The 227254-nt window shown below is 69.4% G+C and carries 207 protein-coding genes, 5 pseudogenes and 2 riboswitches; of the genes and pseudogenes, 84 read left to right on the top strand and 128 right to left on the bottom strand.

Features of this window, described 5'->3' with window-relative positions:
• Positions 1-358: 358 nt before the first annotated feature.
• The 5 genes and pseudogenes from D892_RS48225 to D892_RS0101250 form a co-directional block, all read right to left on the bottom strand.
• Positions 359-931: a hypothetical protein gene (locus D892_RS48225; RefSeq protein WP_232235943.1), complete on the bottom strand. Its 573-nt coding sequence runs from the start codon at positions 929-931 to the stop codon at positions 359-361.
• Positions 928-1167: a hypothetical protein gene (locus tag D892_RS48220; RefSeq protein WP_024799517.1), complete on the bottom strand. Its 240-nt coding sequence runs from the start codon at positions 1165-1167 to the stop codon at positions 928-930. Before D892_RS48220 ends, D892_RS48225 begins: the two co-directional genes overlap by 4 nt.
• Before the next feature lie 67 nt (positions 1168-1234).
• Positions 1235-1896: pseudogene (locus D892_RS40085) on the bottom strand (response regulator).
• Positions 1897-2055: 159 nt separating this feature from the next.
• Positions 2056-2973 carry an undecaprenyl-diphosphate phosphatase gene (locus D892_RS0101255; RefSeq protein WP_036566578.1) on the bottom strand — a complete coding sequence of 306 codons (918 nt, stop codon included), beginning with the start codon at positions 2971-2973 and terminating at the stop codon, positions 2056-2058.
• A 210-nt stretch (positions 2974-3183) separates the two neighbouring features.
• Positions 3184-4446: a histidine kinase gene (locus tag D892_RS0101250; protein WP_024799514.1), complete on the bottom strand. Its 1263-nt coding sequence runs from the start codon at positions 4444-4446 to the stop codon at positions 3184-3186.
• Between the two features lie 166 nt (positions 4447-4612).
• On the opposite strand from D892_RS0101250, the gene D892_RS40080 reads away from it, so the two are divergent.
• The 3 genes from D892_RS40080 (at position 4613) to D892_RS0101235 (ending at position 7950) form a co-directional block, all read left to right on the top strand.
• Positions 4613-5458 (top strand): hypothetical protein, encoded by an 846-nt coding sequence (locus tag D892_RS40080; protein ID WP_024799513.1) that lies wholly within the window; start codon positions 4613-4615, stop codon positions 5456-5458.
• Between the two features lie 470 nt (positions 5459-5928).
• Entirely contained in the window at positions 5929-7356 is a 1428-nt protein-coding gene (locus D892_RS0101240; protein WP_024799512.1) for an alpha/beta-hydrolase family protein, read from the top strand.
• A gap of 144 nt (positions 7357-7500) precedes the next feature.
• Positions 7501-7950 (top strand): MarR family winged helix-turn-helix transcriptional regulator, encoded by a 450-nt coding sequence (locus tag D892_RS0101235; RefSeq protein WP_024799511.1) that lies wholly within the window; start codon positions 7501-7503, stop codon positions 7948-7950.
• Between the two features lie 48 nt (positions 7951-7998).
• Here the strand turns inward: D892_RS0101235 and gatA are convergent, their stop codons facing one another.
• A complete protein-coding gene (gene gatA, locus D892_RS0101230; RefSeq protein ID WP_024799510.1) occupies positions 7999-9468 on the bottom strand; it encodes an Asp-tRNA(Asn)/Glu-tRNA(Gln) amidotransferase subunit GatA in 1470 nt (489 codons plus the stop codon).
• Entirely contained in the window at positions 9465-9761 is a 297-nt protein-coding gene (gene gatC / locus D892_RS0101225) for an Asp-tRNA(Asn)/Glu-tRNA(Gln) amidotransferase subunit GatC (protein WP_024799509.1), read from the bottom strand. The genes gatA and gatC overlap by 4 nt, the downstream gene beginning before the upstream one ends.
• A gap of 454 nt (positions 9762-10215) precedes the next feature.
• Between gatC and D892_RS0101220 the strand changes: the two genes are divergently transcribed.
• Entirely contained in the window at positions 10216-10866 is a 651-nt protein-coding gene (locus D892_RS0101220) for an amino acid-binding protein (RefSeq protein ID WP_024799508.1), read from the top strand.
• 52 nt (positions 10867-10918) lie between these two features.
• On the opposite strand, the gene D892_RS0101215 is transcribed toward D892_RS0101220, so the two are convergent.
• Together D892_RS0101215 and ligA are read right to left on the bottom strand one after the other, a co-directional pair.
• Positions 10919-11425 (bottom strand): GNAT family N-acetyltransferase, encoded by a 507-nt coding sequence (locus tag D892_RS0101215; protein ID WP_024799507.1) that lies wholly within the window; start codon positions 11423-11425, stop codon positions 10919-10921.
• A gap of 154 nt (positions 11426-11579) precedes the next feature.
• Positions 11580-13658: an NAD-dependent DNA ligase LigA gene (gene ligA, locus D892_RS0101210; RefSeq protein ID WP_024799506.1), complete on the bottom strand. Its 2079-nt coding sequence runs from the start codon at positions 13656-13658 to the stop codon at positions 11580-11582.
• A gap of 458 nt (positions 13659-14116) precedes the next feature.
• Between ligA and D892_RS0101200 the strand changes: the two genes are divergently transcribed.
• A complete protein-coding gene (locus D892_RS0101200) occupies positions 14117-14536 on the top strand; it encodes a PPOX class F420-dependent oxidoreductase (RefSeq protein ID WP_024799504.1) in 420 nt (139 codons plus the stop codon).
• Between the two features lie 61 nt (positions 14537-14597).
• Here D892_RS0101200 and D892_RS0101195 read toward each other — a convergent pair whose 3' ends face one another.
• The gene (locus D892_RS0101195) at positions 14598-14900 is read right to left on the bottom strand and encodes a hypothetical protein (protein ID WP_156959320.1); all 303 of its coding nucleotides are present in this window, start codon (positions 14898-14900) and stop codon (positions 14598-14600) included.
• A 21-nt stretch (positions 14901-14921) separates the two neighbouring features.
• Between D892_RS0101195 and D892_RS0101190 the strand changes: the two genes are divergently transcribed.
• Positions 14922-16313: an ATP/GTP-binding protein gene (locus D892_RS0101190; RefSeq protein ID WP_232235942.1), complete on the top strand. Its 1392-nt coding sequence runs from the start codon at positions 14922-14924 to the stop codon at positions 16311-16313.
• Positions 16314-16702: 389 nt separating this feature from the next.
• Positions 16703-17065: a hypothetical protein gene (locus D892_RS0101185; RefSeq protein WP_024799501.1), complete on the top strand. Its 363-nt coding sequence runs from the start codon at positions 16703-16705 to the stop codon at positions 17063-17065.
• Between the two features lie 206 nt (positions 17066-17271).
• Here D892_RS0101185 and D892_RS0101180 read toward each other — a convergent pair whose 3' ends face one another.
• The 4 genes from D892_RS0101180 to D892_RS0101165 all read right to left on the bottom strand — a co-directional run bounded on the left by D892_RS0101180 (position 17272) and on the right by D892_RS0101165 (position 23238).
• Positions 17272-18309: a methionine synthase gene (locus tag D892_RS0101180; protein WP_024799500.1), complete on the bottom strand. Its 1038-nt coding sequence runs from the start codon at positions 18307-18309 to the stop codon at positions 17272-17274.
• A 355-nt stretch (positions 18310-18664) separates the two neighbouring features.
• Positions 18665-19786, bottom strand: coding sequence for a tRNA 2-thiouridine(34) synthase MnmA (mnmA, locus tag D892_RS0101175; protein WP_024799499.1), 1122 nt, complete (start codon positions 19784-19786; stop codon positions 18665-18667).
• Positions 19783-21087: a cysteine desulfurase family protein gene (locus tag D892_RS0101170; RefSeq protein ID WP_024799498.1), complete on the bottom strand. Its 1305-nt coding sequence runs from the start codon at positions 21085-21087 to the stop codon at positions 19783-19785. Before D892_RS0101170 ends, mnmA begins: the two co-directional genes overlap by 4 nt.
• A 363-nt stretch (positions 21088-21450) precedes the next feature.
• The gene (locus D892_RS0101165; RefSeq protein ID WP_024799497.1) at positions 21451-23238 is read right to left on the bottom strand and encodes an FAD-binding dehydrogenase; all 1788 of its coding nucleotides are present in this window, start codon (positions 23236-23238) and stop codon (positions 21451-21453) included.
• 84 nt (positions 23239-23322) lie between these two features.
• Between D892_RS0101165 and D892_RS0101160 the strand changes: the two genes are divergently transcribed.
• The gene (locus tag D892_RS0101160) at positions 23323-23691 is read left to right on the top strand and encodes an NUDIX domain-containing protein (RefSeq protein ID WP_024799496.1); all 369 of its coding nucleotides are present in this window, start codon (positions 23323-23325) and stop codon (positions 23689-23691) included.
• An 86-nt stretch (positions 23692-23777) separates the two neighbouring features.
• Here the strand turns inward: D892_RS0101160 and D892_RS47535 are convergent, their stop codons facing one another.
• Both D892_RS47535 and D892_RS40065 read right to left on the bottom strand, forming a co-directional pair.
• A complete protein-coding gene (locus D892_RS47535) occupies positions 23778-25238 on the bottom strand; it encodes a hypothetical protein (RefSeq protein ID WP_063629931.1) in 1461 nt (486 codons plus the stop codon).
• Positions 25231-26952 carry an NAD(P)/FAD-dependent oxidoreductase gene (locus tag D892_RS40065; protein ID WP_198036804.1) on the bottom strand — a complete coding sequence of 574 codons (1722 nt, stop codon included), beginning with the start codon at positions 26950-26952 and terminating at the stop codon, positions 25231-25233. Before D892_RS40065 ends, D892_RS47535 begins: the two co-directional genes overlap by 8 nt.
• A gap of 319 nt (positions 26953-27271) precedes the next feature.
• Between D892_RS40065 and D892_RS0101140 the strand changes: the two genes are divergently transcribed.
• The 5 genes from D892_RS0101140 to D892_RS40055 all read left to right on the top strand — a co-directional run bounded on the left by D892_RS0101140 (position 27272) and on the right by D892_RS40055 (position 31524).
• Positions 27272-28423, top strand: a complete 1152-nt coding sequence (locus D892_RS0101140) for a molybdopterin-dependent oxidoreductase (protein WP_051498945.1) — start codon at positions 27272-27274, stop codon at positions 28421-28423.
• Entirely contained in the window at positions 28420-28863 is a 444-nt protein-coding gene (locus D892_RS0101135; RefSeq protein ID WP_024799493.1) for a hypothetical protein, read from the top strand. The genes D892_RS0101140 and D892_RS0101135 overlap by 4 nt, the downstream gene beginning before the upstream one ends.
• Positions 28860-29564, top strand: coding sequence for a flavodoxin family protein (locus D892_RS0101130; RefSeq protein ID WP_024799492.1), 705 nt, complete (start codon positions 28860-28862; stop codon positions 29562-29564). The genes D892_RS0101135 and D892_RS0101130 overlap by 4 nt, the downstream gene beginning before the upstream one ends.
• Before the next feature lie 236 nt (positions 29565-29800).
• Positions 29801-30619: an alpha/beta hydrolase gene (locus tag D892_RS40060; RefSeq protein ID WP_036566454.1), complete on the top strand. Its 819-nt coding sequence runs from the start codon at positions 29801-29803 to the stop codon at positions 30617-30619.
• A gap of 131 nt (positions 30620-30750) precedes the next feature.
• Positions 30751-31524 (top strand): response regulator transcription factor, encoded by a 774-nt coding sequence (locus D892_RS40055; protein ID WP_051498939.1) that lies wholly within the window; start codon positions 30751-30753, stop codon positions 31522-31524.
• A gap of 28 nt (positions 31525-31552) precedes the next feature.
• On the opposite strand, the gene D892_RS0101115 is transcribed toward D892_RS40055, so the two are convergent.
• The gene (locus D892_RS0101115) at positions 31553-31780 is read right to left on the bottom strand and encodes an anti-sigma factor (RefSeq protein WP_024799491.1); all 228 of its coding nucleotides are present in this window, start codon (positions 31778-31780) and stop codon (positions 31553-31555) included.
• Complete coding sequence (locus D892_RS0101110) at positions 31777-32433, bottom strand: RNA polymerase sigma factor (RefSeq protein WP_024799490.1); 657 nt, start codon at positions 32431-32433, stop codon at positions 31777-31779. The genes D892_RS0101115 and D892_RS0101110 overlap by 4 nt, the downstream gene beginning before the upstream one ends.
• Before the next feature lie 186 nt (positions 32434-32619).
• On the opposite strand from D892_RS0101110, the gene D892_RS0101105 reads away from it, so the two are divergent.
• On the top strand, positions 32620-32946 hold the full coding sequence (locus D892_RS0101105) for a hypothetical protein (RefSeq protein ID WP_024799489.1): 327 nt from the start codon (positions 32620-32622) through the stop codon (positions 32944-32946).
• Between the two features lie 5 nt (positions 32947-32951).
• Here the strand turns inward: D892_RS0101105 and D892_RS0101100 are convergent, their stop codons facing one another.
• From D892_RS0101100 to D892_RS0101075, 6 genes are all read right to left on the bottom strand, one after another.
• A complete protein-coding gene (locus tag D892_RS0101100; RefSeq protein WP_024799488.1) occupies positions 32952-33785 on the bottom strand; it encodes an alpha/beta fold hydrolase in 834 nt (277 codons plus the stop codon).
• Positions 33786-33868: 83 nt separating this feature from the next.
• Entirely contained in the window at positions 33869-34459 is a 591-nt protein-coding gene (locus D892_RS47530) for a hypothetical protein (RefSeq protein ID WP_024799487.1), read from the bottom strand.
• A 184-nt stretch (positions 34460-34643) separates the two neighbouring features.
• Positions 34644-35942, bottom strand: a complete 1299-nt coding sequence (locus D892_RS0101090) for an erythromycin esterase family protein (protein WP_198036803.1) — start codon at positions 35940-35942, stop codon at positions 34644-34646.
• Positions 35939-36820 carry a helix-turn-helix domain-containing protein gene (locus D892_RS43350; protein WP_024799485.1) on the bottom strand — a complete coding sequence of 294 codons (882 nt, stop codon included), beginning with the start codon at positions 36818-36820 and terminating at the stop codon, positions 35939-35941. The genes D892_RS0101090 and D892_RS43350 overlap by 4 nt, the downstream gene beginning before the upstream one ends.
• Positions 36821-37455: 635 nt before the next feature.
• A complete protein-coding gene (locus tag D892_RS44380; protein WP_024799484.1) occupies positions 37456-38529 on the bottom strand; it encodes a 1-acyl-sn-glycerol-3-phosphate acyltransferase in 1074 nt (357 codons plus the stop codon).
• A 5-nt stretch (positions 38530-38534) separates the two neighbouring features.
• A complete protein-coding gene (locus tag D892_RS0101075; protein WP_024799483.1) occupies positions 38535-39359 on the bottom strand; it encodes a GNAT family N-acetyltransferase in 825 nt (274 codons plus the stop codon).
• Positions 39360-39647: 288 nt separating this feature from the next.
• On the opposite strand from D892_RS0101075, the pseudogene D892_RS40045 reads away from it, so the two are divergent.
• The 3 genes and pseudogenes from D892_RS40045 (at position 39648) to D892_RS0101060 (ending at position 45480) form a co-directional block, all read left to right on the top strand.
• Positions 39648-41119, top strand: a pseudogene (locus D892_RS40045) (HNH endonuclease signature motif containing protein).
• 195 nt (positions 41120-41314) lie between these two features.
• Positions 41315-41689 carry a hypothetical protein gene (locus D892_RS0101065; protein ID WP_024799482.1) on the top strand — a complete coding sequence of 125 codons (375 nt, stop codon included), beginning with the start codon at positions 41315-41317 and terminating at the stop codon, positions 41687-41689.
• Positions 41686-45480 (top strand): hypothetical protein, encoded by a 3795-nt coding sequence (locus tag D892_RS0101060; RefSeq protein ID WP_024799481.1) that lies wholly within the window; start codon positions 41686-41688, stop codon positions 45478-45480. Before D892_RS0101065 ends, D892_RS0101060 begins: the two co-directional genes overlap by 4 nt.
• Positions 45481-45693: 213 nt before the next feature.
• Here D892_RS0101060 and D892_RS43345 read toward each other — a convergent pair whose 3' ends face one another.
• The 5 genes from D892_RS43345 to D892_RS40035 all read right to left on the bottom strand — a co-directional run bounded on the left by D892_RS43345 (position 45694) and on the right by D892_RS40035 (position 50090).
• On the bottom strand, positions 45694-45960 hold the full coding sequence (locus D892_RS43345; RefSeq protein ID WP_024799479.1) for a hypothetical protein: 267 nt from the start codon (positions 45958-45960) through the stop codon (positions 45694-45696).
• A gap of 5 nt (positions 45961-45965) precedes the next feature.
• Positions 45966-46139: a MerR family DNA-binding transcriptional regulator gene (locus D892_RS44745; protein WP_084160869.1), complete on the bottom strand. Its 174-nt coding sequence runs from the start codon at positions 46137-46139 to the stop codon at positions 45966-45968.
• A gap of 123 nt (positions 46140-46262) precedes the next feature.
• Entirely contained in the window at positions 46263-47525 is a 1263-nt protein-coding gene (locus tag D892_RS0101035) for a glycosyltransferase family 4 protein (RefSeq protein ID WP_024799478.1), read from the bottom strand.
• On the bottom strand, positions 47522-49066 hold the full coding sequence (locus tag D892_RS0101030) for a glycoside hydrolase family 57 protein (RefSeq protein ID WP_232235948.1): 1545 nt from the start codon (positions 49064-49066) through the stop codon (positions 47522-47524). The genes D892_RS0101035 and D892_RS0101030 overlap by 4 nt, the downstream gene beginning before the upstream one ends.
• A 112-nt stretch (positions 49067-49178) precedes the next feature.
• Positions 49179-50090, bottom strand: coding sequence for a methyltransferase domain-containing protein (locus D892_RS40035; RefSeq protein WP_024799476.1), 912 nt, complete (start codon positions 50088-50090; stop codon positions 49179-49181).
• Between the two features lie 194 nt (positions 50091-50284).
• On the opposite strand from D892_RS40035, the gene D892_RS0101020 reads away from it, so the two are divergent.
• The gene (locus tag D892_RS0101020; protein WP_024799475.1) at positions 50285-51070 is read left to right on the top strand and encodes an electron transfer flavoprotein subunit beta/FixA family protein; all 786 of its coding nucleotides are present in this window, start codon (positions 50285-50287) and stop codon (positions 51068-51070) included.
• Positions 51071-51135: 65 nt separating this feature from the next.
• Complete coding sequence (locus D892_RS0101015; RefSeq protein ID WP_024799474.1) at positions 51136-52095, top strand: electron transfer flavoprotein subunit alpha/FixB family protein; 960 nt, start codon at positions 51136-51138, stop codon at positions 52093-52095.
• Between the two features lie 367 nt (positions 52096-52462).
• On the opposite strand, the gene D892_RS40030 is transcribed toward D892_RS0101015, so the two are convergent.
• The gene (locus D892_RS40030) at positions 52463-52858 is read right to left on the bottom strand and encodes a DUF1707 domain-containing protein (protein ID WP_024799473.1); all 396 of its coding nucleotides are present in this window, start codon (positions 52856-52858) and stop codon (positions 52463-52465) included.
• Between the two features lie 160 nt (positions 52859-53018).
• Here D892_RS40030 and D892_RS40025 point away from each other — a divergent pair, with 160 nt between their 5' ends.
• The 5 genes from D892_RS40025 (at position 53019) to D892_RS0100985 (ending at position 56879) form a co-directional block, all read left to right on the top strand.
• A complete protein-coding gene (locus D892_RS40025) occupies positions 53019-53567 on the top strand; it encodes an aminoglycoside phosphotransferase family protein (RefSeq protein ID WP_051498937.1) in 549 nt (182 codons plus the stop codon).
• Positions 53568-53983: 416 nt separating this feature from the next.
• Positions 53984-55477 (top strand): sensor histidine kinase, encoded by a 1494-nt coding sequence (locus D892_RS0101000; RefSeq protein ID WP_232235940.1) that lies wholly within the window; start codon positions 53984-53986, stop codon positions 55475-55477.
• Entirely contained in the window at positions 55477-55884 is a 408-nt protein-coding gene (locus D892_RS0100995) for a roadblock/LC7 domain-containing protein (protein WP_024799471.1), read from the top strand. The genes D892_RS0101000 and D892_RS0100995 overlap by 1 nt, the downstream gene beginning before the upstream one ends.
• A 43-nt stretch (positions 55885-55927) precedes the next feature.
• Complete coding sequence (locus D892_RS0100990) at positions 55928-56278, top strand: DUF742 domain-containing protein (RefSeq protein WP_024799470.1); 351 nt, start codon at positions 55928-55930, stop codon at positions 56276-56278.
• Complete coding sequence (locus D892_RS0100985) at positions 56253-56879, top strand: ATP/GTP-binding protein (protein WP_024799469.1); 627 nt, start codon at positions 56253-56255, stop codon at positions 56877-56879. The genes D892_RS0100990 and D892_RS0100985 overlap by 26 nt, the downstream gene beginning before the upstream one ends.
• A 37-nt stretch (positions 56880-56916) precedes the next feature.
• Here D892_RS0100985 and D892_RS0100980 read toward each other — a convergent pair whose 3' ends face one another.
• Positions 56917-57774 (bottom strand): LysR family transcriptional regulator, encoded by an 858-nt coding sequence (locus D892_RS0100980; RefSeq protein ID WP_024799468.1) that lies wholly within the window; start codon positions 57772-57774, stop codon positions 56917-56919.
• 112 nt (positions 57775-57886) lie between these two features.
• Between D892_RS0100980 and D892_RS0100975 the strand changes: the two genes are divergently transcribed.
• Complete coding sequence (locus D892_RS0100975) at positions 57887-59179, top strand: NAD(P)/FAD-dependent oxidoreductase (RefSeq protein WP_024799467.1); 1293 nt, start codon at positions 57887-57889, stop codon at positions 59177-59179.
• A gap of 119 nt (positions 59180-59298) precedes the next feature.
• Positions 59299-59778, top strand: a complete 480-nt coding sequence (locus tag D892_RS0100970; RefSeq protein ID WP_024799466.1) for a hypothetical protein — start codon at positions 59299-59301, stop codon at positions 59776-59778.
• An 86-nt stretch (positions 59779-59864) separates the two neighbouring features.
• On the opposite strand, the gene D892_RS0100965 is transcribed toward D892_RS0100970, so the two are convergent.
• The 3 genes from D892_RS0100965 to D892_RS0100955 form a co-directional block, all read right to left on the bottom strand.
• Positions 59865-61499, bottom strand: coding sequence for a M4 family metallopeptidase (locus D892_RS0100965; protein WP_024799465.1), 1635 nt, complete (start codon positions 61497-61499; stop codon positions 59865-59867).
• A gap of 191 nt (positions 61500-61690) precedes the next feature.
• A complete protein-coding gene (locus D892_RS0100960; protein ID WP_024799464.1) occupies positions 61691-62230 on the bottom strand; it encodes a DUF1697 domain-containing protein in 540 nt (179 codons plus the stop codon).
• Positions 62231-62318: 88 nt separating this feature from the next.
• Complete coding sequence (locus D892_RS0100955; protein ID WP_024799463.1) at positions 62319-63074, bottom strand: acyltransferase; 756 nt, start codon at positions 63072-63074, stop codon at positions 62319-62321.
• 226 nt (positions 63075-63300) lie between these two features.
• On the opposite strand from D892_RS0100955, the gene D892_RS0100950 reads away from it, so the two are divergent.
• A complete protein-coding gene (locus tag D892_RS0100950; RefSeq protein WP_232235939.1) occupies positions 63301-64719 on the top strand; it encodes a PQQ-binding-like beta-propeller repeat protein in 1419 nt (472 codons plus the stop codon).
• A 33-nt stretch (positions 64720-64752) separates the two neighbouring features.
• Here D892_RS0100950 and D892_RS0100945 read toward each other — a convergent pair whose 3' ends face one another.
• The 9 genes from D892_RS0100945 to ctaD all read right to left on the bottom strand — a co-directional run bounded on the left by D892_RS0100945 (position 64753) and on the right by ctaD (position 74875).
• Positions 64753-65925 carry a hypothetical protein gene (locus D892_RS0100945; RefSeq protein ID WP_024799461.1) on the bottom strand — a complete coding sequence of 391 codons (1173 nt, stop codon included), beginning with the start codon at positions 65923-65925 and terminating at the stop codon, positions 64753-64755.
• A gap of 12 nt (positions 65926-65937) precedes the next feature.
• On the bottom strand, positions 65938-66915 hold the full coding sequence (locus D892_RS0100940) for a class I SAM-dependent methyltransferase (protein ID WP_024799460.1): 978 nt from the start codon (positions 66913-66915) through the stop codon (positions 65938-65940).
• A 37-nt stretch (positions 66916-66952) separates the two neighbouring features.
• Positions 66953-67717 (bottom strand): enoyl-CoA hydratase-related protein, encoded by a 765-nt coding sequence (locus D892_RS0100935; protein WP_024799459.1) that lies wholly within the window; start codon positions 67715-67717, stop codon positions 66953-66955.
• 84 nt (positions 67718-67801) lie between these two features.
• Positions 67802-68575 carry an NUDIX hydrolase gene (locus tag D892_RS0100930; RefSeq protein WP_232235947.1) on the bottom strand — a complete coding sequence of 258 codons (774 nt, stop codon included), beginning with the start codon at positions 68573-68575 and terminating at the stop codon, positions 67802-67804.
• Between the two features lie 354 nt (positions 68576-68929).
• The gene (locus D892_RS0100925; protein ID WP_024799457.1) at positions 68930-69763 is read right to left on the bottom strand and encodes an ABC transporter ATP-binding protein; all 834 of its coding nucleotides are present in this window, start codon (positions 69761-69763) and stop codon (positions 68930-68932) included.
• Positions 69764-69817: 54 nt separating this feature from the next.
• Entirely contained in the window at positions 69818-70027 is a 210-nt protein-coding gene (locus D892_RS46250) for a DUF6479 family protein (protein ID WP_255360203.1), read from the bottom strand.
• Positions 70028-70063: 36 nt separating this feature from the next.
• Positions 70064-70933 carry a peptidyl-tRNA hydrolase gene (locus tag D892_RS0100915; protein ID WP_024799456.1) on the bottom strand — a complete coding sequence of 290 codons (870 nt, stop codon included), beginning with the start codon at positions 70931-70933 and terminating at the stop codon, positions 70064-70066.
• Positions 70934-71699: 766 nt separating this feature from the next.
• On the bottom strand, positions 71700-72968 hold the full coding sequence (serB, locus tag D892_RS0100910) for a phosphoserine phosphatase SerB (protein WP_024799455.1): 1269 nt from the start codon (positions 72966-72968) through the stop codon (positions 71700-71702).
• A 170-nt stretch (positions 72969-73138) separates the two neighbouring features.
• The gene (gene ctaD, locus D892_RS0100905) at positions 73139-74875 is read right to left on the bottom strand and encodes a cytochrome c oxidase subunit I (protein WP_024799454.1); all 1737 of its coding nucleotides are present in this window, start codon (positions 74873-74875) and stop codon (positions 73139-73141) included.
• 228 nt (positions 74876-75103) lie between these two features.
• Here ctaD and D892_RS0100900 point away from each other — a divergent pair, with 228 nt between their 5' ends.
• The gene (locus D892_RS0100900) at positions 75104-76189 is read left to right on the top strand and encodes an iron-siderophore ABC transporter substrate-binding protein (RefSeq protein WP_024799453.1); all 1086 of its coding nucleotides are present in this window, start codon (positions 75104-75106) and stop codon (positions 76187-76189) included.
• A gap of 3 nt (positions 76190-76192) precedes the next feature.
• Here D892_RS0100900 and D892_RS0100895 read toward each other — a convergent pair whose 3' ends face one another.
• Positions 76193-76591 (bottom strand): hypothetical protein, encoded by a 399-nt coding sequence (locus D892_RS0100895; RefSeq protein WP_024799452.1) that lies wholly within the window; start codon positions 76589-76591, stop codon positions 76193-76195.
• A gap of 65 nt (positions 76592-76656) precedes the next feature.
• Positions 76657-77811 (bottom strand): damage-control phosphatase ARMT1 family protein, encoded by a 1155-nt coding sequence (locus D892_RS0100890; protein WP_024799451.1) that lies wholly within the window; start codon positions 77809-77811, stop codon positions 76657-76659.
• Between the two features lie 275 nt (positions 77812-78086).
• On the opposite strand from D892_RS0100890, the gene D892_RS0100885 reads away from it, so the two are divergent.
• Positions 78087-79655: an alkaline phosphatase gene (locus tag D892_RS0100885; protein ID WP_036566448.1), complete on the top strand. Its 1569-nt coding sequence runs from the start codon at positions 78087-78089 to the stop codon at positions 79653-79655.
• 172 nt (positions 79656-79827) lie between these two features.
• Here the strand turns inward: D892_RS0100885 and nrdF are convergent, their stop codons facing one another.
• The 4 genes from nrdF to D892_RS0100865 form a co-directional block, all read right to left on the bottom strand.
• Positions 79828-80790, bottom strand: a complete 963-nt coding sequence (gene nrdF, locus D892_RS0100880; RefSeq protein WP_024799449.1) for a class 1b ribonucleoside-diphosphate reductase subunit beta — start codon at positions 80788-80790, stop codon at positions 79828-79830.
• 373 nt (positions 80791-81163) lie between these two features.
• The gene (mgtE, locus tag D892_RS0100875; protein ID WP_084160868.1) at positions 81164-82615 is read right to left on the bottom strand and encodes a magnesium transporter; all 1452 of its coding nucleotides are present in this window, start codon (positions 82613-82615) and stop codon (positions 81164-81166) included.
• Positions 82616-82959: 344 nt separating this feature from the next.
• Positions 82960-83622: a hypothetical protein gene (locus D892_RS40015; RefSeq protein WP_232235938.1), complete on the bottom strand. Its 663-nt coding sequence runs from the start codon at positions 83620-83622 to the stop codon at positions 82960-82962.
• Positions 83623-83750: 128 nt separating this feature from the next.
• A complete protein-coding gene (locus D892_RS0100865) occupies positions 83751-84056 on the bottom strand; it encodes a hypothetical protein (protein WP_024799446.1) in 306 nt (101 codons plus the stop codon).
• 184 nt (positions 84057-84240) lie between these two features.
• Here D892_RS0100865 and D892_RS46245 point away from each other — a divergent pair, with 184 nt between their 5' ends.
• Positions 84241-85629: a response regulator gene (locus D892_RS46245; protein WP_024799445.1), complete on the top strand. Its 1389-nt coding sequence runs from the start codon at positions 84241-84243 to the stop codon at positions 85627-85629.
• Between the two features lie 21 nt (positions 85630-85650).
• Here the strand turns inward: D892_RS46245 and nrdE are convergent, their stop codons facing one another.
• From nrdE to D892_RS0100835, 5 genes are all read right to left on the bottom strand, one after another.
• Entirely contained in the window at positions 85651-87756 is a 2106-nt protein-coding gene (gene nrdE / locus D892_RS0100855; protein ID WP_232235946.1) for a class 1b ribonucleoside-diphosphate reductase subunit alpha, read from the bottom strand.
• Between the two features lie 62 nt (positions 87757-87818).
• On the bottom strand, positions 87819-88268 hold the full coding sequence (nrdI, locus tag D892_RS0100850) for a class Ib ribonucleoside-diphosphate reductase assembly flavoprotein NrdI (RefSeq protein WP_024799443.1): 450 nt from the start codon (positions 88266-88268) through the stop codon (positions 87819-87821).
• Positions 88269-88336: 68 nt separating this feature from the next.
• Positions 88337-88570: a redoxin NrdH gene (locus tag D892_RS0100845; RefSeq protein WP_024799442.1), complete on the bottom strand. Its 234-nt coding sequence runs from the start codon at positions 88568-88570 to the stop codon at positions 88337-88339.
• 503 nt (positions 88571-89073) lie between these two features.
• Positions 89074-89196 carry a type B 50S ribosomal protein L36 gene (gene ykgO, locus D892_RS0100840; protein WP_024799441.1) on the bottom strand — a complete coding sequence of 41 codons (123 nt, stop codon included), beginning with the start codon at positions 89194-89196 and terminating at the stop codon, positions 89074-89076.
• Between the two features lie 117 nt (positions 89197-89313).
• A complete protein-coding gene (locus D892_RS0100835; protein ID WP_024799440.1) occupies positions 89314-89880 on the bottom strand; it encodes an NAD(P)H-dependent oxidoreductase in 567 nt (188 codons plus the stop codon).
• A 163-nt stretch (positions 89881-90043) separates the two neighbouring features.
• On the opposite strand from D892_RS0100835, the gene D892_RS40010 reads away from it, so the two are divergent.
• Complete coding sequence (locus D892_RS40010) at positions 90044-90685, top strand: TetR/AcrR family transcriptional regulator (RefSeq protein WP_369801721.1); 642 nt, start codon at positions 90044-90046, stop codon at positions 90683-90685.
• Complete coding sequence (gene nadE / locus D892_RS0100825; RefSeq protein ID WP_024799438.1) at positions 90669-91586, top strand: ammonia-dependent NAD(+) synthetase; 918 nt, start codon at positions 90669-90671, stop codon at positions 91584-91586. Before D892_RS40010 ends, nadE begins: the two co-directional genes overlap by 17 nt.
• Before the next feature lie 34 nt (positions 91587-91620).
• Here nadE and D892_RS0100820 read toward each other — a convergent pair whose 3' ends face one another.
• Together D892_RS0100820 and moaA are read right to left on the bottom strand one after the other, a co-directional pair.
• Positions 91621-91863 (bottom strand): MoaD/ThiS family protein, encoded by a 243-nt coding sequence (locus D892_RS0100820; protein ID WP_024799437.1) that lies wholly within the window; start codon positions 91861-91863, stop codon positions 91621-91623.
• On the bottom strand, positions 91856-92899 hold the full coding sequence (gene moaA, locus D892_RS0100815) for a GTP 3',8-cyclase MoaA (RefSeq protein ID WP_036566520.1): 1044 nt from the start codon (positions 92897-92899) through the stop codon (positions 91856-91858). The genes D892_RS0100820 and moaA overlap by 8 nt, the downstream gene beginning before the upstream one ends.
• Before the next feature lie 511 nt (positions 92900-93410).
• Between moaA and glp the strand changes: the two genes are divergently transcribed.
• From glp to D892_RS0100800, 3 genes are read left to right on the top strand one after another with little or no spacing between them, the layout of a single operon-like run.
• Complete coding sequence (gene glp / locus D892_RS0100810) at positions 93411-94616, top strand: gephyrin-like molybdotransferase Glp (RefSeq protein WP_024799435.1); 1206 nt, start codon at positions 93411-93413, stop codon at positions 94614-94616.
• The gene (moaC, locus tag D892_RS49455) at positions 94613-96016 is read left to right on the top strand and encodes a cyclic pyranopterin monophosphate synthase MoaC (protein ID WP_024799434.1); all 1404 of its coding nucleotides are present in this window, start codon (positions 94613-94615) and stop codon (positions 96014-96016) included. The genes glp and moaC overlap by 4 nt, the downstream gene beginning before the upstream one ends.
• Positions 96009-96434, top strand: coding sequence for a molybdenum cofactor biosynthesis protein MoaE (locus D892_RS0100800; RefSeq protein ID WP_024799433.1), 426 nt, complete (start codon positions 96009-96011; stop codon positions 96432-96434). Before moaC ends, D892_RS0100800 begins: the two co-directional genes overlap by 8 nt.
• A gap of 108 nt (positions 96435-96542) precedes the next feature.
• On the opposite strand, the gene D892_RS0100795 is transcribed toward D892_RS0100800, so the two are convergent.
• From D892_RS0100795 to D892_RS0100785, 3 genes are all read right to left on the bottom strand, one after another.
• The gene (locus tag D892_RS0100795; RefSeq protein ID WP_051498936.1) at positions 96543-97703 is read right to left on the bottom strand and encodes a GTP-binding protein; all 1161 of its coding nucleotides are present in this window, start codon (positions 97701-97703) and stop codon (positions 96543-96545) included.
• A gap of 436 nt (positions 97704-98139) precedes the next feature.
• The gene (locus tag D892_RS49450) at positions 98140-99699 is read right to left on the bottom strand and encodes an N-acetylmuramoyl-L-alanine amidase (protein ID WP_369801719.1); all 1560 of its coding nucleotides are present in this window, start codon (positions 99697-99699) and stop codon (positions 98140-98142) included.
• 241 nt (positions 99700-99940) lie between these two features.
• Entirely contained in the window at positions 99941-100510 is a 570-nt protein-coding gene (locus D892_RS0100785; protein WP_024799430.1) for a sigma-70 family RNA polymerase sigma factor, read from the bottom strand.
• 277 nt (positions 100511-100787) lie between these two features.
• Here D892_RS0100785 and D892_RS0100780 point away from each other — a divergent pair, with 277 nt between their 5' ends.
• The 8 genes from D892_RS0100780 (at position 100788) to D892_RS0100740 (ending at position 107912) form a co-directional block, all read left to right on the top strand.
• Complete coding sequence (locus D892_RS0100780; RefSeq protein WP_024799429.1) at positions 100788-101186, top strand: hypothetical protein; 399 nt, start codon at positions 100788-100790, stop codon at positions 101184-101186.
• Between the two features lie 239 nt (positions 101187-101425).
• Positions 101426-102544, top strand: coding sequence for a galactose-1-phosphate uridylyltransferase (gene galT, locus D892_RS0100775; protein ID WP_084160878.1), 1119 nt, complete (start codon positions 101426-101428; stop codon positions 102542-102544).
• Positions 102541-103659, top strand: coding sequence for a galactokinase (gene galK / locus D892_RS0100770; RefSeq protein ID WP_051498935.1), 1119 nt, complete (start codon positions 102541-102543; stop codon positions 103657-103659). Before galT ends, galK begins: the two co-directional genes overlap by 4 nt.
• Before the next feature lie 518 nt (positions 103660-104177).
• Positions 104178-104408, top strand: a complete 231-nt coding sequence (locus D892_RS0100765) for a DUF397 domain-containing protein (RefSeq protein WP_024799426.1) — start codon at positions 104178-104180, stop codon at positions 104406-104408.
• Positions 104409-104460: 52 nt separating this feature from the next.
• Positions 104461-105210 (top strand): SDR family oxidoreductase, encoded by a 750-nt coding sequence (locus D892_RS0100760; protein ID WP_024799425.1) that lies wholly within the window; start codon positions 104461-104463, stop codon positions 105208-105210.
• Positions 105211-105291: 81 nt separating this feature from the next.
• Entirely contained in the window at positions 105292-105693 is a 402-nt protein-coding gene (locus tag D892_RS0100755) for a PaaI family thioesterase (RefSeq protein ID WP_024799424.1), read from the top strand.
• Between the two features lie 166 nt (positions 105694-105859).
• Complete coding sequence (locus tag D892_RS0100750; RefSeq protein ID WP_024799423.1) at positions 105860-106921, top strand: NAD(P)-dependent oxidoreductase; 1062 nt, start codon at positions 105860-105862, stop codon at positions 106919-106921.
• Between the two features lie 472 nt (positions 106922-107393).
• Positions 107394-107912 (top strand): GNAT family N-acetyltransferase, encoded by a 519-nt coding sequence (locus D892_RS0100740; protein ID WP_024799422.1) that lies wholly within the window; start codon positions 107394-107396, stop codon positions 107910-107912.
• 4 nt (positions 107913-107916) lie between these two features.
• Here D892_RS0100740 and D892_RS0100735 read toward each other — a convergent pair whose 3' ends face one another.
• From D892_RS0100735 to D892_RS0100720, 4 genes are all read right to left on the bottom strand, one after another.
• The gene (locus D892_RS0100735; RefSeq protein WP_024799421.1) at positions 107917-110139 is read right to left on the bottom strand and encodes a bifunctional SulP family inorganic anion transporter/carbonic anhydrase; all 2223 of its coding nucleotides are present in this window, start codon (positions 110137-110139) and stop codon (positions 107917-107919) included.
• Positions 110140-110702: 563 nt separating this feature from the next.
• Entirely contained in the window at positions 110703-111734 is a 1032-nt protein-coding gene (locus tag D892_RS0100730; protein WP_024799420.1) for a sensor histidine kinase KdpD, read from the bottom strand.
• A complete protein-coding gene (locus tag D892_RS0100725) occupies positions 111724-112413 on the bottom strand; it encodes a response regulator transcription factor (RefSeq protein WP_024799419.1) in 690 nt (229 codons plus the stop codon). Before D892_RS0100725 ends, D892_RS0100730 begins: the two co-directional genes overlap by 11 nt.
• Positions 112414-112418: 5 nt before the next feature.
• Positions 112419-113849 carry a hypothetical protein gene (locus tag D892_RS0100720; protein WP_036566500.1) on the bottom strand — a complete coding sequence of 477 codons (1431 nt, stop codon included), beginning with the start codon at positions 113847-113849 and terminating at the stop codon, positions 112419-112421.
• A gap of 183 nt (positions 113850-114032) precedes the next feature.
• Between D892_RS0100720 and D892_RS0100715 the strand changes: the two genes are divergently transcribed.
• The gene (locus D892_RS0100715; RefSeq protein ID WP_024799417.1) at positions 114033-114698 is read left to right on the top strand and encodes a glycosyltransferase family 2 protein; all 666 of its coding nucleotides are present in this window, start codon (positions 114033-114035) and stop codon (positions 114696-114698) included.
• Positions 114695-115405: a DUF2064 domain-containing protein gene (locus D892_RS0100710; RefSeq protein WP_024799416.1), complete on the top strand. Its 711-nt coding sequence runs from the start codon at positions 114695-114697 to the stop codon at positions 115403-115405. The genes D892_RS0100715 and D892_RS0100710 overlap by 4 nt, the downstream gene beginning before the upstream one ends.
• Before the next feature lie 124 nt (positions 115406-115529).
• Here D892_RS0100710 and D892_RS0100705 read toward each other — a convergent pair whose 3' ends face one another.
• Positions 115530-116090: a TetR/AcrR family transcriptional regulator gene (locus D892_RS0100705; protein ID WP_024799415.1), complete on the bottom strand. Its 561-nt coding sequence runs from the start codon at positions 116088-116090 to the stop codon at positions 115530-115532.
• 71 nt (positions 116091-116161) lie between these two features.
• Here D892_RS0100705 and D892_RS0100700 point away from each other — a divergent pair, with 71 nt between their 5' ends.
• Positions 116162-116920, top strand: coding sequence for an SDR family oxidoreductase (locus D892_RS0100700; protein ID WP_024799414.1), 759 nt, complete (start codon positions 116162-116164; stop codon positions 116918-116920).
• 112 nt (positions 116921-117032) lie between these two features.
• Here D892_RS0100700 and D892_RS0100695 read toward each other — a convergent pair whose 3' ends face one another.
• Positions 117033-117353 carry a hypothetical protein gene (locus tag D892_RS0100695; protein WP_024799413.1) on the bottom strand — a complete coding sequence of 107 codons (321 nt, stop codon included), beginning with the start codon at positions 117351-117353 and terminating at the stop codon, positions 117033-117035.
• Positions 117354-117480: 127 nt separating this feature from the next.
• Positions 117481-118779, bottom strand: coding sequence for an aldehyde dehydrogenase family protein (locus tag D892_RS0100690; RefSeq protein ID WP_024799412.1), 1299 nt, complete (start codon positions 118777-118779; stop codon positions 117481-117483).
• Positions 118780-119286: 507 nt separating this feature from the next.
• Here D892_RS0100690 and D892_RS0100685 point away from each other — a divergent pair.
• The gene (locus D892_RS0100685) at positions 119287-120318 is read left to right on the top strand and encodes an AraC family transcriptional regulator (protein ID WP_024799411.1); all 1032 of its coding nucleotides are present in this window, start codon (positions 119287-119289) and stop codon (positions 120316-120318) included.
• A 69-nt stretch (positions 120319-120387) separates the two neighbouring features.
• Complete coding sequence (locus D892_RS0100680; RefSeq protein ID WP_024799410.1) at positions 120388-120978, top strand: HdeD family acid-resistance protein; 591 nt, start codon at positions 120388-120390, stop codon at positions 120976-120978.
• Positions 120979-120985: 7 nt separating this feature from the next.
• On the opposite strand, the gene D892_RS0100675 is transcribed toward D892_RS0100680, so the two are convergent.
• Positions 120986-122428: a hypothetical protein gene (locus tag D892_RS0100675; protein WP_232235937.1), complete on the bottom strand. Its 1443-nt coding sequence runs from the start codon at positions 122426-122428 to the stop codon at positions 120986-120988.
• Positions 122429-122747: 319 nt separating this feature from the next.
• Between D892_RS0100675 and D892_RS0100670 the strand changes: the two genes are divergently transcribed.
• From D892_RS0100670 to D892_RS0100630, 8 genes are all read left to right on the top strand, one after another.
• Positions 122748-124112, top strand: a complete 1365-nt coding sequence (locus D892_RS0100670; RefSeq protein ID WP_198036802.1) for a cytochrome P450 — start codon at positions 122748-122750, stop codon at positions 124110-124112.
• 27 nt (positions 124113-124139) lie between these two features.
• Entirely contained in the window at positions 124140-126407 is a 2268-nt protein-coding gene (locus D892_RS44730) for a sensor histidine kinase (RefSeq protein ID WP_051498933.1), read from the top strand.
• A gap of 89 nt (positions 126408-126496) precedes the next feature.
• A complete protein-coding gene (locus D892_RS0100655) occupies positions 126497-128125 on the top strand; it encodes a tol-pal system YbgF family protein (protein ID WP_024799407.1) in 1629 nt (542 codons plus the stop codon).
• A 157-nt stretch (positions 128126-128282) separates the two neighbouring features.
• Entirely contained in the window at positions 128283-128570 is a 288-nt protein-coding gene (locus D892_RS0100650; RefSeq protein WP_024799406.1) for a hypothetical protein, read from the top strand.
• A gap of 385 nt (positions 128571-128955) precedes the next feature.
• Positions 128956-130959, top strand: a complete 2004-nt coding sequence (locus D892_RS0100645; RefSeq protein ID WP_024799405.1) for an ATP-binding protein — start codon at positions 128956-128958, stop codon at positions 130957-130959.
• Positions 130960-130989: 30 nt separating this feature from the next.
• The gene (locus D892_RS0100640; protein WP_024799404.1) at positions 130990-132528 is read left to right on the top strand and encodes an ABC transporter substrate-binding protein; all 1539 of its coding nucleotides are present in this window, start codon (positions 130990-130992) and stop codon (positions 132526-132528) included.
• A 171-nt stretch (positions 132529-132699) separates the two neighbouring features.
• Positions 132700-133377, top strand: a complete 678-nt coding sequence (locus tag D892_RS0100635) for a HEAT repeat domain-containing protein (protein WP_024799403.1) — start codon at positions 132700-132702, stop codon at positions 133375-133377.
• Entirely contained in the window at positions 133371-134381 is a 1011-nt protein-coding gene (locus D892_RS0100630; protein WP_024799402.1) for a HEAT repeat domain-containing protein, read from the top strand. The genes D892_RS0100635 and D892_RS0100630 overlap by 7 nt, the downstream gene beginning before the upstream one ends.
• Before the next feature lie 66 nt (positions 134382-134447).
• On the opposite strand, the gene D892_RS0100625 is transcribed toward D892_RS0100630, so the two are convergent.
• Together D892_RS0100625 and D892_RS39990 are read right to left on the bottom strand one after the other, a co-directional pair.
• The gene (locus D892_RS0100625; protein ID WP_024799401.1) at positions 134448-135263 is read right to left on the bottom strand and encodes an SAM-dependent methyltransferase; all 816 of its coding nucleotides are present in this window, start codon (positions 135261-135263) and stop codon (positions 134448-134450) included.
• Positions 135264-135287: 24 nt separating this feature from the next.
• Positions 135288-136232, bottom strand: a complete 945-nt coding sequence (locus D892_RS39990; protein WP_024799400.1) for a GGDEF domain-containing protein — start codon at positions 136230-136232, stop codon at positions 135288-135290.
• A 175-nt stretch (positions 136233-136407) separates the two neighbouring features.
• Between D892_RS39990 and D892_RS46240 the strand changes: the two genes are divergently transcribed.
• Positions 136408-137109, top strand: a complete 702-nt coding sequence (locus D892_RS46240) for a hypothetical protein (protein WP_156959315.1) — start codon at positions 136408-136410, stop codon at positions 137107-137109.
• A gap of 439 nt (positions 137110-137548) precedes the next feature.
• Here D892_RS46240 and D892_RS0100610 read toward each other — a convergent pair whose 3' ends face one another.
• Together D892_RS0100610 and D892_RS0100605 are read right to left on the bottom strand one after the other, a co-directional pair.
• Positions 137549-137995, bottom strand: a complete 447-nt coding sequence (locus D892_RS0100610; protein ID WP_024799398.1) for a 6,7-dimethyl-8-ribityllumazine synthase — start codon at positions 137993-137995, stop codon at positions 137549-137551.
• 69 nt (positions 137996-138064) lie between these two features.
• Positions 138065-138231, bottom strand: a riboswitch (FMN riboswitch).
• A gap of 55 nt (positions 138232-138286) precedes the next feature.
• Positions 138287-138940 (bottom strand): DNA alkylation repair protein, encoded by a 654-nt coding sequence (locus tag D892_RS0100605; RefSeq protein WP_369801720.1) that lies wholly within the window; start codon positions 138938-138940, stop codon positions 138287-138289.
• 102 nt (positions 138941-139042) lie between these two features.
• Here D892_RS0100605 and D892_RS49445 point away from each other — a divergent pair.
• Positions 139043-139972: pseudogene (locus D892_RS49445) on the top strand (alpha/beta fold hydrolase); the annotation flags it as partial.
• Positions 139973-140092: 120 nt separating this feature from the next.
• Here the strand turns inward: D892_RS49445 and D892_RS49440 are convergent.
• Entirely contained in the window at positions 140093-140563 is a 471-nt protein-coding gene (locus D892_RS49440) for a GNAT family N-acetyltransferase (protein WP_024799395.1), read from the bottom strand.
• Between the two features lie 94 nt (positions 140564-140657).
• Between D892_RS49440 and D892_RS0100590 the strand changes: the two genes are divergently transcribed.
• Positions 140658-141221 (top strand): EF-hand domain-containing protein, encoded by a 564-nt coding sequence (locus D892_RS0100590; RefSeq protein ID WP_024799394.1) that lies wholly within the window; start codon positions 140658-140660, stop codon positions 141219-141221.
• A 381-nt stretch (positions 141222-141602) separates the two neighbouring features.
• On the opposite strand, the gene D892_RS0100580 is transcribed toward D892_RS0100590, so the two are convergent.
• From D892_RS0100580 to D892_RS0100565, 4 genes are all read right to left on the bottom strand, one after another.
• Positions 141603-141848 carry a hypothetical protein gene (locus D892_RS0100580; RefSeq protein WP_024799393.1) on the bottom strand — a complete coding sequence of 82 codons (246 nt, stop codon included), beginning with the start codon at positions 141846-141848 and terminating at the stop codon, positions 141603-141605.
• Positions 141849-141858: 10 nt separating this feature from the next.
• Positions 141859-143175: a S8 family serine peptidase gene (locus D892_RS0100575; protein WP_024799392.1), complete on the bottom strand. Its 1317-nt coding sequence runs from the start codon at positions 143173-143175 to the stop codon at positions 141859-141861.
• 43 nt (positions 143176-143218) lie between these two features.
• Positions 143219-145540, bottom strand: a complete 2322-nt coding sequence (locus D892_RS0100570) for an esterase-like activity of phytase family protein (protein WP_024799391.1) — start codon at positions 145538-145540, stop codon at positions 143219-143221.
• A 176-nt stretch (positions 145541-145716) separates the two neighbouring features.
• Positions 145717-146274 (bottom strand): TetR/AcrR family transcriptional regulator, encoded by a 558-nt coding sequence (locus tag D892_RS0100565; RefSeq protein WP_051498932.1) that lies wholly within the window; start codon positions 146272-146274, stop codon positions 145717-145719.
• 92 nt (positions 146275-146366) lie between these two features.
• On the opposite strand from D892_RS0100565, the gene D892_RS0100560 reads away from it, so the two are divergent.
• From D892_RS0100560 to D892_RS49105, 7 genes are all read left to right on the top strand, one after another.
• On the top strand, positions 146367-147080 hold the full coding sequence (locus D892_RS0100560; protein ID WP_024799389.1) for an SDR family NAD(P)-dependent oxidoreductase: 714 nt from the start codon (positions 146367-146369) through the stop codon (positions 147078-147080).
• A 373-nt stretch (positions 147081-147453) separates the two neighbouring features.
• Entirely contained in the window at positions 147454-148404 is a 951-nt protein-coding gene (locus tag D892_RS0100555; RefSeq protein WP_036566442.1) for a BadF/BadG/BcrA/BcrD ATPase family protein, read from the top strand.
• A gap of 73 nt (positions 148405-148477) precedes the next feature.
• Positions 148478-150007: a sodium:solute symporter gene (locus D892_RS0100550; protein WP_024799387.1), complete on the top strand. Its 1530-nt coding sequence runs from the start codon at positions 148478-148480 to the stop codon at positions 150005-150007.
• Between the two features lie 184 nt (positions 150008-150191).
• Positions 150192-151064 (top strand): MurR/RpiR family transcriptional regulator, encoded by an 873-nt coding sequence (locus D892_RS0100545; protein ID WP_024799386.1) that lies wholly within the window; start codon positions 150192-150194, stop codon positions 151062-151064.
• A gap of 32 nt (positions 151065-151096) precedes the next feature.
• Positions 151097-152026: an N-acetylmuramic acid 6-phosphate etherase gene (murQ, locus tag D892_RS0100540; protein WP_084160877.1), complete on the top strand. Its 930-nt coding sequence runs from the start codon at positions 151097-151099 to the stop codon at positions 152024-152026.
• Positions 152027-152218: 192 nt separating this feature from the next.
• A complete protein-coding gene (locus D892_RS0100535) occupies positions 152219-152431 on the top strand; it encodes a hypothetical protein (protein ID WP_024799384.1) in 213 nt (70 codons plus the stop codon).
• An 11-nt stretch (positions 152432-152442) separates the two neighbouring features.
• Positions 152443-152577: a hypothetical protein gene (locus D892_RS49105; RefSeq protein WP_255360202.1), complete on the top strand. Its 135-nt coding sequence runs from the start codon at positions 152443-152445 to the stop codon at positions 152575-152577.
• A gap of 112 nt (positions 152578-152689) precedes the next feature.
• Here D892_RS49105 and D892_RS0100525 read toward each other — a convergent pair whose 3' ends face one another.
• Together D892_RS0100525 and D892_RS0100520 are read right to left on the bottom strand one after the other, a co-directional pair.
• The gene (locus tag D892_RS0100525) at positions 152690-154009 is read right to left on the bottom strand and encodes a hypothetical protein (protein WP_232235936.1); all 1320 of its coding nucleotides are present in this window, start codon (positions 154007-154009) and stop codon (positions 152690-152692) included.
• A 136-nt stretch (positions 154010-154145) separates the two neighbouring features.
• Positions 154146-154496 carry a hypothetical protein gene (locus tag D892_RS0100520; protein WP_024799382.1) on the bottom strand — a complete coding sequence of 117 codons (351 nt, stop codon included), beginning with the start codon at positions 154494-154496 and terminating at the stop codon, positions 154146-154148.
• A 159-nt stretch (positions 154497-154655) separates the two neighbouring features.
• On the opposite strand from D892_RS0100520, the gene D892_RS0100515 reads away from it, so the two are divergent.
• Together D892_RS0100515 and D892_RS0100510 are read left to right on the top strand one after the other, a co-directional pair.
• Positions 154656-154868 carry a molybdopterin-binding protein gene (locus D892_RS0100515; RefSeq protein WP_024799381.1) on the top strand — a complete coding sequence of 71 codons (213 nt, stop codon included), beginning with the start codon at positions 154656-154658 and terminating at the stop codon, positions 154866-154868.
• A gap of 30 nt (positions 154869-154898) precedes the next feature.
• Complete coding sequence (locus tag D892_RS0100510; RefSeq protein ID WP_084160861.1) at positions 154899-157163, top strand: M20/M25/M40 family metallo-hydrolase; 2265 nt, start codon at positions 154899-154901, stop codon at positions 157161-157163.
• Positions 157164-157182: 19 nt separating this feature from the next.
• Here the strand turns inward: D892_RS0100510 and D892_RS0100505 are convergent, their stop codons facing one another.
• Complete coding sequence (locus tag D892_RS0100505) at positions 157183-157584, bottom strand: MarR family transcriptional regulator (protein ID WP_024799379.1); 402 nt, start codon at positions 157582-157584, stop codon at positions 157183-157185.
• Between the two features lie 120 nt (positions 157585-157704).
• Complete coding sequence (locus tag D892_RS0100500; protein WP_024799378.1) at positions 157705-159366, bottom strand: alkaline phosphatase; 1662 nt, start codon at positions 159364-159366, stop codon at positions 157705-157707.
• Positions 159367-159752: 386 nt separating this feature from the next.
• Here D892_RS0100500 and D892_RS0100495 point away from each other — a divergent pair, with 386 nt between their 5' ends.
• Positions 159753-161225 (top strand): bifunctional phosphatase PAP2/diacylglycerol kinase family protein, encoded by a 1473-nt coding sequence (locus D892_RS0100495; RefSeq protein WP_232235935.1) that lies wholly within the window; start codon positions 159753-159755, stop codon positions 161223-161225.
• Between the two features lie 350 nt (positions 161226-161575).
• Positions 161576-162931 carry a cytochrome P450 gene (locus D892_RS0100490; protein ID WP_024799376.1) on the top strand — a complete coding sequence of 452 codons (1356 nt, stop codon included), beginning with the start codon at positions 161576-161578 and terminating at the stop codon, positions 162929-162931.
• A gap of 19 nt (positions 162932-162950) precedes the next feature.
• Here the strand turns inward: D892_RS0100490 and D892_RS0100485 are convergent, their stop codons facing one another.
• Both D892_RS0100485 and D892_RS0100480 read right to left on the bottom strand, forming a co-directional pair.
• Positions 162951-164444, bottom strand: coding sequence for a carboxylesterase/lipase family protein (locus tag D892_RS0100485; protein ID WP_024799375.1), 1494 nt, complete (start codon positions 164442-164444; stop codon positions 162951-162953).
• Positions 164445-164477: 33 nt separating this feature from the next.
• Positions 164478-165737 carry a cytochrome P450 gene (locus D892_RS0100480; protein ID WP_051498930.1) on the bottom strand — a complete coding sequence of 420 codons (1260 nt, stop codon included), beginning with the start codon at positions 165735-165737 and terminating at the stop codon, positions 164478-164480.
• A gap of 264 nt (positions 165738-166001) precedes the next feature.
• Here D892_RS0100480 and D892_RS0100475 point away from each other — a divergent pair, with 264 nt between their 5' ends.
• The 3 genes from D892_RS0100475 to D892_RS0100465 all read left to right on the top strand — a co-directional run bounded on the left by D892_RS0100475 (position 166002) and on the right by D892_RS0100465 (position 170621).
• Complete coding sequence (locus tag D892_RS0100475) at positions 166002-168338, top strand: galactose oxidase-like domain-containing protein (RefSeq protein ID WP_024799373.1); 2337 nt, start codon at positions 166002-166004, stop codon at positions 168336-168338.
• 117 nt (positions 168339-168455) lie between these two features.
• The gene (locus tag D892_RS0100470; protein ID WP_024799372.1) at positions 168456-168896 is read left to right on the top strand and encodes a hypothetical protein; all 441 of its coding nucleotides are present in this window, start codon (positions 168456-168458) and stop codon (positions 168894-168896) included.
• Between the two features lie 324 nt (positions 168897-169220).
• Positions 169221-170621 (top strand): NAD(P)/FAD-dependent oxidoreductase, encoded by a 1401-nt coding sequence (locus tag D892_RS0100465; RefSeq protein WP_051498929.1) that lies wholly within the window; start codon positions 169221-169223, stop codon positions 170619-170621.
• 567 nt (positions 170622-171188) lie between these two features.
• On the opposite strand, the gene D892_RS0100460 is transcribed toward D892_RS0100465, so the two are convergent.
• From D892_RS0100460 to D892_RS0100450, 3 genes are all read right to left on the bottom strand, one after another.
• On the bottom strand, positions 171189-171521 hold the full coding sequence (locus D892_RS0100460; protein ID WP_156959313.1) for a hypothetical protein: 333 nt from the start codon (positions 171519-171521) through the stop codon (positions 171189-171191).
• Between the two features lie 102 nt (positions 171522-171623).
• Positions 171624-173165: an FAD-dependent monooxygenase gene (locus D892_RS0100455; protein WP_024799369.1), complete on the bottom strand. Its 1542-nt coding sequence runs from the start codon at positions 173163-173165 to the stop codon at positions 171624-171626.
• 197 nt (positions 173166-173362) lie between these two features.
• On the bottom strand, positions 173363-174343 hold the full coding sequence (locus tag D892_RS0100450) for an alpha/beta hydrolase family protein (RefSeq protein ID WP_024799368.1): 981 nt from the start codon (positions 174341-174343) through the stop codon (positions 173363-173365).
• 285 nt (positions 174344-174628) lie between these two features.
• On the opposite strand from D892_RS0100450, the gene D892_RS0100445 reads away from it, so the two are divergent.
• A complete protein-coding gene (locus D892_RS0100445) occupies positions 174629-175240 on the top strand; it encodes a hypothetical protein (protein ID WP_156959312.1) in 612 nt (203 codons plus the stop codon).
• Positions 175241-175683: 443 nt separating this feature from the next.
• Here the strand turns inward: D892_RS0100445 and D892_RS43330 are convergent, their stop codons facing one another.
• From D892_RS43330 to D892_RS0100410, 7 genes are all read right to left on the bottom strand, one after another.
• Entirely contained in the window at positions 175684-176481 is a 798-nt protein-coding gene (locus tag D892_RS43330) for a hypothetical protein (protein ID WP_156959311.1), read from the bottom strand.
• Between the two features lie 210 nt (positions 176482-176691).
• A complete protein-coding gene (locus D892_RS0100435; protein ID WP_024799365.1) occupies positions 176692-177258 on the bottom strand; it encodes a hypothetical protein in 567 nt (188 codons plus the stop codon).
• 31 nt (positions 177259-177289) lie between these two features.
• Positions 177290-177880 (bottom strand): hypothetical protein, encoded by a 591-nt coding sequence (locus D892_RS0100430; protein ID WP_024799364.1) that lies wholly within the window; start codon positions 177878-177880, stop codon positions 177290-177292.
• 59 nt (positions 177881-177939) lie between these two features.
• Complete coding sequence (locus D892_RS46230; protein ID WP_156959310.1) at positions 177940-178092, bottom strand: hypothetical protein; 153 nt, start codon at positions 178090-178092, stop codon at positions 177940-177942.
• Between the two features lie 9 nt (positions 178093-178101).
• A complete protein-coding gene (locus D892_RS0100420) occupies positions 178102-178332 on the bottom strand; it encodes a hypothetical protein (RefSeq protein ID WP_024799363.1) in 231 nt (76 codons plus the stop codon).
• Positions 178323-178601 carry a hypothetical protein gene (locus D892_RS0100415; RefSeq protein ID WP_024799362.1) on the bottom strand — a complete coding sequence of 93 codons (279 nt, stop codon included), beginning with the start codon at positions 178599-178601 and terminating at the stop codon, positions 178323-178325. Before D892_RS0100415 ends, D892_RS0100420 begins: the two co-directional genes overlap by 10 nt.
• Before the next feature lie 7 nt (positions 178602-178608).
• The gene (locus D892_RS0100410) at positions 178609-179124 is read right to left on the bottom strand and encodes a hypothetical protein (protein ID WP_156959309.1); all 516 of its coding nucleotides are present in this window, start codon (positions 179122-179124) and stop codon (positions 178609-178611) included.
• A gap of 354 nt (positions 179125-179478) precedes the next feature.
• Between D892_RS0100410 and D892_RS44360 the strand changes: the two genes are divergently transcribed.
• Positions 179479-180687, top strand: a complete 1209-nt coding sequence (locus D892_RS44360; protein WP_036566469.1) for a helix-turn-helix domain-containing protein — start codon at positions 179479-179481, stop codon at positions 180685-180687.
• A gap of 1 nt (position 180688) precedes the next feature.
• On the opposite strand, the gene D892_RS0100400 is transcribed toward D892_RS44360, so the two are convergent.
• Positions 180689-181003 (bottom strand): putative quinol monooxygenase, encoded by a 315-nt coding sequence (locus tag D892_RS0100400; RefSeq protein ID WP_024799359.1) that lies wholly within the window; start codon positions 181001-181003, stop codon positions 180689-180691.
• 608 nt (positions 181004-181611) lie between these two features.
• Positions 181612-182013: a hypothetical protein gene (locus D892_RS39980; RefSeq protein WP_156959308.1), complete on the bottom strand. Its 402-nt coding sequence runs from the start codon at positions 182011-182013 to the stop codon at positions 181612-181614.
• A 175-nt stretch (positions 182014-182188) separates the two neighbouring features.
• Between D892_RS39980 and D892_RS0100390 the strand changes: the two genes are divergently transcribed.
• Together D892_RS0100390 and D892_RS0100385 are read left to right on the top strand one after the other, a co-directional pair.
• The gene (locus tag D892_RS0100390) at positions 182189-182626 is read left to right on the top strand and encodes an SRPBCC domain-containing protein (RefSeq protein ID WP_024799357.1); all 438 of its coding nucleotides are present in this window, start codon (positions 182189-182191) and stop codon (positions 182624-182626) included.
• Positions 182627-182646: 20 nt separating this feature from the next.
• The gene (locus tag D892_RS0100385; RefSeq protein WP_024799356.1) at positions 182647-183555 is read left to right on the top strand and encodes an alpha/beta hydrolase; all 909 of its coding nucleotides are present in this window, start codon (positions 182647-182649) and stop codon (positions 183553-183555) included.
• Between the two features lie 23 nt (positions 183556-183578).
• On the opposite strand, the gene D892_RS0100380 is transcribed toward D892_RS0100385, so the two are convergent.
• The 4 genes from D892_RS0100380 to D892_RS0100365 are packed head-to-tail and all read right to left on the bottom strand — an operon-like array spanning position 183579 to position 188442.
• Positions 183579-185282: a nitric oxide reductase activation protein NorD gene (locus tag D892_RS0100380; RefSeq protein WP_024799355.1), complete on the bottom strand. Its 1704-nt coding sequence runs from the start codon at positions 185280-185282 to the stop codon at positions 183579-183581.
• The gene (locus tag D892_RS0100375; RefSeq protein WP_036566441.1) at positions 185279-186100 is read right to left on the bottom strand and encodes a CbbQ/NirQ/NorQ/GpvN family protein; all 822 of its coding nucleotides are present in this window, start codon (positions 186098-186100) and stop codon (positions 185279-185281) included. Before D892_RS0100375 ends, D892_RS0100380 begins: the two co-directional genes overlap by 4 nt.
• A 1-nt stretch (position 186101) precedes the next feature.
• Entirely contained in the window at positions 186102-187265 is a 1164-nt protein-coding gene (locus tag D892_RS0100370; protein WP_036566438.1) for a spirocyclase AveC family protein, read from the bottom strand.
• Between the two features lie 4 nt (positions 187266-187269).
• A complete protein-coding gene (locus D892_RS0100365) occupies positions 187270-188442 on the bottom strand; it encodes a spirocyclase AveC family protein (RefSeq protein WP_024799352.1) in 1173 nt (390 codons plus the stop codon).
• Positions 188443-188638: 196 nt separating this feature from the next.
• Here D892_RS0100365 and D892_RS0100360 point away from each other — a divergent pair, with 196 nt between their 5' ends.
• Positions 188639-189241 (top strand): TetR/AcrR family transcriptional regulator, encoded by a 603-nt coding sequence (locus D892_RS0100360; protein ID WP_024799351.1) that lies wholly within the window; start codon positions 188639-188641, stop codon positions 189239-189241.
• Between the two features lie 11 nt (positions 189242-189252).
• On the opposite strand, the gene D892_RS0100355 is transcribed toward D892_RS0100360, so the two are convergent.
• The 5 genes from D892_RS0100355 to D892_RS0100335 form a co-directional block, all read right to left on the bottom strand.
• A complete protein-coding gene (locus tag D892_RS0100355; RefSeq protein WP_036566436.1) occupies positions 189253-189480 on the bottom strand; it encodes a ferredoxin in 228 nt (75 codons plus the stop codon).
• Entirely contained in the window at positions 189447-190649 is a 1203-nt protein-coding gene (locus tag D892_RS0100350) for a cytochrome P450 (protein ID WP_024799349.1), read from the bottom strand. Before D892_RS0100350 ends, D892_RS0100355 begins: the two co-directional genes overlap by 34 nt.
• A 238-nt stretch (positions 190650-190887) precedes the next feature.
• A complete protein-coding gene (locus D892_RS0100345; RefSeq protein ID WP_024799348.1) occupies positions 190888-191385 on the bottom strand; it encodes a nuclear transport factor 2 family protein in 498 nt (165 codons plus the stop codon).
• Between the two features lie 62 nt (positions 191386-191447).
• A complete protein-coding gene (locus D892_RS0100340; protein WP_024799347.1) occupies positions 191448-192110 on the bottom strand; it encodes a TetR family transcriptional regulator in 663 nt (220 codons plus the stop codon).
• Positions 192110-192880, bottom strand: coding sequence for an SDR family NAD(P)-dependent oxidoreductase (locus D892_RS0100335; protein ID WP_024799346.1), 771 nt, complete (start codon positions 192878-192880; stop codon positions 192110-192112). The genes D892_RS0100340 and D892_RS0100335 overlap by 1 nt, the downstream gene beginning before the upstream one ends.
• 172 nt (positions 192881-193052) lie before the next feature.
• Between D892_RS0100335 and D892_RS0100330 the strand changes: the two genes are divergently transcribed.
• Positions 193053-193760 carry an SDR family oxidoreductase gene (locus D892_RS0100330; RefSeq protein ID WP_024799345.1) on the top strand — a complete coding sequence of 236 codons (708 nt, stop codon included), beginning with the start codon at positions 193053-193055 and terminating at the stop codon, positions 193758-193760.
• A 62-nt stretch (positions 193761-193822) separates the two neighbouring features.
• On the opposite strand, the gene D892_RS0100325 is transcribed toward D892_RS0100330, so the two are convergent.
• From D892_RS0100325 to D892_RS0100270, 12 genes are all read right to left on the bottom strand, one after another.
• Entirely contained in the window at positions 193823-195958 is a 2136-nt protein-coding gene (locus D892_RS0100325; protein WP_024799344.1) for an MMPL family transporter, read from the bottom strand.
• Positions 195959-196101: 143 nt separating this feature from the next.
• Positions 196102-196863 carry an ABC transporter permease gene (locus D892_RS0100320; RefSeq protein ID WP_024799343.1) on the bottom strand — a complete coding sequence of 254 codons (762 nt, stop codon included), beginning with the start codon at positions 196861-196863 and terminating at the stop codon, positions 196102-196104.
• 9 nt (positions 196864-196872) lie between these two features.
• On the bottom strand, positions 196873-197652 hold the full coding sequence (locus D892_RS0100315) for an ABC transporter ATP-binding protein (RefSeq protein WP_024799342.1): 780 nt from the start codon (positions 197650-197652) through the stop codon (positions 196873-196875).
• Complete coding sequence (locus D892_RS0100310; protein ID WP_024799341.1) at positions 197649-198020, bottom strand: DUF1048 domain-containing protein; 372 nt, start codon at positions 198018-198020, stop codon at positions 197649-197651. The genes D892_RS0100315 and D892_RS0100310 overlap by 4 nt, the downstream gene beginning before the upstream one ends.
• Positions 198017-198346 carry a PadR family transcriptional regulator gene (locus tag D892_RS0100305; protein ID WP_024799340.1) on the bottom strand — a complete coding sequence of 110 codons (330 nt, stop codon included), beginning with the start codon at positions 198344-198346 and terminating at the stop codon, positions 198017-198019. The genes D892_RS0100310 and D892_RS0100305 overlap by 4 nt, the downstream gene beginning before the upstream one ends.
• A gap of 187 nt (positions 198347-198533) precedes the next feature.
• Positions 198534-200216, bottom strand: coding sequence for an ABC-F family ATP-binding cassette domain-containing protein (locus D892_RS0100300; protein ID WP_024799339.1), 1683 nt, complete (start codon positions 200214-200216; stop codon positions 198534-198536).
• A gap of 53 nt (positions 200217-200269) precedes the next feature.
• Complete coding sequence (locus D892_RS0100295; RefSeq protein ID WP_024799338.1) at positions 200270-201034, bottom strand: MerR family transcriptional regulator; 765 nt, start codon at positions 201032-201034, stop codon at positions 200270-200272.
• Between the two features lie 92 nt (positions 201035-201126).
• Positions 201127-202650 (bottom strand): NAD(P)/FAD-dependent oxidoreductase, encoded by a 1524-nt coding sequence (locus D892_RS0100290; protein ID WP_024799337.1) that lies wholly within the window; start codon positions 202648-202650, stop codon positions 201127-201129.
• On the bottom strand, positions 202650-203570 hold the full coding sequence (locus D892_RS0100285) for a reductase (protein WP_024799336.1): 921 nt from the start codon (positions 203568-203570) through the stop codon (positions 202650-202652). Before D892_RS0100285 ends, D892_RS0100290 begins: the two co-directional genes overlap by 1 nt.
• A gap of 1 nt (position 203571) precedes the next feature.
• A complete protein-coding gene (locus tag D892_RS0100280; protein ID WP_024799335.1) occupies positions 203572-204480 on the bottom strand; it encodes an SDR family oxidoreductase in 909 nt (302 codons plus the stop codon).
• A 2-nt stretch (positions 204481-204482) separates the two neighbouring features.
• On the bottom strand, positions 204483-205478 hold the full coding sequence (locus D892_RS0100275; RefSeq protein ID WP_024799334.1) for an alpha/beta hydrolase: 996 nt from the start codon (positions 205476-205478) through the stop codon (positions 204483-204485).
• A 61-nt stretch (positions 205479-205539) separates the two neighbouring features.
• A complete protein-coding gene (locus tag D892_RS0100270) occupies positions 205540-206370 on the bottom strand; it encodes a bifunctional 2-polyprenyl-6-hydroxyphenol methylase/3-demethylubiquinol 3-O-methyltransferase UbiG (RefSeq protein WP_024799333.1) in 831 nt (276 codons plus the stop codon).
• A gap of 70 nt (positions 206371-206440) precedes the next feature.
• Between D892_RS0100270 and D892_RS0100265 the strand changes: the two genes are divergently transcribed.
• From D892_RS0100265 to D892_RS0100255, 3 genes are all read left to right on the top strand, one after another.
• Positions 206441-207046, top strand: a complete 606-nt coding sequence (locus tag D892_RS0100265; RefSeq protein ID WP_024799332.1) for a TetR/AcrR family transcriptional regulator — start codon at positions 206441-206443, stop codon at positions 207044-207046.
• Positions 207047-207245: 199 nt separating this feature from the next.
• A complete protein-coding gene (locus D892_RS0100260) occupies positions 207246-207971 on the top strand; it encodes a MerR family transcriptional regulator (RefSeq protein WP_024799331.1) in 726 nt (241 codons plus the stop codon).
• Between the two features lie 116 nt (positions 207972-208087).
• Entirely contained in the window at positions 208088-209395 is a 1308-nt protein-coding gene (locus D892_RS0100255; protein ID WP_232235933.1) for a glycosyltransferase 87 family protein, read from the top strand.
• Between the two features lie 12 nt (positions 209396-209407).
• Here the strand turns inward: D892_RS0100255 and D892_RS0100250 are convergent, their stop codons facing one another.
• On the bottom strand, positions 209408-209899 hold the full coding sequence (locus D892_RS0100250; RefSeq protein WP_024799329.1) for a hypothetical protein: 492 nt from the start codon (positions 209897-209899) through the stop codon (positions 209408-209410).
• 554 nt (positions 209900-210453) lie between these two features.
• Between D892_RS0100250 and D892_RS0100245 the strand changes: the two genes are divergently transcribed.
• Positions 210454-211113: a triacylglycerol lipase gene (locus D892_RS0100245; protein WP_232235932.1), complete on the top strand. Its 660-nt coding sequence runs from the start codon at positions 210454-210456 to the stop codon at positions 211111-211113.
• Positions 211114-211140: 27 nt separating this feature from the next.
• Here D892_RS0100245 and D892_RS0100240 read toward each other — a convergent pair whose 3' ends face one another.
• From D892_RS0100240 to D892_RS0100225, 4 genes are all read right to left on the bottom strand, one after another.
• On the bottom strand, positions 211141-212520 hold the full coding sequence (locus D892_RS0100240; protein ID WP_024799327.1) for an MFS transporter: 1380 nt from the start codon (positions 212518-212520) through the stop codon (positions 211141-211143).
• 30 nt (positions 212521-212550) lie between these two features.
• Positions 212551-213216: a CPBP family intramembrane glutamic endopeptidase gene (locus D892_RS0100235; RefSeq protein ID WP_024799326.1), complete on the bottom strand. Its 666-nt coding sequence runs from the start codon at positions 213214-213216 to the stop codon at positions 212551-212553.
• Positions 213217-213358: 142 nt separating this feature from the next.
• The gene (gene proP, locus D892_RS0100230) at positions 213359-214885 is read right to left on the bottom strand and encodes a glycine betaine/L-proline transporter ProP (protein WP_036566432.1); all 1527 of its coding nucleotides are present in this window, start codon (positions 214883-214885) and stop codon (positions 213359-213361) included.
• 364 nt (positions 214886-215249) lie between these two features.
• A complete protein-coding gene (locus D892_RS0100225; RefSeq protein WP_024799324.1) occupies positions 215250-216032 on the bottom strand; it encodes an acyl-CoA thioesterase domain-containing protein in 783 nt (260 codons plus the stop codon).
• 142 nt (positions 216033-216174) lie between these two features.
• On the opposite strand from D892_RS0100225, the gene D892_RS0100220 reads away from it, so the two are divergent.
• Positions 216175-216402 (top strand): hypothetical protein, encoded by a 228-nt coding sequence (locus D892_RS0100220; protein WP_156959307.1) that lies wholly within the window; start codon positions 216175-216177, stop codon positions 216400-216402.
• Between the two features lie 144 nt (positions 216403-216546).
• Here the strand turns inward: D892_RS0100220 and D892_RS0100215 are convergent, their stop codons facing one another.
• The 8 genes and pseudogenes from D892_RS0100215 to D892_RS39970 form a co-directional block, all read right to left on the bottom strand.
• The gene (locus tag D892_RS0100215) at positions 216547-218181 is read right to left on the bottom strand and encodes an ABC transporter ATP-binding protein (protein ID WP_024799322.1); all 1635 of its coding nucleotides are present in this window, start codon (positions 218179-218181) and stop codon (positions 216547-216549) included.
• Between the two features lie 34 nt (positions 218182-218215).
• Complete coding sequence (locus D892_RS0100210) at positions 218216-219055, bottom strand: ABC transporter permease (RefSeq protein WP_051498925.1); 840 nt, start codon at positions 219053-219055, stop codon at positions 218216-218218.
• Positions 219048-220142 (bottom strand): ABC transporter permease, encoded by a 1095-nt coding sequence (locus D892_RS0100205; protein ID WP_024799320.1) that lies wholly within the window; start codon positions 220140-220142, stop codon positions 219048-219050. The genes D892_RS0100210 and D892_RS0100205 overlap by 8 nt, the downstream gene beginning before the upstream one ends.
• The gene (locus tag D892_RS0100200; protein ID WP_024799319.1) at positions 220139-221743 is read right to left on the bottom strand and encodes an ABC transporter substrate-binding protein; all 1605 of its coding nucleotides are present in this window, start codon (positions 221741-221743) and stop codon (positions 220139-220141) included. Before D892_RS0100200 ends, D892_RS0100205 begins: the two co-directional genes overlap by 4 nt.
• The gene (locus D892_RS0100195; RefSeq protein WP_024799318.1) at positions 221740-222819 is read right to left on the bottom strand and encodes an LLM class flavin-dependent oxidoreductase; all 1080 of its coding nucleotides are present in this window, start codon (positions 222817-222819) and stop codon (positions 221740-221742) included. The genes D892_RS0100200 and D892_RS0100195 overlap by 4 nt, the downstream gene beginning before the upstream one ends.
• Before the next feature lie 4 nt (positions 222820-222823).
• Entirely contained in the window at positions 222824-223804 is a 981-nt protein-coding gene (locus D892_RS0100190; protein ID WP_024799317.1) for an ABC transporter substrate-binding protein, read from the bottom strand.
• A gap of 44 nt (positions 223805-223848) precedes the next feature.
• A pseudogene (locus tag D892_RS39975) lies at positions 223849-224584 on the bottom strand (amino acid ABC transporter ATP-binding protein).
• A gap of 45 nt (positions 224585-224629) precedes the next feature.
• Positions 224630-225585: pseudogene (locus D892_RS39970) on the bottom strand (amino acid ABC transporter permease).
• A gap of 13 nt (positions 225586-225598) precedes the next feature.
• Positions 225599-225693, bottom strand: a riboswitch (SAM riboswitch).
• Positions 225694-227254: the final 1561 nt, after the last annotated feature.

Below are 227254 nucleotides of genomic sequence, written 5' to 3'. Positions count from 1 at the left end.
TCGGACTTGCGCGGGGGCGTGGTGTCGGAGCCGATGTCGTCCGAGTCGTCGTCGTGCGACGCGACGACGGCGATGAGGGCGGCCAGCGCCGCCACCAGGAGCACGACGCCGCCGGCGATCCAGCCGAGCGCGCCCGGCGAGCGTCGCTGCGGCGGGCGGGCGGTGAACGCGGGCGGCGGCGGCGCACCGCCCGTGCCGCGGCGACCGGACGCACGCCGGGGCCATCGGCGTCGTGGTCGAATACGCGGGCGGGACCGACGGATTCGCCGGCGGCGCCACCATGCCCGGCGACGGGCCGACCGGCAGCGGCCCCGTGGCAGGGCCCACGGCACCGACCGGGACGGCGGCCGGGGGGCGGTCAGGGCGTGGCCGCGCGGCGGCCGCGAATTCCGCACAGGTCGGGAACCGGTCGACCGAACGCTTGGCCATCGCCCGCGCGATCACCGCGTCCATGGCCGGTGACAGCCCGCCCGGCCGCGCGCTGGCCGGCGGCACCGGCCGCTGCAGGTGGCCGTCGATCAGCTCGCTCGGATCCTCGGAGTCGAACGGGCCGGTGCCGGTCAGCAGCCAGTACAGCGCGCAGCCCCAGCGAATACTGGTCGGAGGCATGATCCAGCACGGCGCCGGTCATCTGTTCCGGCGACGCGTACGCCAGTGTCGCGGTGAACATTCCGGCCTGGGTCAGATGCTGGGAGTCCTCGCGCAGCCGCGCGATGCCGAAATCGGTGAGGAACACCCGTTCGCCCTTGCCGCCGCCGGAGCGCGCCAGCATGATGTTGGCCGGCTTTGACGTCGCGGTGCAGGACGCCGTTGCCGTGCGCGTAATCCAGTGCGGCGGCGACGCCCTCGATGATCTGCACCGCGCGCTCCGGGGCAGCGTGTGCGGGTTCACGGTGGCCGCGTCGACGCCGTCGACGTACTGCATGCTCATCCACAGCTGTTCGTCTCGACGCCGCGGTCGTAGACGGCCACGATGTTCGGGTGGGTCCAGCCGCGCGGCCAGGTCGGCCTCCCGCTCGACCGGGCGCGGATCTCGGCGTCGGCGAACAGCTCCCGGTTCAGCAGCTTCAAGGCGGTCAGGCGCGGCAGGCGGGGATGGCGCGCGAGGTAGACGAACCCATCCCGCCTGCCCCAGCAGGCGCTCGACGGAAAACCCGGCGAACACATCACCTGTGGCTCAACACCTGCGGATCCCCTTCCGGCGACGTACCAGTGCGCGATCCTACCTGTCCGGTCAGCCCGGGGTGACCAGGCCGGATTCGTAGGCCAGCACCACGGCCTGCGCGCGGTCGCGCAGCTCGAGTTTCGAGAACACCTTGGACACATGCGTTTTCACCGTCTGTTCGGCGACGAACAGCGCCTCGGCGATCTCCGTGTTTGGACATGCCCTTGGCGATCAGTTCGAGCACCTCCCGCTCGCGCGGCGTCAGCGCGTCCAGCGCCGGGGCCGGCTTGGGGCGGGCGCGGCGGCGGGTGACGTCGGCGATCAGCCGCCGGGTGACCGTCGGCGCCAGCAGGGCCTGGCCCTCGGCCACCACCCGCACCGCGCGCACCAGTTCCTCGGCGGGCGCGTCCTTGAGCAGAAAACCGCTGGCGCCCAGGGCTCAGTGCCTCGTAGACATAGTCGTCGATATCGAAGGTGGTGAGCATCAGCACCCGCACCGGCGGATCGGCATGCGCGGCCAGGATGGTGCGGGCGGCGTCCAGGCCGTTCATCTCCGGCATCCGCACATCCATCAGGACCACATCGGGCCGCAGCCGCGCCGTCTCCTCGACGGCGACCTTGCCGTTGGGCGCGTCGCCGATGACGCTGATATCGGACTGGGCGGCGAGCAGGGCGCCGAACCCTTGTCGCACCATCGCCTGATCGTCGGCGATCAACACGGTTATGGGCACGTGACCGGACCTCGGCTGGATCGGACGGTCGACAGCGCCCCGGCCGCCGCCGGCCCGAGCGCTGAACGGTAGGTGAACATCGTGACGAGTCTCGCACGAGCGACCCGCGGGCCGCGCGCCGTACCCCCGGTGCGCTGCCGGACGGAACCGCCGCCGATCTCAGCAGAACCTGGCGATCGACAGCAGCCCGGCGGCCAGACAATACACCGCGAACGGCAGGAGCGTGCGGGTGCGGAAGAACTGTTCCAGGAACCGCACCGACAGCCAGGAGGCCGATCCCGATACGACGGCACCGACCAGCACCGGCCCCCGGATCCCGACGGTCTCCGGTCCGGCCAGCACCGGCAGCTCGACCAGCCCCGCGCCCAGGATCACCGGCGTGGCGAGCAGAAAGGCGAACTTGGCCGCGTGGACGTGCTCGAGGCCACGGAACAGACCGCCGACCATGCTGAGGCCGGATCGGCTGAATCCGGTCAGCAGCGCACCGGCCTGCGCGAAACCGATCCCGGCGGCGTCGCGCAGCCCGAGGGCGGCCAGCGGCCGATCGGACTGCCGGCGGGCCCGGGCGTGCCGCTGGCGCAGTGCGAACCGGCGACCGTACTGCGCCAGCGTCGGCTCGTTGCGCCGGCGCAACCCCTCGCCGACGATCAGCACGACACCGTTGAGGGTCAGGAATACGCTCGCGTAGATCGGCGCCGCGAACAGCACGTGCAGCGGATGTTCGAGCAGCGGCCCGAGCACGCCGACCGGGACGGTGCCGATCACGATCAGCCAGGCCAGCCGTTGCGGAACGGTCTCCAGGCGTCTGGTGCGCAGGGTGGTGAGGAACCCGGCGACGATGGCGTACCAGTCCCGCCGGTAGTAACCGAGCAGCGCCACGGCCGTCGCCACGTGCAGGGCGACCACGAACGCCAGATACGGTGTGCCCGTGCCGGGTTCCTCCGTGCCGACCATGGCCTGCCAGTCGCCGCCGACCCACGCGGCCACCAGTACCGAATGCCCGAGGCTCGAGACCGGGAACAGTTCGGTGACACCCTGCACCGTGCCGATGACGGTCGCTTGGAAGTAGGTCAGCATCGCGAAGAGTCTGGCACGACCAGACCGCCACCGCCGCACGAGCATTCGGTCCCCGCCGCCGCGCCCCGGCAATTCGGGCGGATCCACCCGGGCCCGTGCGCCGTCACGCCCGGGACCTCGAATTCGTCTGCACTCCGGGCATTTCCGACCTGCCGGACGACGGACCGACACCGGCAGGTGCGATCCGCCCGGGCGATACGCCGCCGGGCGTCAGGACTCCGGAACGGATGTCTCGGGCGCGGTCCGGGGCGCCGGCGCGACGACGGCGGGCGTGACCTCGGCGGCGACCGGTCCGGCGTCCGCCCCGAACGGCAGCACGGCGCGCACCTCGAAACCACCGTCGGGCCGGGTACCCGCCGTCAGCGTGCCGCCGATGGCCGCGGCCCGGGCCTGCATACCCGAAATACCCGTTCCCGGTGCGCCGTTCGGCACGACCACGCCGGGCTCGTTGCCGATGACCACCTCGACCGCGCCGGGCCGGACCGTGATCGTGACCCGCACCGCGGTGCCGGGAGCATGACGCGAGGCATTGGACAGCGACTCCTGCACGATCCGGTACAGCGCCAGGCCCGCCGTGTCCGGGACCGCGGCCAGCTCACCCTCGAGCACCCAGTCGACCGGCACCCCCGCCCGGCGGGCGGCGTCGAGCACCGCGAGGACGTCCACGGCCGCCGGCTGGGGTGCGTGCTCGGGCAGCTGGCCGTCGCTGCGCAGCACCCCGAGCATGCCGCGCACCTCGTTGAGCGCCTCACGGGCCGAGGCCCCGATCGATTCGAACTCCGCCCTCGCCTGCTCGGACACGTCGGCGACCCGGTAGGGCGCGGTCTGCGCCTGCACCACCACCAGCGACATGTGGTGGGCGACCACGTCGTGCAGGTCGCGGGCGATGCGCGCCTTCTCCTCCAGGATCGCCCGGCGCGCCCGCTCCAGCTCGTTCTCCTCCTCCCGCCGCACCAGCTCCCGGCGCGACAGCACCAGCCAGCGCACCAGGAGGCCGAACACCACCAGGCCCGTCATGGCGATCGGCCACGCGAACGGGTCGCCGGTGCGGGCCATCGTGGTGACGAACAGCAGCGACGAGGCCAGCCAGGCCACCACCACGATCTGCATCTGCGCCCGCACCGCCACCGCGAACAACAGGGCGAAGCAGGTCAGGATGTGCACGACCTGGAACGGCAGCGAGTTGCCGGGCTGGTTGGCGATGGCCAGCGCGATCAGCAGCGCGGAGCCGGCGGATATCGCCCAGCCGAGCGCCGGGTTGACCCGGATCAGCGCGAACGGCAGCGCCGCCAGACCGGCGATGAACGGCTGGGCCGCCGCCGGCACCTGGTGGGTCAGATGCAGGGTCGGCCACGCGACCGAGAACAGCGTCACGGTGACCACCACCGTGAACACGTCGAAGACGAACCGCATGCGATCGGGCCGCCGCGTGGTCAGAGTCACCTGTCGCGCCGCCTGCGCAATCCGAGCCATGCCTATGACCGTAGAAAACCTCCATGACCTGCGTCGTCATACCGGTGGATGAATTCGCACCCCTACCTGGGTGCTAGCCGGAAATCCCGCTCCCCCGGCGCGCCGGTACCGAAATCTATCCCCGGCGTGAGGACGGGTGAGGGGGATGTCCATAACCTAGGCTGTCATGAGCGATGCAACGCAGGGCCGCCCCTCCCGGGCGGAGCCGGTCACCGACTCGTCCGACGCGCGGGATGCGGGCACACTGCCGACCGAATCCGGGAGCGGCCGCGCCGCCTCGGCGCCGGACGGCAGATCCCACCGGCTACGCCGGCTCGGCGGCGGCGCCGCGGTGGTGGCGATGGTGGCGGGTTCGACCGTTGCGTTCGCACCCGCGGCGACCGCCGCGGTCACTCAGCCGACGGTCGAGAGCGCGGCGGCGCGGGCCGCGATCATCGAATTGACCGGCGACCATCCCTGGGAAGCGGTGATCCCCGGCGATTTCCAGGCGCGCCAGGGCTACCGCCCGGCGGTGACCGACGGACTGCTGGGCGACCCGAACGGCGGCTGTTCCTCGCCGATCGCGATGCCCCCGGACTTCGACAGCGCCTGCAAGGCCCACGACCTCGGCTACGACATGCTGCGCTACGCGGATCGCGAACAGCAGCCGCTCGGCCCGTGGGCCCGGCAGGCCGTCGACGCGGCCCTCGAGCAGCGCATGTATTCCGCGTGCGGCGCGCACCCCGATTCCGTCACCCACGCCCGCTGCGAGGTGCTGGCCGGCGTCGCGACGACCGCCGTCGACCTGAACTCCCGCCGCCAGAACTACGCCACCCCGGTACCGGAGTACGTATTCGGGACCGAGCTGTCGGGTTCCGACCTGGGCAGCCAGGCGGGACGGTTCGCCGCCCCGGCGGCCGCGGGTGCGGCCGCCCTCGTCGCCCTCCTCGTGGGCCTGCGGTGGGCTCGCCGCCGCGGCTACAGCCCGCTCGGATTCCTCCGTAGGAGGCCACGCATTGCCCTGCCGAACTGAGCCGGGACGGCACCGCCCATCCAGGGCCGTGCCCGTGACCTCCCCGGATCACCGCTCCCCCGAGCGGTCACACCCGCGGCCGACGACGGTCGACCCGTCGGCCGCACCCCCTGAGCGCTCCCCGAGCGCCCTGCCACGCCCGAGCGCCCCGCGGCCCCTGCCGTGCACAGGCGCGTACCCACCGGGCACCCGGCGCCCGCACTCGACCACCGATCGGTGGCACGGCGTCTTCACCGTGCCCACCCACCGCTGCGCTCACAACCGCGCACCTGTCTTCTCGAATCTCCCTGTGACTCCGAGGATTTCGCATGTCTACCGCCATCGTCCCGCCCGAGCGCCACCGGGCCGCCCCCGAGCCCCGCCCAGCCGCACCCGGCCCCCGTCGAGCAGACCCCGAGCAGCGCCGGATCGCACCGGCACACGGCCGAAACGCACCGGCGCACGACACCGAGCCACAGAGGCGTCGGGCAGTGCCGGAAGATCATGCGGCACGACCGGAGCGCCGTCGGGCCGCGGCGGACCGTCGGCACGAGCCGAAGCCGAAGACGCAGCGGCCGAAGGCTGTTCGCGCCCGGCACCACCTCCGGCCACCCCGGATCGGCACCACCCTCGCCGCGACGCTGGGCACCACGGCGTCGCTGTCTCCCGGACTTCTCCCCCGGACCGCCGCCGTCCAGGCGATTCTGACCGGGCTGCTGGTTGCGGCCGGGTTCGCCCTCGCGGGTTTGTCGCGAATCATCGCGCGGCGCACCGGATTCGATGCCGACCGCATACCGGTCCGCCTCCGGTGGCAGGCGGCGGCGACGGGTGCGGTGGTGATCGGCGGCGCCGGCGTTCAGGCTCACCTGTGGCAGGGCCGATTACGGTCGGCGATGGGTGTCGCGGCGCTGTCCCCGGCCCATTGGCTGGGCTGTGCGGTCGGTGCCGTACTGGTCGCGGGGATGCTGATCGGCTTCGTGCGCGGGATACGGTGGCTCATCGGAGGATTCGGCCGGTGGCGCGGCGGCGCCCTGGTCGTGGCGGGGGTCGTCACCGCCCAGGCGATCGCGCTACCGGCGGTGGTGAACGGGCGGCAGTCGGCCGATGGTTCCGCAGAAACCGCTGTAGTGCAACAAGTTTCGATGGCCCGGTCGGGCGGCAGCGGGTCGGCGGTGAGCTGGTCGTCGCTCGGTGCGGAGGGCCGCAAGTTCGTCGCCGGGACACCCTCGCACGCCGTCCGGGTGTACGTCGGAGCGGAGTCGGCGCCGGATACGGATTCCCGTGTCACCCTGGCGATCCGGGAGCTGGAGCGCTCGGGCGGGCTCGACAGGTCCCACCTCGTCGTCGCGGTGCCCACCGGTTCGGGGTGGATCGACTCCCGGGCCGCCGACGGACTGGACGAACGTTTCGGCGGTGACGTCGCGCTCGTCGCCCTGCAATACTCCCAGGCCCCGAGCTGGGTCTCCTTCGTCTTCGGCCGCGACGCCGCCGTGGCGTCCACGCGCGCCCTGTTCACCGCCGTCGAGCGGCGGATCGCCGCACTGGACCACAAGCCGCGGCTGTACCTGTACGGCCAGAGCCTGGGCGCCGCCGCCGGCAGCGCGATCTTCGCCGATGACACCGACCAGGAACGTCGCGTATGCGCCGCGCTTTGGGCCGGACCGCCGGGCGGGAACGTACATCGCGCGGGCGCCACCGTCCTCGCCAATTCGTCCGACCCGGTCGTCCAGTGGTCCCCCGAACTGCTCTGGCGCGCACCGGATCTCACGGGCACCCGCCCGGACGCCCCGCACCCGCCCTGGCTGCCCGCACTCGGCTTCGTGCAGACCACCGTCGACCTGATGACGGCCCTCGGCCCGCCGCCGGGCCACGGCCACCGCTACGGCACCGACCAGGGGACCGCGATGGGAACCTGCTGACCGGCCCCGCCTCGGACCGTTCGGATCGCCACTCTAATATGTAGGGTACATATTGTGTGTATAGAGCACATTACTGCTCTGTGCGCACAACCTGTGCTATACCGATCCTCGCAGGTCGGCAGCGCGAACAGGCGGAAGGACGGCATGGAAAAACCCACGGACCGGGTCGAATTCGAGACCATGCTGCTCAGCCGTCACACCCTCAACCCACGCTACCGTAGCGACAGCACGCGCCTCGAACGCAGCGCCTACATCCTGCTCTGCCGGCTGTCCATCGAGGGCCCGATGTCGATCGGACAGCTCAGCGAGGCGTTCGGACTCGACGCGTCGACGCTAAATCGCCAGACCGCCGCCCTGCTGCGCTCGGGTCTGGTCGAGCGCATCCCCGATCCGGAGGGCGGCATGGCCCGCAAGTTCCGGATCAGCGACAAGGGCGAGAAGAGCCTGACCACCGAGCGCAACGCCAATATCGACGGGCTGAACCGGGTATTGCGGGACTGGTCCGCCGAGGACGTCGCCGCCTTCGCCGACTACGTACAGCGCCTCAACACCGATATCGAGCGCATCGGCGGCCGCCCCTGGCCGCGGCCCTGACCGCCGATCCACCGCCGGCGGCCCCGCACCGGACCGTCCACTACATCCTTACGCCAGCGGGCCCCGCGCCGTCTCGTAGGCCGCGCCCACCCGGTACAGCCGGTCGTCGGCCAGCGCCGGGGCCATGATCTGCAGGCCCACCGGCATGCCGTCGTCGCGGCTCAGCCCGGACGGCACCGACATACCGCAGTAGCCGGCCAGGTTACTGGGCAGCGTGCACAGGTCGGACAGGTACATCGCCAGCGGATCGTCGACCTTCTCGCCCAGCTTCCAGGCGGTGAACGGGCTGGTCGGCGAGACCAGCACGTCGACCTGCTCGTAGGCGGCGTCGAAGTCCCGGGCGATCAGCGTGCGCACCTTCAACGCCTGGCCGTAGAAGGCGTCGTAGTAGCCGGCCGACAGCGCGTAGGTGCCGATCATGATGCGGCGCTTGACCTCCGGGCCGAATCCGGCCTCGCGGGTCGCGGCCATCACCTGTTCGGCGCTGTGCTGTCCGTCGTCGTCGACGCGCAGGCCGTAGCGCATGGCGTCGAAGCGGGCCAGGTTGGAGGACACCTCGCTGGGCAGGATCAGGTAGTAGGCGGGCAGCGCGTACTCGAAGTGCGGGCACGACACCTCGACCACCTCGGCGCCGAGCTCCTTCAGCACCGCCACCGCGGCGTCGAAGGACGCGATCACGCCGGACTGGTAGCTGTCGGACCGCAGTTCCTTCACCACCCCGACCCGCACGCCCTGCAGATCGCCCCGCGCGCCCTGCCGGGCCGCCTCGACCACGGGCGGCACCGGCGCGTTGCGGGAGGTCGAATCCCTCGGGTCGTGGCCGGCGATCACCTCGTGCAGCAGCGCGGTGTCGAGCACCGTGCGCCCGCACGGGCCGCCCTGGTCCAGCGACGAGGCGCAGGCGACCAGGCCGTATCGCGAGACGGTGCCGTAGGTCGGCTTGGTGCCGACGGTGCCCGTCATCGAGGCGGGCTGCCGGATCGAGCCGCCGGTGTCGGTGCCGATCGACAGCGGCGCCTGGTACGAGGCCAGCGCCGTCGCCGAGCCGCCGCCCGAACCGCCCGGAATGCGCTGCGGGTCCCAGGGATTCAGGGTCGGGCCGTAGGCCGAGTTCTCCGTGGACGAGCCCATCGCGAACTCGTCCATGTTGGTCTTGCCGAGGATCGGGATCCCCGCCCCGCGCAGTGTGGCCGTCACCGTCGCGTCGTACGGCGGCACCCAGCCCTCCAGGATCTTCGATCCGCAGGTGGTCGGCATGTCGGTGGTGGTGAAAACGTCCTTGAGCGCCAACGGAACTCCCGCCAGCGGCGAGGCCACCGTGCCGTCGGCGACCGCGCGGTCCACCTCGGCGGCGGTCGCGAGCGCCTGCTCGCCGGCCACGTGCAGGAAGGCGTTGAGTTCGCCGTCCACCTCGGCGATGCGGTTCAGGTGCGCCTCGGTGACCTCGACGGACGACAGCTCGCGGGCGTGGATCTTGTCCGCCAGTTCCGCGGCGGTCAGCTTCGTCACGTCGCTCATTCGCCCTCCCCCAGGATCTGCGGAACCATGAACCGCTGCTGCTCGACCGCCGGGGCCCCGGACAGTGCCTGCTCCGGCGTCAGGCCGGGCGTCACCGTATCCGGCCTGGCGACGTTCGCGGTCGGATTCGGCGACGCGGTGGCCGGGACGTCCGCGGTGACCTCGGCGATGACCCGCACGTGGCTGAGAATCGAATCCAGCTGTCCGGCATACGTGTCGAGTTCCTCGTCGGTCAGGGCGAGCCGGGACAACCGGGCGAGGTGTGCGACCTCGTCGCGGGAGATGGCGGGCACCGCAGGACCCCTTTCGGCAGGTTCTGAATCTTCCGGACGCGCGGGCGTGCGCGAGACGGGCCGGAGTGTGTATCGGACGCTAATCAGTTCAGTTTAGTGAATGCAACACAGCCCGCTGCCCCGGCCCGGCCGCACCACGTGCACGAACCGAAGTGTGTATCGAACGCTAATCAGTTCAGTTCGGTGAATGCAACACAGCCTGCTACCCGGCCCGGCCGCACCGCGTGCACGAGCCGACCGGCAATCCGTACCGTGGTCCCGGTCCGCATGTCTGGCACGGGACGGCCGCGCGGCCGATAATGGCCAGTGGCCCAGTCACGCGGTGTCGTAGATCACCGCGCGGAAGATGAACCAACTATGCGGGTACGCCGGGTGTAAGTATTGCGGGACTCGGGTAACCGTCCGAAAGTCTCGGCCGCACAAGATCGGTCGCACAGGAAAGGAAGGAACGCACGTGTCATTTCTGCTTCGCGTGCAACTTCCGGATCGCCCAGGAAGTCTCGGTTCACTCGCCCTCGCTCTGGGCTCGGTCGGCGCCGACATCCTCTCGCTGGATGTGGTCGAACGCGGCGCCGGCTATGCGATCGACGATCTGGTGGTGGAAGTTCCCTCGGGTGCGCTACCCGACACGCTGATCACCGCGGCCGAGTCGCTGGCCGACGTGCGTGTCGATTCGCTGCGCCCGTACTCCGGCATGCTCGACACCCACCGGGAGCTGGAGCTGATCGATCAGGTGGCCAGCGCCCGCGACGATCGGCTGCAGGTACTGGTCGACGGCGTGCCGCGGGTACTGCGCGTGGGGTGGAGCACCGTCATCGATACCGGGCCGCAGGGCGCCTATCGAGTGGTGGGCAGTGCCAGTGCGCCGGAGACACAGGCGGGTTCGGCGCCGTGGATGCCGCTGGAGAAGCCGGCGGCGCTGGACGGCGAGGGCGACTGGGTGCCGCAGATCTGGAAGGATATGGACACCAAGCTGGCCGCCGCCCCGCTCGGCAACACCGGCAGGGCGCTGCTGCTCGGCCGGCCGGGCGGACCGGAGTTCCGGCCCTCGGAGGTGGCTCGGCTGGGCTACCTCACCGGAATCATCGCCACCGTGCTCGGCTGAGCGTACTCGTTCCGCCCACGCCCGTGCCGCTCGACAGCCCTGCGCCGGGCGCCTACACACTCAACCGCATGACCGTGACCTGCGTACCTCTGCGGTTCGTCCAATCCCGTTCCGGCACAGGGACGAAACCCATGCGGTCGTAGATCCGGCGAGCCTCGCGCATCGACGACATGGTGGCCAGCACCACCGACGTGAAGCCCTCCGCACGGGCGGTATCGACGACGGTGTTCACCAGTGCCGTACCGACGCCCGCGCCGCGTGCCCGTTTCGCCACCGCCAGCATCCGGAACTCCAGCTCGCCCGGTTCGGCGACCACGGCGTACGGGGTGCCGGGGCGGGTGACGGTGAGCGAGCCGAGCACCTCGTCGCCGCGGGCCGCCACCAGCACTCCGGCGGCCGACGCCCGGGTGGCCGCATCGAAAAGTTCTGCGACATAGGGGCTTTCGGCGTCCACATGCCCCTCGCCCACGTACACCTCGACGGTCAACGCACCGACCGTCGCATACTCCTCCACCCGCACCTCGCGGATCCCGAATCCGGACTCCACCACGACAACCACCTCTCGCTCATCTCCCGCGCAACCACACGGCACGGGTGCGGCACGCTCACCGCGGACCGTGCGCACCGGCCCGACGGCTCCGCCCGGTCGACCCCTGCTCGACTCCGCTCCAGCCGACCCGACCTACTCGACACCCGACCTACTCGACTCTGTCCTATTCGACCGCCGACGGCCCACCCTCCAGCAACCGGCGAAACCCGTCCTCGTCCAGGATCGGCACGCCCAGCTCCTCGGCCTTGGCCGCCTTGGAGCCCGGCGCGTCACCGGTCACCACATACGCGGTCTTCTTCGATACCGATCCCGCGGCCTTGCCGCCGCGCACCAGGATCGCCTCCTTCGCCTCGTCGCGGGAAAACTCTCGCAGCGAACCGGTGACCACGATAGACAGGCCCTCGAGCGTTCGTTCGATGGATTCGTCGCGCTCGTCGGCCATGCGCACGCCGGCGGCGCTCCATTTCTCCACGATCGCCCGGTGCCAGTCGACGGTGAACCACTCCTTCACCGCGGCCGCGATGGTCGGGCCGACACCGTCGACGGCGGCCAGCTCCTCCCCCGTGGCGCTCTCGATGCGCTCCATGGTGCCGAGTTCGGCGGCCAGGGCGCGGGCGGCCGTCGGGCCCACGTGCCGGATGGACAACCCGACCAGGACCCGCCACAGCGGGCGGTCCTTCGCGGTGTCCAGGTTCTGCAGCAGGCGCCGGCCGTTGGCCGAGAGACTGCCGTCCTTGTTGGTGAAAAGCGTTGTGGTGAGCAGCTTCTCCTCGTCGAGCGCGAACAGGTCGCCCTCGTCGGCGATGGCGCCCGACTTCAGCAGGTCCACGGCCGCCTCGTAACCCAGCGCCTCGATATCGAACGCGCCGCGGCCCGACATGTGGAATACGCGCTCGCGCAGCTGCGCCGGACAGTGCCGCTGGTTGGGGCAGCGGATATCGGCGTCGCTCTCCTTCTCCGGCGCGAGTTCGGTACCGCATTCCGGACAGTGCGTGGGCATGACGAAGGACCGCTCGGACCCGTCGCGCACGTCCGCCACCGGGCCGAGCACCTCGGGGATCACGTCGCCGGCCTTGCGGATGGTGACCGTGTCGCCGATCAGCACGCCCTTGCGCTCGACCTCGGCGGCGTTGTGCAGCGTGGCCATCGAGACCGTGGACCCGGCCACGCTGACCGGCTGCATCACCGCGAACGGCGTGACCCGGCCGGTGCGGCCGACATTGACCTGGACATCGAGCAGCTTGGTGGTGACCTCCTCCGGCGGGTACTTGTAGGCGATGGCCCAGCGCGGGGCGCGGGAGGTGGCGCCGAGGCGGCGCTGCAGCACCATCTCGTCCACCTTGACCACCTGGCCGTCGATCTCGTGCTCGATGTCGTGGCGGTGCTCGCCCCAGTACCGGATGCGCTCGACCACCGCGTCGGCGCCCTGCACGCGCACCGTGTGCGCCGAGACGGGCAGGCCCCACGCGGCCAGCGCCCGGTAGGCCTCGTACTGCGAGTCGGGCGTGAAGCCGTCCATCCGGCCGAAACCGTGACAGATCATCCGTAACCGGCGGCGCGATGTGACCGCCGGATCCTTCTGCCGCAGCGACCCGGCGGCGGTGTTGCGCGGATTGGCGTACGGCGGCTTGCCCTCCGCGACCATCGCGGCGTTGAGATCCTCGAAGTCCGACAGCCGGAAGTAGACCTCGCCGCGCACCTCGAGCAGCTTCGGCACCGGGAACTCGTCGTTCACGGCGAGCTGGACCGGGATGTCGTCGATGGTGCGGGCGTTCAGGGTGACGTCCTCACCGGTGCGACCGTCGCCGCGGGTGGCCGCGCGGGTCAACCGGCCCTCCTCGTAGACCAGGTTGAGGGCGACGCCGTCGATCTTCACCTCGCACACGTAGTGGATGTCGGGGCCCGTCTCGGCCTCCACGCGGCTCACCCAGACCCGCATGTCCGCCTCGTCGAAGACGTTGTCCAGCGAGAGCATCCGCTCCAGGTGGTCGACCGCGGTGAACTCGGTGGCGAAGCCGCCGCCGACCAGCTGGGTCGGGGAATCGGGGGTGCGCAGGTCGGGGTGGGCCTCCTCGAGCGCGAGCAGCCGCTGGAACAGCGCGTCGAACTCGCCGTCGGAGATGACCGGCGCATCGCGCACGTAGTAGCGGAACTGGTGCTCGCGCACCTCCTCCGCCAGCTGCTGCCACCGCGTCCGTTCGTCGCCCGTCGCCGCGACGCTCTCGACACCCGGTTCGCTCACCGCGCCACCTCGCCGGTATTCGGCGACATCACGCCCGCGGCGCGCTGTGTGCCCGCGCCCGCGGCGCGCTGTGCCCCTGGTCGACTCGCAAGCTCGTTCACATGACGCAGATTAGTCCAGTCCACCGACGCCTCCGCGGCACATTCGGGCACGTCGGGCCTGTCGGTCGGCCCGGCCGGGACCGCCCGGCAACGGAGAGGACCCCGGCGGCGACACCGCGTCCGGCATCACCACCGGGTCGCGGCGGCGGTGCGGTACGGCGCTGCTCGCCATCGGTGAGCCGGAGCCGGTTCGAACACCGCCCACATGATCCGAGCCCTGGCGGCGCACCGCGAATAGGTCCGGACGGTGGGTCATCCGGGCCTCGACCGGCACGGCGTTCCCGGACCCGCCGACGTGGATCGTCCGATTCGACCGCGCTCGGGAACACCCGGACGGCGAGTACGGTTGGACGGCGCATGGAACTCGTAGCAGCGCTCGACTTCGCGCGCGCACACCGGCGGTCGGTGCTCACGACCCTCCGCCGCAACGGCCGCCCGCAGTTGTCCAACGTGACGCACTGGGCCGGCGAGGACGGGGTGATCCGGATATCGATCACCGCCGATCGGGCCAAGTTCTTCAACCTGCGCCGCGAGCCGTGGGCCGCGCTGCACGTCACCCGCGACGATTTCTGGGCGTATGCGGTGATCGAGGGCGATGCCGAGCTGTCACCGGTCGCGACCGAACCCGGGGACGCGACCGTCGAGGAACTGATCTCCTACTACCGCGCGCTCAGCGGCGAACACCCCGACTGGGACGACTACCGCCGCGCCATGGTCGCCGATCGCCGCGTCGTCGCGCGCCTCCGGCCCACCCGCGCATACGGCATGCTGCCCTGAGCCGCGGCACTCTTCCGAGCAGGTCACGCCCCCGCAAGGAGGCGCCGCCGGGATCGAGGAATCACGGCGCGGGAGCCGCGGGCTCGGGAATCTCCCACCCGTTCGGGTGGCCGTGCACGGTCGGGTCGTAGAGCAGCACGAACCAGTGCTGCTGCGGAGCCGACAGGGGGAACGGCCCGACGGCCAGCTCCTCGGAGGTGTAGCGCCCGTCGCTCGAGGTGCGGACCCATTTCGGTGTGCCGCCCTGCTGATCTATCCACTTCTGATACACCGAGCGCGCGGGCTTGGCCGCCATGATCACCGACATCAGCGGTAGCGCGTCGAGTTCCGCCACCGTGGAAACTAAGGGTAGGCCGTCGCTCACACCTGCCAATCTAGGCGAGTCATGCACGAATTTCATGACTATCCGGAGCAGAGCACGGCGGGCCCGATGTCGAGACCGGTGTCGCGGGCCGCCGGGGCGGACGGCAGGATGTCTCGGGTGCTGCGCAGTTTTCAGGTGACCAATCACAGAGCGCTGGCCGAGACGCAGGAACTGCGGCTGGTCGGCAGCCGGGCGGGCGCGCTGCCCGCCCCCGTGACCGCCGTGCACGGCGCCGCCGCGACCGGTAAGTCCAGCCTGGTCGACGCGCTGGCCCACATGCGCGACGCGGTGCTGAACTCGGTCACCGGCTGGGATCCCTACGCCGGTCCGGTGCGCGCGCCGCACCTCGGATTCGCCGATCGCCCTTCGGAGTTCGTCGCCACCTTCGTCGCCGAGGGCGTCCCCTACACCTACGGCTTCCGGCTGGACAATGCCGACGTCACCGCCGAGTGGCTGCACAGCCATCCGCGCAGCCGCCGGCGGGTGGTGTTCGAGCGCGACGGCGACGGCATCCGCATCGGGCCGATGTTCGAGCCCGTGCGCTACGGCATCGGGGCGCTGGCGCCGCTGGTGCGGCCGAATGCGCTGCTGCTCAGCCTGACCGGGCAGATGTACGCCGAGGCGCTGGTCCCGGCCTACCGCTGGTTCGCCGCACAGTTGGATGTGCAACGCGGACAACAGGATTCGCAGACCATCGCGCAGCGGCTGGGCGGCCACGTGTCCCGCTCCGCCGACAACGCCGCGCGCCTGCTCACCCTGCTGCGCTCGGCCGAGCTGGGCATCGAGGATCTGCTGATCGCCGAGAACGACCCGATGTACGCCGACTACCTCGCCGAGCTGGACGGCGAGATCGCCGGCGCGGCAGCCGAACTCGACGCGTGCATCGCCTCACCGGCCCGCGCCGAGCAGTTGCGGCAGACGCACGGGCTCACCCCGGTCGGGCTGGAGCGCGAACTGAGTAATCTGCGCGCCGCCCGCGACACCCTCTACTCCCGCATGGCGGCCCGCCGCGGCGCCGGTCTCGGCCTGGTGCACGAGGGCGTCGACGCCCCCTTCGACATCGCCGACGAATCCTCCGCGACGCTGGCCCTGCTGCGCCTACTGCCGCCGGTGCTCGACGCTCTCGACACCGGGCGCGTACTGGCCGTCGACGATATCGACTCCCACCTCACGGCCGATATGGCCGGGCGGCTGATCCAGCTGTTCCGGAATCCGGAAACCAATTCGCGCGGCGCACAACTGATCTTCACCACCCGCGACTGCACCCTGGTGCACCCCACCGGCCCGATCGGCAACGACGCATCCAGAGAACAGCGCGAGGAACACCGCACCACCGGCTCCCGGATTCGGCGCAACACCGTCTGGCAGCTGCACCGCACCCCGACGGGCACCAGCGAGCTCACCGCGCACTGAACCGCCGCCCATCATCCGGCCCCGGCCCCAACGTTCCGGTGGCTCCACACGCTCCGCAAGCTCCCGCCCTACGTCTCCGGCGCTCCCGAACTCCCACCCTGCAACTCCCGAGCGCTCCGTAACCTCCTGCAACTCCTGAATCCCTCCGCAAGCTCCGCGCCGCGTCACCGGACCGCTCCCCACACCCCGGCTGCGACTACGGGGACTCCGCACGGCCGCGGTCCTGACACTCTGGAAGCTGCGCAAGCTCCCGTCCTCCGTCTCCGGGTCGCTTCTCGAGCTTCGTCAGCAATTCGGGGCCGCTCCGCAAACCCGCTCCGCAAACCCGCGCCGCGACTCCGGGTAGCTCCGCAAGCTCTGCTCCTGGACGGTGCGCATAACATGGGGACATGCTGGAGATCGCCTTACTCGTGACGGCCGTCGTCGTGCTCGTGGCGCTCGTCATGACGTTCCGGCGGGGGCGCGGCGGGTCGGGCGCGCGGCCGGGCGGCAATCGTCCGCAGCCCGAGGTCGGCACCCTGCGCGTCACCGGCGTGAGCCCGCGCCCGGCCGCGCAGGGGAACCAGTTCGTGACGATCACCGGCACCCTCTCCGGGCCGACGGTCCCGGGCGAGACCGTCTACGGCCGCTTCAACTGGGACGTCAACCAGTGGCCCTCCCCCGGCGACGACATTCCGGTCGAATACCCGCCCGGCAAGCCCCAGCACTGGCAGATCGGCCACCCGGGCGCCGGCCCGTACTTCCGCTCCTGACGCCGGCTATTCCGGCGCGACGATCTCCAGGCGCGGAAAGTAGCACCGATACCGCCCAGGGTCGCGAGTCAGCAGTCGATACCCCGCGACGGCCGCGTGCGCTCCGATATAGAAGTCGGGCAGCGGCGATCGCCTGTCCCCGCCCCGCGGCGATAGGCGAGTCCCTATTGGATCGCAGATCGGCAGGCGCGAAGCCCGGCATCGGCTCATTCGAAGGTGGTGGCGTCCGGGTCGTCGGCGAATGCGCGGGCGGTTTCGGTGGCCAGGTCGAGGGCGCGGCGGGCCCAGCTCAGCGGGGCGCCGGCCAGGCCGCAGGCGGGGGTGATCAGCATGCGGTCGGTCACCAGGCGGCGCGGGAAGCCGAGGCGGTCGAGCAGCCGGACGGCGGGCTCGGCGAACTCGCGCCAGGTGCCGGGGCCGGTGGGGGCGACGGTCGGAATCAGCCCGAGCGCCAGGCGCTTTCCGGTCTCCAGCAGCTCGCCGACATCGTCGAGGTCGCGAGTGCGGAGGACGGCGAGGTCGAATCCGACCGCGGCGGCGGCACTGCCGCGCAGCAGCGCGAGCGCGGGCGGCTCGGCGCACGTGTGCACCAGAACCGGGACCTCCAGCGCGCGCACGACCGTATCGAGCACGGCCAGCGCCTCCGGCTCGGGCACGGCGCGCACGGTGTGCAGCGCGCTGGCGCCGCGGATCGAGCCGCCGAGCACCGCGGTCAGCGACGGCTCGTCCAGCTGCACCACGACATTCGCGCCGAGCCGCTTGCCGACCTCTGCCGCGTGCCGCGCCACGCCCTCGGCCAGCGATTCCGAAAGATCGCGCACCGCACCGGGATCGGTGAGCGCTCGGTGGCCACCGGGCAGTTCGACCTGCGCGGCCAGCGTGAGCGGTCCCACGGCCTGCACCTTCACCGTGCGCCCGGATCCCGCGAGACCCGCTGTCTCCCAAGCCTCTTCGAACGCATCGAGGTCGGTCCGCAGCAGATCGTGCGCCCGCCGCGCGACGGTGCCGCGACCGGCGGCGAGGCGATAGCCGCGCGGCGTGGTGTCGAACCGCATGTCGACCAGCAGGGCCGAGGCCCGGCCGATCAGGTCCGAACCCGCACCGCGCCCGGGCAGTTCGACCAGATGCGGCAGGTCGCCCAGTTCACCGACGACGGTCGCCGCCGCCTCCCGCTCATCGGTACCCGGCCAGGATCCGACGCCGGTCGCGATCCCGCCGCGTAGCACGTCCTCGTTCGACGTCACGTGCACCTTCCATTCGTTCGACCTCGATACTCACCGCACGAGTGGCCCGTTCGGAGCGTTCCCCGGTAAGAGGGCGAAATCCGGTGCGCCGCCGACGCACTCGGCCATGGTGCCGACGCTACGCCGGACAACCGGAGCAGACCACGCGGAACCCTCGGCCGCGCCGCGCCGCCGACCGCACGGTGCGGTGCCGGCGCGGAAGAACTCGCGGCCGGACCGTCGCGCCCAACGGCCACTCGGCGCTCGCACGCACCGGCATCCGGCCGCGGGACCGTCGCAATCGGCGCGATCGGTGCATGCGGGCGCCCCGCATCACCCGGGATCCGGGCACGGCCGACGGTCGACCGCGACCCGTTCACCGGGCGGTACCCGGAACCAACTCCGTCGCCGGTGCCGCGGCCTCGCGCTCGGTGCCGCTGATGGTGCCGCTGCCGATCACCTCGTCGCCGGACGGATCCGGGCGATACAGCACCACGGCCTGGCCCCGGGCCACACCGGTCAGCGGTTCCCGCAGGCGCACCTCGAGCCCGCCGTCGACCGCCTCGGCGACCGCCGGGGCCGTGCCGCCGTGCGCGCGCACCTGGGCCACGCATTCGATCGGCCCCTCCGGCGCGGTGCCGGACGTCCAGATCGCCCGGTCGGCCAGTACGGTCCACACCTCCAGCTCCTCGGCGCCGCCGACGCGGACCGTACCGGATCCGGGATCGATGTCGGTGACGTAGCGCGGGCGGCCGTCCGGCGCGGGGCCGGGCAGCCCGAGCCCCTTGCGCTGACCGATCGTGAATCCGTGCACGCCTTCGTGTTCGGCGAGCTTGCGGCCGTCGGAGTCGACGATCGCGCCCGGCCGGATGCCGATCTCGGCGCCCAGGAACGCCCGGGTGTCGCCGGAGGGGATGAAGCAGATGTCGTGCGAATCGGGCTTGTCCGCCACCGCCAGGCCGCGCTCGGCGGCCTCGGCGCGGATCTCGGGCTTCGGGGTGTCGCCCACCGGGAACATCGCCCGCGTCAGCTGCCCGGCGGTCAGCACGGCCAGCACGTAGGACTGGTCCTTGTCGGCGTCGACGGCCCGGCGCAGCACGCCGTCGTGCAGGCGCGCGTAATGCCCGGTGGCCACGGCGTCGAAGCCCAGCGCCACCGCCCGGTCGGCCAGGGCGGAGAACTTGATCTTCTCGTTGCAGCGCAGGCACGGGTTGGGCGTCTCGCCGGCCGCGTAGGCGGCGACGAAATCGTCGATCACGTCTTCCTTGAAGCGATCGGCGAAATCCCAGACGTAGAACGGGATTCCGAGCACGTCGGCGGCGCGGCGAGCGTCACCGGCGTCCTCCTTGGAGCAGCAGCCGCGCGCTCCGGTGCGCAACGTCCCGGGCGTGGCCGACAGCGCCAGATGCACCCCGACCACCTCGTGCCCGGCGTCCACCGCGCGCGCGGCCGCCACCGCGGAATCGACCCCGCCGCTCATCGCAGCGAGCACCCTCATCGCGTCCCTCCTTGTCTCGGATAGCGCTGCTCGTCGGTCCCTTCGTGGTTACGCGCGCTGCCTCCTTCGGGCCTGCGACGAGCAGCGCCGGCACCCGCCAGCCCGGCCGCCTCGGCCCGCTCCACCACGGGCGGCAGCACCTCCAGCAGCCTCGCTATGTCGTCTTCGGTCGTGGTGTGCCCCAACGAGAATCGCAGCGAACCGCGCGCCTGCCGAGGCTCGGCGCCCATGGCCAGCAGCACATGGCTCGGTGCCGCGACACCGGCGTTGCAGGCCGAACCGGTGGAGCATTCGACCCCGGCGGCGTCCAGCAGCATCAGCAGCGAATCGCCCTCGCAGCCGGGGAAGGTGAAGTGGGCGTTGCCGGGCAGGCGCCGCGCACCCGTCGCCCCGTTCAGCACGGCCGCCGGGAGCGCCGCGCGCACGCCGTCGATCAGGCGGTCGCGCAGGCGGGTCAATTCGGCCGTGCGCGTGGGCAATCCGCGCACGGTCTCGCGCAGCGCGGCCGCCAGGCCCTGCGCCGCCGGCACATCCGACGTGCCCGAGCGCAGGTCGCGCTCGTGGCCACCGCCGTGCACGAGCGGCACGCAGGGCACCTGGCGGCCCAGCAGCAGCACGCCGGACCCGTGCGGCCCGCCCACCTTGTGCCCGGCGATGCTGGCGGCGGCCAGCCCGCCGGCGGCGAAGTCGATGGGCAGCTGCGCCGCGGCCTGCACCGCGTCGCTGTGCATCGGGACGTCGAATTCCTGTGCCACGGCGGCGAGTTCGCCGATCGGCTCGATGGTGCCGACCTCGTTGTTGGCCCACATGACGGTGACCAGCGCGGTCTCGTCGGCGTGCTCGGCGAGGGCCGCGCGCAGCGTGCGCGGCGAGATCGTCCCCGTCGCGTCGGCCTCCAGCAGCGTCACCCGCGCGCCCTCGTGCTGCTCCAGCCACTCCACGACATCGAGCACCGCGTGGTGTTCGACCGCGCCGACCAGAATCCGGGTGCGCTTCGGATCGGCGTCGCGGCGCGCCCAGTAGATCCCCTTGACGCCGAGATTGTTGCTCTCGGTACCGCCCGAGGTGAAGATCACCTCCGAGGGCCGCGCCCCCAGATCGGCGGCGATGGACTCGCGCGCCTCCTCCAGCAACCGCCGCGCCGTGCGCCCGGAGCCGTGCAGCGACGACGCATTACCCGCGCACCCCAGGGCAGCGGTCATCGCCTCGACCGCGGCCGGGAACATGGGTGTCGTGGCCGCATGGTCGAGGTAAACCGTCTGGGGCACCGCACCGACCGGACCCGGGAAAGCCGACTTCATGACCAATACAGCCTATCCCACCGTTGACCTGGGCATCCTCGGGGTCTCCCCCTGCACTCTACGAAATTTCTACGACTCGTCCAGGAGTCGTAACCCGGCGACCGGCCGCCGGTATTCCCCACACCCCTCGCTCTCGGTCCCGGTAGATCGCCTTGTCCGAGGTCGTCGGCCGCCTGCGAACCACCGGCCCGGGCACGGACCTCGCGCCCGGCATGGCCACGCGACATCAGCACGCTCCACGGGCCTGCGTGCTGGTACCCGCCGCGGTGGTGTGCACTCGGAGTTCGTCGAAGAGGCCCCTCAGGCCGTCACCCCGCTGGTACAGCTCAGCGGGGCAACCCCGGCGGCGAGGTGACGTGAGGGTCAAGCGCTTTCGCGGGCGGCGGCGCGGCCGGTCCGGCGGCCGGTGAACAGGCAGCCGCCGAGGAAGGTTCCTTCCAGGGCGCGGTAGCCGTGCACACCGCCGCCGCCGAATCCGGCGACTTCGCCCGCGGCGTACAGGCCGCGGAGGGGGGTGCCGGTGGCGTCGAGGACGCGGCCGGACAGATCGGTTTGCAGGCCGCCGAGGGTCTTGCGGGTGAGGATGTTCATCCGGATCGCGATGAGTGGCCCCGCGGCGGGGTCGAGGATCCTGTGCAGCGGGGCGGTGCGGACGATGTTGTCGCCGATGTAGGCCAGGGAGCGCCGGATGCCGATGATCTGCTGGTCATCGGTCGTCGGGTTGTCGACCTGCAGGTCCCGTTCGTGGATCTGACGGGCCAGGTCGTCGCCGTTGACGAGGTCGCTGCCGGTGAGCCGGTTCATGCCCGCGACCAGGCCGGACAGGTCATTGGCGACCACGAAGTCCGCACCACGGTCGGTGAACGCTTTCACCGGAGCCGGCGTCGGGTTGCCGAGGCGGGCGGCAAGGTAGCCGACAAGGTCTTTACGAGTGAGTTCGGGGTTCTGCTCGGAGCCCGACAGCACGAACTCCTTGTCGATGATCTTGCGGTTCAGCACGAACCACGAGTAGTCGTAGCCCGAGCGCCGGATGAGTTCGAGCGTGCCGAGGGTGTCGTAGCTGGGGATGCCCGGTACGGGGAACCGCTGTCCGCGGGCGTCGAACCACATCGAGGACGGAGCGGCGAGCACGCGGATGCCGTGGCCGGGCCAGATCGGGGTGTGATTGGTGATGCCTTCGGTGTAGTGCCACATGCGGTCGCGGTTGACCAGCCGCGCCCCGGCGGCCTCACTGATGGCGAGCATGCGGCCGTCGACATGGGCCGGCACACCGGTGATCATGTGCGCCGGTGGCGCGCCGAGACGGGCGGGCCAGTTGCGGCGCACCAGGTCGTGGTTGGCGCCGATGCCCCCGGAGGTGACGATCACCATCGGCGCGCGCAGCTCGAACTCGCCGACCACGGTGCGGGAGCTGGGTGTGCCGCGCGCGGCGCCGGAGGGTTCGAGCAGGCTGCCGCGGACTCCGGTGACCGCGCCGCCGGTGGTGACCAGGCCGTCGACCTGGTGGCGGAACCGCAGCGATACCAGGCCGCGGGCCGCGGCGTCGCGCACGAGCCGTTCGAACGGTTCCATGACGCCGGGGCCGGTGCCGAGGGTGAGGTGGAAGCGGGGCACCGTGTTGCCGGGCCCGTCGACCCCCTGGCCGGCGCGTTCGGCCCAGCCGACGACGGGCACCCACCGCATGCCGAGCCCGGCCAGCCACGCCTGTTTCTCCCCGGCCGCGAAATGCAGATACGCCTCGGCCCACCGTTTTCCCCAGTAGTCCTCACCGAGCGGATCGTCGGGCCCGCGATCGAAGCCGGCGGTGGTGAACCAGTCGCGCCACGCCAGCTCCAGCGAGTCCCGTACCCCGGCGGCGCGCTGCTCGAGGGAATCGATGAAGAACAGCCCGCCCAGCGACCAGAACGCCTGGCCGCCGAAACCGGCTTCGGGTTCCTGGTCCAACAGCAGCACCCGCCGCCCGGCCGCGGCCAGCTCCGCGGTGGCGACCAACCCGGCCAGTCCCGACCCGACCACGATCACGTCGGCATCCGGCGACGGCGCGGCGCCCGCGCGCCCGGCCCCCGTCAGGGCGGCGGCCACGGCGAGCCCGCCGCCGACCGCCAGCAGGCTGCGACGGGGCACGGTGTCGTTACTGTGCTGTGAAGACATTCGGTTACGAAACCAGGGCAGCCCGCCCGGCGGTAGGGGGCAGCGCCCTCACGGTGAGGCGTCCCAATGGTGAGAAGCTTCGTTGTGACGTTCCACAACGCCGTCTCCGCGATGCCCGCCGCCGGCGAACCGGTCACCGCCGCCGCGGCACGGGAAGCCTTCGAAGAGGTCGGCGTCGTCATCGACCCGACCGACCTCCGCGTCGTCCACGTCACCCACGTCGCCGGGTCCGGACCCGAACCTCGGCTCGGCATCTTCCTCCACACCAGCCGATGGACGGGCGAACCGGCCAACCGTGAGCCCGAGAAGTGCTGGGGCGTCCGCTGGTTCGACATCAACCGGCTGGCCGACGTCGACCTGATCGAATACCCCGCTGTCGGTATCTCGGCATTCCTGGCGGGCGGAGCCGCGTCGTTCAGCGAACACGGCTGGCGCGTACCCGCCGACACCTGACCACAGCATCGGTCTGGAAACCGTGGCGCGGCGTCATCGACCGGCGCCCGGCCACGGTCGCCACGGCACCGGGCGGGCCGCGTCGCTCACAGGACGAGAACCGGGACCAGGGCGGCGATGAACACCGTCAGGCTCCACAAAGCCGGTGCGGCCGTTCGGATCTGGGCCTCCCGAGCGAGTACCCGCGCCGAGACCGCCGGGCTGCGGGCCGGGTGCAACGGCGCGAGCCGCTCCTCCAGCCGCTGATACACCAGGCCGAGCACGGCCCCGTATGCCAGGTGTCCGACCAGGGAGGGGAACGCGGCGGCCAGCGTCTCGGCGGACCACTGCGGCACCTCTCCCAGCAGCAGCGGCAGCAGGAAGAGATTGCCGAGCGCCCACCACAGCAGCCCGTAGGACACGCCCCAGCCGATTCCCGAGGCGGCGTCGAAGCTCCTGCCGCGGAAGAAGATCGCGTAGGTGACGCCGATCGTCATCGAGATCAGCAGGTGCGCAACGGCTCCGACGACCACCGATTCGGAGGCCACGAGCGCCGCCACCGTCGGCAGGAACCCGACCGCGATCATGACCCCGGTGAACACCACGCCGCCGGCCAGACCGGCGACGACGCCGTACAGCACGGACATCGCCCGGCCCGCGATCAGGCGGTCCGCCCGCCGGTCCCGGACATCATCCGACAGCAGCGCCCGGGTGAAACCGTCGAACACCGCGAAGAGGCCGGCCGTCCCCGCCCCCGTGATCAGGTAGGCCGGCAGTGCCGATACGGCGTCGTGCGCCGTCTGCCCGGTCCAGTCCAGCCCGTCACCGGCGAGCAGCGACGACAGGGTCAGCCCGGCCACCAGCCACCACAGGAATCCGTACACGGTGCCCCGGATCAGCGCCGGGCCGGTACCGTCGCGCCGGGACCCGAACAGCAGCCCGTACCCCGCGCCGATGAACGATCCGGCGAGCACCAGCGCGTAGCCGCCGCCCTGCATGGGCCGCAACACCATCGACAGCAGCACTCCGGACACGACCCCGGCCGCCGTCGCGACGGCCGCCGTCCGGATATCCGTATCCCGGCGGCCATGAAACCTCTTGGTGGACAACGTGATCACGGCCGCAGCCACCGCACCGTAGAGCAGGTGGCCGACCAGGCTGGGGAACAGGTCCCGGGCGTCGGCAACGGTCCAGCGCACCGGATCACCGGACAGCACCGGCAACAGCGTCAGCGGCCCGGCGAACCACCACGCCACCCCGTAGAGCAGGCCCCAGAACAGCAGGTCGCCGGTGCCGGTCGCCTGGCGCACGGCCGCCATGCCGAATCCGGCTCCGAGGATCGCCGCGATGACCAGGTGCACGAGGGCACCCACCACCGGGCTGTCGGCGCGCACGATCGCGGCCACCGTCGGGAGGAATCCGATCAGCACCATGATCGCGCCGAAGGCGACACCGCCGGCCAGCCCCGCGACCGCACCGATCGACGCGCCCCGCGTCAACGGTAACGGCTTGTCGCCCACCGTATTCGAGTGTTCCGCGCTGCCGGTGGCCGGAAGTGTGTCATACATGTCGATCCTTGTCCGATGCCGTGGTGGTGATGATCGCGGTCGAGGTGAGCGCGATGTCGCGGGAGAAGACCAGATCCAGCAGCCAGTCGGCGGCCACCCGCAGGCGCTTCTCCGCCCCGGGCAATTTGCCGAGATACACTGCGCGCCACAGCATCCACCCGATCAGGCCGGACACCCTGCGGCCGAATACCTGCCCGGCCGCCGTCCGGTGCCCGAGGGACACCAGCACGCCCAGCGCCCCGAATCGGAACGGCGCCGGTGACCGCCCGCCGAGGACCGCGGCGACATTGTCCGCCACCGCCTTACCCTCCCGAATGGCGTGCTGCGCGGTGGGCGGGTAGTAGCTTCCGGGGTTCTTCGGGTCCGGAATCCTGGCGCAGTCCCCGAGGGCCCACACCCCATCCACACCGGTCACCCGCAGGCACTCGTCGACCTGCAACGGACCCGCGGCGCCCGGCTGCCCGATGCGTTCGACCAGCGGGTTCGGCCAGTTGCCCGCGGTCCAGGCGAAGGTGTGCGTCTCGATCTCCGCCTCGTCGGAGAACCGCACGGATCCGGGACCGGCCCCGACAACCCGTGTCCCCAGCCGGAATTCGATGCCTCGCCCGCCCAGCGTGCGCAGCGCGTAGTCACCCAGGTCCGCGGGCAGTTCGGGCAGCAGCCGGTCGCCGGAGTGCACCAGGACGAAGCGCGGCTCGGCGTCGTGCAGGCGCGGATAGTAGTGCAGGACACCGTGAACAAGGTCGTACAGTTCCGCGATCAGTTCGGTCCCGGCGAATCCGCCACCGGCGACCACGAAGGTCAGCAGCCGGACCTGTTCGGCCGCATCGGTTTCCAGATCGGCCTGCTCCAGCGCGGCCAGCACATGGTTGCGCAGCCGGTTCGCGTCGTCGATGGATTTCATCGCGAACGCGTGTTCCGCCAGACCCGGCAGATCGAAGAAACGCGGCACGGCGCCGACCGCCACGATCAGTTCGTCGTAGGGCACCCGCTGCCGGTCCCGGCTCCCGGCGGCCACGACCAGCTCCCGCCGAGCGGGATCGACCGACTCCACCCGGCCGTGCAGGAACGAGGCGTACCGCAGCGCCGTGCGCACCGGTGCGGTGATGTGCCGCGGCTCCAGCGTGCTCGAGGCCACCCCGACCAGCAGCGGCGTGAACAGCAGGAAGTTCGACTCGCTGATCACCGTGACCTCGGCCCGCAGTCCGCGCGCCACCAGCGTCTCCAGCCGGCGCGCCGCGCCCACTCCCCCGAATCCGCCGCCGACCACCACGATATGCGGTGCGCGCGGAGCGGTCTGCGCGGCCCGGCGACGCCACAGCCCGGTCAGCCCGTACATCAGCGGGCCCGCGACGGCGCCGAGCAGCGCGACCGGCACGAGATCGTCGAAGGCCGAGACCGCCTCGGGCAGCGTCCATTTCGGCACTCGTCCCGATACCAGCACCGACAGCGTCAACCGCCAGAACAGCCAGTCGGCCAGGCCGAGCAGCAGGCCGACCGCCATGGCGGATCCGGCGCTGTGTTTCCGCCCGCCGGCCAGCAGGCCGAGCACCGCGCCGAAGAGCACCGCATGCCCGATCCACGCTCCCCACGGCGGCGCCTCGGCTCCCCCGCCCGGCACCGTCGCGAGCACTCGCACCGCGGCCGCGGCGGGTACCGCGGCCACAATGCCTGCCGACAGGCGCTGCGGCAGCATCGTCCGTGTTCGTTCCATCCCACTCTCCGTCATCCCAGGCGCGGCACCGCCGCACACCACCGGTCCCCGGCGGCTCGCCGGACCGGCTTCCGGGCACAGTGATCGCGAGCGGAGACCGCGTTACGCCGCGCCGGGCGGCCGCTGGGTGACGAAACTGTGACGTCGTCGGGATCCATCAAATGACCGGGCGTTCAAGAGGATCCGAGGCTCCCCCGCTCGGGCCGTCACAATTTGTTCACGGCTTTATGCGTGATTTCCCCGGTTCGGCGAACGTAGCGTCCAGTGCGTGAAACCTGCAGCCCTCCGGGATGATCCCGAGCAGGAGCCGGACCTGCTACTGCCCGAACCGGTCACCCGGCGGATCTCGCCCGCACGCTCGGCGGCCGTCGCCGCGCGGGTCGGCATCGCGCTGGGCGTCGCGGTCGCGGTGTGTTTCGTGACCGGACTGATCAGCCACTGGATCCAGCATCCGCCGCCCTGGTTCCACTGGCCGGCCAACCCGCCGTGGCTGTACCGGATCAACCAGGGCGCGCACGTGATCTCCGGCGTCATGGCGATTCCGCTGTTGATCGTCAAGCTGTGGTCGGTGTTCCCGCGGCTGTTCGCGCGACCGCTGATCGGCAATCCGCTGCGCCTGCTGGAGCGCGGATCGATCGCGGTGCTGGTCGGTTCGATGATCTTCCAGCTGGCCACCGGGCTGTTCAACACCGCGCAGTACTACCCGTGGCAGTTCTTCTTCACCTCCACCCACTACGCCATGGCCTATGTCGCGTTCGGCGCGCTGGCCGTGCACCTGGCCGTGAAACTCCCGGTGGTGCGGACCGCGCTGGCGCGACCGGCCGCCGACGCCGACGCCGACGCCGACGAAGCGAGCGATACGCGCCGCCCGGACGCACGCCTGTCCCGGCGCGGCGTCCTCGGTGCCGCGGTCGCCGCCACCGCCCTGGCGGGCGTCGCCGTGGCCGGGCAGTCCGTGCCGTGGCTGCGCTGGATATCCGTGCTCTCACCACGCACCGGCGAAGGGCCGCAAGGACTTCCGGTGAACCGCACCGCCACCGCCGCCGGCGTCACCGACCGCGCCCGAGAGGCCGCCTACCGGCTCACGGTCGCCGCGGGCGGCACCGAACGGGGCTTCTCCCGGGCCGAGTTGGAGGCGCTCCCGCAGACCTCGGCGGTGCTGCCGCTGGCCTGCGTCGAGGGCTGGAGCGCGTCGGCGCACTGGTCCGGGGTGCGGCTGCGCGACCTGCTGGCCGCCGCGGGCGGATATCGCGGCGGCGACGTCGCGTTCCAGTCCCTCGAACAGGGCGGCATCTACAGCAACACGCTGCTCCCCGACACCCACGTCGTCGACGACCAGACGCTGGTCGCGCTGCGCCTCAACGGCGAGGAACTCTCCCTCGACCACGGCTACCCGTGCCGCCTGATCGCCCCGAACCGGCCCGGCGTGCTCCAGACCAAATGGCTGTCCAGGATCGAGGTGCGCGCATGACCGCGATACGAGTGCTGCTCGGGCTCGGCGGCATCTGGCTCGCCTGGTACGGCATCGATCTGGTGCTGGAGCAGGATTCCACGAGCCTGATGTCCACCGCCCGCTGGTTCGTCGGCGGCATCCTGATCCACGACGCGATCGTCGCGCCCCTGTGCGCGGTCGTCGCCCTGCTCGCCCGCCGGTTGTTCCCGGCGAGCTGGTGGGCATCGATCGCGTGGGGCGGGCTGTGTACCGCCACCCTGGTGGTGGTCGCCGTCCCGGTCGTTCAGCGATCCGGTGCGGTGCCGGGGAATCCGACCATCCTCGATCGCGACTATCACACCGGACTGCTCATCGCGATCGCCGTGGTCTGGGTGGTGGTCGGCATCGATATCGCCCGGCGGCGGATGCGCCGCCCACCGGCACCGCACGCCACCACCGAGAGGAGCGCACAACCATGACCGAATTCGACGACCTGCGAGCCCTGTTCATCAACTGCACCCTGAAACGGTCCCCGGAGACGAGCAATACCGGCGGACTGATCGAGGTCAGCGCGAACATCATGCGCAAGAACGGAATCGAGGTCTCGCACGTCCGCGCGGTCGATCACGACATCGCCCCGGGAGTGTGGCCGGACATGACCGAGCACGGCTGGCCGGCCGACGAGTGGCCCGCATTGCAGGAGCAGGTGATGGCCGCCGACATCCTCGTGCTGGCGGGCCCGATCTGGCTGGGCGACAACAGTTCCGTCATGAAGAAGGTCGTGGAACGGCTGTACGCGAGCTCCGGAATCCTCAACGACCGGGGCCAGTACGCCTATTACGGCCGCGTCGGCGGTTGCCTGCTCACCGGGAACGAGGACGGCGTCAAGCACTGCGCGATGAATCTCCTCTACAGCCTGCAACACCTCGGATACACCATTCCGCCGCAGGCCGATGCGGGATGGATCGGCGAGGCGGGGCCGGGGCCGTCGTATCTGGACCCGGGTTCCGGCGGGCCCGACAACGACTTCACCAACCGCAACACGACATTCATGACCTGGAACCTGCTGCATCTGGCGCGGCTGCTGAAGGACAACGGCGGCATTCCCGCGCACGGCAATCAGCGGACGGAATGGGACGCCGGCGCACGGTTCGATTTCGAGAACCCCGAATATCGGTAACAGACGGATATGCCTGTGCCCGTAACGAATTCGGCCTCACACACCACTATCAGGGGTCGCGGCGGCCGGACGACGGTACAGGGGCCGGCGGACCGCGATCCGATGGCCGCCCACCCCACGGCGGTGCGCGGCCATCACCCAGGGGCGCCGGGCCGGGTTCACCCTCAGCCCGGTCCGGCGCCCCGCCATCTGAACGAAACCCGTTGTACCGCACAGTGATCCGAAGGTGAATAACGGTGCCGACCCGCCCCGAAACAACAAGCAACACAGTCACTTTCACCGGTAGCGACGGAATACTCCTGTCCGGGAGGCTGGACCGTCCCGCCGGCCGCTGCGCCGCCACCGCGGTATTCGCACACTGCTTCACCTGCGGCAAGGACATCGTCGCCGCGGCCAGGATCGCCCGCGCGCTCGCGGCGCGCGGCGTCGCGGTCCTGCGGTTCGACTTCGCCGGACTCGGCGACTCCGGGGGCGAATTCGCCGGCTCCGACTTCAGTTCCGAGGTCGACGATCTGCGGCATGCGGCCGACCATCTGCGGGAGACGATCGGCGCACCGAGCATCCTGATCGGCCACTCGCTCGGCGGCGCCGCCGTTCTCGCCGCCGCGCACCGCATTCCCGAGGCGCGCGCCGTCGTCACCATCGGCGCGCCCGCCGACCCCGCACATATCGAACACCTGCTGGGACCGGCCCGCGACCGGATCGCCGCCGAAGGATCGGCCACCGTCTCGATCGCGGGGCGCCCCTTCACCTTCCGGCGCAGCTTCCTCGACGACATCCGCACGCAGCGGCAACGGGAACGGATCGCGACGCTGCGGTGCGCCCTGCTGGTGATGCACTCCCCGCGCGACGAAGTGGTGGAGCTGCGCAATGCCCGGCAGATCTACGACGCCGCACCGCATCCCAAGTCCTTCATCTCCCTCGACGGCGCCGACCACATGCTCACCGACCGCGCACACGCCGTGTACGTCGCCGACGTGCTCACCGCATGGGTCGGCAGATACCTCGAACCGTCGGCCGGCCCCGGCGCCGTCGCGGTCGAGCCGGCGACGTGAACAGGCCCGCTACCCAGGACGGCGACGAGCGCCGGCACCTGCGCCGGGTCGATCTGGACGGCCGGGTTGTAACGAATACCGAAAACGGCGGCACTGTAGGCCATGGATTGCAGGTCTGTCCGGGATGCCGGATGAGGAATACGCCGGGGATCGACAGCCGCCGCGCGGCCCGGCCGCGGGTACTGGTGGCCGACGAGAACCCGCTGGTCCGCGAAGTCGTCCGCGCATACCTGGAGCGGGACGTGTCGACGGTGGTCGAGGTCGGCGACGGGGATTCGGCGGCGGCCGCGCTGGACGGGCGGGCCGGCACGGCGGGCGACGGCGGTGACGGCATCGATCTGGCCGTCCTCGACGCCTGCCTGCCCGGACGGAGCGGTCTCGAGATCTGCCGGGCGGTTCGGTCGCGCTCGCACCGGCCGGATCTGCCGATCATCCTGATCTCCGGTCTGGGCGCCCACGACCGGCACCGGGTGCTCGGCCTGGAAGCGGGCGCCGACGATTATGTCGCAAAGCCTTTCAGCCCAAGGGAATTGGCGCTACGTGTCGCCGCGGTGCTGCGCCGCTCCCCGGCGATCGGCTCGGATATCCGCTACGGCGATGTCCGAGTGCTGCCCGGTTCACAGGCGGTTCTCATCGAGGGTGTGCGGGTGAATCTCACCGCGCGCGAATACGAGTTGCTGGTTTTTCTCCTGCGGCATCCGCACCGGGTCTTCAGTCGCGTGGAACTGCTGACCCGGGTCTGGGGCTGGGAGTTCGGCGACCTGTCGACGGTGACCGTGCACGTGAAGCGGCTGCGCGCCAAACTCGGTGCACACCACCGGATTTCGACGGTATGGGGCCGCGGCTATTCGTGGGGACGTGACGATGCCATCGATGCCGCCGTCCGTCGTGCGGCCGCCGGCTGAGCGGCGTGCGGTACGACGGCCGGCCGGTTCACCGATGCCAGTCCCGGAATGCGTCGAGAACCGTCCTCCGGATCTCCGGAGGGATGGTCTCCGGCTGCAACTCACCCGCGACCTGAATCGTTCGACGGAACTGATCCAGGTAGACATCACAGCCGTCGCACTCGGAAATATGCTCGATGAAGCGCTGTTCGGTCGCTTCGTCCAGGGCGCCCTCGAGGAACGCCGTGACGAGCTCGACGAATTCGTCGCAGTTCACGGGCGCACCGATCGTTCCGCGGCGAAGTACTCCTCCAACGCCGCCCGCACGATCGCCCGGGCCCGGTGCAGGATCACCCGTTGATTGCCCGGCGAGATATCCAGCATCTCGCACACCTCCTCCGAGCTGTAACCTTCCACGTCGCGCAGGGTTATGACGATACGACTACGGTCCGCCAGGGTAGCGACGGCCGCGCCCACGATCCGCAGCACTTCCGAATGTTCGGCGGCGTTCTCCGGCTCGGACCAGCGCTCCGGCTGCTCCCCCGGCAGCCAGTGCCCCGGATACCGGTCACCGGCCGGACGGAACCGGCCCGGGTCGACGGTGGCGCCCTCGTCGTCGGAGGTCAGGCTGCCGAAGGGAATGGTCCGGCTTTCCTTGACACCTCGCTTCTTCGCCGTGTTCACCAGGATGCGGAACACCCACGTCTTGAGCGAGGACCGGCCCTCGAAATTACCGACGCCACGGATCACGGCCAGCCAGGTCTCCTGGACGACCTCCTCGGCGGAGGCCTCGGACGAGACGAAGGACCGGGCGAGCCGCAGCATCGATGCCGACCACGCATCCAGCACGAGCTCGAAGGACTGCTCATCACCGGTGCGGAGTCGATCGGCCAGCACGTCGTCCGGCGGCAGCGTCCCCTCGGAACTCACGGAGTCTCCTCGATCTGAATCGAACCTCCAGGCACTCTATCGCCACCGCCGGGCCGGTGCTCGGCGCCCGTGGACCACCCCGGACCGATGCTGCCGAGGGGTGTGAACCGCCGCTGGGCGGGTAGGCCCGGCACAGGTTCCCTCGTGATCCGGATGCCGGATCACCCGACGACAGGGAGGTGTGTCATGCCGAAGGCATGGACCGACAAACAGGAACGGCAATACGAGCACATCAAGGAGTCCGCCGAGGAACGCGGCGCCGGCGAGGGGCGCGCCAAGGAGATCGGCGCCCGGACGGTGAACAAGAACCGCGCCCGGTCCGGGCAGTCCCGCAAGGCCAGCCGGACCTCCGTCGAGGACATGTCACCGCAACGCCGCGGCGGACAGCGCTCCCATTCGGGCTCGCAGGGCCCCACCTTCGACCAGCTCTACAACGAGGCCCGCCAGCGCAACGTCAAGGGCCGCTCCAAGATGAACAAATCCCAGCTCGCCCACGCCCTCGGCCGCCGCTGACCAGGTCAGGAGCGGCCGAGTTCCCGTTCGAAGGCCAGGACCTCCTCCGCGAAGGCGGAGGGGTTGTCTTCGGGAGAGAAGTGCCCGGCGTCCGGCAGGAATCTCAGTTCGGCTCCGGGTAGCGCGGCGGCGAGTTCGCGGGCTTTGTCCGGAGGGAACCAGGCGTCGTTGTCGCCCCAGAGCAGCCGTGTCGGCACGGTGAGCCGGTCGAGCCGGGACACCAGCGGTGCTGCCATGTCCTCGTCGTAGCGGGCGACCGCGCGCCAGTAGGCAGCCACGCCGTCCTCGCCACGCCAGGGCAACATGTACGCCTCGAACGTATCCGGCGACATCGGCCGGTATGTCGTCTGCGCAAGGTGGGCGGCGATCATCCCCTCCGCGATATGCGTCGGCAATTGACGCATCGTGCCGATGTTCTCCCGTGCGAGGCGGGAGAAGTCCGTGACGAACGGCGGAACAACGGCGGCGTCGGCGAACACGAACGCACCGACGTCGAGCCCCTCGAAGAAGTGGGCGCGCAAGGCGAAGATCGGCGCGAAGTCGAAGGCCACGACAGTGGGCGCGACGAGGCCCCAGTGTGTGAAAAGCTCGGGCAGCCGGCGAGCCTGCTCATCCCATGAGATGTTCTGGCCTGTGAAGCGGTCCGAACGGCCGAAACCGGGCCAGTCGAATACATGGACACAGTGCCGCGCAGACAGCTCCCCCACGACATTTCGCCAAATGAATGACCAGTTCGGCGTCCCGTGGAGCAGAACGATCGGTGGACCGACGCCGAAGGAACCCCAGCGGATCGCTCCCTGTGGCGAGTCGAACGTGTGCGGCAGGTGCCAGTCGGCCATCGCGGGCCTCCTTATGATCGGTGCGAATGGATACCGCTGTGTGGTCGCGAGGCGAGAGGCCGAGTAGGGCTCCGACCAGCGCGTCAGGAGCGGAGCTGTCGAATGGCTCGCCGGGCATGGTCCTCGGAGATCCGCCTGATTTCTTCGATGTCGGTGGGCTCTCGGGCCGCCCCCGGTGCGGTGGCGACACGCATATCGACTTCGAGCAGCAGGTTGTCGTCCACGGTACCGATTCGGCATTCGGCCCGCGTGCTGACGTCGGTGACGGCGAAGTACGCGTCCTGACCCAGATTCGACACGTCACCGCTGTTGCCACCTGTGAGATCGGTTGTCCACAGATCCTTCGTCCTGTCGTATACCGCCCTGGCGCGGCGGTCGGTAGGGTTCAGTGTGGCCGAGACGGTGATCCTCGCGCTTCTGGCTGATCGGTCCTCATTTGTCGATGCCGTGCAGGTATGAATATCACCGGCTGTCTCGTCGGCTACGGCTATCGGCGCATCGGAATATCGACGGAGTACCGAGGTATCGATGAGACCGCAGGGGCTCTTCGCGTGCTCGGAGGTATAGGTTGCCTCCACCCACGGAAACCGGCCGTAGTAATGGGCGCTCGACGCGGCGACCACCACGCCGAACGGGACAACGACGACAATCGACAGCGACAGCAGCCACACCACCGCTCTCCTGCGGAATCTCCTGGTGCCCGATGTCGAGGAATTCGGCGGAGATCCGGGCGTAACGAATGGCACCGTTGCTGTCCTGTCCGGAGGGGCGGCGCCTGCGGCCGCAACAACACATGATCTGCACCGTAAATGCCTCTGCCGGTGCGGTATTGAACGTTTTTGACCACGACGTCGGCGGTCAGAACCGGATCGACGGCGTCGTGGTGACTGTCGGCACGGCGAGAACGGCATCGAACGCGGCCGGCAGCGTCGTGTCGAGAACGGCGCTCTGCGTGCGGATTCCGGTGAGCAGTGACGCGCCGCCGGTGTCGCGCGGCGAATCGCGGAGGTCGGTGACGGTGATGCGGTCGTGCAGATTCGCGCCGAAGAGCGCGCCCTCCACCGTGTTCGGGCCCGGGGTGGGCAGGTGCGCGTCGGCGACGGTGAATCCGACGGATGCGTCGGCGTCGGGATACATTTCGGGCACATGGTCGGCGGTGTGGGTCAGGGCCAGGGCGACATAGTCCGATCCGAACATGTGCTGGAGGTGCTGCCCCATCGGAAGTGCCGTGAGCGTTCCACCGAATGCGACCGGCGTCTTCTGAATGTGGTTGTTGTGCGCGACGACGATCACCCGCGCGTCGGGTCCGGCGTGTGCCAGGTGCCAACCGACCGATTCCGCCATGAAGTTCTCCCGGACCGACATATCGCCCGGGACGAGGCTGCCGTTCATCAGGTCGTGCACGGCACCGAACATGTAGTCGGTGTGGCACGCCGCCTCGACCTGGCGCAGCGCTACCTCGTATCGATCGCGGCCGCACCGGGCGATACTGCTCGGTGCCATGGCCTGTAGCCGCAGCCGGACCCGGGCGAGCGCGGCGGTGAGCGCATGACGATCGGCCGGACTCGTCGCCGCCCACGCCGGCGCCGCGGCTGCCCCGGAACCGAGGCCGGCGAGGAACGCGTCGCTGAGCCGGACCGCGTCCGTCAACACCGGGAGCGCATCGGGATCGGCCTCGCTCAGATAGTCGGCCACCGGGTCGAGTACCGGCCGCAGCGCCCCGCCCGCCTCCGGCAGGTCGATACCGGCAAACCGTACGGGACGGCCACTCGCGAGATTGTGACCACGCAGCCAGCGCATCATTCCCTCGGCACCCCATGCGGTCGCCGCCGGGCTGATCGCCGCCAGATCGTCCGGGGCACCCGCACCCTGTAACCATGGTTGCAGGGCGAATGCCTCACCGAATCCGAATTCGTAGGCCACGGTGGTGAATCCGCATCGCTCGGCCAGAAACCGGATCAACCGTTGTCGAGCGAGGGAGAACTCGTCGACGAAGTGGGCGTTTTCTCCGATGGCGACGATGCGGGCGGTCCCGATGATCTCCCGGACATCGTCGAGGTCGTCGAGCGGCGCACCGGGATCGAGGGATTCCAGGGGCGTCGCGTGCGCACGGAACCAGTCCGCCAGCACCCCGCCGTTGCGGGACCGATCGGTCACGTTTCCTCCTCGGTAAGCACCGCCGGTTCCCGCACAGACGGGTGGCCGGTGGTATTGCGGTCGACGGCAGAACGCTGTTTGTTCCGGCGGTAGTCGGTGGGCGTGACTCCGGTGAACCGGCGAAATTCTCGAGTGAAATGCGCCTGGTCGGCGTAACCGTGAGCGAGTGCGAGATCGGTCAGCCGGGCGTGCGGTGTCGCCGTGAGGTTCCGGCGGATCCGGTCGTACCGGACGAGTTGGGCCGCCACCTTGGGCGTCACCCCCACATGATGACCGAATTGGGCGATCAGATGCCGATGACTCCATCCGACGTCTTCCGCTATCCGCCCGATCGGAATCGCACCGCCGGTGCCGGTGAGCAACGACCAGGCCCGTCGCACCTCGGGCGGTGGTCGGCGCCCCGTGTCGGCCCGATCGAGCAGAAATCGATCGAGCAGATCGAACCGATCGCGCCACGACGACCGCTCCCGCATCCGATCGGCGACGTCGCAGTACCGCCGCCCGATGACATCCGACAGATCGGCCAACCGGCCGATCAACTCGCTGCCCGGGGTGTCCAGCAGCGTGCACGCTCCGATCGGATCCAGGACGAGCTCGATATAGGCAGGGGCGCAGGCACCGTCGATCGGCAGATGGTGATCGCGAGGACCGATCAGAAATTCCGGCGGACGCCGAGCCGAGTCGACGAGCTTGACCACGAGCCGCACGGCGATACCCGCGGGCACGCTGCCATGTACTTGCGGCCACTCGGCGTCCGAGTATCCGTGATACCGCTCCGCAAGCATCGGCCGCAGCGACGGATGGGGCTCGGCGTCGATCCGAGGCTCCCCACTCCGCCCCGGGGCCACGCTGCCCACCGCCGCGGAATATGCCGACATACCCGTCCCCTCGTTTCGTCTTCACCGGTTTTCGTTCGGCTCGCACATCTGTTGTGGCCTCACAGACCCGAACGGGCCGACACCCACATGTGCAGCCGTCCACGCGACCTCCGCATTCGGAGCATGCCCAGCAAGCACGGCGGACACACGATACGGATCGAACACGTCGCACGTCTTGAACAGAATTTACCGGCACGCACCCTCCGCGACGACCGGCCCGACACATCAGCCGACAACCACCGCGGCCCGACTCCGCGACGCACGACGCCACCGGAGAGGCCGCGGCGGCACCGCCACGACTGCGCGATCCACGCCGGTCGGCAGTTCGGTGACGCTCGAAACGGGGGAACGCCCGTCATGACCGATTCGACGACGTGCGATCCCCGTTCGTCAACCGCACCCCTCAGCCCACCGCGGCCTTGTCGGCGCCCAGTTCGTCGAGCACCGGCCAGGCACCGCGGGCCGGTGTGCACAGCTGAACAGCTCCCCGGAGGCTGCGTCCGGCCCGTGACCACGCATGTCGGCGACCACCCGATATCGCCGGGCCGGCCTGGCCCGCGGAACTCACTGCGGCCGCGACCGACGGGCACGGCCGGAACACCGGTGCCGAACCGCCGGTTACCGTTGCCGAGACCTCACGGCACAGCGACGGTCGAGTCGCTGCCCCGGTCCGCAACGATCGACCGGGTGGGGCCGGTGCCGACCGCGGTGGTGTGGGCGTCGATCTCGGGGTTCTCGTCGCCACGCAGGGCCCGCTCGCAGCGGCGGGCCAGGTCGTGGCGGTCGATGCCGGGTTCTTCGACGGGCAGCAGCACCACCTCGGCGACCACGCCCTTGGAGCGGAGCACGCGGCGGGCCGAGTCGAGGAAGGTGTCGACGCCGACGAAACCCGGCACGGTCGACAGCTCACCGGCACGGTCGAGATATCGCACCCGGATCGGCTGCACGGGCGCACCGGTATCGACTGCCGCCTGGAACAGCGCGGGACGCAGCCGGCCGTGCGCGCGGCCACACCACGTGGTGCCCTCGGGGAACAGACCGACTCGCTCCCCACTCGTGAGCCGGGCCGACATGGTGGCGATCACCTCGGGCAACTGCCGCAGCCGCTCGCGGTCGATCGGGATGACGCGCATCAGGCGCGCGAGACCGCCCAGCACCGGCCAGTCGATCAGATCGCCGCGGGCCACGAAGCCCATCGGGTGCACCGCCGCCAGCACGAGCACATCGGTCCAGCCGACGTGTCCCGCCACCACGAGCACCCCCGCAGCGGCCGCTCGGGGACGCCCGTCGGTCACGTCGTCGGCGCACCGTGACCGGTCCGCCCGCTCGGCTGCCGCGGACCCGGAGGTCTCTCGCGACACCGGGGCGACGCCTACGGTGTACCGGTCCGTGTCACCGGCGCTCCCGTCGATGTCACCGGCACTCCTGTCGAGCACCCGCAATCGTATTCCGCAGCAACGCAGTACGGCGCGGGCGTAACCGCGGTGCAGACGGGCACGCCGGCTTCGCGGAGTTGCCAGGTGCACCACCGGGATTCCGGCCAGCAGGGCGACCACGCCGACCACCCGCGCGACCATCCGAACCGCCCCGGCCTCATCGGGCACGTCGACACAACTCGGCCCGCATGGGCTCGACGGCATCCACGGATGCACCGGCGCGGCGGGTGGGCAGGACAGCGCGGAGGATCCGGGCGCTATCAGGGAGGACATCGGCATCACCGTCCGTCGAAGGTGTTCGCGGCGCTCTGTAACCGATCCAGGTAACGCCGGTTGATGGTCTCGAGGCCCAGCAGCACAACGAAATCCGCGACTCCGAAGTCCGGATCGTGGGCGGGCTCACCGCAGATCTCCGCGCCCAGCCGCAGGTACCCCCGCAGCAGCGGCGGAAGTTTCGGCCGCGCGGGCGATTCCAGCTCGTCCAGGGGACGGCCGTCGACGACCACCGGACGATACGGCCGCACCCGCCGCGCCGGATCGCCACCGTGCTTGGCCAGCAACAGATCTCGCACGCCGCGCACGTTCACCCCGGCCGGATCGGCGGGGGTGTCCCGCATCGGCACCGACGCGCAGCCCATCACCCAGTCGTAGCCGGTGAGCTGGATGTAGTGCAGGATGCCCGCCCACATCAGCGTCACCGTCGACCCGTTGCGGTGTTCGGGCACCACGCAGGCCCGGCCCATCTCGACGATCCGCTGGCCCTCGGGATCCATTGCGGTCAAGTCGAATTCGGTGGCCGTGTAGTACCCGCCCGCGGCCGCGACCTTGTCGGGCGGTAGCATGCGGTAGCAGCCGACGAATCGGTCGGTCGCGTCGTCGCGCACCAGCAGATGGTCGCAGTGCTCGTCGAAGCGATCGGCGTCCAGACCGTCGGTATTGTCGGGAATGGTGAATCCCGGCTCGGAGGCGAAGACTTGGTAGCGCAGCCGCTGCGCCGCGAGGCGGTGCTCCGGGTCGGAGGACACCACCAGCGAGTAACGCGGCCGATCCCCCTCCGTGTCCGTCGTGCGGGCAGGCGCGGTGAGCACGGACAGTGTCGTCATATCCTCGATGAAGCCAGCCCGAATCGGCCTCGCGGCTACCGCCGAGTGTCCTCCCGATGCCAGTCCGGTGAACGAGACGGCCGTCACACCCGCCGTTCACCGCAGGGACGCAGCATGTTTCCACAGCACCGTGTTTATCGTGTCCGAGCAGCGCAGTTGCCGACTGTCGTCGACCACGGTTCCGGCTTCAGCTGTGAGGCTCACGTGTTTCACGTCGACGCACCCGGATGTCTTGTCGGGCAGAAGTTTTCGTTGGCGTGTCGAATAGGCGGCCACTAGAATTCGAACATGGTTTCGATGCCGGACGTGCTTGCGGACCCCGAGGTGGAGGCGGGGGTCGCGGCGTTGGAGGCCGCTGCCGTGCGGGTGTCGGGCGTGCGAACGGACGCACTGTCGAACGTCGACCGGTTGCGGTTGTTGCGGCGGATCGAGACGGTGTTGCGCGCGCTTCCGGGGATGGGGCTGGAGGTGGTGGCGCAGATGGCCGAGCAGTGGTCGAATACCGAGTTCGCTACCAACAACCTGGTCGAGACGCTGGCCGACGGGCTGCGGATCGCGCCGGGCGAGGCGCGGGCGCGGTGGCGTGCCGCGGAAGAGCTGGCTCATCGCACCGACCTCACCGGGGAGATACTCGAGCCTCGGCTGCCCGCGACGGCGGCCGCGCAGGCCGAGGGGGCGATCGGGTCCGCGCATGTGCAGGTGATCAGGGATTTCATCGAGCATTTGCCGTGTGTGGTGGATGCGGGCACCCGGGCGCAGGCGGAGCAGGAACTGGCGGCGTTCGCGCGAGAGCTGCGGCCCGATCAGCTGCGGCAGGTCGCGGGCAAGCTTGCGGCACTGGTGAATCCGGACGGGACGTTCACCGATACGGATCGGGCGCGGCGGCGGGATTTCACGATGGGCCGTCAGGGACCGGATCTGATGAGCCGGTGCACGGTGTGGGCGGACCCGGAACTGCGCGCGTATCTGGAGGCGGCATTCGCCAAGTACGCGAAGCCGGGAGCCTGCAATCCCGACGACGAGGCGCCCGTTGTGAACGAGGAACCGGACGAGGCGGCGCGGGTGCGGGACTCCCGGACCACCGGCCAGCGCCAGCACGACGCGCTGAAAGTGGTGCTGCGCGACAGCATTGCGTCGGGCCGGCTGGGGCAGCATCGGGGCCTGCCGGTGACGGTGATCGTGTCGATGTCGCTGCGAGAGCTGGAAGATGCCGTCGCCGACCACGATCCGGATTCTCCGCATGTGGAGGTATCGGGCCCGCCCGTGGCGACCGGCGGCGGGACATTGCTGCCGGTCCGGTCGGCGTTGCGGTTGGCCTCGCATGCGCATCACTACCTGGCATTGTTCGACCACCGAGACGGTCGCCCACTATATCTGGGCAGGTCGAGACGGATCGCGTCGGCGGACCAGCGGATCGTGTTGCACGCCCGCGATGTCGGCTGCACCTTCCCCGGCTGCGCGAAACCGGGATACCTGTGCCAGACACACCATCGCACCGAGTGGGCCGACGGCGGCGACACCGATGCCGACCAGCTGACCTTCGTCTGCGAACCCCACCACCGGCTCGCGGGCACCACGGCCGGCTGGACCGCCCGAGCAGTCCCACCGGGCCACCGCAGGGCCGGGCGCACGGCGTGGTTTCCGCCGGCGCACGTGGATCCGAGGCGACGACCCGGACCAACCGATTCCACCATCCGGGCGACTACCTCACTCCCGCACCAGCATCCGACCCCGGCGAGGCCAGGCGAAAACCCGGCTGACCCGAACCACGGCCAACCCGCCCCACCCTGGTGGAGGCGGGCATAGCCCGTCGTCGGTGACCTCCGAATTGCCCAGCGAAGCGATCCCTTGGCAGGTCCTACTTGCGTTGTTCGACAAAGAAATTCGAGTCGTCCGGGTGCTCGCGACTGCTTGATCGTGTTACTTTGCCAGCACAGTGTCTGGGAGGAGCACGTGTGGATCCGTTGACCGTTATCACGACAGCGCTGATCGTGGGCGCCGCGGCCGGGGGCCAGGATGCCGCGACCGCGGCCGTCCGTGACGCTTATACGGCCCTGCGGGATCGGCTCACCGGGGGCGGCGACGATTCCGGTGCCGTCGAAGTGATCGAGGCGAACGAGGCAGCGCCGGGCGGAAACGTGGCTGAGCTCGAGGACGCGCTGCGACACCACCGTTCGGTCGGCGACAGTGAACTGCGCTCGGCCGCAGAGACTTTGCTGTCGGAGTTGCCGTCGGATCGCGTCGAGGCCGCCCGCGCCAGGATCGATCTGCGCCACGCGCAGGGTGTACAGATCGGAGATCACGGCACCCAGCACAACACCTTCGGATGACCGGCAATGATCGCGATACCGAGGTAACCGGCGCCGAAGACGAGTCCGGCACCGGTTCCGACCGGGATCGGCACGTGGACGCACGCGCGGCGCAGGGCGTGCAGGTCGGTGACCACAACACACAGGTGATCTACAGCTACCGAGGGACGTGGACCGACGGAGTGGCGCCGGCGCCGTTGATCGGCGTCACGGGCGAGGTCGAGTCGCCGTATCGGGGGTTGGGCTGGTTCTCCGAACGTGACGCGCCGTTCTTCTTCGGCCGCGACAAGGCGATCGACGAAGTACTACAACGACTTTCACAGCGTCTGCACCAGCCCGGGGTCCTGGTCGTGTCAGGGGTGTCGGGCGCGGGTAAATCGTCGCTGCTGCGCGCCGGGGTGATACCCCGCCTGCGCGGAGTGGGTTTGGACGGGGCGGCACAGGCGCATCGGTGGGCGTGCCTGCTGCTGACCGCCGGGCATTCTCCGCTCGACGAACTGGCGGTGGTCACCGCCCAGGTGGCGGGACTGGACGCGGCGACGATCCGGCGCGAATTACGCGACGACCCGGCCGGATTCGCGGTGACCGCCGCCCAGGCCGCCCGGCAGTCGGCCGAGTCCGGTGAACCGGGCGGGCTGCTGCTGGTGGTCGACCAGTTCGAGCAGGTGTTCACCCAATGCTCCGACGAGATACAGCGGCAAGCGTTCGTCACGGCGTTGGATGCGGCCGCCACGATCCGGCACGCCGATACCACCGTGCTGGTGGTTCTGGTGATGCGCAACGATTTCGAGGCCCGCTGCGGAGACTACGAACAGCTGATCGACGCGATCCAGCACCACTTTCTGGTGACGGCGATGACCGAGCGGCAGTTGCGGCTGGCGATCGCCGAACCGGCCAAACAAGCCGGCTCCCGCGTCGACGACGACCTCACCGAACAGTTGCTCCGCGAAACCCGGGTTCGCGCAGTCGATTCGGAACCCGTGGCGGCAACGATGTCGGCGGCCGGGGTGCTCCCGCTGCTGTCGTATGCGCTGGACCGGACCTGGCGGCTGCGGTCCGGCGACACGGTCACCGTCGCCGACTACGAACGCAGCGGCGGCCTCGAGGGCGCGGTCGCCGACAGCGCCCAGCGGGCCTACGATTCGCTCACCCGGCCCCAGCGGCAGGCCGCACGCCGGATCTTCACCCGGCTGGTCGTCAACGGCAGCGACGGCGCCGACACCGCCGACCGTGTCCACCGCGACGACCTGGCCTGGGACGGCGTGAACCCGGCCGACATCGACGCGGTGCTGGCCGCATTCACCGCCGAACGTCTGCTGACCATGGGCAAGCACACCGTCGAGATCAGCCACGAGGTGCTGCTGACCACCTGGCCGCTACTACGCGATACCTGGCTGGCCGAGACCCGCGAGAACCGCGCCGTCTGCGCCCGCCTGCGCGCCGCGGCGGCCGAATGGGACCGCAACTCCCGCGACTCCGCACACCTGTACTCCGGCAACGTTCTCAACACTGCCGTCACGGCTGCCGACCAGGTCGCCGCCGACCCGGCGCGCTATCCACCGCTCGGTGCCACCGAGACGCGGTTCCTCGCCGCCGGTATTCGAGCGCGACACCTTCGCGTCCGGCAGCGCCGAGCCGCGACCGGAGTGTTGATGTTCCTGGTCGTCGCCCTGGCCGCAGCAACACTCGTCGCTTTCCACGCCAGCCGAAAATCGGATGAGCAACGCGACAGGGCCGTGGCGCGCGAGTTGGTCGGCAAGAGCGAGCGCCTCGCCTCCTCGGACCCGTTGGGCTCCCGGGTTTCGGCCCTGGCGGCATGGCGTATCGACCCCACGCCCGAAGCCCGCAACGCTGTGCTCGCAGCCATCCGCAACCCAGCGATGACACGCTTCACCCCTATCCCTACCGGTCAACTGACCACGATGGCGATGAGCCCAGACCGCAATGTCCTGGCCACCGGTGGCAGTGACGGCGTCGTCCGACTGTGGGACATAGCGCGCAACCAGCCCGTCGGCGAACTGCCCGCCGGCAAAAAGCTGCTGTCGGCGTTGGAATTCAGCCCCGACGGCCGGACTCTCGCCATCGGCGGCGACAGCGAGGACCGTACAGTCCAGCTGTGGGACGTAGAGCGCAAGCAGCCCTTCGACGAACCAGCCATCAGATTGGACTGGGGAGTGCAGTCGGTGGCATTCGGTTCCGACGGAAAAAGTCTCGCCGCTAGCAGTTGGAAAGGCAAGATCCAGCGGTGGGATATAGAACGCAAGCAGCCCCTGCCCGGGCTTTCTGTCATTCACCTCGGCGACGACGGGGCCAAGGTTACATTCTCCCCCGATGGGAAAACGGTCGTTAGCGGAGGCTTTGACGGTACAGTCCAACTGTGGGACATGGGACTCAACGAGCCACTCGGCGAACGACTTGCCAACAACAAGGGACCCGTGCAGTCGATGGCGTTCAGCCCTGACGGGAAAACTCTCGCCATAGGCGGCGACGACGGCACCATCCGATTGTGGGACGCGATCAGACGCGAACCGCTCGGCGAACCATTGACCGGACACAACAAACAGGTGTTGTCGGTGGCATTCAGCCCCGACGGGAAAACTCTCACCACCGGCGGCGCCGACGGCACGATAAGATTATGGGACGTGGAACATAACCGAGCACTCGGCGAACCACTCACCGGCCACGACGGAATGGTGAATTCGATAACGTTCAGTACGGACGGAAAAACTCTCGCCACCGGCGGCGCCGACAACACGGTCAGATTGTGGAATGTAGCCATCCGCAGACCACTGGACGAACAACTCACCGGCCACAACGAGAAGACCGGGGTCAGCGCTCTGGCGTTGAGCCCCGACGGAAAGACTCTAGCCACCGGTGGATCCGACGGCACGGTCCGGTTCTGGGACGTGGAACGCAATAAATTGCTTGGCCAACCACTCCTCGGCCATACATTGGAAGTGGCTTCGGTCGCGTTCAGTCCTGACGGAAAAACCCTCGCTACCGGCGGCTTCAACGATAGTACGGTCCAATTGTGGAATGTCGAAGACCACCGACCTCTCGGTAACCGGCTCAGCGGCAGCAGCAGCGCTGCGTTGATTTCGATCGTGTTCAGCCCTGACGGGAAGACTCTTGCCACAGGCGCTCAAGATGGCACAGTCCGGTTATGGCGTGTAGAGGATTACCAATTTCTCGACGAACCGATGACCGGCCACAAAAACTATACTCCCCTGCGTGCGGTGGCATTCAGTCCGAACGGCAAAAACCTTGCCGCCGGTGGCGGTCAGTCGACACGGCTGTGGGATATGAAAAACCACCGGCCACTCGGCAAACCCCTCGAAGGAAGAAACCCGCCGACATCTTTTGTGGCATTCAGTCCCGACAGTAAAACCCTTGCCATCAGTAGCCTCAACACCGGCACAGTCCAATTGTGGAGTATATCCGACGACGCGGTGGGCGATAAATCGACCATCAGCCACGGCGAGCCCGTGCAGTCCATGATATTCAGCCCCGACAATAAAACCATCGCCACCGGCGATCGACACGGCACCGTGCGGCTGTGGGACGTGGAGAACAACCGGCCACTCGGCGAACCGCTCAACGGCCCCGGCGGTTCAGTGCAGTCCATGGTATTCAGTCCCGACGGCAGAATACTGGTTGAGGCAACCGATAATGCCGAAGTACGGCTGTGGGACCTTGGTTTCACGACCGATCCCGCCGTCTCACTGTGCGCTTCGACCCCAGCCTGGTTCACTCGCGAACAGTGGAACAACTACGCGCCGCCCGAACCGCCATACCGGAACCTCTGCCCCTGACACTCGCATCCTCGGCCCTCGATCAGGGTGGTGCCTGAATGAAACGATGCCGACCAGGAACTATGGGAGTTCGCCTCGCGACCGGGGTCGAACAGGTCCGGTTCGGTGAACGCCGACGGATCGCGCTGGGCGGCGGCCAGCATCAGGTTGACCATGGCGCCCTGCGGGAGGGGTGACTATACAGTTCGGTGTCCGCCTGGAGCACCCGGGCGGTCAGTTGCACGGCGGGTCGTAAGGCAGGATCTCCTCGACCACCGCGGGAGCCAGCTCCGGACGCCGTCTCAGCTCGGTGAGGTATGCGGGGTGCCGAAGCAGGGCGAGCGTTCCGTTGGCGATGAGGTTCACCGTGGTCTCGTGCCCGGCGTCGAGTTCGGCCAGCTTCGGTCCGGCCAGTTCCCGCCACTCCGGGCGAGGTGTCCCGGTGCCGGCGTCGAAGACGCGGACCATCTCGGTGATGGTGAATCCCGCCCGCTTCGCCATGTCGATCAGCGCCGGCCGGGAGAGGATGTCGGGGCGTAGACTCGCCTCCCGCCGCGGCGGGCCAGCGGCCGGATCAGCCCTTCCCGCTCGTAGAACCGCAGGGTCGAGGTGACCACATTCATGGCCGTCGCGACCTCGCTGATCGTCAGGCTGCGCTGAGGGATGCCGGGAGCGGACATGATCGGGACGCTTCCTATCGAAAGACCGCTGACTCACGTCGAATACAACACCGGTCGGCGCGCCGCGCACAAGATCCCGGAATGATCGATGCCGAGGCGGTCCTGCGGACGAGGCAGGGACATTCAGTACGGGTTGTTCGGATCCCGTTCCGGCAGTGGGCGTTCCACCACCACCGGGCGGCTCAGCGGGTTGCGGACGCGGCGCTTGGCGGTCTGGTAGACCTGGATGGTCTCGGCGGCGACCACATCCCAGGCGAAGTCGGCGTTCAGGAGTGCGTGGGCGGCGTAGGCGCGCGACTGGGCGGTGGCCGGATCGTCGAGCACCGCGCAGACCGCCTCGACCAGCCCGTTCACATCGGACGGTGCGAAGGAGGCGCCGGTGATGCCGTCGATGACCAGCTCGCCGAGACCGCCCGCGGTGGAGGTCACCAGCGGCGTTCCGGCGGCGGCGGCCTCGAGTGCCACGATCCCGAACGGCTCGTAGCGGCTGGGCAGCACGATCGCGTCGGCGCCGTGCAGCCAGCCCAGCAGGTCCGCGTGGTCCAGGCGCCCGATGAAATTCACCGCCCGCACCACCCGGTGTGCCCGGGCCCGCTCCTGCAACCAGTCGAACTGCGTGCCGACCCCGGCGACGGTCAGCGTGGTGCCCGGATACGCCCGGCGGATGCGCGGCAGCGCGGCGATCGCGTCCTGCACGCCCTTCTCGTATTCCAGCCGCCCGACATACAGCAGCCGCGGCGGCCCGGACCGCGGCGCGCGCTCGCGAAAGGTCCACGCGCCCACGTCTATTCCGTTGCGGATCACCGTCACGGGCATCAGCTCGGGACCGTAGAGCCGCTCCACCTCCTCCTGCATCGAGGTCGAGCAGGTGATCAGCGCGTCGGAGTCGCGGGCCAGCCACCACTCCACCGAATGCACCTGCCGGTTCACCCGGCCGGACACCCAGCCGCTGTGCCGGCCCGCCTCGGTGGCATGGATCGTCGACACCAGCGGCACGTCGTAGTGCTCGGCCAGCGCGATGGCCGGATGCGCGACCAGCCAGTCGTGCGCGTGCACCACCTCCGGGGTCCAGCCCTCGGCGATGCCCGGCTTGCTCAGCGCGATCCCGGCGCGCACCATCGCATGCCCCATCGCCAGGGTCCAGGCGAGCATGTCCTCGCCGAAGTCGAAGGCCGGCGGATCCTCGGCGACCGCGACGACCAGCACCCGATCCTCGATGAAGGTGGCGGTCGGATGGGTCGTGGCATCGGTACCCATCGGGCGGCGCGCCAGCACCACTACCTCGTGCCCGGCGGCGGCCAGCTCGGTGGCCAGGTGGTGGACGTGCCGGCCCAGCCCGCCGACCACCACCGGTGGGTACTCCCACGACACCATCAGAATCTTCATGCGGGTCCTTCTGTATCCCCGCGTCGCCCGCGAGGCCCTCCGTCGTTGCGTAGGCCGCTCCCGCCGGAGTCGGCCGCGGCGAGCCGGCGCGTATCCAGTGCCGGAAACATCCCGTCGGCCGCGTACCATACTGCCGCCAATTCCCTGGCTTTGGCGAGTTGTCCGGCGGCAATCGCCCCGGAAATCTCCCGGACGGCGTGCGCGTGCTGGTGGGCGCGGTCGCGCGCGTAACCGGCGGCGGAATCCTTGCTGACCATGAACGCCCAGTCACTGGACACGGTGAGCACGGCCTCGCGCAGCACCTGATCGGCCACCGGATCGCGCAGGCCGTCGCCGTGCGCGCGCATCTTGTCCAGCGTTTCCAGCGCCAGCCGCACGACATCGGCGTTCAGCTCCACCAGGTCCCGCACCGCGTCGCCGGCCCACACCCGCCAGTCCTTGCCCGAACCCCACGAGGAGTCCGCCAGCTCCACCGGCTCGCCCACGTACCCGTTCGCGCGGGCGTCGGCCAGCGTGCCGACCGTGACCCCAGCCTCGGGTAGCGCGCGCAGCACCTGTTCGAGCCACTGCGGTCCCTCGTGCCACCAGTGCCCGAACAGTTCGGTGTCGAAGGCGGCCACCACCAGCGCGGGCCGGCCGATCCGCTCGGACTCCGACAGCAGCCGTTCCCGTACCGTCCGCACGAAATCGTCGACGTCGCGCCGCACCGCCGCGGCGGCCAGTTCGGGGTCGTAGGGCGCCTTGTCCGGCCCGTCGACCTGCTTACCGGTGACCCGGGACGGCTTGAGCCCGGTGTCGTGGTCGTAATGGTGGAAGTCGCGGTAGGCGCCGTGCCCCGGGTACCCGGACTTCGGCGACCACACCCGATAGCTGACCTGAAGATCCCGCCCGAACGCGAGCACATCCGAATCCCACACCGGCCGCCCCAGCGTGGTGTCCCCCCGCAGCGCCGGCCCGTCGACCATGAAATGCGTGACTCCCGCTGCGGCATAACCACTTTCCATGCCGGGGGTGAAACCGCATTCGGGCGCCCAGATACCGGAGGGCGTGCCGCCCCACCGCTGCCGCGCGTCGGCCAGACCCTCGGCGAGCTGGAACGCCCGCAGCCGCGGATCGAGCAGTGGCTGGAACGGATGCGCCAGCGGCCCGCCCAGCAGCTCGATCGCCTCGGCGTCGATCAGCTCCCGCCACACCGGCGAACCCCCGTGCCGCCAGCGTGATTCGAACTCCGCGAGTTCCGCGGTGGCGAGGCGGTGTTCGTGGGCCCCCAGCGCGACATTGCCCGCCATCGCCGCCTCGTCGGCGCGTAGGCGCCAGTTCCCCAGCCAGTGGTGCATCCCGGCCAGGCAGTGCGGATCGTCCAGCTGGGCCGCCAGCACCGGGGTGATCCCGAGACTCACCAGATGCGAACGACCTTCGGCGGCAAGGGTTCTCAGTACCCGCGCGACGGGAAGATAGGAGGCCGCCCAGGACTGGTAGAGCCATTCCTCCCCGACCGGCCATCTGCCGTGCCGGGCCAGCCAGGGCAGGTGCGAGTGCAGGACGAGAGTGAACTGCCCCGGAACGGAATCCGCGGAACGGCCGCCCCCGGGCGCGTGATCCGGACGGACGGGTGCATCGCTCGCGGCAGACTGATCGGTGCTCACGATACCCTCAGGGCTTCGCCGCGATGGCGACGAGATCGAGGCTGGCGTCGATACCAGGATCCCATGCACCACCAGCCGCGGTGTCACCTACGCGGCCCGCCGCGGTATCACCCACACGGCCCGCCGCGGTATCACCCACACGGCCCGCCGCGGTATCACCCACACGGCCCGCCGCGGTGTCACCTACGCGGCCCGCCGCGGTACCCCACAGCACGAAGTCTTCGGTACCCACGGCGGCGACGTCGGCGGCCAGCTCGGCCGGCCACGCCTCCCCGGCCAGGGCCCGCTCGATCTGCGCGTCGATGAGCGATCCGCCCCACTTCTCGTCCAGCGCGACCAGTCCCGGTCCGTGCTGCACCCCGGCCATCACCTCGACCCGGAACCCGGCGTCCACCAACAACTCGGAGAGTTCGGCGGCGTTCAGCTCGCGAGTATGGAAGGGATTCAAGGGCGTGTCGCGCCCGGGCGAGAAGGTGATCCGGTTGGGCGTGCTGATCAGCAGCTCGCCCCCGGGCCGCAGCACCCGGAAGCATTCGCGCAGGAACTGCGCCTGATCCCAGAGATGCTCGATCACCTGGAAGTTCACCACGACATCCACCGACGCCGCATCGAACGGCAGCCCGGCAAGGTTGCCCTGCACCATCTCCACCCGCGGGTAGGCCGCACGCACGTGCTCGACCGCCCCCGCGTCGTAGTCCAGCCCGATCACCCGGGCGGCGACGTCGGCAATCATGTTGGCGCCGTAGCCTTCTCCCGAGCCGGCCTCCAGCACGGTCTTGCCGGCGCAGCGGTCCAGCAGCCGCGCGTAGACGATCTCGTGGCGGCGGAACCAGTAGTTCTCCTCCGCGATGCCCGGCACCGTCCGCTCGCCGGTGAGCGGTAGCGGATCCACCGCACCGGAGTAAACGGCCTCACTCATTCACCCGACGTTAGCGGTTGCTCCTAGCACACCGGCGTCCGGAGTGGTGATGCAGAACATCACACCCTAAGTTACCCACGAGTAACTTAACGTAAGGTAATGTCCCGCACTGAGCTATTTCACGGACGTACGGCCACCCCGATCGTGCGACCCCACCCTCACGTGCCACCAGAACAGGAGGTCGACGAAGACCAATGCCGAACATCGTCGTACTGATCAAGCAGGTTCCCGATACCTGGTCCGAGCGCAAGTTGACCGATGGTGACTACACCCTCGACCGTGAGGCCGCCGACGCCATCCTGGACGAGATCAACGAGCGCGCCGTCGAAGAGGCCCTGCTGATCAAGGAAGCGCAGGGCGGCGAGGTCACCGTCCTGGCGATGGGGCCGGAGCGCGCGACCGAGGCCATCCGCAAGGCGCTGTCCATGGGCGCCGACAAAGCCATCCACGTCAAGGACGACGCGATCCACGGCTCCGACGCCGTGCAGACCGCATGGGTCCTGGCCGGTGCGCTGGGCCAGATCGAGGGTGTCGAACTGGTCATCGCCGGCAACGAGGCGACCGACGGCCGCTCCGGTGCGGTGCCGGCCATCATCGCCGAGTACCTGGGCATCCCGCAGCTGACCCACCTGCGCAAGCTGGCCGTCGACGGCGAGAAGATCACCGGCGAGCGCGAGACCGACGAGGGCGTGTTCAAGCTCGAGGCCGCGCTGCCGGCCATCGTCTCGGTCACCGAGAAGATCAACGAGCCGCGCTTCCCGTCCTTCAAGGGCATCATGGCCGCGAAGAAGAAGGAAGTGCAGACCTTCACCCTGGCCGACCTGGGCATCGACCCGTCGACCGTCGGTGTGGGCAACGCGGGTTCCGCGGTCACCGGTGTCACCCCGAAGCCGCCGCGCACGGCGGGCGAGAAGATCGTCGACGAGGGCGAGGGCGGCAACCAGATCTCCCAGTACCTGGTCGGCCAGAAGATCATCTGATTCGCACCCGTTCGCGCTGCGCTCCGGCCTCGGCCGGACGAGGATCTCGATAGGAGAGAGAACAAATGGCAGAAGTACTCGTGCTCGTCGAGCACGCCGAGGGTGCGCCCAAGAAGGTCACCACCGAACTTCTCACCGCCGCCCGCTCGCTGGGCAGCCCGGCCGCCGTCGTGCTCGGCGCCGCCGGCGCCGGTGACAAGCTGGCCGACGCCCTGGCCGCGGCCGGCGCCGAGAAGATCTACGTCGCCGAGTCCGACGACGCCGACGGCTTCCTGGTGACGCCGAAGGTCGACGTGCTGGCCGGTCTGGCCGAGTCGGCCTCCCCCGCCGCCGTGCTGGTGGCGGCCTCCGCCGAGGGCAAGGAGGTGTCCGGTCGCCTGGCCGCGCGCATCGGCTCCGGCCTGCTGGTCGACGTCATCGACGTCAAGTCCGACGGCTCGGTGACCGGTTCCATCTTCGGTGGCGCGTTCACCGTCGACTACAAGGCCACCGGCGACGTGCCGGTGATCTCGGTGCGCCCGGGCGCCATCGAGGCGGCCCCGCAGGCCGCCGCCGGCGAGAAGGTGACCGTCGAGGTCCCGGCGCAGGAAGAGGGCGTCACCAAGGTGACCTCCCGCGAGCCCATCGTCGGCGGCGACCGGCCGGAGCTCACCGAGGCCACCATCGTCGTGTCCGGCGGCCGCGGCGTGGGCAGCGAGGACAACTTCCACAAGGTCGTCGAGCCGCTGGCCGACGCGCTGGGTGCCGCGGTCGGCGCCTCGCGTGCCGCCGTCGACTCGGGCTACTACCCGGGCCAGTTCCAGGTCGGCCAGACCGGCAAGACGGTGTCCCCGCAGCTGTACGTGGCGCTGGGCATCTCCGGCGCCATCCAGCACCGGGCCGGCATGCAGACCTCGAAGACCATCGTCGCCGTCAACAAGGACGAAGAGGCGCCGATCTTCGAGATCAGCGACTACGGCATCGTGGGCGACCTGTTCAACGTCGCCCCGCAGCTGGCCGAGGCGGTCAAGAAGCACAAGGGCTGACCCGCCTCTCCGGGGTTTCTGCGAGCCGTTGAGTGCGACGAGCGTTGCGCTGCGGGCTCGCGGAAATCAGGTGGCGGGTGAGCCCGTCCCCGATCAGAGTTACCCCTGACTCGCCAAATCTGGGGTTGCGTTGTGCTAGACCGCCTCTCCGGGGTTTTTGCGAGCCGTTGAGTGCGACGAGCGTTGCGCTGCGGGCTTGCGGAAATCCAGGGGGCGGGTGAGCCCGTCCCCGATCAGAGTTACCCCTGACTCGCCAAATCTGGGGTTGCGTTGTGCAGCCTCGGGTTTGGCGAGTTTCGGGTTTTATGTCCGGGGCTCCGCCGGGGGGCGATGCGGCTGGTCACCCTGAGCCGGCGGACAGGGCTGATCATCCTTGCTCGGACCGGCGCACCAAGAGGCCGATGACGGTGGGGATGCACAGGGCCAGGCCCCAGGGGGCCTCGACCCAGAACGGCCAGAAGTAGCCCATGCCGGTGGCCAGCCAGATCAGCACGCACAGCAGGTTGACGAACACCCACGGGGTCCACATGATCAGCACCCACTGCGGGATCCGGCCGCGCGGCTCGGTGGACGGCGAAATCCGTTGGGCGGGAAGGTCGGACAGCAGCGGCGTCAGCTCGCCGTAGGTCCGGGCGGTGTAGACCCGACTCACCCGCTCGTCGAACTCGTGCACATCCAACCGGCCCTCGTCCATGGCCTTCCGCAGCTGAGCGACGTACTTCTCACGATCGACGTCCGACGCCCGCAGGTTCTCGTTCCCCACGGAGTAAGACTAGGTCGCCCGTACCGTTCGCGCCGCCCGTACGGTGCACGCAAATCATCTGCCCACGGACATCGTTTGCACTGCGGCTGGAATGGGCGCGGCCGGGCACGCCGCTGCTGACCCAGCCGGGCTTCCGAGTCCCGAGGGGCGCCCGGAGAATGTGGACAGGGTCGAACGCGCCTGCCGGCCGTACCGGCGGTTGCGGCGCGAACCGGTCGACATACCGGACGGTTTCCCAGCTCTCCCCGAGGCCGCCGCGCTCGTAGCCGACTGGACGGTCCGGTTCACCGACCCGGAACCCGAACTGGCACAGGTCGTCCCGGCCGCCCTGCTCGAGCGGGCCGCCGCCTGGCGCCGTGCGCCGGCGGTCCCGGCCGGACCGCTGCCGATCGTCAACCGCGACACCCCGCTGGGCAACATCCCGGCCGCCGAGCGCGAACCCTGGCTGCTCATCGATCACCAGCCCTACCTGGGCGAAGCGACCTTCGATGCCGGTTTCCCGGTCATGATCCAAACGCAGTGCGCGGCAACGCCGGAGCAGGCCCGGCGGGTGGTGCGGCACACCGCGCGGCCCCTCGCGGTCGGCCCCGAACGGGCCCGGGGCCGGGCATTCCTGCGCAGCATCGAGGAGATCGGCTGGGCGATCGAGGACGACGAGCCCGGCCTGATCCGGCTGCATCTCGCTGTCGCGCACACCCTCGGCGAATAGATGACACGTCCGGTGTGTGGATGTGCGAATGCACGATTGCATCCCGGTCCGGCCGACGCTTCGGGGTTGTGCTGCCGATTCGCCGTGATCAGCCGCCTGACAAGGCATTTGCAACCTTCGCACTGAGAGAACGGGAACCGTAGCCTGTATAACGATTCGGTCGCTGCTCCCCGGAATTGCTGATAATGTTTGCCGTCGTCGGGCGCTGGGGGTCGATCGGACCCCGGCCGGGCAGGTGTTCGATGCCGAAACCGCCTGTCCGGTAAGCAAGTTCGAAGTCCCGTAGGGCAGTCCCGCGGGCTCCGGCGCCGACACGAAAGTCATCCGGCCCTGGTGTCTGGTGGTCGGCGAGTTGAGGAAGGACGAGGCGGCCGGGCAGCCGGCGACAAGGGAACCTGATGAATCAATCTACCGCCGTGACGATTTCGTGGATTCTCGCCGCAGTACTCATCTTGGCCGTCGCGGCGGCGCTGTATGCGGCGTATTTCGCGCTGCAGCAGCGCACCCGCGCTCAAACGGCCGAGCGGGAACTGCACGAACACGAGGACGAACTCGAGCATTTCACGGCCAACACGATGCCGTACGTGGCCGACTCGGTGCGCCGCGCCGACGTGTCGGTGGAGATACCGGTCGGTGGCAGCCAGGGCCGCTTCGCGCAGTTGCTGCGCGGTGTCGGTGAGCGCTACATCGGCGATCTCCGCATGCTCCAGGCCGAGACCCGCGACCGCACCCGTCGCGAGACGGAATACGAGACGCAGCAGGCGATCTCCCGCACCGAAACGACGGCGCGCAGCGACGCCGAGAACGCATCGCGGGAGGCCACCAGCGCGGCCGTCCGCGCGTTCGGCACCTCGGTGGTCAGCCTGGGCGCCGATGTCAGCCAGGTGGTCAGCACCGCGCTGCGCGAGCACCGCGGAGACGAGGTCTACGAGACCCTGATCCGCATCGACCACAGCGTGCAGCAGATGATCCGCCAGTCGCAGTCCTATGTGATCGTGTGTGGTGGTCTCCCCGGCCGGCGCTGGCCGCAGCAGTCGCTCACCGATGTCGTCGGCGGCGCCGTCGGCCGTGTCCGCGACTTCACCCGCGTTCGCCCGCACCAGCTCGACCGCACCGTCATCAGCCGCGCCGTGGAGCCGCTGGTGCACACGCTGGCCACGCTGCTGGACAACGCGCTGCGCTATTCCCCGCCCACCTCGTTCGTCGACGTCACCTTCCAGGAGGGCCACCACGGCGTCACGGTGATCGTCGACGACGCGGGTGTGCGCATGAACGCCGAGCAGATGGAAGAGGCCCGGCAGGTCCTGGCCGGCGAGCGGATCGTCGACATCCACCAGCTCGGACCCGCACCGCGCGTGGGTTTCCCGGGTATCGCCTCGCTGGCCCGCCGGTACGGGTTCACCGTCTACATCGACGGCCCCAACACCTACGGCGGCATGCGCGCGATGGTCTATGTCCCGGAGGCGCTGCTCTCGCCTCGCGAGGCCACGCCGCAGGTCGCCACCTCGACCATGATCTCGGCCGCGGCCGCCGGACCGGAACCCGTCACCGCCGTGGACACCCCGTCGGCCCGGCACGCCGCGCCGCCCGAGGCGGTTCCCGTCGGCGGGCCGAGCGTCCACTCCGAGACCACCCGCCCCATGACAGGTGAGGCCGCGCATATCACTCCGACCGAAGATCCCGAATACAGCCAGGACTCCGAGGCCGAATCCATGTCCACCGTCCACGACATCACCCCGGGCGGTCTCCCACGGCGCCGCCGCCGGACCGTGGCGGTCTCCACGCTCTCGCGCGGACCGGATACCGATACCGCGCTGCCCCGCCCCGATATCGCCGCTGCGTGGCAGAACGGCTCGAAGACCGGCCGAACCTCCGCCACGCATGAAAACACCGAAGGGATGACCTCTTGATGGGCACACCCGGTACGGCCGTCACCGACGGCGAAAAACTGGCTTGGATGCTCGAAGACCTCAATGTTCCCGGCGTCCGGTTCGCCGTCCTGCTCTCGGAAGACGGCCTGCGCATCGCTCAGGTCGGCGACATCTCGGTCGACGATGCCGAGCGGTTCGCCGCCGCCGCGTCCGGGCTGCGGTCGCTGGGCAAGGCACTCGGCGAGTTCTGCGGCGCGGCGAACTCGGTGCGGCAGAACATGACCGAATACGACGACGGGATGATCTTCATCACCGCGGCCGGGGACGGCGCGCTGATCGGCGTCTCCACCACCACCCAGGTGGACGTCAACCTGGTCGCCCACCGGATGAACGAGCTCGCCGCCCGGGTCGGGCGCGAACTCGGCAGCCTGCCGCGTCAGCGGTAGGGGCGGCCGTGCGAGCGCGCAGCGAGCGAATGATGGATACCGCATGAGCAGGCATCGGCGCGATCCCGATCTGGTCCGGGCGTATGTGCGCACCGGCGGGCGTTCGCGTGCCACCCGGGTGCTGGATCTGGTGACCCTGGTGGTGACAGCGCAGGATCCGCCCCCGGGCAGCACCCCGGACGCGCTCCGGGTGATGAGCGTGTGCAGCCGTCGTGGTGCGCTGTCGATCGCCGAGATCGCCGCTTATCTCGACCTACCGCCCTCGGTGGTCAAGATCGTCGCGTCCGATCTGTTGGACAGCGGCCACCTGGTGAATCCGGCCCCGGTCGACCAGGTTCCCGAACTCGCCCTGCTCGAGGAGGTACTGCATGGGCTCCGCGCTCTCGCCGTCTGAGCGCCCGTCGGCCCTCACCGATCGCACCGTCGACTATGTGCCCGAAACGGTCACCCGGTCGGTGAAGCTCTTGGTGGCAGGCAATTTCGGCGTCGGCAAGACCACCTTCGTGAGCAGCGTGTCGGAGATCCGGCCGCTGCGCACCGAGGAGACGATCACCGAGGCCAGCATCGGCGTGGACGACATGGCCGACCTGCCCGGCAAGCAGACCACCACCGTCGCCATGGATTTCGGCCGCATCACGCTGAATACCCAACTGGCGCTGTACCTTTTCGGCACACCCGGGCAACGGCGGTTCCTACCGCTGTGGGAGGAGCTGGCCCGCGGCGCGCTCGGCGCGCTGGTGCTGGTCGACACCCGGCGCATCGACAAGGCCGACGAGGTGCTCGCGATCCTCGAGGAGCGCGGCGTGCCGTACTCGGTCGCGGTCAACGAGTTCGAGGGCGCGCAACGCTATCCGCTGCACGAGATCCGCGAGGCCCTCGACCTGGAGCCGGATACCCCGCTGACCGCCCTGGACGCCCGCGACCGGGGCCCCTGCCTGCGGTCGCTGATCACACTCGTCGAATACCTGTTCCAGCGTCTGGAGTCTCGTTCTTGACACGATCGTCGGTCCAACGGCGATCCCGGTCCGGCCGTCACGCGCTGTGCAGTGCCGCGAGCAGCGTCGTGAGGATCGGCGACGGCCGCATATCGCTGCGCAGCACGGCCGAGACCGGGATGCGCAGTGGGCGGCCCGTCAGCTTCAGCGCCGCGATTCCGTCGGCCGGCGTATCGGCGTAGAGGACGGTCCACGCGTCCGGCCGGTTGACCAGCTCCATGGTGGCGGTGTGGTCCGGCGGGATCGGCGGACCGTAGGTCGGCCGGGTGGGCAGGTCGGCGAACGCCTGCCGGACCACGGTGTGCAACAGCACCTGTTCCTGTTCCGGCGGGAGCAGCAACGGATAATTCCCCAATTCGGTGAGCGTCACGTCCGCCCGCCCCGCCAGCGGATGGGCCGTCGCGACGGCTATGACGAGGTCCTCCACCCACAGTTGTTCGACCCGAAGACCGGGCTGATCAACGCTCCCGCGAATGAGAGCAAGATCACAATCGCCATCGGCCACCGCGGCGATGCGGTGCCGGAAGGACTTGATCACGAACTCGATCTCCGCACCCGGATGCGCCTCCCGCGCACCGGCGATGGCCGAGAGCGACCGCGTTGCGAAGGACATGTTGGCGGCCAGGCGAATGCGCGGGCCGGATGCCCGCACAGCAGCGCGAATGGCCGACTCCAGACTCAGCATTTGCTTGGCAAGCGGAAGTAGCCGAGTCGTTGCGTCCGTCGGGACCACCGATCTCGTCGAACGCTCGAACAACTGCACACCAAGATCATGTTCGAGCCGCGCGATTTGGTGACTGATAGCCGATTGCGATATGAAGCATCGCTGAGCCGCCCGGCTGAAGCTCAGCTCCTCGCACACTGCCACGAAGTACGACAGCTGCCTCAGTTCCATCGAGATCTCCCATTCATGACCGATCCAGATAAGAGTCATCTAAATTATGCGCCCTGACCCCTGGAACATTCTCGTTCCGAATCGCGGTTGGTAATGATGGAAGGAGGCTGTCATGCAACACGTGGACGCGGGGATCGAAACCGCTGATGTAGTCATCGTCGGGTCGGGCTTCGGCGGACTCGCCGCCGCGAAGCAGCTGAGCAAGTCGGGGGTCGACTACGTACTCATCTCCAGCACGCCGGAGCATCTGTTCCAGCCGCTGCTGTATCAGGTTGCGACCGGTGTGCTGCCCGCCGCCGATATCGCCCCGTCGATCGCGCAGGTGCTGCGCCGACACAAGGGCGCGAAGGTGCGGCTGGGCAAGGTCGTCGACATCGATGCCGAGGGCGCGGTGCTCACCTACGAGACACCGGAGGGACCCGAGCAGATCCGCTACGGCTCGTTGATCGCGGCTACCGGTGCCAACCAGTCCTATTTCGGACGAGACGATTTCGCCGAGAAGACCTATTCGCTCAAAACCATCGAGGACGCCCAGCGGCTGCGCGCGCAGATCGAGCGGGTGTTCACCGAGGCGGCGACGGCCGATCCGGATTCGCGGCAGCGGCTGCTGAGCTTCGTGGTGGTAGGCGCGGGCCCGACCGGCGTCGAGGTCGCCGGTCAGCTGAAGGAACTCGCCAAACGGCACTACCACCAGGAGATTTCGGTCTCGCTGGTGGAGGGCGCCCCGGCCGTGCTCCCCCCGTTCGGCGGCAGCCTGTCGGAGTATGCGCGAGAGTCGTTGGCCCGCAACGGTGTTGAGGTGCTGCTGGACACGTTCGTGACCGATATCGAAGCGGGCAAGGTGACCGTCCGGACCAAGGACGGCGTCGAGCGCGGCATCGGGGCCGAGACCGTGGTGTGGTCGGCGGGCGTACAGGCCGGCGGTTTTGCGAACCTGCTCGCCGCCGCCACGGGGTGCGAGACCGACCGCGCCGGGCGGCTGCTGATCAATCAGGACTGCACCGTCGGCGGGCATGCCGACATCTACGCGATCGGCGATATGACCTCGCTCAACGGCTACCCGGGACAGTCGCCGACGGCGATGCAGGAGGGCCGCCACGTCGCCGACATCATTCGCCGCAAGAAGCAGCCCGGCACTCCGTTCGTCTACTGGGACAAGGGCTCGATGGCGGTGATCAGCCGGTTCAGCGCCGTTACCAAGCTGAACGACAAGGTCAAGTTCACCGGTTTCGTCGCCTGGGTGACGTGGCTGGCGGTGCACCTGTTCTACCTGGTCGGCTTCCGCAATCGCTTCGCCGCGGTGGTGTCCTGGCTGGTGGCCTTCATCGGCACCGGCCGACCCGGATTCGCCGAGAACGAGAAGGACACGCCCGCACCGGCCTCCGAACAGCGACGAGCGGCATAGCGTCGAGTTCCGGCCCGCGCAGGATGAGGTAGGCCCCGGCATCACTCTGGGCCTACCTCACCGACTGCTCGTCAGTCCCCGGCCGGAAGGCGGTCGAGGATCCGGTTCAACAACGCCGTGTGAGTTTCCAGAACGGCGCCCTGTGTGTCGAGCCTGGCATCTATACCATCGAGGCGGGTATCAATACCGTCGAACCGGGCATCCATACCGTCAAGGCGAGCATCGATACCGTCGAACCGGGCATCCATACCATCGAGACGAGCATCGATACCGTCGAACCGGGCATCCATACCGTCAAGGCGAGCATCGATACCGTCGAACCGGGCATCCATACCGTCAAGGCGAGCATCGATACCGTCGAACCGGGCATCCATACCGTCAAGGCGAGCATCGATGCCATCGAACCGGGCATCGATACTGTCGAACCTGACATCGTGCTGAGCCAGCTTCGCATGGACCAAGCCGAACTCTTCCAGCACAGCTTGGTGGCGCTGTTCGGATCGAGCCCTGAGTTCTGCCACTTGGGAGACTGTCGCCTTGGTTGCCATCAGGCTCTCCAGGTTGGTTACGCGGTCCTCGAGCGGTGCAGTCGTCACTGATCGATCCTCTCGGTTGCGGGACATACTAACAATCGGCGCCCGCGACGGATGCGGGCAGAACCGGCCGGAGTGCCCGGCCGGACAACTCAGGCCCGGTCGCGCAGCAACGGGATGCGCACGGCCTCGACGGCGTGTTCCACCCGAGCGCAGTCGTCCTCGGTGAACCCGGCGATCTTGTCATCGATGTTGTTGTGGCACACCGTAATCAGAGTGTTCGCCAGCGCCGGGTAGTCGGCGCTCGGGTACAGCTGGGTCTGCACGGTCCAGTACAGGGACGCGGCCTTGTCGAGGCCGATCCCTTCGACCTTGCGGCCGCCGACGGTGCCACCATCGGTGATCAGGTAGGCAAGCCTGTTACCCACACCGCTGTTGGTGTGTACACCGCCATGGTCCGGCGCCGGATGCCGATCGGAGTGGGTCGCGGGCACCCAGCCCGGCCCCTCGTAGACCTCCGGCTGCGGCTCGGGAGCCGATCCCGGCGACTTCATGTCCCGGATGACGCCCGATACGGTGCCGTTGCCGATCTTCCAGCGATCGGCACGCTTGCCGCGCGTGCTCGTCAGTTCGGTGAATTCGCCGAACACGTCGGACATCGACTCGTTGATCGCGCCGGACTCGTTGAGATAGTTCAGGCCGCTGATTCGCTCGGTGACGCCGTGGGTCAGCTCGTGGGCGACGACATCCGGACCGAGCACCGCGCCGCCGATCACGAAGCCCTGCTCGTCGGTCCAGTACGCGTTCGCGTACGGGCAGGCATCGACGCAGACACGGACGGTGGCGCGCAACGCCTTCCCGCCGCCGTCCTTCACCTCGATGCCGATCAGTTCGGTCAGGCTGCCCAGGTCGGTGTGGCGGCGGTAGAAGTTCTCGGTGTCGCCCATCCAGTCGTAGACCTTGTTCGCATCCTCGTTGCCGGCGACCCGGCGCCGGCCCTCCGCGCGGACCACGGGATAACTGCCCGCCGCACCACAGGGGATGCCGAGCTTGCCCTCCTCGCCGTGCGAATCCGCATCGCACACCACGCGATCGAGGGCCGGCTCGGCGGGCCAGGCGTCGAGCACCGCGCCGCCGGGGCCCGCGGCGACGAATATCCGCCACAGCCGCCCACCCGCCGCCAGGTCGTAGCGGTATGCCGGGACGGCGGGAGCATCGGGTCGCCGATCATCGATCAGGCCCGGATCGAACCAGGCCGCCGACGCGGCACGCACCCGCACCGTCTCCGCACCGCGTGCGGACAACTCGGCCGCCCTGGCGACCGCGGTGCGCCGGGCCGACGGAAGCTCGCCGCCGGAGGAATAGCCGCCGACGATCCGCTCCGTCAGGGCGCCCGTTGCCGACAGCAGCGAACCGTCGGACCGCAGCGCCACCGCGACGGCGGCGCCGTACACGGGAACCCCCTCGATGCGCTGGACGAGCCGGACCGTGCTGCCACCCGCCCGGCGGGACACCCCCTCGACGACGAGATCCGCCGCGGCACCGAACATCTGCTCGAGGCCGGCGATATGCGCGAGCGCCGCGGCACCGGGATCGAGGGTACGAATTCCGCTGCCCGGCACCGGAATCGGCCGATCCGGAACGACCTGGCGGACCGATCCGTGGCTGCTGCGGTGGATCGTCTTCGGCACCGTCGACAGCGACGGCGGATTCGGCTGCGCCGCCACCGGCACCGCGACCAGCACCACGAGGACGGCCCACAGGCCGGCCAGACAAGCCTTCATCATGTCTCCCCCTGCGATTGGATGTGCGTGGACAACCGCTGCTCGCGATCGAGATCGATCGCGCTCCCCCGAGCCGACTCTCCTCGGTGATCAACCGCTACACGACGACGTCGTGCTCCCCTCGGACCGTCCGACCCGGCCGATGTGAACTCCCCGAACACGCTTGCCGGAGGGGATGTTTCGCGGCGAAGCGGCTAGAGCTTCGCCGAGACCTTCTGCACCGTGAGCCAGGTGCGCGTCGTGATGTCCTTGCCGTACACGGTTTCCAGCCACGTCATGTGGTTTGTCGTACCGCTCACGGAGTTGTCGATGACCGCCAGCACCGCCCCCGCAGCGCGATCGTAGCCGACTATCCGCACCGCGGCGGCCAGAGCCGCCGGAGGCTCCGGCGGCGCACCCCCGGCCCGATCCTTGAGGAACGTCGCGGTCAGGTAGGTGTTGCGCCCGTGCGTCAGCCCCGGGAACGGGTCGGAATCCACGAGTTCTCGCAGCTCGTCGCGGCTGCGGACGATGGTGCCGCCGCCGATGCCCAGCTCGGCGTTCAGCGCCTGCTGGATGCGCGATTCCAATGCGGGAACATCGGTTTCGGCGCACCCGAACACGACGTTGCCGCTGGCCAGAACCGAGCCCACCGATGCGAAACCGAGCCCCTCGAACACCCCGCGCAGCTTCTCGCCACGCATGTTCGGGTTGGCGGGCATGATCCCGCGCAGGAGGGCGGCGTACCGGTTCATGCGCCGAACAGTACAGCTCGCCTCCGACAGGTTCGCCCGCCGACAGGAACACCCACCGGCCGTGCGCCCTATCGGGGCGCGGCGGCGACTAGCTCGCCTGCGGCGCGGCGGCTCCGTTCTTCTTGCGCTCGATGTCCTCCAGCGCCGCGAGGTGCTTCGCCCGCTCCTCCGCCGCGGCCTCCCACGCCTCCTTGCGGTTCTTGACCACCTTCGCGGGCGCGCCCACGGCGATGCCGTAGTCGGGCACATCGCCGTTCACCACGGCGTGCGCGCCCAGTACGCACCCGCGGCCGACCCGGGTGCCGCGCAGCACCGTGACCTTGGCCGCGATCCAGGTGTCCGGCCCGACCCGCACCGGGCTCTTCACGATGCCCTGGTCCTTGATCGGCATCGTGATGTCGTCCATCTTGTGGTCGAAGTCGCAGATGTAGCACCAGTCGGCGACCAGCGTCGATCCGCCGATCTCGATGTCGAGGTAGGCGTTGACCACGTTGTCCTTGCCGAACACCACCTTGTCGCCGATGCGCAGCGACCCCTCGTGGCAGCGAATGGCGTTGCCGTCGCCGATGTGCACCCACTTGCCGATCTCCATGCGGCTCAGCTCGGGCGTCGCGTGGATCTCCACCCGGCGGCCCAGAAAGACCATGCCGCGCAGCACGATGTGCGGGTTGGCGAGGCGGAACTTGAGCAGCCGGTAATACCGCACCAGATACCACGGCGTATAGGCCCGGTTGGCGAGCACCCAGCGCAGCGATGCCACCGTCAGAAAGCGCGCCTGCTCCGGATCCCGGCGACGCGCCCCTCGCCAGCGCGCACGCAACGGTGCGCTCCACATGCTCGTCACGAACTGCTCCCTCGGGTCCAGCGGGCGACTGCGTCGTCCAGCGGTGTCTTCATCGAGGTACCAGGGTACTTTCGCCGCGCGGCAGGGTCAGCCGCTGCCCTCCGACATTTCCGGTCGCCACACGGTCCGGCGGACACGGTCCGCGCCACGCTCACCCTGCCCGGTGACGGCGGGGTCGATGTTCTAGTCTCGAGCAGGCCCGTACGAGCAGATGGGAGTCCAGCAGGTGCGAATCGGCAGCCGGCGATCCCCGCGCGAGCACAACCGGGGCGGGGGGAAGGCATCCACCGCCGATCGCGCGGCGGTCGGTCCTGCGCGGGCACGCGCGGCACGCCGGGCGGTCGCGGTCATCGGCGCGGTCGGTCTGCTCGCCGTCACCGGGTGCGGCAGTACCACATTGGACGACATCAAGGTGGGTCCCGGCAAGGGCTGGCCGGTGGCCTATCACGACGGCCGCAACAGCGCCGCCACCGCGGTCGAGGGTTCCCGGCATCTGGTGCCGCACTGGAACCGTCCGCTCGGCGGACCGGCGGCGGTGCCCACCATCGTCGGACCGGGCGGGCAGCTGTGGGTGACCACCCGCCTCCCCACCGACTGCGTCGGGAATCCCGCCCCCTCGGGCGCGATGTTCTCCTTCCAGATGCCCACCGGCCGCAAGCGATTCTGCAATCCGATGGGTCCCGACGCCCTCGCGGCGGGCGCGGCCGTGGACGGGATCGACAACGTCTACGTCGGCGACAACGGCGGCGTGTTCTCCTACAACGCGCTCGGCCAGCCGCGGTGGCGCACCCCGGTCGCGGGCGTGCCGGTGTCGGTGCAGTTCACCGGCGAGGGCGACGTGCTGTCGGTGACCCAGTCCGGCCAGATCGACGTGCTGGACCGGCAGACCGGAGACCTGCGATCGGCCACCTTCCAGGCCCTGGGCGAGCCGGATTTCCTGCGGCAGCCCGACCTGCCCCGGCCGCCGGACGGCCAGGGCATCGGCGACTGCGTGACCGGCGGGCCGCAGTGCCCGGTGTCCAACGTGTCGGCGATCGAGCACGACTCCGGCCGCTTCTACCTCACCCTCCGCCGTCCCGGCGCGCCGATCGCGGCGCTGGTGGCGCTGCGCTACGCGGACAAGCGAATTCAGCAGGACTGGAGCGTCGACATCCTCACCGACGGCAGCGCCACCAGCCCGGCACTCGCCCCGGACGGCAAGACGGTCTACATCGGCGACAACAGCGGCCGGCTGCTGGCCGTGGACGCCGCCGACGGGCGCGTGAAATGGAGTTGGCCGCTGGGCTTCGCGCCGCAGGGCACGGTGTCGGTGCGGGACGGCCTGCTGATTCCGGGCGGCGACGAGGGCCACCTGCTGGCGCTGCACGACGACGGCGACAGCGCCCGGATCGCCTGGGAGCGCAAGGATCTGCCGCTGCGCGGACGGCCCGTGCAGACCGCCGGAAACACCGGCTACACGGTCGCCCCGATCGGTCCGGGACTGAGCCTGGTCACCTTCGACACCGGCGACGGCAGCACCGTCGCGACGAACGAGTTACCCGGCGCGCAGGGCAGCACGGTGGGGACGGCGGTGAGCGACAACCGCGAGGTGGTCGTGACGACCCGGATCGGCGAGCTGTTCACCTTCGAACCGGAGGACGACTAGCCGAGCCGCCGACGCCGCGCCGGGACCGAGGAATCAGCGGACCGGTGGCGTCTCGCAGAGGAAAACCGTTGCGGTACGGCCGATTCGGGTGATCACCAGGGTGAGCGGGCGGGACCCGCGGGGTTTGAGGCGTGCCCGCAGGGCGTCCGGATCCACGTCCACACCGCGGGTGAGGATTTCGAGTGGCCCGCAGTCGCGGCGGTGCAGTTCGGCGCGCAGCGCCTTCTCGCGGAGGTCGAGCCGATCGAGAATGCGGAAGCCGCGGACCCCCTCGGGAACCCGGTCTCCGGTGAGGTAGGCGATTCGCGAATCGAGCTGCCACAGACCGTATTTCGCGGCGTAGTGGCGGACCAGCCCGGCCCGCACCACGGCACCGTCGGGGTCGATGATCCACTCGCCGGGCGCCCGGTCGGGGATGTCGTCCGGTTCGTCGTCGGTGAGCGTCCACGACGAACCGTCCGAGCCGAGTACGGTGGCGCGCCGGGTGACGCCCGGTTCGGCCGGCTCCGCCGACCACAGGCAGGCCTCCCGCACGGCACCGCCCAGCGATACGACCTCCACCTCGCCGTCCCACGCCAGGCCGTCGAAATCCAGTCCGGGAGCGCACTTCACGACCAGGGCGCGGCCGCGGTAGGCGTCGAGCAGATCCGGCAGCGGCGGCTGTAACTTCGCGGGATCGTGGGTGCGCCGGCCGTCGGCGCGCCGGGCCGGGTCGGCGAGCACCACGGTATCCGTACTGCACGGTCGCAGCGCGTCGGCCCGGGCCGGCAGCACGTTCGGGGCGCCGGAGAGATTGTGCGCGGCCATCGCCAACCGCACGTCGTCGAGATCGCTGCCGATCACCGCGGGGCAGACCCGGTGCAGCGCAACCAGTTCCGCGCCGATCGAACAGGTGACGTCGTGCACCGCCCGGCCCGCCAGCCGGCGCGCCCGATGCCGGGCCACCGCGCTCGGCGTCGCCTGCTGCAGGGCGTCGTCGGTGAACAGCCAGTCCCCCGCCTCGTCCAGCTTCGCCACCGCGCGCCGACGCAGCCGCACCGTCTCCACCAGGGCCGCCGCCCGCTCACCGTGCTCGCGCCGCGCCCGCTGCACATCGTTCGGCAGCGACGCCGTCGTCAGCGCCAGCCGATCCACCGCGGCCAACGCGGAAACCGCTGCGGCACTGCGCAGGTACTCGACGTCGTCCCGGGAGAACCGATAGGCCACTGCGGCGGCGCACTACCTTCCGGCGGCGGTCGGCTTCACGCCGGTGATCATCGCGTTGTAGAAGAACCGGCGCGGCACCACATGCCGCAGCACCCGCTCGTCCACCCAGCTCAGGCCCAGCCACGCCCGGTACTGCGCGAGGCGGTAGCGCCAGGACAGCTTCTCGTCGGGCACGGCGGCCTCGAACGTGCGCACGGGCCAACCCCACAGGGCGGCGGCGAACTCCTCGGTCTCCGCGCGCACCTGCGTCGCGCCGGCCGACCGGGCGATCGCCTCCAGCTCCGACGGATCGAACGTGTGCAGGTCGACGACGGCCTCCAGCGCGGCCGCGCGGGAGGACTCGTCGAGCTCCTCCTGCGGCCGCCGCCATTCGCGCAGGAACGGCAGCTTGGTGACCTCGGTGGTGACCTTCCAGGTGACCTGCCCCAGCTTGCGGGCGTAGAGGTTGCCCACCGTGGTCGGCTCGCCCGCGAAGACGAACCGCCCGCCCGGCTTCAGCACCCGCAGGCATTCCTTGAGCGCCAGCTCCACATCCGGAATATGGTGCAGCACCGCATGTCCCACGACCAGATCGAACGTGTCGTCCTCGTACGGGATGGTCTCGGCGTCGGCCACCCGGCCGTCCACCTCCAGGCCCAGATGCTCCGCGTTGCGCAGCGCGACCTTCACCATGCCCGGCGACAGATCGGTGACCGAGCCCCGCTTCGCCACCCCGGACTGCATCAGGTTCAGCAGGAAGAATCCGGTGCCGGAGCCGAGCTCCAGGGCTCGCTCGTACGGCAGCGGGGCGTGCGGGACGACGGCGTCGAAACGGCCGCGGGCGTAATCGATACAACGCTCGTCGTAGGAGATCGACCACTTGTCGTCGTAGGTCTCCGCCTCCCAGTCGTGATACAGCACCTGGGCCAGCTTGTTGTCGGCGAGCGCCGCCTGGACCTCCGCCTCGGTGGCGTGCGGGTTCGGCGCGGGGTCGTCAGGACGTGCGGTCATGGTCCGCTAGCGTACTCGAGCGATCGGCGGACGGAGATCAGCGGCCCAGGAATTCGGCGGATCCCGGACCGACCGCCGAATAGGAACGTGTTCCGATGCCGCGATCCGCGGTGTCGAACAGGTCGGCCCACTCGGCGCGGGCCCGGTCGTGGCCGTGCGTACCGGCCTCGAAGACCCGCTTGGCGGCCGCCAGCGCGCGGGCCGGGCCGCCGGTGAACTGCCGGGCCCAGCGCAGTGCCGCGGTGAACACGTCGTCGGGGGCGACCACCTCGTCGGCCAGGCCGATCGCCGCCGCCTCCGCCGGATCCACGAAGCGGCCGGTGTACACCAGATCCTTGGCGCGGGACGGGCCGACCAGCAGGCTCAGCCTCCTGATTCCGGCCACCGGGATCAGGCCCATCCGGACCTGCGGCAGGCCGAGCTTCACGTTGTCGCCGATGACGCGGTGGTCGGCGCCCAGCGCCAGCTCCAGTCCGGCGCCCAGCGCGTAACCGCTGATCGCGGCGACCGTCGGCTGCGGCAACCGCGCCAGGCAGCCGAGCGCGCGCTGCAGATCGCCGGCCATCGCATGCGCCTGGTCGGCGGTCAGCCGCGCCAGCTCGGCCGGCTCGTCGCCGGCGCTGAACACCCGCTCGTCGCCGTAGACGACGACCGCGGCCACCTCGTCGTCCCGGGCGATGCGGTCCGCGGCGGCCGCCAGCTCCAGTGCCAGTTGCACGTCGACGAGGTTCATCGGCGGCCGCGCGAAACGCAGCACGGCAATCCCCGCCTCGGCGCGGTCCACGGTCACGTATTCGGCCACAGCGCACCAGCCTACTGGGCATCCACCGCCGGTCCGGCGGTCGGGCGGGACATCGGATGGACGGTCGGCCCGCGGCCGACGGGCTCAGCTCGGCCGCCGCGACCCCTGCGGGCGCATGCCCTCGGGCAGGTCGGCGAAGTAGCGGTCGTTGCGCGGGAACTGCAGCCGAGGCTTGCCGTCGACGGTCGTCAGCACCGGCTGGATCGGCTCGACAACCGGGGCGGCGGCGAGAATGCCCGCCGTATCGGCGAATTCGCCGAGCGCCGTCAGCTGCGACCAGGTGGGCGGGAGCAGCACGTCCTGCCCGGCACGCCAGCGGTCCAGGGATTCGGCGGGGGTGCGCCAGGCCACCTCGTGTGCCTCGGAGGTCGCCCCGTCGGCGCGCTGACCGTCCGGCAGCACGGCCACGAAGAAGTAGGTGTCGTAACGCCGCGGCTCGACCACGGGCGTGACCCAGTTGGCCCACGGGCGCAGCAGATCCGCGCGCAGCACCAGATTCTCGCGGGCGAGGAACGCGCCGAGCGACAGTTCCCGATGTTCCAGCTGCGCCCGCACCTCCCGGTAGACGGCGGTATCGGAGACCACGGTGCCGGCGGTCGGCCCCGCCAGCAGCACCCCGCACTCCTCGAAGGTCTCGCGCACCGCGGCGCAGACCAGCGCCTGCGCGCGCGCCGCATCGGTCCCGAACCGCCGCCCCCACCACGCCGGATCGGGCCCCGCCCAGTCGATCTCGGCCTGCGCGTCGGAGGCGTCGACACCGCCGCCCGGAAAGACCGTCATCCCCGCCGCGAAGGTCATCTCCTGCGCCCGCCGCTGCATGAACACCTCGGGGCCGGACGCCCCGTCACGGACCAGCATCACCGTGGACGCGTCCCTGGGCACCGGCGGCGTCGGATCGGGTTCGGCAACAGTCTCGCTCACATTCGCACCCTAACGTCTGCTTGGTCGTGCCGATCGACAGGTATCCGTCACACCCGCTGGACAGGCCACATGGCTCCGGCGGTGGATCGCGCGGTGCCTCTCGGTACCGCAGCGGCACCCCCTTTCACGGCTGCAACGGCACCCGCCATTCCCGCGTGCTTCCGGCCGGAACAGCATCGCGCACCGGCATAGGCGCACCACCCGCACCGGGGGCATCGCCTCACGGACCGCACGAATTTCCCGGGCGCGCCGGACTCCGGTGACACGGGCCGCGCGAGGGAGGTGCGGCGATCACGCGCGGCGGTGGCGACCGAAACGCTGGGAGCGGCGGGCGAAGTAGCGGCCGTCGATGCGATCCAGGGTGATCGACTGGCGGAACGCCTCGCTGAGCTTCTCCGCGGTCACCACGTCCTCCAGCAGGCCCTGGGCAATCACGCTGCCCTCGTTCAGCAGCAGGGCGTGGGTGAAGCCGGGCGGTATCTCCTCGACGTGATGGGTGACCAGCACGGTGGCGGGGGCGTCGGGATCGGCGGCCAGATCGCCCAGCTTCTCCACCAGTTCCTCGCGGCCGCCCAGATCGAGGCCGGCGGCCGGCTCGTCGAGCAACAGCAGTTCCGGGTCGGTCATCAGCGCCCGCGCGATCAGCACCCGCTTGCGCTCCCCCTCCGACAGGGTGCCGTAGGCGCGATCGGAAAGGTGTTCGGCACCCAGGCTTTCCAGCATGTCGATCGCGCGGTCGGTATCGATGTCGTCGTATTCCTCGCGCCAGCGGCCCAGCACCGCGTAGCCCGCCGACACCACCAGGTCGCCCACTTTTTCGTCGAGGGGCACCCGGCTGGCCACCGCCGCCGACGAGAGCCCGATGCGCGGGCGCAGGTCGCTGACGTCGGTGCGGCCCAGCACCTCACCGAGCAGGCCGGCGGTGCCCGACGTCGGATGCACCTCGGCGGCGGCCATCCGTAGCAGCGAGGTCTTGCCGGCGCCGTTGGGGCCGAGCACGACCCACCGTTCGTCGAGCTCCACCTGCCAGGTCACGGGACCCACCATGGTGTGGCCCGAACGCCGGACGGTCACCTCGTTGAAGTCGATGAGCAGATCGGGATCCGGTTGCGGCACGGGCTCCATCTTGGCCCACGCCCGCGAACCCTTGCCAACGTGGTCGGTTTGCACGATAAGTGTTCATAGTCGCCCGGGCGGCCGGGCGCGCGCCGATTCGTCGTCGTGCGGCTGTGATTCGGGACTCGTCTTCCGCGGCCGCGGCGAACGGAACAGCCGGCCCAGCACCAGCGCCACCGGAATCGAGCACACGACCCAGATGCCGAGCACTATCAGCAGTGTCGTCATGACCGTCGCACCTCCGCGCGTCGTGCACCACCGATACTGCCGCATCCCCGCCGTCGCGTCGACCGCCGGGACACAGGTGCGTCACCGCGCCGACGGAGGACCATCGGCCGGAACGGCTGCCGGAACGGGCGGAACGGCGATCACCGTGATCGACCCGGGCGCCACCTCCGTGAAGCCGGCGTCGCGAACCGCGGTCGCCGAACCCTGCCGGACCCGCTCACACAGCGCCGGCCACTGCCGGGGCCCGGCCTCGCGCACCGAGCACCGCAGGCCGCGCCGCGACCACGCGTAGGCCCGCTGCACCGAAAGTGCCCCGGCCAGCAGCATGCTCGCGTGCCCGACCTGGGCCGCGGCCTTGCCCACCGTCATGCCCAGCTCCGAATTCACCCACAGCACAGGAAGTTCCGGGTCGGTCGGGCCCGGTTCATCGGCTTCCAGGTCGGTGCCGTGTCCGATGCTGCCACTCGCCGGGCCTGCGTGGTTACGTTCCGCCGCCGGGCCGGACGCCGGCGGCATGCGGATCTGCAATTTCCGGATGCGCGGGTCGACATCGCCGACCGGACCCGGCACCAGCGCCCGCGCCTGCGCGGCGCCCACGTCGACGGTCACGCCCTCGACCTCCCCCGCCGCGAGCCACTGCGCGCCCCGCGCCCGCCGCGCCACCTTCCGGATCCTCGACCGTTTCCAGGCCAGATACCGCTGCTCCCACTCGCCGCCGGGGCCGACCCGCGGATCCAGGCACAGCGCGACCGCGGCCGTGGCGGCCGCCTCCAGCAGCGCGCTGCGCGGCGGCGGGTCGACCTTCGGAAGGTGCAGTACCACTTGCATCGCCTGCACCAACGCGGGATCGGCCGGATCCCCGCCACCGCCGTAGCCGCCGGCCAATTCCGCATGGCAGGCGACGAACTGCTCGTCCGGCCCGCACGTCGCGGCGCCGATCGAATCCGTCATCCGCGGGCTCCGCGTATGTCGGTCGGGGCGGTACCCGTTGCAGCCAAGACATCTCCCATCACCCGAGGCCAACCCGATCCGAGCCTATCGCCGCCCGGCGAGCGGCCCGCCACTACAGCGGCCGTGCCCGGCCCGAAATTCCCGCCCGTCGGCACCCGCCGCGGTCCGCCCGACACGACCCACATGCCGACCCGGCGCGACCCGCAGCGAGCGGATCAGCACGCTGCGTTACCGGCATACGTTGCGCCGGTTCGGTTCTCCGGCGGGCCGAAACTCGTTGCGAGCCCGGTCGAGTCCCCGGTGCAACTCGATACCGGCCCCGAACCGGGTCGAAACCGGGAGCAAATATCGGGCAGACTCGATATTCGACAGTTACAGCTTGCACAAAATCCCGCCCTGGCGATCGTCAGGTTAACTTCTTCTCGCGGTGATTCCGGTCAGGGGCAGCGCCTCTCACCGGGTCACAACCGGAACGGCTGACCGAGAAGTTGCGGTCCAGCGACCACTCGGCGGCACGCAGCTCGATCCACGGCACGTGACTCGAATCCCGGCACGTCACCGAGTGTTCCTGAATCCCGGCCCAATCCGACCGCACGGCCCATTCGACGGTACGGCTCAATTCGGCGCCACGACTCATTCGACGGCACGACTCATTCGACGGCACGACTCATTCGACGGCACGACTCATTCGACGGCACGACTCATTCGACGGCACGACTCATTCGACGGCACGGCTGAGTGCGGCAGCCGAATCCGGTGGCCCGTATCAGGTCAGCGGTACGCGGCGTAGTAGTCCGTCGCGAGCGTCGGCAGCCTCCACCTCGTCGCGGGTGACGCCGAGGATGAACAGCACCGCGTCCAGGTAAGGGTGCGACAGGGCGGTGTCGGCGACCTCGCGCAGCGCCGGCTTGGCGTTGAACGCGATACCCAGGCCCGCCGCGTTGAGCATGTCGATATCGTTGGCGCCGTCACCGACCGCGACGGTCTGCTCCATCGGCACCCCGGCCTCGGCCGCGAAACGGCGCAGCGCCGACGCCTTCCCGGGCCGGTCGACGATCTCGCCGACCACCTTCCCGGTCAGCTTGCCGCCCGCGACCTCCAGCGTGTTGGCCTGCACGAAATCCAGTTCCAGATCGTGCGCCAGCGGCTCGATCACCTGCCGGAAACCGCCGGACACCACGCCGCACCGAAAACCGAGCCGGCGCAGGGTGCGAATGGTGGTGCGGGCGCCGGGGGTGAGCTCGATGGTCTCGGCGACCTCGTCGATCACCGATTCGTCCAGCCCGGCCAGGGTCGCCACCCGCTGCCGCAGCGATTCGGCGAAGTCGATCTCACCGCGCATGGCCGACTCGGTGACCCTGCGGACCTCGTCGTCGACGCCGGCGTACTCGGCCAGCATCTCGATCACCTCGCCCTGGATCAGGGTGGAGTCGACATCGAAGACGATCAGCCGCTTGGCCCGGCGCGCCAGGCCCGCGCGTTCGACCGCGATATCGACATTCTCCTTCGCCGCCACCACCGAGAGGGTGGTGCGCAGGGCGGTCTCCGCGGCCGGGTCGGCCGGCGCGGTCACCAGCAGTTCCAGGCCGATCACCGGATAGTCGGCGATGCCGCGGATCGAGTCGATGTTGACGTCCTGCTCGGCCAGTTTGCGCGCGATCACGCCGAAGGCCCGCGCGGTTACCGGACTGCCCAGCACCACCACGGCATGCGTCGACACCCGCGCCCCGGTCACCGAATTCGCGCCGATCTCGACGTCGACCTGCATGCCGACGGTGGCCATGGCGTCCTCGAGCTGATCCTGCAGACCCTCCGGATCGCCCGGACAGGTCACCAGGACGCCGAGGGTGAGCCGCCCCCGGATCACGACCTGTTCGACATCGAGCAGGCTCACCCCGTTGCGCGCAAGGGCCGTCAGCAACACCGAGGTCACGCCCGGCTTATCGGATCCCGTGACAGTGATCAGCACCGTCGTCCCCGAGGCGGCGGCCTGGGTCAGCCCGGGAGTGCCGTTGTCGGATTCGGACGCGCTCAATCGAAGACTCCGTTCTTTCCACGTGCTCGGCCGCCGACGACGGCCCGCTCATTGTCTCAGGGCGGCGTGGGTACGGCGCGAGCTGTCCGGGACGGGGTGTTCTGTATCACCCGCCCCGAAAACCGAACGCGGCGGCCGTCTGTCGACGACCGCCGCGAGGTTCGATCCGGCTAGCTCGAAACCTTCTCGGCTTCGGCCACGTGATGTGACTTCGAGCCCGGGCCGACATGTGCCTCGGCGCGCATCCGCTCCACCATGTGCGGGTAGTGCAGTTCGAACGCCGGACGCTCCGACCGGATCCGCGGCAACTCGTAGAAGTTGTGCCGCGGCGGCGGGCACGACGTCGCCCACTCCAGCGAGTTGCCGTAGCCCCACGGGTCGTCGACCGTCACCACCTCGCCGTACCGGTAACTCTTGAACACGTTCCACACGAACGGCAGCACCGAGGCGCCCAGCACGAACGCACCGATCGTCGAGATCGTGTTCAGCAGCGTGAAGTTGTCGATATCCAGGTAGTCGGCGTACCGGCGCGGCATTCCCTCGGCGCCCAGCCAGTGCTGGACCAGGAAGGTGGTGTGGAAGCCGACCATGGTCGTCCAGAAGTGCCACTTGCCGAGCCGCTCGTCCATCATGCGGCCGGTCATCTTCGGGAACCAGAAGTAGATGCCCGCGTAGGTGGCGAACACGATGGTGCCGAAGAGCACGTAGTGGAAGTGCGCGACCACGAAGTACGAGTCGGAGACGTGGAAGTCCAGCGGCGGGCTGGCCAGGATGACCCCCGACAGACCACCGAACAGGAACGTGACGAGGAACCCGACCGAGAACAACATGGGTGTCTCGAACGTCAACTGGCCCTTCCACATGGTGCCGATCCAGTTGAAGAACTTCACCCCCGTCGGCACCGCGATCAGGAAGGTCATGAACGAGAAGAACGGCAACAGCACCGCACCGGTCGCGTACATGTGGTGCGCCCACACCGCGATGGACAGCGCGGCGATGCCCAGGGTGGCGTACACCAGCGTGGTGTAGCCGAAGATCGGCTTGCGGCTGAACACCGGGAAGATCTCGGACACGATGCCGAAGAACGGCAGCGCGATGATGTACACCTCCGGATGCCCGAAATACCAGAACAGATGCTGGTAGAGCAGCGCTCCGCCGCTCGCCGGGTCGTAGATGTGCCCGCCCAGGTGCCGGTCGTAGGCCAGCGCCATCAGCGCGGCCGTCAGAATCGGGAACGCCAGCAGGATAAGAACACTGGTGACGGCGATGTTCCAGGTGAAGATCGGCATCCGGAACAACGTCATCCCCGGCGCGCGCAGCACCACGACGGTGGTGAGCATGTTGACGCCGCCGAGGATGGTGCCCAGACCCGAGACGGCCAGGCCCATGATCCACAAGTCCGCACCCACACCCGGCGCATGCACGATATCCGACAGCGGCGTATACGCCGTCCAGCCGAAATCGGCGGCGCCACCGGGGGTGATGAAACCGGCCGTCGCCATGCTCGCGCCGAACAGATAGAGCCAATAGCTGAACGCGTTCAACCGCGGAAAGGCGACGTCCGGCGCACCGATCTGCAACGGCAGCACGACATTCGCGAAACCGAACACGATCGCGGTCGCATAGAACAGCAACATGATCGTGCCGTGCATCGTGAACAGCTGATTGAACTGCTCCGGCGACAAGAACTGCAGACCCGGCCGCGCCAGCTCACCACGCATCAGCAGCGCCATCACGCCACCGATCATGAAGAACGACATGGCCGTCACCATGTACATCACACCGAGCACCTTGGGGTCGGTGGTGGTGACCGCCTTGTAGATGAACGACCCCTTCGGCCCCAGACGCGCCGGATACGGCCGAGCGGGTGCCAAGTTCGGGACTGGCTGAGGCTCTACAGCAGTCACTGATCCTCCATTTAGGTGTGGCCTTGTAGCTGGTCGCCCTGCCGAGCACCCCGTTGCCGGAGACGGGCACTGACGACAATGGGCTACGACGCATCGTAAACCGTGCTGCGGCAGGGCATCGCGCCCGGTCCTACTCTCTGTCGTAATAGGGCCCCTCGGAGCCGCCGCCGAGTCCCGCCCGGTGTCGTTCCTTGGGGCACCGCCCCGGGCCTGTGTACCCTTCCCCGCATGCCGGTGATCGAGGTCGATACCACCCGAAACACCACCGCCCGCAACCACCGCCACGCTCGTCGTCTGCGCGCCGGCGGCTTGGCGGCCGCCGCCGCGGTGACGCTGGTGTCGGGCTGCGCGCAGGGGGCCGACGACGACGTCAACATCGTGCGCACCACGACCAGCATCGCCGGGGCCGCCGTGGTCGGCCTCGAGCGCGACACCCGCACCGCCTGCGCGCTGCCATCGGCGCCGGATCAGGCGTCCGGGACCCGGGGCGTGCCGCAGCCGGCCGGCACGATCCAGGTGCCGGCCGACCCGCAGCGCATCGTCGTCCTCGACACCGCGGCGCTGGACGCGGTGTGCGCGGTGGGGCTGTGGGAACGCGTGGTCGGGGCGGCAACGATGCCGGGCCCGACCCCGCAGCCGACCTATATGGGCACCGGCGTGCAGAAGATTCCGAGCGTCGGCGGCCTCGGCTCGCCCGATATCGCGGCCGTCACGGCACTGCACCCGGACCTGATCCTCGGTTCCGACGACTCCGGCAATGTCGATGTGCTGCGCGGGATCGCCCCCACCGTCCGGGCCGGGGCCGACGGCTGGCAGCAGACCTTCACCGCCTACGCCGAGGCGATGGGCCGTGGCAACGCCGGGGCAAAGGCCCTCGCGGACTACCGGACCGACGCCCGGGAGACCGGCGCGGCGATCGGGGCAAACCTCTCGCAGGCCTCGGTCATCCGTTTCTCCGCCGACGACATCCGGGTGCAGGGCAACGACAGCTTCGCCGGTCAGGTACTCGCCGACGCGGGGGTGCAGCGGCCGACCGTGCAGCGCGGCGCCTCGTTCTCCGTCGGCGGCCTGGACGACGACGGCGAGCGCAACAAACTCGAGGGCGACATCCTCTACCTGATGTTCGACGGTCAGGACGGTAAGAGCCGCGGCGAGGAGGTCATGCGCGGTGACGACTGGGACAAGCTCAGCGCCGTGTTCGACAAGCGCGACTTCGCCGTCGACGACACCATCTGGCACGGGTCGGGCGTCACCGCCGCGCGGGCGATACTCACCGACCTGCACAAGTCCCTCAACGGCTACGTCACCGACTGACCGTCATGGCGGCGTGTCGGTCACCGGGCTCTCCCCGCGGCGGCGCGGCGTCCGCTTCCGCGGCCGCAGCGCGTAGGCCGGCACCAGCTGATCGGTCAGGTGCAGCGCCGGCCGCCCGTCCGCGTACGGAATCGAGAAGTTGACCCGGCCCAGCCAGTCACCGGCCAGGGTCGGCACCCAGTGCGTGAGGGTGCCGGGCCGTTCGCCCGTCATATCCAGCCCGGCGCCGTTGACGTGGCGCGGCATCCCCGGATCGCGAAGCAGAATCGCGTCGAGACGGACCCACACCGGCCGCGGCGGATAGGTCAGCGCGCGGTAGTAGTAGCCGGTCTCGTTCGGGTATTGCAGCTCGGGTTTCGTGCCTTCGGTTCGAGGTAACTCACCCTCCTCGTTCGAACGCATATTCGGACAATACTGTACGGTCCGTGACACGTCTTACGATGGTAGGGATTCGGCAGAAACGCAGGTCAGTGGGCCTGAATGAGTGCGTGCTCGCCGCTCGTACGCCACGAACGGCCGGTCGCGTCGAGGTCGGCGACCAGAGCGGCGGGCAGCCCGGCGACGACATCGGACTTCAGCGTGCGCAGCGCGACGACCGGCGTCGGGAAGTAGGCGGTGAGGTCGGCGAACGGCGTCGTCGGGGCCCAGTCGCGGTCGCCGAGCAGGCGGCGGTAGTTCAGATCGCCCTTGAGGATCGTGACCGCCGCACCCGCGACGTCGTCCGCCAGATCCGCGGGCATGTCGTGGAACGACAGCGGAGCGCAGAAGAATTCGTGTGTGCGCGGGATCAGGCGGCCCTCGTTCAGCGCCTGCCACAGCCGCTCCCCCACCGCCCGGGCCGCGGCCGCCGAACTGTCGCGCAGCACGCGCAGCGCGGCCAGCAGATCGGTCATGGTCGCGTCCGAAACGTAGTACGGCCGCGGCTTGAGATAGATCGTGACGGTGGCCGCCGCACCGCCGGCGAGCAGGTGATCGATCAGGATCAGATCGGGGAGCAGTTCCCGGCCGGCGTTGTCGGCGATCAGGCATACGGCCGGTGCGGCGGCGGCCGCGAGCCGCTCCCACAGCGCGGCGCTGTCGTCGACGAGAAGCCGGTCGCCCCTGCTGCCCGGGCCGGCGGTCAGCCGGAATCCGAGATCGGCCTGATTGCCCCACAGCGCCGACACCAGCAGGGCGTCGCGCCTCGTCTCCTCGGGCGCATCCGCCAGGCCGGCCAGCGCGGCCAGTTCGTCGGCGACGGCCGGGCTCGCCAGCTCGTCGGCCTTGGCCGGACCGAACGGATCGATGCCGTGCCACACGCCCGGCCCGAAGTATCCGACCGCTTCCAGCAGCCGCCGGTAGAAGTAGCTCTCGGCCCAGAGGAACGAGGCGTCCGCCCACGGCCCGCCCCACATCTCGGCTCCCCACTCCGCCCAGCGCGCACCGTCCGGCGCCTCGGTCCGCAGCGGTTCGATCACCCCGGCGACGCTCTCGGCCAGCAGTTTCCGCAGTGCCGCCTGCTCCGCCCGGCCGTATGGACGAGCGCCGATCACCTGCTCGATCAGCTTCGGATGACGCTCGTGGAACACGCTGTGCGGGAAGGTTCCCGGACGTGCGGCGAGGATCGGCGGCGCATCGGTCATACCCCGATCCTGTCGTACCGAGATCCGCAAGCACCGTCACGGGTCCGCGCGCCGGCCCATCCGGGGCCGGTCCGCGCGGACGGTTCACTCGGCGCGCGGAGAGGTTCCCGGACCGGTCGTGTAGTCCCCGCCGGACGACGTGCGGCCCCGGCAGGCGTTTCCCGCTCCGTGCCACCCACACATCGCAGGCCGTTCGGGCGGTTCGAGTGAGAGTTGGTCTTCAGGTCGATATCCGTTCAGGTTCCGTTGCGCTCCGTTGGACAGGGTGCTGACGTATGGCCGACCGATATCCGCTTTCCGGAATCTCCCGACGGACACTGCTGCGCACCACCGCCGCCGGACTGGTCGTGGCGCCCGGGCTGGCGGCATGCTCGTCCGACGATTCCGGTCCGGAACTGGTGCGGGATCGGCCGACCCTCCCCCACGGCGCGGCGGTGGGCGATCCCCGCGGCGACGGCGCGCTGATCTGGGCCCGCTCGGATCGTCCGGCGAAGCTGATCGTGGAGACCTCGCCGACCGAATCCTTCACCAACGCAAGGCGTTTCGAAGGACAGATGCTTACGCCCGACACCGACGGCACCGGCCGGCTACGGATCGGCGGACTGCCCGCCGGACAGCAGGTGCACTACCGGGTGACGCTGGAGGGCGAGGGTGGCGCCACCTCCGAGGCGGTCACGGGCGTCTTCCGCACGGTACCGGCCGAGGCCGCCGATATCCGGCTGCTGTGGTCCGGCGACGTCGTCGGCCAGGGCTGGGGCAGCAATCCGGACCTGGGCGGCATGACGATCTTCTCCGCGATGGCGGCCCGCGACCCGCATCTGTTCCTGCACTCCGGCGACGCCATCTACGCCGACGGGCCGCTGAAGGAGTCGGTGCCCCTGCCCGACGGGCGGATCTGGCGCAATGTCGTCACCGAACCGAAGAGCGCGGTGGCCCAGACCCTCGAGCAGTTCCGTGGCCAGTACGCCTACAACCTGCTCGACGCCAACTACCGGAAGTTCAACGGCTCGGTCGCGCAGATCGTGCAGTGGGACGACCACGAGACGGTCAACAACTGGTACCCCGGCGGCCTGGTCGCCGAGGGCAAGAGCTACACCGAGCGCAGCATGGACACCCTCGCCCAGCGCGCCTGGCAGGCATGCCACGAGTGGATGCCGCTGGATCCCGCCGAGGCGGTCGACGGCCGGCTCTACCGCAAGATCTCCTACGGCCCGCTGCTGGACGTGTTCGTGCTCGATATGCGCACCTACAAGGACGCCAACGACGCCAACCGCTCCCCGGACGGAAAGATCTTCGGGCCCAAGCAGACCCAATGGCTGATCGAGGGACTGCGGGATTCGCGGGCCACCTGGAAGATCGTCGCCAACGACCTGCCGCTCGGGCTGGTGGTCAAGGACGGCGAGCAGCCGGACACCACCGCCTTCGAGGGACCGGCCAACGCCGACCCGGGCGCGCCGGCGGGCCGCGAGACCGAGATCGCGCGGGTGCTGTCGGCGATCAAGGCGAACCGGGTCGCGAACGTCGTCTGGCTGACCGCGGACGTGCATTACACGGCGGCACATCACTATTCGCCCGAACGCGCGGCTTTCACCGACTTCGACCCGTTCTGGGAGTTCGTCTCCGGCCCGCTCAACGCCGGCGCGTTCGGCCCCAGCGACCTCGACGGAACCTTCGGCCCCACAGCCGTTTTCGTGCACGCCCCGCCGAAACAGAACACCTCCCCGATGGAGGGCTACCAGCATTTCGGCGAGGTGCTCATCGACGGCAGGAGCCGCGAACTGACCGTCGATCTCCGTGACGCCGAGGGAAAGTCGCTGTTCACCCAGCGCATCGCCCCGGAATAGCGTGCCGATCCACCGGTATCCCCATCACCGGCAGTGTGAACGAACGTGGATCCTGACGAAACGCGCCGGGGTATTGGCGGCCAAGTCCAGCGAGCTTCAAGGGACACGACACGAGACGATGGGCCGCCCTCTAAGGCTCCGCGGCCCACCCAGACACCGGTGCCCCGGAAACCTAGAAGTCCCAGTCCTCGTCCTCGGTGTTCACGGCCTTGCCGATGACATAGCTCGACCCCGAACCGGAGAAGAAGTCGTGGTTCTCGTCGGCGTTCGGTGAGAGAGCGGAGAGGATGGCCGGGTTCACCTCGGTCTCGTCCTTGGGGAACAGGCCCTCGTAGCCGAGGTTCATCAGCGCCTTGTTGGCGTTGTAGCGCAGGAACTTCTTGACGTCCTCGGTCAGGCCGACCTCGTCGTAGAGATCCTGGGTGTATTCGACCTCGTTCTCGTACAGCTCGAACAGCAGCTCGAAGGTGTAGTTCTTCAGCTCGTCCTGTTCGGCGCCGGTGAGCTCCTCCAGGCCCTTCTGATACTTGTAGCCGATGTAGTAGCCGTGCACCGCCTCGTCGCGGATGATCAGGCGGATCAGGTCGGCGGTGTTGGTGAGCTTGGCCCGCGAGGACCAGTACATCGGCAGGTAGAAACCGGAGTAGAACAGGAAGCTCTCCAGCAGCGTGGAGGCCACCTTGCGCTTCAGCGGCTCGTCACCGTTGTAGTAGTCGAGGACGATCTCGGCCTTGCGCTGCAGGTTGCGGTTCTCCTCCGACCAGCGGAAGGCGTCATCGATCTCGCGGGTGGAGCACAGCGTGGAGAAGATCGAGCTGTAGCTCTTGGCGTGCACCGACTCCATGAACGCGATGTTGGTGTACACCGCCTCCTCGTGCGGGGTCAGCGCGTCCGGGATCAGGCTCACCGCGCCGACCGTGCCCTGGATGGTGTCCAGCAGCGTCAGACCGGTGAAAACCCGCATGGTCAGCTGCTTTTCGTGCGCGGTCAACGTGGCCCACGACGGGATGTCGTTGGACACCGGGACCTTCTCCGGCAGCCAGAAGTTGCCGACCAGCCTGTCCCAGACCTCGGCATCCTTCTCGTCGGGCACCCGATTCCAATTGATCGCGGACACTCTGTCGATCAGCTTCACGCGCCGCTCACTCACCCTTCTCACCTCGCCGGACCGAGGGATTCCCCTCACCCCCGAAACACTACTACTAGGGCCCGACAACCTTGTGTAACACAAGAACTTGTGTCTTGTGCCGTCCAGCACGAGCCTGCGGCGTTCCGCCTCGCACCCAGGTCCCGCCTCTCGTCACCGAGCATCGCCGCCGCGCCGTGCGCGCCTGTGAATGCTCGCAGTTTGCCAGATGACGGCGACATCGACGTAACGGCATCCTCCGTCCCGGCGCGGCGACGCCTGTCACTCCGGACACCCGCATCCGCCACGGCGGCACGGTCGCATGCCTCGACCCCGGCACGGCCGGGCCCCGCCGAAGACGGTGCGGGCCCGCCGATCTCGTTCAGATGCCCAGCACCAGCTTCGCGGTGGTGAAGTAGATGATCAGCCCGGTGGCGTCGACCAAAGTGGTCACCATGGGCGCGGAGATCACCGCCGGGTCGATGCGCAACTTCTTCGCCAGCAGCGGCATCGTGCCGCCGATGGTGGCGGCCCAGCCACAGATGATGATCAGCGTGATGCCCACGACGAGAGCGATCTGGGCGCTGACGAACAGACCCCCGATGACCATGCCGACCGTGGCCAGCATCGCGCCCAGCACCAGGCCCACCCGGCACTCTCGCCAGATCACCCGCAGCAGGTCCGAAACCCGGACCTCGCCGACCGCCAGGGCGCGCACGCACGAGGTCGCCGCCTGGGCGCCCGCGTTGCCGCCCGCACCGATCAGCAGCGGGATGAACAGCGCCAGATGCGCGGCCTGCGACAGCGTCGCCTCGAACGCGTCGGTCACCGACACCGTCAGCGTCGCGGCCACCAGCAGCAACAGCAACCACATCGCCCGGTACCGGGCCAGCTGGAACACCCCGGCCGCCATGTAGTGGCCGGCCCACGGCGCGGCGCCGGCCTGCCGCGCCACGTCCTCGCTGTCGGCCGCCTCGATGACCTCGACCGCGTCGTCGATGGTCAGCAGCCCGACCAGCCGATCCTCGCTGTCGACCACCGGCAGGTTGATCAGGTTGGTCTCGCGCATCAGCCGCGCGGCCTTCTCCGCGGAATCGGTGGCGCGCACGAAGACCGGCTCGGTGACCACCAGATCCGACACCATCGCCTCGGGCTCGCCGAGCACCAGCTCACGCAGTTCGACGATGCCGGTCAGCCGCCGGCCCAGATCCACCACGGGCAGCGTGTACACCGTCTCGGCGCCGGTGCCCTTCACCCGGACTACCTTCAGGGCCTGCGCGACGGTCAGTTTCCGCGGCAGCGCAACGACTTCCGGCGTCATGTACCGGCCGACGGAGCCCTCCGGGTAGCCGAGCAGGGCGGCGGTCATCCGGCGCTCCCGCGGGCTCAGCCCGGCGAGCACCTTCTTGGCGACCTTGGCCGGCGCCTCCCGCAGCATGCGGGCGCGGTCGTCGGGGTCCATCTCCTCGACCAGTTCGCGGAATATGTGACCGCGCAGGCCGGAGAGGATCTGCTGCTGGTCGACGGGTTCGAGTTCCTCGAACACCGCCAGCGCCCGGTCCTTGTCGAGCAGCCGGAACGCCACGCCGGCCTGCACCGCGTCCATGCGGGCGAGCTGGTCGGCGATCAGGTGCGGCGGATGATTGTCCAGCCACGCCAGGGTGGCCTCCACGCGGCCGCCGCCGACGATGTCCTGCAAGGACTCGCCGTGGGCGGATTCCGGCTGTGGATTCTCGGTCTGTGGGATCTCGGTCTGTGGGATCTCGCGCTGTGGGGTGTCGGTGTCGGCTGCGGGCAGCGCGGGAGCAACGACGGAAAGATCGGTCGGCGACATGGCAGAACCTCGGCACAACGGCATGCAGCACTACGGCATGGAACGGAAAGGGAGACAACCGGTTTCACACCGCGGGGCGCCGACCCTACTACCGTGGAACTATCGGCAGGTCACGAGGGCGGCGCCGCGCGGCCTTCGACTGGGGGGTTCGCTACGCATTGGCAACCCACCTCCTCAGTCTCACGGCTGTCCTGTCGTATGCGCCGTCCGCCCTTCGACGAACGCAGCCACCGACGGCTGGTCCGCCGATGACGGCAAAAGCAATCCCAGAGCAGAATACCCGCACGCCGAGTACGACGCGCCACAGGGGAGAAAACGCCCGGACGTGTCGAGTCATTCCCGCGTCACGGCCTCGGCGCGTCCCCGCCCTGCGTCGGCGACACCACATCACGCTGCGTCGGCGGCACCACATCACGCTGCGTCGGCGGCACCACATCACGCTGCGTCGGCGGCACCACATCACGCTGCGTCGGCGACACCACATCACGCTGCGTCGGCGGCACCACGTCGCTCAGTGTCGCCGATACCGCGTCCTCGACGTCGGGCCAGGTTCGCGTGTGCCGCACCCAGTCCGGCGCCGGGCCGGTCTGCACCCCGAACCAGAACAGGTGCGGCACCAGGCCGCGCAGCGCGCTGTGCACCTCGAGCCGGTCATCGATCATGTGCGTGATGCCCAGCTCCGCGCAGTGGATCGCCTTGTCCGCGCGGGCCCGGCAGAATCGCAGGTGATCCCGTGGCAGCCCGGTGTGGGCGAAGAGGTCGTGGTGGTCGAGCCACTGCCGGGTCCGCAGTTCCACCCGCGGCCCGCACTTGGAAATGATCCAGGCGCCGTCGAAACGCGGCAGCAGGCGAGCCAGCACCTCGAAGGCTCCCGGGCTGGGCGGTGTGCGCATCGCCTCGTCGAGACCGCCGGACAGGAATACCGTATCCGCCGCGCCCGGCTCCAGCGCCGCCCCCTGTATCACGCGCCCGAAGTCGATTCCCAGTCGCGGCGCATCGGTTCTCATCGATATCCAGCATGCCGCCGGGGCGTCCCGGGCGCCAATCATTTTCGCCATACCCTCGAATACCGGTATGCCGCAGCGCCTTCCGCCTCGATCGACATCCGCCGCCGGGGATCGGATTCGGCCGATCGTCAACCGCGGTTCCGCAGCAGGGCCAGAATCTGGGCGACATCCGACTTCAGCGTGCCGACGTCGGATTTCAGGGCGCCGATATCCGATTCGACCGCTCGCAGCCGATTCTCGACCGAAGTGAAACGGCGCTCGACGGAGGTCAGCCGGTTCTCCACCGACTCCTGACGCGCGGTGAGACTGCTGATGTCGACGCCCACCGAGATCAGCCGTGACGCGATCGACCGCTCGTCGAGATTGCCGATGGACGTCTGGATCTCCTCCAGCTGCCCGCCGATGCCCACGATCTTCTCATCGAAGTCCGTCACCCGCACAGTATCCCGCGCCGCCCACCGATCCGGGTAACCCCACGCCAGACGGGTGATATCCGGGTAATATCCGGACGGTCGGCGCCGCTCGGACGATTGTCCGGGGCGGCCGGACCCGGGTAATCTGCTCGGGTTCCGAAAGATGTTGTCCCGGTGGACAACACAGAACCGATCCGGGGGATGCGTGCAAGAGATACTCGGCTCCGTCGCCACCCTGCTGTGGCCGGTGTTGTTCCTGCTGGCACTGCTGATGTTCCGCACTCCGGTGGAGCGGGTGATCCGCTCGGCCGAGCGCCGGGAGTTCACGCTGCGCGTGGGCGGCCAGGAGATCGGCATGAAGGAACTGAGCGAGCAGCAGGACAATATGATCGCCGACCTGCAACGGCAGCTGAGCAAGTTGCGGGCGGAGGTCGCGAGCCTGCGGGCCGACCCGTGGGCCGCATCGGCCGGGCCGTACCCGGCGCCCACCGAACCGCCGGCCGCCGAACGCTCGGGAGAGCTGCCACCGTGGCTGATCCCGCCCCAGCCCGGGAGCGAAGCGGCCGCCGAGCCGAGCCCCGGCGAGGAGATGCCCACCGTAGCCGCCTATCGCGGCCCCACGGACGCCGAGGCCGACGGCGTACCGCCCGCTTCGGTCGGCTCACCGTCGAACGGGTACGACACCGATGGCAGCCCCGCCGCACCGGCCGACACCGGCGGCACGCCACCGGCAGCGGATTCCGGCGGGGTGCCCTCGGCTGCGGCCGATTCCGACGGCGCACCACGTTCCTGGCCCGGCACCGTCGGCACCGCGCCCTGGACACCCGAAAGCACGCCACCGGCCGGATCCGATACCGGGGCCCCCTCGGCTGCCACCGATTCCGACGACGCGCCACGTCCCTGGCCCGACACCGGCGGCACACCGCCCTGGACGCCCGGCAGCACGCCATCCGGATCCGGCGCTCTCCCGACCCGCAACGCACCGCAGTACCGGTCCGGCTTCGACGGCCCGCCCCCTGCCGGGGCCGACATCGAGACGACCCAGCCCGTGTCCGGCAGGCCATCGAGCGGAGGACCGGAGCTGTTCCCCCGCAGCACGCCTGCCGGAGATGTCGGCCGCTTCGCCGGCGCCCCGGGTCGGGGAACGCCCGCGGGGAGCCCCGCGCGCGGCGGATCTGACAGCTCGGTCCCGGGTTCCGGCACGCCCGCGGGGGGTTCGGTCCTGTGGGTGGACGACAATCCCGGGAACAACGCCCTCATCGCAGATCGCTTGGAGCGCAACGGCGTTCGCGTCGACGTCGTCGGCTCCACCGATGATGCCCTGCGACTGCTGGACCGGGGATACCGCTACGGGGCGATCCTGTCCGACTGGGGCCGGAAGGAGGACGGCGTGCGCGTCCCCGATGCGGGACGGCACCTGATCGAGGCGGTGCGCGACCGCGAGATCACCGCCCCGCTGATCATCTACACCAGTGCCTACGGCGCCTCGGGCCCGCGGCAGCAGGCGGCGCTGGAGGCCGGCGCCACCCTGGTGACCGATTCGACGACCCGCCTCACCGGGGAGCTGGCCGACCTCGGCCTGCTCCCCGGCTGAGTCCACCTACAACATGGCCGGCTACAGCATGCAGCTGACGCAGCCCTCGACTTCGGTTCCCTCCAGGGCCATCTGGCGGATCCGGATGTAGTAGAGGGTCTTGATGCCCTTGCGCCAGGCGTAGATCTGGGCCCGGTTGACATCGCGCGTGGTGGCGGTGTCCTTGAAGAACAGCGTCAGCGACAGGCCCTGATCCACGTGCTGGGTCGCCGCGGCGTAGGTGTCGATGATCTTCTCGTAGCCGATCTCGTAGGCATCCTCGAAGTAGTCGAGGTTGTCGTTGTCCAGGTAGGGCGCCGGGTAGTAGACGCGCCCGATCTTGCCCTCCTTGCGGATCTCGATCTTCGACGCCACCGGGTGGATCGAACTGGTGGAGTGGTTGATGTAGGAGATCGAGCCGGTCGGCGGCACGGCCTGCAGGTTCTGGTTGTAGATGCCGTGCGCCATCACCGAGGCCTTCAGCTCGCGCCAGTCGTCCTGGGTCGGGATGTGCACCCCGGCGTCGGCGAAGATCTGCCGGACCCGCTCGGTCTTCGGTTCCCACGCCCGCTCGGTGTACTTGTCGAAGTACTCACCGCTGGCGTACTTCGACTCGGGGAAGCCGCCGAAGTACTGCCCGCGCTCGATGGCCAGCTTGTTCGACGCCCGGATCGCGTGGAAGGCGACGGTGTAGAAGTACATGTCGGTGAAATCGACACCCTCGTCGGATCCGTAGTGGACCCGCTCGCGCGCCAGATAGCCGTGCAGGTTCATCTGGCCCAGGCCGATGGCGTGGGATTCGTTGTTGCCCTGCTCGATCGAGGGCACCGAGTGGATGTGGGTCTGATCCGACACCGCGGTCAGCGCCCGGATGGACGTCTCCACGGTCTTGCCGAAGTCGGGCGAGTCCATCGTCTTGGCGATGTTCAGCGAACCCAGGTTGCACGAGATGTCCTTGCCGACAACGGAATAGGACAGATCGTCGTTGAACACCGACGGCGTGGAGACCTGCAGGATCTCCGAGCACAGGTTGGAGTGGGTGATCTTGCCCCGGACCGGGTTCGCCCGGTTCACCGTGTCCTCGTACATGATGTACGGGTAGCCCGACTCGAATTGCAGCTCGGCGATGGTCTGGAAGAACTCGCGCGCGTTGATCTTGGTCTTGCGGATGCGCCCGTCGTCGACCATCTCGTGGTACTTCTCGGTCACGTCGATATCGGCGAACGGCACGCCGTAGATGCGCTCCACGTCGTACGGCGAGAACAGGTACATGTCCTCGTTCTTCTTCGCCAGCTCGAAGGTGATGTCGGGGATCACCACGCCCAGCGACAGCGTCTTGATGCGGATCTTCTCGTCCGCGTTCTCCCGCTTGGTGTCGAGGAACCGGTAGATGTCGGGGTGGTGGGCATGCAGGTACACCGCGCCCGCACCCTGCCGCGCGCCGAGCTGGTTGGCGTAGGAGAACGAATCCTCCAGCAACTTCATGATCGGAATGACACCCGAGGACTGGTTCTCGATCTTCTTGATCGGCGCCCCGTGCTCACGAATGTTGCTCAGCAGCAACGCCACTCCGCCACCACGCTTGGACAACTGCAACGCGGAGTTGATGGAGCGCCCGATGGACTCCATGTTGTCCTCGATGCGAAGCAAGAAGCAGCTGACCGGCTCGCCGCGCTGCTTCTTGCCGGAATTGAGGAATGTCGGGGTGGCCGGCTGGAAGCGGCCGTCGATGATCTCCTCGACGAGTTCCTGCGCGAGGGTCTCGTCGCCGGCGGCCAGGGTCAGCGCGACCATGCACACCCTGTCCTCGAAGCGCTCCAGGTAGCGCTTGCCGTCGAACGTCTTCAGCGTGTACGAGGTGTAGTACTTGAACGCGCCGAGGAAGGTCGGGAACCGGAACTTCTTGTCGTAGGCCTGCTGGAACAGCCTCTTCACGAACGCCCGGCTGTACCGGTCGAGCACCTCGGCCTCGTAGTAGTTCTCCTCCACGAGATAGTCGAGCTTCTCGTCGAGGTTGTGGAAGAAGACCGTGTTCTGGTTGACGTGCTGCAGGAAGTACTGATTGGCGGCCTCGCGATCCTTGTCGAACTGGATCTCGCCGCCCGGGCCGTAGAGATTCAGCATCGCGTTGAGGGCGTGGTAGTCCATGCCCTCGGTCGACGACGCGGTATCCACCCCGGACCTACCCCCTCCCGTACTGACCGGACGCTCTAGGCGGGCCGTCTTTCCGGCCGGTGCTGTTGTCGTTGCCAAAACAATCCCAATCCCTCTCGGACGCGCTCGACGTCCTCGGCGGTTCCCATGAGTTCGAAGCGATACAGGTACGGCACCCCGGCCTTGCGCGAGATCACCTCTCCCGCATAGCAATACGTATCGCCGAAGTTGGTGTTTCCGGCCGCGATGACGCCACGCAACAACGCGCGATTGGACGGATCGTTGAGGAACTTGGCCACCTGCCGGGGCACGAATTCCTTATCCGATCGATCCCTGCCCAGGACGTGCCGACCGCCCCCGTAGGTGGGGCAGATCAGCACGTAGGGCTCGTCGACGCGAAGCGATTCGGCCGTGTGGAGCGGAATGCGAACGGCCGGGAGACCCAGCCGTTCGACGAAGCGGTGCGTGTTCTCCGACGCGCTCGAGAAGTAGACCAGATCAGCCACGGCCACTCCCCCTTCCCCATTGTCGGACACACAGCAGGCCCGTCGTTCCGGCGTGCTCTCGGCCGGAATCAGGCCGCCTGGGTCAGCAGCGACTTGATGCGGTCGGGACGGAAGCCCGACCAGTGCTCGTCGCCGGCGACGACGACGGGCGCCTGCAGGTAGCCCAGCGCCATCACGTAGTCGCGGGCCTCCGGGTCCTCGGAGATGTCGATGGCGGTGTAGTCGACACCCGCCTTGTCGAGCGCGCGGTAGGTGGCATTGCACTGGACACAAGCGGGCTTGGTGTACACGGTGATGGTCATGAGTGTCCCTCTCTCTCGCCTTGATCCGTTGCTGCCTGACTCCGTCTGCAGTGCACGACTCGCAAGATCCACATAGTTACTGCGCAAACCCCTGGAAGCCGAGCAAATCCGAGCGGAACCCCAGGTCACAAGACCTCTCGCGGCCCTCGGGCTCGCATCACCCTCCAGTGCCGTAGACACTACACCTAGTGGCCGACAGATTCATCCAACACGACATCTTGCGAGTCACAAACGTGGAATTCGATCGGCGTAAGTAGCTGGACAGGCGATTCGCAACCCGACACGACAGTGGTGTAGATCACGATTTCGTGTAGCAGCTCTCTCCCAGCAAACTCAAATCTCCCACCAGTCACAGGCGTCCCATCCGCATCCCGACACACGCTCGACACGTCCCGATACGACAATGGGCCGCCCCGTCCGACACCGGACGGAGCGGCCCTCACTCGGCGTGTCGCGCTCGCCTCCGACGGCCCGGCAACAGGACCACCGGAAACTCCCGGAACTCAGCCCTGTCGCGCCTTGAACCGCGGATCGCGCTTGTTGATCACATACGTCCTACCGCGCCGCCGCACGACCTGAGCGCCGGGCTTGTCCTTCAGCGAGCGCAGCGAGTTGCGCACCTTCATGGCCACCTCCTAATGATAATGATTTTCACATTCTATACGGCGGTGCGGTCAGGCCACGAACGCGTGTGGGGCCGCACCCGATCGGGTGCGGCCCCACATGCGGGTACGGTGCCGGACTCAGGCGTCGACCCGCGCCCGTGCGGCCTCGGCCAGGTCCCGCACCGTGGCCGCCAGCTCGGTGAGCGCCTCGGCGTCCTCGCGCGGATGCGACTCGCCGAACCGCTGGCCGATCGAGCCGAAGTGCAGATGCGCGCTCTCCACCACCGACGCACCCGCGATACCGGCCGACTTGACGGTGTCGCCGTGCGCCCACTTGGCGGCGTTCTGGCTGATCGAGGCGCTGACCACGGCGGTCGGCTTACCCTTCAGCGAACCGTCGCCGTACGGCCGCGAGGCCCAGTCGATGGCGTTCTTGAGCACGGCCGGAATGGTGGCGTTGTACTCGGGAACGAACAGGAGCAAACCGTCGGCGGCGGTGACCGCCTCCCGCAGCGCCGTCGCGGAGCCGGGGACCTGGCCGGGCACATCGATGTCCTCGTTGTAGAAAGGAATGTCTCCGAGGCCCTCGAAGATCGTGACCTCGACACCCTCCGGAGCGGTGTGCGCGGCGGCCTCGGCGAGTTGCCGGTTGATCGAGGCGGCGCGCAGGCTGCCGACCAGTGCGAGGAGGCGGGTCTGGGACATGGTTACTCCTTGTGCGGATATCGCGGTGCGTTAAGCTTCTAAGACACCATAACCGGACCACAGTCCGCTTTGATTCCCAGCCCCCGAGGTCTCCGCTGTGAACTACCGCACACAGAACCTGGCCGACGCCCGCGAGCCGCACCCCGGCGACGCGGCCACCACGCTGCCCATCGAGGCGGTCGACGAGCCGCCGGTGCTGCCCGTCGCCGAGGGGCATCCCGAACGCAGCGACGCCGCCCGCAACCGGCAGCTGCTGCTGGACGCCGCCGAGCAACTGGTGCGCGAACACGGGGCCGACGGCGTCACCATGGACGCGGTCGCGCGCCGGGCGGGCGTCGGCAAGGGGACGGTGTTCCGGCGGTTCGGCAACCGCGCCGGGCTGATGCTGGCGCTACTGGATCAGTCCGAGCGAAAGTTGCAGGGCGCCTACATGTTCGGCCCGCCGCCACTGGGTCCCGGTGCGCCGGCGGCGGAGCGGCTGGTGGCGTTCGGCCGGGCCCGGCTGGCCGGAATCGAGGTCGAGGGCGAGATGCGCCGCGCCGCCGACGATCCCGGCAGGTTCTCCACCGCGCCCTACAACGTCATGAGAACCCATGTCGCCCTGCTGCTTCGGGACGCCGGGACCGAGGGCGACATACCCTTGCTGGCCGACGCCCTGCTGGGCTGCCTGGACGCCGCCCTGGTGCTGCACCAGACCCGGGTGCTCGGCTACACCCTGGACCGGATCGGCGACAACTGGGAGCGGCTCGTGCGGACCGTCGTCCCCGGACGTCAGTACAGTGACCGGCATGGGGAACTCGCGTGAGCGCATCGTCGACGAACTGGGAGTACGGCCGGTCATCGAGCCGAAGGTCGAGGTGCGCCGCCGCATCGACTTCCTCAAGGACTATCTGAAGTCCACGCCCGCGACGGGCTTCGTGCTGGGCATCAGCGGCGGGCAGGATTCGACGCTGACCGGGCGGCTGTGCCAGCTGGCCGCCGAGGAGCTGCGCGCCGAGGGCCGCGAGGCCGCCTTCGTGGCGGTGCGGCTGCCCTACGGCGTGCAGGCCGACGAGGAGGATGCGCAGGTCGCGCTGCGGTTCATCCGGCCCGATCGGTCGATCGCGGTGAACGTCAGGCCGAGCGCCGACGCCGTGGCCGCCGAATCCGCGACCGGGCTGAAGGAGGTGCTCGGTGGTCGAGCGACGGGCCCGCAGGAGGCGGCCGGCGCAACCACGGAGGGCCCCGGGAGATCGCCCATCCCAGACGGCGATGTACCGCGGCTGCGGGACTTCGTGCGCGGCAACATCAAGGCCCGCGAGCGCATGGTGATCCAGTATTCGATCGCCGGCCAGCTGAACATGCTGGTGGTGGGCACCGACCACGCCGCGGAGGCGGTCACCGGATTCTTCACCAAGTACGGCGACGGCGGCGTGGACGTCACCCCGCTGACCGGCCTGACCAAGCGCCAGGGCGCGGCCCTGCTACAGGAACTGGGCGCCCCGCCGAGCGTCTGGGAAAAGATCCCGACCGCCGACCTGGAGGACGAGCGCCCCGCCCTCCCCGACGAGATCGCCCTCGGCCTCACCTACGCCCAGATCGACGACTACCTCGAGGGCAAGGAGGTAGCCCCCGAGACCGCCGCCCGCATCGAGTCGATCCACCGCATGACCCGCCACAAGCGCGCCGTCCCGGCCACCCCCTTCGACACCTGGTGGCGCGACTGAACTCCTGCGCCGGGCGGGCCCGGTGCGAGGGGGATCAGCCGCCGGCGAAGGGCGGCAGGACGTCGACTCGGGGGGCCAGCGCGGCCGAATCGTCGCGGGTGAGTTCGTCGCCGATCAGGTAGGCGCAGACCTTCAGCAGGGGGTCGAGGGCGGGGCCGTAGGTGTCGGCGAGGGTTCGGCGCAGGTCGGCGACGGTGGCCTCGGCGGGGAGGTCCAGGTGTTCGCTGCTCTTGCCGACCGCGTCGGCGATCGCGGCGAAATAGCGGACCTCAACCACCGATCGCTCCCATCGTCCGTTCCGGCGGTACGAAACCTTCGGCCTCGATGCCGTGCCCGGCCCACTTGTTCCACATCGCGCCGCGCCACAGCGACGCGATCTCGTCGTCGCTCGCGCCGGCGCGCAGCGGCGCCCGCACATCGTATTCCTGATCGCTGAACAGGCAGGACCGGATCCGGCCGTCGGCGGTCAGCCGGGTGCGATCGCAGTCGCCGCAGAACTTCCTGGTCACCGAGGCGATGATGCCGACCTTGGCCGGGCCGCCGTTCACCAGCCAGCTCTCCGCCGGTGCGGCCGGATCGGCGCGGCCGATCTCGGTCAGGGTGAACCGGGTGCCGAGCACCTCCAGCAGTTCGGCGGCGGTGACCATATTGGCGCGCGCCCACTCGTGGTCGGCGTCCAGCGGCATCTCCTCGATGAACCGCAGCTCGCAGCCCTCGTCCAGGCACCATTGCAGCAGATCCGGTGCGCCGGAGAGGGTTTCGCGCATCAGCACCGCGTTCACCTTGACCGGGGCCAGGCCCTCGCGCTGGGCGGCCCGGATGCCGGCCAGCACGGAGTCGAGCCGGTCGCGGCGGGTCAGGCGGGCGAAACCGGTGCGGTCGACGGTGTCCAGCGAGACGTTGACCCGGCTCAGCCCGGCCCGCGCCAGCGCCCCGGCGCGGTGCTCGAGCCCGACGGCGTTGCTCGTCATGGCCAGCGGGGTGCCGGGGACGGCCGCGTGACAGCCGGCGACGATGCGTTCCAGATCGCGGCGCATCAGCGGCTCGCCGCCGGTGAAGCGCACCTCGCGCACCCCGAGCTCGCGCACCGACAGGGCGACCAGGCGCACGATCTCGTCCACCGACAGCAGTTCCGCCGCCGGGATCGCGGGCAGGCCCTCCTCGGGCATGCAGTAGGTGCAGCGCAACGAGCACTTCTCGGTGATCGATACCCGCAGGTCACGGGCGACGCGGCCGAATCTGTCGACCAGCAACGGTGTGTCGGGGCGGCCCTCCTGCGCGGGCCGCCCCTCCCGCACGGCCGGCATCCCCATCAGGACAACGCCGGAATGCCCGTCGGTCTCGAAGTTCACGGTTCTCGAACGGCCGGCAGTCATTCGCGACCCGCCCCGATGCTCCGGTAACGTCCCGCTGCTCCGGTAACGCGGTCCCCCGCACCGCGCTGCAGCCCGTGCACGGCCGTACACAGCGGGTTAGACCGCCTTCTCGCCTGTGCCGGTTGCGCCTCGGACGGCAGATCGTGCACCCGGTATCTGCCTTCCGAGCACGCCGCCATCGGGGGTAAGCATCGATCGACACTGCGGAGCCGACGACCGTACCACTTACATTTCATACCGATGACCTGCACGAACTTCCTCCAACCCGCCTTGGTCCCCCATGGTAGTCGCTACCCGCGCGGGCGAGTTCGACCTGTGCCGCCGTGCGCGATTCACACTCGCGCCGAATCCTCCGACCGGCTCGCCGATGATGTCGCGGCGGGCGTCCGGCACGCTTCGGAGAACTGTACGAAATCTCGTGCCGCGCGGCCGCGGCTAGGCTGGCCGCATGAATACCCGGCCCGCCACCGCCTCGGCCCGGTCCGTCGACGACCACCGCCACCGTGTCGAGCAGTTGCTGCGCCCGCTCGCCGTCCGTGACGTCGATGCGGTCCCGATGACCGATGCGCTGGGTCGCCGGCTCGCCGAGGACGTCCGGGCACCGGTGGACCTGCCGGTGTTCCGCAATTCGGGTATGGACGGCTATGCCGTGCGGGCGGAGTCGGTCGCGGTGACTCCGGTGACGCTCCCGCTGGCGGGGGTCGTGGCCGCCGGTCAGCCCGGTCTGGCGGCGCTGCCGCCGGGGTCCGCGATGAAGGTGATGACGGGGGCGCCGATCCCGCCGGGCGCCGACTGCGTGGTGCCGGTCGAGGACACCCGCGCCGGCGAGACCACGGTGACGTTCGAACGCGGTCGCGCGGCGGGCGATTTCGTCCGCGAACCGGGCACCGACGTCCGCGCCGGTGAGCTGCTGACGGCCGCCGGAACACTGGTGCGGCCCAGGCATATCGCGGCGCTGGCGGCGGTCGGGCTGGCGGCGCTGCCGGTGTTCCGCCGGATCCGGGCCGCGGTGCTCACCACCGGCGACGAGCTGATGCCGGCGGGGACCCCGCTGGGGCCCGGGCAGATCTACAACTCGAACGGCATCGCGCTGGGCGCGGCGCTGGCCGCCAACGAGATCGACGTCGTCGCCGTCGAACACAGCCGCGACGATCCGGACGAGTTCCGCAGCGCGCTGGCACGTGCCACGGCGGCCGCGGACGTCGTCTTCACCTCGGGAGGCGTGTCCCAGGGGGACTTCGAGGTGGTCAAGGACGTCCTGGCCGGTCGCGGTGGGGAATTCGGCTCGGTCGCCGTGCAACCCGGTGGGCCGCAGGGGTTGTCGGTGGTGGACGGGGTGCCGGTGCTGAGTTTCCCCGGTAACCCGGTGAGCACCATGGTGTCGTTCGAGGTGTTCGCCCGGCCGATCCTGCGCGAACTCGGCGGGCTGCCGCCGGTGCCGGAACACGCTCTGCCGCTGCGGGATCCGGTGCGGTCGCCGGGCGGGCGGCGGCAGTTCCTGCGCGGGCGGATGGAGCCGGACGGTGTCGCGCTGGCCTCCGGGCCCGGATCGCATCTGATCGCGGCGATGGCGCGGGCGGATGTGCTGATCGACATTCCCGCGGAGGTCACCGAGCTGGCCGCGGGGGCGATTGTGACAGTCTGGGAACTATGAGCGAGCAGTCTCCCGCCGACCCGGCACTGTCGCACGGGGACCCGGCACTGTCGCACCTGGACTCCGAGGGCCGCGCCCGGATGGTCGATGTCAGCGCCAAGTCCGACACCGCCCGGGTCGCGGTCGCCGCCGGTGCCCTGCACACCACCGCCGAGGTGGTGCGGCTGGTGCAGGCCGACGACATGCCGAAGGCCGACGTGCTGGCGACCGCGCGGATCGCCGGCATCTCGGGGGCGAAGAAGACCTCCGAGCTGATCCCGCTGTGCCATCAGCTGGCGCTGTCGTCGGTCGACGTGCACTTCGGCTTCGCCGCCGACGCGATCACGATCGAGGCGACCGCGAAGACCAAGGGCCCCACCGGAGTCGAGATGGAGGCACTCACCGCCGTCGCCGTCGCCGGCCTGACCCTGCACGACATGGTCAAGGCCGTCGACCCCGCCGCGGTCCTCACCGGAGTGCGCCTGCTGACCAAGGACGGCGGCAAACGCGGGCATTGGGACCGAGCCCGGATCGCCCCCGATACCGCCTCGGACGAGACCGCGGCCGCTGCACAGGCACACCACACCACCGCTCCCGCGCACCCGGACACGGCACCCGGCACGGTCCCGGACCACCGAAGTTCACCGGACGAGACGGCACCCGACCGTGGAGCACCTTCCGCGCCCGCGCAATCGGTCCCACCGGCACGGCCCGAGACCGCCGACCATCGGAGTTCCCCGGCGAGCGAAGCGGGCCATTCGCACGCCGACCGCGCGAAGGCTGTTACCGCACAGCCGGTTCGGCCTGCACCGCCGGCCGACGGCGGCCGGGAGACGACGCCCGAACCGGCATCCGGCACCCGCGCGGCGCACGAGCACACGCACGGTGGCCGGCAGCCGTCCGACCGGCAGACATCGGCCGCCGCCGGGAATGCCGCACCCGAGGGGACTCGGACGGCCGCGGTGGTGGTGGCGTCCACGGGTGTGGCGGCCGGGACACGGGTGGACAAGACCGGGCCGGTACTGGTGGATTGGCTTGCCGGGAAGGGGTTTTCGGTCAGGGGGCCGCTGATCTACGCGGACGCCGATATCGCGGCCGGGCTCGCGGATGCGCTGTCGGGTGCGCCCGGGCTGGTGATCACCACCGGCGGCACGGGCGCCTCTCCCACCGACGCGACGCCCGAGGCGACCCTCGCCGTCCTGGATCGCGAGCTGCCCGGCGTGGCCGAGGCGATCCGGCAGGCGGGCACGGCGGCCTTCCCGCTGGCCGCGCTGAGCCGCGGTGTCGCGGGCCAGGTGGGACGCTCGGTGGTGGTGAACCTGCCCGGCTCCTCGGGCGGGGTGCGCGACGGCATCGGCGTACTGGAGCCGCTGCTGGATCATCTGCTGGCCCAGGTGGCCGGAGGAGGCAGCCATGACTGAGAACGTGCGGCTCACCGGGATCAGCGACCGGCCGCTGGATCCGGCCGAGGTGGAGCGGGCGGTGACCGGCCCCGAACACGGCGCCGTGGTGGTGTTCACCGGCAAGGTGCGCAATCACGATGGCGGCCAAGCGGTTTCGGCACTCGAGTATTCCGCGCACCCCCAGGCCGAGACGTTCCTGCACCGCGCCTGCGCCGAGATCTCGGAGAGTTCGGGCCTGCCGGTGGCCGCGGTGCACCGCGTCGGCCCGCTGACCATCGGTGATCTGGCCATCGCCGTCGCGGTCGCCGCCCCGCACCGGGCCGAGGCATTCGGCGCCTGCGCCGAACTGGTGGACCGCATCAAACACGAGGTCCCGATCTGGAAGCGCCAGCTGTTCGCCGACGGCATGTCCGAATGGGTCAACGCCTGCGGCTGACGCCGACCGGTCATACCTCCCGTATTCGGCCGACCGGAAGGCGGTCCGGCAGTCGGCGGGGGTCTCGTCGGTCATGCCGATAAGCGCGCCACTGCCACGTCGACCGGACTACTGATCCTCGGGTAGGCCGAGATCCGCTGTCTCCCAAGGTTCTTCGAGGCTCTCGACACAGCTCGCCGCGGTGGTGTCGTGGGGGACATAGCGCCAGACCGGGAGCATGGCCCGGTCGTCGAGGGGGTCCGATGCGGTGTGGATCGTGCCGTGGAGGCGGGTGGTCACCGTGTCGGGGTCCAGGCCGGAACCGATGAGGACCAGGCGGGTTTCGCGGGGCTCGCCGCGCTCCCAGGCCGTCGGCTCGAAGGTCACGTGACGGCCGACGACGTGCAGGACGAATTTGCGGCGCTCGTCGCGGACGCCGAATGCGGTGCAGCCCTTGGCACGGAACAGGCCGGGCGGCGGGTCCTCGAGGAAGCCGACCAGACGGCGCGGGTCGAGATCGGTTGTGCTGACGAAGGATACGCTGTCGTAGTCGTCGTGCAGGTGATGGTGCGCGCCATGGCCGTGATCATCGTGGCCGTGATCGTCGTCGTGGTCGTGGTCGTCGGCCAGCAGCTCGTCGAAGCTGAGCTGTTCGGCCACCGGCGCCGCCCCCGCGCGCGGCGGATCGAACAGCAGGTGCGGATCGATGCGGCCACGGGTGGTGGCGTACACCGGCACCGCGCCCACCAGTTCGCCGATCTCCCGCCGCAGCCCGGACAACCGGTCGGCGGGCACGCGGTCGGCCTTGTTCAGCACCACCAGATCGGCCAGCCGCAGATGCGTGGCCAGCTCCGGATGGCGGGCGCGGCTGTCGCCGAAATGTTCCGCGTCGACGACCTCGACGAGCCCGCCGTACCGGATGCGCGGATTGTCGCTGCCGACCACCATGCGGATCAGGTTCCGCGGCTCGGCCAGCCCGCTGGCCTCGACCACGATGACGTCGATCCGGTTGCGCGGCTCGGCCAGCCGGGCGAACAGCTCGTCGAGTTCGGTGACGTCGACCGCGCAGCACACGCACCCGTTGCCGAGCGACACCATGGCATCGACCTGCCCGGCGACCAGCATCGCGTCGATATTGACAGCACCGAAGTCGTTGACCACCACGCCGATCCGCGCCTCGCGCTGCCGCAACAGGTGGTTCAGCAGCGTCGTCTTCCCCGCCCCCAGATATCCGGCCACGATCAGCACGGGTATGCGCCGATCCACCTGCCCCAGTTCCTCCGCACGCATTCCGGCAATCCTAGCGATCGGATCCGGCACGACCGGGCCATGGTCGGCCCCGAATGCGCCCGGACTCATCCGGCGCGCGGTGCGGCCCCTCGTCCCGATCGCACCCTGTCGAGCACGGCCGAGACGAGTCCGCCGGTGCGTAGCCGGTCCCGAGGAATCCGGGCGCGTCGACGCGGACCCCCGACCAGAGACAGGACGAGCATGTCGGCGCTCTCGGTCGCCCCCTGCTCATCCGGCGAGCAATCCCGGATTCGAACCCCTCCCCTTCCGAGAAAAGGGCGCGAGGACACGGGCGAGAGTGGGCCAGCGTCCGGACGGACAGGTGGACGGGTGGACGTGGAACCGGCGCACACCAGCCGCGCCCGGTCCGTGAGCCGACACCGAAACGCCCGCACCCACTCCGGAGGGAGAGGTGCGGGCGTCGGTGGTGACCGCGTTACCTGGTCGAGGTCCCGGGAGCGCGCTGCGCGCCCAGGCTGTTCTGCGCACCGGGGGTGCCCTGCGTTCCCGGATTGTTCTGCGTCGTTCCCGGATCGTTCCGTGCCCCCAGGAAGTTCTCCGCGGAACCCGGATTCAGCAGGGTGGCGGCGAGGGTATAGGCCAGGTTGATCAGCTGGGAGTTCACCGCCGCATCCTCCAGCCCCAGCGATTCGGCCAGCGGGGCGAGCAGTTTCATCGCGGTGGTGACCAGCGAGCTGGCGGCCGACTCGGGTCCGGTGCCCTGCTGCGCCTGGCCATCGGTGGACGGAGCCGAGCCCGGCGGCTGGGCGGCACCCGGCTGCTGGGTGGTGCCCGGCGCCGCGCCGCTCGGCGGCCCCGGCGTGTACGCGTCGGGAGTCGAGTAGGCGTTGGGTGCGCCCGGCGTGGTCCCGGGAGCGGGCGCCGCGGCACCCGGTGTCGAGTACGCATCGGGTGAACCCAGCGACGGCTGTCCGGTTCCAGGCGTGCTGCCGCTCGGCGTCGTGTACCCGTCGGGTGCGCCCGCACCGGACGTCCCCGGCTGCGGCGCGGTTGCTGCGCCACCCGGCGTGGTGTACGCACCGGGAGCGCTCGGGGCGGACGCGCCGGGCACCGCACCGGGCGCGGCCTGATCCGGTGTCGCCCGGGTTCCGCCGCCCGTCGCGGGAGCCTGCGCGTTCGCGCCCGGAGCACCGGAGGTCTGCGCGCCCGGCGCCGGCTGCGCCGAGGTGCCCGCCCGGGGCGCCTCGGCCGCACCACCCGGCGCCGAACCCGGCTGCCCCGGAACGGAATCCGGCTGCCCGGGTGCGGTCTGCTCCGCCGCGCGACCGTCGGCCGAACCCGACGCCGTCGGCGCGCCACCGAGACCGAGCAGATATCCGGCCACCCCGGTGGCGATCGCGACCGCGTGCCGCAGCTGGCCGTCCTGGGATTCCAGGAGCGCGGCGTCCTCGGCGTTGGCGCCGTTGCCCATCTCCAGGAACACGTCCGGCACCTGGGTCAGCGCGGGCCCGGCGATGTCGTGCCGGGTCTGTAGCCCGTCGACCGCTCCGGCGTAGGTGGCCGCGGGGAAGCCGGCCTGCAGATACGCGTCGCGCACCACCTTGGTCGCGGCCAGGCCCGGACCCGATTGCGCCTGGTCCGCTTTGGCATCCGGGATCGGCAGCTGCGGCACGATCAGATGGAAGCCGCGTTCGTGTGCGGGCGCGCCGTCGGCGTGGATGCTGACCGCGACATCGGCGCCGGACCGGTTGGCCGCGGCGGCACGCTCGTCGACGCAGCCGCCCCAGCCGGCGTCGTCCTGGCGGCTGAGCACGACACGGGCGCCCATCGCCTCCAGCGACTGCTTGACCAGCTGCGACACGTTCCATGTGATGGTGTGCTCGGGCACGCCGTTGACGGTGGTCATGCCCGTCGTCTGGCACTCCTTGGTGCCGCCGCGGCCGTCGCTCACGGGGCGCGCGACGTCTTCGGCGTGGTCGCCGCCCTGATGCCCCGGATCCAGGAACACCGTCTTGCCGACGAGCTTCGACGACATGTCCGGCTCCGGCGGAGCGGCGGTGACGACAGCCGGGTGGAACCCGGCGGATGGTGCGAGGGCCGCGGCCGTGACGGCTAGGCAGAGACCGGCCTTGACGATGCTTGGCTTCATGCGCGGACGGCGCACCCGGCGGTGGGGCGCCCCTCCCTTCCCACTAGTAACACCAAACCCAGTGGTTCACTCTGGCAACGCAGGCCCCAGCACGCAAGCACAGTTACCGAACCGTTACTCCCTCCCGTCACGCCCCGATCGGCAGCTGACGCAGTGACCGGAGCGCATAATGCACGCGTGTCTTCACGGTTCCGACGGGCACGCCGAGATCTTCAGCAACATCACGGTAAGCGCGATCGCACAAAATCACCTGAACCACGGCGTGTCGCTGAGAGTCGGGCAGCCGCGCGAGCAACTCGGTGACCAGTAGCCCGTCGGCCAGGTCGTCGGCGAAGTCCGGTCGCGACCGGCGCAGGTCGGCGGCCTCCTCGACGTCGTCCCAGCTGGTCTCGGCCGGGCGCACGGCGCGCATGCGGCCGATATCGATGAGCACGTTGCGCTCGATCGACAGCAGCCAGGTGCGCACGCTGCCCTTGTCCGGGTCGTAGGTGGCGCAGCTGCGCCAGGCCCGCAGCAGCGTCTCCTGCACCGCGTGCTCGGCGAGGCCGGGATCGCCGAGCCGGCGCATCGCGCGCCAGTGCAGTAACCCCTGGTCGGTGGCGAGCACGGTGGCGAGCCCGGCATCGGTGCACAGTCGCGCGCACCGCCGGCCGCAGGCGGTGTCGCTGTATCGGGGAACGGACCGGGGACCACTCATGCCAGGAATATCGCGAGAACTCGCCGGAAGGCATCGCCTCGGGCACACCGATTTCCGCGACTTGCGCTGCTGAGATGTAGCGGCGCCCGGCTGTCCACCCCATAGTTACAGGGGCCCGGCCGAACGGATTGTGGTTTGTCCCCGAATATCGCCGATCGGGCCAATCGGTCCGGTCGACTCTGATAGACCGGACCCCCGGAAGCCGCGGGAAACCGCGGATGCTTCCGGCGGCCGTCGGACCGATCGGCGGCCGTATATGAGTTCGAGGAGGAACGTCGTGCGTGGACGCACGTTTGCGATCGCGGGAGCCTTGGCCTCCGCGGTGACCGTGCTCGGATCCGGAACCGCCGCCGCCGAGCCGGCGACGAGCATGCCCGGCGACGGGCTGTACCGGGTGGGTGTCGACATCCTGCCCGGCATCTATCAGGCGCCCGGCAGCTCCGACCCGGACCATGCCTGCCAGTGGCAACGACTGCGGAAGATACCCGGTCCCGGCGAGGACGTGAACCAGTCCGTCATCGCGGCCGAAGTCACCCATGTCACCCCGGTGCGAACGCTGATCAAGCCCGGCGAGGTCGCGTTCACCAGCGTCAATTGCGGGCCCTGGGTGATGGTGCCCGCGCCGCCGCCGACCGGTTCCTACGGTCCCGGCGGGTCGTTCGGCAGCGAATTCTGACCGCCCGGCGGTAAGCGGATACCGACCGCGCCGCGGCGGCGGTACCGCCCGCGCCGTGCGGACGCGGCGCTCGCCGCCGCGGTCTTTGCAGCACCCGATGTGAGCGCTCACAATGGTTCGGTGTACTGTCCGGCTGAGTCTGTCGCGCATCCATCGGAGGTTGTCATGGCATTGCTGCCACCCGGCCGCACCGTCCGGATCCCGCGCCGGGCGGCGCGGTGATCACCACCCGCCACCGGCTGGCCGACGGCCGGGAGATTCTGTACTTCGACGCCGACCCGGGGGTGCCACGCACGGCCGACCCGGGGGTGCCACGCACGGCAGACTCGGGGGTGCCACGCACCGCGACCGACACCCGGGACCTGCCGCAGACCCGCACCCATTCGCAGCGCCGCTTCGATCCGCTGCTGGGCGAGTGGGTGGTGATCGCCTCGCACCGGCAGACCCGCACCTTCCTCCCGCCCGCCGATCTGTGCCCGCTGTGCCCGTCCACGCCGGATCGCGCCACCGAGATCCCCGAATCCGATTATCAGGTGGCGGTTTTCGAGAACCGCTTCCCGTCGCTGTCCACCGATCATGCGGATTTTCCCGCGACGGTGGAGGGTTCGCCGGAGACGCCGCTGCGCGACGGGTACGGCCGCTGTGAAGTGGTGTGCTTCACCAGCGTTCACGATTCGTCGTTCGCACGGCTCGATCCGCAACGGGCGCGGCTGGTGCTGGACGTGTGGGCACATCGCAGCGCCGAACTCGCCGCGCTCGACGGCGTCGGGCAGGTGTACTGCTTCGAGAATCACGGCGAGGAGATCGGCGTGACGCTCTCGCATCCGCACGGGCAGATCTACGCCTACCCGTTCGTCACCCCCCGAGTGGCCAGGATCGCGGAGAATGTGGCGCGATACCGGAACTCACACGGCGGCAATCTGTTCGGTGATCTGCTGGCCGCGGAGCGCACGGCCGGGCTGCGCGTGGTCGCCGCCAACGAGGAGTGGACCGCATTCGTGCCGCCGTTCGCCCGCTGGCCCTACGAGGTGCAGCTGTACCCGAACCGGCGCGTCGCCGACATCCCGGACCTCGACGGCGCGCAGCGCGACGGTTTCGTCGCGCTGTACCTCGATGTGCTGCGGCGGTTCGCCCACCGCTTCGACGACCCGATGCCCTACATCGCGTCCTGGAATCAGGCGCCGACCCCGAACTCCGGTGTGCCGCGCGATGACTGGTGGCTGCACCTGCAACTGTTCTCGATCCGCCGCGCGCCCGGGAAACTCAAGTATCTGGCCGGCTCGGAGTCCGGGATGAACGTCTTCATCAGCGACACCACGCCGGAGACGGTGGCGGCCGAACTGCGGGAGGTCCGATGAGCGCGGGCGAATCGCCGGTGCGCCACGGCACCTGGGCCGCACCCGGCCGGGTGAACATCATCGGCGAGCACACCGACTACAACGCCGGTTACGCCTTGCCGATCGCGCTGCCGCAGACCGTCACCTGCGCCGCGCGGGCGACGACGGACGGACTGGTGCAGGTGACCTCCCGCCAGCACCCGGACACCACGGTGCGCGAATCGATCGCCGGGCTCGCCGAGTCCCGGACCGCGGGCTGGGCACGCTATCCGCTCGGCGTCGTCCACGAATACGTCCGGCGCGGATACGAGATCCCCGGCGCGGTACTGGAACTGGACGGTGCGGTGCCGGTCGGCGCCGGACTGTCCTCCTCGGCCGCCGTGGAATGCTCGGTGGCCATCGCGCTGCGTGACCTGTTCGCACTGCCGGTGACCGATGCCGAACTGGTCGACATCGGCCGCGCCGCGGAGAACTCCTACGTCGGCGCGGCGACCGGCACCCTGGACCAGTCGGCGGCGGTACTGTGCACGGCCGGGCACGCGCTGTTCCTCGACTTCGGCAAGGGCGAGCACGCCCAGGTGCCTTTCGATCTCACCGCGACCGGGCTGGAGCTGCTGGTGGTCGATACCAATACACCGCATCAGCTGTCCGACGGCGGCTACGCCGGACGCCGCGGCGAATGCGAGCGGGCCGCCGCCGCACTCGGCGTCGGCACGTTGCGCGAGGTCGCCGACCCCGCCGATATCGAGGGCCTCACCGATCCGGTGCTGCGCCGGCGGGCCCGGCACATCGTCACCGAGAACGCCCGCGTGCTGGCCGTCGTCGACGCCCTGCGCGGTGGCGGCGACCCGCGTGCGATCGGGCCGATCCTCACCGCCGGGCACGCCTCGCTGCGCGACGACTTCGAGATCTCCACGCCGCAGCTGGACGCCGCGGTCGAGGCCGCGCTGGCGGCGGGTGCCCACGGCTCGCGCATGGTGGGTGGCGGATTCGGCGGCAGCGTCATCGCGCTGACCGACGCCGACCGGACGCGGCCCACCGCGGAGCTGATCGCGACGCGGTTCGATGCGGCCGGTTTCGCCGCGCCCCGCACGTTCGTCGCGGTGCCGTCGGCGGGTGCGCGCCGGGTGTCCTGACGGCCCGCACGGCCGAAGAATCCTTCCATTTCCGAATACCGGACGGCCGCCTTTGTACCCCAACAGCAGAATTATGTTGCGAATCCGGCGAATTCTGGGGTCGATCATGTGAAACGTGAATGCAACCACATCTGCATGTGCATCCTGACCTCCGGCCGCTTACAGCATACCGGTCGGCAATCATGTGATAATGATATATAACCAGCTCTGAACTCTGGGATTAACGGTTTTTGTCCGATTTGGGTAGCTCCTTGGCAACCAAATCCAGCCCCCTTGACTCCGGCAAACATCACCAAATAGGCCACGACCTGCGATATTGGGACTCTGCGAATCCGGCGAATACCCTACAGCTACCGGAATTCGGTCCGTACCGTGGAACGCGATTAGCTCGGCTGCCAATGGTTGTTGACCCGGACGGCAGTTGGGCCGGGGGATCGAGGCCCGCCACGACCCGGATCATCGGCCTCCGTCACATGGCAACGTCGCCGCACCCATCGAACCATGTTCTGGAGGTAGTCATGATCGAGTCGGACGCCCGTATCGCGGGAGTGCCCGTAACGAACTGGCGCAAGTCCAGTTTCAGCGGGCCGGACGGCCACTGTGTGGAATGCGCCCCTCTGCCCGACACGGCGGTGGCCGTCCGCAACAGCAACCGGCCCCACGACGGGACACTCGTGTTCACCCGGGCCGAATGGGCCGCCTGGATTCGCGGCTGCCGCGCCGGCGAATTCGACGATCTCCTGCTGTAGGGGATCTTCCGTAGTAAACCGCCCCCGCACCGGCCCGACTAGGGTTTGGCACATGACGAGGCGCAGAATTCTCATCACGGGGGCGAGCTCGGGACTCGGTGCGGGCATGGCCCGCGCCTTCGCCGCGCGGGGGCGCGACCTCGCGCTGTGCGCGCGCCGAGTCGACAATCTCGAACAGTTGCGCGCCGAATTGGTGACCGCACATCCGGGCATCACCGTCGCGGTACGCAGGCTGGACGTCAACGACCACGCCGCCGTACCGACGGTGTTCGCCGAACTTCGCGACGAACTCGGCGGCCTGGATCGAGTGATCGTGAATGCCGGGCTCGGTAAGGGCGTACCCGTGGGAACCGGTCGTGCCGATGCCAATATCGCTACGGCCACAACGAATTTCGTCGCCGGCCTCGCTCAGGCCGAGGCGGCGCTGGAGATCTTCCGCAAACAGGATTCGGGCCACCTGGTGCTGATCTCGTCGATGAGCGCAGTGCGCGGGCTGCCCGGCAAGAAGACCGCGTACGCGGCGAGTAAGGCCGGGATGACCGCGCTCGGCGAGGGTTTGGCCACGGAGCTGCGCCGCAGCCCCATCGCGGTGACCACCCTGCAACCGGGGTTCATCGCCACCGAGATGGTGGCCCGGGCCGGCGACGGCGCGCTGGTGGTGCCGCTGGAGAAGGGTGTCGGCGCCATGGTCGCCGCGATCGAGCGCGAGACCGTGCGCGCCTGTGTACCGCAATGGCCTTGGCGCGCACTGAATCTCGTCTTTCCGCTGTTGCCCCGGGCGATCATCGCGCGGATGGGCTGAACCGGTAGCCCGTCCGGAGCCGCGCGGATCATTACCTCGCGGGTAATCGACCGGCGCCGGGGCGCCCGGCATGCTCGTCACATGACCGACGCCGAGGGCACCCAGCTGTTCCACCGGACCATGCCGTTCACCGAGACGCTCGGGGTGGAGGTGCTCGAACACCGGCGGGAGCTGGTGCGTGCCCGGCTGGCCTGGGACGAGAGCCTGTGCACGCTGGGCGGGGTGTTCCACGGCGGCGCGCTGATGGCGCTCGCGGATGCCACCGGCGCGGTGTGCGCGTTCTTGAACCTGCCCGACGGCGCGCAGGGCACGACCACGGTGGAGTCGAAGACCAACTTCCTGCGGGCCGTCCGCTCCGGGCATGCCGAGGCCACCGCCCGGGCCCTGCACGCGGGCCGTGGCTTCATCGTGGTGGAGACCGAAATACGCGATGCCGCAGGGGATCTCGCCGCGAAGGTGACGCAGACGCAGGCGGTCCGGTAGGAGCGTCTCGGGCATCTCCGAGGCCGGCGGAGCCGTTCTCGCGCGGCTCGCAAATATGACCGGTTTCTTACCGATCCGCGACTCGCCCGCCGGAGTGTCGCGTCACTGGGCCACGGCGGTGAGGATCGGGGCATGACATTGCCGACCTCGATTCTCCTCTGATCCGATGCGAGTACTGCTGACCGGCGCCGCCGGATTCATCGGTTCGCATATCCGACACGCACTCGACGACGCCGGCGACGAGGTGGTGCCGGTCGATCTCATGCTCGCCGCCGCGCACGGCCCCGGCGCCGCGGCGCCCGACGGTGTGCGGCAGGTCGACGTCCGCGATCCCGACGCGGTGCCGGCGCTGCTCACCGGGGTCGACGTGGTGTGCCATCAGGCCGCCGTCGTGGGCGCCGGGGTCAGCGCCGCCGACGCCCCCGCCTACGCCAGCCACAACGACCTCGGCACGGCCGTATTGCTGGCGGCGATGGCCGATGCCGGGGTGCGCCGGCTGGTGCTCGCCTCGTCGATGGTGGTGTACGGCGAAGGGCGTTATCGCACAGTGGATTCCGACTATGCCGATCCTCCCCCGCGCCGCCGCGAGGATCTCGACCGCGGCCGGTTCGATCACCGCGACGCGGCGACCGGCGAACCACTGTCGTGGGCACCGATCGAGGAGGACAGCCCGCTGCGGCCCCGCAGCCTGTACGCGGCGAGCAAAGTGGCGCAGGAAAACTACGCGTGCGCGTGGGCGGCAGCCACCGGCGGCACGGTGACCGCGCTGCGGTACCACAATGTCTACGGAGACGGAATGCCCAGGGACACACCGTATTCCGGTGTCGCGGCAATCTTCCGGTCGGCGCTGGCGGCGGGCGAGTCACCGCGGGTGTTCGAGGATGGCGGCCAGATGCGGGATTTCGTGCACGTCCGCGATATCGCCGCCGCCAATGTCGCCGCGATTCATCGTGCCCCGCCGGGGTTCCTGCCGCTCAATATCGCCTCCGGCACGCCGATCAGTATCCATGCCGTCGCGGAGATACTCGCCCGGGCGGCGGGCGGCAAGGCTCCGGTCGTCACCGGCGAGTACCGGCCGGGTGACGTCCGCCATATCGTCGCAGGCCCCGAGAAGGCCCGCGAGGTACTGGATTTCGGCGCCACCATCACGCCGGACGAGGGCCTCGCCGAATTCGCCACCGCCCCGTTGCGGTCCGCCTCCGGCACCGGTGCCCCGACGTGGCGCTGACTGGTTCCGCGCCGGTCGGCCGGTCCGCTACCCGGCCGTGCAAGGCCGGCCGAAGACCCCGATGCGTCCGCACAATCTGCCGTTCGTGACGCTCGGCGCCGGTCTGCTGTGGCCGCACGGCGGCGGAGAAGGCACGGTGATCGAACGGCACCGCCACGGTCACACCAAAAGAGCGGCCCACTGACCGGCCGAAGTACGGCGGCCCAGTAGCCGGGTGGCGGCCCTGGCCGATCCTGCGAGCAGGCCGTGACCGAGCGGACCCGGTCGCGGCGACGGCGACGTGAGCCATCCCGGAGGAACGCGCAGGGGCGCCGTCGACGCTTGCTACAGTGTGCATCGCGCGGAACACGCGCCGCCGCCGGGACGAGGGAGTTGATGAATATGGCCGTCATGGGCCGTATTTCGCATGTCCTCGTCCGGTTCGTGCGCCCGTGCGCATGACCGGATCGTCTCTCACGATCTGGAGTATGTCGTGTCCTCTCTTTCCCCGGTGACACATCTGGTCACCGAGCGTCTCGTGCTGCGTGGCTGGACTTCCGACGAGATCGACGCCGTGCTCGCGGGACGGCATCCGGCGCACTGGGCCGCCGACTTCCCGGCCGACGGTGATCGGGTCGTCGCCGGTCTGCTCTCGGAACACGCCGGCTGGTCGACCGAGTACGGCCATCGGCTGGTGCTCGAGCGTGACAGCGGCCAGGTAGTCGGATCGCTCGGCTTGTTCTGGCCACCGAGTGGTGGCGCTCTCGAAATCGGGTACGGCATGGTGCCCTCTCGACGAGGTCGCGGCTACGCGACGGAGGCCACCCGGGCGCTGGCCGAATTCGCGTTCACCGCACCGGAAGTGCGGACGGTGTTCGCCGAGGTGGAACTGTCGAACCCCGCCTCGGTGCGGGTACTGGAGAAGTGCGGGTTCCGACCATCGCCCGTACCTGCGGACGAGAATGTCGTACGGCTCCTGCTGACCCGCGCCGAGTTCGCCACGGAGAACTGAGCGTTCAGCCGCGGGGCGATGCGGGTGGTGCGTCGGTGATCTCGCCGAATCCGTCGGTGGTGACCTCGAGGACGGTGGCCGAGGCGATATCGAAGAACAGGCCCGACACCGTCAGGCCGCGCTCGGCCACCGCACGACGCACCACCGCATGATTCTCCAGGGTCCGCAGCTGAACCGCGACGTTGACCATGGCCAGCTGCGCGGCCTCGTCATACCCGGCCGCCGCCGCGGCCGCCCGCACCGGATGCCCGGCCCGGAAGACCTCCAAACTCGGCCGCCCGTGCGCGAGCCAGTCGTCCAACCCCGGCCCCGCCGACGCACCCGACAGCAACGCCTTCATCGCCCCGCACGAGGAATGCCCGCACACCACCACATTGCGCACCTTCAGGTTGTCCACCGCGAACGCCAGCGCCGCCTCCCCCGAGGCATCCGACCCGTCGGCCGGATGCAGGTTGCCGACATTACGGACCGTGAACAGATCACCCGGACCACTGTTGGTGATCACATTCGGCACGATCCGCGAGTCCGCACACGTCAAGAACAACGAATGCGGATCCTGCTTGTCCCGCAACTCGTCCAGATGCGGCCGCACCACATGCGCATGACTACGGTGATACGCCGCCACACCCGACGCGACCGGATCCGCACTGCGTTCCCGCCACGGCCCCAGCACCTCATCCAGCAGGCCACGCGCCGCACCCCGCTTCGGCGGGCCCTCCGTGGCATGCTCCATACGCGCGGTGCCGATCTCCACGAACTCGACCGTGCCGCCGGTGGATTCGTGCTGCCGGGTCCAGTCGTGGATCGCCTCGTAGGCGGCGTGGTCCAGGAAGTCCACCGTCAGCTCGACCAGCACGTCGGTGCCCGTGGGCACCTTCGCCAGCTCCTTGGTCAGCTTCGGCAACGCCAGGAACGTGCACATCCCGTCCACGCTCACGATCCACCGGTCGGTGCCCGCGACCGCAGCGGCCTGCACCGACACCCGCACCACCCGCCACAGCAGCAGCACGAACGCCAGCGCCAGCCCGATCAGCACCCCTTCGAGCAGGTTCAGGAACACCACCGACACGATCGTCACCAGATACACGGCCAGATCCCCGGTACGCCGCGCCAACCGGATATGCGCCAGCTTCACCAGCTGGACACCGACCACGATCAACAGCCCGGCCAGCGCCGACTTCGGGATCTGCTGCACCACCGACACCAGCGCGATCGAGAACACCAGAATCCACACACCGTGCAGGATCGCCGACGCCTGCGAACGCGCACCCACCGCCACATTGGTGGAACTACGCACGATCACACCCGTCACCGGCAGGCCACCGAGCGCGCCGGAGGTCATATTGGCCGCACCCTGCGCCATCAGCTCGCGGTCGAAATTGGTGCGTTTACCGGTGTGCATCTTGTCCACCGCGACCGCCGACAGCAGGCTCTCCACGCTGGCGATCAACGCGATCGTCAGCACCGCCAGCACGACCGCGCCCCAGTCCTCACCGGGCAGCTCCGGCAGCCCGATCGCATCGAACAGCGACCCCTCGATCTCGATGCGGGCCACGTCGCCCGGCAGCGTCATCGCCAGCAGCGTGCCGACCAGCACGGCCACCAGCTGGCCCGGAATCAACCGCACCCGCCGCGGCGCCCACCGCCACGCCACGATGACCGCGATGACGATAACCCCGATCAGGAAGTCGTTACCGTCCAAGCCCAGCAGCTGACTCGGTAACTCGGCGATGTTCTCGAACGCCGAACTATGCGACGACCCACCCAGCAGCACATGCACCTGCTGCAACGCGATCGTCACACCGATACCCGCCAGCATCGCGTGCACCACGACCGGCGCGATCGCCAGCGCCGCCCGCGCGATCCGGCTCAACCCGAACAGGATCTGCAAAATACCGGCCGCCACCGTGATGAAACACGTGACCTTCCAACCGAACTGGTCGATCGTTTCGGCGACCACCACGGTCAGGCCGGCGGCCGGGCCGCTGACCTGCAACGGTGACCCACCCAGCAGGCCCACGACGATACCGCCGACCGCGGCCGCGATCAGCCCTGCGGCGACAGGCGCATCCGAGGCGATCGCGATACCCAACGACAACGGCAGGGCGACGAGGAACACCACGATCGAGGCGGGCAGGTCATGGCGCGCAATCGACGACAGACGAGCGGACCAGGAACTCTCCGGTGAACTCGCCGATCTGACAGACGAATCGGTGTCGGTGGACATATTTCTCCTTCACCAGGCCGGGTGGGGCCGGTCCAGTCGGTCGAACATGTTCTCCAGGCATCGAAAGCAAGCTGGCGGAAACCACGCTGCCCGGCGGTAACGCACGCAAAGGTAAAGAGAAACGACCGTTCGAAGAACGTGGGATCCACGATACCGGGACAAACCGCGCATATCCGGGCAAAGCGGATTCATTGTGACCCGCCATCATCGAAAACAACAGGTGACAGCCACCGGACACAACCATGTCAGCGCCGGTTGAGGCATTGACAAGCGCACGCCTCACTCGCTTCACCTTGCCGTAGGTGACTATGAGATTACCGATGCACAGAACGGAATTCTCTGCTCGAACCAGCCCGAATCGGGTGATTCGTCAATCATCGTTCTATCGGTGCCATACCGAACTGGGCCGCGGGAACATATTTCGGGAGTGTGAATTCGGATGACGGTGGGGCAGGCGGGCTGCGGGGTTATTCCGGCACGTTTGTGTCCGGTCCGGCCGACCCCGGGTGCATCCCGACCGAGAAGACGACAAGCCGGACGAGAGCCCGCCGGACGACGGCGAATCAGGCGGCGGTGGTGGGCAGCAACGGCAGGCTGATTTCGAAGCGGCAGCCCCGTTCGCGGTTGTGGGCGGCGATCTCACCGTGGTGCGCCTGCACCAGGCCGGCGGCGATGGCCAGGCCCATGCCGCTGTTGGTGCCGACGTCGGCGGCCACCGGCGAGCGGGCGGCGGTGCCGCGGTAGGCGACCTCGAAGATGCGGGGCAGATCGGCCGGATCGATGCCCGGACCGGTGTCGTCGACGCGGGTCCAGGCACGGCCGCCGGTGCGGCCGGCGGAGATATCGATGCGGCCGCCGGGCGGGGTGTGCTCGATGGCGTTGGCGACGAGGTTGGTCAGGACCCGGGTCAGGGCGCGGTCGCTGCCCGCCACCAGGATCTCCGACTCGGGTTGCCGCGCCGACAGTCGCACCTGTGCCCGGTCCGCCGTCGGCTGGTTGGCGGCGGCGACCTCGTCGATCAGCTCGCGCAGGTCCACCGGTTCCAGCTCGAGTCGCAACGCGCCGGAGTTGATCTTCGACATCTCGAACAGATCGTCGACCATCGCGGAGAGCCGATGCGTGTCGCGCACAATCTGATTCGCGTAGCGCTCGACCGTCTCGGGCTGGTCGATCACGCCGTCGACCAGCGCCTCACCCATCGCCCGGATCCCCGCCAGCGGGGTCCGCAGGTCGTGGCTCACCCAGGTCACCAGGTCGCGGCGGGAGCGCTCGGCGGCACGCTCCTGCTCGAGCATCTGCTTCTCCCACACCGTCTTCCGGGCCTGCACGCGCCCGAGCACGATCGCCGCCGGGACCGCCACCACCGTCACCACGCTCAATACCACACCGATGCGCCGCAGCTCGTCGGTGAACATCATCCCGCTCACGGCGACCACGCCGACCAGGGTGGACAGCGTCGGGATCAGCACCAGCACGACCATGCTGGTGGTCAGGCTGCGGTTGTGGGTGAGCCGGATGGCGACGGCGCCCAGCGCCACCACGGGCACCGATCCGGCCAGCGCGTAACCGATCAGCGCGACTGTGTCAGTCGGCATCGTCCTCCTCCCCCGGCCTGCCCCAGGCGTAGCCGCGCCCCCAGACGGTCTCGATCCGGTGCGCGGCGCCGAGTTTCGCGCGTAGGCGCTTGATATGCACCGTCACGGTGGACTGGTCGCCGAACGTCCATCCCCACACCCGCTCCAGCAGTTCGGTGCGGCCGAACACCCGGTGCGGATGGTCGAGCAGGAATGCGAGCAGATCGAATTCGCGCGCGGTCAGCTCCGCCCGCCGGCCGTCGACGAGGACCGCCTGCGAGGCGGGGCGCAGCTCGATGGCGCCGCTGCGCACCACCTGCTCGGTGACCGCGGGCCGGTGCACCCGTCGCAGCACCGATGCCACCCGCAGCGCGAGCTCGCGGGGGCTGAACGGTTTCACGATGTAGTCGTCGGCCCCCGACTCCAGGCCCACCACCCGGTCCTCCTCCTCGCCGAGCGCGGTGAGCAGGATGATCGGAGTGTCCGGGTGCCGGCCGGCGCGCACCCGCCGGCACAGCTCGATACCGTCGGGCGGCGGCATCATCACGTCCAGCACGGCCAGGTCGATGTCGTTGCGCGCCAGCACCTCCGCGGTCGCGGGGCCGTCGGCGGTCTCCACGACGGCCAGCCCGTCGCGTTCGAGGTAGCGCCGCACCACCTCGCGGACCACCGGATCGTCATCGGCCACCAGAATGCGCACGAGACCTACCAATTCGTGAAGAGCAGATGATTGAGCAGCAGCGCGCCCGCCGCCTGGACGACCAGCCACGCACGCACCGAGCGCGCCGGCAGCAGGGCCGTGGCCGCGAGCAGCCACACATCGAACGGCAGCCAGATCCGTTCCGTCTCCGCCTTGCTCAGCCCGCTGAGGTCGGCGGCCAGCAGCGCGGCCAGCCCGGCCGCGGCGACCACCACCGCGGGATCCACGCGGGATCGCCAATCATGCAGATAAACAACGAGTTTCGCAGCAACGTGCGGAATCGGCCCGGGCCCGGGCCGGGCCACCGGCTCCTTCCCGCCGGCGGCAACGATACCGGCAGCAACCCCGCCCGGAACGAGCCCTCGCCCGACCCGGTGCAGCGCCGCCGCCGTCGCCAGGCCCACCGCGCACACCGTCGCCGCCAGATTGCCCCAGACCCAGTACGAATACGGCCGGACGCTGGCGATGCCCTGGTAGTACCGCTCGACCACGAGGTGATAGCCCTCCAGCCACCAGAACCCGCCTGCCGTGAAGGCGGCCACCACCAGTGCGACGCCGAGCAGGGCGGGCAGCGCCGGGCGGAACCCGCGCAGCAGCAGCACCGCGGCCGCGGGTATCGCCATGAGGGCCAGTCCGTAACTGAGGTAGAGGCCGAATCCGAGCAGTAGCCCCGAAACCAGCGCGACGACGGGCCATCCCGGGCGCCGCCGGGTCGCGATCGCCAGCAGCGCCACACCCCACGCCGTGACCGCCGCGAACAGCGCGTCCGCCGATACCGCGATCCAGATCGCCGCCGGAGCGAGGGCGAGGAACGGCGTTACGGCCCTGGCCTTTTCGGGCGCACCCAGCGCCTTCAAGGCGACCGGGACCGCCACCGCCACACTGCAACCGGCCAGCAGGCACAACACTCCGGCCCATGCGCCGCCACCGAGCCCGATCCGGTCCAGCAGCACGAACACCAGCAGCGCACCGGGTGGATGCCCGGACACGTGCGTCGTCCACGAGTCGGGCTGGAAGTCCAGGATGCGCCCCGCGAAGCCGTGCAGCATCGCCCCGATGTCGTGGACCCCGCCCACTTCGTGCAGGTATTCCCAGTCGGTGGCCAACCGGTCGGCGAAACCTCGCCGCGCGCCGTCGATCATCGCCAGCGAGAACGCCCACACCACCGAGACCACCCAGGTCAGCGAGAGCAGCTGCCGCCACGGCAGACGCCGCGCGGCGACCGGACCGCCGACGACGACCAGCGCCGCCACCGCGACGGCCGGACCGGTCCCCCAGCCGATGTGCGGCAGCCAGTGTCCGTAGATCGGCGCGGCGGCCGCCCAGACGCGCTGCCGCCATGCCTCGTCGTGCAGACGCGGCACCACGAAGGCCGCCAGCACGAGCACGGCGGCCAGGCCGGCACACACCAGATCGGCGCGTATGCCGGCCGGCACGGGTTCGGCGGGGAGGCCGGGACGCCGCGGGCCGCGGAGAAGGGTCGGCTGCTGCACAGCGTTCACACTAGGGCGCGGCACCGACGAGATCGGGCAGAAATCCGCCCCGGCCCGGTGCCGTCATACTTTCGTCACCGGTTCCTTGGGCCGTTACAGCAGGTAGAACGCCTATCGTCGCGAGGTGTGACCGATAAGCACAGTGCACCGGACATCACCGTGGTGATCCCGTGCCACAACGAGGCCGGGGCACTTCCGGGCGTGCTGGCCGCCGTCCCGTCCGGGTACCGGATCATCGTGGTCGACAACGCGTCCTCGGACGACACCGCGAACGTGGCCCACGCGGCGGGGGCGACCGTGGTCAGCGAACCGACACCCGGCTACGGCTCCGCGGTACACGCCGGCGTCCGCGCGGCGCGCACGCCGCTCGTGGCCGTGCTGGACGGCGACGGCTCCATGGACGCCGGCGAACTGCCGTCGCTGCTCGGCGATTTGGACGGCGGCGTCGACATGGTGGTCGGGCGGCGGCGCCCGATCGGATCCGGCGCCTGGCCGTGGCACGCCCGGCTGGGCAACCTGCTGGTCGCCGGGCTGCTGCGGCACCGGCACGGGCTGCCGGTGCACGACATCGCGGCGATGCGGATCGCCCGGCGCGAACGACTGCTGGCGCTCGGCCCACTGCATCCGCGTTCGGGATATCCGCTGGCGTTGCTGATCGGCGCCGGCCGGGCCGGTTGGCGCATCGTGGAGCGCGACATCAGTTACCGGCCGCGCACGCACGGGGTGTCGAAGGTCTCCGGCTCGGTGCGCGGCACGGCGCGGGCCATCCGCGACTTCTGGAGCGTGCGATGAACACCCTCGATGCCACCGCCCTGGTGATCGCGAAGTCGCCGATCGCCGGATTCGCGAAAACCCGTCTCACGCCCCCGTTCTCGCCGCAGGAGGCGGCTCGGCTGGCCGCCGCCGCGCTGCTGGACACCTTGGCCGCGGTGCGGCACAGCGGCATTCGGAACAGGGTCGTCGCCTGGACCGGATCGCTCGAGGATGCCGAGTGCGCCGAGGAACTGGCCGGGGAACTGGCCGATTTCACCCTGGTTCCGCAACGCGGCGACACGTTCGGGCAGCGACTGGCCAACGCGCACAACGACGCCGGCGCCTACGGCCTGCCGGTGTTGCAGATCGGCATGGATACCCCGCAGGCCGGCCCCGCACTGCTGGCCACGTGCGCGACCCGGCTGCTCGACAGCGGCGACGCGGTCCTGGGCCCGGCCGTCGACGGCGGCTGGTGGGCGCTGGGCCTCACCGATCCCGGCCCCGCGCGGGTCCTCGCCGACGTGCCGATGTCGACCGGCAGCACGGGCGAACATACGCGAGTAGCCTTGCGCCGCACCGGCTGCCGAGTACAGCGCCTGCCCACGCTATCCGATGTCGACACCGTCGCCGACGCGATCGCGGTGGCCGCGGAGTACCGCGGGCGCTTCCCCCGCACCCTCGCCCGGCTGCGCCCGGCGGACTCGCCCGACGCGCCGGCCGTGGTAGGCGGCATCAGATCCGAATGAGCGTCACGGGCATCGCTCGACACCGATCCACCCCTGTTCGGCGCGGCCACCGATCCGGACGCGCATGCAGCACCGGAGCGCTCTGCGGTGCCGAATACCGTTGCCGCCCCGGCAGATCCGAATCTCACCCGGTCAGTTCGGCGGCCGCCGCCGCGACACGCTCGGGCTCCGCTCCCGCCAGCAGCTCCAGCAACAATCCGCGGATCAACGCGAGCGTGCGCGTGGCCCGGGCCTCGGCGGCCTCGGCCGGAACGTCCGGTTGCGCGCGGACCAGCAACTGCCGCCAGTCCGTCGCGGACTCGACGGCGAACCCCGCCCACGGCCCCGGGTCCGGCCCGACCGAACGGACGAACGCCTCGTAGGTCAGCCGCGCCATCGGCCGCTGTTCCGGGGCCGACAGCCACTGCCACAACCGTCGCGCCGCGCACTCGAACGTGCCCGCCCCGGCCGATTGTCGTTCGGCCATGATCGCGGCGACCTCGGCGATCTGCAGCCGTCGCGTATGCGCGAGCACCTCGCGGATCAGCTGGTCCTTGCTGCCGAACAGATACAGCAGCACGCGCGGACTGCTGCTGATCGCCGCCGCCAGCGGCCGCAGCGACACCCCGGACAGGCCGTGTTCGAGCGCGTAGGCATAACTCGCCTCCAGCAGCTCGGCGCGCCGCGGTGAATCGTCGAGGGACATATCTGCCTTCCGAAACGGGATCCCTCGCGCTAGAGTAACTGAAACAGTTGTTTCAGTGGAGGCGATTCGCCATGGCCGACTTCGGATTTCGGCTCACCGGCCGCACGGCACTGGTCACCGGGTCGGCGCGCGGCCTCGGCCTGGAGATGGCGCGCGGCCTGGCCGCCGCGGATGCCCGCGTGATCCTCAACGGACGAGACCCGAAGGCGTTGTCCGGCACCGCCGGCATGCTGCGGGATGAGGGCCTGACCGTGGAGGCCGCCCCCTTCGACGTCACCGACGCGGCGGCCGCGCGGCGGGCACTCGACGCGATCGGGCCGGTCGACGTGCTGGTCAACAATGTCGGCCGGCGCGACCGGCGCGGCATGGACGCACTGCCCGCGCCCGACCTGATCCGGCTGTTCGAGACGAATGTGGCCGCCTCGTACGCGCTCAGCCGCTGGGTGGCGCAAGGGCTGGCGCAGCGCAACCGGCCCGGCCGCATCATCAACGTCTCGTCGGTGATCGGCCGGCTGGGCCGCGCGGGCGATGTCGCCTACAGCGTCGTCAAGGCCGCCCTCGACGGCCTGACCCGAACCCTGGCCGCCGAACTGGGCCCGCACGCGATCACCGTGAACTCCGTCGCCCCGGGCACTTTCGCCACCGAGGCCAACGCCGCCCTGGTCGCCGACGACGACTTCGCGCGCTGGCTGCGTACCCGCACCGCACTCGGCCGCTGGGGCCGGCCGGAGGAGATCGCCGGCCTGGTCGTCTTCCTCGCCGGCGACGCCGCGTCCTTCATCACCGGCCAGACCATCGCCGTGGACGGTGGTCTCAGCTCGACCTTCTGAGCGACCGGCCGCTCGTCGCGGCGCTCGGCGCGACTCGAAGACCGAACGCGGCTCGAGGTCCAGCGCGACCCGACCGCCCAGCGCGACCCGACCGTCCAGCGTGGCCCGAAGGCTAGCGCGGCTTGATGCGACCCGCGTCGACCAGCACGCCGTAGGCCGCGGCCTTGCGGGCGCAATCGCCGACCGTGCAGTCGAGGTGCTGCTGCATGGTGCGGTGGGCCTCCGGCACCTCGAGGGGACGGTCCGGGGCACCGTGCGAGAGCGCCGCGTCCACCGGCATCGTCGGCAGTGACGATTCGGCCAGCAGCCGCTGCCGGATCTCGGCGACCGAGGTGCGCCCGGTGGGCATGCGCTGCGGGCGCACGCTCATCACCACGCCCGTCATCGCGCCGATCAGGATCATCGTCGCGGCGAAGACCTGCCAGCCGCTCACGAGTTCACCTCCCTCGCGCCCGAGTCGACGGTGATTACCACATATTCGCAACAGGTGTTCATGATTCTCTCGTTGGATTCCGAATTACCTTGATGCAGTGAATATTTGGTTGTCGTCTATTCAGTTGTCAGGCGTATCCCGGCGGCGCCAGGTGCACCGAGACGTCGTTGCGCCCCACCCGCGCCGCCAGCAACCGGCCGGCCAGGTACCGGCCGGCCGCGTCGTCGGCGGTCCACACGCTCACGCACGGACCGGACGGATCGTTGGCCAGCGTCAGCGCGGCCTCGGCATCGGCGACCCGGACGACGGCCAGGATCGGGCCGAGCGTCTGCTGGGTCAGCACGTTCATCGCCGGGTCGGTGTCGGCCAGCACGGTCGGCTCGAACACCTGCCCGTCGGACGTGCCGCCGATGCGCAGGGTCGCGCCCTTGGCCAGCGCGTCGTCCACCTGGTCGGTGAGGTGGCGGACGTGCGTGACCGAGGTCATCGGCGCGACGCGGATGTCGTCGGGGTCGGCGGCGCCGAACGCGGCCACCTCGGCGACCAGGCGCCGCACGAATTCGTCGTAGATCGAATCGTCGACGAACACGCGCTCGATGCTGTGGCAGCCCTGACCGGAGTCGGCCAGTCCGCCCAGCGCGATACCGGCGGCCGCGGCGTCCGGATCGGCGTCGGAAAGCACGATGGCCGACGACTTGCCGCCGAGGGCGAGCCGGCACGGAACCAGCCGGGCCGCGGCCCGCAGCGCCACCACCTTCCCCGTCTCGGGGGAACCGGTGAACTGCACCGAGTCGACCGTGTCCACCACGGCCGGACCGGCCGCGTGGCCGACCACGAAATCCAGCACCGGCGGCGCGCCGACGGCGGCCCAGCCGGTGACCACGGCCCGCACCGTCAGCGGTGTCACCGCCGAGGGCTTGACCAGAACCGTGGAACCGGACATCAGCGCCGGCACCGCGTCGAACAGGGTGGATGCCAGGGGATACGTCCATGGCGACAGGACACCGACCACCGCGCAGGGGCGGTAGGTGATCGCCAGCTGCAAGGCGACGCTCGGGCTACCATGCGTACGCTGCCACGGTGCCCCGAGGAAGTCGGCGCCATGGGTGCGATGATAGTCCACCGCGTCGATGGCTAGGCGGTATTCCCGCAAAGCCGCGGCAACCGACTTCCCGGTTTCCGATGCGAGCAGTTCGACCAGCATCTCCCGGTTGCTCGACAGCCATTCCCGCAGGCGCGTGAGCCAATACACGCGACCGACGACACCCATTGCCCGCCAGTGGATTTGCGCTCGGCGTAAGGATGCGGCGACGGACCGGACACAGTCGGGAGTGTGCATCGGCAGGGTGCCCAGCGTCCGACCGTCGCCGGGTGCGGTCACGGTGATCCAGGCTCTACCGGGGGAATTCGGGTGGGTGGACAGCATTCGACTCACTCCGGGCGTGGTGGATGCGGCACGATCACTCCGCGACCGCGTGACGCCCGGGCCACCGGCACGAACGTCCGGGTCGAACGGGTACGCCGATCACGATGCGGCATGAGACAAACCGTATGGCCAACGCTATTCCGCAACCAGCGCGCAATGGGCCAGGAACCGGCGAATATCGGCCGCTCACAGCAAACTTACCGACGAGTACAGCCGCACGACTCGATCCGAGGTCTGCATCCGCGCCCGATTTGCCGACGGACGCAGCGCTTTTCGCGCCACCGCCCGGCGCGGCCGCAGGCTACCGGCCACGAAACCACATCACCCGGCGGTCGCACCGGACTGGCCGACCGACCAGGCCGTTCCGTCTCCGGAAGACCCGGCAGCCCGGATATTTCACATAGTCGAACCGGCGCCGGGCGTCGCTTCGGGGCCCAACGACGACAGTTATCGGACCGATCAGCGGATTCGGGCCAACGGAGCGCGAATCTCTGCGACGATGCGTAGGTGAACGAGCCAGCGCAGGTGCGAGCGATCAATGGTGTGGCATTGCTGGCCGACTACGCGGTGACCCGCGGGCTGGCGATGCCGGACATCTTGCGAGGCACCGGAATTCGTGAACAACAACTACAGGACCCGAACGCCGAGATCAGCCTGGACCAGGAACTCCGGCTGACCCGCAACGTGGTCACCGGGGTGCACAACGAGCCCGGCCTGGGGCTGATGGCCGGACTGCTGTGCCACCCACCGTCGTTCGGCGTGCTCGGCTTCGCGGTGATGAGCAGCCCCACCCTGCGCCACGCCGCCGATATCGGCGTGCGCTACGCCGACCTGTGGTTCACCATCGCCCGGCACGCCCTGGTGGAGCACGGCGACGAGCTGTGGCTGATCCGCGACGACCACGGCGTCCCGGCGGACCTGCGCCGATTCTCGCTCGAACGGGATTTCTCGGCGATCGCGACCATCCAGCAGGACCTGGTCCCGATGAAGGTGCCCACACTGCGGGTGGAGGTGACCGTCGAACCGCATCCGGTCTACGAGATGTTCGCGACGATGCTGGGCGTCGACAAGATCACCTTCGGCCAGCCGCGGTCGCTCATGGCCTGGCAGCGCAACACGCTGGATGTCCCGCTGCCGCAGGCGAACACGGCGACGGCGCGATTCTACGAGCAGCAGTGCGCCGATATCGTGCAGCGCCGCCGCAGCCGCGACGGGGTCAGCGGCCGGGTGCGCGACCTGCTCATCCGGCACGGCGGGGTGACCGACCAGTCCCGGATCGCCGCCGATATGGACATCAGCGTGCGCACCCTGCGCCGCCGCCTGGCCGACGAGGGCACCACCTTCCGGGAGCTGAGCAACGAGACGATCGGGATGCTCGCCGAGGAATTGCTCGTGGCGGGCCTGACCGTGGAGAACGTGGCCGACCGGCTCGGCTACTCCAGCGTCTCCGCGTTCACCGCGGCCTTCCGCTCCTGGAAGGGCCAGCCGCCGGGCCACTTCGCCCGGGTACATCGCGGGCGGGCCATCGCCCGGGTGTGACGGCCACCGTAATGAGTTCGATACTGGCTAATTAACCGCTAATCGGTCAGCTGGTTTTATTCTTCGTCAATGACATCCAGCAAAGAACGAGTTTTCGAAGGGCCGCTGCATCGACTGGCCCGCGGCGCCTGGCAGTCGCTCCTGGTCACCGGCCTCCTGTCGGTGGTCGTCGGCATCCTGGTCCTGGTCTGGCCCGGGCCGACGCTCGTGGTCGCCGGCGTGCTGTTCGGCATCTACCTGCTGGTCTCGGGCATCTTCCAGCTGGTGGCGGCGTTCGGCCCGCACGTCGGCGGCGGCTGGCGGGTGTTGTCGATCCTCAGCGGCGTGCTGTCGTTCATCCTGGCCTTCTTCAGCTTCCGGCACATCGGCGACGCGATCGTGCTGCTGGCGCTGTGGATCGGCATCAGCTGGCTGTTCCGCGGCGTCGCGGTGCTGGTCGGGAGCTCGGAGGTGCCCTCGGGGGTCGCGGGCCGCGGCTGGGCGATCTGCTACGGCATCGTGCTGCTGATCGGCGGTCTCGTGCTGGTGATCTGGCCGGTGGGCTCGATCGTGACGCTGACCTTGGTTGCCGGGTGGTGGCTGATCTTCATGGGCATCATGGAGGCCGTCTACGCCTTCCAGGTGCGCAAGGCGGCCAACCAGACTCCGAGCGGGGTCTGAGCCGGGCTCACCGCGCCGCGATGCGGAACAGTCCGGTCGTGGTGCCCTGGTACTGGGTGCCGCCGGGTGCGATCGAGCCGACCATCTCCAGCGGGTCGGCGAGCGTGGTAGCGCCGAGCGGCCGGCGCACCCGGACGGCCCCCGTGCCGGCGTCGACGACGACGTGGTCGTACGTATCCATCGGCGTGGTGCCACCATTCGGGAGGGCCGGATGCCGCTCGACGGTGTAGATACCGCCGTCGGCCGTCGACAGCCGCGGAACCGCCGCGGAGCCAACGGAATTCGTCCACCGCACCGAGCATCCGGCACCGCCCGGGTCGACGTCGACCCGGGTCATTCCGCCGGTGAATCCGGCCGACGGCGGGTCGCTGTGCCCGGAGGTGCCCGCCGGGTACGGATAACCGTAGGTACTGGCGACGAAGACGCTGCGGCCCGCGCCGATCGGCGAGTTCTCGGTTCCCCCGGCACCGGGCGGCAGCACCTCGACCTCGCACACCGGGTTGCCGGTGGCGGTGTCGAAGACCAGCAAATGCTCTCGGGGAGCGGCATTGTCGGTGATCGTCACGTACTCCGATCCGGTGCGCGGGCCGAAGAAGGTCGGCGTCGCACCGGTCCCCCAGCTCAGCTGACCGGGCTTGCGGGCGGGCCCGCGATCGTAGCCGCGCTGCCAAACCACTTGCGGGGCACCGGATTCGCTTGCACGCACCAGATACAGCGCATGTTCACCGGCGATCGCGACCCCCTCCGGGGCGGCGGCGACGCTGTTGGACACCGCCTCGCCGGGGGCGAGCGAATCGCCGCGGACCGCACCGGATTCCGGATCGAGGTAACCCATCCTGCCGTGCTCGGTCACGAACCAGATCCGGCCGTCGTGATCGGGTACCAGCGACTGCACGGCGTCGCAACCGGGCGCGCCACAGGGCTCGGTCACCGCGGCCGCAACCGAGGCGGTCCGGCGGGTGAACAGCCGCCAGGTGCCGTCGGCCGCCCGGTCGTGGCCGACCCAGGAGACGGCGTCCCCGCCGGTGGCGACCACGAAGTCACCCGCGGCATCGAGATATCCGTACACGCCTCCGAGCAGACTGCCCGCGGCCAGGGGCAGCTGTGCCAGGGGATCCCCGGTCGCCGGGTCCAGCAGGTACACCACCGGCGAGCGGGTGGCGATGCTGGTGCACAACGCCTGCGGCAGCCCGTCGCCGCCGATCAGGATGGTCGGGCAGGCGGCGCCGAGTGCGACGAACCGCGCCTCGACCGCGCCGATTCCCGGTCCCGGATAGGGGGTGGTGTCCGAGGCCGCGGCATCGCCGTGCATCGTGGCCGTCCCTGCCGGGCCCAGGTGGCCGTTCGGCGGGGCCTGCGGGCCGAACTCCGCGGTGGCCGTCCCGGCGCCGCAGAACAGCCCCACGACGACCGCCACCGCGCACCGCATGCCGAAACCTCGTAAACGCATGTCCGGGAGAGTAACGCGGCCGCATCGAACGTCTCGGAACGCCTGCGGTAATGCCTTCCGGCTGCTATTTTCGGCACAGGCCTGGTCGGTCCCTGTCGGCGCTGCGCCCCCACATCTCGGGTCTTCGCAGTGTCGCAGCGCGCCGTCAGACTGGTCGATGATCAATGCTCGGGGTTTTGACGCGCAGCGCCACGCCTGCCGGTCCGCTCGCAGTCATGTCGAGACGGCATGCAAACCGATTGGCCGACAGCGTGTTCGGGGTGGCTGCGACTGCCGTGCACCGATGATCGGGCACACCGACAACACGGGAGGATTGTCGATGATGGACCGGGGTAGCGATTCGGGTCCGATGCACCCGCCACGCAGCACACGCTTCGCGCCGCTCGGCGAGACGATAACGATGATGCGCGATCCGCTGGCGGTGCTGACCAGGCTGGCGGCGGAATGCGGGCCGGTGAGCGAGTTCCGGGCCGGCCCCAGCCGGGCCGTGCTGGTGGCCGGGCCGGACGAGATCCACGAGGTGCTGGTCACCAAGGCCGAGGAGTTCGGCCGCGCCAAGATCATGACGCTGGGATTGCTGCCGGTGCTGGGCTACGGGCTGGTCATCTCCGAGGGAGATCTGCATCAGCGCCAGCGCGGCCTGATCGGCCCGTTGTTCACGCCGCGGCTGATGACGCGCTACGTCGACACCATCGCCGGGCACGTGCGCACACACCTGGAGCGCTGGCCGGCCGACGGGCGGTTCGACGCACTCGTCGCCATGCAGCGGATGACCCACGACATCATGAGCGACCTGTTCGCCGGCGAGTCGCTGGAGGGCAACGAGGAGACCCTGGCGGCGGTCACCCGCGTCTTCGACTGGGAGATCCGGTTGATGACCAGGCCGATCGTGGCGCCGCTGTTCGTCCCGACCCGGCGCAACCGGCAGTTCCTGCGCGATATCGCCTTCATCCGCGGCCGGGCCGGCGATCTGGTCGAGGCCCGCCGCAGCGGCGCCACGACCGGCGACGACATCCTGCAGGGCCTGGTCGAGGCCCGCGACGACAAGGGCGATATGGGCTTCGACCAGCTCGTGGACGAGACGATCAACCTGTGGGCCTCGGGTATCGAGACGTCGTCCGACGCCCAGTTCTGGACGGCGTACGCCCTGTCGCGGCATCCGGAGGTGGCCGAGCGGGCGCGCGCGGAGACCGACCGCGTGCTCGGCGGGCGGGCGCCCACCGCCGCGGATCTGGCCGACCTCCCGTACTGCCTGCAGGTGTTCAAGGAGGCGATGCGGATGTACTCGCCGGCGCCGGCCTTCATGCGACAGGCGTTGTGCGACACCACGATCGGCGGCTTCCGGGTCGGGCGGGGCACGGTGGTGTTCGTCGCGCCGTACGTGATGCACCGCTCCCCCGAGTATTTCGCGCGGCCGCTCGCCTTCGACCCGGACCGTTTCGCGCCCGGCCGCAGGCCGCCGCGGCACGCGTATCTGCCGTTCGGGTCCGGCCGGCACGTCTGCGTCGGGTCCTCGCTGGCGCTGCTGGAGGGTCAGATCTTCACCGCCATGCTGGTGAGTTCCGGGACGCTGCACTTCCTCGACGGCGCGTCCGTGCGGCCCAGCCTGCAGGCCAATCTGCGGCCCGAGGGGAAGGTGTATGCGAGGTACGAGGCACACGACGTGGCGCCGGTAGGTGGTTGACCGTATGAGCCCGATCCGGATGTCGTCGTGACCGCTGCACCCTGCGAGGTCACCGGCGTGCGGGCAGGGCCGGCGGCCACCCGGATCGCGCGTGCGGCAGCGCTGCTCATCGGGGCGATCGGCGTGCTGCTGGGGCTGGTGGTCATCCGCGAGGCGTGGCAGGAGGCGCGGCTGCTGGCCTGGTGGTGGACGCCGCTGGCCGGCACCGCGGTCTTCGGCAGCTGCCTGGCCTTGGCCGTACTGGCGTTCTCGGTGCCGCTGCGCACCGTCCGGTGGCTGTGCGGGGCCGTGGCCGTCGCACTGCTCGGGTCGATTGCGCTGGCACCGTTGGCCATTCGCCAGCCCGAACTGCACAACGATCCGTTCTGGCTGCTGCGCACGGTGGCCCTGGGCGCGGCGGCCGGTGCGCTGGTGTGGCGGCCGCGGGTGGCGGCGGGTGCGCTGGTGCTCACCGTCGCCGGTGGCGCACTGGTCAACGGGATGATCCAGGGCGGCGTGCGCTGGCTGCCGTTCCTGCTGGACTTCACCCGGAATTTCGGTATCGCGGGCCTGCTCACCTGGGGGCTGATCACGGTCGTCCGGGCGGCCGCCACCATCGACGAGGAGTCCGCGCGTGCCGAGCGCGATATCGCGGAGGTGGCGGCGGCCGATGCGAAAAGCCGTGAGCGGTCCCGCTTTTCCGCCATCATCCACGACGACGTCATGTCCACCCTGCTCGACGCCTCGCGCGGGAGCGATGCCACCGCGCTCGGCCGGGAGGCACGAAAGACGCTGCGGCAGTTCGACGAGTTCCGGCGGATCGGCGAACACGGCCGTGCCCTGGATGCTTTCGGGGCGATCGGAATGTTGCGGGCGACGGTGTCGGCGATCAATCCCGGCATCACGTTCCGGTCGAAGCGGCTCACCGGATTCGCCCGGATGCAGGTGCCCGCCGATGTCTGCGACACCATCGCCTCGGCGCTGGCCGAGGCGGTCCGCAACAGCCTGCGGCACGGCGGCGGCGCCGGGCGCCGGGTGCATCGCGAGGTCACCGTGACCGTCGGCACCGGGGCGCTGCGGGTCGAAATGCGTGACAACGGTGCGGGTTTCGATACCGAGGCGGTGCCCGCGCACCGGCTCGGCGTGCGGCGCAGCATTCTCGCGCGGATGTCGGATCTGCCCGGCGGCGCGGCATTCGTCGAATCCGCTCCGGGACAGGGGACGACGGTGACCCTGGTGTGGGTGCATCAGGGCGGCGGCGATGCCCCGGCGGAGAGCGGGCCCGAGTACTCGAGCGGCGCCGGACGCTGGGAACTTCGCGGTCTGCTCGGCCTGCGCGGCCGCCAGGGTGCGCTCGTGACGGCCGTGCTGCTGGCCACCATCGCCTCGATGGCGGTGTCGAACATCCGCAGCATTCCCGCCAACCACGTCCCGATCGTGATCGCGTATGCGCTGATCGCCGTCGCCACGGTCGCGATCGCCGCGATCGATACCGATCCGCTCCCGTGGCCGGTCGCGGTGGCCATCGCGGCCGTCGGCCCGGTATCTACCGAGCTGGCCTACCACGATGTCGGCGCGGCGCAGGTGCGCGAGTTCATCTGGACGGTCTACGCCATCTCCCTGGTGCTGTGCCTGCTCGCCGTGCGCGGCCGCGGCGGGTACGCGACGGTCGGCATCGTCGCTACGACCCTGGTCGCCGCGTTCGGCATCGGACTTGGGGCACAGGCGATTTCGATGTCGATGACACCGCTGGTCATCGTGGTGGCCGGAATACTCATCGCGGCGATCGCCCGCTCCACCCTGCGGGCGCTGCGCAGGCTGGCCGACGAGTCCGCCGCCCGCGCCGCGGCCCAGGCCACCCTGCGGGCGCAGGGCGAGGAACGGGCCCGCCAGCTGGACAACCTCGACGACCGGGCCCGCCCGATGCTGGAGCGGATCGCCGGCGGCGACGGTCTCACCGATTCCGAACGCTACGAATCCCGGCTGCTGGAGGCCGAACTGCGGGACAGCCTGCGCGCGCCCACCCTGACGACCACCGGGCTGGTCGCGGCCACCCGCGGCGCCCGCGGCCGCGGCGTGGAGGTGTTGCTTCTCGACGACGGCGGCCTCACCGAAGCACCCGACACGCTGGTGGCGACGGTCGTCGAGGAGGTCGCCCAGCAGCTCGACAAGGCCAACGCCGGCGCCATCACGGTCCGCATCCTGCCGCGCGGCCGCCCCGTTCTCGCCACCATCCTGGTCGACGGCCCGGGCGAGATGCGCCGCATAGAGATCGACCACGACGGCGGGACCCGGACCCTGATCGACCACGGCTGAGCCGCCGCGCGCGGCCGGCCGGGAGCCCTCCCGAAGGTGTTGCCCGACAATGCGAGCCAACTTCGCACACGTCCGGGAGAGGGGTCGGGATGGATCGGCCGAAGCAGCAGGCGGAATCGGCGGCGGGAAAGGCGGACCCCGGCGCCACGACACACGCCCAACCGGCGCTCGGCATCGCGGCGGACAGTTCTCCGGCGTCCGGTACCGCAACAGGCGATTGCCCGGCGGCCGGCGTCGCGACGCACGACGCCGCACCGGCCGACATCGACGCACCCACCGACGACACGGCACGTACGTCGAAACACGGTGGTAGCGTGTCCGATCCGCTGGCCGCCGCGGTGGCCAACGCCTCCTTGCTCGGTATCGGATACCTGCTCGGTACCGGCTGTCTGCTACCGGGGCGGCGGGCACTCGCGGCGGGCGCCGCGCTCGGCACTCTGGTGTTCGTCATCGTGCTGGCCGCCGGTGGTGCGCCGGGGTGGTTCCAGTTCGTCGTGGTGCTCTGGTGGGCCGCGGTGGTCGGGGATGGGTGGCGGCGCGCCGGTGGGCGTGCTCGATTCCGTTGGGGCCGTGCGCGAAAGCAGCGATCGGTGGCCCTCGCCGTCACGGTTCCCGTGCTGGTGGCGGTCGGGCTACTGCGGGCCGACGCCGCGCGGATCGAGAGCCGCACCGAGGACGCCCGCCACGCCGGAAGCTGTGTGCAGGCGTCGACCGCACAGGACGAACGGTGGATCGGTCATCGCGTCGCCGATGTGGCGGCGGCCGCTCGCGGCGACGACACCGTGCGCGCCTGCCGGTTGCTCGGTGATTCGGCGAACGCCCTCGACCGGGCACTGCGCACACCCACGGCCGCCCCGGCCGACACAACCACCGCGGCCCTCCGATCCGGTTTCGCCGGTCTGGCAACGGTGAACGCGAGATTTCCCGGCCACGAGCGCATGGTCGACACGGCGCTGGACAGGTTCCTCAACCGCCTGCCCACCCCGGACAGCTGCCATACCAGCGTGATCCTCGAGTGGATGGCCCAGCAGCGGACGGGTTCACCGGTGATGGACCGGGCGGCCGCGGTTCTCCCGCAGATCGCGCCGGCGACATTGATCGGATGCGGCGACGCGCTGATGAACGCGCGCGACTGGACCCGCGCGCGGGACCGGTATCAGCAGCTGCTCGACCGCCATCCCCGCCACCAGCTCGCCCCGAAAGCCCGCGAGGGTGTCGAACGAGCCACCGCGGCAATCGAATTGGATGCCGTGCGCAAACTGCTACAGCCACCTTCCCCCGGTGCCCAACCCGCCTACTGCCGGACCCCGAAGTCCTACCGCGGCGCCGCCCCCTACGGCAGCCACCCGCCCCACCGAGCCCTGCTGTTCGGCAACGACGGCGATACGGCCCGCTTCCCGGCCGAATGGCGTGCCCGGGACGCCGCCGACGCGGTCCTGGTGATCTGCGCCGGCCCGGCGGTATTCGGCGCCCCGGTCCAGACCTGCCCGTACGCATTCGACGACGACACCTACGGGGATATGACGTTCCGGCAGCGGGCAATTCCGATCCGGGTCTTCGAAATGCGCACGGCCCGGCTCGTACTCGACACCGCGGTCGAGATCGGCGGCGCGAGTTGCCCGGACCGCATCCGGGTACACACCGGTGATCGCGAAATGTACGTCGATTCCGCCGATTCCGATGTCCGCGCGGCGTTCGATCGGCTGATCAACCCCTGAGCCCGGCCCGCTCACTCGCCCCGCGTATCCGCCGGTACCCGGGTCGTGCGTCGATCACGCCGATCCGGCCGGCGGCGGGCGACCCGACACGGCTTTCGGGAGCCCTCCCGGAATCCTCTGGTCCCATCGACAGCACACCCGAAAGGAGTCAGAAGAGATGAACATTCGATCGATCCTGTCCGCCGCGGCCACATCCCTTGCGGGACTGGCGTTGTGCTCCGCGGCCGTCACCGGTGTCTCGTCCGCCCACGCGCCGGACCCCGCCGGTACGCCGACAGTGCTCACGGCGGGCCACACCACACCGATCGCCGGTGCCGTGGCGTCCGGTTCCTCGAAGCGGTCCGAGCCGGGCTTCGACCCAGGCCCGTACTCCAGCTGGGAAGCCTGCGAGGACGCCCGCTCCCGCTACTACGACCCGGACCAGCTGGAGTGCGTCCCGGCCTGAGCGACCGCCGGACCGCGGGCGAGCGCCTCCGGCTTCGAGGGGTGGAAGCGCCACCCGCGGTTCGTGTCCTCGGAAAGATCGCCGAGAGGAAATATCGGCGAACGCGTCCTGCGGAAACTCCGCCGATAGTTCCCCGTGATCACCTGACCGGCACTCCTCCGGCCGAAGCCGCGGCCGCACGGGTGGTTTCGAGACAGCACGGAGTCGACTCGCTCCCGGATATCGGATCACCCGCTCGCCCGAATGCCGTTGCGGTGGTGCCGGAGTGGCGCGTTTCGTTAATTTGTGGTTTCACCCGACCGGGGCTGCTCGGCTTCAGCGAGCCGAATTTCGGTGGCTGCACACGACAAACGGCGAGCACAGGGCGTGTACGGTAGTGCCACAGATGCATTCGGGGCTGGCGAGCGGGGAAGCAATCGACTACAACTGGTGCGTGCAGCTGGGCGGGCAAACATTCGGGCACGGGCAGGCAATCGAACTCGTACGGCGGCTCATGCGACGCGAGCCGGACGGCCGGGCCACACGGAGCCTCAGCCACCCGGTCCTGGTCGTCGAGGGCGCCCGGGGCTACGGCAAATCGGCATTGACCGACGAGCTGATGCGCAAGCTCGACGGGAATGTGCCTTGTGCCCGGGTCGACTTCGAACGGCATCGCGATGCGACGGTTCCGGAAGTGCTGTCGGCGATCGCGTTTCAGCTGGGAAGAACATGCGAGAGATATGGCTCGCTGCAGTTCCCGCGGTTGACCATCGGGCGGCGGGTCACGCAAGCCGATCTGCCCGACGACCGCCCGGCCGCCCGGGCGGCGATCCAGCGGATGCTCGACAGTCAGGTCGACGTCGACACCATGCGGGAAATTCTCCGGGAGGCGGCCGGGGAACTCGCCACGCTGCTGGAGAACGAGCAGATCGGTGCGGTCACCCGCATTGTCGCCGGCATGGGTATCGAGCCGGTGCTACGGATTGTCCGCCGCGGCAGGTCCCTGTCGCCCGAGTGGTACGGCCACCGTGACGGAACGCGGCAGCGGGATCCGCTCGACGTGCTCGTCGATCTCAACGGCTGGGCGCGAGACGAGCAGACCCGCCAGGTCGACGAGTTGCTCACGGAGGCGTTTCTCGCCGATCTGCGCGAGAACTTCCGGAAGTCGAAGCGTGCCGTCGAGATGACACTCAACTGTGTCGTTCTGCTCGACAACGCCGACGCCGCGCTGGGGCAGAAATTCGTCAACGGACTGGTGGACGCCCGCAAGGACCGCTGGGTGCTGCACAGCGACTCGACCGACCCGCTCACCGTCGTGGCGACGAGCCGGGGCAGTCTGCTCGCTCCGATCGTCCGGGACGGCCCGCTCGACGCGGTGAGCCGGGGCCTGGCCGTCTTCACCGGCAAGGAAAGCGACCACGACCTGACCTACGACCTCCAGGGCGAGCCGAACCTGTGGTGCCTGATCACCCTGCGGGACCTGAACAAGCGGGAGGTCGGCGCGATGGTGTCGGGGCTCCCGTCGAATACGGCCGGCAGCACCGATGTGATCGGCAACCACCAGTTGATCTCGATGGTGCACGACCTCACCGACGGTCATCCGGCCTCGACCGCCGAACTCGTTGCGGCTCTGCACGACCGCCCGCTCGTCAACGGCGAGACACTCGACGTGCTGCTCGAACGTCGCGAACCCGGCGGCCCGAGTGTGGGAGATCGGTTGCGCCAGAAGTTGGTCGGAGAGTTTTCCGAAGACGCGTACTACGACATGATCACCTGCGCGGCGGCCCGGACGGCGCATCATGCCAGCCTGCTCGCCGCCCACAGCGACCTGCTCCTGGGCGGCATTCACAGCTATCGGGAAATCGAGCCGGTGTTGTGGCCGGTCCCCCGCGGCGCCGGCCCGCTCATCCTGCGCCGATTGCTATTACGGCAACTCGCGGCGAGAACCGAGGACAGACCGGCACAGTGGGAGTCGGTCTTCGGCTGGCTCCGCTCTCGCAGCGAGGAGGATGACGACGAGGTGAACGTCCTCCATTACGCCTTGGCCGCTGGGGATTTCGCGGTCACTTGCGACGGGTTGCGACGGCGGCTCGACGACGGGACGACAGATGACTGGGTGCGGCTGTTGCGTTCGGCGACCGCGATGCCCCGCCGGAACAGCGATCCGGACAAATCTCCGATGGATCAATTGCACGACGCCCTCGCCGGACCGGCTCAGCCGCAGCCGATCACCCGGTTGGTGGTCGCGAACTGGATCGCCGCCGATCCGTTCGTCTCGAATCGCCGCCGCTCCCTGCATTGGCAGATCGCGGCCGACTACGACGTCGTTGCCGGTCTCGCCACGGGTGATCCGGTGCCACTGCTGAAAGAGGCCGACGATCATCGAAGAACAGCCGAGCTGTGGAGTTGAGCGCCCGTGATCGATAACAGTTCAGGTGACATGGTTCCGCCGCCGCCGGCGGGCACGTGGCCCCGGATTCGCATCCGGCTGCGCAGGCACAGAATCGCGGTCGCGCTGGGCCTGGTCGTCGCGGTGGTCGTCGCCGGAGCCGCCTATCGGTTGTCCGAACGCGACAACACCTGCGGGCATTCGGGTTCCGGTGTGCGGCGGATCGATGGTGAGTGCGTCGGAGTTACCGACGGCAGCTTCGCCTTCGACGACGCCTATACCGGCATTCAACGAAAGATCGCCGCGGAGAACGCGGCGGTGAGCGGTTCCGGGAACACCGTGACCATCGCGCTGCTCGACCCGCTGACGGTCGACGCGACGTCGGCGAATACGCCCGCGATGATCCTGAACGAACTCGAAGGTGCGTACACGGCGCAGATGCGGATCAACAGGACCGCGGCTATCGACGATCCACGGCCGCTGGTCAAGGTGGTCCTGGCCAACTGGGGCAGCCACGAGTTGCAGTGGAAACCGGTGGTCGAGCAGTTGGAGGGCATGGTCGACGATCCCGAGCCGCTGGTGGCGGTGGCCGGGCTGCGGCTGTCCACCGTCCACACCGAGTCGGCGGCCAAGCATCTCGCGGAGCACAACATCCCGATCATCAGTTCCATCGCCACCGCCGACCAGCTCAACTACGGTGCGATTCGCGGCTTCGTCCGGTCCGCACCACCCAATACCGAATACGTCGAGGCGCTGTACACCTACGCTCGCAACAATCCCGAATTGGATTCGGCGATGCTGGTGTACGACTCCAACTCCGACGTCAACGACGATCCGGGGACGACCTCCGGTGCGGACCTGTTCACTCGGTCACTGCGAGAGGACCTCGAACAGCGCTTCGCGGATCTGAACAAGTATCGCTCGCAGAGCTACCAGGGTGTGTCCGGCCCCAAAGCATCGAGTCCCAGTTTGTTCACCAACGTCGTGCACAACATTTGCGGGACCGAACCGAAGGTCGAGGTCGTCCTGTACGCCGGCCGCGTGGTGGACTTCAACAACTTCCTCCAGGCGATGTACGCCCGGGTCTGCGTGGATACACCGGTCACCGTGCTCGGCGCGAGCGGCGACTTCGGGGCGCTGCAACTTCGATCGCAGGAAAAAGATCTGCGCGAGAAGAACATTCGTATCGCCTATGCGACGGAGACCGACCCCCAGGGGTGGCGACAGAATGCGAAGGATACGCCGAAGCACTTCGGTGAATTCCTCGACATGTTCCGCAGGCTCGGATTCGACGAGGCCCATCTCGACGACGGTGGCGCCATCTCCACTCACGATGCCTTGCTCATCGCCGCGAAGGCGGCACGGCTTTCCGCCCGCGCACAACCCGGCGAACAGCCGCCGACTCACGAGGACGTACTCAATCAGCTGCTGAACCTGAACATCCAGAACAAGGTTCCCGCCGCCTCCGGCGATCTCGAGTTCAGCTTCCGCGGCGCGGACAGCGGCAACCCCAGCAACAAGCCGATCCCGGTAATCGAGGTCCCCTCCAACGCACCGGCGCAAACCATCGACGTCCACTACACGAAATGACCCGCGGATTCGCCTCCGCCAGTCACTTCAGCGACACCTTCCGCGGCATGTTCGGACTCACCGCGCGACGGCGATGCTGTCGTAGGGCGCCGAGATCGTCGCCGTTCGTTCCTCGGTGGCTTGACCTTGTCACTGTGATAAGGCGTTCACTGGCCGTCGGAGGTGGTCCCCATGAACACGACGCACAGGAACACGCAGGACACGCGGCTGCTCGAGGCGCTGGCCGCCGGGAACTCGTCGACCAGGCTGAAGGCGGCCCTGGCGGCCGGAACGCATCCCGACGCCGGTGACGTCGACGTGCTCGTGGAGCGGTGCGCGGTCGAACCGGACTTCTTCGTGCGCGACATGCTCACCTGGGCGCTGACCCGACACCCGGCGGAGGTGACGGTTCCGAAGCTCCGCGCGGAACTGCGGTCCGGACGCGCGCAGGCCCGCAGCCAGGCAGTGCATACGCTGTCCAAGATCGGGGACAGGACGGTGTGGCCGGCGATCACGCGGTCGCTGCTGCGGGACGCCGACGACGAGGTCGCGCGGAGCGCCTGGCGCGCCGCCGTCGTTCTCGTCCCCGAGGAGGAGAAGGATGGGCTGGCCGCCGAGCTGGCGACCCAGTTCGGCCGCGGTGACCGGGAGGTACAGCTGAGTCTGAGCCGTGCCCTCGTCGCGCTCGGCGAGGTGGCCGAGCCGGTCGTCCGCACGGCGACGGCGAGTCGCGACCCGGAGGTCAGCGCGCACGCGGCCGCCACGGAGCGGCTGCTGCACGATCCGGACGCCGGATTCGACCTCGCCGTCGACGCGGCGCGGCGGGTCGCCGCGCTCGGACCGGATCGAGAGGAGACAACCGCGTGCTGATCGGTGAGGTGGCGCGCCGCTCGGGGGTGAGTGCCCGGATGCTCCGGCATTACGACTCCCTCGGGCTGGTGCGGCCGACGGGCCGCACCGTGGGTGGCTACCGTGAGTACTCCCCCGACGACATCCGGCGGATCTTCCACGTGGAGGGCCTGCGGTCGCTGGGGCTGTCGCTGCACCAGATCGGACGTGCCCTCGATGATCCCGGATTCACGCCGTCCGCGCTGGTCGGTGACCTGATCCGGAAGACCGAGGAGCGGGTGGGCCGGGAGCAGGAGCTGCTCGAGCGGCTCCGCACGGTCGACGCGGCCGAACCGTCCGGCTGGCAGGACGTCCTGCGCCTCGTCGAGCTGCTGCACGGACTCGGTTCGCAGTACGCCGCGCGGCGGCAGCAGGCCGTCCTGGCCCCGGCCGAGGACGTCTCCGCGCCCGCCGAGCTGCTGGCCGAGGCGATCCTCGCCGAATCCGACGCCAATGTCGCCGGGGCCCTGCGGTGGGCCCTCGCGCGGGCCGACGGTGACGCCGTAGCGAGCCTGGCCTCCGGCCTGGACTCCGGCGATGTCGCGGTCCGGCGCCGCGCGGTCCAGGCGCTCGCCGAGCTGGCGGGCGACGAGGCGACCGCGATGCTCACCGGCGCCCTCGAGGATCCGGACACGGCGATCCGCAGGCAGGCCGCCTTGACGCTGGGGGCGCGAGGCGTGACCGAGGCCGTGCCGACACTCGTCGGCACGGTGGTCGAGGGCCCGAACGATGTCGAAGCGGCCGAGATCCTGGGCATGCTGGCCCGGGACGCGCAGTGGGCCGACCGGATCATGAGTGCGCTGACCGGCGAACTCGACACGCACACCACCGATTCCGCGGTGCGGATGCGACTGACCCAGGCGCTCGCCGAGATGCCGGGCACCCTCGCGCTCGACACCCTGCGGCAGCTGGCGCACGACGAGGACCGATCGGTGGCGCTACTCGCCGCAGCCCTGGTGCAAGCGCTCGACACCACAGACCGGTGAGCCACGGATCGGCCGGTCGGTTTCCGCCGACCTCGAAACAGGCGACAGTCGTCACCCGGCAACGGTTTACGCGAGCCGGGCGACGGCGGCGAATTCGCAGTACCGCTCCGGGTCGTCGTCGATGTCGTCGGGGTGGTCCGGCCGCCATTCCGGGGCGTGCACGAGGCCCGGCTCGAGCAGGTCGAAACCGTCGAGGTAGCTCGCGATCCGGTCGCGGGAGCGCAGCCGGATCGGCGTGGGCATCGCCTGGGAGAGTTCCTCGATGCCGCGCACGCGTTCGGCGGGGCCCTCGTCGGACAGGTGACTCAACGCCACATAACTACCGGTGGGGAGCTTTCCCCGCAGTCGCGCGAGACTGGACTGCGGGTGGTCCTCGTCGCCGATCACGTGCAGCAGCGCCACCAGCAGCACCGCGACCGGGCGGGTGAAATCGATCAGCCGGGTGACGTCGGGGTGGGCCAGGAGGGCATCGATCCGGTTGAAGTCGGCCTGCACGACCGCGACGGCCGGGTGGTCGGCGAGCAGGGCGCGGCTGCACTCGACGGCCACCGGGTCGATGTCGGCGTAGACGATGTGCGCGGCGGGGTTGGCGGCCAGCGCGATCTCGTGCACGTTGCCGGCGGTGGGGATGCCCGAGCCGATGTCGAGGAACTGGTCGACCCCGGCGGCGGACAGGAACCGCACCGCCCGCTGCAGGAATGCCCGGTTGGCCTGCGCGACCAAGGCGATGTCGGGCCAGACGACGCGCGCCTGATCACCCAGCGCGCGATCGACGGCGAAGTTGTGGACGCCGCCCAATTGGTAGTCGTAGACCCTGGCCGCCGACGGCACGGTCGGGTCGATCGTTTCGGGTAGCCAGTCGGAGGATTCGACGTCGATCATGTTTTTCCTTCGGACGCTGGGTGATTATCGGGTGGCTCTGCGCCGGGTCGGCTGCGCCGCGGGCGGCGGCGGGACGCGCGCCGTGGCCTTCGCGCGGTACATCTGCGCATCGGCCGCCTGCAGCAGGCGGCCCGGGTCGGCGGCGGCCGGGCCGACGGTGATGCCGATGGACGCCGATACGGCGAATGCGTTGCCGCCCACAGTGATCGGGGCATCGAAGGCCGCGCGCAGCCGCGCGGCCACGCCGGCGACGGCCAGCTCGTCGGTGGGCGGCCCGATGAGCACCACGAATTCGTCGCCGCCGAGCCGCCCGACAAGATCGCCGTCGCGGACCGCCGCGCGCAGCCGGTCGGCGACGATGCGCAGCACCGTATCGCCGACCGGATGTCCGTGGCCGTCGTTGATGGTCTTGAAGTTGTCGAGATCGAGCAGGCAGACGCCGAGCCGGTCCACGGCGGCGGCCAACTCGGCCAGGCGCTCCGTCACCAGCAGCCGGTTCGCCAGACCGGTCAGCGGGTCGAGCCGGGCCTGCAGGTACAGCCGCTGCCGCACGGCGTCGAGCACGTGCCGCTGGGCATTGCCCATCGCCTGCTGAATCGCGTTCTGGCCCTGCATGATCCGCTCCCGCTGCGCGGTCGCGAAGCCCTGCCCGAACGCGCCGACCAGCAGCGCGGACCGGGCGACCGCGACATCGCGGTCCAGACCGGCCAGCCCGGGCAACCGCGCCAGCACGTGCGCGGTGGCGATCAGCGCCATCGGATCGGTCAGCTTGATGCCGGCGACCGTCCCCCCGGCCCGGCGGCCCGCCTCGACCGACGGCTCGTCACCGGCTGCGACCGCCGCATCCATCTCTTCGATCAGGCCCTGTAGCAGCCGCACCCCCTCCGCGGTGGTCACCGCCGTGAAGCTGGTGGACCGGATCGCCGCCCACCACCGCCGCGCCAGTGCCTGTGCCCCCACACGATCCACGCGAATCCTCAACTCTCGGAGCGCCATCCGGCGCACGCCGACATCCGTTGTGTCACATCCCCGACCGCCTGCGGTGCCAGCATAACCCGCCGCACCGACAACAGGAATGCGACAATGACAAACCAGGAATCGACCCCCTGCCGATACCGGCGGGATCGCGGAACAGCCTCGGAGCGTGCGCATGCCATCCGATATCGACGGACCGATGCCGCTGCGGCGCCTGCGCCTGTGGATCAGCGCGTTCCTGCCCGCACCCGCGCTGACCCGGGCGACTGTGCCCGCCCCGCCCGCGGCGCCGGGTGGCTCGATGATCTGCGTACCGACCTCCGCGGGCGGCCGCCGATGCTTCCTCGGCGACGACCGCGGCTACAGCACCGACCCCGACGCCCCCGCCCGCATCCACTCCCGGCTGCTCCTCACCGGCCTGCACACCCCCGATCCGGTCGTCGCGCAGCAGTGGCACCGCTGCGGCGAAAGCGTCGAAATCCGGCCCGACAGCGGCACTGTGGTCGCCCGCGCCACCGCCGCGACCGACCGCGTCGCCTTCGAACCTCTCCGGATCGGCCGCACCGGCGAGGTCATCATCGAGTACCACGCCGCGGCCGCTCTGCCGCTGATCGCCGGCGCCCCCGACATCACCATGGCCGCCACCTTCATCATCGACCCCGCGCACCGCCGGTTGCGCTGCACCGGCACCGTCGACAGCTTCCCTGCCTTCGAGTCCTACGCCGCGGCCGGCGACGCGCCCCCGGTCACGCTGTTCACCTTCGACCCGACCACCCCCGCCGCACTCGCCGACGACCTGCGCAGACCGGTGGATGTCACCGTCGGTTTCGATCCCGTCGCACCGAAACACCAAGCACCCGAGGGTCATTGACGCACGGACGCGGCACAGCAACACTCCGGAACCACCGGGCGCGGTGTCGGCGATCGGCCTGCCCACGACCGGCATGTCCGACGGAACGTGTCCTCGGAGGAATGCGAACGGCGGCATACTCACCCACGCGCTGCCCCGGTGGCTCGACAACGACCGGCCCTTGCCCGCGCACGAACTCCGCGCACCGCGTCGCTCTCACCGGCGCTGCTGTCGCCCGGGCCACCGATGCCACGCCCGCCTGCGAGCCGCACAGCGGAACACACCTGTACCCGCTTGTGCTGCGGCACAACCGATTGTCGTGCGCACATCCGCGACTGCACGACCCGCCGCCCCGGTTCCGCAAACCCCGGGTGATCGCCTCGCGGGCAGTCCCTGATTGCCGAGCCCCGGCGGATCCGGCACTCCCGCGCCGGTCCGCCGGGCACCCTCGAGGCAGCCCTCAGGCGGCTGCGCGCCCCGAATCCACCGTGGCCGCAATGGCATTCGCCAGTTCCGCGCCCTTGACCTCGAAATGACGGGCGAAGTACGACGTGTGCTCGCCGTGCTCGTGGAAGTGATGCGGGGTGAGAACCGCGGAGAACACCGGCACATCGGTGTCGAGCTGCACCCGCATGAGCGCGTCCACCACGGTAGACGCCACGAACTCGTGCCGGTAGATGCCGCCGTCGGCGACGAGCGCACAACCGGCGAGCGCCGCGTAGCGGCCGGTGGACGCCAAACGCTTGATGCGCAAAGGGATTTCGAAGGCGCCAGGGACCTCGATCACGTCGATGTCGGTGAATCCGCGCTCCAGGAGCCCGGTGCGGCAGGCCGCTACGGCTCGATCGACGATATCGGCGTGCCAGCGTGCGGCGACGAGGGCGATGCGGTTCGATTCGGGTGACATGTGTTCCTCCTGTTCGCTATGTCACCCAGGGCACAGCGGACAGGAACATCCACGGCGGGACGCCCGGTACCGCGTTCTCTTTCATCCGGACTGTGACCGTCGGCTCCGGGATCGCACCGGAATCTGCTCGACCCACGGCGTCCGACGACGCCGTGGCGCTCGCGGGCTCGTGCATCCGGACCGTCCCGGACGCCATTACCGCCGGTGGGGAGTTCCACCCCGCCCTGAGAACGTCTACGGATCGGACTGTAACCCATGCCGCCGGAGTCGGCGCAACCGCCGTTCCCGTTCTCAGTGCCGCCGGCTCACCATCTCGGCGATCCAGACGGGCGCGAACGGAGACGTGCAGCCCGGAGACGTCGGATAATCCTCGAGCACCTGCAGGCGCTCGCCGATGTCGATGGCGCGAGCGCGGTGGCCGGGATGCTCGATTCCGATCTGGGCCAGGCAGTGGTTCATGGCCCACTGCAGGCGGTCCGGGGCGTCGGCCATCTCCGCCTCGATGATGTCGAGCAGCCCGGCGAGGTCGAGTCCCTCGGGGCGCTTCGCCACGCGCTCGGTGGTCAGCGCCCAGCCGGCACTCGCGACCACCGGATCCGGATCGCCGAACCAGGCCGGGCGCAGCTGTTCGGCGTGCGGGCTCTTCTTCACCACGTAGTTCACCAGCCAGTCGTGCACCTTGGGTGTGCGGGCCTCGCGCAGCATGGTGTCCAGCTCGTCCCGCTCGAACGCCTTCGGCCGGCAGATCAGCAGCGCCAGCAGCCGCGCCGCGGTATCGCCCGTCGCCCAGAGCCCGCGCGCGAGCTCCTGCTGCGTCTTCAGCCGCTTCGCGACCGCGCGCAACTTGGTGAGGTTCACGCCGTGATCGTCACCGTGCTTCTCGTTCACCGCACGCACCTTCGGGTCCTCGAGCCCGGCCAGCTCGGCCATCACCTCGGCCACCATCACCTCGGCCACCGTCGTCTCGGCCACCGCACCCTCCTGTCCACGTGAGAGCCCCAGCCTACGAGACCACCGTGGACCCGGTCGCTCAGCGCCGCCGCGCTGATGCTTAAAAAATTGTGTGCATCTACTTCAAAATTATTATGCTACTCTCGCCGAGAGGGAGCCGACGATAGGAGGGGAATCGTGACGACACCAGTTGTGGACCCGGAAATCCTTACGCTGCAAGCGTTGTCGTCCGGTATCGGCACGGATGTGCGGCACGGTTTCGTCTCGGTGGACGGGCTGCGCATCCACTACGCCGAGGCCGGCACGGGGGAGCCGCTGATTCTCGTGCACGGGTGGCCGCAGCACTGGTGGGAGTGGCGGCATCTACTCGGCCCGCTGGCCGAGCGATACCGGGTGATCTGCCCCGACATTCGCGGGCTCGGCTGGTCGCAGGGATCGGTCCGGGGCTACACCTTCGAGCGGCTGGCACGGGATCTGGTCGATCTCATGGATCAGCTCGGCATACGCCGGGCTCGGCTGGCCGGGCGGGACTGGGGGCTGGTGGCGGGCTATCGCGCCTGCCTCGACCGGCCCGATCGGTTCGAGCGGTTCGCCGCCCTGGCCGGCGTGCACCCGTGGACCGCCGACGGCGTCCGGCCGTCCGTCGTCTCCGCGCCCTGGCATATCTATCTTCTTGCCCTACAAGGTAATTCGCACCGACTGCAGGATCGGCTCAGCAGGCGAAGCCTGCACGCATGGCGCCACCACGGACGCTTCACCGCCGAGGAGGTCGAGGTGTACCAGCGGCGGATGCACACCCCTGACGCATACGCGGCGACGACATCCTTCTATCGCAACGTGGTGACACACGGGATTCCGTACTTCCTGCGGCACTACCGCACGCTCCGGCTGCGGGTACCGACGCTGCACCTGAACGGCGCGCAGGACCCGCTCGCCCGGGGAATCCCGCACAGCTACACCGGCTACGCCGACGCCATGCACCTCGAGATCATCCCGGACTGCGGACATTACGCCCCCGAGGAACAACCGCAATGGCTGACCGCGCGACTGCTGGACTTTTCGGCTAGAGCCACCGAGTATGGCCGACCCGCAGACCATCGCCGCGCGAGAATCATCGCCGTGCTGCCGACGGCCGCAGAGCGGCGTTCACGAGCCGGGCGAGAGCGGGCGGCCGAGCAGGCGGCGGCCCTCGTCCAGGAAACCGTGTGCGCGGTAGTAGTCGAACAGGTGGCCTACGTCCCGGCCGTTCGGCGCCACGACCAGCTCCAGGTACCGGCAGCCGCGCTCGCGCGCCCACACGGCGCTGTCGTCGATGAGCCGGCCGCCCAGCCCCCGGCGCCGGGCCACCGGCACCACGAAGAGATCCTCCAGTTCGGCGACGAGCCCATTCTCCAGGCCGAAACTCGTTGTGGTGACGGCAAATCCGAGCAGTCGATCCTCCGACCGCAGCACGGCGACGCGCGCCGCGGGCGACGTGAGCAACACCGACAGGTTGCCGCGCAGCGCATGCTCGCCGGTCTCGAAACCGTCCTCCGCGTAGAACGCCACGGCGAGCGGCAACACCCCGTCCAGATCGGCGGGACCAGCGGCACGCAGGATCACCGGTGCGAGCGTCATACCGTCAGTAAACCCGACTCGGATGCCATCCTGGGTGGGCGTAGCAACGAATTCCTGGTATCACTCCGCGCTCCACCCCAGTGGAAGGACTGCCATGGAGATCTCCGCATTCCTGGACCGGAAGCTCGCTCGCCGCTTCACCACCCTCGACGCCGACGGCAACGGAGTGATCGAGCGTGACGACTACATCCTGTCGGCCACCCGGCTCGCCGACGAGTTCGGGCACGCCGCCGATTCAGCGCAGCGGCAACGGATGATGGCGCTCTGCGAGCAGCTGTGGACGCTGTTGTCGCAGGCCGCCGACGCCGACGGGGACGGTAGGATCACCCTCGGCGAGTACAAGTCCGCCTTCGTCGACGGCCTCCTGGTCACCGAGGAGAGCTTCGACGCGGGGTACCGGCCGCTGATGGAAACCATCGTCGCCATCGCCGATGTCGATGGTGACGGCAAGCTCGGCGAGGACGAGTACGTGCGATGGGCCGGCGCGTGGATGGGCCTGACCGCACCGATCGCCCGCGACGCGCACCGCCGATTGGACACCGACGGCGACGGCGTGGTGACCGCCGACACCATCCTCACCGCCGTCCACGACTACTACTTCGACGACACCCCCGGCAGCGTCGGCAGCTGGTTCCTCGGCCCCCTGGACGGCGACTGACGAAATACCGCCTCCGAACGGATATCACGCGTCCGCGGTGACGCCGACCCGTGCATCAAGGCCGCCCCAGGTGGCGAGTTCGGGAACTTTCTCCGGTGAATTCGACTCGTCCGCAGAGCGGGCCGGGAGCCTTACGTGCTATCGGCCCGCAGCAGATCCTCGACGACGGATTCGCCGGCCCCGATTGCCGGAGACGTCGAATACCGTGGGTTATGTTGTGCCCATACGACATTGCCGACCATCCAGTGCCGCATGGATCGGCGACAGGGGACGCCTTGCGCAAGAAGGATGTTCGGGTGGCCGCTCGACGCCGGCTGTGATCATCGGCTTCCCGAGGCGCGGGTCTGTTACCGGTTGCGGCGGGAACTGTGGCCGCGCCCGTCACTGCCCGGGTTGGTCGCGCGGGTCCGGGCTGTCGGCGGGTTCGACGTGTGGGTCGGAGAAAACCGTGGCGGTGGTTGCTCGGGCGGCGGCCCGGTCGTCGACGCGGAGGGCGTAGGTGCCTCGGTCGGGGTCTACGGCGACGAGGCCGTAGGCAGTGTCGACGTCGGAACGGGTCAGGTGCAGCGCGCACAGGGCGTCGTCCAGGGTCGCGCCCGGTGGGAGCTGGACGGTGAGCAGCCGCATGGTCACCACGCTACGCGCGTGCGGTCGTCTGCCGCAGCGCCGCGAGAACCCCTGGGGCAGAGGTGATTCCGTACCCGTAGTCGTAGTCGAATTCCGCGGCGCCGGGGCGGGTGGCCGCGCCCTGGATGATCGATCGCAGCTGGGCGGGTGAAACCGCGGTGGCCGGATACTCGGTGCGGAAGGCCGCGATCAGACCCGCGGCCGTGGGGCAGGCCGCCGAGGTGCCGGTGTCGGGGGTGCCGGCGCCGAACGCCGTCGAGCCGAGGAAATGGGTGTAGGCACAGACGTCCGGCTTGCGGTCGGTCAGGCGGCCCGGGCCCTGCGACGAATAGCCCACCCGCTGATTGTGAATGTCGACCCCGCCGATGCTGAGCACGCCGGGATGCGAATTGGCACCGGTGATCGGCCGATCCGCATAGGCGCACCGGCCGTCGGGGCAGTCGCGCCCGCAGTTCCCGGCGGCGAAGAGGATGTCGGCACCGGCCGAGCCCAGCGAGCCCACGATGACGTTGAACGGATGGGCCGGGTTGTCCGAGTAGTTTCCGGGATCGCCGACCGGGAAGTCCGTCTCCGAGGAGAACATGCCCCAGCTGTTGCTGACCACCAGGGCCCGGGTCGCCGGCGGCTGCTCGGTGAGCACCGTGCGCAGGTGCGCGTAGCCGGCCAGCGCGTCCGACAGCAGCCCGTCCATGGCCGAGCCGCCCTGCCGCGAGCTGAGCAGTACGGGGAGGTCGAGGAAGGTGGCCGCGGGCGCGGCGATCGTCGCGTCGAAGGCGCACATGGAGCCGTGCTCCACCGGGAACCTGCCCGCGGTTCCGTCGACGCCCGGCGGATTCCAGCTGCGCGCCGCGTCCACGGTGATGTGGCCGCCGCGCACTCTGTCGACGTGTGCGGCATTGATACCGGAGTCGACGATCGCGAGCGCCACTCCCCTGCCGTCGAGCCCGGCCGCCGTCAGATCGGCGACGTGCAACCCGGACTCGACGTCGTGCCAGGTGCCGACCGCCGAATCATCGCCGCACGTGATCACCGGCTCGATGCGTGGATCGGCGAAAACGCCGAGGACGCCCTCGGACTGCCGCAACGCGGCCACGGCGCTCTCGTCGTCCTCGACCTCGCCGCGAACGTATATCGAATCCGGTTGCGGCTCCGGCGAAGGCTCGCCCGCTCCGGTCAACTCGATACCCGCCGGAACGACGACGGGCCGGTAGTCGCGATCGAGCGCGAATCCGGGCAGCTCACCGGGAATGAGGTCGGCGGCGGTCACGGAACCGGCGGCCGCCGGGACCACGCCGGCGGTCGGTCGCAACTGAAGCACTACGCGCATCCCGCCAGTCTGCCCCGATCACCGTCGGTGTGCTCGCCGAAGTTCAGGGCAACCGGATACGGAGGGCGTACAGGCGGGTGATCTGATCACTGTTCTCATTGTCGTCACTGACCAGATACAGCAAGCGTGAGCCCTGCTCCGGTCCCGACGTCACCTCGGGGCCTACCGCCATGCCTTCGACATTGTCCAGCAACGGATTCGGCTGATCCTGCTTACTGTCGACCACGCCCGGGCTACCCGCGGGGCAGTCGCCGAGGTCGAACACCTGCGTACTGTGCACGAACATATCGGCCGGAGCCTCGGCCAGCGTGGGAGTGTCCGTGACGTCCTTGCTGCCGGTGAGATTCAGTTCGGAGATCCGCACCGTGTTGCCGAACCCCTCGACGAACTGCCGCTCCAGAGTGAGCAACCGGTCCGGCCCGACCGCGGCCAGGTCCGCCAAGTTCAGCCCGGTGCTGGGCTCGTAGGCGTACTGACGGTCCGGGATGTAGGTTCCGCCCGGCTCGCCGTAATAACGCTGGATGCGCAGACGGTTTCGCCCCGCTTGGTCGCCGTCGCCGGTCAGCGGCGCCTCCCACCCCGCGAAGAGATACCGACCGTCGGCGGTGGCGGTCAACGACTCGATGGTGCGGCCGCGCTGAGCGCCGCCGACGGGCTGTGTTTGCAGCTTCTCGGGGACCGGGAGGGGATTTCCGACCTCGCGTCCGTCGGTGCGCCGGAACCTATGAATCGTCGGACCGTCCTCGGCACTCACCAACATCGTGTCGGTGCCGGGCTCGATGACCATGCCCTCTCCGTCGATCACATTGCCGAACGGCTGACCGTACAGATTGCCCTCCGCGTCGCGCAGCGTCAGCGCGGTGTCGGCGCGGAGATCCAGGTCGTCGGGCTTGCCCAGTTCAACGGGGAACACACGGCCGGAAGCGTTGTCCGTGAGGGCGAGCACCTTCGATTGGTCGGTGAGGGCGAGCGCCGACAGTCCCGATATTCGCTCACCTCGCACGTCGGCCTTGTCGAGCTGATCGGAATAGTCGAGCAGGGTGGCGTTCGCCGAACAGGCACCGGCCGCCGGCGCAGGGTTTTGTCTGTGCCAGACATCGATGGCCGGCTGCACGACCAGCCCACCGGCAAATCCCAGCACGACCGCCGCGGCCAGGCTCAGCCAGCGCAGGATCCGGCGGGGCGGCGGCGCCGCGCCCCCCACCGCGGGTGCGCTCCTCGTCCGTGCGACGTTGTGCGCGAAAAGCAGTGCGCCGACCTGGTTCTGATCCTGTTCCTGCGGCTCCGGACCGCTCTTTCGCTTCAGCCGGCCGCGCACGGTCTGGAAGATCGTGCCGAGCCGGAGCATGGGCTGTGTCTCGTCGGGGATGCCGTTGCGGAGGACGTCGACCAATTCGCCTGTGAAGACGGTGCATTCGTGGGCGTGCGGGGCGAGGGCCTTGCGGTTGGCCGCGGCCGAGCACATCAGGTACGAACCCCGGACGTCGTCGATGTCGGCGTCGGCCCGGATGTCCTCCACGGATGCCGCCATCACGCCCTCGATGGCGGTGCCGCTGTAGCAGCAATCGAGAATGATGATGACGCGCTGCGCCTGGCGGCCGTCTTTGATCGCCTGCTTGACATCCTTGTAGCGGACCGCGGTTTCCGATTGTCCCGGAACGGAACCCGGCAGTGCCAGATACAGCTCGTTGGCGTCGAGATTCTTCAGGCCGTGCCCGGAGTAGTAGACGATCAGGGTGTCGGTGGCCAGTTCGGACATTTTCCGAATCGGCCGGATCAGGTCGGCGGGTGTTCGCGGGTTGGGCACGACGCGCAGGCGGTCACGTTCGATGCCCCAGATGTCCTCGTCCTCCAGCACGTCGGACAGCTGCTCGAGGTTGTTGGAGACGCCCCGTAGCGTCGGCAGGTCCGAGGCGTCGTAGCGGTCGACGCCGATGAGCACGCAGGCGGAGTTGGCCGGGTCGATGCGCCCCGCCGGGGCCGTGGCAGCCGTTTCCCTTGCCGCATCCGGCTTCTCGGCGGGCATCCGCGACGGTTCGGAATTTCGTAGCGCATCGACGACCTGCTCGGCGGCGCCTCGATGCTCGTCGGGGACGACGACCCGGATGTCGGACGGCCGGTTCAGCGCGTGGCGCCAGGCTTGGACGGCGACCGCCAGCTGACCCACGCCCACGCCCGCGGACACCGCCGCCAGCACGACCTCGGCAGCGCCCAGCTCACCCGGCCGCACCGGCTCGGCCGGAGCCGAAATGCGCACGTGCCGTTGTAGTTCGGGATCGGCCGTCAGATGCGTGTACAGCGTCCGAAGGTCGTCGCGCGAATTGTCGTTGCCTTCCCGAGCTTCGAACCTGAACTCGATGTCCATCTACTCCCCGGTCAGGACTTGATGAGGCTTATCAGTAGGAACTCCCCGGAACGGTGTCCACTATGGCATATCCGGCCGACACCGGCGTGGACCTCCGAAAACTGGTCGGTCTCCCGGCGCAGCGGTGCTCCTCAGCACAGCGCCCCTCAGCACCGCACCTCTCAGCACCGCACCTCTCAGCCCCGGTCCGCCCGCAGACCGTCGAGAACGAAGGGCAGGGACTCGCGCCAGGCCGCGGGTCCGGCGTTGTCGCCGAGGAGAGAGAGTGCCCAGAGCAGGTGTGCCACATTCTGATCGGTGGCGTCGGGGCGCAGCAGCCCGGCACGCCGGACTCGGTCCAGCACGGCCGAGAAGTGCGTCATACCGCGCACGCACGCCTGGACCAACTGCGCCGCGGCGGGGTGGTCGCCGGTGAACGCCTCGAGCAGGCCGCGGTCGTTGGTCATCTCGGTCAGCATGTTCTCGATGAAACCGGTGAGGGCGAGCCACGGATCCGGTTCGGCCGCAGCCTGTTCGGCGAATGCGTCGATCGCGGACAGGCGGGGCGGCAGGAGGGCGTCGAGCAGGGCGTCGCGGGTGGGGAAATGGTTGTAGAGGGTGCCGATGCTGACGCCGGCGCGGCGCGCGATCTCCTCCAGCGAACCCGCCAACCCCTGTTCGGTGAACACCCCGGCCGCCTCGTGCAGGAGCCGCTCGCGGTTGCGGGCCGCGTCGCGGCGCATCGGTCGGGTCACGGAAGGCATTCTACAAAACTTGAGGAGCCCCTCAACCTAGTGCTAACCTGCGAACGAAAATGAGGCACCCCTCAACATTCTGGAGGACCGCAATGAGCACACCTGTCGCCGTGATCGTCGGCGTCGGCCCCGGCCTGGGCATGTCCATGGCCCGCCGTCTCGGCCGGGAAGGATTCCGAGTCGCCCTGATCTCCCGCGGCGCGCACCGCCACGACGCCTATCTCGCCGACCTCGCCGAGCACGGCATCGAGGCGACCGCCTATGCCGCCGACGTCACCGACGCGGACCGGCTCGGCGAGGTGCTGGCCGAGATCGCGACGCTCGGCGACATCGAGATCGCCTACTACGGCCCCGGCCCGACGCAGCCGATCGTCCCGATCACCGACATCGATGTCGCCACGGCGCAGGCGGCGTTCGAGTGGGTCTGGCCCGCGGTCCAGGTCGCCGGGGCGGTCCTCCCGGGAATGCTGAAGCGCGGAACCGGCGGGCTGCTGTTCGCGGGCGGACTGTCCGGCGTCCGTCCCATGCCGATGCTCGGCCAGCTCGCCCTGGCCGCCGGGGCCCTGCGCAACTACGCGCTGACCCTGCACGCCGCCATGACCGACCGCGGCGTCTACGCGGGCACCCTCACCATCGGCGGCTTGGTCGAACGCGGCGACATCCACGCCATGGTCACCGCCGACCCCACCCAGTTCGGTGCGGCCCAGGGACATACGCTGAACCCCGACGAGATCGCCGACGCCGCATGGGAGATGTTCCGTGCCCGGACCGAGGCGGAGCAGGTGTTCGATGTACTGGGTGACTGAACATTCGCTCCACCGATCGCCGCGGGACCCGTGCGTTCGAAACCTGGCGTGAAAGCAACCGGGCGGCACACGATCTCCCGCGTGGGCATCGTGCTGGGCCATCGAGGCTTTCCGCCACCCCGCCCGTTCCGCAACTGGCCGACCCCGGAAACACGGCCCGCGGCCGCCTCGAGATGCGGCCGATGCCGGTGGTGACACGGTCCAGCCTGCCGGGCCCGGCGATTCGGCGTTGCGCCCGACCCTCGCACACCCTCGAGGCACCCGAGCGACGGGACGCGCAAGGCAGCACGCGAACTCGCTCTGCCGTCGCGGCGAACGAGCCGGCTCGGCCCCCGCGCCGCGAACTCGGAACCGGTTCGCCAAGATACTCGGCATGGGCATTGCAGTACTCGCCGTCGATCTCGGTAAGACCGGTTGCCGAGCATCCCTGCGCATGGACGGGCGAGAGCGCCGAGGGGCCGAGGGAGCGGGGGCACCCGGACTGGCGGCGGCACAGGGGGTGGCCGCAGCCCACCGGGCCATCGGCGAGGTGATCGCCCGAATCGATATTCCACCAACGGGTTTCGTGTTGTCGGTCGGCGCCGCGGGGGCGGCGTCGGCACCGGAGGCGGCCGCGGATCTCGCCCGGCGGCTGGCCGGGTTGCCGCATGCGACGGCGGTCGCGGTCACGTCCGATGCGGTCACCGCGCACGCCGGGGCGCTCGCGGGCGAACCCGGGGTGGTGCTGGCGGCCGGGACCGGTGCGGTGGCGACCGCGGTCGACGGCGCGGGCCGGTTCACTCGGGTGGACGGGTGGGGGCCGTTCCTCGGCGACGAGGGCGGCGGCGGCTGGATCGGCGCGGAGGGCCTGCGCGCGGCGCTACGCTGTTACGACGGGCGCGGACCGGACACTCCCCTGGCCGCCGCGGCGCAAGCGCGCTTCGGCGAACTCGGCGCGCTGCCGAAACTGTTCGGGCAGCACGAGAATCCGGCCCTGCTCGCGGCGGATTTCGCCCCCGCTGTCGCCGCAGCCGCCGCGGCCGACCCGATCGCCGCCGGCATCATGCGCGAGGCCGGGCAGGCGCTGGCCCGCGCCGTACTCGCGGCCATCGACCGCGGCGGCCTGCCCGCACCGGTACCGTATGCCGTCACCGGGGGGCTGATCGAACTCGGTGCGGCGCTGACGGATCCGCTGAACCACGCGCTGGCGGACGCCGTCGAATACCGAACGGCCCGCGGCACCCCGGTAGACGGCGCCGCGCTGCTGGCCACCGACACCGCGACGGCGTTGGAGCCCTTGATCACCCGAGTGGCCCCGAGTAGCCCGGCCACTCGAATAGTGTGAAAGTTATTGACGGATCTACTACCATCGTTCGACACTTGCTTGCATTCTGTACGCGCCACCGGGGAGTAACGCGATGAACGCCCTCAACGTTGCCGTCATCGTCGTCTACCTGGTGACCGTAGCGTGGATCGGCCTGCGGCTGTCCGGAAAACAGCGCAGCTCCGGCGACTACTTCGTGGGCGAGGGCCGAATGCCCTGGTGGACGGTGTGTTTCTCGGTCGTGGCCACCGAAACCAGTGTGCTGACGGTCATCTCGATCCCGGGCGGAGCCTACACCGACCAGGGATTCGGCAATGTGGAGCTGGCGTTCGGCTACATCATCGGCCGCACGATCGTCGCCGTCGCGCTGATCCCGCTGTACAAGCGCGGCGGATTCGTCAGCGCCTACCAGTATCTGGAGCAGCGCTTCGGCCGCTACCTCCAGGGCATCGCGTCGGTGACGTTCGTGGTGACCCGGCTGCTGGCCGAGGGCGTGCGGCTGTTCGCCTCCGCCATTCCGATCGAATTGCTGCTCGGTGAGTTCGGCCTGTCGCTCGGCTACGACGTCATCATCGTGGCGCTCACGCTGCTGACGGTCGTGTACACCTACCTCGGCGGCATCAAGGCGGTGATCTGGACCGACGCGGTGCAGATGGGCCTGTACCTGCTCGGCGCCCTGATCGCGATCGCCGTGCTCACCGGCCGCGTCGGCGCCTCCGGATGGTCGGAGGCCTGGCAGGGCGGCAAGTTCCACCTGATCGACACCGACTTCGGCCTGTCCCACATCCTCACCAGCAGTTTCGCCCTGCCGACGGCGATCGTGGGCGGGGCGATCTTCGCGATGGCCTCGCACGGCTCCGATCAGCTGATCGTGCAACGCATTCTGGCCACCCGCTCGGTGCGCGACAGCCAGAAGGCGATGATCGCCTCGGGCGTGTTCATCGCGGTGCAGTTCGCCGCCTTCTCACTGGTCGGCGCCCTGCTGTGGGCGTACAACGACGGCAGGACGCCCGCGCAGCTGGGCCTGTCGAGTGCCGACGGCCTGTATCCGGACTTCATCCTGCACGGGCTGCCGGTGGTGATCTCCGGGCTGCTGGTCGCCGGAATCCTCGGCGCCGCCATGGGTTCGCTCTCGGCGGCCCTGAACTCGATGTCGAATTCGACCGTGGCCGATATCGTCCGCGGTTTCTCCCGCCGGACGCTCTCCGACCAGACCATGTTGCGGCTGGGCCGGACCATGACGCTGGTGTGGGCGGCGCTGATGGCGCTGTTCGCCATGGGGTTCAGCTCGACCACCGGCAACGTGTACCTGACCGCGCTGGCAATCGCCGGCTACACCTACGGCGCGCTGCTGGGAGCGTTCCTGCTCGGCCGGCTCGTCAAGCGCGCCAACCAGTTCGACGCGATCGTCGCCTTCGCCGCCACGGTGATCGTGATGACCTTCGTCGTCCGGGGCGTCGAGATCGACGTCGGCACCGCGGGCACGGTGACCGAGAAGGGCATCGCCGCACAGTGGCTGGTGCCGATCGGCGTCGCCGTCACCCTCGCCGTCGGCGGGATCAGCAGCCTCTTCCATCCGGCACCGCAGCCGACCGCACCGGAACCGGCGGAGGTGGTGGCCTGATGCGCCCCCGGCCCGCGCTGCCCGGAGCGGCATTACGCCCCGGCGATATCGTCGGAACCGTGACGACGCCGACCACCGACGCCCTCGCGCCGGTCGCGAACGTGCACCACATCCGGTGCGGCCGGGTATTCCTGCCGCGCGCCCGCCTCCCCACCCCGACGCCTCATTCTGGACGGATTCCGCGATGACCGACGGTGACGATGTCCGCACCCGCCTGCTGGGCGCGCTTTCCCGCCTCACCCCGACGGCCCGCCGGGTCGCCGAGGTGATCCGCGACGATCCGGCCGGCACCGCCCAGCTGACGGTGAACCAGCTCGCCGAGCGCGCCGATACCAGCACCTCGGCGGTCGTCCGGCTCTCCAAGACCCTGGGCTACGAGGGATATCCACAGCTGCGCCTGGCCTTGGCCGCCACCGGCACCGAGGACCGGAAACCGGTGCTGGCCACCGATATCGACGCCGACGACACCCCGCCGAAGGTCTTGCACAAGCTCGCCGCCTTCGAGACCGAAGGTCTGCTGGCGACGGCCCAGCGCGCGGATTCCGCGACGATGGCGGCGGTCACCGAGGCGCTGGCCGGGGCGCGGCGCGTCCAGCTCATCGGCATCGGCGCCTCCGGGCTGGTCGCCACGGATATGGCGCAGAAGCTCACCCGGATCGGAATGTGGTGCGGCGCCTGCACATCCGAGGACGACGCGCTGGTCCAGGCGAGTCTGCTCACGCCCGGCGACGTCGCGATGGCCTTCTCGCATTCCGGCGAGACCGCCGGCGTCGTCGATGCCGTGCGCCGCGCGGCCCGCGCCGGAGCGACGACGGTCGCCGTCACGGCGGGCGCCGGCTCCAGCCTCGTGGCCGCGGCCGCGCACGCCCTGCTCGCGGCCGGTCGCGAGGACGGCTTCCGCTCCGCGGCGATGGCCAGCCGGATGAGCCAGCTCCTGATCGTCGACGCGCTGTATGTCGGTGTGCTGCAACGCACCCCCGAGGCGGCGCGCGCCCTGCACCGCACCCACGACGCGGTCGCCGATCGCCGGGTCCCGCGGCGCCCGAGGGCCAGGTAGTGGGCGAGCACGCGGGTCGGCACGGCGACCGCGTGGTCGCCGGACGGGCCGGGAAAGGCGCCGCGGACGATTTGGCGGCGCTGGCCACCGAGACGACGAATCCGCGCACGGCGCGGCTGGATTCGATGCCCGTCGAGGATCTGCTGCGCACGATGAATGCCGAGGACGCCCGGGTGGCCCCCGCTGTGGCGGAGGCGATTCCGCAGGTTGCGCGGGCCGTCGAGCGGATCGTGGCGGCGCGGTCGCGCGGGGGCCGGCTGATCTATGCGGGCGCGGGCACCAGCGGGCGGCTGGGGGTGCTCGACGCGGCCGAATGCCCGCCGACGTTCGGCACCGAACCCGGCGAGGTCGTCGGGATCATGGCCGGCGGAGACCGGGCCCTGACCGCGGCGGTGGAGGGCGCGGAGGACGATTCCCGGGCCGCCGCGCGCGATCTGTCGGCCGTCGGGCTCACCGCCGACGACGTAGTGGTAGGGCTGGCCGCCAGCGGCCGCACGCCCTATGCGATCGGCGCGCTGGACTACGCCCGGTCGATCTCCGCCGCCGCGGTGGCGGTGTCGTGCAACCGCCCGGCCGAACTGAGCGACCACGCCGATATCGCCATCGAGATCGATACCGGCCCCGAGGTACTCACCGGATCCACCCGGCTGAAGGCGGGGACGGCGCAGAAGATGGTGTGCAACATGCTGTCCACGGCGGTGATGGTCCGCGAGGGCAAGGTGTACGGCAACCTGATGGTCGATATGCGCCCGTCCAACACCAAGCTGATCGACCGCGCGCTGCGGATCGTCACCGAGGCCACCGGCGTGGACACCGCGGCGGCCACCGCGCTGCTCGAGGCCGCCGACGGGCACGCCAAGACCGCCATCGTCATGCAGCTGGCGGGCGTCGGGGCGGATCGGGCGCGCGAGTTGCTCACGCGGGCCGACGGTTTCGTGCACCGGGCCGTGCACGAGCGCTGAAACGGCAACCACACCACCGTCTCACCCGCCGCGGGTGGTCGTTGGGGTGCTTCACTGCGGCCTCTCGCATTCGGTGGTGAACCGAACAGACCTGCTGTCAGCGAACATTATTCGCGCCCGAAGCGGACTACCTTCTCGGACCGACGGGTCAGCGGCGCCCCGGTACGGAGCATGCCGAGAGGAAACCGATACATGAGCAACCAGTCGCCGTGGCCGCACGCCGAGTACGACCCGCGGACCAACCGCAATCGGGTGTCGCTGATCCGGCTGTTGCTGGTGATCGGGGCCATCACGGTGGTGGCCGCCGGATGCCACGCGCTGCTCGCCGGCTCCCTGCAGGGTGCCGAGCCGGGTCCGGCCGTCGCACCGTCCCGGATCATCGAACCCGGCCCGGCGCCCCGATGAGGGGCACGACGATGAACAACGCGACCCGTACACCGGCCGACCAGGCACGGCGGCTGGCCGGGCAGCGCTACCGGATGGCCGACCACTACGAGGCGGCACGGTCACCTCCGTCGACACCGAGCAGCGGACCGCGGCCATCGCCCTGACGGCAATCGGCAACGGCGACAACCTGTTCGGGCAGGCGTACGCGGTGGTCGCGCTGCGGTGACGCGCAAGGCCGACCGGCACCCACCGCCGGCCGACCTCACCCGGATCCGCTCAGTCGTCGTCCGGATCGAACCCGTTCACCCGCTGCTTGGCGGCGCGGGCTCGCCTGCGCTCCGCCCGGATGTCGGCGAGTTCCTGCTCGAGGGACTCGGCGATCCGGAACTGGCCCGTGTCGTAGATGCTCAGCGGATCGGAGTCGTCGGCGGTGGACGACGACTTGCGCTCGGACTTCTTGGATTTCCCCGATCCGTTCGAGGACGCACCGTTGGATTCCCTGCCGGGCTCGTCGTCGTCGATCCGCCAGCTCTTGGCCGTCGTGCTGGGTGTCTTCGGAGTCCAGATATCGGGCTCCTCCGCCGGATCCAGCACGTCGCCGGTCTGTGCGGACTCCTCGGACGACTTCGTCTCCGCCGCACCGGGAAGCGCGGCCTGCGGGGTGGGCGGGTGCGCGTCGGGTGCGGCCTGCCGGATGAAGCTCACGAACGTGGGCAGCGTGCGGCGGATCTGTTCGGCCGGATCCGGCAGTTCCCGCACCTGTTCGGTGGCGCGGGCGATGGCCTGGCCGTAGCGGTGGCTGGCGGCGTTGTGGATGAGCAGCGAGACGCCGATCATCACCGGCGCGACCGCGTGCACACCCACGTCGTACCATTGACCGCCCTTGAGATACGGGTAGGTGTTGAGCACGACAGTCAGTGACAGCAGCGACAATTCGGCCATCGCGACCTGCCGGCGGCTGTCCAGGATGCCCCACTCGGCGACCTTGTTGGTGCCGACCATGATGATGATCAGGCAGACACTGATCATGCCTTCGAGCAGGTAGCTGAACCAGAACAGCGGATCGGTCGCACCGCCGGGCGCGATGTTGTGCTGCACGTTCACGGCCGACCACAGCATGCCGGCGGCCACCACCGCCGCCAGCCCGCGTTGCGACCACGCCCGGTGTCGGTACAGCGAGGCCAGCTTCGCGTGCGGGCTGGACTCGCGGCGCTGCGCGGCAACGGCCTTGCGGGCCATCAACAGATCTCGCATATCGGCCTTCGCGATCGCCTCTGAGGTCTGCCTGGCACGGTCCGATGCCGAGGCCGCCGCCTGGACGTTCTTCCAGCGTTGGTCGCGTTCCTGTTCACGAATCTTCTCGGCGAGGTCACGTTCGGCGTGGAGTTCGTCCTCCGACAGCGCCTCGGTCAGAGCGGGATCGAACTGGTAAGCCAGACGCCCGCGAGCCTGTTCGACGCGCTTCGCCAGCTGCGTGACCTCGTCACCGTTAGGGGGACGTTCGAGGGTCAACGCGACCACCGCCCGGTGGGAAGCGATGGCCGACATGTGATCACGAGTGGGAACGGCACACGACATTAATAGTCGATCGACCACGGTCCGCGAAACTATAGATTTGCCGAAATCCCAACTTCTTCGGCGTGCCGCGCGCGACACGCCGATAGTGGTTCGCGGAGTGCTGTTGGCGACCAGGACAATTCGTCGGTTTTGCGTGATCGGTACCGAATCGGTATCAAGCCGCGGCGGCGACGGTCAGCATCCGCCGCACGGCCTCCGGATCCTCGACGTCGACGACCAGCCGGGTCAGGTCGGTACCGGACAAATCGATCCGCAGCGCACGGCCGTCGAAGAGGGTATCCCAGAACTCCTTGCGGCCCTTGCCCCGAAACGTCCCGGCGGCGATCACGCCCGGGAAGAAGGTGCCGGGCGCGCGCATCCACGGCGGCCGGCCGTCGACCTCGGCCGGTGCGACCTCGACTATGTCCGACAGGGCGAAGGTGAACTGTTCGCGCAGCCCCAGGAACCGATGGGCACCGAGAACGTGGACCGTGACGGTCGTTCCGGTGATCTCGATCTCGACCATAGTGCACCTGCCTCTCACCGAGCCGATCTCTCCAGCTCCACGGTGCCGACGGTGTCTGACGTAAGCCTGTGCCGATCCTGTGAGTTCTCTCAGATTCGGCCTCGCCCCGCCCGGCGCGGCGGCCTCGGCAGGCTCGTCGCGCTGCGTAGGCTCGCCCGCATGCGACTGAGCACACGAAACCAACTGGACGGCACCGTCCTGTCGGTCACCCGGGGTGAGGCCATGGCGGTCGTGCGCGTCGAACTACCCGGCGGCTCCGAGATCACCTCCTCGATCACCCGGGACGCCGCCGACGATCTCGGGCTCGCCACCGGCAGCCCGGTCCGGGTCCTGATCAAGTCGACCGAGGTGGCGCTCGGCGTCGAGGACTGACGGGGCGCCCCGCGCGCTTAGGATCGGACCATGCGGGTGGGACGGACCATGCGGGTGGGACGACGGCTCTCGGGTCTGCTGGCCTTCGCGGCGCTGCTGGCGGTCGTCGTGGGCACCGCCTGGGAGCAACAGCCGCACGGCCACCGGGCGGCCTCCGCGCCCGCCGGGGAGTTCAGCGCCGAGCGCGCGTTCGCCACGATCGAGGAGATCGCATCCCGGCCGCATCCGGTCGGCACGCCCGAACACGACCGGGTCCGTGACCATCTCGTCGGCCGCCTGCGAAACCTGGGGCTGGAGACCGAGGTTCAGCGCGATGTCGGCCGGTATCCGGCCGCGCTGGAGCGCGATGTGGTGGGGATGGCGATGGCCGGCAACATCGTCGCCCGATGGCCCGGCAGCGACCCGACCGGAACCGTCTACCTTGCCGCCCACTACGATTCGGTGCCGTCCGGTCCGGGTGCCAACGACGACGGCGTCGGGGTCGCCTCGATCCTGGAGGCGGTGCGCGCGCTGCGGGCGAGCGGCACGGCGCCGCGCAACGACGTCACCGTCCTGCTGACCGACGCCGAGGAACTCGGGATGATCGGCGCCGAGGCGTTCGCCGCCGCGGGCCGCGACGATCCGCGCGGCGGCGTGGTGGTCAACCACGAGGCGCGCGGGGCCGGCGGCCCGGTGCTGCTGTGGCGGACCTCCCGTCCCGACGGCGATCTGATCCATACCGTCGCGGGCGCGCCGCATCCGAACACCGACTCGCTGTCGACCGCGCTGGCAGGGGCGCAGTCCGGGAGCAGCACCGATTTCGCGGCCCTCGACCCCGCCGGGTTGCGCGTGCTGGACTGGGCCTTCGCCGGCCGGAACGCCTACTACCACAACCCGTTCGACGATCCCGCACACGTGGACCTGGCGACGGTGCAGCAGATGGGCGACAACGCCGTCGCACAGGCCCGCGAGTTCGGCGCCCGCGATCTCGCCGATTCCGGCGACGAATCGGACCGGGCGTACTTCCCGCTGCCGTTCGGGATCCTGATCGTGGTGCCGCTGTGGGTGATCGTCGCGCTGGCGGTAGCGGCCTTGCTCGCCGTGGCCTGGACGATCCGCCAGGTCCGGCGCACCGGCGAGGCCGACCTCGGCGGCGTATTCGGCGCCGCGGCAACGGCACTGGTCGCGGTGCCGATCGCCGGTGCGGCGACCTACGGGCTGTGGGAGGCGGTCGAGACGATCCGGCCGGAGTACCGGCCGCTGTTCGTCGATCCCTACCGGCCCGAGTGCTATCTCGCCGCGGTGCTGCTGCTGTGCGTCACGGTCCTGGCCGCGTGGTATGCGCTCGCCCGGCGGCTGTTCGGGCCGACGGCCACCGCGACGGGGCTGCTGTGCTGCGTGGCCGTGGTCGGCGCGGTGTTCACCGCGCTCGCGCCGGCGGCGGCCCAGGCGCTGGTCGTTCCGGGATGCGCCGCGGCCGTGGGTGTTTCACTCACCTTCGCGGTGCCGGACGTGTGGCGGCTACCGGTGCTGACGCTCTTCCTGATTCCGGCCGCGGTATTCCTCGGCACGAGCGCCTGGTCCGCGTTGCAGACCGGGATCACCGGCGCACCGTTCCTCGTCGCCCCGGCCGTGGTGCTGCTGGGCGGTCTGCTCACGCTCACCCTCACGCACGCCTGGCCGCGCCGCCGCGCGGCGCTGATCCCGGCGGGCACGCTGGTGCTCACCGTGGCGCTGGCGGGCGCCGGACTGGCCGTCGACAGGTTCGACGACCGCCATCCGCTGATGTCCCAGCTGGGCTTCGCGCTCGACGCCGACCAGCATCGAGCACAGTGGGTTTCGCGGCAGCCGCCGGATCACTGGACGAGCCGGTTCGTCACCGAGACACCGCCGCGGCCGCCGTTCGCGGGGCTGTGGTCCGAGGCGGTCGCGTCCGGTCCCGCTCCGGCGCCGGAACTTTCCGCACCGGTCGCCGAGATCCTGTCCGACACCACCGAATCCGGCCACCGCACCGTGCGGCTGCGGCTGCGCTCGACCCGCGGCGCCGGCACCCTAGCGCTGCGTTACGACGTTCCGGTGCACAACCTGCGCGTGGCCGGGCGCGAGCTGGCACCGGCGCCGAAGCAGGGTTTCCAGTTCGATGCCGTTCCGCCCGAGGGCATCGACGTGGAACTGACCGCACCGGCCGGGCCGCTCCCGCTGCGCGCGGTGGATTACACCTGGCTGCCGGATTCCGGGCTGGCGAATCCACCGGCGGACATCTTCTACCGGCAGGACAGCACCGCCGCGGTGTTCACCACGGTGACCCTGCCGTGAGCAGCCGCGCCGGGAACCGTCAGTAATACACCGGTTTCCGGCGCCAGGCCGTCACCGGCTGTAGATAACCGTTGGCGCTCAACCAGTGCACGGTCTCCGAGAGATCCTCCGGCGCCACGCCCAGCTGGCGAACCAGTTCATCGATGGTGCGCACACCGCCGGACTCGCTCAGCTCGTGCAGAACGTCCAGTTCGATATCGGTGAGCTGGTGCGTCGATCCGAGCATATAGGTCGCGCCGGTGGTGAGCTGCCAGGCGGCCACCCCCACGATGAAGCGATGGCGCTTCAGCCACGCCAGCGTGTCCTCGATTTCGTACGGCGATTCGTCGAGTAATCGCGCCAGCTCGGCCGCGGTCCGGGCGGCGGGGCTTTCGGACAGGATTTCCAGTGCGTCGGCCTGGGCGGCGGTGAGTTCAGTCATTCCTCGATACCGGCGGGAGAGGGTCGTCAAATCGGAGAGCGTCGTTGCGTCAGAAGACAGTACAGCAATCTCGGCCGTCGCACCGTTCGGACGTTTCGGGCGGGCGAGCAATGGGACGGGCTATCGCGGCCGGGGCGCGGCCTCGGTCCCGTCGGCCCGGCCGGGCGGGCCGGCGGGAGCAGTGGGGCCGCGGGGATGCTCCACCGCCGCGACGCCCGGAACACCGTCCTGCACAACGACTCCGGCACGGGTAGCGATCGGCGCGCCCGGCCGCTGGATGAAGGGCACGACGCGGAAGTCCGCGTGCCACCGCTCGCGGTCGAGGTCGACGCGCACGTATCCGCGCTGCCGGTTGTAGAACTTCATATCCGGATTGGCGGCCAGCAGCCGGCGACCATGGTCGGGCAGATCGGCGCCGTCGCCGCCGGTGGTGATCGACGTGCCGGTGAATTCGGTTGCCACCACCGGTGATTCGGGTACGGAATAATCGCGGCGCAGATTCGCGGCATAGTTCTCGTGCCGGTCGCCGGTGATCACCATGAGATTGCGTACGCCCCGGTCGGCGGCGGCACCCAGCACGGCGTTGCGGTCGGCGACGTATCCGTCCCACGAGTCGGTGCCGAGCAGCGTGCCCGGGCCCGCGTCGTAGTCCGACTGGGCCATCGCCACCTGGTTACCGAGGATCTGCCAGCGCGCCGGGCTCGCGGCGAAGCCGTCGAGCAGCCACTCCCGTTGCCGCGCACCGAGTATCGAACGGTCGGCGGAGAACCGCTCGGCGCATGCGGCGACCGCGCTGCCGTCGCCGCAGGCCTGCGGATCGCGGTACTGCCGGGTGTCGAGCATGGTGATCTCGGCGAGATCGCCGAACCGGTAGCGGCGGTGCAGCCGCATGTCCGGGCCGGACGGCAGCTGGGCCAGCCGCAGCGGCTGATGTTCGTACATGGCCTGGAACGCGGCCGCGCGGCGCCGGCGGAACAGCGCCGGAATCCGGTGGATGTCCAGGCCCAGCCCGGGTGAATCACCGGCCCAGTTGTTGTCGACCTCGTGGTCGTCCATGGTGACCAGCCACGGGAACGCCGCGTGCGCGGCGCGCAGCGGGGCCTCGGCCTTGTTCTGCGCGTACAGCAGTCGATAACCCGCCAGATCCACGGCCTCGTCGCGGAACTGCCGCTCCAGCGTGGCCCCCTCCCGGCCGAGCATCCAGGCCTTCTCGTAGATGTAGTCGCCCAGGTGCACAACCAGATCCAGGTCCTCGGCACCGAGATGGTCGTAGGCCGTGAAGTATCCGGAGGCCCACGACTGGCAGGAGGCGAACGCGAAACGCAGCCGCGCGGTCGGGCTGCCGGGCACGGGAGCCGTGCGAGTACGGCCGACCGGGGAGAGCGCCGAACCCGCGCGGAAGCGGTAGAAGTACCAGCGGTCCGGCGCCAGGCCACCCACCTCGGGATGCACGCTGTGCCCGAACTCGCGCGTCGCGACCGCCGCGCCGCGGGTGACCACGCGCCGGAAGCCCTCGTCCTCGGCGACCTCGTACTCGACGGTCACCGGCGCCCGCGGCGTACCGCCGAGGCCGTCGGGGGCGAAGGGGTCGGGCGCCAGCCGCGTCCACAGCACCACGCCGTCGGGTGCCGGGTCGCCGGAGGCCACCCCGAGCGTGAACGGATCGTCGCTCCACCGGCGCGGTGCGGGGAACTCCGCGCTGCTCACCGACGCCGCCCCCGCCAGCAGCGCAGCCGACCCGGCCGTACCGAACCTCAGCAACTGCCGACGCGACAAGGACATACGTCAGCGTAGCGCGTACGGAACCCCACCGATCCGGCCGAACATCGTGCGGTGCACGCCGTCTCACTGCGCGGCACACGTCATCCCGCACGGCACACGCCGTCCCACCGCGCAGCACACGTTATCCCGCGCGGTGCGCGCTGAGGGCACCGAGCCGAGCGAGGCCGACGACGCCGCGCCGGTCGCAGCGAGGAACCGCCACGACACACCCGCGGCACCCCGCCGGGCACGTCGACGACATCACATCACGACATGTCGCCGCATCACGGCGGAGCCCGTGGAGGCACCGCACGAGTGGGGTCGGGCGCAGGTCCGCCGGTACTGTCGAGCTGGTGCGGAAGTGGTTGCGTCGAAAATATCGCCCGGTCGGCAGCTTCGATCGGGCCGTGAGCGGCGCCGTGGCGATGTTGCCCGCCTCGGCGCTCGACCGCGGCATGCTGCGGCTGACCCGCTCGGCCGACAACGGCGTGTTGTGGCTGGTGATCGCGGCCGGGCTCGCCACCCGCAAGGGCGCGAGCCGCCGGGCCGCGCTGCGCGGGGTGGCCGCCCTCACCGGCGCCACGGTCAGCGCCAATACGTTCAAGACGGTCGTCGGGCGGCTGCGTCCCGCGCCGGAGCTGCTGCCGCTGGACCGGCGGCTGATCCGCCGGCCGGCCTCGTCGTCGTTCCCGTCCGGGCACAGCGCCTCGGCCGTCGCGTTCGCCACCGCGGTCGCGATGGAGAGCCCGCGCAGCGCCCGGGTGATCGCGCCGCTCGCGGTGACGGTCGCCTACTCCCGTGTGCACACCGGGGTGCACTGGACCTCCGACGTGCTGGTCGGCGCGGCGATCGGCGGCGGCGTCGCGCTGGCCACCCGCCGCTGGTGGCCGGTGCGCCATTCGGACGAGGCGCGGGCCCGGCCGGTGCGCGAGGTGCCCGTGCTGGCCGACGGCAAAGGGCTTGTCGTGGTGGTCAATCCGATGTCCGGGGCGCCCGACTACGACCCGACCGACGACATCGCCCGGGCACTGCCCGCGGCCACCGTGCTGCGCACCGCGCCGGGCCTCGACGCGGTCGAACTGCTGGAGCGGGCGCTGGCCGAGCGCACCGAACGGCCGGCCGCGGTCGGCGTCGCCGGCGGCGACGGCACGGTCGCGGCGGTCGCCACGGCGGCGCTGCGGTACGGGCTGCCGCTGGTGGTCGTGCCCACCGGCACTCTCAATCACTTCGCCCGCGATGTCGGGGTGTACGACCTGCGCGAGGTCGTGGATGCGACCGGTGCCGGCGAGGCGGTGTCGGTCGACGTGGCGAGCGTGGAGTTCGGCACCGGGGAGGATTCCGAAACCCGGCACTGGATCAATACCGCGAGCATCGGCGCCTATTCGGATCTGGTGCGGCGGCGGGAGAAATGGCAGGGGCGCTGGGGCAAGTGGCCGGCCTTCGCGGCGGCCCTGGTGGTCACGCTGCGGCGGGCCGAACCGATCCGGCTCCGCGTCGACGGCCGGACGCGGGAGGTGTGGTTCCTGTTCCTGGGCAACGGATCCTACGATCCGCCGGGCGCGGTGCCCGCGTTCCGCTCGCGGCTGGACTCGCGACTGCTGGACGTCCGCTGGCTGCGCGCGGATCTGAAGTTCTCCCGCATCCGCGCGGCCCTGGCGCTGCTGCTCGCCGCCATCGGGCACAGCAGGGTGTACGGCGAGCGCCGGGTGCCCGGGCTGACCGTGGAACTGCGCGACCCGCAACCGCTGGCCACCGACGGCGAGGTGATCGGCGAGGGCACCCGGCTACGGTTCGGCGTGGCGGGCCAGATCGCGGTCTACCGCCGCGACGAGGACAACCCGCGCTGGGCCGACCGCGACCGGCCGCACCACCGCCGCTGAACACGCAGGACACACCGGCTCCGCTGTAATCCAGTGCCACAACGGAATTCGGCTACCTCTCGCCATCGGGAGCGGCCGCGGCCCGTCGCGCCGGCACAGCCCTTCTCGTCCTCCGGCGCGCGTCCTCCCCTCGCCCGCCACTGCGTCCGCTCGTCATCCCCGCGCGGTTTCGGCCGGGAGCCATGGCGCGGCCACAGCGCCGGTTCCGACGGATTGCGGCCAAAGCATCCCGGAACGAGGACGACGGCGCGGTGCCGGGAGATAATCGGGGTTTCGTGTCGAAACCGCTGCGGCACAGCAAGATCAGTCGTGCTGTCGGTAGCCCTGCCCTACCACGCCCGGAGGTCCGCATGCCCGCTTCCGTCACCCGCGCGACCGCTCTGGCACCGGGCGGTGTGCCCGGCCTCGGGCATGCCTGGATGTTGCGGACGGATCCGATCGGGTTGTTCGCCTCGCTGCGCCCCTACGGCGATATCGTGCAGATCAAGATCGGACCGCAGCGGGTGTATGTGATCACCTCGACCGAGCTGACGCACGAGTTGCTCGTCTCGAAGTACCGGGCGTTCGACAAGGGTGTGGCGGTCGAGAACTTTCGCGACGTCTTCGGGTTCGGCCTGCTCAGCTCCGAAGGCGAGTTGCACCGGCGGCATCGGCTGCTGCTGCAACCGGCGTTCCACCCCGACCGGCTCGCCGACTATCTGGCGATCATGCGCACGCAGATCCTGTACCGGATCGAGTCCTGGCGCGACGGTCAGGTGCTGGAGGCGCGCTCGGAGATGTCGGCGATCACGCTCGCCGTGGTCGCCAAGGCCCTGATCTCGGCCGATGTCGGCGACGAGCTGGCGGCCGAGGTGCAGCTGCGGCTGCCGCGGCTGCTGGATCTGTCCTATCGGCGGGCGGTTGGTCCGCTGCCGGTGCTCAACAGGTTCCCGCTGCCTCGCAACCGCGAATACGCCGCCCTCGTCGCCCGGTTGCACCCGATGATCGACGAGGTCATCGCCGATTACCGGCGCAACGATACGCGGCGGCCGGACCTGCTGAGCATGATGCTGGACGCCCGGGACGCCGACGGCGCGATGCCCGACGAGCGCATCCACGACCAGATCATGACGTTCCTGCTGGCCGGCTCGGAAACCACCGCGACCGCCCTGTCCTGGACGTTCCTGCGGCTGAGTGAGAACCCGGACGTGTCGGCCCGGGTGTCGGCCGAGATCGACGAGGTGCTCGGCAGCGCGGCCGGTGGACCGGAGTACGCGGACCTGCACCGGCTCGGCTACACCGCGCGGGTCGTCGACGAATCGCTGCGCCACAGCCCGCCGATCTGGTTGATCACCCGGCGCGCGATCGAGAACGTGGAACTGGGCGGGTACCTGCTCCCGGGCGGATCGTCGGTGATGCTCAGCCCGTACCTGACCGGGCACGACCCGGCGCTGATCACGGAACCGGACCGTTTCGACCCCGACCGGTGGTCCCGCGGCGACGCCACCCGATCCCTGCGACAGGCCGCCCAGCCGTTCGGGGCCGGGCCGCGCAAATGCATCGGCGACAGCTTCGCGACCACGGAAACCCTGGCGGCGCTCGCGACCATCCTCTCCCGCTGGCAGCTGCGGCAACAGCCCGGCACGACGGTCACCCCGCGCGCCCACCAGACCTACTATCCGGGCGGTCTGCGCCTGGTCGTCACCGAGCGGGCACGACCCGATTAGCGGCGGACGACCGCGGGCCTCAGCCCTTCTGGGACCTCCGCAACGCTCGCAACTCGTCGGCCCGCGGATCGGCGACGTCGTACGACTCGGGTGAGTCGAAGATGCGGACGGTGCGGGTGGTGAAGTCGAACCGCGACCAGCCCGGGTCGCCGTGCGTCGCGAAGCGCACCCAGGCCCCGTGCATCTCGTCGGCCAGCGGCTGGGGCGGGTTCGGACCCGTCAGGCCGGGCGCCGCGGTGACCTTGTCGAAGACGAAGGGCACCTCCATCACATGGCAGGCGCCGAGATCCGGAACGCCGGAGCGCCAGGCGAATTCGTAGGCGTAGGCCGGCTGCCCGGCGGCCTCGGTGAGTTCCGCGATGCGCAGGGCGTCGTCGCGGAACACCAGATCGGTGATGACCGCGGCGAAGACGTCGGCGGCGGACGCGCCCGGACGATTGGCGGCATAGGGCTCGGCGACGGCAGGATCCAGGCCGTAGCGCGCGAGCGCGAACGGCAACGTCTCGTCGGTGATCCCCGCCGCGATGCCGGTGGGGAAGGTGAAGAACCGGAACTCCTCGGCCGTCCACCCGAAGATCAGCGGCACCGCCCGATCCGGCTGCGCGGCAATCACATCCGTCGGCCGGTCGGGAATCAGTTCACCGTCGATCACCGGGAAGAAGCTGAGGATGCCGAGCCCGTTCGACACGATCGAGGCGCCCCACCGGGCCGGATCCGGATTCGTCATCAGATCCAGCGCGATCGAATCCTGCACCGTCCGTAGCTGATCGGGGCCGAGACCGCCGAATTCCGCCACGGTCGGCTCGATGCCGAGCGCGGTGGCCACGTTCTCGGCGACCTTGCGCGCATCCCCGGCATCGGCCACGGCGGAACCGTTGGCGCTCTGCGCGATCGCCCGCCGGAACAACCCGCGCGCGGCCGGCGACGCGATCAGGTTCACCACGCTCATACCGCCCGCCGACTCCCCGAAGACGGTGACATTCCCCGGGTCGCCGCCGAACGCCGCGATATTTTCCTGCACCCAGTGCAGCGCGAAGATCTGGTCGCGCAGACCGCGATTGAGCGGCGCGCCCGGCACGGCGGCGAATCCGGAGATCCCGAGCCGGTAGTTGACCGAGACGACCACCACGCCGTCGCGTGCGAAAGCGCTGCCGTCGTAGATCGTTCGCGCGTTGGATCCGCGGACGAAGGCGCCGCCGTGGATCCACACCAGCACCGGCAGGCCGGATCCTCCGGCGTCGGGCGTCCACACGTTCACGTTCAGGTACTCGTCGCCCGGGATCCCGTCGCTGCCGACGAGCGCGTGAATGGCCGGCGGGTACGGCGACTGCGCGCAGGTGGCCCCGTACTCGGTCGCGTCCCGGACCCCGGACCATTCGGGCACCGGTTTCGGCGATTCGAACCGCGCGGGGCCCACCGGTGCGGCCGCATACGGAATCCCGAGGAACCTGCTGATTTCCCCGTCGGTGCTGCCGCGCACCTTGCCTCCGGTGACGGATGCGATGGTCTCCATGTGGACTCCTTCGTCGGCTGGTGCCTTGGAATCCTAGGTGTGCAGACGTACCGGTAGGTCGTGAAGGCCCCGAATCAGCAGGCCGTGATGCCACTGCGGGCTGAATCCCTCGCTCATCCCGAGATCCGGGAAGCGGTGCAGCAGCTGGGTGAACGCGATCTCCGCCTCCAGCCGCGCCAGCGGTGCGCCGACGCAGAAGTGGATGCCGTGACCGAACGCCACATGCCCGGACGCATCCGCGGTGATGTCGAGAGTTCCGGTACGGTCGTACCGGGCGGGGTCGTGGTTGGCGGCGGCCAGCGCGATGTAGACGAGTTCGCCCGCGGGGATCTCCGTCCCGGCGATCTCCACCGGGTCCTCGGTGTAGCGCACCGTCGACCAGCCGACCGGGCCGTCGTAGCGCAGGAACTCCTCCACCGCCGCGGGCACACCGGACGGGTCGGCGCGCAGCGCCTCGAACTGAGACCTGTTGCGCAGCAAGGCGTATGTGCCGTTGGCGATCAGGTTCACCGTCGTCTCGTGCCCGGCGACCAGCAGCAGGAACACCATCGCCACCAGCTCCGACTCCGACAGCTGGTCGCCGTCGTCGTGGATGTGCACCAGGCCGGACAGCAGATCGTCGCCGGGGTGGCCGCGCTTGACCGCCACCAGTTTCCGCAGGTACTCCGCCATCTCGACCGACGCGGCGTTGCGCTCCTCGACGCCGCCCACCGCGCCGACCGAGATCCGCGTCCACTCCTGAAAATCGGCGCGGTCGGCGAACGGCACGCCGAGCAGCTCGCAGATCACGGCGACCGGAAGCGGATTCGCGAACGCCGCCAGCAGATCGACCTCGTCGTGCCCGGCCATCTCGTCGAGCAGCTCCGCGGTGATCTCCTCGATGCGCGGGCGCAGCGCCGCCACCCGGCGCGTCGTGAACGCCTTCGTCACCAGCTTGCGCAGCCGGGTGTGATCGGGCGGGTCGCTGTTCAGCATGTGCTGCGCCAGCGACTCGGCGGCGTCGTTCTCCACCACCGCGGAGGTGCGGCGCTCGCGGAAGAGCTTGTAGATGCCCGCCGAACTCTTGTGCAGCCGCGGATCGGCCAGCGCCGCCCGGCCCTCGGCATGACCGATGATCACCCAGCAGGGAATGCCGTCGAGCAAGCGCACCCGGTGAATCGGCCCGCGCTCGCGCCAGCGGGCGTAGTACCGGTGCGGATTCTGGTGGAAATCGCTGCCGACCTCCTCGATCCGATCCGAGACCTCGATCCGATCCGAGACCTCGGTATCGACCGTGCTGTCGGTGTCGACCATGCTGTCCTCGCTGTCTCCCGCGCGACCGGTGCGCCGACCACACCCCACCGGCTCGGCGACACCCCCATGACCGTCACAAAAGTACCGAATTCTGTTCCGCCGCGCCGTACCCGCAGGTCACGGACCGATCCGCCGGCACACCGGACGGTCTCGACCGCACATCGTCCCGGGACCCCGAGAATCGGTGCGCGGATTCCGGACCTCTCCGGACGGATTTCCGCGGATCGCTCGACCCAGGCCCGCATCCGGGGCCAAAATGGCAGCGTGGCAGGACAATTCGTGCCGATCCCCGACTGGTTGTCGACACAGAACCAAGATTGCGGTATCGCGATCACCGACCTCCTCGGCGACGGCACCCTCGATGTCGTCGTACTACAGGTGGACGATCCCGACGGCCAGAACGCGGGTTTCTATCGGGTGGGCTCCGGGCTGCGTCCCGCCGGAACCGTAACTTCCTGGGGGCCATGGCTTTCGGTACCCGAGTGGTGGGGCTGGCAGAACCAGGGCGCCGGCATCGCGATCACCGACCTGTCCGGGAACGGGCGGCCGGATCTCGTGGTGTTCCTGGTCGACAACCCGCCCGACCAGAACGAGGCGTACCTGCGGATCGGGCGCGATCTCGCCGCCGACGGCACCGTGACCGGCGGCTGGACGCCCTGGCAGCGCGTCCCGGACTGGTACGGGTGGGAGAACCAGGGCGCCGACATCTGCGCGGTCACCCTCGACGGGCAGCCGACGCTGGTGGTGTTCACCGTCGACAATCCCCCGGGCCAGAACTCCGGCCGGTTCCGGCTCGCCAAGGGCCTGACCGCCGACGGCGCGGTCGCCGAATGGACCCCGTGGCTGGCGGTTCCGGACTGGTGGGGCTGGGAGAATCAGGGCGCCGGCATCACCGCCGCCGATCTCGACGGCGACGGCCGGCCCGAGCTGATCGTGTTCACGATCGATCACCCGCCGCAGGGCAATGCCGGGCTGTACACCATCGGCTGGGGCCTGGACGGCACCGGTCACTGCGTCGACGGCTGGAGCCGCTGGTCCGCGGTCCCGGATTGGGGATTCTTCGAAAACCAGGGCGCGGCAGTGGGTTTGCTACCCTCCGCCGACGGGCCGCCGGAACTGGTGATCGCCGCCGTCGACCACCCGCCCGGCGGCAATGCCGGCTATCTGCGGGTGCTCTCGCTCGACACCGACCTGAGCCTGGCCGCCACCGAAGGGCTGTGGCGCATCCTGGATTTCGACACCGAGATCAATCCGGTGCACGCCGCCCTGCTGCACACCGGCGACGTCTTGTTCTGGGCCGGTTCCGGTAACGATCCCGACCGGCTGGATGCGCACGAATTTCGCACGCGGGTATGGCATTACCCGAACCCCGGACTCTCCGCGCCGGGCACGCCCATCGACATGTTCTGCTGCGGCCACACGCTGCTGCCCGACGGCCGGGTGCTGGCGGTGGGCGGCACCGAGCGCTACGACCCGTTCTACGGGCTACGCGACGCCCTCGCCTACGATCCCGGCACCCTGTCGTGGAACAGGTTGCCGGACATGGCGTTCGGGCGCTGGTATCCGACCCTGGTGATGCTGCCGAGCGGCAATCCGGTGGCCACCTCGGGTCTGGGCGCCGACAACTTCCTCTCGCAGATACCGGAGCTGTTCGACGCCGCCACCGGCACCTGGTCGGAACTTCCCGTGCCCGGGCCGATTCCGATGTACGGGCACCTGCTCCTGCTCGCGGACGGCCGGGTGTTCTACACCGGCGGCCAGTACGGCGGCAACAACGGAATGCGCCCCTCGATCTGGGACACCGCCACCGGCGCGGTGACCGAGGTCCGCGGCCTCACCGACCCGGAGCGGCGCAACCAGTCCACCAGCGTGCTGCTCCCGCCCGCGCAGCGCCAGCAGGTGATGATCCTCGGCGGCGGCGGTTACGACATGCACACGCCCGCGCCGGCCACCGCCGACACCCGGATCGTCGACCTCACCGCCGCGGCGCCGGAGTACCGGCCCGGCCCGCCCATGCATCATGCCCGCATGCACCTGAGCGCGGTCCTGCTGCCGGACAGGACGGTGCTGGCCACCGGCGGTTCCGCCATGGAGGAGATGGCGCACGCGGCTCCGCCGTTCGCCGAACTCTACGATCCGGAGACGGCGACCTGGATGCATACGGCGCCGCAGCGCGTGGCCCGGCTCTATCATTCGGTCGCGCTGCTCACCCCCGACGGCAAGGTGGTCACCGCGGGCTCCAATCCGGAACGCAAGACCGAGGAGCTGCGCATCGAGGTCTTCTGGCCCCCTTACCTTTTCCGAGGTTCCCGGCCCGGGCTGGACCTCGCGGCCGACACGGCCGGCTACGGTGCGACACTCACCGCCACGACCACGGCCGCCCTGCGCGACGCCTGCCTCGTGCACCCCACCACCTGCACGCATTCCAGCAACAACGACCAGCGCCTGGTGGACCTTCCGGTCGAGGTCACCGGACCCGGAACAGTCGCCCTGACGATGCCGTCGGATCCCGCCCTCGCGCCGCCCGGCTGGTATCTGGTCTTCGTCGTCGACACCGCCGGAACCCCGTCGCCGGGCCGGTGGCTGCGCCTGACCGCGTGACCGCCCGACCACCTGACTGCCCGACCTCTGACCTCCTCGGAATCCGGCGTTCGACACGAATCGGCGTCATTGCGACAAATCCGGGCACCTCCGGCACGCGGCGCAATACCGTGGAGTATGCGCACTTTCGTCCACCTGCTGCTGTTCGTCTGTGCAGTCGCCATCGCCGTCGGGGCGTTCGGCCCGCTCATCGGCACGATCGATGCCCGGGACGTGCGGCTCGACGACCTGCGCAACGGGTTCGCCGCCGACCGCACCCTGGAGCAGATCGGCGGGACCTCCGCATCCCTCACCTCGTCCCTGGCGATCGTCGTGCTCGTGATCGCCGCCATCGTGCTGCTGGCCGCGCTGTTCGGCTCGAAGGCGCTGGGCTGGCTCGGCGTGCTCGCGGGGCTGGCCGTGCTCGGCGTGCTGGCCTGGCGGCTGGACGAGCGGTTCGACGACCAGCTTCGCAACGACTACCGGAACCTGCTCGACGGCGCCTGGGGCCTGTATCTGCTCGGCGGCGGCGTACTCATAGCGTTGGTGTCGCTGTTGATACCGCGCGAGCGGGCGTAACACCGCGACGACACATCCGCACCGACATCCCGGCACCGGACCACCGGCGTCGTTCCGAACGCTTCCCATGGATGTCGGAACACAGGTCGACACGCTGTCGAGTCAGGACGGCCGCTGCGGGGTCCACCACCATCATTACCGCATGCTCGGGGCCCGAACCCACGGATCCGGGTTCTCGTCCTCCCGAGAGGGAACGGTGGCAAGCTGTCGCAGTACCGACCGCGGACGGGCCGACGAGTACCCGCACCGGCAACGCGTGGGAGTCTGGAACCGGTGGTACCCGACGGACTGCCGGGACAACCCGCACAGCCGAGAGGAGCGCGCATGTCGATCGAGACCGTGGACATCGAGACTGTGGACATCGAGGCCGTGGACGCCGTGGTGATCGGGATGGGACCCGGCGGAGAGGACGTGGCCACCCGGCTGGCCACGGCGGGCCTGGCCGTCGTCGGCGTCGAGGGCCGGCTGGTCGGCGGCGAGTGCCCGTACTACGCGTGCGTGCCCACCAAGATGATGGTGCGCGCCGCCGAGACCCTGGCCGAGGCGCGGCGGGTCGGCGAGCTGGCGGGTTCGGCGTCGGTGCGCTCGGACTGGCGCCCGGTGGCCGACCGCATCCGCGACGAGGCGACCGACAACTGGGACGACACGGTCGCGGTCGAACGCTTCGAGAAGGCGGGCGGCCGATTCGTCCGCGGCTGGGGCCGCATCACCGCACCCGGCGAGGTGACGGTGACGACCGCCGACGGCCCCCGGGTTTTCCGCGCCGACCGCGCGATCGTGCTCAATCCCGGTACGGCCCCGGCGGTTCCCTCCCTCGAGGGTCTGGAGGGCACGCCCTACTGGACCAACCGCGAGGCCGTCACCGCCACCGCGGCCCCCGACTCGCTGATCGTCCTCGGCGGCGGTCCCGTGGGTATGGAGTTCGCCCAGATCTTCGCGCGCTTCGGCGCCTCCGTCACGACGATCGTCCCGCACCGCATCCTGCCCCGCGACGAGCCGGAGGCCGCCGACCTCTTGTCGGAGGTCTTTGCCGCCGAAGGAATTTCGATCCGATCCGGCGCAGCGGCCACCCGGGTCGAGTACGACGGCGACAAGTTCACCCTGCACCTGAACGCGGGCGAACCCCTCCAGGCCCGGCAACTCCTGGTGGCGACCGGCCGCCGAACCGACCTGGCGGCCTTGGGAATCGGCGCGATCGGCCTGGACGAATCCGCCCGCGGCATCGAGGTCGACGACCACCTCCGCGCCGCCGAGGGCGTCTGGGCCATCGGCGACATCACCGGCCACGGCGCCTTCACCCACATGTCCATGTACCAGGCCCGCATCGCCGCCGCCGACATCCTCGGCAGGCCAACGGATCCGGCCCAATACCACGCGGTCCCCCGCGTCACCTTCACCGATCCGGAGGTCGGCGCGGTCGGCCTCACCGAATCCGAGGCCCGCGACGCCGGCCTCACGGTGCGGACCGCCGTCACCGATCTCGCCTCCTCGACCCGCGGCTGGATCCACAAGGCGGGCAACGCGGGTCTGATCAAACTGGTCGTCGACTCGGACCGCGGGGTGCTGGTCGGTGCCACGTCGGTTGGGCCGGTGGGCGGAGAAGTACTGGGAGCACTGGCCGTTGCGGTCCACGCCCGCGTCCCGATCCACACCCTCCGCAGCATGGTCTACGCCTACCCGACTTTCCATCGCGCCATCGAGGCGGCGCTCGACAACCTCGACTGAACCGACAACAGGGTGCGCGGGCTGGCCGGTGTACGTGCTCAGCTCTCCCCTCGCGTCCAGCAGAGTTCGACCCGTCTGCGCGCAGGAACGCTAAAGACCGTCGGAGCGGTACTGGGCCGCTCGACCATCCCCGCGTGCGCGGGGAGCACTCGTTGGTGCAGCCGCGCAGCGCCTTCTCGATCGGATCATCCCGCGCATGCGCGGGGAGCGCGCCGACGTCGTAGGCGTTGCGCGGGGATCATCCCCACATGCGCGGGGGAGCACTCACCCGCAGCCCGAGCACGGCTACCGCATCCATTGGGATCATCCCCGCATGCGCGGGGAGCACACTTCTTGACCAGGTACTTCACAGCAGCATAGCCCGGATTTCATTCAGTTTGCTCGGGATCGAACCTTCGCCCGGCCGATGTGCCGAAGCCGGACCAGATCGCCCGAAGCCTGCAATCCGTCGGCTCCTGACCCGTCGGGGTCAAGGCCGGTGCATCGCTGGGAGTCGGCTGCGGACAACACGCAGTGACCAATAACGTTCTCGTAGTGGCAGTCTGGGCATCACAGCATTCAGAGCACTCAGCTGGAGTTCTCGATCCGGTACTGCTCCGCCAGCTCCTCGAACATCCCGGGGCGGCCGGGCTGCATCACGACCGGCAGCGTATCGCCTACGAGCTCGCGAACTTGTGCCACGACCTGCGACGCCTTCTCGCGGGACACGTAGACGCCCACGACGAGCACCGGGGCCTCGTCACCGTCCTCGGCGTGCTCGTCGTCGTCGAGGGAGAATCCCCACGGCACCTCGCACGGGGGCGGGTGATCGGGGTCCGGGCACAACAGGCGCCCGATCGGCTCCTGCAACGCCAGCGCCTCCTCGGCGCTCGGGCACCCGTGGACTCGAATCTCATACACCTGAAGCTCATCCGACTCCGGCATACGCCCTCCGCACTCGGCACAACTGCGGCGTCAACGGTAACCGCCGCAGCGGCATGCCGCATCAGGTAGACGACCCGGTCAGGCGGTGCCGGACCGGGTCGGGTCGCCGAGCCAGCGCCGCAGCGCCGCCGCGAGTCCGTCCGGACCGCCGTCGCTCGCCCAGGCGACGTACCCGTCCGGCCGGGAGAACAGGCCGGTAAGGTTCTGCGCCACAAGGGGTTTCGCGGTGACGATCCGGATGTGATCGGACCACGGTTCGGCGGCGGCGCGCAATTCCGCGGAATCGGCCGGATCCAGCAGGACGGCCCCACCGGCGGTGAAATACTGGGCCAGGCGACTGCCGTCGGCCAGGTCCAGGTCCGGGACGACCCCACCGACCAGCGGATGCCCGTCACCCAGGTCGTAGCGGTTGAGCACGCCGGTGAGCCGTTTTGCGACGTAGGTCGCGCCGTCCTTCGTCGCGAGCAGTTCCGACAGCACCTCCCGCATGGCCTTGCTGTGCGGGTCCTTCCGCATGACCGCGACCTGCGCCCTGGTCCAGTGCAGCACCCAGGCGCCGATCGGATGCCGCTCGGCGGTATAGGTTTCGAGCAGATCCTCCGATGCCCGGCCGCCGAGCACCGCGGCGAGCTTCCAGCCCAGATTGACGGCGTCGCCGATGCCGAGGTTGAGCCCCTGGCCGCCGAACGGCGAATGCACGTGTGCCGCATCGCCGGCCAGCAGCACCCGCCCCGACCGGTAGCGGGTGGCCTGCCGGGTGTTGTCGGTGAACCGGGTGGCCGAGTGCACCTCCCCGATCCGCACCGGTGCCCCGGAGACGCGGCGCATGCTTCGTTCCAGTTCCGCGGCGGTGATCGGGGCGGACCGATCGGCGGGCGGGCCATCCGTTTCGACGGTGAGAATGCGGCTGGTGCCCTCGGAATGGGGGTTGTACGCGTAGATCCCGGTATCGGTACTGTTCCAGCCCGGCCGCAGGCTTTCGGTTCCGCTGATCGTCACGACGGCCTGGTGCCCGGTGATCTCCGGGTCCACTCCGGGAAACTCGAATCCGGCCTGTTTGCGGACCGGGCTGCGGCCACCGTCGCAGCCGACCAGCCAAGCGGCGCGGACCGATTCGTCACCGAGATCCACGGTGACTCCGTCGGCGTCGGCGGCGAAACCTCTGGCCTGCACACCGCGTCGCACCGGCACCCCGAGTTCGGCGACCCACCGGCCGAGCACCGTCTCGACGCCCTGCTGATCCACCATCATGAAACCGCCCGCGGCGCCGAGGTCGGCGAACGCGGGATCGGTCGCATCCACGTCGGCACGGTGGATGAAGATTCCCGCGAAATGTCCGGCGAACGGCGGCCGTCCGTCGCCCGGCGATGGGGCCGTGTGGGCGAAGGCGGGCAGGATCTTCGCGATATTGCGGTGGTGGTACTCGCTCATCGCCGGCAACAGTCCACGCCGATCGAACATCTGCATGGTGGAGGCGTTGACCCCGCCGGCCTTCAGCGTGCGATCCATCTCCGAAAGCCGCTCGATCACAAGCACATTCACATCATTCAGCCGCAGTTCCCCGGCGAGCATCAGTCCCACTGGCCCCGCACCGACAATGACCACATCGAATTCGTCCATGGCACGACCGTCGGCGACGCTTCTTGCACCGCCCTCACGCGCCACTTGCGGCGCGCCTACATGCGGCGCCATCGGCTCCTCGGTGCTCGGGCACCCGCGGACACCGATCTCTCACACCCGAGGCTCATCCGACCCCGGCATACCCCCATGCCGACCACCGGAGTGGACCGCCCCATCACGGTGTGACCTATGCCGGGCTACCCGATCGTCTGCGCCAGGAACGGCCACGACGTGCGCAGGTCGTCCTCCCAGTAGCCCCAGGAGTGGGTGCCGACGGGACGATCGTCGAAGGTGACCGGGATGTTCAGTTCGTGCAGGCGGTTCGTCAGGTTCACGGTGCAGTAGCGGATGGCCGCCTCGATCGGTCCGCCGAAGACGACCTGCACCGGCAGCGGGATCCGGCCCTCCTGGACCCGGCGGTCGCCCGGGGTGTCGTGCGGTGCCGCCGGAACGCCGCTGCCCGCGCTCAAGTAGACGGCGGTTCCGCGCAGTCGGTCCGCGTTGACCAGGGGGTCGTTGGCGCGCCACAGCGGGCTGTCGGCGGGGCCCCACATGTTCTCGACGCTCTGCCCGCCGCCCCAGTTCTCCACCGTCAGCCGGACGAACTCGTGCCCGATCGAGTCCGAGGTCTGCGCGCAACCGCTGTAGGACGCCACGCTCTTCCAGAAGCCGGGTTTGGCGATCGCCAGGTTCAAGACCGAAGTGCCGCTCATGGATACGCCCGCCAGGGCCCGATTGTCGTTGGCGCCCAGGTACTGCTCGATGACGGGCGGCAGCTCCTCGTTGATGAACGTCTGCCACTTGTTGTGGCCCAGTACGGCGTCGTCGCGGATCCAGTCGGTGTAGTACGAGTTGGCGCCGCCGAACGGTGTCACCACGTTGACGTTCTTGTCGCCCAGGAAGCTCACGGCGTCGGTCTGCACGTCCCAGCCGCTCTGGTTCGGGCCGCCCCCGGAACCGTTGAGCAGATACACCGTGGGCCGCGACGGGTCGGCGGCGCGGATCACCTGCACCGGAATCGGCCTGTTCATCGCCGGCGAGAACACCGTGACGGTCTCCTGCCGACCGTTCACCCCCTCCACGGAAACGACATCGGGCGCCGCGCCGACGGTACTCGCGACGCCGGTCAGTCCGGCCGCCACTAGCGCACCGGCCACCGCCAGGCGCAGCGTGGCCATGGACGTCGATCGCCGTATTCCCACAGTTGGTCCCTCTCGTGTCCTCGGGTATCGGCCGCCAGCCCTCGCCGGGTGCTGCCGTTGGTCATCGTTAGAAGATTCGTGCTGCTACCGTGCCCGGTTTGGTCGATTGCCGAACGTCGCGCCTACCGGGCCGGGACGCCCTCGAAAGTGTGGGCCTGTCGCCCATGATCATCGCAGCTATTGTGCGTCTGGGGGGCTCGACACCGACCTATCGCGTTGCGCCGATTCACTCCCGCCACGACCGACGACGAGGAGATATCCATGACAACGCCCGGCATCCGCAGAGTCGTCACCGGCTTCGGCCCCGACGGCAGAGCCCGCGTGGTCTCGGACGAACGCATCGCCGCGAGCCAGCCCGAACAGTGGTCCATCTGGGCCGCCGACAACGTGATTCAGCTCCCCGGCGACGGCACCGCACCCCCGTTCCGAGGCCCACTGCTCCCCGCACCCGGCGGCTTCCACATCACCGTGTTCACCCTCCCACCGCACTTCGACCCCGACGCGCTGTTCGACACCGACGACATCGCCGAACGCGAGGCCGCCTTCACCGCGAGCATCGACCGCGAGGCCCACCCGATCCTCCCCGACCCCAACCCCTACGGCTACGGCACCGTCCGCGGCACCTCCATCCTGCACGCCAACGCCGCCGTCGACTGCCTCATGCAGATCTCCGGCGAAACAGTCTTCGTCCTCGAGGACACGGAAATCCTTCTACAACAAGGCGATTGGATCATCATCAACGGCGTAACCCACGCCTGCCGCAACGACCTCGCCGAACCGTCCCTCCTCCTCGGCGTGGTAATCGGTGCCTGCCACAACGGAATTCCCCTGCGGCACCCCGACTCCACCGCACAGATTCCCGGAACCGACTGACAACTGCGACCGGCCTACCGTTTTCGGGCGCTCAGCCTTCGCCCACCAGGTCCCCGCAGCACATGCGGTCCGTCACCGCAATCTGCTGTGGTGGATGATGGAGGGAGGAGTCTCGAGAGACGGGCTTCGTTGAGATGCAGAGGCGCTGGGTCCTGGACATGCAGCGTCGATATATTGATACCCAGCGTGATCGTTTGATGGCATCCTTGGGACGTGTCCAAACTTCAATGGTCCGCCGAGCATGCAGCGCTTGTGACCGACCAGGGTAAAGTCGTGGGGAAACTTGACATATTTCCAGGCGGCAGAACTATCGTTTCGAGGATGCGGCGTTTGTTGAGGGTGAACGGTTCTCGCGCATGCGTGGTCACCGGCAGCTCGTCCTCCACTGTCTGATCGTAGGAAGTATCGAAAAGTATTGCTGCGGAACGCATTGCGCTGACTCGTCAGCGGTCTCGTTCCCGTGTCCGTTCGCGACCGAGTTCCTTGTCCCGGCCCCGGGACATCTCCGGTGCCGGGCGTTCGCGGGCTCGTTCCAGCTCGGTCGGTGTCGGCTGTGTGACGGCCAGCAGATCCGCGATCTCGCGGCCATTCATCGGAAGCCGCTGCCCACGCTCGAATGCCTCACGCTCCTGTTCCCGGACTACGGCGAGCCGGGCGGCGGCCTCCTTCCGCGCCTTGTGGACAGCGGCATCGGCCGCCTCCCGCTCGCGGGTCTCCCGCTCCTGCCGTTCCCGCTCCTGCTGCCTGTGCCGGCCGGACTCCTCACGCGGCTTCAGGCCGAGCCATTCGTCCCGCCACTCCCGCACCGCACGCTCCTTCGCCAGCTCAATGATCCGCTCCCGCTCGGCCCGTGCCGGAACCGTCCGTAGCTCACGCCGGCACTCCTCCCGCTCTCGGATCCTCTGCTGCGTCTTCTGTTGCCGCGCTCTCTCACCGACACCGGGCAACTCGAGTTGCTGCCCCGGTTCGCGTTGCAGTCCCCGTGCCCAAATTTCGCGGGCGGCCTCTCTCGAAACCACCTGGTGCGTGAACTTGTCCGGGAAGTCCCGGACAAGTCCATCGATCAGCTCGCGCGCCGGTTCCGAGATCGCCTCACCCTGCACCGAGCGCAACGTGTGATGGGCGACGTCACCTCTGTCGATCAGCTCCCGGACGACCCTCAATTGAGTCTCGTCTTTCTTCCCGCCCACCCGACCCGACTTGTCCTCGATGGTGAAAGTACGGCCTCGGTCTTCTTTCACCTTGTCGAACTGAATTCGATCCTTGCCGCACTCGTAGGTTCGGGAGTGGTGGCCGTATCCGTTTTCACGGTCCCGGAAGAACCGATCGGTGCCGTTCTCGAATATCCTTCCACGCTGGTTGCTGTCGAAGCCATTGCGGTCACTATCATAACCATCACCAGGCATAACTACGCCCCGACCCCGAAACTACGAAAGAACGTTGATGTCAGGTCACACGAAGGGAGGATGATCCGGAAGAGTCGTTCTCAACTCGGAAAAAGACGGGCTTCCGTCGTCCTTGCGCAGCCTCCAGTACGCCACTGATACCAACTCGACCAAGTTCAGAAACTCGTTCTCGACTACGTACTTGACGAGGAAATCTGCGGTGCAGGTCTTCCAGTCTCGGAATGGGAAAACTATCGCAGGCTTGATATCACCGTAGATGGTCACGTCCGGGCAGTCATTGTAGCCGGGTGGCATGTCTGTCAAATCACACCATCGTGCATCCAGGTACCGGATGAACCACTCGCCTGTGAAGCACACGAGCTGATCCACGAGGTCAGAATTTTCCGGAATAGTCACGTCCTTGATGTCAGGGAATCGCTCCGCGATCATGTCGCTGATCTCGACAGCCTCGTCGGACTCGAAGTCCCAGGGCTCCGCCGGAAGCGCAGGCAATCCGGCGCGTTTCAGGAACTTGCGGGTCTGCGCTGACTGGCGCTGCGGGTCGGCCCACGCTGCCCATGCGCTCGGCTCGACATCCACGCTGATATCCAAACCGATCTGCTCGTCATCCACGTCTGGCTCCCCTCGGTTCGTCGGTTGGCGGTCACTGTATCGGTGGCCGGGTCGTGCCGTGCCCGTGGTCGAGTGCGGCGAACCGTTCGATGTTGGTGCGGTCGAGTGCGACGGCCGCGATCCACAGGTGCCGCATCTCCCCTGGCGGCGGATACGGGTTGTCGGTGCCCCGGAAGGTGATCGCGGTCGGCTCGGACTTCCCGGCCGGACGGATGAGATCGTGACGGTCGGCCGAGTGGACGAACAACACCGCGGCGCACATGCGCTGGAGTTCGAGCCGGGGGTTGTCCGGTTCGGTCCGGCCGGGGTCGATGACGACGGCCATGCTGTCGGATACCCCGGTCGGGACGAACGCCACGTGCCCGCAGTAGGACATGCCGAAGCCCCACAACGGAATCGGGGCACTGCGTTGCAGCACGGTGGTCGCCCGGTCGTAAGGGTGGATGTCCTCGGTGGCAGGCGGCATCCGGTCGACCGGGATCGCCTTGATACCGATCGTGGAATCGTCGCCGGTACCCCATGAATAGATCACCGGGCCGTCTGCGCAGACGTGCGCGCCGAGCATGTAGGACTGCGCTGCCTCGAGGAACTTCGGGGGCGGGATCGGGGCGTGTCCGGCCACCGGTGGCGGGGGTGGGAATGGTCATGCGGGTACTGCTGTCCTCTCTGCTCGGTGATCGATCATCGGTGTGGCCTGTGCCGGCGCTCGTCGTCGATGCGCCGGCGGATGTCGTGCACGCTGCGGCCCGGCGGGATCCGGCGCGGCCACCACCGCACCGCCAGGAACCCGAACACCAGGACACCGAGCAGCGACAGCGCGAAAACCCAGAGCACGCGCGGCTCCTACTCGGTGCCCGGCGAGGTCGGCCACGGCTCGAGGTGGTCGAGACTGCCGCTGCACAACAGTTCGCCGCCACGGCACAGGAGCCAGCCGCAGGGCGGTGCCGGTGCCCGGACGACACGATGGTCCGGCCCCGCGCCGGCCTCGATGGCCCGCGCCCGCCGCTCGGCGGCCTCCCGCCCCGACACCTCCGGCAGTCCCGACACCTCCGGCTGTGCGCCGGTCAATCCCACGGCCGTACACTCGTCCGACTACCGATCGAAACCTGCTGCGCGGGAACCAGTTCCGCCCACAGCTCATGCCGCACCGCATCCCACAACCCGGCCAGCTGCGGCCACCCGTCCCGCGCCTGCGCCAAGTCCGGAAAGACCTCATACGACACCAGCACCACACCGTCCTCGCGGACGGTCATGATGCGGGCGGTGTGGCCGGCCAGCTGCCAGGTCACCTCGCACCCGTCGACCTCGGTCCTGCGGACGTTCGCAGCCTTGGCGTCGCTCATGACGGCCCTACCCGTCGGCGCCCGCCGGCATGCGCACGGCGAACATGTGGGTGTCGGGGTCGGCCAGGCCGTCGAGTACCGCGAGGAGCGTTCGCAGGTCCGGGACGGGCGGCAGCGCCAGGGAATCGGATGGCCGGGGCGGGAACGAGATTCCCCGCACGGCAGCACGTTCCCGCGGAGTCTCCGTCGGGGGCACGATCTTCCCCGCCTTCACCAGGCGACTGTAGGCGCTCGCCTTCCGCGGGCACTCGAGCGCGCGGCAGGCGATGTGCTGCTGGAGAATTCGCGCGGCCTCGGGCACGGTGAGCCGGTGGTCAGGGTGGGCGTGATCCGCCTCGTCGGGCCGGGATGCCGCCCAGATGGTCGGCGGGCACACGGTTTCCAGGGTGAACATCTCGCACACCCGGCTGGGAGTGTTGTCGACGGTGGCCAGGTCATAGACGACCACGGCATCGACAGCCAGCCCAGCCGCCAGACCGAGGGCATACCCGACCGGGTCCGGATGGTCGGCCGGCGGCCGCACCGTGTACAGGACTATGTACCCCAGTCGTGCTGTGTACCTTTGGGTTTCTACTGCATGCCGCGGTGCGTCGAGGCCTGACACGTCGCCGCGCACCAAGCAGACCGCCGTCGGCTTGTCATTCGGTTCGCCGGATTCCATGGTTTCCTCTCGGCTTGATTTCGGTGGGCGCCCGCCGCCGGGGAAGCTGTTCGCCGTCGGCCGGACGTCACAGTTGGGTTGGCCGATCAGCGAGAGGCACTGCGTCGACCCGGCGGCGGGGCTGCCGCAGACTTTTCCGGAATTCAAGCCAGCGAAGTGCCAAACTTTTTGGCACCCTGGAAGTCGCAGAGAGCGTTGAATAGAGCGGTGGACAGGATGCCCAAAGATCGTGGCAGCATTGGTTCCCGAGTCGCTCAGGCCCGGAAACTGGCAGGGATTACACAACGCGAACTGGCTGCGCGAGCAGACGTTTCACACAGTCTCGTGCGTGCTGTCGAACGAGGCGCTGTACCGGCTTCCGCGGCCTTCCTCGGCGCCGTTTCCAAGGCGCTCAGGGTCAGCGTTCCGGACCTCACAGGTCAGCCGTACACGCCCACACCCGGCCAGGACAGCGAGGTACATGCCGCAGTGGCAGTGCTGCGAACCGAACTCGCAGCCTACGACCTGGACAACTCCGACGTGACCGAAATCCGGCCGCTTGCGCGGATCGCCGGGGATGTACAGCACATCAGTCGCTACCGGCGTGCGGCGGCGTTTCACAAATTGGGGCGTGCGCTGCCACCGCTGCTTGGGGAAGTGCGTGCGACGGTGCATCGCAGCCACGGCAGGGAGCGTGAGCAGGCGTGCACACTTCTCTGCGAGTTGTACTACTCATCTCACAGTCTCGCGCACAAGCTCGGATACACCGACCTCGCCGCCCTTGCTATCGACCGTTTAGCCTGGGCTGCAACCGAATCCGATGACCCTCTGTGGATTGCGACGAGTCAGTTTCACCGCGCGGCCATCCTGACCTCCGGCGGGGACTGGTCGGCAGCGTTGACATTCCTCGAGCGCTGCCGCTCCAGCGTCGAACCTCGTTTGAGCGCCGGCCATCGCCGGGACCTGATCGCGTGGGGAGGGCTGCACCTCCAGTCCGGTCTGGCCGCTGCACGCTCTGGAAGGCGTGATCTCGCCGACGCCCACCTCGCCGAGGCCCGCGAGACGGCGACCCGGGTCGGGGACAACAACGATCCGATCATGTCGTTCGGGCCGACGAACGTCGACATTTGGGCGGTTGCGCTGGCGGTCGAGGGTTTGGATGGTGCCGAGGCGCTGAACCGGGCCGGCACCCTCGTCATCCCGGCCGGCACGCCGAAAGAACGAGCCGGCCACCACTACATCGACCTGTCGCGAGCGTACCTACTCCACGGCGACCGCATGAGATCCCTCGAAGCCCTGCACACAGCCCGCACGATCGCACCCTCGCAGACCCGATACAACCCGATGGTTCATGAGACGGTCCGGGCGCTGGCACGCGCCGAAGCACGCAGCGTGGACACCGTTCACGGTTTCGCTGTGTGGTGTGGAATCACCAACAGTCTGTAGCTCAACCTTCGGTGGGGAGCCCTTTCGCGGCCGCCGGCGTCAGGAACTCGACCCGTGACGAGGAGACGTACTTGTCACGCTCGGAGAGGAAGTGCTTCGTATGCGGTTGCCGTTCGTGCTCCTCGAAGGCGTCGCGGTCGCGGTATACCTCGTAGAAGACACGTGCCAGGGGCTCGTTCTCTACGGTGTGAGTGGAGTAGACGAGCGTGCCCGGCTCGTGCTGGATGATGCCGTTGACGGTTTCGGCGACCAGTCGGTCGAATGCGCCGGCCTTCGCGGCATCTTGCAGGTCGAACCTCACGACGAGCGCAAACATCGAATCTCCCTTGCAGTCAACGGAACGCATGATGCCCGGACCGTCGTGCCACTCCGGGACAATTCACGGTACAGGCGCATCGCCGGCCGTCGCCTCGAGCCGCGAATGAGACGCGTCATCAGCGCCTTGCTCTCGGCACAGCGTGTTCCGCAACATTCCGCAACACAGTAGGCAGGGAGCTGACCGTGCGTCTAACGTTCATGGCCAAGGACCCGGATTCGAATCCGGCAGGTTCACCAACGCTCTACCGCACCGACCGCGGTTCCTGGGTAATGCAGGGATGGGAGTTCGCCGACCCCGAACCCTCGGGCAGTTCCTTGTCGGTGCAGGCGTGCGGCGGATCAACCCCGCGTGCACGGGGAGCACAACTCGGCGCTGTCCCAGATCCAGTCGATGGGGGGATCATCCCCGCGTGCGCGAGGAGCACACTTCCTGAACAGCAAGTTTCATACGACATCGAGCGAAATTCAATCGGTTTCTCGGAAGCTGATCTTGAACGACGGAAATAGCGGCGACCTTCTCACTACGACCGGGGCGCGGGCCGTCGTACGGATAAGGGAAGCATGGGGCGTACTGACGGAGCTGCTGTTGCTTCGGCTCGGTCCCGGCTACCGGGTATCCAGCACCATCGTCACAGGTACGCGGATCTCACCGCCGGGCTCGAAATGCAGGACGACCGTGTCCTGGTTCCAGTCGATTCGGGGCTCGGTGCTCCAGGCGAGCGGGATCGTCACGACGTGACCGCGCGGCACGTCGTCGGCGGCGAGCCGGCCTAGCCAGACTTCGTAGCGGTCGTCGTCCATGGGGCTGTGGACACGCTTCACCGCGGCGGCATAGTCACCTGTCGGTGCCGGATAGGTCTGAACCGTGTGGGTGCGATGCATGAACAGGGCGACCGCCGCCACCGTCGTAACGACCACTCCCCCAACAACACCGATAACCAGTCCGGTGAGAAAGGGCCCACGTGCGGGTCTCCGGGAGTGGATCGTATCCGGCGGCGGGTGCGTCATGGCCCTCATCATGCACCGCCCGGCACCTTCCTGCGGCGGGTCCTTCGGCTCCGGCCACGATGACATCGGCGGATCCAGCCGACACGCACGACAGCGGGCTGGAACCCGGTAGGAGCCCGGACCACGATCATGTAATGCTTGGCACCATGGCCGGATTCGATGCGGGGGTGCGTGGATGACGTCTGATGCCGAGTTGAACCCTGACGCGGTCGAGGTCGGGGACTTCGTCTCGCAGCCGCCCGATGTCGTGTGGGGGGCGCTGACGGAGCCGGATCTGCTGGAGCGGTGGCTGATGCGGCCGATCGGGTTCGCCGCGGTGACCGGGACGCACTTCATCTTCGCATTGCCCACTCCGCAGACCGGCGAGATCGCCTGCGAGGTGCTCGCGACTCGGCCGGGTGAGCAGCTGACCCTCAGCTGGGTGGATCTGCAAGCCGACCGCCCTGCCCGCTGGATTGTCGACTGGACGATCCGGCCGGAGGGCCGCGGTACCCGACTTCTGTTGACGCAGACCGGATTCGATATCGAGGACCGTCGGCAGAAGATGGCACGCAACGCCATGGAGCGAGGCTGGCGGAGCGCTCTGGCCCGAATGCGCGACGTCCTCGCCTGAGCGGGCAGGAGGTCGGGTCGATGACGTCGTTGCGGGCGCGGGCACTCATCGCGCAGATGCGGTTGCGGCAGAACAAGCGGTTCTACGCCGACCCCGCAACGATGCGCGACAGTTTGGCACGGCATCAGGCACCGGAGCGGTCGCGTCCGCCGCGGCGGATGACCGATACCTGCGATATCACCAGCCGGGTGGTCGAAGGGTGCGAGGTCTACACCCTCGCGCCGGCGGGCGGGCCGACATCGCCGCGGCACATCTTCCATATGCACGGCGGCGGCTTCGTCGAAGCGCCCGAACCACACCACTGGCACTTCGCGGCCAGGATCGTCGCCCGGCTCGGGTGCCTCTACACGATGCCGATGTACCCGTTGGCGCCCGAGCACGATCACCGGTCCATCGTTCCCATGGTCGAGCGGGCCTACGCCCGCGTCACCGACACCGTCGCACCCCGGAACCGGATCGTCTTCGGCGACTCGGCGGGCGGTACGCTCGCGCTCACCCTGGTCCGTCACCTGCGCGAACGCGGACAGCCACAGCCGGCCGCGCTCGCGTTGTTCTCCCCGTGGATCGACCTCGCCACCGACGATCCCTTATCGCTGACCCTCGACTACCGCGACCCGGAGCTCGGTGTCTCGGGTCTGAAACAGGCCGGCCGGTGGTACGCGGGCAGACGAGCGCTCGACGATCCGGAGATCAGCCCCGCATTCGCCGACCTCGCCCGGCTGGCCCCGATCGTCGTCTTCATCGGCCACCGCGACATCCTGCTACCCGACGCCCGCCGTATCCGAGAACTCGGCGATCTCGCGGGCGTACCCGTCGAGCTGCACGAATACCCCGGAATGTTCCACAACTGGATCATGAAGAACATCCCCGAGGCCCGGCGAGCCACCGACGAACTCCTGCGTTTCCTGGGTCGCCGGGACGACGGCTGAGGTCGATGGGTCCACCACCGTAGCTACACCTTGACTCCCCGCGCCGGCTTCGGCGCGGCGAGTTCCCGGAGGGAGGACAGGAACAGCTCGTCCATCTGGGGGCTCAGCTCGGACAGGGTGGTGGCGCTGGCGCAGCCGGCGGAGCCGAAGACTCTGTCGAGTGCGTCGGTTTCGGTGCCTGCGCCGATCGACAGGCACAGGCAGGCGACGCCGTCCGCGCGGAGTTCCTCGAGTGCCTTGTAGGCGTCGGCTTCCGCGTAACGACCTTCGTAGCCGTCGTCGTAGGGAAAGCCGTCGGAGAGGACCAGCAGCAGCCGATTCTGTGTTCCCGCTTCGGTTTTGAGTATCTCGCCCGCACCGCGGATGCCGGCGCCGAGGCGGGTGTACTTCGACGGTTCGAGCTGGTTGAGCCGGGCTCGCCCGACCGCGCCGAAACGTTGTCCGAAGGTTTTGATCGCCGGTAGCTGGACCGAGTGCCGGCCCTCCGACCGGAACGCATAGACGGCGACGCGGTCCCCGAGTTCCTCGAGCGTAAGGGCCAGGGTGGAGGCCGCGCGGCGCTGGTGATCGTGCACGGCCAGGCCCTCCGGATCGGTATCGGTGGCGGATCCGGAGGCGTCGATCAGGATGAGGACGCCGAGATTGCGAGCGAGTTTGCGGCGTTCCAGATAGACGTTCTCCGGCGGGGAAAAGCCGGAGCGCAGATCGACGAACATGTCGATCAGTGCCTCGATGTCGAGTTCGTCGCCATCAGGGCGGCCCCGTAAAACCTTGGGGCCGAGGCCGATACGAGCCAGCCGCCGACGGAGCACGTCGTCGGGGGGAACACCGGCGGCGGAGACGTCCGCGGGGACCGTCAACGGAAAGTCGACGACCCGGCACCACTCGGGCCGATACCGATTGTTGTGGACGTCCCACTCCGGATAGAGGGCGCCCCCCACACCGACGGCGCTGCCCGGGTTGTCGTCATCGGTGAAATGAATCTGCGTGGGAAGCGGCCGGGCATTCGCCCCGGCCATGCGTGCCCGCCGGACGGCGCGCACTTGCGCCTCCGCTCCGGCCGGCCCGTCTCCGGGTGACCGCGAGGTGCCGAGCTTCTTGCGGAAGTAGTCCATCAGCGTCTGCGAGCTGAAGAGCGGATTCTCGAACAGCTTGGCAATCTTGCTTTCCCCGCCCTCGTCCGCGTCCTCGTCGTCATCGTCGGCCTCGGGGATGTCGAGGGGATCGAATTCCAAATGCAGCTCTTTGTCGGTGGCCTGCGCTCCCTCTCCCGCGACGGGCGCCAGCAGCCGGGAGGGTTTGATGGCGCCGAACCATTCCGGTGGATCGGCGACCTTCTTTCGGCCTTTGGCCACCTCGAGCGATTCCTCGGCGGTCGCGGTGCTCGGCTCGCCGTCGAGGCGGAACGAGGCAGCGGCCGGAATCCGTTCGGCGAGTTCGGCGAACACCCGATGGCCTTCGAGTGCCAGATAGCGGCGCGTTGTCGTGGCGCGCCCCCGCAATGCCTTCACCCATCGCTGATCCAGGCTCCCCGCACCGAGCAGGGCCGCCTGGAACAGCAGTTCGCGGCGCTGCTCGGTGACGGTGCGGCCGGCCGAGACGAATATGACCCGACCGTTCGTATAAGGCCCCTCGCCGCCCAATGCCTCCGCGACATCGACGGATCGGCCGGCAACGAAAGTGGCGAGGAGCCGGAACCGCTCGGGACTCGAATCGACGGCTGTCATGACCGGGGCAGGAAGGCGTCGACGAGTTCGCCCAGGGCGCGGACGACATCGTGATCGTCGGACAGGGCCTGAACGATGGCCGACTGAACGGCACTGCGCAGGCTCAGCCCCTCGGCGGCAAGGCCGCCGGCGAGGATCAGCATGCGGGTGGAGGCCACTTCACGCAGCGGCGAGCCGTCCAGGTTCCGGATCGCGTGACCGAGCCGGACCAGGGAATGCGCTGTCTCGGAATCGATTCCGGCTTCGTGGGCAACCACCTCCGTCTCGATCTCGGCAGGCGGGAAGCCGAGTTCGATGGCGACGAAACGCTGCCGTGTCGACTCCTTGATGTTCTTCAGGACGCTCTGGTAGCCGGGATTGTAGGAAATCACCAGCTGAAACCCGGGTGCCGCCGGCAAGGTCGTGCCGAGCCGATCCACCGAAAGCTCACGGCGGTGATCGGCGAGCGGATGGATGACCACGGTGGTGTCCTGCCGCGCCTCCACCACCTCGTCGAGATAACAGATGGCGCCCTCGCGCACGGCCCGGGTCAGCGGCCCGTCCACCCAGACGGTTTCTCCGCCCTTGAGCAGGAACCGGCCGACCAGGTCCGCCGACGTCATATCCTCATGTCCCGCAACGGTAATGAGATCGCGGCCGAGTTCCTTTGCCATGGCTTCCACGAAGCGAGTCTTCCCGCATCCCGTGGGCCCTTTCAACAGCACGGGCAGACCACGGCGGGACGCCGCGTGAAAGACCTCGACCTCGTCCCCTACCGCTCGATAGAACGGCGCCGCCGACTCGGTCTTGACTGCGGTGGGGTGATTGTTGGTCAGCAACTTATTCTCCTCGGTCGAAGGGGACGGTCTTCGGGGGCTCGACGCCCTCGGGAAGGACCAGCCGGCCGTCGGTATCGATGTAGCCGGAATCCCTGGTGGGGATCGGCAGAGCGGGGTCCGGACAGGGCTTGTCGGTCCCGTCGCCGCAGGTACCTGCGGTGAAGTAGGAACGCTTCTGGACATCCTCGGGCCAGGGGTCGGCGTGCATGCCGAACCACTGCGCGGGCACGTTGTAGAAAACGAAGAAGAGCGCGCTGCACGCCGCGAAGATCGCCAGGAAGCGGGTGAACTGCTGTCTCACGAATCCGCCGCGGATACGGTCCAGTCCGCGTTCGACGACCGTGCGGCCACGATCGTCGGTGAAGTAGCGAAGACAGCACAGACCTGCCTGGACGCCACCCCACATGAGTCCTTCATACACGGGCCACTGGTAGTAGGTGCCGGCATTCAACGACACGGACCGGATGGAGCCGGGGAACGAATACAGCCCCATCGGCATCAGGACCAGGCCCTCCATGACCAGGTCGAAGAGAAATGCCCACACGGCCACGACGCCGACCAGGCCGAGGTTGCTGATGCCCGGCCACCTCGCCTTGACACGCCGCATGACGAAGCAGCCGAAGATCGTGCACAGCAGAACTCCGTACGCATATCCCGGCGCATTCATCAGCAGCGGTTCCGCCACCTGACGACCCGGCTCGTCCGGCGACACCCAACCCGGAATGTGCGGCGACCAGGATCCCCGGTTCCACATCCAGGTGTTGTAGGTGCACCACGTGTTCAGATAATTCAGGAGCGGGTCCTGGAAGAACATCAGGCCGCACGACACCAGGAGCATGCCGTCCAACGTGATTCGGCGCTCGCGCCGCCACGGCCTGACGATGAACCACCAGAGGCCGATCGGCAGGCCCAGCACGATTCCGGCCGTATAGACGGTCAGAATCGTCTTCATCAGCTCCGGCGGATCGCTCGGGCCCGTGGGGACCCGCTCGAAATAGGGGCCGGTGACCCACCGGATCCAGACGTACAGCTGAAGCGCGAGAAGCGCGCCCCCGATAACGGCCCAGATCCGGATGGGCTTACCGGGGGACTGCACCTGGGCGCCGAGCGAGGCCACTTTGTCGGCCGACTCGGTGACGACAGGTGCATTCTCCCTTTCCGACATATTCTCAATTCCCTCGATCGAACGGAACGATCTCCGGCCGCTTCACACCCTCCGGGTATACGAGCTGGCCGTCCTGGTTGATGTAGGCGGAATCCTTGCTGGGGATCGGTAGCGCTGGATCGGGGCAGAGGCGACCCGTCCCCTCACCGCAGATGCCCATGTTGAAGTACGAGCGCTTCTGGATGTCCTCGGGCCAGGGCTCGGCGTGCATGGCGAACCACTGCGAGGGAATGTTGTAGAACACGAAGAAGAACGCGCTGCACGCCGCGAAGATCGCCAGGAAGCGGGTGATCTGCTGCTTCGCGAACCCGCCGCGGACACGTTCCAGCCCTCGTTCGACGAATGTCCGGCCACGGTCGTCGGTGAAGTAGCGCAGCGCGCAGAGACCGGCCTGGACGCCGCCCCACATGAGCCCCTCATAGAGCGGCCACTGGTAGTAGGTGCCGGCGTTGATCGACAGGGACTGAATGGCACCGGGATAGGTGAAAAGGCCCATCGGCATCAGGAACAGGCCCTCGATGACGAAATCGAAGATGAACGTCCAGACGATCAGCACACCGATCAGTCCGAGGTTGTTGATCTTCGGCCAGCGCGCCTTGACCTTGCGCATGACCCAGCAGCCGAGAATCGTGCACAGCAGCACCCCGTACGAGTAACCCGGCGCATTCATCAGAATCGGTTCGGCCATCATGTGGCCCGGCTCGCCATAGGACTGCCAGCCCGGAACGTGCTGGACCCACGAGCCGCGGTTCCACATCCACGTGTTGTACGTGCTCCACGTGTTGAAGTAGTTCAGCAGCGGATCCTGGAAGAACAGCAGGCCGCAGGCCACCAGCAGCATGCCGTCGAGCGTGATTCGCCGCTCGCGGCGCCACGGCCTGACGATGAACCACCAGATGCCGACCGGCAGGCCGACGATGATCACGGCAGTCCAGGTAATGAGGATCGCCTTCATCAATGTCGGCGGATCGCTCGGCCCGGTGGGCACCCGCTCGAAATAGGGCCCGGTGACCCAGCGGATCCACACGTACACCTGAAAGGCCAGGATCAGGCCGCCGATGACGGCCCAGATCACGACCGGTCTGGATTTGGATTGAACCTGGGCACCGAGTGAGGCCACTCCCCGGGCCGACTCGGTGACAACGGGTGGGCTCTTCTTGTCCGACGGGGCACTCATGACACCGTCTCCTTCTGGATCGTTGCAATACAGCGCTCACGTATCCGCTCGACCCCGACTTCGCCGGGGGCACAGCAGAAGTCGCTCGACGAGGTAGTCATCGATGACTCTCCTTCGGTGCTCGACCGCGATCAATATACCATCGGGTATCTCAGTAACCAATGGGTTTCTCAGATCCTCTGGTAGGCTCGACAGCATGGTGGAGCGGTGGACGGTGGAGCGGCGGCTGGAGCACACACGTTCGCTTCTGCTCGATGCCGCGGAGGCGGTGTTCGCCGAAAAAGGCTTCACCGCAGCCACTCTCGACGACATCGCCCGCACGGCCGGCTACACGAAGGGCGCCATCTACAAGCACTTCTCCGCAAAGGAAGACCTCTTCCTGGCCGTGAGCGACCGATATTGGCGTCGCTACTTCGACACCTTCGCCGAGGTACTGTCGGCGGCAACCCAGGTGGGAACGCGCGAACTCGACGAAATCGCCCAGCGCTGGCGTCAGCTCAGCACCGACCGCGGCGCCGACCAAGCCGCGCTGGGCCTCGAGTTCACGCTCTACCTGCTGCGCAACCCCGAGGCCCGAGAACGGGTGGAGGCCAAGAGGTTCGAGGTCGCCGAGGCGCTGGCGAAGTTCATCGCCGAGGGCCTCGAGAAGATCGGCGGCACGCTGCTGATCCCGCCGCTGACGTTCGCCCGCATCCTCATCACCACCACCGACTCCGTCGTACTCGGCAGCCAACTCGACGACATCGACCTCTACCGCCCGACCATCGAAATGTACGTCTCGGCAATCAAACTGCCCTGAGCCGAGGGCTCTCACTCTTCCCCGACGATGCTGATCGCCTGGCGTGGGCACCGCCGAACCGCTTCGCGCACAACGCCTTCGGTATCGTCGGCGACCTCGGGGCGGAGCACCTCGAGTTCGTCGTCCTCGGTGAGATGGAAGACATCCGGTGCGAGGCCCATGCATATGCCGTTGCGCTCGCACTGGACGTCGTCCACGTCGACTCTCACGGCAGCACCCGCACCGGCAGCTTCGACCATCCGGCCACGTTCTGCATGGTGACCCGCTCGCAGCCGTCCCAGTCCACCTCGTAGCGCGGCATGAAATCGAGCAGATGCTCCAGGGCTATGGCCGTTTCCAGCCGGGCCAGAGCGGCACCCAGGCAGCTGTGAATCCCGTATCCGAGTGCGACATTCAGCGCCTCGCTGCGATCGCGATCGATGTCGAAGGTATCGGCGTCGGTGAAGGCGTCCGAATCGCGGTTGGCCGAGGCGCCGATGAGGAAGACCGGCTTACCCGCGGGGATCGTCACCCCGTGCAGGGTCACCTCTTTCAGCGTGCATCGCACGTTGTACTGAACCGGGCCCTCGTACCGCAGCAGTTCCTCGACGGCTTGCGGCACCTTGCCGCGGTCGTCGAGCAGCTTCTGCCACTGGTCGGGATTGCGGGCGAAGACCGCGGCGGCGGTGCCGACCAATTTGGTGACCGTCTCGGCCCCCGCACCGCCGAGAAGCGTGGCGAACCCGGCTATTTCCTCGTCGTCCAGGGAGGACATCTCGCCGTACTCGCGTTCGATCTCGGCCGCGATCAGGGTGCTGATCATGTCGTCCCGCGGTTCGGCGCGACGCTTCTGGACGAGTTCGTAGTAGAAGGCGGATTCGGCGTCGATCGCCCGCATGCCGGCCTCGGTCATCTCCATCTGCCCCGGCTCGCGATGCAGGGACACGTCCATCCACACCCGGACCTGCTGGCGGAATTCCTCGGGCACCCCGGCCATCCGGGTGATCACCTCGACGGGGAACGGCGCCGAGAAGTCCCGGACGACGTCGAACCGGGCCGGATCGGCCGCACTCAGGTACTTGCGGACCAGTTCGACCACGGTGTCCCGCTGGGATTGAACGGCCCGTGGAGTGAACGCCCTGCTCAGCAGGCTACGCATGTGCCGGTGATCGGGCGGATCCATGAAGATGATCGACTTCTGCGGCGGCTCACCGGATTTGATCATTCCGAGATCGACACCGCGCGTCGACGTATAGGTCCCGTGGTCCTTGAATGCCGCGGCCACATCTTCGTGCCGGGTCAGGGCGTAGAAGTCGTGTTCGGCGTTGTAGTAGACCGGCGCCTCTTCCCGCATGCGCCGGTATATCTCATACGGGTAGGCGTAGAACTGTTCGGAAAACGGATCGAATTCCACACTCGTGGTCACCAATGTCACTCCTTCGAGCAGACGTGCACCACCACCGGTCGGCCGAAAGTCCGATCAGCCCACCGACGGCGGCTGCCACGAGAACGTTCCTGCCGCGCAGGCGTGGCGTTCCCGCTGTCGTCTTCGCCGACCCGCTGTCCGGGTCGGCCCACCCAAAGATACAACCTCGTATGTGAGATACGGGTCGGTATGTGGAGAATTTTCCGGAAGCCCGCACCGCTCCCGCCCCGGCGGTGCGTACTCAGCGTCCGAATCGGCGGGCGAGGGCGACACCGGTGGAGCGGAGCCGGTCGGAGATGCGCACGGTGAACAGCGGGTTGAAGACGTCCATGCGCAAGCGGGTGAGCTCGGAGGTCTTGATGCGCCACCGGCCGTCGATCTTCTCGTAGGTTTCGTGATAGTGGCCGTAGCCGTTCAGGTTGACGCCCGGGGCCAACCGGACCACGTCGTTCAGCGCCCACACGCCGGTGGCGGTCGTCGGCGAGGTCAGTTCGATCTCGGGGGCGTGCACCTGGTGCACCGTCGGCTGCGCGGGCTTGCCGAGGGTGGCCCGGAGGAAGGCCACGAACTCGTCGGCGCCGTCGATCACCTTGCCGCCCGACGCGGACGTGTCGCTGACGAAGTCGTCGGTGAACAGCTCACGCCACGCATCCCACTGCTTCGTGTCGAGATAGCGGCAGTAGCGGGCCTTGAGCTGCTTGATCGCCTCGATCTCCAGCAGCGTGGCGGCGGCATCCATCGAAAACCTTCCAGTATGGGCAATGGTCAGTGTACCGCCGGCTCCCGGCGCCGACAGCGGAATCACGGCGGAGCCCCGGCTCCCCGCAGACAGAACCGGACCAGATGCGCCACATCGGCGTCGGACGGCCGGCGCGCGGAGCCGATGTAGCGGCGCATCGTATCGAGCGTGCAGTGGAACACCGAGTCCGCGGCGCGCTCCGAATCCGGTTGTCCGAGAGCGGCTACGGGTTCGGTGAGCAGCGCACGCAGCGGCTTCAGGATCGCGTCGGCGGCCACGGTGTCGTCGGCGGCCGGCACCTGCCCCAGGGTGGCCCGGCTCATGCTGATCAGGTGCGGGTCGGTCACCTGCACCATCGCGCCCTCGATCCAGCGGGTGATCCGGCCCGCCGGGGTGGCCTCCTTGGCCATCTGGTGCTCGAGGTACGAAACGACCAGGGCGACACCGCGTTCCAGGACGGCGAGGATGAGATCGTCCTTACCGGTGAAGTAACGGTAGAACGCCTTGTTCGAGGAGCCCGCCTCGGTGACGATATCGCTGAGCCGCGGAGCGGCGGGGGCGACCCGCTCCATGACCCGCACGGCCGCCGCCAGAATGCGTTCCACCTCGTCGACGGCGCTGCGGTGGCGATCGTCGAGCGCCCGCTCGACCGCCATCGCCGCGCGCGAGGTGCCGTCGCCGGACCGGCCCGGGGCACCGCCGGTTCCTCGTCCGATCGCGGCCATCAGGGCATACCGCCGTCCGATCTCAGGATCGCGCCGGTGGTGTAGCTGGCGGCATCGGAGGCGAGAAACAATGCGGCGCCGACGATTTCGTCCGGGCGGCCGATCCGCCGCAGGGCGTGGTCGGCGAACGGATTCCGCGAGGGCCCCAGTTCCTCCAGCCCCCACCCCGCGGTGGCATCGGTTCGGTGTGGGCCCGCCATGAGGGTGTTGACGCGCACCGTCGGCCCGAACGCCTGCGCCATCCCCTCGGTCATCGCGTTGAGCCCCGCCTTGGCCGCCGCGTAGGGCACGATCGACGGCGTGGGGCGCAGCGATCCGGTGGAGCTGATGTTGATGATCGACCCGCGACCGGCCCGCGCCATCCGCTCCCCCACCAGCGCCGACAACCGGAACGGCCCCTTGAGATTCAGGTTCACGACGGCGTCGAACAGCTTCTCGCTCACCGAGGTCAGCGAGTCGTAGACCGGCTGCATGCCGGCATTGTTGATCAGCACGTCGATCCGGCCGAACCTGCCGTAGACGGCCTCGACCAAACCGTCGAGCTGGTCCCATCGCCCGATGTGCACGCCGTAGGGCAGCGCGGTCCGCCCGGTCGCCTTCTCGATTTCTTCGGCGGTCGCCACGCAGGTGGCGTAGTTGCGGCTGGCGACAACGACATCGGCGCCGCAGCGTGCCACCGCGAAGGCCATCTCCCGGCCCAGACCGCGGCTGCCGCCGGTGATCAGGACCACTCGATCGGTCAGGTCGAACAGGTCGTCCGCGTAGCCCATCACCGCCGTCCGATCGCTCGGCCCACCGACAGTGTCCAGCCAGCCTTGCCATCCATCGCCGCACTCCTTAATCTCTCTCCGGAGAATAGCATTCTCCAAATGGAACATGTCAATCTCCACCGTACGAGTCATGGACAGATGCCCGAGACCTGAGGGAGCACAGGAGCAGCCGATGAGCGAGACAGCAATGATCACCGGGGCCGCCGGCGGGATCGGCGCGGCGGTGGCCCGGCGGCTCGCCGCGGCCGGCATCCGCTGCGTGCTGGTGGACCGCAAGCCCGAGGTGGCGGATGTGGCCGCGGAGATCGGTGGCGTGGCGGTGCTGGGCGACGTGACCGATCCGGCGCTGTCCGAACGCGCGGTGGCCGCCGCGGGCGATCGGCTCGACCTGCTGGTGCTCAATGCCGGGATGAACTCCGCCGACAAGGACATGGCCACACTGGATTTCGAGCACTATCGGGCCATCGTGGGAGTCAACCAGCACGCCGTCGTCTGGGGGCTGCGGGCGGCCCTCCCGGTGATGCGCCGCCAGGGCGGCGGCTCGATCGTGGTCACGGCCTCGCTGGCCGCGTTGCAGAGCACGCCCCAGGACCCGATCTACACCATGACCAAGCACGCCGTCATCGGCCTGGTGCGGTCCTACTCTCCCACCCTGGCGAAGGAGAACATCCGGCTCAGCGCGGTATGTCCCGGCCTGGTGGACACCCCGCTGACCGCAGGCGGCCGAGACCGGTTCCGCGAGGCCGGAATTCCGATGCTCTCCTCCGACACCGTGGCCGCCGCCATCGAACACGGCCTGCGCGCCGCCGAACCCGGCACCGAACTGGTGGTCCGCCCCGGACGGCCGGATGCCCGATACCGACCGGCCCCGCTGCCCTGAAAAGCGTTGGTGCGGACCGAAACCGGGCCGCCCGCACGGACGACCCGGCTTCGGTGACGAGATCAGCTCTTCGACACCGGCTCTCGATCGTCACTCGGACGGGACTCCTGCGGGGCGTCGCCGTGACCGGGCCACCAGGCGCGGTGGCCGATCAGCGCCGTCAGCGCCGGGGTGAAGAACATCGCCATGACGAAGGCCGCGATCGCGATGCCGACCGAGATGGCGAAGCCCATCTGCGACAGTACGGTGTTGCCCGCCAACATCATCGAGGCGAAGGTGCCCGCCAGGATGACGCCCGCGGCGGCGATGGTCGGGCCGGTGTGGTGCAGGGCCAGGGCGGCGGCCCGCTTCGGTTCGTGACCCTCTCGCGCCTCCTCCCGCAGGCGGGCGACCATCAGGATGTTGTAGTCGGTGCCGAGCGCGACCACGAAGAGGTACATGATCAGCGGCAGTGTGAAAATCAGCCCGGACTCGCTCCGCAGGTGCTGGAACACGAGGACGGACGCACCCAGCGTGGCCCCGAAACCCAGGAACACCGACACCATCAGGTACCACGGCGCCACCAGGCTGCGCAGCAGCAGCGCCAGCACGATCATGATCAGGACCGCCGCCACCGGGAACACGATCGCGTAGTCGCGGTTCATCGCGTCCTGGAAGTCGACGAACACCGACGTCATGCCGCCGACCACGGCCGTCGTTCCGGCCGGTGCCGCCGCGTGCGCCGCCGCGCGTAGTGGACCTCGGACCGTGTCGATCGCCTGATCCGATTCCGGCGTGGACGTCAACGTCACCTTGTAGGCGGCGACCGAATTATCCTGCGACAGCGTCGGTTCCGAGACCTGGCCGACACCGTCCACCCGGTTCAGCTCGGTGCGGTAGGCCGCCAGTTGCTCCTGGCTCAGCGCATTCGGCGACCGCAGCAGCACGTCCGACGGCTGGGTGACGCCCGCGGGCAGGCCCTTGAGCAGTTCCTTGCTGTACACCGTGGATTCGGAGGCGTCGGAGGTCGAGCCGGAGGTGAGATCGAAGGTCGGATTGAATCCGACGGCGAACACGCTCAGCACGACCAGCAGACCGCCGGCCGTCACCGCGAACACCCCCGGCCGCCGACCCAACCCGCGGCCCAATCCGGCGAACACGGTGCCCTTCGGTTCGGCGCGCCACGCCTTCGACGGCCAGAACACCTTGGTGCCCAACAGCGAAACGATCGCCGGCACCAGGGTGAGCCCGGCCAGCAGCGCCACCGCCACCGCGATCGCCAGCGCCGGCCCGAGCGAGCGGAACATGCCCAGGCTCGACAGCGTGAGGGCCATGAAGGCGATGATCACCGCGCCGGCGGCGGAGGTGATCGCCTCGCCGACCCGGGTGACGGCGCCGACCATCGCGGTCTTGGGATCGTCTCCGGCCCGCAACCGTTCTCGGTAGCGGAACATCAGGAACAGGATGTAGTCGGTGCCGACCCCGTACAGCACGACCAGCAGGATGGAACTGACCGAACTGTCGATCTGCAGATCGAACGCCTTGCTCACCGTGGCGATCAGGCCGTTCACGACCATCGACGCGGCGCCGATGACCACGATCGGCAGCAGCGCGATCACCGGGCTGCGGAAAATCACCAGCAACAGCACCAGAATCAAGGCGATGGTGGCGATTCCGATGATGGCCAGGCCCTTGGTCGAGGACTCCTGCGCGTCCAGGCTCTGCGCGGCCGAACCGGTGACGCCGGCCTTCAGGTCGGTGCCGCGCACCTTGTCCTGCAATGCCGTGCGCAGCTCCTCGACCGCGTCGTTCTGTCTGGTGTCGCTGGGGTTGGTGACCTTGGTCATCTGCACCGCGGCGATCTGCACGAGCCGATTGTCCGACGGCGGGGCCGCCTGAATTCCGGTGACGTCCTTCAGCCGTGCCTGGTTCAGCTGCCCGGTCACCGATTCGACCGCCGTCACGTCGGCCGGGCTCAGCGGCGCGCCGTCGGACCGTTCGAACACCACGATCGCGGCGGGCGCGGCGGCATCGGGAAATGCCTTCTCCTGCAGCTCCGCCGCCTGGATCGACTCGTAATGCGAAGGGAGGAAGGCGGATTGGTCGGTAGTCGAGGTCAGGGTCGGCGCCGACGCGACCACCCCGATGATGATCAGCACCCAGGCGCCGATAGTCCACCAGGGACGGCGAACAACCAGCGATCCCAGTCGTGCGAACATGGCAAGAGTCCTTTCGAGAACTATCGCTGTCGGGAGTCAGGGCCTCAGAACATCACTGCCTCGGAACATCACTGCCCCGGAACATCACTACATCGGCGCCGAATCCCCCGGTGCTACATCATTACCCGATATGCCGTGGGGCGCTAGGAGATTTTGCGGCGGTAGGTGGCCATGGCCACGAGGTACGCGACGACGAGGAGACCGACGCACCAGGCCGACGCGATCCAGATGTCGGAGCCGACCGGCTGCTGCGCGAACAGGTCCCGGATCGCGTTGACGATCGATGTCACCGGTTGGTGTTCGGCGAAGGCGCGCACCGGGCCGGGCATCGTGTCGGTGGGGACGAACGCCGAGCTGACGAACGGCAGGAAGATCAGCGGGTAGGAGAACGCGCTCGCGCCGTCCGGGGTGCTCGCGGTGAGGCCGGGGATGACGGCGAGCCACGTCAGCGCCAGCGTGAACAGAAGCAGGATGCCGGCCACGGCGAGCCAGGCCGGCGCATCCGCGCCGGAGCGGAAACCCATGAGCACGGCGACGAGCACGACGACCGCGAGCGAGATCAGATTGGCGACCAGCGAGGTCAGCACGTGCGCCCACAGCACCGACGACCGCGCGATCGGCATGGACTGGAATCGCTCGAAGATGCCGTTCTTCATATCCAGGAAGAGCCGGAACGCGGTGTAGGAGACACCCGTCGCCACCGTGATGAGCAGAATGCCGGGCAGCAGATAATTCACATACGAATCCGACCCCGTGTCGATCGCGCCACCGAACACGTACACGAAAAGCAGCAGGAAGGCCATCGGCATGATCGTGGTCGTAATGATGGTGTCGGCGCTGCGCGTGATGTGGCGCAGGGATCGTCCCAGCAGGACGGCGGTGTCGACGAAGAAGTACTTGGTCATCGGTATTCCTCAGGTGTCCACACCGGCGCCGTGGTCACCGACGACGGCGAAGAAGATGTCCTCGAGGGTCGGCTTCTTCTCGACGTATTCGACCTCGGTCGGCGGATGCAGTTGCTCGAGTTCGGCGAGGGTGCCGTCGACGATGATTCGGCCCTCGTGCAGGATCGCGATCCGGTCGGCGAGGTGTTCGGCCTCCTCGAGATACTGCGTCGTCAGCAGCACCGTGGTGCCGTGCACGGCGAGATCCCGCACGGCCTGCCACACCTCGAGGCGCGCCTGGGGGTCGAGCCCGGTCGTCGGCTCGTCGAGGAAGACGATCGGCGGGCTCCCGATGAGGCTCATCGCGATATCCAGGCGGCGGCGCATACCACCCGAATACGTCGATACCTTCCGCGCGGCCGCGTCGGTCAACGAGAAACGCGCGAGCAGGTCGTCCGCGATCGCGCCCGGGTTCTTCAGGTGCCGCAGCCGGGCGACCAGCACGAGATTCTCACGGCCGCTGAGGATCTCGTCGACGGCGGCGAATTGTCCGGTGAGGCTGATGGATTCCCGCACCCGCGCCGCCTGGGTGGCGACGTCGAACCCGTCGACGCCGACCGTCCCCGCGTCCGCTCGCAGCAGGGTGGACAAGATTTTCACGATCGTGGTCTTGCCCGATCCGTTGGCGCCGAGCAGGGCGAAGATACTGCCCCGCGCGACGTCGAAATCCACGCCGCGCAGCACAGGCAGATCCTCGAAGGACTTCACCAGACTCCGCACGTGGATGGCCGGAACGTGTTGGGTAGTCATCTGTCCTCTCCGGCCGCGCGGTCGATGGCATCGGTCAGCCGTTCCCGTTCGCGGTTGATCCACCGGCCCGCCCGGTAGTTCCGCAGGAACGCCTCGGCGAACTCCACCGGGTCCTCCCCGACGACCTCGCGGATCGGGGTTCCGTCCGCCGCGCTCTGCTCGAACAGATCGGCAAGATCCTCCAACATCGACACGGTGCCGTCTCCGTCTCCCGGCCCGAAAAGCATCAGGTACCGCTCGACAGCGTCGATCGCCGCGCGATAGTTCGCGGGAAGCTGCTTCGTGCGCTCCTTGTACTGCCGCCATCGACGCTTATCGCCGAGATCGCCGACCACCGTTTCGATGAACTTCGGGAGAGCCATGGTCATCTACCTCCTCGATGGAGTTGTTCGAGCCGTTCGGAGAGAAAGTCCCAGGTCTTCCGGAACTCGTCGAGATATTCCTGCCCATGGGCGTTGAGGGAATACACCTTGCGCGGCGGGCCCTTTTCCGACGGGACCTTCTCCACGTCGACCAGACCCCGCTTCTCGACCCTGACGAGCAGGGCGTAAACCGTGCCCTCGGCGATATCGGCGAAGCCCTGGTCCCGCAGCCACGCCGTGATCTCGTAGCCGTACGCGGAACGCACGGCCAGGATCGCGAGGACGATGCCCTCCAGGGTGCCCTTCAGGATCTCCGTCATCTGCTTGCCCACGGACCACCTCCTCCGTACTACTCAATGTTGCTAACTACTGGTAGATAGTAACACTGAATAGTGGGGGCGCAAGGGGCTCCGGACGGCAGGCCGTGGCGGGGTCGGCCCTGTCGGCAAAGACACGGCCACACGGTATTTCGAGGCCGTCTACCTCACAGAGCGCCCGGGACGCGAGCTACTTCACTGCTCAGCGCGCACGCTGCACCCGCGACTCGTCCCACACCGGCGTATCGCTCTCGTACACGGCGCCATCGGCACCGAAGACGAGGAACCGGTCGAATCCGCGGGCGAACCAGCGGTCGTGCGTCACCGCGAGGACGGTGCCGTCGAATTCGGCGATGGCCTGCTCCAGGGCGTCGGCCGAGTGCAGGTCCAGGTTGTCGGTGGGCTCGTCGAGCAGAAGCATGGTGACGCCGGACAATTCGAGCAGCAGAATCTGCAATCGGGCCTGCTGCCCGCCGGACAGGTCGTCGTAGCGCTGTTCGGCGGCACGGGCGAGGCCGTACCGGTCCAGCACCCGCCCGGCGGCCTCCCGGCCCATCCCGTCGCGGTGCTCGTTGCCGAGATGCAGAATGTCCACCAGCCGCCGGCCGGACAGGTCGGCTCGCGCGTGGGTCTGCGCGAAATGGCCTGGGCGAACCCGGGATCCGAGCGCGGCGCTGCCCGCGTGCGGCACCGGCGCGAGGGCCAGTTCCTGGACCGGCAGGTGTCCGGGCTCCGGATCGGTGCCGCCGGTCGCGAGCAGCCGCAGGAAGTGCGATTTGCCGGATCCGTTGGCGCCCAGCACCGCAACGCGGTCGCCGTACCAGATCTCGGCGTCGAACGGCCGCATCAGACCGGTGAGTTCCAGCCGCGCGCACACCAGCGCGCGCTTACCGGTCCGCCCGCCCCGCAACCGCACGGACACGTTCTGCCGCAACGGAACCGCCTCCGGGGGTCCGGCCTCCTCGAACTTGGCCAGCCTGGTCTGCGCGGCGTGATACCGGGCCGCCATGCCGTCGTTGTACTTCGCCTTCTCGCGCAGGCGCAGCACCAAGGCCCGCAGCTTGGCGTGTTCCTCGTCCCAGCGCCGGCGCAGTTCGTCCAGGCGCGCGTTGCGGTCCTCGCGGGCCTGCTGATAGCTCGCGAAGCCGCCGCCGTGGATCCACGCGGTCGCCCCGCAGGCGCCCGGTTCGAGGGTGACGACCCGGGTGGCGGCGTTCGCGATCAGCTCCCGGTCGTGGCTCACGAACAGCACCGACTTATCCGATCCGGCGATCGTCCGCTCGAGCCACTGCTTGCCCGGCACGTCCAGGTAGTTGTCCGGCTCATCGAGCAGCAGCAGCTGGTCGGGGCCCGCGAACAGCGCCTCGAGGATCAGCCGCTTCTGCTCGCCACCGCTCAGCGTGCGCACCGAGCGCCACTTGGCACGGTCGAACGGGACGCCGAGGGCGGCCGTCGTCACGTCGTCCCAGAACGCCTCGGTCTCGTACCCGCCGACATCGGCCCAGTCGGCCAGGGCATGCGCGTAGGCGAGCTGGGTCGGCTCGTCGTCCTGTTCGATCAATGCGTTCTCGGCGGCGTCGAGCCCTTGCGCGGCCGCGCGGACGGCCTCCGGCGCAACCGATATCAGCAGGTCGCGCACCGTCGACTCGTCGTCGACCCGGCCGATGAACTGCTGCATGACGCCCAGCGCGCCCGACCGGGTGACCGTGCCGCCGTCGGCGGTCAGATCTCCGGCGACGATCCCGAACAGCGTGCTCTTGCCGGTACCGTTCGGGCCGATCAGCGCGGCCTTGACGCCGTCACCGATGCGGAAACTCACCCCGTCGAGCAGTTGTCGCCCGTCGGGGAGGAAGTAATCGATTCCGGCAATGTCGATATGCGCCACGAGGCTTCAGGCAACCCGACGGACCCGGCTGATCGCAACCGAGTTTCCGGTGCTCACCCGTCGCCGTGCTTCGAGGCCGCCGTGGCGAGGTAGGCGCTCAGCTCGCGTTGCAGCACGCGGTCCAGCGCCTGGTCCAGGCTGCTGCGGACGGCGCGGGTGCCGAGGTCGCGCAGGTGGTTGAGCATGCGGGTGGTGTCGGCGATCTCGGCGTCGGAGTCGGGCAGCCAGCCCGGGCCGTGCTGGTCGACGATCCGGTCCTTGCCGGCGGTGACCATCAGGCTGGCGATGTCCTCGAGCCGCGCGATCATCGCCGCGTACAGCTCGGTGAGCCCGGACAGGTCGAAGCCGTACGTGCTCAGCTGGGCGAATGTCTCGAGCAGTTCGGGCCGGAGGAATCGGACCGTATCCCCTTGCAGCCGAACCAGTTCCAGCTCGGCCAGCCGGTCGAGCTGATCGCCGCGGACCGGCGGGCCGCCGGGGTCGCCGAGGAACGTGTCGACCAGTTCCCGGGGCACCTCGAGGGGTTCCTCGGGCTTGCCCCAGGTGGCGGTGACGGCGTGCTGGAGGCCGAGGATCTCGGTGAGGTCCTTACCGGTTTCCCAGCTGGTGATGAAGTCGGCGATGTGCGCGGTGGTGAAGCCGCGCTGTAGCAGCGAGTCGATGATCCGCAGCCGGGCCAGGTGGGTGTCGTCGTAGATCAGGGCGCGGCCGCTGCGCCGCGACGGCGGCGGCAGCAGGCCGCGCTCCTGGTAGGCACGCACATTGCGGGAGGTCGTGCCGGCGGCACGGGCGAGTTCATCGATGCGGTACTCCGCCATCCCTGCCTCGCCCGTCCTTTCCTCCGGCCACGCGCTTCTTTCCGTCGACACCGGCCCGTCGACACTGCTGCTGCCGACGCTGCCCGTCGACACTAACCGAGCGAGGCCGTCATCCGGTCATCGACACCCACCCCGGCCGCCGGATCGCGCGGGGTCAGGACGTAGTCCGCCGGATTCACCCGGGCGAGTTCGCGGGTGTACTGGGTACCGAAGCCGGGGTACATGGTGGCGTTGAAGCCGTCCTCGGTCAGATACCAGCTGCGGCAGCCCGAATTCCAGGTGGTGGCCGTCAATCTGCGCTGCAACCGGGTGTTGTAGCGGTCCTGCCGGTCGCGGCGCACCTCCAGCATGCGCAGATCGCGGTCGAGCAGCAGGCCGATGGCGTCGGTCAGATACTCGATCTGGGCCTCCATGTACACCAGGGCCGAATTGTGCCCCGGACCGGAGTTGGGCCCGAAGGTCAGGAACAGATTCGGGTACCCGGACACCGCGATGCTCTTGTAAGCGTAAGCGCCCCTGTGCCATTCGTCGGCGAGCACGCGGCCGTCGCGGCCGGTCACCGGGATCGGCGTGCCCTGCTTGGCCACCTCGAATCCGGTGGCGAACACGAGGCAGTCGAACCGGTGCTCGATCCCCTCGGCGGTCCGGATGCCCTGCGGTGCGATCTCCACGATCGGCCAGGTAATCAGCTTGCAGTTGTCGCGTTGCAGCGCCGGATAGTAATCGTTGCTGATCAGCAGGCGCTTGCAGCCGGCCCGGAAATCGGGGGTCAGCTGCCGGCGCAGCCACGGATCGCGCACCTGGGAACGCAAGTGCAGCAACGCCACCGACTCGACGACGCGGGTCAGCGGCGAGTTCCACACCACGCCCAGCGCCACCGACTCGTGCCCCCAGAACCAGGCATCCCGCGCCAGCGACTGGGTCACCGGAGCCCGCCGGTACACCTGTTTGGCGAGGCCGCTGGTGCGGCGGTTCACCCGCGGCAGCACCCAGCCCGGCGTGCGCTGGAACACCTTCACCGACGCGGCGTCGCGCACCAGCTCCGGGATGATCTGCACCGCACTGGCTCCGGTGCCGACCACGGCCACCTTCTTGCCGGTGAAGTCGTAGTCGTGGTCCCAGCGGGCGCTGTGGATCGTGTGGCCCTCGTAGGTATCGAGGCCCGGAATATTCGGCATGCCGGGGGTGGCCAGCGGCCCGGAGGCCAGGACCACCGTGCGCGCCTTCACCTTTCGCCGCCGACCAGCGAAGCCGATGTGCCACAGGCCCTGCTCCTCGTCGAACACCAGCCCGGTCACGGTGTGCCCGAATCGGATGCGCGGCCGGATGCCGGACTCGTCGACCATCGACTCGATGTAGCCGAGGATCTCGGAGCTGCCCGAATAGGTCTGCGACCAGTCCGGATTCGGCGCGAAGCTGTAGGAGTACAGCCGCGAGGGGATGTCGCAGGCCGCACCCGGATAGGTGTTGTCACGCCAGGTGCCGCCCACCCGATCGTCGCGCTCGAAGATCGCGAAGTTGCCGATACCCTTCTGCCGCAATCGGATCGCGGCGCCGATCCCGGCGAAACCGGCGCCGATGATCGCGACGTCCAAGGGAAGAGTGGAAGTAGTCATCACGCGACCGGCTCGTAGGTCAGTTCCTTCGACCACGTGGGCTGCGCGCCGAGGAAGCGGTCCGGGATGCGGGCGGTCACCTTCACCATCGCGTCGGCGAACAGGTGGTACGGGTGGCCGCGGTTGATCACCCAGCCGCTGTGCATCTTCACGATCCGGTACATCGGCACCCGGTTCGCGATCGGCGCGCGCTCGCCGACCGCCTTGAACCGCCGCATCGCCGAGTACAGCTTCTCCTCGTCGACGCCCATCTCGACGATGTTGTCGCGCATCTTGTTCAGCAGCGGCACATAGCTCAGCACCCCGACCAGGAACGACGGCTTCGCCCAGCCGCCGACCAGATCGATGAACAGCTTGCGGGTGGTGGCGTGGCCGAGCAGTTCCATCACGGCGTAATCCGTTGCCAGGTGCCGCGATTCGTCGGCGTTGATCTTCTTGAACACCTCCTGCGCGACCGGATCGGCGATCTCGTCGGTGACGAACTTGATCAGCGCGCCGTCCAGCGCCACCTCGAGCATCGGAATCACGGTGCCCAGGAACGACAGCGACATCTCGTCGGAGTGCTTGTCCAGGAAGTCGATCACCAGCTTCACGTTGATGTTCGGCTCCGGAATCGTGTCGCCGTCGAGCATCCCCCAGCGCCGCATCAGCGCCAGCTCCGCATTGGCGTGCCGCTGCTCCTCGGCGTGGAAGTAGCGGTAGATCTCCCTGAGCGTCTCGGTCGGCGCCTTCTTCGCCATCGCCGCGAAGCCGCGCGCGCCGACGTTCTCGATCCACATCAGATCGGCCATGAACGGCTTCAGCTTGGCGTGCAGCTCGGGCTCGATCAGTTCGGCGCCCGGTGCGTCCCAGTCGATGTCGGCCAGGGCCCACTGCCGGGCCTTGATCTTGCCGAGCATGCCGTCGAAATCGAAGGCCATGTCAGACTCCTGTCTTCTCGATACGTTCGGCCGGGATCGCGGGCGGCGCCGAATCCTCCCGGGGCAGAACGCGGTTCAGCACGCCGAGGGCGTGGTTGTAGAGGGCCGGGAAGTGCCGTTCGAGGTGCCAGATCAGCTGCGCGTCCAGCTGCGGCACCACGAACAGGCGGCCGATGTCGTGGGCGTCGAGGGTCGTGGTGGCGACGCGCTCCGGCGAGAACCCGCTCAGGCGCATGAGGGTGTCGGCCAGCCGGGTCGACCCGGCGGTGATGCGGCCGTCGGCGACCACGTTGGTCCGGACGAAGGTCGGGCACAGCACGGTGACCGCGACCCCGGTGCCGGACAGTTCGGCCGCCAGCGTCTTCGACAGCGACAGCACCCCGGCCTTGGACACGTTGTAGACGGCCATTCCGGGTGCGGCCGCGAAACCCGCCGCGGAGGCGACGTTGATGATGCCGCCGCGCCCGGCCGCGCGCAGGCGCGGCGCGAAGATCTCGCAGCCGTGCACGACACCCCACAGGTTGATGCCGAGCGCCCATTCCCAGTCGTCGAACCCGATGTCGCCCACCGGTTTTCCGCCGATGCCGACGCCGGCGTTGTTGATCACCAGGGTCGGCGGGCCACCGAAGAACGAGTCCGCCTCCCGGGCAAGGCTTTCCACGTCGTCGCGCCGCGACACGTCGCAGCAGAACGCGTGGGCCGTACCGCCGTGCAGCCGCCGGATCATCCGGACGGTCTCGTCGGCCCGTTCCTTATCGATATCGGCGCACAGCACTCGTCCCCCACGCGCGGCGAGTTCGAGCGCGAACGCGCGGCCGATGCCGCTGCCCGCGCCGGTGACCACGGCGTCGGCATCGTGTGTGCGGCGCACCCCGCCGATCGCCGCACGCAGCGTGTCGATGATCCACATGATCAGCTCACCCGTTCCTGTACAACGACATTCGACTCCGCGAGCGCGGCTCCGACGAATTCGGCGGCACGGCGCAGGGCCGGTGCGGCCTCGGGCACCAGCAGCGGCAGCGCCTGGAAGACGTGAATGCGGCCCGGCCACAGCTCGAGGTCGCAGCGGACGCCGGCGGCGGCCGCCATATCCCGCACGTGCCGGGCGTCGTCACCGAGCATCTCCCCCGCGGCGGCCTGCACGAACAGCGGTGGCAACGCGGCGCCCGGCGGTATGGCCAGCCGCAGCCTCGGCGACGCCGCGGGCTCGCCGGCGGTGTAGAGCTCGATCAGCCTGCGTCCCACCGTCGCCGGGGCCATCGGATCCGGCTGCCGCCGGTCGCGGCGCTCGGCCAGGGCGAGGGTCAGGTCCATCAGCGGGGAGAACATGAACATCCCGGCGGGCTGCGGTGTCGCGCCGTCGAGGTTCTGTAGCAGCAGATCCAGTCCGAGGTGGCAGCCCGCGGAGTCGCCGCCGATCACGAGATCCGCTGCGCGGTAACCGTTGTCGAGCAGCCAGCGGTAACCGGCGGCGACATCCTCTGCGGCGGCCGGGAATCGGTGCTCGGGGGCGAGCCGGTAGTCGAGCACGAACACCGGCAGCCCGGTCGCCTTCGACAGCCGCGAGGCCAGCCCGCGGTGGGTCCGCGCCGAGCAGATCACGTACCCGCTGCCGTGCACGTAGTAGACGGCGCGATCGCCCTGCGGCACCCCCGGAGCCCGCACCCACTCGCCACGCACGGTGCCCGAGCGCACCGAACGGATGCGCGTGCCGGGAAGCGGCGGACCGAATGCCGCCATGATCGTCGCGATCAGACCCCGGCCGACCCGGATTCCGGCCCGGTTGGGCGGGAGCAGCCCGTTGATTCGCCGGACCCCGAGCACCGACGCCGCCGCCGCGAGACGCGCCTGCGGCGACGCCGATACGGGGACGGCCGGGGAGGTCACCATTGACCCTGTTTCAGCCATGCCGCAAGCATCAGCCACCAAAGTGCCAGTTGTCAATGGCACATTTGCTATCTCCGAGAAATCAGGCGGTCAGCGACGCACTGGCTGCCAGCGTGACGTAGGGCATGCGGAAACTGCCACCCACGGCATCGATGGCCGCCCCGATCCGAGCCGAGACCTCGTCGAGCTGGTCTCGCGAAAGCCGCGTGAGCGCACCGGTGGAGGGCACCAGATCGAGCCACTCGGCCCGGGTATAGGACCGTTCCCACTCGAACCGCCACTGTTCGGGTTCGCCGAATTCGTCCACCGCGCGCATCCCCTCGACGAACTTCGCGAACATGGCCTCGTAGATCGCCACGGCGTCGCTCGCCGACGAGGGGCCTTGCACGGCGAACGGCGAATCCGGCGCGACCCGGCGCAGGGCGTCGATCTGCGCCTCGGACACCGGCGACGGCGGGGCGATGACATGCCCGAACACCGTCAGCCGGCCGCCGGGCCGCAGCAGCCGGGCCGCCTTGGCCGGACCGGCGACCGGATCCACCCAGTGCCACGCCTGCCCGGCGACCACCGCATCGAACGACCGGCCCGCGGGATCCCAGTCCTCGAACGTCCCGTCCTCGACGTCGACGCCCGTGCGACGGGCGAATTCGGCCATCCGCGCATCGGGCTCGACCCCGAGCACCCGGCATCCCGCGGCAGCGAATTGCCTTGCGGCGATACCGGTTCCGCATCCGACGTCGAGAATGTCACCGCCCGGGCAGGCGGCGGCGACGCGCTCGATCAAGCCGTCCGGATAACGGGGCCGGGCGCGGTCGTAGCGTTCGGCGTCGACGCCGAACGACTCGGCGACCTGCCGGTGGCGGTGGGGTTCGGGGTCGGAGGGGACGGTGGGCTCCGGCGGTAGAGTGGTCATGCGCCCACTCTAAGTGGGCATGTGCCCACTCGTCGACGAATTCGCCCAGGGCGAAAGGAGATCCACCCCGATGCCGACCGGTGTCGCCCTGCGCGACGTGCGCCAGCAACTGTTCGACGCCGCCGAGCGCATCCTGCTGCGGGACGGTCCGAGCGCGCTGACCAGCCGGGCGGTCACCGACGAGGCGGGCTGCGCCAAGGGCGTGCTGCACCGGCACTTCGCCGATTTCGACGCGTTCCTGGCCGATTTCGTCCGCGACCGCATCCACCGGATGGAACCCCAGGCCGCCACCCTGCTCGGCTCGGCCGGCTCCGGAACGATCGTCGACAACGTCACGGACGCGCTGACGGCGGTGTTCGAATCGGTGGCGGTGGCGATCGTCCCGCTCGTCACCTTCCGCGACGAACTGCGGGCCCGGCTGCGCGAAACCTGGCCCGCGGGCGTCCCGGTGCTGACCGATGCCGCGATGATGCTCACCGCCTACCTGTCCGCCGAACGCGACCTCGGCCGCCTCCCCGCCGACGCCGAACCCGACGGCCTCGCCCCCACCCTGGTCGGCGCCGCCCACCTCCTGTTCGCCGACCGCACCGGCACCCCACCGGACGCGCGGGCGGTGCGCCGGATGGTCACTTCGGCGCTGAGCGGCGCGTACGCCACCGACGATCGGCCCCGGTGATCCTCCGCGAAACGCATTGCCGGACCGGAACCTGCTGGTGCCGGCGTCGTTGTCCGCGTCGGTGAAGCAGTGGGGCGGCCGGGCTCGAGTCACACCCCGGAATCACTCGCGTGCTTGACTGTGCCGTTACGGCACGGTTCAGGCTGTTGTTCGGGCCGGCGCACCCGCGCCGGCCGATCCGTACCCGGAGGAGCCGATCATGACGTGGAGTACCCGCCAGCTCGCCGAACTCGCCGGCACCACCGTGCGGGCGGTGCGGCACTACCACGACATCGGCCTGCTCGACGAGCCCGAGCGGGGATCCAACGGCTACAAGCAGTACGGCGCCCGGGACCTGCTGCGCGTGCTGCGGATCAAGCGCCTCGCCGATCTCGGGATCCCGCTGTCCCAGATCGCCGCCATGGGCGAGGCCGATCGGTATCCGCATGAGGCGCTCCAGACGCTGGACGCCGAACTGGCCTCGACCATCGACCGCCTGCAGCGCATCCGCGTCGAGCTCGCGCTCCTCATGAAGCAGGGATCGCCCACCGACCTCCCACCCGAACTGGGCGAGGTCGTCGCCGGGCTGTCCGAGGCCGACCGCTCCTACACCACGATTCTCACCCGGGTGCTCGGCCCCACCGCACTCGACTCCCTGCGAGAGATGTTGCACGCCACCCGCGACGATCCGGCGGGCCGCGAATTCGAGCAGCTGCCCGAGGACGCCGACGAGCGCACCCGGGCGGACCTGGCCGAGCGAATGGTCCCGTACGTCCGCGATCTCCACGCCGAATACCCCAACCTGAGTCAGGTGGACGACTCGCCGGTCGGTCCCCGGCGTGCGACGGAGGCGCTCGCCGTGGGACTGCGAGACCTCTACAACAAGGCCCAGCTCGACGTCCTGGTCCGGGTGAACCAACAGCTCAACGCGCCCGACCGGGAGTAGGCGATAGCCCCGCAAGGTGGCGGTCACCCGGCGCGACGCGCGCATCCCGGCTGGCAGATCCGTCCATGGTGCTACTACCGTGGGGCCGGTCCGAAGCCCGAACGCTGGGAGGATGCGTGTCGTTATCGGTGGTCGAGGACGCGGCGGCGCCGTCCTCTGAGCGGGTCACACCGCAGCGTCGTCCCCTGCCGGCCGCCGCATTCTGGACAATCCTCGCACTCGGGACGGTCGCCGGGCTGTACTGGGCCAAGCAGGTGCTCGATGCGCCGCAGCTGATGATGCATCTGCTGGACCTGAACGTCTACCAGGTCGCGGCGAACCGGGTGGTCGACGGCGTCTCCGTCTACGACACCCCGCTGCTCGGCAACACCCGCGGCGTCTGGGAATACGTCTACACGCCGTTCGCGGCGCTGCTGTTCACGCCGCTGGCCGCGCTGCACGGTGAGCTGTTCCGCTATGCCGGGGCGGCGGGCAACCTCCTGATGCTGGCCGGATCGGCGTGGGCCGCGCTGTCGATGCTCGGCTACCGGCGGGATCTGCGGCTGGCGGTGGTGAGCCTGCCGATCGCCGGGCTGCTGCTGTGGTGCGAGCCGGTGCGGGAGACCGTGACGTTCGGGCAGATCAACATTCTCCTGCTGGTGATCGTGCTGGCGGATATGGCGCTGCCGGATTCGTCGCGCTGGAAGGGCGTGCTGACCGGGATCGCGGCCGGAATAAAGCTGACTCCCGCGTTCTTCGTCGTCTATCTGCTCGTCACCCGGCGCTACCGGGCCGCCGCGACCGCCGTCGGCGCGTTCGTCGCGACGGCGCTGATCGGCCTGGCGATCATGCCGAAGGATTCGCTGACGTACTGGCGCGGCGCGTTCATGGATCCGACCCGGGTGGGCGTTCCGGACAATCCGCAGAACGAATCGCTGCGCGGCATGGTCGCCCGGACCGTCGGCGTCGGCGGCGATCACCAGGTGCTGTGGCTGGTGGGTGCGATCACGATCGCCGCGGCCTGCCTGATACTGGCCCGGCGGTTGTCGCTGACGGGGCACGAGTTGCCGGCGGTGGTGCTGTGCGGGCTGACCACCACCGCGGTGTCGCCGTACAGCTGGATACATCACTGGGTCTGGCTGGCGCCGATGCTGATCCACCTGACCGATCTGGCGGTGCGGCGGCGCACGACGGTCGCGCCCCTGGGATGTCTGGTGGCTGCCGTGGTCGCGTCCGGCGGTCTGCTGGCCCTCTACGATCCCCGGTTCTCCAGCATCATCAATCTGCCGGCCCGGGCGCATCTGGGCGTCTTCTACCACAACGCCTACGTCTGGCTGACGCTCGCGCTGTTCGCGGCCGCCGCCGTATATCTGCGGCGCGCCGCCGACCGGCCGGGCACCGCCCTCTCCACATCCACCGCCGTCACCACATCCCCTGCGGGATAACGCCTTCCGCGGCTACCGGATCGGCTGCGTGCAGCTGTTGTGCTCGTCGTTGACCAGATGGAACGCGGTGGCGAGATCGTCGATCGCGGCCTGCCACGCGCCGTCGCTGCCGTCGCCGTGCGGATCGCGCGCCAGCGCCAGCAACGCGGTGGCCGCGTCGACGGCCTGCACGGCGGCCGGGACCGGTTCGGGCCCGCTGCGGGACACCAGCGTGGCGATACGGTCGCGCAGCCAGCGCGCGTCGAACTGGGCCTGCTCGGACAGCGTTCCGGCGCCCGGCGACTCCGACGGCAGCGCGGTCGCCGCCGACCACCGCCGCCCGGTCTCGCCGAGCGGCGCGGCCACGATCACCTCGCGCAGCTCGTTGCTGATCACGTGGTGCAGCAAACCCGCCAGCTCGGCGTGCTCGATGGTCGGATCCTCGGCCGACCCACCGGAGGGCGAGCCGTTCCGCCCGACTTGTAAAACCGCCAGTACCGCCCGCAATTGCGCAGTCGTCGCCACACGACACCCCTTGCGTACCGCCCCTGTCGGAGGTCGGCATCGTCCCAATCCTCGCGACACGCGCGGGTGGGATCGCCAGCCCGGCGGGTGTCACGCCTGTCGCGGGCATACTCCCAGCTATCAGAGCGCATGTCTATCGGATTCGTCCCGAATCCCAGAATCTGGAACACGAGTGCGTGAATGAGCCGGAACGACGGGGGCGGCGCGTCGGAATGGCCGGGAGCGCCGGTGCGTCGCAATGACATGCCGGGATGACGAGGGAAGGCTCGCTGCGTCATCCCGGCATGTCGCCTCCTGGCGTGCATAGCGCCGTCACCGGCGTACTTTCGTCCGGGGATCCACACGACAGCGGACGAGGCACACGCAGGCGCGGCCCGCCCGCAGCAGCGCAGCGGAGGCAGCGCGGGATGCGACGTGGGGTGAGACACTGCCTTCGACCACGTCCGCGGAACGTGCGTACGGGATCGGGTGCGTGGTCATCGACCCAGGAGAGGCGGAACATGACCAAGCCACTGTGGATACGTGCGCTGATGATCGTAATACTATGTGCTGCAATGGGTTTCGTAGCACCGCCCGTTGCGTCGGCGCAGGGCGCGAATCCCGTTCTCGTCGTCGGCGGCTTCGACGCCGACCCGGCCAAGCAGGAGTCGCTGCGGGGGTGGCTGGAGGCACGGGGATACGCGGCGTATTCGATGCTGTTGCGCGGCAACCCCACCGGTGCCGCGCCGATCGCCGAATCCGCCCAGGCGATCGCCGACGAGGTGGCCGCGATTCGCGTGCGGACCGGGGCCGAGCGGGTCGACCTCGTCGGCCACTCGATGGGCGGCCTCGCTCAGCGGCAGTACGTCAAGTTTCTCGACGGCGCCGGCCAGGTGGGCACCTACGTCGACTACGGCACACCGGAATTCGGCGAACCGCTCGGATTCCTGTGCTACGCCATCCACGCCGGCTGCCGCGACCTGTCGCCGGGATCGCCCTTCCTGCAACAACTCAACGCCGACCCGGCCGTCCCACCGGGACTGCCCGCCTACCATCTCTACACCGAGGACAACCCGCCGGAGCGCGGCCACCTGCCCGGCGCCACCAACGCCTCGGTCCAATCCTTCTGTCCCGGACGCCCTTTGTCCCACGGTGACGAGCCACTGGACGGAGCCCTGCGCGAACTCATCGACGCCGCGCTGCACGGCCGGCCCCTTGCCACGACCTGCCCCTGAGCGGAACATCCTACCGGCGGCCGGTATTCACTCGGCGGATGAGGGCCCGGCCGCCCGCGAAGACGGCGGGACAGCCTGGCCCTCGGCAATCCCGTTCGGGGCGCGGACGGGGAGGAGAGCCGCCAGGCCGACGCCCAGGACCAGCATGAGGCCGACGATTCCGGCTCGGTCGGTGCCGAATACGGACACGAACACCCCGAACAGGGTGGGCGCCAAGAACGATACGGCCCGGCCCGTGGTGGTGTAGAGGCCGAACAGCTGACCCTCGCGGCCCGGTGGGGCGACGCGGGTGAGGAAGCTGCGCGCGGCCGCCTGGGCGGGCCCGACGAACAGGGTCAGCAGCAGGCCGAATACCCAGAACAGCACGGGACCGGACACGACGAGCAGCGCGAGGCCGCACACCAGCATGGCGGCCAGCGAGGCGACGATGACCGGTTTGGGCCCGAGGGTGTCGTCGAGCCGCCCCGCGACGATCGCGCCCAGTGCCGCAACCACATTCGCGGCGATCCCGAACAGCAGCACATCGGCGTCGTCGATGCCGTACACGCGCACCGCGAGGACCGCACCGAAGGTGAACACGCCGGCCAGGCCGTCCCGGAACACCGCGCTGGCCACCAGGAATCCCACGGTCCGCCGGTCGGCCGCCCACAGCTCGCGCACGTCGCGCCACAGCACCCGGTAGGAGGAGAGGAATCCGGCGCGCGCCGCCCCCGGATCGGCATCGGTGCGCGGCAGTTCCGGCACCGAGAACAGCACCGGCAGCGCGAAAGCGGCGAACCACACGGCGGCCAGCACCGCGACGAGCCGGATGTTGAGCCCGTCCTCGGTCGGCACACCCAGCAACCCGCGGTTGTCGCCGTCACCGGCGATGAAGCCGAAGTAGCAGATCATCAGCAGCAGAATGCCGCCGAAATAGCCCATCGCCCAGCCGAATCCGGACACCCGGCCGACCGTCGCGGGCGTGGAGACCTGCCGCAGCATCGCGTTGTACGGCACGCCCGCCAGCTCGAAGACCGCCGAACCCAGGCCGAGCAGCAGCAGGCCCAGCCACAGGTCGCGATGGTCGTCGTGGACGAAGAACAGGGCCGCCATCACCAGGACCGTGCACCCGGTCAGCAGTCCGAGCGCCCGCTTGCGCCGCGCGGTGGCATCGAACCACTGCCCGCCGATCGGCGCGGTGAGCGCGACCACCAGCCCCGACAGCCCCAGCGCCCAGCCCAGCCACGCGCTGGCCGAGATGCCGCCGGGCAGGTCGTCGCCCACCGTGTCGGTGAGGTACACCGAGAAGACGAAGGTGAGGATCACCGCCTGGAACGCCGAGGAGCCCCAGTCCCACAATCCCCACGCCGCCACCTCGCGCCGGCCGGCGGCCTGCCCGACGGTGACTTGTCCCGGAACCTCGGTCATGTAGCGCAGAGTACGCAACCGCGCGCCGGGTCAGGCCGCACTCAGCCGGACCCGGTCGGCGCCGTGGTAGAAGTACTCCCCCAGGCCGACGGTGAACAGGAGCATCCCGTAGATCGAATGCTCGACCGACGCGGTGAACAGCGACCGCGTCCGCAGATACCGGGTCGCGAAGATCCAGCCGCCGATACCGCTGAGCGCCACCGAGATCCAGCTGCCGAAGGCGATGTGCACGTATCCGAACGCCGCGGCGCTCGCCAGCACCAGCCCGGCGCCCTCGCCGAAGACCGGCGCGTAGCGGTGGAACAGGAACGACCGGAAGATCAGCTCCTGCGGATACACGCTGAGCACCGGGTACAGCACCATCACCGCCAGCCACAGCCAGGGGTTGCGCCGCGGCAGCTCGAACAGATGCTCGCGCCGCACCGCCGCCACCGCGGCGGTCAGCGCCAGCGCGCTCGATCCCGCGAGCGCCGCCATCGGACGCGCCTGTGCGCGAAACGCTTCCGGGCGCCACAGCGAATCGCGGTCGAAGTCGGCCGAGCGCCGCAGGTAGCCGGCAACCGCCCCGCCCAGCGCGATCAGCCCGGGAATCGGGGACGTGCCGCGCAACCGGGCCCGGTACACGGTGGCGCCGCCGAAGAACAGCGCGGCATACTCGCCGCCGAGATACAGCCGACGCCACCGCCGAATCCTCATGATCACAACCCTAGTGACGCGGTCGCGGCTGGACCTGACGCGCGGGCGACGACGAAGGAAACACTCGGGGCCGGCAGTCACCGCAGGCTCCCTCTTCCCTGCTCAGCGGAATTCGAAACACCGTGGCGGCCAACCTCGCGCCCTACTGCCCGCTACCGCGCGCATTCATCTGGTTCAACGCCAGCTCGGAGGTGTCCACCAGCTCCTTCGCCTCTTCCTCGGTGTCGACCATCGGCTGCGAACCCTTCAGCGGCAGCAGCGACGACTCCTTCAGGAACAGCGCCGCCACCAGGCCGATCACGCCGGAGATCATCAGGTAGTACGCGGGCATCATCAGGTCGCCCGTGCCCTCCACCAGCGCGGCGTTGGCCAGCGGGGTCGTCCCGCCGAACGCCGACACCGCGATGTTGAACGAAATACCCATGGCGCCGTACCGAATCGCGGTCGGGAACAGCGCGGGCAGGGTGGCGGCGGTCGGGCCGGCGAAGCCCGCCAGCAGCGCGGCCAGCACCAGGATGCCCACCAGCGGCAGCACCCACCCGTCCTGCCGGATCAGCAGGAAGCACGGGTAGGCGAGCACCACCTGGGCCACCGCCGCGATCAGATACACCGGCCGCCGCCCGAAGCGGTCGCTGGCCCGGCCGACGAAGGTGATCAACGCCACGACCAGCGCCATCGAGCTGAGCACCAGGAGATCCGAGGTGGTGGTGGAGCGGTGCAGCGATTCGGTCATGTAGGTCGGCAGGTAGGCCGTCACCATGTAGTTGGTGACGTTGTAGAGCAGCACCAGCCCGATGCAGATCAGCACGGCCCGCCAGTGCCGGGTGAAGATCACCCCGACCTCCTTCAGCCGCCCCCCACCGGATTTCTGCTCGGACATCTCGCGGTCGTGCGCATCCAGTTGCTCCTGGTATGCCGGGGTGTCCTCCAGCTTGAGCCGGATATAGAGGCCGATGACGCCGATCGGCCCGGCGATCAGGAAGGGCAGCCGCCACGCCCAGGACTCCACGGTGACCTCGCCGAGGGTGGCGTTGAGCAGGGTGACGATGCCGGAGCCGGCGGCGTAGCCGGTGAAGGTGCCGAAGTCGAGCCAGCTGCCGAGGAAGCCGCGCCGCCGGTCCGGGGAATACTCGGCGACGAAGGTGGTGGCGCCGCCGTACTCGCCGCCGGTCGAGAAGCCCTGCACCATGCGGCAGACCAGCAGCAGGATCGGGGCGGCGATGCCGATCGTCTCGTAGCTCGGGATGAAGCCGATCGCGAAGGTGCTGGCGGCCATCATCAGCATGGTGGTGGCCAGCACCTTCTGGCGGCCGATCCGGTCGCCCAGCGGGCCGAAGTACAGTCCGCCGAGCGGCCGGACCAGGAAGGCGGCGGCGAAGGTCGTGAACGAGGCCAGAACCTGCACGCCCGTACCGACATTCGGGAAGAACACCTTCCCGATGACTGCCGCGAGATAGCTGTAGACGCCGAAGTCGAACCATTCCATGCAGTTACCGAGGGACGCCGCGGTCACCGCCCGCTTGAGCATCCCCGCGTCGACCACCGTGATATCCCGCAACGCCAGCGGCCGTCCGCGTCTGCGCAGGCGCCGGAGCACATCGGCTCGCACGTGACCGGGCAGGGCCTGCAAGACCTCACGCGCCGTCCGTCGGCTCCCGCTCTGCTCCATCGGCGCACTCCCCAACCTCGACGATCACGTTTTGCCCGACTACCTCGCCGCGCCGCCACCAAACTCGGCACCCATCCCGCACATCCGCCCGACCACGATATGCAGCGAACAGCTCGCTACCGAACAAGGCGCTCTCGTCCCGCGTGTCCGGCAGCGCCCCCGGTGACGGAATCGGTCGGCCGATACCGACCCCTGGGGACGGGGTCCGCTCGGCGGGTGTCTACCACGCGGTCACATGGCCGCGGGTCGACACCGCGGCGCCGTACCGGAGACCCACTGGTCACTCGTCACCGGGCGGCCGCCGGAAAGCCCTGTGGGGCAAGCGGTTACCGATACGCAGTGTTGCCGGCCGCCCGAATATCCGTCACTCCCCCGTGAAATCGATCTGGGCGGCGGCATTGGCGACCGCGGTGACCATCCCGGTGCCGATCGGCCCGCGCGAGTCGAACAGCGTTGCCGTGCCGATGGACAGCCCGCTGCCGGTCAGGTGGGTCTCGGCGCGCAGGCCGATGCGGTCGCCCACGGGGACGCGATCGAGGGCGACGGTCAGGTCCGCGTTGATGTAGCCGATGCCCCGCGAACCCCAGTTGGTCGCCAGGCTCGTGGATTCGGCGGCGACGACCGCCTGCACGAAGGGACTGCGCTCCTCCCCCTCGACCGCGCCCAGCGGCACCGTCCACAGGCTCTTCCGCCCGGCGTTCTGATGGTCGCCCATGGCCGTCGACCAGTCGTGGTCGCTGCGGAACCACCAATCCAGGCCGGCATCGGCGGGCGGGTCGAACGGATGCTCGGAATGCCATTCCTCCCCGGGCGGCGCCTCGGCCGCCCGGAGCTGGACCAGACGCGCCTCCGCCACCTCGACGTCCCCCTGGCACACCCGCGCCGAGGAAATATGAATCCGCCGCCCGGAGCGAATGGCTTCGGTGTGCACCTCCAGCGGTTGCCCCTTGGCCGCCTTGAACAGATCGATGGTGAACCGAGCCGGAACGAAGTCGGCCAGCCCGTACTCCCGCTCGAGCGAACGAGCCGCCGCAGCGCAGATGGCCGGCCCGTTGAGCATGTCCGCCCCCCAGCGCCCATATGCCCACTTCTGCGGAACATAACGCCCGTCGTCATCGACCGTGAACAGGGAAGGCATATCTGTCATACACCATATAATCCCGCACCGCCGACCCACCGTGCGCACCGCCCGGTCCCGCCGCCGGTCCCCGAAGCCGCAGGGTGCCCGGCGGCCCGGTGTCGCGAGACGCCCCCGGCGCCGAGGCCGACAAGCGGTTATGGTGCGGGGCATGAAGCGTTCTTTTGCAACGGTAACGATGGCGGCCGGCCTTCTGCTCGGCGGTGCAGGGTTCGCGCAGGCCTCCCCGCCGCCGCCGGCGCCGAACCCGAGCCCGCAGTGTTCCCTCCTCGGTGGACCGATCTGGTACGCGCAGCAGAAGCTCGGCATCGACCCGTACGGTCTGTCGCAGGCCCCGCTGGCTGTCGCGCTGCGCAACCTGTCGAATCAGGTGTGCTGAGACGGGCGCGGTAGCACTTCGGCCGGCTCGGACCGAGAGGTGTGAGCCTGCCGGTGGCCCCTCATGGGCAACCTCGACATCGCGCCTCGGTTCGACGACTGCCCGATCGGGGAACTCCCCGAGGACCGGCGGGTCGTGTGCCGCTCAGGCCGTGCTCTCCATCGGCGCACGGTCGACGGCGCCGGGGATCGCCGCCAGTAGTTCCTTCGTGTAGCCGTGCTCCGGTGTATCGAAAATATCTGCGACGGTGCCGGTTTCGAGGATGGCACCATCGCGCATCACCGCCACGCGGTCGCTGATCCGGCGGACCACGGCCAGGTCGTGGGAGATGAACAGATAGCTGAGGCCCAGATCGTCCCGGAGGCGTTCGAGCAGGTCCAGGATCTGGCTCTGGACGGAGACGTCCAGAGCGGAGACCGGTTCGTCCAGGACCAGGAGGTCCGGGTGCAGCGCCAGGGCGCGGGCGATGGCCACCCGTTGGCGCTGGCCGCCGGAGAGCTGGGCCGGGCGGCGGCCGGCGCTGTCGGCCGGGAGCGCGACCTGGTCGAGCAGCTCGCCGACCAGACGGCGGCGTTCGTGCCGATCACCGGCACCGAACGCCCGCAAGGGTTCCGACACGATGTTCGCCACCGTCAACGCGGGATTCAATGAGGTGTACGGGTTCTGGTAGACGATCTGGATGTGTCGTCGTAGCCGCCGCAGCGACCCGCCGCGCAGGCGCGTGATGTCGCGGCCGTCGAAATGCACCGAACCGCTGTCGGGTTCGGTCAGCCGGGCGATCATGCGGGCGGTGGTCGACTTGCCCGATCCCGATTCGCCTACCAGGGCCAGGGTTTCGCCCCGGTCGACGGACAGCGAGACGTCGTCCACGGCAGCGAGGGTGATGCCGCGGGCGATCCGGAAGGACTTGCGCAGCCCGCTCACCTCCACCAGCGGTTTCCGCGCGCGGGCGCGGGGCTCCCGCAGCGCGGTGTCCATACTCGGAGCGGCGGCCAGCAACTGCCCGGTGTATTCGTGCCGAGGGTTGCCGAGCACCTCTGCGGTAGTGCCGGTTTCGATGATCAGCCCGCGCCGCATCACCGCGATGCGGTCGGCCCGATCGGCGGCCACCCCGAGATCGTGTGTGATCAGCAGTGTCGCGGTGCCGGTTTCGGCCGTGCGCCCGGCCAGGTGGTCGAGGATGTGGCGCTGCACGGTCACATCGAGTGCGCTGGTGGGCTCGTCGGCGATCACGAGGTCCGGGGTGCACGCCAGCGCGATCGCGATGAGCACCCGCTGACGCTGGCCGCCCGAAAGATCCTGGGGATACTGGCGCGCCCGCAGTTCCGGACGGTCCAGCCCGGCCTCCGTCAGCAGCCGCACCGCCTCGACGGAGGCCGTGCGGCGGTCCGCCCGGCCGTGAATGCGCAGTACCTCGGCGACCTGATCGCCGATGCGCAGCACGGGATTCAGCGAGGCGGCGGGGTCCTGCGGGACCAGGCCGATCCGAGTTCCCCGCAGCCCCTGCAGGATTCGCTGCGAAGCCCGGTCCAGCCGCCGGCCCGCGAACTCGATCCGGCCCGCCGTCACCTCTCCTCCCGCACCGAGCAGCCCGATCACCGCGTGGGCGAGCGTCGACTTCCCGGATCCGGACTCCCCCACCAGCGCGACCGTCTCACCGGGACGGATGGTCAGCGTGGCATCGTCCACCGCCGTGACACGCGCCGCGCCCGTGCCGTATTCGACGCGCAGTCCTGCTATGTGCAGCAATGCTTCCCGATCGGTCTGCGACCCGCTCACCGCAAGCACCTCCCGCGTAGAACTTCGGCGGCCCTCACATTCGCTCCTGTCCGAAGGCGCGGCCGAAACGCTGGGCGGCCAGCACGACCGCGATGATCACCAGGCCGGGCAGGGTCGTCATCCACCAGGCCGTGGCCAGGTAGTTGCGTCCCTCCGAGATCAACGAACCCCACTCCGGGACAGGGGGTTTCGCACCGTAACCGAGGAAGCTCAGCGACGCGATCGCCAGCACCGCCACCCCGAACTCGACCGCCGCCAGCGCCGCCACCGGCCCGTACGCATTGCGCAGCACGTGCCGGGTCAGCACCGTGTACCAGCGCACCCCACTGGCGAAGGCGGCCTCGACATACGCCGTGCGCCGCACCCGCAACACCTCCGCGCGCATCACCCGCGCGAAGCGGGCCACCAGCGCCAGCCCCACGGCGACGGCCACCTTGCCGGTACCGAACCCCAGCACCGTGATCAGGGCCAGCGCCAGCAGCAGCTCCGGAACCGACAGCAGCACATCGATCACGCGCATGACCGCGGCGTCGACCACGCCACCGGCCGCGCCCGCCACCAGCCCGATCACCGAACCGGCGACCAGTCCGATCACAACCGCGAAAACCGTTGCGGTCAAGGATAATCCGGACGCGTGCACCACCCTCGTATAAAGGTCACGGCCCAGGTTGTCGGTACCGAACCAGTGTTCGAGGCTGGGCCCGCGCAGCTTCTCGGCCGGCACACCCACGAGCGGGTCGCCCCCGGCGAATACGGACGGCACCACCGCCCAGCCGAGCACCACGACGATCACCAGCCCCGACAGCACCACGCCGACGGACGTCCGCCACCGCGGCCGCGCAACCGACCCCCGCACAATGGAGACGTCAGTCATCAGCGCGCCCTCCCCGCCGACCTACCGCGGCTCGCCACCGCGTGCACGACCCAGACATCAATCCGTCCTCCCTCGGCTCCTTCTCCGGCACCGTCCGGGGATTCCGGCCGAACGCCCGCCGGAACGACGGACGCGCCTTCGCCGAACCAACTCCGGCAGTCGCGGCGACCCGCGGATCCAGCAGCGGATACATCAAGTCCACCACCAGGTTCACCAGCACGAAGGCGAGCGCCGTGAACACCACGACCCCCTGCACGATCGGTACGTCCTGGGCCTGCACCGCGGTCTGGGTGAGACGCCCCACGCCCGCCCGCGCGAATACCGTCTCGACCACCACGGAGCCGGCCAGCACGACGCCGACCCACACCCCGGCCACGGTCAGCGCGGGCCCGACGGCCGCGCGCAGCACGTGCCGCCGCTGCACCCACCAGCGCGAGGCCCCCTTGGCGAAGGCCACATCGATGAACGGCTGCCGCCACGTGGCCGACAGACCGCTGTAGAGCACCTGCGCGATGACCGCGCCCACCGGAACGGCCAGCGTCACGGCAGGCAGGATCGTCCCGTTCAGCCCGGCACCACCGAACGCCGGAACCAGCCGCAGCCGAAACGAAAACAACTGCAACAGCAGCAGTCCCACCCAGAACGTGGGCATCGCGGCGCCCACCGGCGGCACCGAGGTGAGCAGCGAACGCAACCACGGACGCTGCGTATACGCCGCCGCGACCGCCAGGGCGCCACCGAATACGACCGCCAGCACCAGGCTCAGACCGGCGAGAGCCAGCGTGGACGGCAGGGCCTCGCCGAACGCGCCGGTCACTGTCTGCCCGGTCGCCAGCGAACGCCCCAGATCACCCTGCACGGCGTGCGTCAGCGCCGTCCAATACTGTTCCAGCAGCGGACGATCCAGCCCGTACCGCGCCTTCGTCTCCGCGATCGCGGCGGGATCCAGGGGCGTGCCGGGGTTGGCGTCGATGGCGAGCTGCACCGGATCCGACGGCAGCAGATACAGCACCGCGAACGAGATCGTGAACGCCGCCCACAGCACGAACACCGCCTGTACCACCCGCAGGAACACGTACCGGGTCATCGGTGTACCCAGGTGTCGTAGAACTGCAGCCGGGACGACGCCTCGAATTTCAGGTCCGAGACCGCCGCCGACACGCCGATCGCCTGCGACAGCTCGATGGTCGGTATCCACAGCCCGTTGTCGAGCACCAGCCGCTGCGCGTCGCCGATCAGTTTCCCGCGCGCGGCGGCGTCGGTGGTCGCCTGCTCGCCGTCCAGCGCCTGATCCAGCGCCGGAATCGGCTCGCGCACATTGAGATTGCGCCCGTCGAGACCGAAGGTGGTGCGCAGGATGTCGCCGTCGGCGCGGGTGGTGTTGTAGTAGATCGCGTCGAAGTCCTTCGCGTTCTGCCGCGCCGTGTACTCCGAATCGGTGGCGGGCTGCAGTTCGATCTCGACGCCGACCTTGCGCAGTTGCTGCTGGGCCAGTTCGAGAATGGCCTGATTTCCGGCGAAGGCATGGCTGAACAGCACCTCGAACGACAGGCGCTGCCCGTCCTTCGCCCGGATCCCGTCACCGCCGGGCACCCACCCGGCGGCGTCCAGGGTGCGGCGCGAGGTGTCGGGGTCGTTGCCCAGCAGCGCCGAAAGATCCACGTAGTCCGGAGTTTTCGTCGCCAGCGAGCTGGTCGCGGGCAGGAACTGCGGCCCGAGCACGGTGTCCACCAGTTCCCTGCGGTCGAGGGCGGTCCGCAACGCCGACCGCACCGCGGGATCCCGCAGCGGCCCGCGCGTGACATTGGGCTGCAGCCCGAACGGAGTGCCCGGATTCGCGATGAACTGCACCGTCCCGCCCGATCCCTCGATCAGCGGAACATCCTGTGGCAGTGCGTCGCTGATCGCGTCGAGCTGCCCGGACGAGAGGCTGCCGGTCCGCACCCCCGACTCCGGCACCACGCGGAACTCGATGCCGTCCAGGTACGCCTCACCCCGATGGCCGAACACCGCCGAGCCCCAGTCGTATCCGGCGCGCTTGGCCAGCGTCGCAGAACTGCCCTGCCGGTAGTCGGTGTACACGAACGGCCCGCTGCCGATGTCGTCACCGAGGCAGCGTTGCTCGGCCGGCTTCGCGGTGGTGGCCTCCGACAGTATGCCCAACTGCGGCGTCGACGATGCCTGCAGGAACTGCGCGTTGGGCTCGGCGAACCGCACCTCGGCGGTGAGCGGATCGGGCACCGTGGTCCCGGTGTACCCGGCCAGATAGCTTGCCGCCAAAGGGGCCTTCGCCCCGGTGAGAGTGTTCACGACGGCGTCGAAGTTCTTCTGCACCGATGTCGCGGTGAGGGCGGTGCCGTCGCTGAAGGTGACTCCCGGATGCAGGTGGAAGGTGAACGTCCGGGCGTCCGGACTCACCTCCCAGCGGTCGGCCAGCCAGGGCCGGATCTCGCCGGTCGCGGGATCCTGGTCGGTCAGCGAGTCGACGATCTGCCGGGTGACGTACAGGGTCTGGTTGGTACTGGACTGGGCCGGATCCGAGCAGGTCGGCGCCAGCGACAGGCCGTAGTGCACGGTGCCGCCGGGCCGCGGCGGGCCCGCGTCGCCACCGGCACCGGAGTCGACACCACAGCCCGCCAGCGCTACCGTCGCCGCGAGCGTAGTGATCAGGGCCGCAAGGGCTTTCATCGATGATCTCCCAAGACATCGGAGGTATGGCGGTTCGCGCCGATCGGCCTGCTCGGAATGCGGCGGCGCAGCTCCGGCGCCACCTCGGACTGGAACAGCTCGAGGCTTTCGCGATGCTGCTTCTCGGTGAGACCATCGCTGTCGGCACTCATATGGATCACCTCGTGCCCCAGCGCCTCGTGGTAGAGCCCGACCTTGTCCAGCACCTGCTGCGGGCTGCCCACCAGCGCCGAGCTGCGCTCCACGAAATCTTCCAGCGTCTCGAAAACCGCCGGCGTGCCGAACTTCCGGGACACCGCCCGGCGCGCCTCGAAGATCGGGCGGTAGGCCGCGAGCGCATCCTGCGACTCCCGCGCCACGTAGAGTCCGGCGGTGCCCGCGCCGACCAGGGCCTCGGCCGGATCGTGCCCGTGGGCCGCCCAGCGCTCGCGATAGTGCGCGACCAGCTCCGCATAGGGCTCCACCGGGTAGGTCACATTCGCCGAGAACACCGGATCACCCTGCCGCGCGGCCAATTCCACGGAGTCCCGGCTGGTGGCACTGCCGTGCCAGATCCGCAGTCGCGGTTGCAGCGGCCGCGGCAGCGCCTTGGCGTCGGACAGCGGCGGCCGGAACCGGCCGGACCAGGTCACGCTCTCGCCCGCCCACAGCCGCCGGAACAGCTCGTACCCTTCGCGATTGCGATCCCATTGGTCCTCGGCCGTCACGTGGAACAGCCGTGCCTGCGCGGCGCCGTTGCCCTTACCGATGATCAGCTCCAGCCTGCCCTCGGACAGGTTGTCCAGCGTCGAGTAGTCCTCGAAGGCCCGCACCGGATCGAGCAGGCTCAGCGTGGTCACGCCGGTGAACAGGGCAATACGCGAGGTGAGGGCCGCGATATGGCTGAGCACCACCGGCGGCGCGGAGGACAGGAACGGATCCTCGTGCCGCTCACCCACGGCGAAGCCGTCGTAGCCCAGTTCCTCGGCCAGCCGGGCGCTGTCGACCACCCGGCGCAGCCGTTGCGCGGGAGATTCGGTGGCGCCCGTCACCGGGTCGGGTTGATGCGTAATCAGTGTCAGCAGCAGGAATTTCATGGCGTCACCCGGCCCGCCTCGGCAGTCCCACCGGATTGATCCGCGACTGCTGCACGGCCTCGCTCCGCAGGCCCCAGCGGTCGAGGACCTTCTGGTAGACACCGGTGTCGAGGGCGTGCTGCAGGGCCGCGTGCACGGCGCCGTTGAGGCCGTTGTCCTTCTTGGTGAGCACCGCGATCTCGGCCTGGAGTGCGTCGCCGGCGCCGGAGTACGTTGCGGCGATCTTCGTTTCGCCGGAGGTCGCCGAATGGTAGACGGCCACCGGGTTCGGCCCCAGGAATCCGTCGATGCGGCGCGAGGCCAGCGCCAGGTAGTAGTCGGTCTGCTGCTGGTAGTAGGCGATATCGATGGCGGGCAGGCCCTCGGCCACGTTGCGCGTGTTCCATTCGACCAGCAGCTGTTCCTGGTTGGTGCCCGCTCCCACGCCGATTCGCTTGCCCGCCAGCGACTTCCGGTCGGGCATCGCCCAGTCGGCGTCCTTCGCCACCTCCAGGGCGATAGTGTCCAGCCGGTAGGTGGCGAAGTCGTACTTCTCCTTACGTTCCTCGGTAACCGTCACATTGGATATGAACGCGTCCACCTCGCCCGAATCGATCCGGACGAAGTTCTGCGACCAGTCCGCGGCGGTCACCTCCGGCTTCAGCCCGAGGATGTCGGCGACCAGATAGGCGAAATCGACCTCCGAGCCGACGATGGTGCGGTCGTCACTGGCGTAGAACCGCAAGGGCGGACCGGTCTGGGAGGATCCGGTGACCACCAGCGTGCCGCGGTCGCGGATGGCCTGCGGCACCTGCGCCGCGATGGCATCGACCTTGTCCGCGCGCACCCTGCCGGACTGTTCCGGAGACAGGTCGAAGGTCTGTCCCTCCACCGTGCGGACCTCGTCGATGTTCTCGCCGTTGCCGCACGCACCGGCCAGCAGTGCCGCGGTCGTCAGTACTGCGGCCCATGCGGCGACACCTCGGCCGTGGCGGGCTGGAAACATGGTCGTGTCCTTTACATCCGGAATCGGTACGTACTCGACGAAGCTCAGAGCACGTGGGCCAGAAAGGCTTTCGTGCGGGGATGGGCGGGGTTGTCGAGCACTTCCATCGGCGGGCCCTGCTCGACGATCCGCCCGGCGTCGAGAAGCACGACGGTGTCGGCGATCTCGCGGGCGAACCCGACCTCGTGGGTGACGATCACCAGCGTCGCTCCGTCGTGGGCCAGGGTGCGGATCACGTCCAGGACCTCGCCGACGAGTTCCGGGTCCAGCGCCGAGGTCGGCTCGTCGAACAGCACGACGCGCGGCCGCAGCGCCAGCGCCCGGGCGATCGCCACCCGCTGCTGCTGACCGCCGGACAGCTGCCTCGGATAGGACTCGGCCTTGTCCGCCAGCCCGACCCGTTCCAGCAGGGCGATCGCCTCACCCTCCACCTCGTTCCGGCCGCGCCCCTGCGCGCCCACGGGTGCGAGGGCGACATTCGCGAGCACCGTGAGATGCGGGAACAGATTGAAATCCTGGAAGACGAACCCGATCCGCGACCGCTGCCGCAGGACCTCCCGCTCGCTCAGCTCGTGCAGTTTCGCGCCCTTGCGCCGGTAGCCGACGAGCTCGCCGCCCACCCGCACGGTGCCGGCGTCCACCTTCTCCAGATGGTTGATCACCCGCAGCAGGGTGGATTTCCCCGAGCCGGACGGCCCCGAGCACGGCGGTCACCTCGCCCGGACGCACGGCGAGGTCGACGCCGCGCAGCACCTCGTCGTGACCGAAAGACTTACGCACGCCCCGTAATTCGAGCGCGTACTCGGCCGTTTCCCCGCCCTGTCGTCATCGCCGCTCCTGTGTCGTGATCTCGGCGATCTTCCGGCGCACGCGCTGCCACGGCGTCGGGGGAAGTTCGCGCTCACTGCCTTTCGCGAAATATCGCTCGATGTAGTACTGGACGACGGTCAGGACCGTGGTCAGCACGATGTACCAGACGGTGGCCACCATGAGCAGCGGCACCACCCGGCCGTTGCGGCCGAAGATCACCTGCACCTGGTAGAACAGCTCGGCGATCGCCATCACGGAGACGATCGAGGTGCCCTTGAACAGGCTGATGATCTCGTTCACCGCATTCGGCAGGATGCCGCGCATGGCCCTGCGGGGCGACGATGGTGAAGAACTGCCGCCGCCACGGCAGGCCCAGCGATTTGGCCGCCTCCACCTGCCCCGGATCCACCGAGATGATCCCCGCCCGGATGATCTCGGCCGAATACGCCGCCTGATGCAGCGCCAAACCGATGACGGGCGGCGGTGAATCCGCTGATCACGCCGTTCACGTCGAAGGTGTACACGGCCGGGCCGAACGGGACGCCGAGGCTCAGCGTGCGGTAGAGATAGGCGATATTGAACCAGAAACAGCAGCTGCACGATCAGCGGGATGGACCTGAACGCCCAGATGTAGACCCCACGAAATGACCTGTAGCACAGGATTGTTCGACAACCTGCCGATGGCGAGGCCGATGCCGAGCGCGAAGGCCGAGCAGGGTGCCCCAGCAGGTTCAGCTCGATCGTCAGCCGCAGCGCCCGCAGCACCGAGTCCGCGGTGAAGTACGCACCGAAGGTCGGCCAGTCCCAGCCCGGATTGGTGACCAGGCCGTGCACGAACTGCGCCACCAGCACGAGCGCCACCGCCGCCACCCACCCAGCGGCCACGGATGCCAGGTGCGTGCTACCGGCAGGACGTCCCTCCCCTGCCGCGTCCGATGCCCGCTCGGCGCCGGTGCTGCCACGGTGCTCATACGTCGATCGATCCCTCCATCGGTCCCCGGCGGTAGCACCCACACCCGAGAGCCGGGGGGTTGCTGCGACGTCGTCGAGCCGGGTCTCTCGGTCGCTCTGGATGGCCGGAACATGACGCTAAACCGCGCTCGCCCCGGCGTCTGCATTCTCGATCGCGCTGAATCCAATTCTTGCCGGGGCCGGTTTTCGCGCCGACGGAGGGTTTTGCTCGCGCTGATCGTGACGCGGTGGCAGATCCGCGCCGCCGCCGGATAATTCGTGCGACGGGACGCCACCCGGCCCCGCACTCCTGTCCGTCAACGTCGTCCCGTCCCGTCAACGTCGTCCCTGTCCGTCACCGTCGTCCCTGTCCGTCAACGTCGTCGAGGAGCCCTTTGACCACGTCATCACTGCCGGTGAATCTCAAGCACGCCAAGGACATCCACCCGGACGTGGACGTTCCGCCTGCTGCACGAGCTCAATCCACCCGGAGCGCACGCTCTGGTCACCGGCCGAGCTGCGCCGAGCTGACCGCGGCGGTGGCCGATCAACTGGCCCACTCCCCTGCTGGACATTCGTCCGATTTCCGGCACCGGGCAGCGGTGGTGGAGCCGGCCTGGGGTCTCACCATGGGTGGTCGAATTGTGGCTGCCTGTCGTGGGGACCGGGCCAGGGCACCGAACCGCACGACCACGGCGGCGCGTCGGGGGCGTTCACCGTGACCGTCGGCCAACTCGACGAGCAGTATCGCCATCCCGGTAACGCGGTCCGCGACGCACGGTGGCGCGCCGGTGAAACCCGTCGCCTTCGGCCCGCAACGGGCACACTGGGTGCGCAACCCCAGCCACCACCCGCCCGGCCGCCTCGGTGCACGCCTACTCACCACCGTTGCAGCCCGTGCGGGAATACCACTCGCTCGACGATTTCGAGGGCATATGAGTTTCGAGGGCATATGAGCACGAACGACGAACCGGTACTGAACGTCGAGCAGCTGCTCGGGCGCGCCCGAGCCGGTCTGGACCGCCTCGACCCGCGACAGGCGGCCGAGTCGCAGGCGTCCGGCGCACTGGTGGTCCGATATCCGGCCGGAATCGAACCGCAAGGCGGAGGGGACGATTCCGGGCGCGCTGGCGATCGAACGCATCGTGCTGGAGTGGCGGCTCGACCCCGCGGGCGACCATCGGCTGCCGGGCCTGACCGGCGACACCGCCGTGGTGATCGTGTGCAACGAGGGCTACGCCTCCAGCCTCGCCGCCGCCACGGTGGCGGCAGCTCGGGCTGGCGCGGGCCACCGACCTGGCCGGCGGGTTCCGGGCCTGGAAGGCGGCGGGTCTTCCGGTCGACGGCGGGAGCGATGCCGACGGCCGCGATCCCACGGAACACCCGGTGCAGCAGTAGAATTCGAGCCCGCAGCGCATCGACCGAACACCCGCGAGACTCGAGCACACCCGCAAGATTCGGGCACACCCGCGAGGTTCGAGCACGCCGACACTCGAGTACGTCCCGCCTACTCCGGTCGGGCTACTCCGGTCGGGCCAGGTCCTTGGCGAAGCAGTGGGACAGTGGCAGCACCTCGTACGGCGGGAAGATCGGGATGCGGTGGTATCCGCTGCGCCGGTAGAAGCGAACGCGCGTCCGGCTGAAGGTGCCCGGTCTGCAGGATCACCCGTGCCACACCCTGTGCCCGCG

It is taken from the genome of Nocardia sp. BMG51109 (assembly GCF_000526215.1).
Lineage (GTDB): Bacteria > Actinomycetota > Actinomycetes > Mycobacteriales > Mycobacteriaceae > Nocardia.
This window is presented reverse-complemented; position numbering and strand designations above follow the sequence as displayed.

Coding starts and splice junctions, on each gene's coding strand:
- D892_RS48225 (WP_232235943.1), bottom strand. CDS start 931: ATGAGCATGCAGTACGTCGACGGCGTCGACGCGGCCACCGTGAACCCG.
- D892_RS48220 (WP_024799517.1), bottom strand. CDS start 1,167: ATGTGTTCGCCGGGTTTTCCGTCGAGCGCCTGCTGGGGCAGGCGGGAT.
- D892_RS0101255 (WP_036566578.1), bottom strand. CDS start 2,973: ATGCTGACCTACTTCCAAGCGACCGTCATCGGCACGGTGCAGGGTGTC.
- D892_RS0101250 (WP_024799514.1), bottom strand. CDS start 4,446: ATGGCTCGGATTGCGCAGGCGGCGCGACAGGTGACTCTGACCACGCGG.
- D892_RS40080 (WP_024799513.1), top strand. CDS start 4,613: ATGAGCGATGCAACGCAGGGCCGCCCCTCCCGGGCGGAGCCGGTCACC.
- D892_RS0101235 (WP_024799511.1), top strand. CDS start 7,501: ATGGAAAAACCCACGGACCGGGTCGAATTCGAGACCATGCTGCTCAGC.
- gatA (WP_024799510.1), bottom strand. CDS start 9,468: ATGAGCGACGTGACGAAGCTGACCGCCGCGGAACTGGCGGACAAGATC.
- D892_RS0101200 (WP_024799504.1), top strand. CDS start 14,117: ATGGAACTCGTAGCAGCGCTCGACTTCGCGCGCGCACACCGGCGGTCG.
- D892_RS0101190 (WP_232235942.1), top strand. CDS start 14,922: ATGCACGAATTTCATGACTATCCGGAGCAGAGCACGGCGGGCCCGATG.
- D892_RS0101185 (WP_024799501.1), top strand. CDS start 16,703: ATGCTGGAGATCGCCTTACTCGTGACGGCCGTCGTCGTGCTCGTGGCG.
- mnmA (WP_024799499.1), bottom strand. CDS start 19,786: ATGAGGGTGCTCGCTGCGATGAGCGGCGGGGTCGATTCCGCGGTGGCG.
- D892_RS0101170 (WP_024799498.1), bottom strand. CDS start 21,087: ATGAAGTCGGCTTTCCCGGGTCCGGTCGGTGCGGTGCCCCAGACGGTT.
- D892_RS0101165 (WP_024799497.1), bottom strand. CDS start 23,238: ATGTCTTCACAGCACAGTAACGACACCGTGCCCCGTCGCAGCCTGCTG.
- D892_RS47535 (WP_063629931.1), bottom strand. CDS start 25,238: ATGTATGACACACTTCCGGCCACCGGCAGCGCGGAACACTCGAATACG.
- D892_RS40065 (WP_198036804.1), bottom strand. CDS start 26,952: ATGGAACGAACACGGACGATGCTGCCGCAGCGCCTGTCGGCAGGCATT.
- D892_RS0101135 (WP_024799493.1), top strand. CDS start 28,420: ATGACCGCGATACGAGTGCTGCTCGGGCTCGGCGGCATCTGGCTCGCC.
- D892_RS0101130 (WP_024799492.1), top strand. CDS start 28,860: ATGACCGAATTCGACGACCTGCGAGCCCTGTTCATCAACTGCACCCTG.
- D892_RS40055 (WP_051498939.1), top strand. CDS start 30,751: ATGAGGAATACGCCGGGGATCGACAGCCGCCGCGCGGCCCGGCCGCGG.
- D892_RS0101105 (WP_024799489.1), top strand. CDS start 32,620: ATGCCGAAGGCATGGACCGACAAACAGGAACGGCAATACGAGCACATC.
- D892_RS0101100 (WP_024799488.1), bottom strand. CDS start 33,785: ATGGCCGACTGGCACCTGCCGCACACGTTCGACTCGCCACAGGGAGCG.
- D892_RS43350 (WP_024799485.1), bottom strand. CDS start 36,820: ATGTCGGCATATTCCGCGGCGGTGGGCAGCGTGGCCCCGGGGCGGAGT.
- D892_RS44380 (WP_024799484.1), bottom strand. CDS start 38,529: ATGTCCTCCCTGATAGCGCCCGGATCCTCCGCGCTGTCCTGCCCACCC.
- D892_RS0101075 (WP_024799483.1), bottom strand. CDS start 39,359: ATGACGACACTGTCCGTGCTCACCGCGCCTGCCCGCACGACGGACACG.
- D892_RS0101060 (WP_024799481.1), top strand. CDS start 41,686: ATGACCGGCAATGATCGCGATACCGAGGTAACCGGCGCCGAAGACGAG.
- D892_RS43345 (WP_024799479.1), bottom strand. CDS start 45,960: ATGGCGAAGCGGGCGGGATTCACCATCACCGAGATGGTCCGCGTCTTC.
- D892_RS44745 (WP_084160869.1), bottom strand. CDS start 46,139: ATGTCCGCTCCCGGCATCCCTCAGCGCAGCCTGACGATCAGCGAGGTC.
- D892_RS0101035 (WP_024799478.1), bottom strand. CDS start 47,525: ATGAAGATTCTGATGGTGTCGTGGGAGTACCCACCGGTGGTGGTCGGC.
- D892_RS40035 (WP_024799476.1), bottom strand. CDS start 50,090: ATGAGTGAGGCCGTTTACTCCGGTGCGGTGGATCCGCTACCGCTCACC.
- D892_RS0101020 (WP_024799475.1), top strand. CDS start 50,285: ATGCCGAACATCGTCGTACTGATCAAGCAGGTTCCCGATACCTGGTCC.
- D892_RS0101015 (WP_024799474.1), top strand. CDS start 51,136: ATGGCAGAAGTACTCGTGCTCGTCGAGCACGCCGAGGGTGCGCCCAAG.
- D892_RS0100995 (WP_024799471.1), top strand. CDS start 55,477: ATGGGCACACCCGGTACGGCCGTCACCGACGGCGAAAAACTGGCTTGG.
- D892_RS0100990 (WP_024799470.1), top strand. CDS start 55,928: ATGAGCAGGCATCGGCGCGATCCCGATCTGGTCCGGGCGTATGTGCGC.
- D892_RS0100985 (WP_024799469.1), top strand. CDS start 56,253: ATGGGCTCCGCGCTCTCGCCGTCTGAGCGCCCGTCGGCCCTCACCGAT.
- D892_RS0100980 (WP_024799468.1), bottom strand. CDS start 57,774: ATGGAACTGAGGCAGCTGTCGTACTTCGTGGCAGTGTGCGAGGAGCTG.
- D892_RS0100975 (WP_024799467.1), top strand. CDS start 57,887: ATGCAACACGTGGACGCGGGGATCGAAACCGCTGATGTAGTCATCGTC.
- D892_RS0100965 (WP_024799465.1), bottom strand. CDS start 61,499: ATGATGAAGGCTTGTCTGGCCGGCCTGTGGGCCGTCCTCGTGGTGCTG.
- D892_RS0100960 (WP_024799464.1), bottom strand. CDS start 62,230: ATGAACCGGTACGCCGCCCTCCTGCGCGGGATCATGCCCGCCAACCCG.
- D892_RS0100940 (WP_024799460.1), bottom strand. CDS start 66,915: ATGACCGCACGTCCTGACGACCCCGCGCCGAACCCGCACGCCACCGAG.
- D892_RS0100930 (WP_232235947.1), bottom strand. CDS start 68,575: ATGCTGGTCCGTGACGGGGCGTCCGGCCCCGAGGTGTTCATGCAGCGG.
- D892_RS0100925 (WP_024799457.1), bottom strand. CDS start 69,763: ATGGAGCCCGTGCCGCAACCGGATCCCGATCTGCTCATCGACTTCAAC.
- D892_RS46250 (WP_255360203.1), bottom strand. CDS start 70,027: ATGCGGCAGTATCGGTGGTGCACGACGCGCGGAGGTGCGACGGTCATG.
- D892_RS0100915 (WP_024799456.1), bottom strand. CDS start 70,933: ATGACGGATTCGATCGGCGCCGCGACGTGCGGGCCGGACGAGCAGTTC.
- D892_RS0100900 (WP_024799453.1), top strand. CDS start 75,104: ATGCCGGTGATCGAGGTCGATACCACCCGAAACACCACCGCCCGCAAC.
- D892_RS0100895 (WP_024799452.1), bottom strand. CDS start 76,591: ATGCGTTCGAACGAGGAGGGTGAGTTACCTCGAACCGAAGGCACGAAA.
- D892_RS0100890 (WP_024799451.1), bottom strand. CDS start 77,811: ATGACCGATGCGCCGCCGATCCTCGCCGCACGTCCGGGAACCTTCCCG.
- D892_RS0100885 (WP_036566448.1), top strand. CDS start 78,087: ATGGCCGACCGATATCCGCTTTCCGGAATCTCCCGACGGACACTGCTG.
- mgtE (WP_084160868.1), bottom strand. CDS start 82,615: ATGTCGCCGACCGATCTTTCCGTCGTTGCTCCCGCGCTGCCCGCAGCC.
- D892_RS40015 (WP_232235938.1), bottom strand. CDS start 83,622: ATGAGAACCGATGCGCCGCGACTGGGAATCGACTTCGGGCGCGTGATA.
- nrdE (WP_232235946.1), bottom strand. CDS start 87,756: ATGGACTACCACGCCCTCAACGCGATGCTGAATCTCTACGGCCCGGGC.
- D892_RS0100845 (WP_024799442.1), bottom strand. CDS start 88,570: ATGACCATCACCGTGTACACCAAGCCCGCTTGTGTCCAGTGCAATGCC.
- ykgO (WP_024799441.1), bottom strand. CDS start 89,196: ATGAAGGTGCGCAACTCGCTGCGCTCGCTGAAGGACAAGCCCGGCGCT.
- D892_RS0100835 (WP_024799440.1), bottom strand. CDS start 89,880: ATGTCCCAGACCCGCCTCCTCGCACTGGTCGGCAGCCTGCGCGCCGCC.
- nadE (WP_024799438.1), top strand. CDS start 90,669: ATGGGGAACTCGCGTGAGCGCATCGTCGACGAACTGGGAGTACGGCCG.
- moaA (WP_036566520.1), bottom strand. CDS start 92,899: ATGGGGATGCCGGCCGTGCGGGAGGGGCGGCCCGCGCAGGAGGGCCGC.
- glp (WP_024799435.1), top strand. CDS start 93,411: ATGAATACCCGGCCCGCCACCGCCTCGGCCCGGTCCGTCGACGACCAC.
- moaC (WP_024799434.1), top strand. CDS start 94,613: ATGAGCGAGCAGTCTCCCGCCGACCCGGCACTGTCGCACGGGGACCCG.
- D892_RS0100800 (WP_024799433.1), top strand. CDS start 96,009: ATGACTGAGAACGTGCGGCTCACCGGGATCAGCGACCGGCCGCTGGAT.
- D892_RS0100795 (WP_051498936.1), bottom strand. CDS start 97,703: ATGCGTGCGGAGGAACTGGGGCAGGTGGATCGGCGCATACCCGTGCTG.
- D892_RS49450 (WP_369801719.1), bottom strand. CDS start 99,699: ATGTCGTCGAAGCTCGTCGGCAAGACGGTGTTCCTGGATCCGGGGCAT.
- D892_RS0100785 (WP_024799430.1), bottom strand. CDS start 100,510: ATGAGTGGTCCCCGGTCCGTTCCCCGATACAGCGACACCGCCTGCGGC.
- galK (WP_051498935.1), top strand. CDS start 102,541: ATGAGCGCGGGCGAATCGCCGGTGCGCCACGGCACCTGGGCCGCACCC.
- D892_RS0100765 (WP_024799426.1), top strand. CDS start 104,178: ATGATCGAGTCGGACGCCCGTATCGCGGGAGTGCCCGTAACGAACTGG.
- D892_RS0100760 (WP_024799425.1), top strand. CDS start 104,461: ATGACGAGGCGCAGAATTCTCATCACGGGGGCGAGCTCGGGACTCGGT.
- D892_RS0100755 (WP_024799424.1), top strand. CDS start 105,292: ATGACCGACGCCGAGGGCACCCAGCTGTTCCACCGGACCATGCCGTTC.
- D892_RS0100750 (WP_024799423.1), top strand. CDS start 105,860: ATGCGAGTACTGCTGACCGGCGCCGCCGGATTCATCGGTTCGCATATC.
- D892_RS0100735 (WP_024799421.1), bottom strand. CDS start 110,139: ATGTCCACCGACACCGATTCGTCTGTCAGATCGGCGAGTTCACCGGAG.
- D892_RS0100730 (WP_024799420.1), bottom strand. CDS start 111,734: ATGCCGACTGACACAGTCGCGCTGATCGGTTACGCGCTGGCCGGATCG.
- D892_RS0100710 (WP_024799416.1), top strand. CDS start 114,695: ATGAACACCCTCGATGCCACCGCCCTGGTGATCGCGAAGTCGCCGATC.
- D892_RS0100705 (WP_024799415.1), bottom strand. CDS start 116,090: ATGTCCCTCGACGATTCACCGCGGCGCGCCGAGCTGCTGGAGGCGAGT.
- D892_RS0100700 (WP_024799414.1), top strand. CDS start 116,162: ATGGCCGACTTCGGATTTCGGCTCACCGGCCGCACGGCACTGGTCACC.
- D892_RS0100690 (WP_024799412.1), bottom strand. CDS start 118,779: ATGCTGTCCACCCACCCGAATTCCCCCGGTAGAGCCTGGATCACCGTG.
- D892_RS0100680 (WP_024799410.1), top strand. CDS start 120,388: ATGACATCCAGCAAAGAACGAGTTTTCGAAGGGCCGCTGCATCGACTG.
- D892_RS0100675 (WP_232235937.1), bottom strand. CDS start 122,428: ATGCGTTTACGAGGTTTCGGCATGCGGTGCGCGGTGGCGGTCGTCGTG.
- D892_RS0100670 (WP_198036802.1), top strand. CDS start 122,748: ATGATGGACCGGGGTAGCGATTCGGGTCCGATGCACCCGCCACGCAGC.
- D892_RS0100655 (WP_024799407.1), top strand. CDS start 126,497: ATGGATCGGCCGAAGCAGCAGGCGGAATCGGCGGCGGGAAAGGCGGAC.
- D892_RS0100650 (WP_024799406.1), top strand. CDS start 128,283: ATGAACATTCGATCGATCCTGTCCGCCGCGGCCACATCCCTTGCGGGA.
- D892_RS0100645 (WP_024799405.1), top strand. CDS start 128,956: ATGCATTCGGGGCTGGCGAGCGGGGAAGCAATCGACTACAACTGGTGC.
- D892_RS0100640 (WP_024799404.1), top strand. CDS start 130,990: ATGGTTCCGCCGCCGCCGGCGGGCACGTGGCCCCGGATTCGCATCCGG.
- D892_RS0100635 (WP_024799403.1), top strand. CDS start 132,700: ATGAACACGACGCACAGGAACACGCAGGACACGCGGCTGCTCGAGGCG.
- D892_RS0100625 (WP_024799401.1), bottom strand. CDS start 135,263: ATGATCGACGTCGAATCCTCCGACTGGCTACCCGAAACGATCGACCCG.
- D892_RS0100610 (WP_024799398.1), bottom strand. CDS start 137,995: ATGTCACCCGAATCGAACCGCATCGCCCTCGTCGCCGCACGCTGGCAC.
- D892_RS0100605 (WP_369801720.1), bottom strand. CDS start 138,940: ATGGTGGCCGAGGTGATGGCCGAGCTGGCCGGGCTCGAGGACCCGAAG.
- D892_RS49440 (WP_024799395.1), bottom strand. CDS start 140,563: ATGACGCTCGCACCGGTGATCCTGCGTGCCGCTGGTCCCGCCGATCTG.
- D892_RS0100590 (WP_024799394.1), top strand. CDS start 140,658: ATGGAGATCTCCGCATTCCTGGACCGGAAGCTCGCTCGCCGCTTCACC.
- D892_RS0100580 (WP_024799393.1), bottom strand. CDS start 141,848: ATGCGGCTGCTCACCGTCCAGCTCCCACCGGGCGCGACCCTGGACGAC.
- D892_RS0100575 (WP_024799392.1), bottom strand. CDS start 143,175: ATGCGCGTAGTGCTTCAGTTGCGACCGACCGCCGGCGTGGTCCCGGCG.
- D892_RS0100570 (WP_024799391.1), bottom strand. CDS start 145,540: ATGGACATCGAGTTCAGGTTCGAAGCTCGGGAAGGCAACGACAATTCG.
- D892_RS0100560 (WP_024799389.1), top strand. CDS start 146,367: ATGAGCACACCTGTCGCCGTGATCGTCGGCGTCGGCCCCGGCCTGGGC.
- D892_RS0100555 (WP_036566442.1), top strand. CDS start 147,454: ATGGGCATTGCAGTACTCGCCGTCGATCTCGGTAAGACCGGTTGCCGA.
- D892_RS0100550 (WP_024799387.1), top strand. CDS start 148,478: ATGAACGCCCTCAACGTTGCCGTCATCGTCGTCTACCTGGTGACCGTA.
- D892_RS0100545 (WP_024799386.1), top strand. CDS start 150,192: ATGACCGACGGTGACGATGTCCGCACCCGCCTGCTGGGCGCGCTTTCC.
- D892_RS0100535 (WP_024799384.1), top strand. CDS start 152,219: ATGAGCAACCAGTCGCCGTGGCCGCACGCCGAGTACGACCCGCGGACC.
- D892_RS49105 (WP_255360202.1), top strand. CDS start 152,443: ATGAACAACGCGACCCGTACACCGGCCGACCAGGCACGGCGGCTGGCC.
- D892_RS0100520 (WP_024799382.1), bottom strand. CDS start 154,496: ATGGTCGAGATCGAGATCACCGGAACGACCGTCACGGTCCACGTTCTC.
- D892_RS0100515 (WP_024799381.1), top strand. CDS start 154,656: ATGCGACTGAGCACACGAAACCAACTGGACGGCACCGTCCTGTCGGTC.
- D892_RS0100510 (WP_084160861.1), top strand. CDS start 154,899: ATGCGGGTGGGACGGACCATGCGGGTGGGACGACGGCTCTCGGGTCTG.
- D892_RS0100505 (WP_024799379.1), bottom strand. CDS start 157,584: ATGACTGAACTCACCGCCGCCCAGGCCGACGCACTGGAAATCCTGTCC.
- D892_RS0100500 (WP_024799378.1), bottom strand. CDS start 159,366: ATGTCCTTGTCGCGTCGGCAGTTGCTGAGGTTCGGTACGGCCGGGTCG.
- D892_RS0100490 (WP_024799376.1), top strand. CDS start 161,576: ATGCCCGCTTCCGTCACCCGCGCGACCGCTCTGGCACCGGGCGGTGTG.
- D892_RS0100485 (WP_024799375.1), bottom strand. CDS start 164,444: ATGGAGACCATCGCATCCGTCACCGGAGGCAAGGTGCGCGGCAGCACC.
- D892_RS0100480 (WP_051498930.1), bottom strand. CDS start 165,737: ATGGTCGACACCGACAGCACGGTCGATACCGAGGTCTCGGATCGGATC.
- D892_RS0100470 (WP_024799372.1), top strand. CDS start 168,456: ATGCGCACTTTCGTCCACCTGCTGCTGTTCGTCTGTGCAGTCGCCATC.
- D892_RS0100465 (WP_051498929.1), top strand. CDS start 169,221: ATGTCGATCGAGACCGTGGACATCGAGACTGTGGACATCGAGGCCGTG.
- D892_RS0100455 (WP_024799369.1), bottom strand. CDS start 173,165: ATGGACGAATTCGATGTGGTCATTGTCGGTGCGGGGCCAGTGGGACTG.
- D892_RS0100450 (WP_024799368.1), bottom strand. CDS start 174,343: ATGGCCACGCTGCGCCTGGCGGTGGCCGGTGCGCTAGTGGCGGCCGGA.
- D892_RS0100445 (WP_156959312.1), top strand. CDS start 174,629: ATGACAACGCCCGGCATCCGCAGAGTCGTCACCGGCTTCGGCCCCGAC.
- D892_RS0100415 (WP_024799362.1), bottom strand. CDS start 178,601: ATGAGCGACGCCAAGGCTGCGAACGTCCGCAGGACCGAGGTCGACGGG.
- D892_RS44360 (WP_036566469.1), top strand. CDS start 179,479: ATGCCCAAAGATCGTGGCAGCATTGGTTCCCGAGTCGCTCAGGCCCGG.
- D892_RS0100400 (WP_024799359.1), bottom strand. CDS start 181,003: ATGTTTGCGCTCGTCGTGAGGTTCGACCTGCAAGATGCCGCGAAGGCC.
- D892_RS39980 (WP_156959308.1), bottom strand. CDS start 182,013: ATGACGCACCCGCCGCCGGATACGATCCACTCCCGGAGACCCGCACGT.
- D892_RS0100390 (WP_024799357.1), top strand. CDS start 182,189: ATGACGTCTGATGCCGAGTTGAACCCTGACGCGGTCGAGGTCGGGGAC.
- D892_RS0100385 (WP_024799356.1), top strand. CDS start 182,647: ATGACGTCGTTGCGGGCGCGGGCACTCATCGCGCAGATGCGGTTGCGG.
- D892_RS0100380 (WP_024799355.1), bottom strand. CDS start 185,282: ATGACAGCCGTCGATTCGAGTCCCGAGCGGTTCCGGCTCCTCGCCACT.
- D892_RS0100370 (WP_036566438.1), bottom strand. CDS start 187,265: ATGTCGGAAAGGGAGAATGCACCTGTCGTCACCGAGTCGGCCGACAAA.
- D892_RS0100365 (WP_024799352.1), bottom strand. CDS start 188,442: ATGAGTGCCCCGTCGGACAAGAAGAGCCCACCCGTTGTCACCGAGTCG.
- D892_RS0100360 (WP_024799351.1), top strand. CDS start 188,639: ATGGTGGAGCGGTGGACGGTGGAGCGGCGGCTGGAGCACACACGTTCG.
- D892_RS0100355 (WP_036566436.1), bottom strand. CDS start 189,480: ATGGTCGAAGCTGCCGGTGCGGGTGCTGCCGTGAGAGTCGACGTGGAC.
- D892_RS0100345 (WP_024799348.1), bottom strand. CDS start 191,385: ATGGATGCCGCCGCCACGCTGCTGGAGATCGAGGCGATCAAGCAGCTC.
- D892_RS0100340 (WP_024799347.1), bottom strand. CDS start 192,110: ATGGCCGCGATCGGACGAGGAACCGGCGGTGCCCCGGGCCGGTCCGGC.
- D892_RS0100335 (WP_024799346.1), bottom strand. CDS start 192,880: ATGGGCTACGCGGACGACCTGTTCGACCTGACCGATCGAGTGGTCCTG.
- D892_RS0100330 (WP_024799345.1), top strand. CDS start 193,053: ATGAGCGAGACAGCAATGATCACCGGGGCCGCCGGCGGGATCGGCGCG.
- D892_RS0100325 (WP_024799344.1), bottom strand. CDS start 195,958: ATGTTCGCACGACTGGGATCGCTGGTTGTTCGCCGTCCCTGGTGGACT.
- D892_RS0100320 (WP_024799343.1), bottom strand. CDS start 196,863: ATGACCAAGTACTTCTTCGTCGACACCGCCGTCCTGCTGGGACGATCC.
- D892_RS0100315 (WP_024799342.1), bottom strand. CDS start 197,652: ATGACTACCCAACACGTTCCGGCCATCCACGTGCGGAGTCTGGTGAAG.
- D892_RS0100310 (WP_024799341.1), bottom strand. CDS start 198,020: ATGACCATGGCTCTCCCGAAGTTCATCGAAACGGTGGTCGGCGATCTC.
- D892_RS0100295 (WP_024799338.1), bottom strand. CDS start 201,034: ATGGCGGAGTACCGCATCGATGAACTCGCCCGTGCCGCCGGCACGACC.
- D892_RS0100290 (WP_024799337.1), bottom strand. CDS start 202,650: ATGACTACTTCCACTCTTCCCTTGGACGTCGCGATCATCGGCGCCGGT.
- D892_RS0100285 (WP_024799336.1), bottom strand. CDS start 203,570: ATGGCCTTCGATTTCGACGGCATGCTCGGCAAGATCAAGGCCCGGCAG.
- D892_RS0100280 (WP_024799335.1), bottom strand. CDS start 204,480: ATGTGGATCATCGACACGCTGCGTGCGGCGATCGGCGGGGTGCGCCGC.
- D892_RS0100275 (WP_024799334.1), bottom strand. CDS start 205,478: ATGGCTGAAACAGGGTCAATGGTGACCTCCCCGGCCGTCCCCGTATCG.
- D892_RS0100270 (WP_024799333.1), bottom strand. CDS start 206,370: ATGACCACTCTACCGCCGGAGCCCACCGTCCCCTCCGACCCCGAACCC.
- D892_RS0100265 (WP_024799332.1), top strand. CDS start 206,441: ATGCCGACCGGTGTCGCCCTGCGCGACGTGCGCCAGCAACTGTTCGAC.
- D892_RS0100260 (WP_024799331.1), top strand. CDS start 207,246: ATGACGTGGAGTACCCGCCAGCTCGCCGAACTCGCCGGCACCACCGTG.
- D892_RS0100245 (WP_232235932.1), top strand. CDS start 210,454: ATGGGTTTCGTAGCACCGCCCGTTGCGTCGGCGCAGGGCGCGAATCCC.
- D892_RS0100240 (WP_024799327.1), bottom strand. CDS start 212,520: ATGACCGAGGTTCCGGGACAAGTCACCGTCGGGCAGGCCGCCGGCCGG.
- D892_RS0100235 (WP_024799326.1), bottom strand. CDS start 213,216: ATGAGGATTCGGCGGTGGCGTCGGCTGTATCTCGGCGGCGAGTATGCC.
- proP (WP_036566432.1), bottom strand. CDS start 214,885: ATGGAGCAGAGCGGGAGCCGACGGACGGCGCGTGAGGTCTTGCAGGCC.
- D892_RS0100225 (WP_024799324.1), bottom strand. CDS start 216,032: ATGACAGATATGCCTTCCCTGTTCACGGTCGATGACGACGGGCGTTAT.
- D892_RS0100220 (WP_156959307.1), top strand. CDS start 216,175: ATGAAGCGTTCTTTTGCAACGGTAACGATGGCGGCCGGCCTTCTGCTC.
- D892_RS0100210 (WP_051498925.1), bottom strand. CDS start 219,055: ATGACTGACGTCTCCATTGTGCGGGGGTCGGTTGCGCGGCCGCGGTGG.
- D892_RS0100205 (WP_024799320.1), bottom strand. CDS start 220,142: ATGACCCGGTACGTGTTCCTGCGGGTGGTACAGGCGGTGTTCGTGCTG.
- D892_RS0100200 (WP_024799319.1), bottom strand. CDS start 221,743: ATGAAAGCCCTTGCGGCCCTGATCACTACGCTCGCGGCGACGGTAGCG.
- D892_RS0100195 (WP_024799318.1), bottom strand. CDS start 222,819: ATGAAATTCCTGCTGCTGACACTGATTACGCATCAACCCGACCCGGTG.
- D892_RS0100190 (WP_024799317.1), bottom strand. CDS start 223,804: ATGTTTCCAGCCCGCCACGGCCGAGGTGTCGCCGCATGGGCCGCAGTA.